Consider the following 223,925-nt stretch of genomic DNA (forward strand, 5'->3'; position numbering starts at 1 on the left):
ATACCGCTTGGTCGCCATCCAAAGCTCCGTGTCGCAACACGGAACCCTATGAATCAGCGATCAACCCGATTGGGAATCCTGAATGTCGATCCGGCCTAGGGATCACGCAGGTCCAAGCGCAGGCCGACAGGCGCGCCGTAGTCGAAGATGTAGAAGGCGTAACGCTCGAGCGACACGGCCTCGGTGAAGCCTGCAATGTCATCGGCGAGACGGTCGAACGTGCAGCCGAACGCTCCGCGCGGCGGCGCCTTGGACTGGCCGAAGCCGTAAAGGTCGGGGGTAGCGAGATGGAAGCGGTTGGTGAGCAGCGGGATCAGGTCATGGAGCACGTGGCTCGACGCCGAAAACCGTGCAGAAGCAGTAGTGTCGGCTTCCAGCGGTTGCCCGGTTCGCAATAGAAGACCTCGACGCCGTCGACGTCGACGGTCTGGTAGTGAACGTCCGTCATGCGTGCTCTCCTTGAATGTTCGTCGTTGATGCCGACGCCGCCCGCAGCGCGGCGTTCTCGGTTTCGAGCGCGGTGAGACGGTCGTGCAAAGGGCGGATGGCCTCGTCGATCTCGGCTTGCGTGAAGCGCGGGACGATGTGCTGCGGGCAGTTCCAATCGAAGGCTTCGAGCCGTAGCCGGACGATGCGCTCGATCCTCGCCCGGTAGCCGGGAACCGCGACGAGGTCGGCGAGCGCCGGCTCCGCGTCCGGCGCGACGATCTCGGCCTGCGCATAGATCTTCAGTCGCGCCCGGCGCCGATAGTCCATCAGGATCAGGCAGGTCCGACCGTCGGCGGCAAGGTTGCCGGTGCTGATGTACTGACGGTTGCCCGCATAATCGGCGAAGGCGAGCGTCCGGCCGTCGACGAGTTTCAGGAAGCCGCGCGGGCCTCCGCGATGCTGGACGTAGGGCCAGCCGGTTTCGGAAACGGTCGCCATGTAGAAGCTGTCGCGCTCGGCGATGAAAGCCTCTTCGCTCCCGGTGAAGACATGGGACGCGCGCTCGCCCGCGAAGTCGCGCCAGAGGTGGTCGGTGCCCATGGCGACCTGCGCAGCGCGCACGCTGGGTGTGATCGCGATGTCGAGGAAGCCGTAGGACATTGGCGGTGGTCCCCTGGTTGCGAGCCGGTCGGCTCTTCTCCCCGACAAATGACCCTTTCCATGAAAGGGCGGAATACGGCAGGATCGCAAATCACCTGACCGGAAACCGGAAAGACGAATGGACCGCCTCGAAGCCATGACCCTTCTGCGGGAGGCGGTGGACCGCGGCAGCCTGTCGGCCGCGAGCCGGGCCTTGCGCGTTCCGGTGCCGACGCTCAGCCGCAAGATCACAGACCTGGAGAGACGGCTGGGCACGAAGCTCCTCGTCCGCACCACGCGCAGCCTGACGCTCACCGACGCCGGCATCGCCTATCTCGCCGCGGCCCGGCGCATTCTCGACGAGGTGGACAGCGCCGAGCGCGAAGCGGCCGGCGAGTTTTTCGAGCCGAAGGGGGAGCTCGTGCTGACCGCCCCGATCCAGTTCGGTCGCCTCCATGTCCTGCCGGTGGTGGCGGACTTTCTCGACCAGTTTCCTCAGATCGATATTCGGCTGGTCCTCTCCGACCGCAACGTCCATCTCGTCGACGACCATGTCGACATGGCGGTGCGCATCGGCCGACTGCCAGACAGCGCCATGGTCGCGACCCGGATCGGCACCATGCGCATCGTGGCAGCTGCAAGCCCGGTTCTCCTCGCCAGACACGGCGTCCCCAGGGCCCCGGAGGATTTGCGCGACCTGCCCGCCGTCGCGGTGGACGGACCGATGCCGGAAGCGAACTGGCGCTTTCGTCCCTCGGGCCAAGCAGCGTCGATCGACGTCCCGCTGAAGCCGCGTCTCTCGGTGACCACGACCGAGACCGCGGTCGACGCGGCGGTCCGGGGTGTCGGTATCGTTCGGCTGCTGCACTATCAGGTGGTCGAGGCGGTGGAGGCCGGGCGGCTGCAACTCGTCCTCGAAGGGTTCGAACCCGAACCGGCACCCGTTCATCTGGTTCACGCGTCGCGTGGGCAGATGCCGCTCAAGCTGCGCCGCTTCCTCGACGTCGCCGCCCCGGCCTTGCGCGAACGGCTTGCTCGGCTTTCGCGACCCGAGGACAAAGCGTGACCGACGGCTCGCCTCGACGGCCGCCGTTTTAGCGTCGGCGAGGCGCCGGACCGGCCAGAAAGCCCGTCGCCATCACTCGGAAGGCTTCGATCGCTTTGGGCAGGACGGCGCGCGGCTCGTCGCTGGCGGCCACCCAAAGGGCGGCGTTGAGGGCGGCGCCGCAAAGGAGCCGGGCCGCGGCCTCGACGTCGACGGTCTTCATGACCCCGCTGGAGACAAGTCCGGCGACCGCCTGCTTCGTCAGTTCGAGGCAGGCGTTCTGGCTCGGCATCGGCGCCGAAGGGCCGACGGCATGCTCCGAAGACAAGGACAGCGCATGCACATCCTGATCGTGACCGCCCATCCCGATCCTCGATCCTACACCCATGCAGCTATCGCTCGTCTCGTCGCCGGACTGGAAGCGAACCCGGGCACCACGCACGAGATCGTCGATCTCGCGGCCGAGGGCTTCGATCCCCGGTTCACCGCCACCGACCACGACCATTTCAAGGGGCGAGCGGAGCACGGGGAGGACATCCTCTTCGAACAGCGGCGCATCGACAGGGCCGACGTTCTGGTGCTCGTCTTCCCGGTCTACTGGTGGTCCATGCCGGCCGTCATGAAGGGCTGGATCGACCGTGTCTTCACGTCCGGCTGGGCGTATATCGACGATCCCGAGACCGGAACGACGCGATTGCTGGGCCGGCTGAAGGGGCAGGTCGTCGCGATCGGCGGCGCCGATCGGCGCACCTATGAGCGCCGGAACTATCTGGATTGCCTAAACACGCAGATCGTCCAGGGCATTTTCGGCTATTGCGGCATCCATGCCGCGGGCCTGGATCTTCTGCTGCCGCTCGATGCCGGCAGCGAAGCCGAGGGCCTGCAACGCGCCTTCCAGATCGGGCAGCGCCTGTCGGGCGAAACATCCTGACTCTCCGCCTCTGCCGCCGTATATCGAGAAACAGGCCGGTCGCGATCCGCTCATCTCGGACCGAACCGCCGATACCAAGCGGGCCGAAGGCCGATCGCCCACGGCCGATTGCGCAGACAAGGACGGCTTCGTTCCTGTCCCGATCCGGCGTGAGACATCATTTCCGATGCGGCAGCGATCCGAAAGCGGACCGGCCCCGTTCTTCAGCGATGGCGCCTTGTTTGCGCGTGCAGAGCGCGGTGCGGGCCTCAGACCGAGATGGGAGGCAAGAAGGCCCGCGTATAGGGATGGGCCGGCCGGGACAGGACGACATGGAGCGACCGCGCATTCGAGGCGAACGGACAGGTGGCGTCGTCGGCGGCACGTCCTCTGCAGATCGGCTATGCTGATCCGACATCCAGTCGAAGGATCGCCGCAATGCTGATCGCCCATTTGTCCGACCCCCATATGCGTCCGCCGGGCGAGCTCTATCAGGGACTGGTGGACTCGAACGCCATGTTCGAGGCGGCCGTCCGGCATTTGAACGCGCTCGATCCCGCGCCCGACCTCGTCATCGTCACGGGCGATATCGTTGATCACGGCGAGCCTGCGGAATACGAGCGGGCCCGGAGCGCCTTGGCTGCGATCCGCCAACCTGTGCTGCTCCTGCCGGGCAATCACGACGAACGGGAAGCCTTCCGGGCGGCTTTCTTCGATCACGCCTATCTTCCGGAAACGGGGCCGCTGCATTTCGTCGTGGGCGACAAGGGTCCCGTGCGCATCGTCGGCCTCGACGTGACCGTGCCTGGCGACCATCACGGCGAGGCCGGCGTCGAGGCCTGCGCCTGGCTCGCAGCCCGGCTGTCGGAAGAGCCGGATCGTCCGACGCTTCTCATGCTGCATCAGCCGCCCTTCGAAGGCGGCATCGCCTGCATCGACGCCTACAACTGCCGGGACGGCGTGCGCCTTGCGGCGGTGCTGTTGGCGCATCCCCAGGTCGAGCGCGTTCTCTGCGGCCATGTGCACCGCTTCATGCTCGCCCGCTTCGCCGGCACGGTGCTGGTGACGGCCCCCAGCACGACGACGGCCATCGCGCTGAGGCTGGCGCCGGACGCCGAGCCGGCGTCCTATGTCGAGCCGCCGGCCTTCCTGCTGCATCTCTGGCGGGAGGGCGCCGGGCTCGTGACCCACTATGTCCCCATCGGTCGCTTCCCCGGGCCCATGCCGTTCTTCTGATCTCTCCGGCCCCGGATGCCGACCCATCCGGCCGTCGAAGGGTCATACGAAGGCCGGCCGTCTTCGCCGAGGTGGACCATACCCAGCCTTCCCTGCAGACTGGGCTCCGCGGCTACTGGCCGATGAGAAGCGTCGGCGCGAGTTCGGGCGTCGTCACCGAGAATCCGGCAGGTCCGACGTTGCGGAAGAACTGGCGGATGACGTCGATGCAGACGCGCACGAAGAGCGGCTTGGCGGCGCCGTACATGTCGATGACCTGCAGCGTCGGGGCCGGCAGATCGTCGAGCAGCGGCCGCCGGACGATCGACTTGCCGTCCGCCGTCGCGCGGCCGACCGGGCGCATGTTGAGGATCGAAACGCCGAAGCCGCAGGCCACGGCCGATCGCACCGTCTCGTAGGAGCGTGTGCGGAACCTCACTTCGGGCCGCTTGGCGAGAATGTCGAAGAGGGTCATCAGGTAGGTCGCCGTCTGCGGCAGGTCGAGAAGGACGAGGGGCCGCTCGGCCAGGTCCGCCAGCCACACCGCCTCGCGCCCGGCCAAGGGATCGTCGGCATGCAGCATGGCATGCGCCGGCACGCGGCAGATCGGCGTCACGCCGTTCGCCTCGATCGTGCCGATGTCGTAGACGATGGCGAGATCGATCAGGCCCGCGCCGAGCCAGGCCTGGATCTGCACCTGGTCCCCTTCCAGAAGCGCGATCTCGACGTCGCCGACGCTCTCGACATAGGTGCGCAGCATGTCGGGCATGAAGAGCGCGCCGAAGGGCTCGAAGCAGCCGATCCGCAGCACCTTCGGCACGCGCTGGCCGAGATCGCCAACGGCGCGGTCGAACTCGGTCGCGGCCAGGAGCATGGGCCGCGCCGCGAGAAGAAAGCGCTCGCCGGCCGGCGTCACCGTCGCGCCCCGCGCGGGGCGCCGGTCGAAGATCCGCGCGCCGATTTCGCCTTCGGCCAGATCGATGGCCGCCAGGATCGAGGACTGGGAAATGCTGAGGAGGCGCGAGGCCGCCTGCACGCTGCCGGACTGCTCGACGCACTGGATGTAGCGCAGGTGTCGGATCGTGAGGTTCATCAGCAGGGCTTCTTACATTTTATGGCAGGAAGCGTCCAAAGAATACATTTGATGAAAAAATGGAAGCCGCGCCACACTGCCTTCTAACCGGTCAGTCGCTTCGCTTCTCTAGCGACACCGGCCTCAGGAAGGATGGGTCGAATGCCTCCAGCCGCCTCGCTCGCCGCCCCCCTCGCCGATGCACCCGAGCTCGCACGGGTGGGCGCGGGCGCGCTGAGGACGGGCTATGCGAGCGGCGCGATCTCGCCGGTCGAGGTCGCGGAGGCGGTGCTCGACCGGGCCGAGGCGATCGATCCGGCCTTCAACGCCTTCACCCGGATCGACCGGGCCGGCGCCCTGGAAGCGGCAGCCGCTTCGCGGAAGCGCTGGCGCGACGGCAGCCCGCTGTCGGAGGTCGACGGCATCCCCGCGACGCTGAAGGACATCGTCTGGGTCGAAGGCTGGAGCGTGCGCTACGGCTCCACGACGACGAGTTCAAAGCCCTATGAGGCGGACGCGCCGGCGGTGCGCCTGCTGCGCGAGGCCGGCTGCGTCTTCATCGGGCAGACCACGACGCCGGAATTCGGCTGGAAGGCGATCACGGACTCCGCGCTGTGCGGCGTGACGCGCAATCCGCACGATCCGTCGAAGACGCCGGGCGGTTCCTCGGGCGGCGCAGCGGTCGCGGCGGCCGCGGGCGCGGGCGTCTTCCACCTCGGCACGGATGGCGGCGGCTCGATCCGCGTCCCCGCGGCCTTCAGCGGCATCGTCGGGCTGAAGCCGACGTTCGGCCGCGTGCCGGCCTTTCCCGCCAGCGCCTTCGGCACGGTCGCCCATCTCGGCCCCATGGCCCGCAGCGTGAGCGATACGGCCGCGATGCTGCGCGCCATGTCCGGCCGCAGCCCTCAGGACTGGGCGCAGGGGCCGGGTGCGCTGGCGCCCCTCGACGCTGCGCCCGCGGAGCTTGCCGGCCTCACCTTCGGCTATTGGTCGGAGCCGCCCGTCGGCACCGTGGACCCGGAGGTCCGCGCGAGCGTCGAGCGGGCGATCGAGGCGCTGCGGGCGGCCGGGGCGCGCGTCGAGCCGGTCGCGCTGCCGGGCGAGGACCTTCTCGACATCTTCCACCATCATTGGTTCAGCGGCGCCGCCGCGCGCCTGGCGCAGGTGCCGGCCGATGCGCGGGGCGCGATCGATCCGGGCTTTCTCGACATCGCCCGGCAGGGCGCCGCCTTCGGCGCGGCCGACCTCGTGGCCGCGCAGGTGAAGCGCGCCGAGTTCGGCGCGGCGATGGACCGGCTTCTCGCCGGACTGGACGGATTGCTGTCGCCCGGCGCCGCCATTCCCGCCTTCGGCGCGGGCCTCGAAGTGCCGGCGGACGGCCCCTACCGGCGCTGGACGGAGTGGGCGGGGTTCAGCTTCCCGATCAATCTCAGCCAGCAGCCAGCGCTGGTTCTTCCCTGCGGCCTCACCGCCGGCGGGCTGCCCGTCGGGCTTCAGATCGTCGGCGCGCGCGGCGAGGACGCCAAGGTCCTGGCCATCGGCGAGGCCGCCGAGCGCATCCTATCCGGCCTGCCGGCTTGAGCCGGACGGTCGCTGCCGCAACCCATCGTTTCGAACCCGAGGAGACAGGCGCCATGACAGGGATCAGCAGACGTTCGATGCTTCGGGGCGCGGTCGGCGCGGGTGCGGCGGGCACCATGCTGGCCGGCCTGAACGGCCCCGCGCGTGCTGAGGACACGACCCCGATCCCGATCGGCTCGGCCCTGCCGATGTCCGGGCTTGCCGCCGCCGACGGCATCGAGTTCAAGAACGGGCTGGATCTGGCCGTGGAGGAGATCAACGCGGCCGGCGGCGTGCTCGGGCGCCCGCTGGAGCTCCACGTCGAGGACACAAAGGAGATGGGGGCCGACCTCGTCAGCCAGTCCATGCAGCGGCTGATCGACCGCTACGAGACGCCGCTCGTCATCAACGGCTACAATCTCGGCACCAACATGATCGAGATGGACGTCGCCGCCGACAACGACGTCATCATGATGCACTACAACACGCTGATCTCGCACAACGAGAAGTTCAAGACCGATCCCGCGCGCTACTACGGCTCCTTCCAGGGCGATCCGCCGGAATACTGGTACGGGCCGGGCTGTCTCGACTTCCTGAAGAAGCTTTCCGAGGGCGGCAGCTGGACCGCGCCGAACAAGAAGATCGCGATCATCCCCTCCGCCAACGAATATTCGATCGTGATCGCCAACGCGATCCGCGACAAGGCGGCGGAATACGGGTTCGAGGTCAGCCTCTTCGAGACCGTGCCCTTCCCGACGAACCAGTGGGGCCCGACGCTCGCCAAGCTCCGGCAGGACCCGCCGGCCGCGATCCTCGTGACGCATTTCCTGCCCCAGGACCTCGCCCAGTTCATGGTGCAGTTTCTGGCGCAACCGACCAACAGCCTCGTCTACATGCAGTACGGCCCCTCGCTTCCCGCCTTCCGCGAGATCGGCGGCGAGGCGATCAACGGCGTCGTCTATTCCACCGTCATCGGCTGCCTGCCCGACGAGTTCTCCGCCGCCTTCCGCAAGACCTACCGCGAGAAGTTCGGCCCGAACGCGGCCTATCTCACGGGCTCGCAGACCTATGACGGGCTGTGGATGTGGGCGCTCGCGGCCGCCATCGCCGGCGGCCCCGGCGCACCCTTCGAGAAGGAGCAGGTGGCCAAGGTCGCGGGCGCCATGCGCCGGCTCGTCTATCGCGGCGTCAACGGCACCTATCGCGCGGACCCGGAGGGCCAGTCCGCCTACTGCTATCCGACGCAGGTGGCCGATCCCTCGCTCGGCATGCCGCACCAGTTCCTCCAGCATCAGGACTACAAGACCGACGCCAAGCTGATCGCGCCCGCGCTCTACGCCAAGGACGCCTTCATCCTGCCGCCCTGGATCAAGGCGTGATCTCCACATGATCGCGACCGCCGATCCCATCCTCGTCTGCGAGGACGTCACCAAGCGCTTCGGCGCCCTGGCGGCCGTGGACGGCGTCTCGCTGTCCGTCCGGCGGGGCGAGATCGTGGGGATCGGCGGGCCGAACGGGGCGGGCAAGACGACGTTCTTCGACACCGTGACCGGCATCACGCCGGCGACCGGCGGGCGCGTCCTCTTCGAGGGCGCGGAGATTTCCGGTCTCGGGGCGGACCGGATCTGCCAGCTCGGCATCGCCCGCACGTTCCAGCTGAACGCGGCCTTCGAAAGCCTGACGGTGCGCGAGAATGTCGAGATCGCCGCCTATTTCGGGCGCACGCGCCGAAGCTTTCCGGGCTTTCGCCTCGGCTCCGCCGTCCGGCGCGAGGCGGAGGCGGCGCTCGACTTCGTCGGTCTTTCCGACAGAGCGGGCGAAACCGTCGCGAGCCTCCCCGTTCTCGACCGCAAGCTCCTGATGATCGCAGGCGCGGTCGCGACCAAGCCGGCCATGCTCTTTCTCGACGAGCCGGTGGGCGGGCTGAACGTCGCCGAGATCGACCGCATCATGGACCTCGTGCGCAAGCTGAAGGAAGCGGGGCTGACCATCGTCCTCATCGAGCACGTCATGCGCTTCCTCGTCGCCCTGTCGAGCCGCGTCGTCATCATGCACCACGGCAAGGTCATCTTCGAGGGACCGCCCGCCGCCGTCGCGGAGGATGCGACCGTGGTGGAGACCTATCTCGGCGAGGGCGCGAGCCGGCGCATGAAGTCCTATTTCCAGGGCGCGGAGGCGGGGGCATGACGCTCGCGCCACCCGTCCTCAGCCTCCACGGCCTCGTCTCCGGCTATGGCGAGCTGGAGGTCGTGAAGGGCGTCTCGCTGGACGTCGGAAAGGGCGAGTTCGTGACCGTCGTCGGGCCGAACGGGCACGGCAAGTCGACGCTTCTGAAGACGATCAGCGGCCTCGTGCCGGCGCGTCGGGGCGAGATCCGGATCGACGGGCAGAGGGTCGAGGGCCGGCCCCATGCGGTGGCCGCGCTCGGCATCGCCCACGTGCCGCAGGGCGATCTCCTCTTCTCCGAGATGAGCGTTCTCGAAAACCTTTTGATGGGCGCCTATCTGGCGCCCGGCAAGGCCGAGACCGCCCGCCGGCTGGAGGAGGTCTACGCGCTCCTGCCCAAGCTCGCCGACCGCCGGCACCAGATCGCCTCCACCCTGTCCGGCGGCGAGCGGCGGATGGTCGGCATCGGACGCGGGCTGATGATGGGCGGGCGCGTGCTCCTTCTCGACGAGCCCTCGCTCGGCCTCGCCCCGCTGATCATCGAGCAGATCTACGCCGTCATCGCCGAGCTCAGCCGGGCCGGGCGCACGATCCTCCTCGTCGAGGAGAACCCCGCCCGCGTCGCCGATCTCGCCGACCGGCTGCATCTTCTCGACGACGGGCGGATCGTCTGGTCGGGCCCGCCCGCCGAGCTGCTCGCGCGCGACGAGCTACTCGCAACCTATCTCGGAGGCTGAGGACCATGCAGGACATCGTCATGGCGATCCTCGTGGCAGGTCTGACCTCCGGCGCGCTCTACGCGCTGGCCACCGTCGGCCTGTCGCTCGTCTGGGGCTCGATGGGCATGCTGAACATGGCCCATGCCGCCATGCTGACGCTCGGCGGCTATGCCGCCTACACCGCCGTCACCGCGCTCGGGCTGCCCCTGCCGCTCGGCTTTCTCGCGGCGATCGCGGCCGGCAGCGCGGCCGGCGCGCTCCTCTACGTCCTCGTCGTCCGCAATCTCCTGAAGAGCGACCGGGCGAGCTTCGAATCCAACGTCATGATCGCGACGGTCGGCATCGGCATCGCGCTGGAGAACGCCATTCTGCTGACCTATGGCGGCCAGCCCCTGCGCCAGCCGCTGACGGTCTCCGGCACGATCGCGCTCGGGCCCGTCTCCGTGCCCGGCCAGAGCCTTGCCGTGATCCTCGTCGTGGTGGTCCTCATGGCGCTCCTGGCGCTTCTCCTCGGGCGCACGCGCATGGGCCGGGCAATCCGCGCCACCGCGCAGAACCGGGACGCCGCGCAGCTGATGGGCGTCGCGGTGGACCGGGTCTACTTCCAGGTGCTCGTCCTGTCCGGGGCGCTTGCGGGCGTCTGCGGCGTCATGGTCTCCTCCGTCACGCAGCTCTCCCCGCCGCTCGGCGCCGATCCCATGCTGAAGGCCTTCATCATGTGCGTCGTCGCCGGTCTCGGGAACCTGCCGGGCGCGGTCGCGAGCGCCTTCGGCCTCGCCCTCTTCGAGGCCTTCGTCCAATATGCCGCCGGGGCGCGCTGGGGCTTTCCCGCGCTTCTCTTCGTCGTCATCGCCGTCCTGATCTGGCGCCCGTCCGGCCTCTTCGGCCGCGCGCAGATCCGGCGCATGTGAGGGCACCATGAGCACGTCGTTCGTCTCCGTCCCCCTCTCCGCCGCCCGTCGCCCGCCCTCCCGCTCCGGCCGGACCGATCTCCTCGTCGCGCTGGTCGTGGTGGCCCTCGCCGTCGCCCTGCCCTTCTTCGTCGACAGCCGCTACGTGCTCGGGCAGGTCGTGCTCGCGCTGTTCTATGCGACCGTCGCCTCGCAGTGGAACCTGCTCTTCGGCTTCTCCGGCATCTTCTCGCTGGCCCAGATGGCGATCTTCGCGGTCGGGGGATACGCGACCGCCATGCTCTGCTTCTATCTCGGCTTCTCCGTCTGGGGCGCGCTCGTCCCCGGCGCGCTCGCCGCCGTCCTCTTCTCGCTCGTCATCGGGCTGGCCTGCCTGCGCCTCACCGGCGTCTACGTGGCGCTCCTGACCCTCTGCATCGCGCAGACGCTCTATGTGCTCATCGTCACCGACACCGAATGCTTCACCATGGTCGGCTCGATCTGCCGGCAGTTCACGGGCGGGGCCGTCGGCTTCGCGCGCTTCGGCGATCTCGGCACGCGGGCGGCGCTGAAGGGCCAGTGGCTCGTCGGAAACTACGCCATCGTCGCCGTCCTCTTTTCGGCTACGATGCTCTTCACCTATGCCGTGGTGAAGAGCCCGATCGGCCTCGCCTTCCGCGCGCTGAAGGACAATCCGGCCTATGCGGTGGCGCGCGGCGTCGGGCGCTTCCAGGCGCAGCTCCTCGTCTTCGGCATCTCCGCCTTCTTCACCGGCCTTGCCGGCGGTCTCTACGCCGCGCATTTCCAGGCGATCGGGCCGGGTGTCCTGTCCATGTCGCAGCTGATGTTCATCATCGCGATCACGGTCGTCGGCGGCGTCGGAACGTTCTGGGGGCCGCTGGTCGGCACGGTCGTCCTGATGGCGGCGGACGAGGCGATGCGCGAGGCCGGCGAGTTCCGCACGCTCGGCCTCGGCCTCATCATCGCGGCCTCGATCGTGCTCATGCCGCGCGGGCTCGTCGGGCGCATGGGCGATCTCCTCGCCTGGACCCGACGCCGCGCCCGGCCCTCCTCCGCTCCCATCCCGCAAGACATGCCGGCCTCCGCCGGAAAGTGAGGTTCGATGTTCGACACCATCATCGTCGGGGCCGGCTCGGCCGGCTGCGTTCTCGCCAACCGTCTCAGCGCCGATCCGACGCGCAAGGTGCTCGTGCTGGAGGCCGGGGGGGCAGCGCCCCTCGCCTCCGACGTGCCCTCGGACTGGCCGACCATGTTCAACACCCATGTCGACTGGGGCTACTACACCGAGCCGCAGGCGGGCTGCCGGGGCCGGCGCATCTTCTGGCCGCGCGGGCGCATGGTCGGCGGCTCCGGCGCGCTGAACGCCATGATCTACATTCGCGGCCTGCCCTCCGACTATGAGGGCTGGGCCGCGCAGGGATGTCCCGGCTGGTCCTGGGCCGACGTGCTGCCGGCCTTCATCGCCTCCGAGCACAATGCCGAACTCGGCAACGATCCGCTGCACGGGCAGAACGGCCCGCTGCACATCGGCAACGTGCCCCATGTCGATCCGAATGAGCGGCTCTGGATCGAGGCCTGCGAGAAGGCCGGCTATCCGTTCAATCCCGACTTCAACGGTCCGAGCCAAGAAGGCGTCGGGCTCTTCCAGTTCACCATCAAGAAAGGCGAGCGCTGGGGCACGGGCAAGGCCTATCTCCGCCCCGCGCTGGAGCGCGCCAATCTCACCGTGAAGACCGGCGTCACCGCCACCGGCCTCGTCGTCGAGGGCGGCCGCGTCACGGGCATCCGCTATCTTGTGGGCGGCGTGCCGGAAACGGCCTATGCGGGAGAGGTCGTGCTCTCTTCCGGCTCGATCGGCACCTGCCAGCTCATGCTTCTCTCCGGCATCGGCCCGGCCGACGAGCTGTCCTCGGTCGGCGTCGCGCCGGTCCACGACCTTCCCGGCGTCGGCAAGGACCTGCAGGACCACATCAACATTCCCATCACCTTCTACACCCGGGAGAAGATCGGCGTCGGCGCCTGGACCGAGGAGACGCTCGCCCGCGACTTCGCCGAATGGAAGGCGACCCGCTCCGGCCCGCGCTCCTCGCCCTGGGTCGCGGCCGGCGGCTTCGTGAAGAGCCGGCCCGGCATCGAGCCGGACCTCCAGCTCTACGGCGCGATCAGCCCGCATCGCGACTATGTCCGCTTTCTTTCCTCCAAGCCCGGCATCACGCTCCACACGACGCTGCAGCGGCCGGACAGCCGGGGCGAGATCCGCCTTCGCACCGCCGATCCGCTGGAGCGCCCGATGATCGATCCGCGCTATTTCGCGAGCGATCCCGACGGCTCGGATCTTGCGACCATGGTCGAGGGCGTGCGCATCAGCCGGCGCATCGCGGCGCAGTCGCCGCTGGCCGAGCTGATCGAGGGCGAGGTCTCCCCCAGTGCGGACTGCGAGAGCGACGAGGAGATCGCCACCTACATTCGCGGCCATTGCACCACGCTCTACCACCCGACGAGCACCTGCCGGATGGGCACGGATGCGATGGCCGTCGTCGATCCCGCCACGATGAAGGTCCGCGGACTGGAGGGCCTGCGGATCGCCGATGCCTCGGTCTTCCCGAAGATGGTCTCCGGCAATACCAATGCGCCCACGATCATGATCGCCGAGCGGGCCTCGGCCATGATCATCGGCGGCTGACGACGCGAAGCGGTCCAGAGTCCGTCGGGTTCGTTCCGAACCAGCCAAGCTCTGGATTCCTTCGTTGTCGCTTGTCGTTTCGGGACAACCGATTTCCACTGATCCCTGACAAACTCTCGGGAGGACGAGATGGCCACAGGCTGGAATTTCCACGAGCTCTACCTCTGGCACGAGACCGGCAATGCCGCCGGCCTCTTCCCGCCCGGCCTGACGATCGAGCCCGGCCAGCATTTCGAGAATGCCGAGACCAAGCGGCGCTTCCGCAACCTGATGGAGGTCTCCGGCCTTCTCGACCGGCTGACGCCGATCTCCTCCGTCGAGATCGACGCCGAAGACCTCGCCCTCGTTCACGACCGGGCCTATGTCGAGCGCATCCGCGCCATGAGCGCCGAACGCGGAGGCGACGCGAGCCCGCTGACGCCCTTCGGCGCCGGCAGCTACGAGATCGCCTGCAAGGCGGTGGGCGGCACGACGGCCGTGATGGACGCGGTGCTGAAGGGCGAGATCGCCAACGGCTACGCGCTCGTGCGCCCGCCCGGCCACCATGCGGAGCCAGAGGTCGGCATGGGCTTCTGCCTCTTCGCCAACATTCCCCTGGCCATCGCCAAGCTGAAGCCCGTCCACGGCTTTTCGCGCGTCGCGACGGTGGATTGGGACGTCCATCACGGCAACGGCACGCAGGCCGTCTTCTACGACGACCCATCGGTCCTCACGATCTCGCTGCACCAGGATCGGCTCTATCCGCACGCATCGGGCCTTCGCGAAGAGCGCGGCACGGGCGCCGGCGAGGGCTACAACATCAACGTGCCCCTGCCCGCCGGCTCGGGCCACGGCGCTTATCTCGCGGCCTTCGAGCGCGTGGTGCTGCCGGCGCTGCGGCGCTACAGGCCCGATCTCATCGTCGTGCCGTCGGGCTTCGACGCGGCCGCCGTCGATCCGCTCGGCCGGATGATGCTCCACAGCGGCACCTATCGCGAGATGACGCGCCTCCTGATGGAGGCGGCGGACGAGCTGTGCGGCGGGCGGCTCGCGATGTCGCACGAGGGCGGCTACTCCTCCTCCTACGTGCCCTATTGCGGGCTGGCGGTGATGGAGCAACTCTCCGGCTGGCGCTCGGCCGTCGACGATCCCTTCCTGCCGGTCTTCCAGGCCTACGAGGGCCAGACGCTCCGCCCCCACCAGGAGGCCGAGATCATGAAGGCGGCCGATCTCGTCGAGGCCCTCCGCTGACGGTCCGGCCAGAACATGGCGATGCCAAAGGGGAATGCGAGATGACGACATCGGCCTTCGACGCCGGCCGGCCCGCCGGCACCGGTCTCGCCAACTGGCGGGAAGCGCCGCAGAACCGGTGGAGCTTCCGCCACGTGCGCGAACTCGTGCCGTCCGCGCGCGTCCGGGCGCCGACGACGGGCGGCGCCGAGCCGGATGCGCCCGGCGGCGCGTTGGACGGGCTGGACGTCGAGCTTCCCGGCGGGGCACGGGGTGGCCTCGCCTCGCTCCTTTCCGCCACCCGTGCCGACGAGCTTCTCGTCTGGAAAAGCGGGCGGGCGGCCTATCATTGGGCGGCGCCCGACAGCGACCCGGCCGAGCCGCATCTCCTCTTCTCCGTCTCGAAGTCGATCACCGCGCTCCTCGCCGGCATTCTCGAAGGGCAAGGCCTCCTCGATCCGGAAGCGCCCGTCACGACCTATGTTCCCGAGATGGCGGCGTCCCCGGCCTATGGCTCGGCCAGCGTGCGCGACGTGCTCGACATGGCCGTCAGCCTCGATTTCGAGGAAAGCTATCTCGATCCGGACGGCGCCTTCGCGCGCTATCGCCGCGCCATGCTCTGGAACCCCTGCCCGCCCGGCGCGACCGAGGGCGATCTCCTGACCTTCCTCGCCACCCTCCGGCGCCAGGACCATGCGCACGGCACGCGCTTTCACTACGCCTCGCCGAACGCCGATCTTCTCGGCATCATCGTCGAGCGGGCGGGCGGCGCGCCCTATGCGACGCTGCTCCAGACGCTGCTCTGGCAGCCCATGGGCGCGCGGGACGACGCCTCCGTCACGCTCGACCGGCGCGGCGCGGCGCGCGCGGCCGGCGGCGTCTCGGCGACGGCGCGCGATCTCGCCCGGCTCGGCGATCTCGTCCGGCGCGGCGGCGGCGGCATCGTTCCCGCCGCCTTCGTCGAGGATCTCTGGCGCGGCGGCAGCCGGGAGGCCTGGCTCGCGGCGGAGGACCCGGTCGAATCCATGCCGGAGGCGCGCTATCGCAGCCAATGGTATGCGGTCGGAGACGAGAACGACTGCCTCTGCGCCATCGGCATTCACGGACAGTGGATCTTCATCGATCCGACCCGCGAGACCGTGATCGTGCGTCTGGCCTCGCAGGCCCTGCCGCTCGACGACGCGATCAAGCTCGCGACGGTGCGAAGCTTCCACGCCATCGCCCGGGCGCTCTGAACGCCGTTCCGGCGCACGACGCTGCGCCGGTGCACCTTCGGAATTTTTGGTCGATCGACTTGTAGTGCCGAGATTTTGTGCTTAGCCTGCAACTGCATCGCTTGGCAGCAGGTGGGTGCGAAAAGCCGGATGTTCCTCGCGGAGGGAGAGGCTCTTGAACGCCGTCGATGCCGGCCTGTCCGCCGCCGTGGAGATCCGCCGCATCTCCAAGACCTTCGGCTTCGGCGCCACGGTCTTCACCGCGCTGGACGATGTGAGCCTCGCGATCCGGCGCAACGAGTTCTTCACGCTTCTCGGCCCCTCCGGCTGCGGCAAGACCACCCTTCTCCGGCTCATCGCGGGTTTCGAGTTTCCGACCACCGGCGAGATCCGGCTCGAAGGCGCCGACATCGCGGCCCTTCCGCCCTTCAAGCGGCCGGTCAACACCGTCTTCCAGAACTACGCTCTCTTCCCGCACATGACCGTCGCCGAGAATATCGGCTTCGGGCTGAAGATGCTCGATCGTCCGAAGGCGGAGATCGCCGCGACGGTCGACCAGATGCTGCGGCTGGTGCGCATGGAGCCGATGCGCGACCGCATGACCTCGGCCATTTCAGGCGGCCAGCAGCAGCGCGTGGCGCTCGCCCGTGCGCTCGCGCCGCGCCCCAAGGTGCTTCTCCTCGACGAGTCCCTCTCGGCGCTCGACCTGAAGCTCCGCCGCGAGATGCAGGTCGAACTGAAGCGCCTCCAGGCCGAAACCGGCATCACCTTCGTCTTCGTCACGCACGACCAGGACGAGGCCATGGCCATGTCCGACCGGGTGGCCGTGATGAGCGCCGGCCGGGTGCACCAGGTCGGCACGCCGCGCGACATCTACGACCGGCCGCAGAGCCGCTTCGTCGCCGACTTCATCGGCGAGACCAATTTCTTCGAAGCCGAAGTCCTCGCCGTCGAGGGCGCCGTCGCCGAGGTTCTGGTGGCCGGCGAGCGCCGCGCGCGCGTTCCCTGGCGCCACGGCCTGCCACCGTCCGGCAAGGCCACGCTGGTCGTCCGGCCGGAACATCTGCGTCTCGCGCCCTCCGGGTCCGGCACGGGACTGCCCGCCATCGTCGAGAGCACCGTCTTCGGCGGCGCGGACACGAAGGTCCTCCTGCGCTTCGCCGGTCGTCCCGCGCCCCTTCTCGTGCGCGTGCCGAACGGCCCCGGCTCGGCCGCGCCGCCCGAGCCGGGCGCGCCGTTGGAGGTCGTCATGGCAGACGGGGCGGCGACCTTGCTCGCCGAGGCGCCATGAGCGAAGCGGCCTTTCCCTTCGTGCCGGAGGAAGCGGCCGCCGCGAAGGGGCCTGTGCCCGTCAGCCGGCATTCCGGCGCCCGCTGGCTTCTTTCCGCGCCCGCGCTCCTGATCATCCTTCTCGCAAGCCTCGGGCCGCTCCTCGTCGTCCTCGTCTACTCCTTCCTCTCGCCCGGCCCCTATGGCGGCGTCGTCTGGTCCTTCTCCACGGACGGCTGGGTGCAGGTCGTCTTCCAGCGCGACATCTTCGACGACACGCTGACCCTTGCCGACGCGCATCTCTCGATCTTCCTGCGCTCGCTCTGGCTGTCGCTGGCGACCACCGTCGCGACCCTCCTGCTCGGCTTTCCCGTCGCCTGGTTCATCGCGACGCGGCCCCCGCGGCGGCGCGGCTTCTACCTCTTCCTGATCACGCTGCCCTTCTGGACCAACATCCTCATCCGCACCTTCGCGGTGATCGAGGTGATCCGCAACGAGGGCGTGCTCAACTCGCTGCTCCTGAAGGCGGGGCTGATCCAGCAGCCGATCCAGATCCTCTTCACGGACACCGCGATCATGATCGGCATGGTCTACGTCTATCTGCCGCTGATGGTCCTGCCGGTCTATGCGACGATCGAGCGGCTCGACTTCCGCCTGATGGAGGCGGCCTACGATCTCTATGCGACGCGCTGGGCGGCGCTGACCCGCATCGCGCTGCCGATCGTCAAGCCCGGCATCGTGGCGGGCTGCATCCTCGTCTTCATTCCCTCGCTCGGCGCCTACGTGACGCCGCGCGTGCTCGGCGGCGGGCGCCAGCTGATGATCGGCAACCTGATCGAGCTTCAGTTCGGGCAGGGGCGCAACTGGCCGCTCGGCTCCGCCCTGTCGATCGCGCTTCTCGTGCTCGTGATGATCGCCCTCATCGTCTATGTCCGCTCGGCGGCGGCCGGCGAGGGAGGCGCGCGCCATGGCTGACGCGACCGCCCGTTTCGACGTCCGGCACATTCCCGGATTCACCGCCGCCTCTGTTCTCGTCTTCGCGCTGCTCTACGCGCCGATGGTCGTGCTGGTCGCCTATTCGTTCAACGCGGGCGACTCGATCGCCGCCTGGCGCGGGCTTTCGCTGCGCTGGTACCAGTCTGCGCTCGCCAATCAGGCGATCCAGGAGGCGACGCTCAATTCGCTGCTGATCGCGGCCTTCGCCACCGTTCTCGCCACGATCGCGGCGACGCTCGCCGCGCTCGGCACGGCGCGCGGGCGCCCGTTTCGAGGACGCACCGCGATCTATGCCGCGATCAACCAGCCGCTGATCGTGCCGGAGATCGTCACCGGCATCGCGCTTCTCATCGTCTTCGCCGCGATCAAGGTGGCGACCGGCTATACCGGCTTCGGCTATCTGATCGCCGCCCACACCGCCTTCTGCATTCCCTTCGCCTATCTGCCGATCCGCGCGCGGCTCCAGTCGCTGGACCCCGTGCTGGAGCAGGCGGCGGCCGATCTCTACGCGCGGCCGATCCAGGCCTTCCGCCATGTCACGCTGCCCCTGCTCGCGCCGGGCATCGTCGCCGGCGCCATGCTCGCCTTCGTCACCTCGCTCGACGACGTGGTGATCAGCGAACTCGTGAAGTCCGGCGGGCAGGAGACGCTGCCCACCTATCTTCTCGGCCAGGCCCGGCGCGGGATGACGCCGGAGATCAACGCCGTCTCCACCCTGCTTCTCGCCTTCTCGATCCTCGTCGTGACCGCGAGCTACCTCCTCACCCGCCCGAAATCCTGACAGCCTGGGAGCGACCGCATGTCCATTCGCAAGAGAACGGGGGCCGTGAAGGGCCCGATGCTCGGCCTTCTGATCGCGGCGGGCGCGAGCCTTGCCGCCGTTCCGGCCGAGGCCGCGGGCGAGCTCAACATCTACAACTGGGGCAACTACACCAATCCCGAACTCATCAAGAAGTTCGAGGCCGCGTATCAGGTCAAGGTGACGGTCACCGACTACGACTCGAACGACACCGCGCTCGCCAAGGTGAAGGCGGGCGGCCACGGCTTCGACATCGTGGTGCCCTCGGCGAACTTCGTGCCGATCTGGATCGGGGAAGGCCTTCTGACCGAGACCCGGCCGGACGAGATGGAGAACTTCAAGAATGTCGACGAGCGCTGGCGCGACGTGCCCTTCGATCCCGGCCGGCACTACACCGTTCCCTGGCAGTGGGGCACGACCGGCATCACGGTCAACACTTCGCTCTACAAGGGCGACATCAACACGTCCGCCATCTTTCTCGACCCGCCGGAGGAGCTGAAGGGTAAGATCAACGTCCTGCCCGAAATGACCGACGTGATGACGCTCGCCATTCGCTATGTCGGCGGCCAGCCCTGCACGGCCGACAAGACCATCCTGAAGAAGGTCCGCGACAAGCTGACGGCGGCCAAGCCCTATTGGCTGTCGATGGACTACGCCACGATCGAGAAGTTCATCAAGGGCGACATGGGCGCCGGGACGGACTGGAACGGCACGGCCTTCCGCGCCCGCCTCCAGAACCCGGCCATCGCCTACGGCTATCCGAAGGAGGGCTACGTCGTCTGGCAGGACAGCGTCGCCGTCCTCAAGGACGCCAAGAACGTCGAGAACGCCAAGCTCTTCCAGAACTTCATCATGGACCCGGAGAACGCCGCGCTGATCTCGGCCTTCGCGCGCTATGCCAACGGCGTGAAGGGCTCGGAAGCCTTCATGCCGGCCGACATGAAGGACGCGCCGGAGATCAAGATCCCGGAGGAGTTCGTCGCCGCCGGCTCCTTCCAGCTCGTCTGCCCGCCGGAGGCGCAGAAGCTCTACACGGCGATCTGGACCGAGCTGCAGAAATAGCTCAGGGCCCGGCCTTCAGCCGGCGGAGATAGTCCCTGGAGGCGTCGACCAGCGCCTCCAGGCCGGCCTCGGCCTCCGCCTCGTCCTGCAGCGAAAAGACCTGCAGGATCAGCCCGTCGATCCCGCAGAGCACGAAGCGGCCGAGCGCCTCGGCGATTTCCTGGCGACGGTCCGCCGGCAGTTCGTCGCCGACCGCCAGGAGATCGGCATAGACGCCGATGTAGCTGCGGTACTGACGGGCGGCGAGCCATTCGCTGCCCTTCGTCCGCAGCGCGTAGAGCGTCAGCTCGATCTGGGCGATCTGGCGCCCGCGCGTGCCCGACACATGGCGCCAGGAGGCGCGCACGATCTCGGCGATCCGCGTGTCGAGGTCGCCCGCGCCGGCCACCATGCGCAGCGCGCGCTCGATCATGTCGGCGTTCAGCGCTTCGAGAACGGCGAGGAGAAGGGCTTCCTTGCTGTCGAAATGATAGTGCAGCGTCGCCAGCTGGACGCCGGCGGCCGAGGCGATCCGGCGCGTGGTGACGTCGCCGATGCCATGCTCTTCGAGCGTGCGGATCGCGCCCTCGATGATCCGGGCCCGGGTCTCGATGCTTTTCGGCGTGCGGACCGACACGGGCGGCGATGCCGGGATTTCGGGACGATCATCGTTTTTGGTCATTTGACTGAATTTCACGTCCGGCTTAGCCTTCCCTCGATCCGATCTCGACGACGAACTGCCGAGCCTTCCGCCCCAAACGTCTCGTTCCACAACCGTCTCGTTCCACAACAAGGTCGACCACCGCCATGCTGGACAGCCCGAAGAACCACAACGACACGCTCACCCGCTCCATGCTCTACCCCTTCGCCAACGTGACGCATCTGGCGAAGAACCCGCCGCTGGAGATCGTCGGCGGCGAGGGCGTCCATGTCTTCGACCGAACGGGCAAGCGCTACATCGACGGACAGGCCGGGCTCTGGAACGTCAACGTCGGCCATGGGCGCGAGGAGATCAAGGCGGCGATCCGCGACCAGCTCGACAAGATCAGCTACTATTCCGTCTTCGGCGGCACCACCGTCACGCCGGCCGTCGAGCTCGCCGATCTCCTCTGCGAGATGACCGCGCCGGAGGGCATGGTGCGGGCCTTCTTCTCCTCCGGCGGCTCGGAGGCGGCGGAGGCTTCCTTCAAGCTGGTGCGCCAGTACTGGCGCCAGCGCGGCCAGCCGACGCGCACCAAGATCGTCTCGCTGAAGCGCGCCTATCACGGCGTGACGCTCGGCGCGCTCTCCTCCAACGGCACCACGGCCTATCGCGAGGCCTACGAGCCCCTGGTGCCCGGCTTCTTCCAGGTCGAGACGCCGCATCTCTACCGCAATCCCTTCACGAACGACCACGAGGCGCTCGGGCGCCTCTGCGCCGAGCTTCTGGAGCGCGAGATCCTCTACCAGGGCCCGCAGACGGTCGGCGCCTTCATCGCCGAGCCCGTGCAGGGCGCCGGCGGCGTCATCGTTCCGCCCGCCAATTTCTGGCCGCTGGTGCGCGAGGTCTGCGACCGACACGACATCCTCTTCATCGCCGACGAGGTCGTGACCGGCTTCGGGCGCCTCGGCTCAATGATGGGCTCGCGGCATTGGGGCGTGAAGCCCGACATCATGAACTTCGCCAAGGGCATCAACAGCGGCTACGTGCCGCTCGGCGCGACGATGATGAACGCCAAGGTCGCCGACGCCTTCATCACCGACGACGACGCGCAGTTCAGCCCCGCCGCCTTCTTCCACGGCAACACCTATGCCGGCCATCCCCTTGCCTGCGCGGCCGCCATCGCCAATATCCGCATCGTCGCGGACGAGAACCTGCCCGACAATGCCGGCCGCGTCGGCGCCTATTTCCTGGAGCGGCTGAAGGACGTGCAGACCCGGCACCCCATTCTCGGCGACGTGCGCGGTCTCGGCCTGATGATCGGCGTCGAGCTGGTCTCGGACCCCGAGACCAAGCAGCCCTTCGATCTCGGCCAGAATGTCGGCGCGCGCATCGCGGACCATTGCCGCCAGCGCGGCGTCCTCATCCGAAACCTTGCCGACACGTTCATCATCTCGCCGCCGCTGACGCTGGGAACCGGCGAGGTCGATGAAATGGTGGACGCGTTCGAAGAGGCCCTCGGTCGGATCTGACCACAACGCGCGGGCCTCGGCACCCCCCGGCTTCGGCAGCGATCGCTCTGCCGAAGCCGGGGGATTTCAGGCGCGGTCGTCTCGAAAGCAGACGAGGTCGATTTCGACCAGGGCTTGACGCCCCAGGGCCGAAACGCCGACCGTGGTGCGGCCGGGCAAGGGGCCGGTCGCACCGAAATGCCTGCCGTAGACGCCGTTGAACGCCGCGAAATCGCGCTCGAACTCCTTGAGGTAGATTCGAACGAACACGACATCGGCGAAGCGATATCCCGTGTGCGCGAGAATGCGGCGGAGGTTCTCGAAGCAAAGCTCAGCCTGCGCGACGATACCGTCGCTGAGGGGCGCCTCGGGATCGTCGGGGTCCGTGGGAAGCTGACCCGTGACATGGAGCCAGCCACCCGCCTCCACGGCATGCGACCACAGCGAGGAGGGCGGCGGCGGGCTGGCATCGGGAACGATGTGATGGACGATCCGGCTCATGGCGTTTCCTTCGGATGGGGTAGAAAAGCGGTTTCGCCAGAGAAATCGAGTTCGGCCACCGCTCGTTCGAAGCAGGCCAGCGGTGCCTCGGCGACCCCGACACCGATCCAACCCGTTGCCCCGTCCCGGTGGGCGATGCCGGTGTGGATTCGCACGTTCCTGGCCTCGGCAACGACACGACGTGCGTCCAAGCCGAGCCCAATGCCGTCGCGACCTGCGAGAACCGGGGTTATTCTTTGGTTTCTGTCGACGAATAGGCGCCGCATGTCTCGGCCCGCCTCGCGTGCTTCGCCCCAATCGCACGTCATCGCCCGAGCCAGCTCCGGCGCGGCATGCGCGACCGTTCCGCCCAATCCGTATGCCTCCATGATCGCGCTGTCGCCGAGATCGTGCTGGGCGTCCTTGCGGTCGAAGGGCGGAAAAAAGGCGCCGTCCGGAACCGTCGCGGGCGCGCGGAACCACCGACCTCCAGCGCCAGCGATGCGGATCGCGCAATCGACGCCATTGCGGGAGATCGCCGTGACAAGCGATGATCCACGAATACCTTGCGCGCGATCGAGACAGAGCTTGGCGGCGGCCATGGCATAATTGAGGAAGTGTTGCGGGTTTCCAAGAAGCCATTCCGCGACCGCCCCGTCGAGTCCTCGCAGAGACCGAACGAAGGCCAGCATGCCGCCGATGTTGCGCTGATGGACGTCGTCCCCAAGGCCGACGGCATCGTCAAGGAGCGGCAGGATCGCAAGGCCTCCCTCGGGAATCGCTTCGGCGATCGCAATGGCGAGAACCTCGTCCTGCCAACGCAGGCCCGCGGCGACCGTTTCGTCGTAAACGCCGAAGCGAAGCACTTTGCGCCCCGCCTCCGCGAGCGTTGCATAGGTGACGGCTGAACCGGCGCCGTCGTGCACCCGAAAGACGATTTGGCTCGGCCGAACAACCCCGGCCATCGGGGACACCGTCCCGAGGTCATGGTTCGATTTGAGGCCGATCTTCCCGTTTCGGATCAGCGATCCGGCCTCGGAGAGCGTGCCGGCCCAGCCCTCATGCAGGACGGCCCCCGCGAGCGCGTTAAAAACCGTCGCGGGAATTTCGTCCAGCGAACAGAATGGCGGCCCGGCATGTCCGAGTTGCCCTTCGGCAAGACCGAGAGCTGATCCGGCGCGCTCCAAGCCCGAGAGGATCGGGCGAGCGCCCGCGATGCGCTCCAGGGCAATGGCGTTCGCGCTCACGCTGCGCCACCGGTCTGTGCCCTGTGCCGGGCCAGAAACGATCTCGCGCGCTCGGTCCGAGGATGGGTAAAGAACACTTCCGGCGGCGCCGTCTCTACGATGCGGCCCTCGTCCATGAAGACGATGCGGTCCGCGACCTCCCTCGCGAAATGCATCTCGTGCGTCACCACCAGCATGGCCTGCCCTTGCTTTGCCAAGTCGCGCATGACGTTCAGCACCTCCCCCACGAGTTCGGGATCGAGTGCAGACGTCGGCTCGTCGAACATGATGATAGGCGGGCGCACCGCCAAGGCGCGGGCGATCCCGACGCGCTGCTTCTGCCCGCCGGACAGTGCCGAGGGATAGGCATCATGTTTCCCCGACAACCCGACGCGATCGAGCAGGGCGGCGGCTTCCACGCGGACGTCTGCCTTCGCTCGCCGCTGGACGTGAAGCGGCGACTCCATGACGTTCTCGATCGCCGTCAGATGCGGCCAGAGAGCGAAGCTTTGGAAGACCATGCCGAGTCGGGTGCGCAGGCGCGATAGCTGCCGGTCCGACAAGAAACGGCCATCCGGCCGGATGCCGATAGGTTGCCCCTCCAGCGTCACGGCTCCGGAATCGGGCCGCTCGAGCCAGTTCACACATCGCAGCAGTGTGGACTTGCCGGACCCTGATGGTCCCAGAATGCAGACGGTCTCTCCTTCCGCGACATCGAGATCGATGCCATCCAGAACGAGTTGAGAGCCGAAACGCTTGGACAGACCCGCAAGCGACAGGAGGGGAACAGGCGAAGACGACCTCATCCGCGGTAGCGCCTGGTGCGTCGATCGTAGATCGCGACGAAAGTTTCCACGCCTAGACAGATGATCCAGTAGAGGACGATCGCCGATAGAAATGCGGCGAAAGGGACGTAATAGTTGGATTGGATGCTGTTGGAGACGGCTGTCAATTCCGGGACCGCGATGATGGCGAGGAACGAGCTGTCCTTCACCACTTGGATCGCCTGATTGCCAAGTGTCGGAACCGTCGAGAGAAAGACGGCCGGCAGCACCACACGGCGCGTCAGCTGCAACCCGAAAAGGCCGAACGCTTCACCCGCTTCGATCTGGTCTTTGGGAACGCCAAGCCAGCCGCCCTTCAGCGCTTCGGCGACATAGGCCGCATTGTACACGACGAGGGTCAAAAGGCCTGCAGTCCAATTGTCGAGCCGCAGGCCATAGAGCGGCAAGGCGTAGTAGACGAGGTAGACGAGCAGCAGAAACGGCGAACACCTCATCAGAGCCACGAAGAGCAAAACGATCCGCGCGGCGACGCGAAAGCGGCTCATGAGGACGATAGCGAGGAGAATGCCAAGCGCCAGCGCGCCGGCGAAGCCGAGCATCGCAAAAGCCAGAGTGTTGGTAAAGCCCGCTGCCAGCTCGTCTCGGTGATCCCATACGACATCGATACCTTGAAAGATCATAGGCTTGGATACCTCTGTCCGCGCTCCAGCCGCCGCTGCGTGAGCACGAGCGAGGCGACGATCGCAATGTAGAAACCGAGCGCTAGAAGAAGCGGCGGCAGGGGTTCGTAGGTTTCCGCGCCGATCCGGACGGCTGCCCGCGTGAGATCGACAAGCCCGATGATGGCGACGGCCGGGCTGTTCTTCACGATGACCGTCATCTCGTTTACCAGCGCCGGGAGCGCCACGCGAACGGCCTGCGGCAGCACGATGCGGCGGATCATCAATGCCCGATGCATGCCGACCGCCCGCGCCGCCTCAATCTGCTCCTTTGGAAAGGCATTCAAGACGCCGCGCCAGATTTCCGCGTGGAAGGCGGACGTGTTCAAGCTCATCGAAAGCACCGCCGCGCCGAACGCCGGAATGTCGAAGCCGACGTTCGGCGCGAGAAAAAAGATCAAAAGCGTCAGGGTCAGAAGGGGCGTCGCCCTCAAGAGACTGATCCAGGCGACAAGCAGCGGCGTCAGCAAAGGCGGGCGCAGCCATCGGAGCAGGCCAAGCAAAAGTCCGAGGAGCGACCCACAGAGAATGCTACAGATGCCAAGCGCCACCGTGACGAGGCCGCCCTCGCAAAGGGACCAGAAACCGCCGGTGGTCACGGGAAACCGCGTCAGTATTCCGAAACGAAACCGTCCGGAAGATCAGGAAACGTCGTGCCGAACCACTTCGTCTGCAGCGCCTCGATCGTACCGTTCCGGCGCTGCTCCTTCAGGAATTCGTCGAGATAGGCGCGAAGGGTGTCATTTCCCTTCGCCACGGCCCATGCGACATAGGTCTTGCTTGAAACGGGCTCCCCGATTTCGAAGACGTCTGGCTTTTCGCGCAGCAGCGTCTGCAAGCCGATGATGTTGTTGACCACATAGTCGGTCCGGCCGAGCGCGAGATCCTGATAGGCCTCGGGGTAGGACGTGTACTGTTCGGCCTTGCCAAGCTTGCCGCTCGTCTTGGCCAGCAGCGTTTCGAGTTCGGGCAGGCGCTGATACATGGCACTGCCCGCTTGGATGCCGAAGCTCAAGCCGTTCAGATCGGCAACGGACTTGATGCGATCGTCACCCTTGCGTTTGACGTAGTAGATGGTGGCCTCGGCGATCGGCACCGTGAAATCGAGGGACTTCTGCCTGTCCTTGGTGATGAGAAGCCCGGTGATCGCTGCGTCGTACTTGCCGCTGACGACACCGGCGAGAAGGCCGGTGAACGGAATGATCTCCTGCCGGACCTCGATCGGCCCGCGTTCGTTAAGCTTCTCCAAGAGTTCGTTATCGAAGCCGGTCGGCTTGCCATCTTGGACGAACTCGAAGGGACGGAAATCGTCTTCCGTCACCGCCGTCAGATGACCGCGGGCCTTGATCTCGTCGAGCGACGCCGCCGAAGCGGAGCCAAACAGGGAGACGACGGCCAAGGCCGTCAAAGAAAGGCGGGGCAACGAACGCGCGCCGACGGTATTTCGCATCTGCATGATACTCACCTGAACCCAACCTGCCATCGAGAACGGAGCGGACCCGCAAGCAGGTTCGTCTCTGAGACAGTCATAGGATCAGCTATCGGCCCCCGCTTGAAAGCTTTCCTTTTCCAATCATCCGGCCCGCACCGGGAATTTCCATCTCATTCCGACGGGCCCGCAGGATGCGAAGCGTCGAGCCTCGGTCTCTTCGCAAAAGTTTTGTCGCGTTTCGCCATCCTCCTGCCGCATCGCTCGACTTCGTTCATCCAGCGCGCCGCCACATTCGATGAGATCGCCGGCTTCTGCGTCTTCGTCGCTCGCTTGGTTGAAGAACGGACCGGCCTCGTACGCTCCTGAGCGACATCACCGCGATCACCGCTCTTCGGCCCGCGGTCCTAACCGGCAACGGCTGATGATCCCAATCGCGGGCTCATGTTCAGCCGACGGCGAACGCCTTGCGAAAGGTCGCAATAATCGTCCGCTAATTGTCTATTTCATGGATAGATTTATCTGTTCGGCTGTCTGGCAGGCGTTCATCCTTCGGCAAGGTCGTCCATCCGGCGACATGGCACGGCGCGGCATCTCGGGGGATGCTCGTCTTTGAAGGGGAATGACGATGAAGACCGCGAACCTGTTTCTGGCCGCCCTCGTGGGCTCCGTCGCGCTTCTGGGGGCCTTCGGCGCCGAGGCCGCGGACAAGAAAGTCACCGTCGCCTACCAGACGGATGCCCTCCCCTCCTCCGTCGCGATCGCCAATGGCGAGTTCGCCAAGGCCACGGGCTACGAGATCGACTTCCGCAAGTTCGATTCCGGTGCCGAGATCTTCGCCGCGCTCGCCTCCGGCGACGTGCAGGTCGGCTATGTCGGATCGAGCCCCTTCGCGGCGGCGACCTCGCGGGGCCTCGACGTTCGCGCCTTCCAGCTGGCCTCCATTTCGGGCACCGACGAAGCGCTCGTCGTGCGCGACGGCTCCGGCATCTCCTCGCTCGCCGACCTGAAGGGCAAGAAGCTCGCGGCGGCCCCGGTCTCGACCGACCATTATCAGCTCCTCGCCCTCATCAAGAGCCTCGGCCTCAGCGAATCCGACGTCGAGGTCTTCGCCATTCCCCAGCCGGAGATCGTGGCCGCCTATAGTCGCGGGGATATCGACGGCGGTTTCGTCTGGGACCCCGCGCTGAGCGAGCTGAAGAAGAACGGCAAGGTTCTCATCACCTCGAAGGAGGTCGCCGAGAAAGGCTCGCCCACCTTCTCGGCCTGGGTCGCCGCCGGATCGTTCGCGGACGAGAACCCGGACTTCCTGAAGGCCTTCGCCGGCGTCGTGAACGCCTCCTACGCCTCCTTTGCCAAGGACCCGGCCGCCTGGGGACCGACGAGCGAGAACGCCAAGGTGCTGGCGCAGTTTCTCGGTGGCACGCCCGAGCAGCAGGCCGCGGCCCTGAAGAACCTCAACCTTCTGCCCGCCGAGACGCAGGCCTCCGCCGCCTGGCTCGGCGGCGGCGAGGCCTCGGGCGCCGCCAAGATCCTCAAGGACACCGCCCAGTTCCTGAAGGACCAGGGCAAGGTCTCGAAGGTCCTCGACAGCTACGCTGCGTTCGTCACGCCATCGGCGGTGGCCCTCACGAACTAGAGCCTGTCAGGTTCATACTGAACCAGACAGGCTCTCGATTCCTTTGTTGTCGTTTGTCTTTTCGGGATAACCGGTTTCCACTTATCCCTGACAAACTCAAAGGCGCAGCCGCGGGCCGCGCGTCTCCTCCCGAGCGCGGCCCGCCCCCATCCAAACCTTCGAGGATACCGGCCATGCTGAAGGTCGATCACGTCACCATCCACTTCGAAGGCCGGGACGGCCGAACCGTCCACGCGCTCGACCGCGTCTCGCTCGACATTCCCGAACGCGGGTTCGTCGTGGCCTTGGGAACGTCCGGCTGCGGCAAGTCCAGCCTGCTCAATGCCATCGCGGGCTTCCTGCCGGTCTCGGAGGGCTCGATCACCCTCGACGGACGCCCGATCGAAGGGCCGGGCGCCGATCGGGGCGTCGTGTTCCAGAAAGACACGCTGCTGCCCTGGGCGTCCGTATCGGACAACGTCGCCCTCGGGCTGAAATTCGCGGGCGTCGGGCGGACCGAGCGCCGCGAGCGCGCCGCGGAGCTGCTGCGGCTCGTCGGGCTCGAGGATTTCGGCGGCGCACACCCTTACGAATTGTCCGGCGGCATGCGGCAGCGGGTCGGCATCGCCCGCGCGCTCGCGACGGACCCCGACATCCTTCTCATGGACGAGCCCTTCGGCGCGCTCGACAGCATGACTCGCGAGACGATGCAGGCGCTTCTCGCGCGCATCTGGGACCGGACGGGCAAGCGCATCTTCTTCATCACGCATTCCATCGAGGAAGCGCTGCTTCTGGGCACCGAGGTCGTGGTCATGTCGCCCCGTCCCGGCCGCATCGTCGCGCGCTACAAGACCGATTTCGTCGAAAGCTTCGTCCGCGACGGGGCGGCGCATGCGATCGCGACCCGGCCCGACTTCACGGCGCTCGCCGAGGAGATCCGCGGCATCATCCACCGGCCGGAAGCGCGGAGCCTTGCGGCATGATCGACATCGCCGAACGCTACCACGCCGTCTCGGACGCGGCGGCCACGACAGACCAGCCGCGCCTCGTGCGCCTGCGCGGCTTCGGCGCGGAAGGGCGCCCGACCAAGGCGATCAGCCTCGTCACCGCCGTCGTCATCGTCACGGCGTGGTGGCTCGTCTCGCGCTTCGGGCTGGTGTCGCCGCTCTTCCTGCCGAGCCCGGGCGAGGTCGTGGATCAGGCCGTCCTCATCGCCGCCGACGGCTATGCCGGCGCTTCCCTCTGGAGCCATGTCTCGGCCAGCCTGACGCGCATCGTCACGGCCGCGCTGATCGCCTGTTCGCTCGGCATTCCGCTCGGCCTCCTCATGGGGCTGAACCGGACGGCCAAGGGCGTGCTCGACGTGCCGATCGAGTTCTACTGGCCGCTGCCGCCGCTGGCTTATCTGCCGCTGATGATCATCTGGCTCGGCATCGGCGAAACCTCGAAGATCACGCTCCTCGTGCTCGCCATGTTCGCGCCGATCTGCCTCTCCGCGCAGGCCGGCGTGCGCTCGCTGCCGCTGGAGCGCGTCAACGGCGCGCTGACGCTCGGCGCCAACAGGCGCCAGCTCTTCCTCGACATCGTCCTGCCCTCGGCCCTGCCCGAAATCCTGACGGGCATCCGCATCGCCCTCGGCGTCGGCTGGAGCACGCTGGTGGCGGCCGAGCTGATCGCGGCCAATCGCGGCATCGGCTACATGGTCATGTCCGCCTCGCATTTCCTGGCCACCGACGTCGTCTTCGTCGGCATCGGCATCATCGCGGTCTGCGCCTTCGCCTTTTCCTCGACAATGCGGCTTCTGGAGCGCAGCCTCGTGCCCTGGCGGGGAAAAAGCTGAGACTTCATCGGAAAGGCGACGGGAGCGCCGGGAGACAGACCAAGATTCCAATCTCGTTCGCGTGACGGACAGGAAGCGACAGGGCGCAATGAAGATCGCGAGACTGATCACCTGGAACGTGAAGCGCTTCGCCCGTCGCCGGCCGCATCCGGCGCCGCAGGGTCACGGCAGCCGGCGGATCGTCGCGATGGTGGATGCCGGCTTCAGCTACGACGTGATCCGACGCGAGCTCGGCGTGCGCAATGCCGAGATCGACGGCGCCCTTCGGCAGCATGAGGAAGGCGAACGGTCGTTCCCGCTGCATCCGTGACCGGGCGGCCACGGTCGATGACGCGCAAGAGTGACGCCGCGGGCCATCGGCCAGCCCGCGAACGCCACCGCTTCGAAGGCCCGTCGACCCTTTAGAGCCCAAACCGAAACTCGGACGGGTCGGCTCGGCGGCGCTTTTCGCGCCTCGCTTTGTCGTCGGACTTGCCGATATCACAAGATATCGGCCGCCTTCGCCTCCTCGCGAGACCCAAAAATCACTCGCCGATCCTCAACCGCCGAATTTCCGTTTGGGCTCTCAGCTTGGAGCGAAGGGCGATCCGGGCACGAGGAGATCGGCGTGATGGGCGCGCGCGACGTCGGGATGCGACCGAAGCCGGCTTTTCAGATGGTTCTGGCCGACCTCCCGGAAGATCGGATTGAGCGGATCGACGCTGACGCCGCGCTCCTCGCGCTTCAGCTCCGGCGGCAGATCGATGACGGGAACGGTCGCGTCGTAGCGGGCGCCGAGAAAGAAGGCGACCGAGAACCGCTCGGTTCCCGCCGCCGGCGTGACGACGCCATGGACATCGGCCCTGACGAAACCGTTCGTCGCAAGCTCCAGAAGCTCGCCCGTGTTGATGACGAAGGTGCCGGGCACGGGCGGCGCGTCGATCCAGACGCCGTCCTCGGTGCGCACGCGAAGCCCCGGCGTCACGTCCTGCAGAAGCACGGTTACGAGGCCGCCGTCCTTGTGCGCGCCGACGCCCTGGTCGGACCCCGCCTGATCGCGGCCGGGATAGCGGATGATCTTCAGAAGCTGCGAGGGCTGCGGTTCGTAGATCGGCGCGAAGACGTCCTCGTCCTGATCGAGGGCCGCGGCGAAGGCTTTCAAAAGGTCGATGCCGATGCGCGTGACCTCCGCCTGATATCGCAGGAGAAGAGGCTTCAGCTCCGGCAGCGCCTCCGGCCACTGGTTCGGGCCGAGCAGCCGGTTCCAGGGCGGCGTGTCCGGGCCGATCGCGACGGCCTCGCCTTCGGTGTTGACGTCGAGCTGCTCGCGCCAGTCCTGTTCGCCCCGTGTCCGCTCCAGTCCCGGCCCGTTATAGCCGCGAAAGTGAGGCGACTTCACCATCTGGATGGCGAGCTTCTCCTCGGCCGGCAGGGCGAAGAAGCGCTTGGCGGCGGAGAGGACGGAGGCGACGAGATCGGGATCGACGCCGTGGCCGGTCAGATAGAAGAAGCCGTGGTCGTAGAGAATTCGGCGCAGATCGGAGGCGAAGCGGCCGCGCTCTCCGGGCGTCCCGTGGAAGCGCGAGATGTCGAGGGTGGGCAGAGCTGAGACGTGCACGTTCATCGGGTTTTCCTCCTCTGGCCGATGTCGGATGGCTTCGCCGTCCTGGTGGATGGCGCGTGATCGCGGTGATGGACGACAAGGCGCGCCCGCCACGGGCCGCGGGGTCGGGACCGTTTGTCTCCAGCCTCATGAGCGGCGGGCCTCCGCAAACGGCAAGCTGCGAAGGGGCGGTCCGCCCGTCATCGGACCTTAAGTCCATCCGGATAGTAGATTAAGAAAACTTCATCCATTTCGCGGCCGATTTGGAGAATGTCGCTGACGAAGGCGGCGATCTGTCCGAGGGAAAAGCACGCCCGCCCTTCGACGCATCCCGCATTCACCCGGTGCCGCGCCCGTGCGAGCGAGACGGCTTCCGAGATCACACGGTGGACTTCCGATAGGCGGAGACGCGCTTCCGAGGCGCACGCAGCCCGTCACGCGCCGAAGCCGGCCCGGCACAAAATTATCTATCGGATTTGTGTACTTTTAGAATTCGCGTTCGCTTCGGCACTTCGGAACGGAAGATGGCTGTCTCGTCGGAGCCCGCCTCTGCCGCCAGAATGAGTCACGACATCGCGAGGCAGGAGTGAGGGGCGCGGCCCCGATCCTTTCGCCTTCCGACCGGTCCGTCCTTCCGGGCATTGCCCGACGACCCGCGCCCGACCGAAACATCTGGAGACGATGAGCCCATGCCCGACGATCTCGCCCGCACCGTCGAAGCCCCTCGCCGCGTCGAAACGCTGGCGCTCCATGGCGGAACCTATCGCTCGGATCCGACGACGGGCGCCGTCGCCGTGCCGATCTACCAGACGACGTCGTTCCAGTTTCAGGACTCGGACCATGCCGCGCGGCTCTTCTCCCTGGAGGAGCTTGGCAACATCTACTCGCGCGTCAACAATCCGACGGTGGACGCGCTGGAGCAGCGGATCGCCGCGCTCGAGGGCGGCGTCGCGGCGGTCGCGGTCGCATCGGGACAGGCGGCTTCCGCCTTCTCCATCCTCAATCTCGCCGAGGCCGGCGACAATTTCGTCGTCTCCACCGACCTCTACGGCGGCACCTGGACGCTCTTCGCCACGACGCTGAAGCAGTTCGGCATCGAGGCCCGCTTCGTCGATCCGGCGGACCCGGAGAATTTCCGCCGCGCGACCGACGGGAAGACGCGCGCCTACTACGCCGAGACGCTGCCGAACCCGAAGCTCAACGTCTTTCCCGTCGCCGAGGTCGCCCGGATCGGGCGCGAGCTCGGCGTGCCCCTCGTCGTCGACAACACGGCCGCGCCCATCACCGCGCGCCCGTTCGATCACGGCGCGGCGATCGTCGTTCATTCCACGACCAAGTATATCGGCGGGCACGGCACCTCGATCGGCGGCGTGATCGTGGACGGCGGAAACTTCCCCTGGGAGGAGCATGCGGCGCGCTTCCCGCTCCTGACGCAGCCCGATCCTACCTATCACGGCGCGGTCTGGACGGAGGCCGCCAAGGCCCACGGCCCCATCGCCTATGCGCTTCGCGCCCGCGTCCGGCTCCTGCGCGACATCGGAGCCGCACTCTCGCCGTTCAACGCCTTCCAGCTCCTGCAGGGGCTCGAGACCCTGCCGCTGCGCATCCGCCAGCACAATTCCAACGCCATAACGGTCGCGAACCATCTGAGCGGCCATCCGAAGGTTTCCGCCGTCATCTTCCCCGGCCTCCAGAGCGGCGAGCCGCGGCGGCGGGCCGACGCCCTCTTCACCGGCGGCTACGGCGCGCTTCTGGGCTTCGAGCTGGCGGGCGGGCGCGAGGCGGGCCGCCGGTTCATCGACCAGCTGCGCCTCCTCTATCACGTCGCCAATATCGGCGACGCCCGCTCGCTGGCGATCCACCCGGCGTCGACGACCCACTCGCAGCTGAGCGAGGAGGAGCAGCGCGCGACGGGCGTGACGCCCGGCTTCGTGCGCCTCTCCATCGGCATCGAGCATCCCGACGACATCATCGCCGACATCGAGCAGGCGCTCGTCTTCGCCTGACCCGCGCCATCACCCCGCCTGCCGCCTCCCGCTCCCCCAAGACGCGCCCGAAGGAAGACCCCATGACGACCGACAGTCCCGCCGGCACGCGCGGCCTCAGCCGCCGGTCCCTGATCAAGTCGGCGGCCGGGGTCGGCCTCGTCGCCGGCGGGACCGCGATCGCCGGATCGCTCGGCATGCGGCGCGCCATCGCGGGCAATCCCTCGAAGATCCGCCTCGCCTGGACCGAGGTCGCGGCCTGCCACGCCCCGCTCGGCTTCGGCGTCGCCAAGGGCTTCTACGAGAAGCACGATCTCGACGTCGAACTCTTCTACCAGGGCGCCAGCGGCCAGACGCTGATCCAGGCGCTCGCCACCGGAAAGGCCGATGTCGGGGCCGGCCTCATCGGCGACTGGCTGAAGCCGCTGGAACAGGGGTTCGACGTCAAGCTCTTCGTCGGCTCGCATGGCGGCTGCCAGCGCCTCCTCGCCTCCAAGGCATCGGGCGTGACCGATCTGGCCGGCGTGAAGGGCAAGACGATCGCGACCTACGGCATCGGCGCCCCGCCGCAGGTGGCCTTCCAGGTGACGCTGGCCAAGGCCGGGATCGACCCGGAAGCCGACGTCACCTGGAAGGTCGTGCCCTTCGAGCTGGTCGGCGAGGCCGTGAACCGCGGCGATGCGGACATCGCCGCCCATCTCGACCCCTGGGCCTATTCGATCGAGAAGCAGTTCGACTTCATCAAGCTCGCCGACACCCAGACCGGCGTCTACCAGGACCACACCTGCTGCGTTCTCGGCGCGAACGGGCCGTATCTCGACGAGAACCGCGACGCCGTCCGGCGGCTCGCGGAGGCCAATATCGAGATCCACGACTATGTGACGGGCCATGTCGAAGAGGTCGCCGCGTGGTATCTGGAAGCGCTGAAGCCCGCCGGGCTCAGCCTTCCCGATCTCACCGCCGTGATCGGCGGGCTCGTCACGCACAATCACCCGATCGGCCGACCGCTGATCGACCAGATCCAGCGCTCGGCCGAGGATCTGAAGCTGGTGAAGGTCCTGGAGGAGACGACGGACCCCAAGGAATTCGCCGAGCGCGTCACCGTCGATATCCTGAGCTGATCCTCATGAGCGAGGCGGTTCGAACGATCGGGTCCGGCGATATCCGGTTCAAGTCCGATTTTCACGGCATCTGGCATGCCGGCGCCCTCGCGGCGGCCGGCTGGGCTGCCTGCGCGATCGTCACGCTGGCTTTGCCCGACGTCGTCCCCTGGGGCAGCGCCGGCCTTTTCGCACAGATCACGGGCGGGGCCGCCGTCGTCTTCGCGGTCCTGTCGCTGGTGGTCGACCGTCTCGGCCGGGTCGGGCGGACCTTGCGCCATTACGGGCCCTGGTTCGTCGCGATCGGCGTCTGGCTGACCCTCTGGGAGTTCGCCACGGCGAAGTTCGGCTGGCTGCCGAAGCCCTTCTTCTCGCCGCCGCACGGGCTGCTCAACGTCTACGTCACCGATGGCGCCCGGCTTCTGGTCTGCATCGGCTACACGCTGCGCCTCTGGCTTCTCGGCTTCACCTCGGGCGTGATCGTGGGCTTCGGGCTCGGGATCGCGCTCGGCTGGTCCGCGCGCTTCAGCTACTGGGGCATGCCCCTTCTCAAGCTCATCGGCCCCGTGCCGGCGACGGCCTGGATTCCCGTCACCTTCTACTTCTTCCCGACGACCTTCCAGGCCTCGATCTTCATCGTCGCCCTGTCGGCGGGCATTCCACTCGCCATCCTCACCGCCGCCGGCGTCTCCGCCATCGACCGCGCCTATTACGACGTCGCCAAGACGCTCGGAGCCGACGAGCAGTTCCTGATCTTCAAGGTCGCGGTTCCCGGCTGCCTGCCGCATGTCTTCGTCGGCCTGTTCATGGGCCTCTACTACTCCTTCGCGGTTCTCGTCGTCGCGGAGATGCTGGGGGCGAAGTACGGCCTCGGCTGGTACATCCAGTTCCAGACGGCCTATTCCGGCTATGCCAACGTCTATGCGACGCTGATCATCATGGCGCTCCTCTGCGCCGGCATCGTGAAGCTGCTCTTCACCGTGCGCGGCCGGGTCCTCGGATGGCGGGAGGGCTTCATCTGATGTCGGCGCTCGCCAAGCCCCCACAGCATCGCGCCGCGATCGGCCTGTCGATCGAAGGGGTCGCGCATCACTACGATCTCGGCGGCCGGCGCCTGGAAGTCTTGTCCGGCATCGATCTCGACATCGCGCCCGGCGAGTTCGTCGCCCTGCTCGGCCCCTCCGGCTGCGGCAAGTCCACCCTCCTGCGCCTCGCCGCCGGGCTGGAACGCCCGCGGGCCGGGCGCCTGACGGAGGACGGCGTGCCGATCGAGGGGGCGGACCCATCGCGCATCCTCGTCTTCCAGGACCCGACGCTCTTTCCCTGGCGCACCGTCTGGAAGAACGTCGCGACCGGGCTGGAGGCCCGAGGCCTCCTGCCGCGCGAGCGCCATCGCATCGACGACGCCCTGAAGCTCGTCGGGCTCGACGCCTTCGCCACCGCCTATCCGCACCAGCTCTCCGGCGGCATGGCGCAGCGCGTGGCGATCGCCCGCGCGCTGGTCAACGATCCAGCGCTCCTCCTGCTCGACGAGCCCTTCGGAAAGCTGGACTCGCTGACACGCCTTACGATGCAGCGCGAGCTGATCGCGCTCTGGAAGAGGTCGGGCTTCACCGCGCTTCTCGTCACGCACGACGTGGAGGAGGCCCTGCTCCTGGCCGACCGCGTGGTCGTCTTCTCCGACCGGCCGGCACGCATCGTGGCGGAGATCCCCGTGGAGAAGCCGCATCCGCGACGACGCGACGACGCCGACCTCGTGCGGCTGCGGCAGGAGGTGCTGGAACGGCTGGGATTTGCCGGGGATGTCTAGCATGAGGCTGACGACCGGCCTTCAGCTGGCGGGACTCCTGGCGTTCCTCGTCGCCGTCGCCTGGTGGGCGGTGGTCTACACGAAGGTCGTGGACGGCAACTACATGAGCTACGCAGAGGCCGCGCCCTGCGCCCTCATGACCAGCGACCGCTGCTCGCTCGCACAGGCCCTCTGCACCTCCGGCCACACGTTCGGCATCCGGCGCTATTCGGCGGTGCTGCTCTGGACCGGCATCGGCCTCCTCGCCCTCGGCCTCGTTTCCGACGGCCTGAAGCGCCGCTGAACGGAGGGGGCGCGGGCGGCGCGGGCCTCTTGCGCGGCTCGCGACCCGCGCCGCCGCAGCCGCCCGGATCGTCAGGCGAAGAACCGGTTGGCGGGCCGGGGGAGGCCGAGATTGTCGCGGAGCGTCGGGCCCTCGTACTCCGTTCGAAAGAGCCCCCTTCGCTGGAGTTCCGGCACGAGCCTGTCGACCACGTCGTCGAGACCCTCGGGAAGATAGGGGAACATGACGTTGAAACCGTCGGAGCCGCGCGTCTCCAGCCATTCCTCCATCTCGTCCGCGACGGTGCCGGGCGTTCCGACGAAGGACAGGCCGCCATAGCCGCCGAGACGGTTCGCGAGCTGGCGCGTGGTGAGATTCTCGCGCCGTGCCAGGTCGATCGCGCGCTCCCGGCTGCTCTTCGAGGCGTTGCTCTCCGGTATCTCCGGCAGCGGGCCATCGGGATCGAAGCCGCTCGCATCGTGCCCGAGGGCGATCGAGAGGGAGGCGATGGCGTTCGCCTCGGGAACGAAGCCGTCGAGCAGCGCCCGCTTCGCCTTGGCCTCCTCGACCGTCTCTCCCAGCACGACGAAGGCGCCGGGCAGGATCTTCAAATGGTCGGGGTCGCGCCCGAGACGGGCCATGCGTCCCTTCACGTCGGCATAGAAGGCCCGTCCGTCGGGCAGGCCGTTCGGGGCGGAGAACACGACCTCCGCCGTCCGAGCCGCGAGTTCGCGCCCCGGCTCGGAGGCGCCGGCCTGGACGATCACCGGCCAGCCCTGAACGGGCCGCGCGATGTTGAGGGGACCGCGGACGCTGAAATGCTCGCCCTTGTGCGCCAGGACATGCATCCGCGCGGGATCGAGATAGGTGCCGCTCGCCGCATCGCGGGGAAAGGCGTCGTCGGCAAAGGAGTCCCAGAGCCCCGTGACGACGTCGTAGAACTCGCGGGCCCGCTCGTAGCGGTCGCCATGATCGAGATGCGTCTCGAGACCGAAGTTCAGCGCCGCATCGGGGTTCGACGTCGTGACGATGTTCCAGCCGGCTCGACCCCCGCTGATATGGTCGAGCGAGGCGAAGCGGCGCGCGACATGGAACGGCTCATCGAAACTCGTCGAGCCCGTGGCGACGAGCCCGATACGCTCGGTGACGGCGGCGAGCGCCGAGAGGAGCGTGAAGGGCTCGAAGGAGGTGACGGTGTGGCTTCCGCGAAGGGCCTCGACCGGCATGTTGAGGACGGCGAGATGATCGGCCATGAAGAAGGCGTCGAACTTGCCGGCCTCCAACTTCTGCGCCAGGCGCTTCAGCCGAGGAAAGCTGAAATTGGCATCCGGCCAGGCGCCGGGATAGCGCCAGGCGCCAGTGTGGATGCTGACGGGCCGCATGAAGGCTCCGAGCTTCAGCTGTCGACGGGACATGACGCGAAACCTCCATTGCCGACGGTCGGGGATACCTGCGCATCCGGCCGTTGCAGACATGGCGAACGTCTCGGATGCTTCCAAGGCTTCCGACATTCGCGAGCGCACGATCGCACCGGGTTCCACGATCCGAAAGGCACGTCTTGCTCCCGAAGCGCCCCTTCGCGAAACGTTGCCCGGCCCTTTCCTCTCGAACTTGGCGTAAGGATCAAGGTCGGCCCGCCGACCGGCGAGCTGCGATTTCGCCAGCGACGGCGGCCGGCGGACGCGCTCGGCGATGTCGGGGGCGAGGCTGAAAAAGGGACGCTTATGAGCGAGGCACCGAGGATCAGGGTTCGCCCGACAGGCGCGACCGCCACGATGGGCCGAAGCGGCTTCCCGACCGTGGTCTCGGCGACGGGCGGCGAGATCGCGATCAAGACGGGCGCTTCGGAGGCGGGCTTCAACCCGATCGATCTTCTCTACGCCTCGCTGTCGGCCTGCCTTGCGATCAGCGCGCGCGTCGCCGCCGGCAAGCTCGGCGTCCTCGATCGGCTGACGAACGTCGCCGTCGAGGTGACGGGCGAAAAGGCCGAGGACGAGCCCTCGCGCATCGCGCGCTTCGAAATCGACATTCGGATCGCCGGCGACTTCGACGAGGCGACCCGCCGCGAGATCGCCCGAATGGCCGAGGCGGATCTCTGCACGGTCAGCAACACAATCCGCGGCCAGCCCGATTTCGAGGACCGGGTCCGGGACGTCTCGCCGCCACCGCCCCGAAAGAACCCGTAACGGCGGGTTCGGACTTCGAACTTCCCCGCCGATCCGAACCATGGCACGAGCGAGGGAGGGGCCGCCGGATTTCGACCCCGACGGCTCGGGGTCTTCGGCCTCGAACCTCCCCGCACGATCGAGAGACGGCCCCGATGCGCCTTGTCAGCCTTGCCATGTATGCCAGCCCGCCGCCGCTCGCGGAGGCGACGGCAAAGCTCTGGGCCTTTCTGCGCGACGCGCTGCGGGCGGATGGCGTCGCCGATGTGCCCGAAGCGCTGGACGAGACCTTGCGCTACGACGAGTCCTGGCGGCATCCCGATCTTCTGCTCGCCCAGACCTGCGGCTATCCTTATGTCCGGCACCTGCGCGCCAAGGTCCGGCTGGTGGCGACGCCGGTCTATGCGCATCCCGGCTGCGACGGTCCTTCGACATCGAGCTTCATCGCCGTCCACCGCGACAGCGCGGCCACGTCGCTTGAGGACCTGCGCGGCAGTCGGGCGGCCATCAACGAGCCCGACAGCAATTCGGGCGCCAACCTCTTTCGCGCCGCCATCGCTCCGCTCGCCGAGGGCGGCCGCTTCTTCGGCTCGGTCTTGGAGACGGGCGGGCATCGCGCCAGTCTGGAGGCGATCGCCACCGGCAAGGCCGATGTCGCGGCGATCGACTGCGTGACCTTCGGCAACGTGCTGCGCTTCGATCCCGAAACGCTGGCGAGCATCCGGGTTCTGGCGCAGACCGCCAAGGGACCGGGCCTTCCCCTCATCACCCGGGCCGGCGCCTCCGATGCGGAGGTCTCGGCGCTGCGGCGGGCGCTCGCCGCCGCCATCGCGGACCCCGCCCTGGCGGATACGCGCGACACGCTCGCCCTGAAGGATTTCGCCATTCTCTCCGATGCCGACTACCAGCCCCTGGCGGATATGGAGGCGACGGCCCGCCGCCTCGGCTATCCCGCCATCGCCTGAGCGCTCCGGTCGAGCGGGCGATCACGGCGGCGACGATACGCCCTCGGGCCGCGGATAGCGCGCTTGGAGCGAAACCGGTCGGATGCCTTATCTTCAAATCGCTCAGTGAGAAACTGAATGGCCCCGCGCACGTTGTGGATCGCTGTCCGCACGACGTTAGGAGCCGATATGACGAACTCGCGATTTCTGAACGGCTCCGGCGACATGGCGGTGCGCATGCGGGCCGTCGACTGGGCGGCGTCGCCTCTCGGCCTTCCCTCGGGCTGGAGCCGCTCGCTGAAGACGCTGGTCGGGCTGATGCTCGCCTCGCGGCAGCCGATGTACGTCACCTGGGGCGAAGAGGGGTATCTGCTCTACAACGACGCCTATTCGACCCTCCTGCAGAGCAAGCATCCGGCCGCTCTCGGGCGGCCGATGCATGAGGTCTGGCGGGAGATCTGGCACGAGATCGAGCCGCTGGTCGCCACGGTCTTCGAGGGCGACTCCGTGCACTTCGACGACATCACCCTGCATGTCGATCGGAACGGCAGAACGGAGGAAGCGCATTTCGCCTTTTCCTACACGCCAGTCTTCGACGAGAGCGGCACGGTCGCCGGCCTCTTCTGCGCCTGCAACGAGACGACCGAGCAGATCCTCGCCGAGCAGGCGGCGAAGGCCGCGCTTCTGGCGGCGGAGGAGGCGAACGTCGCCAAGAGCCAGTTCCTGGCCAATATGAGCCACGAGCTGCGCACGCCGCTATCGGCCATCATCGGCTATTCGGAAATGCTGATCGAGGAGGCCGAGGACGGCGCGGAAGCGGGCGAGCTTGCCCGCGACATCCGCAAGATCGAGAGCAATGCCCGCCATCTCCTCGGCCTCATCAACGACGTGCTCGACCTGTCCAAGGTGGAGAGCGGCAAGATGGACCTTTTCGTCGAGGAGTTCGACATTGCCGAGGCCGTCGCCGACGTCGTCTCCACGGCCGAGGCGCTCGTCGCCAAGAAGGGGAACCGGCTCGAGGTCGACGTCGATCCGACCCTCGGCCCGATGTGGAGCGACGTCACCAAGCTTCGGCAGATCCTGCTCAATCTTCTCGGCAATGCCGCCAAGTTCACGCAGGACGGCACCGTCACCCTCTCCGTCCGGCGCGAGGGCGGGATCGTCTCGTTCCACGTGCACGACACGGGCATCGGCATGTCGCCCGATCAGTTGGAGCGGCTCTTCCAGCGCTTCCAGCAGGCGGACGCCTCGACGACGCGCAAGTTCGGCGGCACGGGGCTCGGCCTGTCGCTCACCAAGGCCTTCAGCGAGATGCTCGGCGGCGACGTCTCCGTCGAAAGCGAGCTGGGACGCGGCAGCACCTTCACGCTGCGCCTGCCCGCCCGGACGGCGCCCGATGCGAGCGGCGAGACCGACCTCGCCGCCATCCAGGCGCAGCTGCCCGTCTCGGCGAACGGCGCGGAGAAGAGCTTCGTCCTCGTCATCGACGACGACACGGCCCAGCGCGAGCTGATGACCCGCTTCCTCGCCCGCGAAGGCTTCGGAACGCTGACGGCCGCCGACGGGCCGACGGGCCTTGCCATCGCCAAGGAGATGCGGCCTCGCGCCATCCTGCTCGACGTCATGATGCCCGGCATGGACGGCTGGACGGTTCTCGGTCGCCTGAAGGCGGACCCCGATCTCGCCGAGATCCCGGTCGTCATGGTCACCTTCGTCAGCGAACGGGGTCTGGCCTCTTCGCTGGGCGCTGCGGACTACGTGTCCAAGCCCGTGAACTGGGACAATTTCAAGCAGGTGATGGACCGGTTCCGCAGCGATATCGGCGACGTTCTCGTCGTCGACGACGATGCGGATGCCAGAGCCCGCATCCGCCAGACGCTGGAGCGCGACGGCTGGACCGTCGCGGAGGCCGCCAACGGGCGTGAGGCGCTCGACAGCATCGCCGGCGCGACGCCCCGGGTGATCCTCCTCGACCTCACCATGCCGGTGATGGACGGCTTCTCCTTCCTGCACGCGCTACGGAGCCGGCCAGGCGGCGCGGACATACCCGTCATCGTCCTTTCCGCCCGCGACCTCTCCAACGCCGATCGCGAGCGACTGCAATCGGCGGCGCGGGTCATGACGAAGGGCGAGGCCAGCCTGCAGGACGTCGCCAACAACGTCCGGGCCGTGACGGGCTGATCGTCCGGATCGGCTTGCTTCGCGCGTGAGATCTCAGCCCATGCGCTCGGAGGCGTATCCGCCGGGGCTGGCGGGGAAGACCACGGTGCGGTTGCCGTTCTGGAAGACGCGGTGGTGGATGTGGGCGTGGATCGCGCGCGACAGGACCTGCGCCTCCACGTCCCGTCCGATCGTCACGTAGTCGGCCGCCGACTGCGCATGGGTNCGTCGGCGGGCACCTTGTCGACGACGGTGAGCCGCGTCGGGAAGGTCGTGCCGTGCTTCGCGCGTGAGATCTCAGCCCATGCGCTCGGAGGCGTATCCGCCGGGGCTGGCGGGGAAGACCACGGTGCGGTTGCCGTTCTGGAAGACGCGGTGGTGGATGTGGGCGTGGATCGCGCGCGACAGGACCTGCGCCTCCACGTCCCGTCCGATCGTCACGTAGTCGGCCGCCGACTGCGCATGGGTGATGCGCGCCACGTCCTGCTCGATGATCGGGCCCTCGTCGAGGTCGGCCGTCACGTAATGGGCGGTCGCCCCGATCAGCTTCACGCCGCGGCCATAGGCCTGCTTGTAGGGATTGGCGCCCTTGAAGCTCGGCAGGAAGGAATGGTGGATGTTGATGATCCGCCCCGACATCTCCTGGCACATGCGGTCCGAAAGGACCTGCATGTAGCGCGCCAGCACGATCAGCTCGGCCCCGGTCGAGCTCACGATCTCCATGATCCGCGCTTCGGCCTCCGGCTTGTTGGCCTTGGTCACGGGGATGTGGTGGAAGGGAATGTCGTGGTTCACGACGACCTTCTGATAGTCGAAATGGTTCGACACGACCGCCACGATGTCGATCGGCAGCGCGCCGATCTTCCAGCGGTAGAGAATGTCGTTGAGGCAGTGGCCGAAGCGCGAGACCATGAGGACGACCTTCGTCGGCGTCGTGGAATCGTGGAAGGCGTAGGTCATGGCGAAGGGCTCGGCGACCTCGGGGAAGCCCGCTTCCAGCTCGGCGAGCGAAACGCCCTCCTCCGAGACGAGGCCNGGAATCGTGGAAGGCGTAGGTCATGGCGAAGGGCTCGGCGACCTCGGGGAAGCCCGCTTCCAGCTCGGCGAGCGAAACGCCCTCCTCCGAGACGAGGCCGACGCGCATGAAGAAACCGCCGGTGTCGAGATCGTCGAACTGCGCGCTGTCGACGACGTTGCAGCCCTTGGCCGCGAGGTAGGTGGAGATCGCCGCGACGATCCCGCGGGTCGACCGGCAGGTCACGGTGAGAACCAGGGAGAGCGGAGGCTTCGCCGCGCCGTCCGCCCGAGGCGCGGAGGCGGTGTTCGGGCGGGCGGATGCTTCAGACATCGAGGGTCGTCTCCCGCTCCCAGGCGGTGAAATGGCTGCAGAAGCTGTTCCACTCCTGCCGCTTCAGCTTGAGATAGGCGGCCGAGAACTCGGCGCCCATCGCGGCCTGAAGCCCCTCGTCCTTCTCGTATTCGCGCAGCGCGTCCAGAAGGTTCAGCGGCAGCTTCGGCGCGTCCGTGATCGTGTGCCCGTCGCGATACATGTCGATATCGTGGTGCGGGCCGGGATCGGCCTTGGTGCGGATGCCGTCGAGCCCGGCTGCGATGACGATCGCCTGGAGGAGATAGGGGTTCACGGCGCCGTCGGGCAGCCGAAGCTCGAAACGGCCGGGGCCGGGCACGCGCACCATGTGGGTGCGGTTGTTGCCCGTCCAGGTGACGGAGTTCGGCGCCCAGGTCGCGCCGGAAATCGTGCGCGGCGCATTGATGCGCTTGTAGGAATTGACCGTCGGATTGGTGATCGCGGCGAGCGCCGAGGCGTGTTTCATGATGCCGCCGAGAAAGGTGCGGCCCTGTTCGGAGAGCCCGAAGGGCATGGCCTTGTCGGCGAAGGCGTTGGCCGTGCCGTCCGTGTTCCAGACCGAGACATGGCAGTGGCAGCCGTTGCCGGTCAGGCCCTTGAAGGGTTTCGGCATGAAGGTCGCGCGGAGCCCGTGCTTCTCGGCGACGGACTTGACCATGAACTTGAAGAAGGAATGCTTGTCGGCCGTCTGCAGCGCGTCGTCAAACTCCCAGTTCATCTCGAACTGGCCGTTCGCGTCCTCGTGGTCGTTCTGGTAGGGCTTCCAGCCGAGCGCCAGCATGTGGTCGCAGATCTCGGCGATGACGTCATAGCGGCGCATCACGGCCTGCTGGTCGTAGCAGGGCTTCTCGGCCGTGTCGTATTCGTCGGAAATGGTCTTGCCGTCGGGCGAGATCAGGAAGAACTCGGCCTCGACGCCGGTCTTGACGCGCAGGCCCTCCGCGGCCGCCTCCGCGACCAGCTTCTTCAACAGGACGCGCGGCGCCTGATCGACCGGCTTCTCCTCCATCACGCAATCGGCCGCGACCCAGGCGACCTCCGGTTTCCAGGGAAGCTGGACGACGGAGGCGGCATCGGGAACGGCGAAGAGGTCGGGATGGGCCGGCGTCAGATCCAGCCATGTGGCGAAACCCGCAAAGCCCGCGCCGTCCTTCTGCATGTCCGCGATCGCCTGCGCCGGCACGAGCTTGGCGCGCTGTCCACCGAAGAGGTCGGTGTAGCTGATCATGAAATACTTGACGCCCTTTTCGGCGGCATAGGCGGTGAGATCGGTCGTCACGGAGGTCCCCTCGGGTGGCTGACTTGTGGGAAGGTGGGAGCGATCCGACCGCTCCCCCCGAAGCCGGCCGTATCCGGCGGTCGTTCGGTCAGAAGCCGGCTTTGCCGGGGTACCATTCCGTGCCGGCCAGCGGCACGCGGGCCATGGCGGCAGCTTCGAGGGTCAGGGCGCAGAGATCCTCGGGCTCGAGATTGTGCAGATCGTTGTGGCCGCAGGCGCGCGCGATCGTCTGCGCCTCCAGCGTCATGACCTTCAGATAATTGGCGAGGCGCCGGCCGGCCGCGATCGGATCGAGGCGCTTGGCGAGCTCGGGGTCCTGCGTGGTGATGCCGGCGGGGTCCTTGCCCTCGTGCCAGTCGTCGTAGGCGCCGGCGGTCGTGCCGAGCGCCTGGTACTCGGCCTCCCATTTCGGATCATTGTCGCCGAGCGCGACGAGCGCCGCCGTGCCGATCGCCACCGCATCGGCGCCGAGCGCCATGGCCTTGGCCACGTCCGCCCCGTTGCGGATGCCGCCGGAGACGATGAGCTGCACCTTGCGGTGCATGCCGAGATCCTGCAGCGCCTGCACGGCCGGGCGGATGCAGGCGAGGATGGGCTGGCCGACATTCTCGATGAAGACGTCCTGCGTCGCCGCCGTTCCGCCCTGCATGCCGTCGAGCACCACGACGTCGGCACCCGACTTCACGGCGAGCGCCGTGTCGTAATAGGGCCTGGAGCCGCCGACCTTGACGTAGATCGGCTTCTCCCAGTCGGTGATCTCGCGCAGCTCGGTGATCTTGATCTCCAGATCGTCCGGCCCCGTCCAGTCGGGATGGCGGCAGGCCGAGCGCTGGTCGATGCCCTCCGGCAGGTTGCGCATCTTGGCGACGCGCGGCGAGATCTTCTGCCCGAGCAGCATGCCGCCGCCGCCGGGCTTGGCGCCCTGCCCGACCACGACCTCGATCGCGTCGGCCCGGCGCAGGTCCTTGGGGTTCATGCCGTAGCGGGACGGCAGATACTGGTAGACGAGCACGTCGCTATGCCCGCGCTCCTCGTCCGTCATGCCGCCGTCGCCCGTCGTCGTCGAGGTGCCCGACAGGCTCGCGCCGCGCCCGAGCGCCTCCTTGGCATTGCCGGACAGGGCGCCGAAGCTCATGCCCGCGATGGTGATCGGGATCTTCAGGTGGATCGGCTTCTTGGCGAAGCGCGTGCCGAGCGTGACCGAGGTGTCGCAGGTCTCGCGGTAGCCTTCGAGCGGATAGCGCGAGATCGAGGCGCCGAGGAAGAGAAGGTCGTCGAAATGGGGCACCTTGCGCTTGGTGCCGCCGCCGCGAATGTCGTAGATGCCCGTCGCCGCCGCGCGGCGGATTTCCGCCAGCGTGTGGTCGTCGAAGGTCGCGGACTTCCTCGGCGGCGTATGCGGGTTGTGATAGCTCATGTCCGCGTCCTGAAGCTCATCGTGTCTCTGTCGGGTCCGGGCGGCGCCTCGGACCGATCCTCGTGCTGCCGCTCGTCTGCGTCGGCGCCGCTAGTCAGCGTCGGCGCCGCTAGTAAGCGTCGGCATTGTCGATGTTGAACGTGTAGAGGCGGCGCGCCGAACCGTAGCGCCTGAACTCCTCCGGCCGGACGTCCTCGATGCCGGCCTTGGCGAGAAGGCCGGCCAGGATGTCCAGATGCTCCGGCCGCATCTCCTTCTCGATACAGTCGGCGCCGAGACTCTTCACGGAGCCGCGCACGAAGAGGCGGGCCTCGTAAAGACTGTCGCCCAGCGCGTCGCCCGCATCGCCGAGAACGACGAGATTGCCCGACTGCGCCATGAAGGCCGACATGTGGCCGATCGAGCCGCGAACGACGATGTCGATGCCCTTCATCGAGATGCCGCAGCGCGAGGCGGCATTGCCCTTGATGACGAGGAGCCCGCCCTGCCCGGTCGCGCCCGCATATTGCGAGGCGTCGCCCTCGATGACGACCGTGCCGGACATCATGTTCTCCGCCACGCCCGGCCCGGCCGAGCCCTCGACGGTGACGGTGCCGCCGTCGTTCATGCCGCCGCAGTAATAGCCGACGGAGCCTTTCACCTCGACGCTCAAGGGGCCGTCGATGCCGACCGCGATGGCATGGCCGCCACGCGGGTTCAGCACCTCGAAGGCGGTGTCGTTGGCCCCGGCGGGGACGGCATGGAGCGCCTGGTTCAGCTCGCGGAGCGGGGTGACGGCAAGGTCGAAGACGGGCATGGCGAGGTCCTGCGCGGAAGGGCTCGGGTCGAAAGGGCGGCGGATCAGGCCGCCTGGCGGTGGTCCCAGAAGTAGACGGTCGCCGGCTCGGGCTCCCAGACGCGGGCGGTCTCGATGCCGGGCAGGTTCACCAGCGCGCGGTATTCCGAGCCGAAGGCAACGTACCGGTCGGTCTCGGCCATGACGGCGGGCTTGCAGGCGACGGGATCGCGCAGGACGCCGAAGCCCGATTGCGTGCCGACGACGAAGGTGAAGAAGCCGTCGAGATCGTCGAGCGCGCCGGACAGCGCCTGTCCGAGATCCTTGCCCTCGTTCATCTCGGCCGTCAGGTAGGCGGCGGCGACCTCGGTGTCGTTCTGCGTCTCGAAGCGCATGCCCTTGCGCACGAGTTCGCGGCGCAGGTTGTTGTGGTTGGAGAGCGAGCCGTTGTGGACGAGGCACTGGTCGGCGCCCGTCGAGAACGGATGCGCGCCCATCGTCGTGACGGCCGATTCCGTCGCCATGCGGGTGTGGCCGATGCCGTGCGTGCCCGACATGGAGGAGACGCCGAAACGGGCGACGACGTCCTTGGGAAGCCCGACCTCCTTGTAGATCTCGACGCTCGCGCCCGCCCCCATGACGCGGATCGTCGGCGAGATCGCGGTCAGGGCCGCGCGGGCGGCGTCCGCATGTTCGGCGCCCATGGTGACGACGGCATGGGTGCTCTTCACCGCGACGCGCGCGGTGCCGGCGGTGGCGGGGCCGAGCTTCTCGGCAAGGCCCGCGAAATCGGCGTCCGGCCGGGCCGACTGGATGGTGATCTTGGTCAGGCCGTCGGCCTTGCCGCCGTAGATCGCGATCCCGGCGGAGTCCGGCCCGCGATCGGTCATGGTGATCAGCATGTCGGAGAGGAGCGCGCCGAGCTGCGGCTCCAGAGTCTTATCCTTCAGGAACAAACCGACGATGCCGCACATGGCAAATCCTTCCGATCGGGTGGCATGCCCCTTTATGCCGGATGACGGTCGTCTCGGCAATCGGTAGGAAACAATTTTTCTTCTCAGGCAATCACTGCGCCGGCTACGTGTCAGTCGGCGGCCGTTCCCGGCTGCGGGTAGCAGATGATGGAGAGGTAGCGGCAGGGCAGCGTCACGAGCTGCTCCGGCCCGTGCGGCGCGTCGGCGTCGAAGAAGAGGCTGTCGCCCGGCTGCATCTGGAAGAGGTGCGAGCCATGCCGGTAGACGACCTCGCCCTCCAGCATGTGCAGGAACTCCATGCCCGCATGCTGGAAGGTCGGGAAAACGTCGGATTCTTCCGTCAACGTGATGAGATAGGGCTCGACGGTGACGCCGCTCGTGTTGCCGTCGATATGGCCGAGGAGGTTGTACTGATGGCCCGCCCGCGTGCCCCGGCGCTCCAGCTCCACGCCCTCGCCGCTCTTGACGAAGACCGCCCGGCGCTCGTCCTCGAACCGCCGGAAGAAGGCCGTCAGCGGCACGCCCAGCGCGCGGGACAGGGCCTGGAGCGTCGTCAGGGAGGGCGAGATATTGCCGTTCTCGATCTTCGACAGCATGCCGAGCGAGATGCCCGTCGCGGAGGCGAGATCGCTGACGGTGATGCCGAGCTTCTTGCGGAAGGCGCGGACCTCGTGGCCGATGGCGAGCTCGAGATTGTTCTCCTTGGGCTCCCGGACCGCGTGGGGGTCCTGGCGCAGAGCCTGCACGGCGCCTTTGGGAACCGGCCGTTCCGTCGGCTCGGGCGCGGGGTTCTCTTCGAGGGTCTTCTTCATCGCAAAAAGGCGGCCTTCGCGGGCAGGGTCCGGGCCGCGCGGCCGACGGATGGGATCATTCGCCGATGAAGACCACCAATTCCCGAAAATGACAAATCCGCTGCCCGGGCCGCCCGGGCGTCGGAGCCCCAAGGGAACCGCCTGCCTCGAAAAGGACAGTGCGAAGAAATTATGTTTCCTTTCACGAAATTCTTTTGACAAGCGTTTCCGTGCGGAACATGATCCCTGCAACAGCCGACCGCCGATGGGTCGAAACCGCCGATCGGCGAGCAATCGCCCTTCGGATCGCACCGACATGAAGACGAGACCTCCGCGTCGCCGCCCTTCCAGCGGATTTCGGAGGTCGTGACGTTCCGGCATGTCCAGCACTTCGTCTGCGGACGATGCGGAACCGGGTCGTTATTCACAAGCCATACATGTGAGCGAGGGAGCGGTGCCCGCGATGTCGACGGTGACGATCAAAGACGACCTTTCATCTTCCGGAAAGCTGCACCGCAGCATCGACTGGACCGGGGCCTTCTGGGTCGCGAGCGGCGTTCCCGCCCTCGTCCTCTTCTCGATCGGCGGCATTGCGGGAACGGTCGGAAACCTCGCCTTCGCGGTCTGGATCGTCTCCATGATCATGGGCTTCATCCAGTCCTTCACCTATGCCGAGATCGCCGGCCTCTTTCCCAACAAGTCCGGCGGCGCCTCGATCTACGGCGCCTCGGCCTGGGTGCGCTACGCCAAGCCGATCGCGCCGCTCTCGGTCTGGTGCAACTGGTTCGCCTGGTCGCCCGTCCTCTCGCTCGGCTGCTCGATCGCCGCGGCCTACATCCTCAACGCGCTCGCCCCGGTTCCCGCGCTCGACAGCGCCTCGGTCGCGGGCTGGATCTCGGCCAACGGCGCGGCGCTGACCGTTCCCGATGCCGAGAAGGCGGCCGCCGCCGTGACGGCGCTGACGCCCTCGATCCGCACCTGGACCCTCTTCCAGACCACGCTCGGCCCGGTGTCGCTCTCGCTGAACGCGGCCTTCTTCATCGGCGCGATCCTGATGCTCGCCACCTTCGCGATCCAGCATCGCGGCATTCTCGGCACGGCCAAGGTGCAGAAGTATATCGGCCTCATCGTCATCATTCCCATGGCGATCGTCGGCATCGTGCCGCTGTTGAACGGCAGCGTGAACTGGTCGAACTTCTCGCCCTTCGTGCCGCTCGCCGCGGCCTATGCGCCCGAGCCCGGCGCCTGGAACGTCACCGGCTGGACGCTCGTCCTCGGCGGCATGTTCATCGCGGCCTGGTCGACCTACGGCTTCGAGACGGCGGTCTGCTACACCAGCGAGTTCCGCGATCCCGGCCGCGACACGTTCAAGGCCATCTTCTTCTCCGGCCTCCTGTGCCTCGCCCTCTTCAGCCTCGTGCCCTTCACCTTCCAGGGCGTGCTCGGCCTCGACGGCATGCTGGCGACGCCGATCGTCGACGGCTCGGGCGTGGCGGCGGCCATGGCGCACATGGTCGGCGGCGGCGCCTTCATCGAGAGCCTGCTCGTCATGCTGATGATCCTGGCGCTGATGCTCTGCCTGATGACGGCGATGGCGGGCTCCTCGCGCACGCTCTACCAGGGCTCCGTCGACGGCTGGCTCCCGAAGTATCTCAGCCATGTCAACGAGCACGGCGCCCCGACGCGGGCCATGTGGACCGACCTCGTGGTCAATCTCGTCGTGCTCGCCATCGCCTGCGCCGATGCGACCAGCTTCTTCTTCATCCTCGCCGTCTCCAACTGCGGCTACATCATCTTCAACTTCCTGAATCTGAATTCGGGATGGCTTCACCGGATCGATTCCGGCCATGTCCTCCGCCCCTACCGGGCGCCGACGATCCTGCTCGTGCTCGGCGGCGTCTTCGCCTTCGTGAACGTCGTCTTCATGGGCGCCGGCGCCAAGGTCTGGAACCCGTCGGCGCTCTGGGCGGGGCTCATCACCGCCGCGCTCATCGTGCCCGTCTTCTGCTACCGCCACTACATCCAGGACCGCGGCCAGTTCCCCGCGCAGATGCTGGAGGATCTCGGCGTCAAGCCGGGCGAGCGGATGGTGCGCAAGGCGGGCATGCTGCCTTACCTGACCCTCGCCGCCGGCGTCGCCACCGTGCTCGTGTCCAACTGGTTCTTCCAGATCTGACAGGCTCGCTCAAAGCGTGGCGCGGGGCATCTCCCGCGCCACGCCTCAACGGCATTCGCAGAGACCCGACCATGCAGCTTTCCGACATCAAGAGCCGCCCGCTCTATGCCAAGCTCCGGCTCCAGCCGAAGGCGCGGCACCATCTCCTCGCCTGCGAGGGCGAAGGCGCGCTCGCCGCGGAAGAGGCCTTCGCCGGAGCGGGCGAAGCGCTGGCGCGCACGACGATCGTGTACCGGCCGGGGGCAAGCGCCTCGAAGCATCACCAGCATCGGCTCGCCGCCCTTTCCCCCGAGGCGCTCCACGTTCTGCCCTCCGGCGAAACGGCGATGATCCGGCTCGCCGCGCTCCTCGCCAAGGCGACGATGGGCACGCATCTCTATCTCGCCGGCACGGAGGACTTCATCGGCGAGGCGCGGCGCGTCGCCGCCGAAAGCGGACTCACCGAGGATGCCGTGCAGTGCGAGCATCGCGGCGCCCTGTCCCGCCGCGTGCAGTGCGTGCACTGCAAGGGCTTCACGGCCGAGGTCGTGGCGAGCCCCGTTCCCTGCAGCCATTGCGGTCTGGCGCTCCTCGTGCGCGATCACTATTCGCGCCGCCTCGGCGCCTTCATGGGCGTGTGCATCGATGCCGAGGCGCCCGGCGAGATTCCCGCCGCGGAGGCGTTTCCGGCATGAGCGGCGGCGTCGAATACAAGGTCCGCGTCGTGGAGGCCGAGCCCGTCTCGTCCTCGGTCCGGCGGCTGCGCATGGAGCGGATCTCGGGCGGGGACCTGCCGCCCTATTCGGCGGGGTCCCACACGGTGGTGACGCTGGAGACCGGCGAGCGCCGCGTGAAGAACGCCTATTCCCTGCTGGCCGGCACCCTCGCCGGCGGCGCGGCCTACGAGATCGCCGTCCAGCGCAGCTTGCACTCGCGCGGCGGCTCGGCCTTCATCCACGACCGCGTGGCGGTCGGCACGGAGCTGACGCTCTCGGCGCCGGTCAATCTCTTTCCGGTCAACCGCACAGCGAAGCGCCACGTCCTCGTCGCCGGCGGCATCGGCATCACGCCGATCGCGGCGATGGCCGAGGAGCTGGCCGCCGCCGCCGCGCCCTACGAGATCCACTACGCCATGCGCGACGAGGCGAGCGGCGCCTTCGCGGAGGCGCTCGCGGCGCGGCATGGAAAGCGCCTGCGCCTCTACGTCAGCGCGCGCCGGGAGAGGCTCGCCGTGCGCGACGTCCTCCTCCACCAGCCGCTCGGCACGCATCTCTACGTCTGCGGCCCCGAGCGCATGATCGAGGGCATGCTCGGCGACGCGCGCGAGGCGGGCTGGCCGGAGCGCGCGCTCCATGCCGAGCGCTTCCTCGCGCCCGAGGGCGGCGACCCCTTCGCGCTCCGGCTCCAGCGCTCCGGCCTGTCGCTCACCGTCGGCGCGCACCAGACGCTTCTCGAAGCCATCGAGGAGGCCGGGGTGGATGCGCCCTATCTCTGCCGGGGCGGGGCCTGCGGACAATGCGCGACGGCCGTGCTCGCCGCCGACGGCACGCTGCTCCACGCCGACCACTACCTGTCCGATGCCGAAAAGGCGGCGGGGACCACGATCATGACCTGCGTCTCGCGCCTGTCGGGCCGCGAACTCGTCCTCGACCTTTGAACGGAGGCGCTGCCGTGCCGACCCTGTCCTTCAAGTCCGAAACCTTCCGCGACGACTTCACCTTCTCCAACAGCCCGCAGGCGATCCGGCGCTTCCCGTTTCCGTTCGATCAGGACGCGTACATGTACAGCGTCAACATCGAGCAGCACGTCCCGAACGCCGCCCGCTCGACGACCGACTTCCCGATCGACATCGACGAGCACTACGTCGCCGAGATGGAGGACCGGGCCCTCGTCCTGAGAGAGGACCCGCTGCGCTGCCAGTCGCTGCCGCACATGATGACGGCGGAATGGGATCTCATGGAACTCCTGATGACCTCGATGGCCGAGGCCTATCCCGAGCACTTCTCCCTCGCCCGGACGGGCGAGCGCTGGCACTGGATCAACCGGCCGCTCGGCATCGAGCAGAGCTTCACCTTCGGCGACGCGGCCACCCTGCCGCAGGGGCCGATGGAATACGTCACGCGCCAGTGCCAGGGCGACTTCTGCCTGCTCGACCAGCGCGAGGACAATCTCTGGATGGATGCCGGCATGGTGACGACCCAGGCCGACTGGTCGCTCGATTTCGATCTCGGCATGAACTTCATCGAATGGCACGGGCCGGTGCCGCTCGCCCACGATCTCGGCGTCTTCGACAGGGCGTTGAAGTTCCTTCTCAACCTTCAGCAGGGCCGCCCCGTGCGGCGCCTGAACTGGACGATGACGATCAATCCCCGCCTCGATACGAGCCCGGAGAACTACCACCTCTGGGGCATCGACAAGGCGAGCGTGACGCCGGACAATGTCGGAGAGAAGGTTCACCTGCGCGTCGAGCTTCAGGCGCTCTGGCGCCTGCCGCGGTCGAACGCGATCGTCTTCTCGATCCGAGGCTATCTGATCAGCCTGGACGAGCTGGCGACGCAGGCGAAATGGGCGCGCCGTCTCCACCGGGTGCTGAAGAGCCTGCCGCCGGAGATCGTCGGCTACAAGGGCCTCGGCCGGTTCCGCGACACGGCGATCGACTGGCTGGCGGCCCGCGACGACGGGGCGGCGACCTCGCCCGGCTTCGGGCCGGACTGAGCCTCCCCGCCCGACGCCCCTTCCAACGAACCCGACGACGCCTTTCGAACCGGAGGAACATCGATGACCGCATCCTGGAGATTTTCGGCTCTGGCGGATCGCCACCGCACCCTCGGCTCCAAGCTCGAAGACTGGAGCGGCATGGGAACCGCCTGGTCCTACGAGGGAAGCGCCGAGGCGGAATATGTCGCGATCCGCACCAAGGCCGGGCTGATGGACGTGTCCGGCCTGAAGAAGGTCCATGTGACCGGCGCCCACGCCTCCCATCTCCTCGATCTCGCCACGACGCGCGACGTGGAGAAGATCTATCCCGGCAAGTCGGCCTATGCCTGCATGCTGAACGAGGCCGGCAAGTTCACCGACGACTGCATCCTCTACCGCACGGGACCCAATACCTGGATGGTCGTCCACGGCTCCGGCACCGGGCACGAGGAGCTGCAGAAGGCGGCGCTGGGGCGGGACGTCTCGATCCGCTTCGACGACAATCTGCACGACCTCTCGCTGCAGGGGCCGCTCGCCGTCGACTATCTCGCCCGGCACGTCCCCGGCATTCGCGACCTCAACTACTTCCATCACATGCAGACGCAGCTCTTCAAGCTGCCGGTGATGATCTCGCGCACCGGCTATACCGGCGAGCGCGGCTACGAGATCTTCTGCCGCGCGCAGGATGCCGGCACGATTTGGGACCGCATCCTGGAGGAGGGCCGCGAGATGGGCATCATCCCCTGCCGCTTCACCACGCTCGACATGCTGCGGGTCGAAAGCTACCTGCTCTTCTACCCCTACGACAATTCGCAGAAATACCCGTTCGCGGGCGAAGGCCCCGGCGACACGCTCTGGGAACTCGGCCTCGACTTCACGGTCAGCCCCGGCAAGACGGGCTTTCGCGGCGCCGAGGAGCATTACCGCCTGAAGGGCCGGGAGCGCTTCAAGATCTTCGGCGTGAAGCTCGACGGAATGGAGCCGGCCGACGAGGGCGCACCGATCTTCCGGGGCGACAAGCAGGTCGGCGTCGCCACCTGCGGCATGGCCTCGCCGCTCGCCAAGGCCTCGATGGCCATCGCCCGCCTCGACGTCGACTGCGCCGTTCCCGGCACGGAGCTCTCCGTGCAGAACGCCTCCGGCCCGATCCGCGCCGTGGCGGCGACGCTGCCCTTCGACGATCCGAAGAAGCTGAAACGCACCGCGAAGGGATGAACTACCGAGGTCGGCGCGAGGCGCCCCTCTCTGCCCTGCCGACCGTAACGAGACCGATCTCCCCCTCGAGGGGGAGATGCCGGCAGGCAGAGGGGGGCGCCGTCGAGCGCTCCTTCAAAGCCAGATAGCCGCCGAGCCGCCGAACCCACGACATCCGCTCGCCCCGCGGGCCATCCGGATCAGGAGACCATCATGCCAAAACGTGTCGCCGTCATCGGTGCGGGTCCGAGCGGGCTCGCGGTGCTTCGGGCCTTCGAGAGCGCGCGGCGTGCGGGGGCCGAGGTGCCGGAGGTCGTCTGCTTCGAGAAGCAGTCCAACTGGGGCGGGCTCTGGAACTACACGTGGCGCACGGGTCTCGACGAGTTCGGCGAGCCCGTCCACGGCTCCATGTACCGCTATCTCTGGTCGAACGGGCCGAAGGAATGCCTGGAATTCGCCGACTACTCCTTCGAGGAGCATTTCGGCCGGCCGATCCCGTCCTATCCCCCGCGCGCCGTCCTGCACCACTACATTGCCGGGCGCGTCGAGAAGAGCGGCGTCCGCTCCTATATCCGCTTTCTGACGCCGGTTCGCTCGGTCGTCTGGTCCGAGGAGAGGCAGACCTTCTCGGTGACGGTGAAGGATCTCGCCAAGGATCTGCACTACACGGAAGAGTTCGACGACGTGGTCGTGGCCAACGGCCATTTCTCCGTACCGAACGTGCCGTACTTCCCCGGCATCGAGAGCTTCCTCGGCCGCGTCATGCACGCCCACGACTTCCGCGCCGCCGACGAGTTCGCGGGCAAGAACATGCTGATGATCGGCTCCAGCTATTCCGCCGAGGACATCGCCACCCAGTGCCACAAATACGGCGCGGCTTCCGTCACCTTCAGCTACCGCACCAAGCCCATGGGCTTCGAATGGCCCGAAAGCTTCGAGGAGAAGCCGCTCCTGGAACGGCTCGTCGGCAAGACCGCGCATTTCATCGACGGCACGACGAAGCAGGTGGATGCCATCGTGCTCTGCACGGGCTACCAGCACGCCTTCCCCTTCCTGCCCGACGATCTGCGCCTCAAGACCAACAACCGGCTCTATCCGCTCGGCCTCTACAAGGGCGTCGTCTGGGAGGGGAACCCGCATCTCTTCTACATCGGCATGCAGGACCAGTATTATACGTTCAACATGTTCGACGCCCAGGCCTGGTATGCGCGCGACGTGATCCTGGGGCGCATCGCCCTGCCCCCAGCGGCCGAGCGCGAGGCCGACATCAAGGCTTGGCGGGCGCGCGAGGAAGCGCTGCAGAACCCGTTCGAGGGCATCGACTTCCAGACCGACTACGTGCGCGATCTTCTCGCGGCCACCGACTATCCTTTCCTCGACGTCGACAAGGTGGCCGAGCTCTTCAAGGAATGGGAGCACCACAAGGTCGAGGGCATTCTCACCTACCGCAACCGCGCCTATCCGTCCGTCCTCACCGGCAACCTCGCCCCCGTTCACCACACGCCCTGGATGGACGCGCTCGACGACTCGCTGGAGACGTTCCTGGCGATCAAGGAGGCGGCGGAGTAGGATTAACGTCAAAGAGGACGATCGTTCGCGCGAGGCGCCCCCCTCTGCCTTGCCAGGCATCTCCCCCTCAAGGGGGAGATCAGTCTCGTCACGAACATCGCAGCTGCCGATCTCCCCTTGAGGGGGAGATGTCCGGCAGGACAGAGGGAGGCGCCGTGGAGCGCTCGCCCTGCAAAGCTTCCGCCGGACGCCCCCGCCCGGCCCCATCAACCCGAGGGAGGACGGCATGACGATCTGGATGGGCGATACGGGCGCTGCGGCGATCCCCGCCCCGGCGCTTCGCCCGACCTCGGCCGTCATCCGCGGCGGCGGGGGGCGGCTCTTCGCGCTGAAGGCCGGCGACCGGATGGTCGTGCGCGATGCGGAAGGGCTCCAGCCCGCCCTCCTCTACGGCTTCGGCGCGCCAGACGCGCTGCGCGGCCTGCCCGGGCGCCCGGCGCCCGGTCTCCCAGCCGCGCTCGCCGCGACGAAGCTCGTCCTTCCCGCTTTCCCGGCGCTCTCGGCGGAGCCTGCCCTCTCGGCTGATCTCTTCGGCGACGGCGCCCCGGCCGGGGCCTCCCTCACGCTCGAAGCCAGCGGAGATCTTCTCTGCCTCCTGCTGGCGCCCGGCGGCGCCATGGCGCCGGATGCGCAGGACACGCCGACCGATCTTCTGGTCGAGATCACGCCGAAGGTGGAGCGCACCGGCGAGATCCCGCCGCCGCTCGATCCCGCCCTCGTCCTCGACCGACGCATTCTCGCGGCGACGGCGGCGGCCTACGAGGTGAAAGCCGGGCAATACATCCAGATCATCGACGTCGACGGGCGCCAGTGCTCGGACTTCCTCGCCTTCGACGCGGCGGAGTTGAAGGCCGGGCGCGAATACGACCTCGACCCGACGACGACGCGCACGCTGATGGGCTCCAGCTTTTCCGGGCCGGGCCTCCATTCCAAGTATTTCGACAGCCGCATGCGCCCGCTGGTCGAGGTCGTGCACGACACGGTCGGGCGCCATGACACGTTTCTCCTCGCCTGCACGGCGAAATACTACGAGGACATGGGCTATCCCGGCCATTCCAACTGCACGGAGAACTTCAACAAGGTGCTCGCCCCCTTCGGGGTCTCCGAGCGGCAGGGCTGGCCGGCGATCAACTTCTTCTACAACACGTTCGTCGACGCCCATGACAGGATCGCGATGGACGAGCCCTGGTCGCGGCCGGGCGACTACGTGCTCCTGCGCGCGCTGACCGATCTCGTCTGCGCCTCCTCCTCCTGCGCGGACGACATCGACCCCGCGAACGGCTGGATGCCGACCGATATCCATCTGCGCGTCTACGATGCCGCCTGCCAGTTCCAGAACGGAAGCGCCCACCGGATGACCCCCGACGCCGAACCCCGCATGAGCCGCGAAAGCGGCTTCCATCCCCGCACCTCCGCCCTCACCCGCAGCTTCGAGGACTATCGCGGCTTCTGGCTGGCCAGCAGCTATGCGCAGGCCGGGCCGATCGAGGAATACTGGGCCTGCCGCGAGCGCGCGGTCGTCACCGATCTCTCGGCGCTGCGCAAGTTCGAGATCACCGGCCCCGATGCGGAGGACCTCCTGCAGCTCGCCGTCCCGCGCGACGTGAAGAAGCTCGCGGTCGGGCAGATCGTCTATACGCCGCTCTGCTACGAGCATGGCGGCATGATCGACGACGGCACGATCTTCCGCATGGGCGCCCACAACTTCCGCTTCGTCTGCGGCGACGAGTTCTCGGGAACCTGGCTGCGCAGTCTTGCCGAGAAGCACGGGCTGAAGGCCTTCGTGCGCAGCTCCACCGACCAGCTGCACAATCTCGCCGTCCAGGGGCCGGCCTCGCGCGGAATCCTGAAGCGCGTGGTCCGAACGCCGCCGCACCAGCCGACGCTGAACGAGCTGCAATGGTTTCGCTTCACCATCGGCCGGATCGCCGACCGCCCCATCGTCGTCTCGCGCACCGGCTATACGGGGGAGCTAGGCTACGAGGTCTGGTGCCATCCGGGCGACGCCGTCGCGGTCTTCGATGCGATCATGGAAGCGGGCCAGCCGGACGGGCTGACCCCGATGGGGCTTCTCGCCCTCGACATGGTGCGCATCGAGGCCGGGCTCGTCTTCGCCGGCTACGACTTTTCCGACGAGACCGACCCCTTCGAGGCCGGCATCGGCTTCGCCGTTCCCAAGGCGAAATCCGACCCCTATGTCGGCGCCGACGCGATCGTCCGGCGGCGCGACAACCCGCATCGCCGGCTCGTCGGTCTCGAGATCGAAGGCAACGAGCCGATCGGCCATGGCGATGCCGTCTATCTCGGACGGGCGCGGACGGGCGTCGTGACGAGCGCGACGAAGTCGCCGATCCTCGGCAGGTCGATCGCTCTCGCCCGGCTCGACGTCTCGGTTTGCGCCGCCGGAACGCGGGTGGAGATCGGGAAGCTCGACGGGCACCAGAAGCGCATCGCGGCGACGGTCGTGCCCTTCCCGCACTACGATCCGCAGAAGACGCGCGTTCGCACGCCGGCCCCGACTGAGGCGGAGGCGAGCGGCATCGCGCCCGAGGGCGATCCGGCCTCCACGGCGAGCGACGATCCGCGCGGCGCGGTCAATCGCGGGGCGTAGAGCCGGACCGCGCTTCAGGCGCCCCCGCCCGCCCGCGCGCGACGAGCCGCGCCGGGCGGTTCGCCGAAGGCCTCCAGATAGCGGCGGGACAGGTGGCCGGCGCTGGAGAAGCCGGTCGCGAAGGCGATCTCGGCCAGCGAAAGCGGGCTCTGCGCGACGAGGCGCCGGGCCTGTTCGAGCCGGATGCCGCGATACTGCGCGCCGAAGCTCGAGCCCATATGCTCGGCGAAGAGGCGGTCGAGATGGCGCGGCGAGACCCCGGCAAAACGCGCCATCGCATCGCGCGTCAGCGGCGCCTCGATCGTGCCGATCATCTTTTCCAGGACGGCGACCAGAACCGGGTGATGGACGCGAAAGCGCTCCGACAGCGAGGCGCGCTGCGGCCCGGCCGCGCCGGAAACCTCGGTGTGGAGATACCAGTCGGCGACCCGGCGCGCGAAACCGGCGCCCATGCGCTCGGCGATCAGCGCGTGCATCATGTCGAGCGGCGCGACGCCGCCGCCGCAGGTCAGCCTGTTTCCGTCGATCACGAAGCGCGCTTGTTCCGGCCGAAGCGTCGGAAAGGCCTCGATCAGCGCCGGCGCATGCTCCCAGTGGACGGTGAAGCGGCGCCCTTCCATGAGCCCCGCCGCCACCAGGAGATAGGGCCCGCCGGAAATGCCGCCGATGCGCACGCCATCCGTGGCGGCGCGGCGAAGGCTCGCATGGACCTCCGGCCGGTTCCAGTCCCTCGGGCCGCCGCCCGCGCAGACGAAGAGCATGGACAGGCCGGAGCCCCGGCCCGGCAGGGGCTCGGCCGGCGCCGCCATGCCGGAGGACGACGGCACCGGGTCGGCCTCGCCGAAGACGCGGATGCGGTAGAGATCGCGGCCGGCGATGAGGTTGGCGGCGCGGAAGGGCTCGCTGGCGGAGGCGAACGACATCAGCGCAAAGCCGGGCACGAGGATAAAGCCGATCTCCTGGATCGTCGGGTCGCCGTTCATGTCCCAAATCGTGCTCGATCCGTCCCATTCGTGCAAGCGCGAGGGGCCGGCCGGAGCGCATAAAGGGGGGACGCCGAATGGAGCCCGCCCGTCCCATGCGCTATTCCGCCCTCTCGGTCTTCCTGAACGGTCTTCGCGGCAACGGCCACTGGGCCGAGGCCTGGCGCAGCCCGGAGCCGAAGGCGCATTACGACGTCGTGATCGTCGGCGGCGGCGGGCACGGACTGGCGACGGCCTACTACCTCTCCAAGACCTTCGGCATCCGCAACATCGCGGTGATCGAGAAGGGCTGGCTCGGCTCCGGCAATATCGGCCGCAACACGACGATCATCCGCTCGAACTATCTCCTGCCCCGCAACAACCCGTTCTACGAGCTGTCCATGAAGCTCTGGGAGGGCCTGGAGCAGGACTTCAACTACAATGCCATGGTCTCGCAGCGCGGCGTCCTGAACCTCATCCATTCCGACGCGCAGCGCGACGCCTATACGAGGCGCGGCAACGCCATGCGCCTGCACGGCGTCGATGCCGAGCTTCTCGACCGCGAGGCCGTGCGGGACAAGCTGCCCTTCCTCGACTTCGACAATGCGCGCTTTCCCATCAAGGGCGCGCTGATGCAGCCGCGCGGCGGCACGGTGCGGCACGACGCGGTGGCCTGGGGCTATGCGCGGGGCGCCGACAGCCACGGGGTCGACATCATCCAGAATTGCGAGGTGACGGCGATCCGGCGCGAGAACGGGCGGATCGCGGGCGTCGAGACGACGCGCGGCTTCATCGGCGCGGGCAAGCTGGCCCTCGCCACGGCCGGCCATTCCTCGGCGACGGCGGCCATGGTGGACATGGTCCTGCCGCTGGAGAGCCATGTGCTCCAGGCCTTCGTCTCGGAAGGGCTGAAGCCCTTCATCGACCAGGTCGTGACCTTCGGCGCCGGGCATTTCTACGTCTCGCAGTCCGACAAGGGCGGGCTCGTCTTCGGCGGGGACATCGACGGCTACAATTCCTATGCCCAGCGCGGGAATCTGGCGACCGTGGAGCATGTCGCGGAAGCCGGCGTCGCGATGATCCCGGGCCTGTCGCGGGTGCGGGTGCTGCGCTCCTGGGGCGGGGTCATGGACATGTCGATGGACGGCTCGCCCATCATTGACCGCACCCATATCGACAATCTCTACCTGAACGCCGGCTGGTGCTATGGCGGCTTCAAGGCGACGCCGGCCTCCGGCTTCTGCTTCGCCCATCTGATCGCCAGGAACGAGCCGCACGAGACCGCCCGCGCCTTCCGGCTCGATCGCTTCCGGCGCGGCCACGCCATCGACGAAAAGGGCCAGGGCGCCCAGCCGAACCTCCACTGAACGAGCGGCCCTTCCCTTTCCCGCCTCCCCATCCGCCGAAGCACCCGAGCAGGACACGAACGACATGGCGAGCCTCATCCGCTGCCCCCATTGCGGGGCACGTCCGAAGGAGGAGTTCACGATCCGGGGCGCCGCGCTGGAGCGGCCGGCGCCGGACGCCTCCGACGAGGCGTGGTACGCCTATGTCTATCTGCGCGAGAACCCGCGCGGGGCCTATGACGAATATTGGCACCACAGTTCGGGCTGCCGCCGCTGGCTGATCGTCTCGCGCAACACCATCACCCACGAAAGCTCGGGCGTCCGCGACGTCGCGCTCGGCACGGCGGCGGAGATGCCGGCATGAGCGCCCGCCGCCTGCCCTCCGGCGGCCGGATCGACCGCACGCGGACGATCCGCTTCACCTTCGACGGCGAGGCCCTGACCGGCCATCCCGGCGACACGCTCGCCTCCGCGCTTCTCGCCAACGGGCGCGTGCTGATGGGGCGGTCCTTCAAGTATCACCGGCCGCGCGGCGTCGTCACCGCGAACTCGGCCGAGCCGAACGCGCTGGTGACGGTCGGCGCGGGCGGGCGGCGGGAGCCGAACAGCCGGGCGACCATGGTGGAGCTGCACGACGGGCTCGACGCCGTCAGCCAGAACCGCTGGCCCTCGCTGGAAAGCGATATCGGCGCGGTGAACGGCCTGCTATCGCCCTTCCTGTCGGCGGGCTTCTACTACAAGACCTTCATGTGGCCGGCCGCCTTCTGGGAGAAGGTCTACGAGCCCTTCATCCGCCGCGCCGCCGGGCTCGGCACGGCCAGCTACGAGGCCGACCCCGACCGCTACGAGAAGGCCTTCGCGCATTGCGACCTTCTCGTCGTGGGCGCCGGCCCCGCCGGCCTCGCCGCCGCGCTGACGGCGGGCCGCGCCGGGGCGAGCGTCATCCTGATGGATGAGAACGCGGAGGCCGGCGGCTCGCTGCTCCACGATCCCGCCCGGATCGACGGCCGACCCGCCTCCGCCTTCGCGGCCGGCCTGCTGGGCGAGCTGGCAAGCTTTCCGAACGTGCGCGTCGTCCCGCGCACGACCGTCTTCGGCTGGTACGACGACATGGTCTTCGGCGCGGTGGAGCGCACGGGCAAGCATCTGGCCGCGCCCATGCCCGGCCATCCCGCCGAGCGCCTCTGGCGCGTCGTCGCACGGCGGGCGATCCTTTCGACCGGTGCCGAGGAGCGCCCGCTCGTCTTCGGCGGCAACGACCGGCCGGGCGTGACGACGGCCGAGGCCGCCATGGCCTATGCCGGGCGCTATGGCGTCGCCGTCGGGCAGCGCGTCTGCGTCTTCGCCAATTCCGATGCGGGCGCGCGCACCGCCGCGACGCTGGAAGCCGCCGGCATCGAGGTCGCGGCGCTCGTCGATTCGCGGACGGACGTGCAGACCCCGGCCGTCGAGGCCCGCCTCTACAAAGGCGCCACCGTCACCGGCACCGCCGGCCGCCGGGCGCTGCGCTCCGTCACGATCCGCCGGAACGGCGCGGAGGAGGTCGTCGAGGCCGATGCGCTCGCCATGTCCGGCGGCTTCAGCCCGCGCATCCATCTCGCCTGCCATCGCGGCGGCAAGCCGCGCTGGAGCGAGACGCACGCGGCTTTCCTCGCGCCGGACGGCCTCAGGGGTCTGACGCTCGCCGGCGCATCGACGGGCGCTTCGACGCTGGCCGCCTGCCTTGCGGAAGGCTCCGCCGCCGCTCTCGATGCGCTCGGCGACCTCGGCCGCTCCGGCACCGCGCCCGAATTCGGCGCCATCGAGAACGATGCTTCGGCTCGGCCGGCAAAGCCCCTCTGGCGCGTGCCGGCGGCGAAGGGCAAGGCCTTCGTCGACTTCCAGAACGACGTGCATCTCGGGGATCTCGGTCTCGCCGTTCGCGAGGGCTTCGGCCATGTCGAGCTGGCCAAGCGCTACACGACGAGCGGCATGGCGACCGACCAGGGCAAGCTGTCCAACGTCAACGCGATCGGCATTCTTGCCGAGGCGCGCGGCGTCTCGCCGGCCGAGGTCGGCACCACGACCTTTAGGCCCTTCTACACGCCCGTCTCCTTCGGCGCCCTGACCGGCACCGCGAAGGGCCGCCATTTCCAACCCGTCCGCCGCTCGCCGCTCCACGGCTGGGCGGAGCTGAACGGGGCGGAGTTCGTCGAGACCGGGCTCTGGTATCGCTCGTCCTACTTCCCGCGCGCGGGCGAGACGGGCTGGCGCCAGAGCGTCGACCGGGAGGTGCTCACCGTGCGCGAGGCCGCCGGGCTTTGCGACGTCTCGACCCTCGGCAAGATCGAGATCTTCGGCCGCGACGCCGCCGAATTCCTGAACCGCGTCTATTGCAACGGCTTCCTGACGCTGGCCGTCGGCCGGGCGCGCTACGGCATCATGCTGCGCGAGGACGGCATGGTCTACGACGACGGCACGACGAGCCGGCTCGGCGAGACCCACTTCCTGATGACGACGACGACCGCGCTCGCGGCCGGCGTCATGACGCATCTGGAATTCTGCGCCCAGACGATCTGGCCCGAACTCGACGTGCGCATCGCGTCGGCCACCGACCAGTGGGCGCAGATGTCGCTGGCCGGGCCGAAGGCGCGCGAAATCCTTTCCGCCGTCGCGGACGAGGACGTCGCCGACGAGGCCCTGCCCTTCATGGCCGCGCGGGAGGCGAGCTTTCTCGGCGGAGAGATCCGGGGCCGGCTCTTCCGCATCTCCTTCTCCGGCGAGCTCGCCTACGAGATCGCGGTGCCGGCCGCCTTCGGCGAGGCGATGGCGGACGCGCTGATGGAGGCAGGCGCCGCGCACGGCATCTGCGCCTATGGCACGGAGGCGCTCGGCGTGCTGCGCATCGAGAAGGGGCACGTCACCCATGCGGAGATCAACGGCACGGTGACGCCGGCCGATCTCGGCCTCGGCAAGATGGTCTCGGCGAAGAAGGCCGACTTCATCGGCAAGCACATGCTGGGACGCGAAGGGCTGCTCGCGCCGGACCGGCCGCGCCTCGTCGGCGTCCGGCCCCTCGACCCCGGCCAGAGCTTCAGGACGGGCTCGCACATCCTCGCCAAGGGCGCCGAAGCCACGCTCGAGAACGACCAGGGCTATGTCACGTCGAGCTGCTTCTCGCAGACGCTCGGCTCGACCATCGGCCTTGCCCTCGTCGTGAACGGGCCGGAGCGCCATGGCGAGGAGGTCGTCGCCTGGAACGGCCTCGCCGGCCAGTTCACGCCGGCCGTCCTCGTCGATCCGGTGTTCGTCGATCAGAAGAACGAGAAGCTCCATGTCTGAGATCGCAAGCCGACGGATCGCGCCCCGCCCCGCCCTGCCGCAGGCGCCGCTCGGCGGGCCGGGCTCGGCCCTCGTCCTGGCCGCACTGCCGGAGGGCCATGTCCTGCAGGCGCTCGCGGAACCGGCGGCGGACGATGTGAGCACCCGTCTCGCCGGGATCGGCGACGGCGGCCCCTTCGCGGTGCGCCCCCTCTCCCCCGGCCAGTGGTTCGTCGTCGGGGACGCGCCGCTGTCTCCGGCGGCCCTTACCGAACGGGCGAGCGGGATCGCCGATGTCGCGGCGCTCAGCGATCAAAGCAGCGGCCGCGTGCGCATCGCGCTTCGCGGTCCTGCCGCCGAAGCGGTGCTCTCGCGCGGAACGGCGGTCGACGTGTCGCGCATGGCCTTCCCCATCGGCCGCTCCGCGCAGACGCTGTTCGGCCATATCGGCATCCACCTCACCCGCGTCGGGGAGGATGCGTTCGAGCTGATGGTCCTGCGCAGCTTCGCGACGAGCCTCTGGGAGGAGCTGCGCGATCTCGGAGAGCCGCATTTCGGCGGGTCCTGAAACGATCGGCGCTCGAAAACCGGCGGTTCCGTCAAGCCAACGGGATTGCGGCGGTCGCATTCCGAGGCCGCCGCATCCGACGTTCCAGCTTAAAAAGACAGTCCGAACTGCAGGTCGACGCGGTTCTCGGAAGCGTCCGATCCGAACTGCCCGCTATAGGTGACGCCGAGCTTGGAAGCGGACGTCACGGCAAAGCCGAGTCCGAGTTCGAGGAGGGCGGCATCCTTCGTCAGAGGAGCGCCTTCGATCGAGAAGGTGTCGCTGGTGGCGAAGGCGAGGTCCGTCGTCGGGGTGGGATCGCCGAAGGCATGGCGCCATCCGGCCAGTCCGTGCGCGGTCAGCGTCAAGCCGCCGATATCGATCTCGCCCGCAGCCCGAAGCCCGAGCGTCGAGATCGTCTCGCCCTCGGTTTGGCTTTGACCGCGAAGGGCCGCGGCGCCGCCGGTCTCCCCGAAGCCCTCCGTATCCAGATGGACGTAGGCGAGCTGGGCGAAGGGATCGAGGCGGATGCCGGGCGCAAGGTCGATCGCGTAGCTCGCCTCGCCAAAGACCTGCGCTGCGCCGCTATCGTAACCGGCCTCGAGCCTATCCGAGAAACCGCCGAACACGACGGAGCGCGTGGTGTCCACCTCGTTCCAGCTGTAACCCGCGCCGGCCTTCAGCTGAATGCGCCCGAGGTCCAGGCCGGCATAGAGGCCAGCATGGAGGCCGTCGATCTCGGCGGATGCGTCGCGGCCGTCGAGATCGACCGATCCCCGACTGTAGCCCCCCAGGAACCCGAGCCGGAGATCGTCCCCGACAAAGCCGTCGCCGCCGATCAGAACGCCGCCAAGGTCCCGGTCGAAGGAGGCGACGCCGGAGCCGGCAGCATTTCGCCCGGAGGAGCGGTAGCCCGCGATCCAGGCGCCGCGGGTCTCGTCACTTTCGAACGTACTGGCCAGCCGGTCCAGCGCTGCCCGGCGCAGGAAACCGGCCTCCTCGACGAGGTCGGTCTTCACCGAGGCGTGGATCTCGCCGGACAGTTCATCGAAAGCGCGGCGCGCCTCGGAAGCGTTCGAGAAAAGAAGGGCGTTGTAGAGGGAAAGGCTTGCCGAGCCCGCCGCCTGATCGAGCCCGTCGAGCGCCCCGGCGGTCTCGCGCCCGTTCCGCGTCGTTGCGGCGCTGGCGAAGGATGCGGCGCCCTCACCCGTGCGAAGGCCGAGCAGCACGCGGTCGCTCGCATAAAGAAGCGTGGAGCGCAGGAAGGCGCTGTCGATCGAGAGCGCACCGAAGCGTCCGACGACGTCGCTCGCGGTGAGAATCGTGTAGGTCTGGCCGTCGCGATAGCTGACCGTCGGATCGAGCGCGACGATGTCGACGCCCGCCCCGCCCAGCGTCGCCGTGCCGCGAACGTCGATCCGGTCGGCCTCGCCACCCGCACCGATCTCGACCGCATAGGTGGAGCCGGCGGCATAGGTGAGATCGCCGTCGACGGCGATCGCGCCGATGGAATTGCCGGGCGCGATGGTGGCGCCCGCATCGAGACGGGTCGTCCCGATCGTTCCGTTTCCTTTGAGAATGCCGCCGGATGCGACCGTGACGCTGCCGCCGAGCGTGCCGTTGACGGAGAGGACGCCGTCGACGGTCGTGACGCCCGCGAAGGACGAGTTGTCGCCGCTCAGGCGGACGATGCCGCCCCCCGCGAAGAGGAGCACGCCGGGGCCGGAAAGGGCGCCCGCATAGACGCCGTCATAGGTCTGATCGAAGGTGAAGTTTGCGCCGGCATCGATCCGAAGATCGCCGAAGAAGCGGTCGGAGGCCGACGTGACGCCGCCCGCCTCGATGGTCCAGTCGAGATCGCTGCGGCCCGCGAGCGTCAGCTGCCCGGCGCCGCGCTTGACCATCTCGCCGGCCTCGCCGCCGAGGCCGCCGATGGTCCCTGTCAGCGTTGCCGCCGAGTCTTCCGTCAGGACGACCGTGCCGGCATTGGCGATGGAGCCCTTGATTGAACGGCTCGATCCCGACAGCGTGCCGGCGGAGACGAGCGTATCGCCCCGGTAGTCGTTCTCGCCGGCCAGTTCCAGCGTGCCTGCACCGATCTTGACGAGCGAGCCGTCGCCCTCGATGCGGCCGCCGAAGAGCGTCGAACGATCGTTGGCGCCGACCGTCAGCGTGCCGCCTTCGAGATCGACGAGACCGGCCCCTTCGAGCGATCCGATCGTCTGCGCGAAGCCGGAAAGCGCCAGGGTTCCCCCCGCCTCGACGTCGAAGGCGGAGCGCCCTGCGAAGGCCCCCTCGCCGCCGGCCTTCAGCGTGCCGCCGCGCACGATGCTCCGGCCGGTATAGTCGCTCGTGCCCGAAAGGGTCAGGATGCCCGTTCCGGCTTTGACGAGGCCGCCTCCGGTTCCGCCGGAGGCGCCGCCATCCGAGATCCGGCCGTCGAAGTCGATGAAGGCCTCGTTCGTCGTGAGTTCGAGGAGCTTTCCGCCGAGATAGACCGAACCGGCGCCGCGAATGGCGCCGAGCCCGAGGCCGCCCTCTGCCACACCCGAAATGTCGAGAGCCGCGCCGTCGTCGATCTGGATTTCGGCATTGCCGCCCGACGAACGGCCGGAGAAGACGGCGACGGCGTCCGGCCTCAGACCGATCCGCGCAGTACCGGCCGTCGCTTCGTCGCCGAATGTCAGAAGGCCAGCATTGTCGATCTCGGCATCCGCCGCGCTGCTCCGGCTGGCGAAGATGATGGTGGAGGACGCATTGCCGACGATGGCCGCGTTTGCCGCGGTGCTGTCGCCGTCGAACCGGAGGAGATGGTCGTTGGTGATCGAAGCGGTGCCGGCGCTCGCGCGGTCGGTGAAGCTCGTGACGCCCGTCGCATTGACCGTCAACGTCGCATCGCCGAGCGTGCTGTCGCCGGCAAAGCCGAGGGTGCCATTGTTGGTGATGGCCGAGGAGCCCGCCGTGCTGCGATCGGAGAAGTCGATCGAGCCCGTGCCGTTGTTGACGATCCGCGATGCGGCGGCGTCGGCGTCGCCCGTCAGGATCAGCGCGCCGTTGTTCGCGATCCCTGCATTTCCGCCGCTCGCCTGCCCGGACAGGGTCAGCGTGCCAGCGCCGTTGTTGGTGATCGTAGCGGCGCCGAGACGCGAACGCTCATGGAAGGCGAGGAGATCGTTGTTGGTGACGAAGGCCCTGCCCGCCGTGCTGTCGCCTTCGAAGCGGATGGTGCCGCCATCGTTCGCGACGATCCTCGCATCCGCCGCCGTCGCTTGGCCGCCGAAATAGACCGTACCGCCGCCATTGGCTGTGATCGATCCGGAGTCGATTCCCGCCGAGGAGGCGTCGAGGAAGATCGTCGAGCCGCCATCGTTGACGATCGGCGCGGCTTCGCGCGTCGCCTGATCTCGAAAGACGACGGCCTGGCCTGCTAAGGTCGTCAGAGGCGTCGCGCCGGCGGACTGGGTGTTCTCGAAGACCGTCGCGGACGAATAGGCCGGCTCCTGCGCCGCTGCACCCGGCACCTGCAGCAAAGCGCCGAGACTGACCCCTGCCGAAAGAAGGACCCTCGGCGAGCGAAAGGCGAGAAACATGGATCGTCTCGGTCAAAGAGGTAAGGCGCATGCGAATTATCATCCGCAGCTGATCCGTGACTGAGCTTCCGCGACCCCGCAAGCGCAAGTTGCGGCAGGGACCTGATCCGGTCCGCGACGATGCAGATTTGCATCGTCGATCTCAGGATATCAGGCCATTCGCAGAGAGTTCCGCCATGCCGAGGCCCCCACCGCAGCACCTTCTAGGAAATAAGTCTTACGAAATAATCTCGTTGCCTCCCAGAACGCCTCCGCGGCAACCGAGTGCCCATACGTCATGCAGACGATTGATATAAAGCCGTTTTCTTCTCCGTTCGTAAATCGTCAGACAAACTGCTTTTCACCAAGCCAACACGGCGCCGTGATCAACAATACCTTAATTATAAGCGCTGGTTATATTATTAACTGTGCCCTGAGCATTTGGTTGCATTCGATGCAACCGTCGTTCTATTGATTATAAGCCATTTATTCAAAACTATATTGGAGTGCCCGATGCGCGTGTCAGCGACGGCGTTGTTTTGGCTGTGTTCGGCCGTCCTTTCCGTCTTCCTGATCGTCCAGCCGATCAGCGTCGAGGCGCAGTTGGCGATCGCGCTGACCGCGATCGTTCTGGCGGCCGCGATCTACGTCCTGAAACTCGGCGGCATCTGGCGGCACGCCTTCCTGGCGCTCGCGACCGCGGTCGTGCTGCGCTACGCCTATTGGCGCACGACGGCGACGCTGCCCTCGTCGGACGACCTCGTCAGCTTCATTCCGGCGATGATCCTCTACGCGGCGGAGATGTACTGCATCCTCTTCCTCTTCATGAGCGTCTTCGTCGCCATCGATCCGCTTCAGCGCAGGCCTGCCAGGCAACTCGACGACGACGCGCTGCCCCATGTCGACGTCTTCGTGCCGTCCTACAACGAGAGCTCGGACATCCTGTCCCTCACGCTGTCGGCCGCCAAAGCGATGGATTATCCGGCCGACCGCCTGAACGTCTTCCTGCTCGACGACGGCGGCACCGACCAGAAGCGCAACGCCCGCGACGCTCGCTCCGCCGCCGCCGCCCAGCGCCGCCATGTCGAACTGCAGGCCCTGTGCCGCACGCTCGGCGTCACCTACCTGACCCGCGCCCGAAACGAGCATGCCAAGGCCGGCAATCTCAACAACGGCCTCGCCAACAGTTCGAGCGAACTCGTCGTGGTCTTCGACGCCGACCACGCCCCGGCCCGGGAGTTCCTGCGCGAGACGGTCGGCCATTTCCGCGACGACGAGAAGCTCTTCCTCGTTCAGACGCCGCACTTCTTCTCCAATCCCGATCCCCTGGAGCGCAACCTCTCGACCTTCGATAAGATGCCGTCCGAGAACGAGATGTTCTACAGCTCGATCCAGAAGGGTCTCGACAAGTGGAACGCGACCTTCTTCTGCGGCTCGGCGGCCGTGCTGCGCCGCCGCGCTCTCGATCAGGTCGGCGGGTTCGCCGGCGTCACGATCACGGAAGACTGCGAGACGGCGCTGGAGTTGCACTCGCGCGGCTGGACCAGCCGCTATGTCGACCGGCCGATGGTGACGGGCCTACAGCCCGAGACGCTGTCCAGCTTCATCGGCCAGCGCTCGCGCTGGTGCCAGGGGATGATCCAGATCTTCCTTCTGAAGAACCCGATCTTCAAACCCAATCTCTCCATCGCCCAGAAGATCTGCTATCTATCGAGTTCGATGTGCTGGTTCTTCCCGCTGCCGCGCATGGTCTTCCTGCTCTCGCCGCTCCTGTTCATCTTCTTCGACCTGAAGATCTTCGACGTCTCGACGCAGGAATTTGTCGCCTACACGCTGACCTATCTCGCCATCAACACGCTGATCCGGAACTATCTCTACGGCTCGGTGCGCTGGCCCTTCGTCTCCGAACTCTATGAATACGTCCAGACGGTCTATCTCTTCCGCGCCGTCTTCAGCGTGCTGTTCAACCCGCGCCGTCCCACCTTCAACGTCACGGCCAAGGGCGAGACGATGAAGGAAGACCGCCTCTCGCCGCTGGCTCTGCCCTATTTCGGCATCTTCGCCATCCTCGTCGCGGCCTTCGTCTATTCGATCTACCGCTACCAGACGGAGCCCCAGGTCGGCGGCATTCTCCTCGTCGTTGCCGCCTGGAACGTGTTGAACCTCCTGATCGCCGGCGCCGCCCTCGGCGTCGTGACCGAGCGCCGCGAGCGGCGCCAGGCGCCGCGCACCATCTCCGACCGCGCCGCCACCCTCGTCATCGACAATGCCGAGATCCCGATCCAGGTCGACGACACCTCGCTCAGCGGCGCCAAGGTCACGCCGCTCGGCCCTATCCCGAACCTGCATGGCGGACGCCGCGGCCACATCGTCGTCACCGGTCTCGGCAGTCGCGGCGAGCTCGGCCGCATCCCCGTCTCCCTGCGCTCCGTCATCCAATGGGACGGCACGGTCTCAATCGGGCTGCGCTACGAGGCGGATGCCAGCGACTACGCCATGATCGCGGAGCTGATGATGGGCGACATGGAGGCGGTGCGGCACCAGCGCGAAGCCCGCCGCCGTCCGCGCGGCATGATCAAGGGCGGCATGACCATCGTGCTGTGGGGCGTGCGCTATCCCCTGAAGGCCTTCCGCCACCTCGTCTTCGACCGCAACGGGACCAAGGCGGAAACGGTGTCCGCTACGGAGACCTCGATCGCCCCCTCCATCGCCCCGGTTTCGGCCGCGGACGCCCACTGACCGCTCGAAGGATGACCGTCATGACCTCCGGCCTGCGACGCACCCTCGCTGCGGCAACCATCCTCGGCGCCTCGCTCCACGCGCTTCCCTCCCATGCGGGCCCCGTGTCCGCCTTCGATCCCAATGCCGGGTCGCAGGCGGCACCTGCGGCAGCCAAGGGCGCACCGGACGGGCTCAGCCGCTTCGCCCTCGAACAGGACCAGCTCTCGTTTCAGGGCGAGAACGGCCGGCTCGACGCCCCGCTCTTCGTGACGGCGGCCCAGTCCGCCATGCCGGCGCGGCTCGTCTTCAACATCGACAGCGCGATCTCGGTCCTGCCCGAGACCTCGCGGATGACGGTCCTCGTCAACGACCTGCCGGTGACCGAAACCAGGCTCGGCCTGACCGGGCGCCAGACCATCGAGGCCGAACTTCCCTCCGGCCTGCTGCAGCCCGGCTTCAACGGCGTGCGCATTCTCGTCGAGCAGCATCACCGCGTCGACTGCTCGCTTCCCGGCACCTACGAGCTCTGGACGAAGATCGACCCGGCCACGAGCGGCCTCGCCTTCGGCGCCGCTTCCAACGTGCTGACTGGGCTCGATGAGCTCGGCTCGATCCAGCCCGGCCCCGACGGACGCATCCATGTGCGCGGCATCGTCGGCAAGGGCGCGACGGGGCCGGTCATCGACCAGACGATGACGGCGATCCAGGCCGCGACGCTTCTCGGCTATTTCGACGCGCCGATCGTCGACGTCTCCAACCAGCCGGGCGAAGGCGCGGGGCTCGACGTGATCGTGGGAACGATGGGCGAGGTGTCCGGCCTCGTCGGCAATGCCTCGGGCAACACCGAGTTTCCCTTCGTCACCCTCCTGCCCGCCTCGGGCGGCAAGCGCGCGACGCTCGTCGTCTCCGGCGTCACGGCCGACGACGTCCGGCTGAACCTTGCCGAGCTCGCCGGAAAGGCGCGGGCGACGGAACCGACCGGGCCGCTGGCGGGGCAGCAGAGTCTGGCCATGTTCCAGGGCAAGACCATGAACAGCGGCGAGACCGTCCGCTTCGAGGATCTCGGCGTCGACGCCCGGCCCTTCACCGGCCGCCTCTATCGGGACGAATTCCGCATCGTCCTGCCCGCCGACTTCTACGCGGCGGACTACGACTACGCCTCGATCGCCCTCGACGCCGCCTTCTCCGCTGGCCTCAAGGAAGACGCGCAGCTGATCATCCGGGCGAACGACAAGGTCGTGACGACCCTTCAGCTCAGCTCCTCCAAGTCGGGACAGTTGCGCCAGCAGAAGATGCGCGTCCCGCTCAACGCGCTGAAGCCCGGCATCAACGTCTTCCGCATCGAGGCGCTCGTTCCGAGCGCGATGGACGCGGCCTGCGAGGCGCCGATGCAGGCAAGCCCCACCGTCCGCTTCGCGCTGGCGGGAACCTCCTCTTTCACCCTGCCGCACATCGCCCGCGTCGGCCATGCGCCCGACATCTCGGCGATGACGGCGGGCATCGCGGAAGCGAACCGGACAATCGAGAAAGGCCTCACCGTCTTCGTGCCGAACTACGACCGGCAGCTTCTGGGCGCGGCCGCGACCTTCGTCTCGAAGATCACCAGCTCCACGCGCAAGATCCAGCCGGTCCACACGACCTCGGTCATGCCGCTCGACATCAAGGACGACCTGATCGCCTTCGGCAGCAGCAACGCCCTGCCGCCCGAGCTTTTCGACACGATCCGCGTCGCCAGAGCCGAGAACGGCACGGGGGTGGCCGATGCCGCCGCCGCTTCGCCGAGCTTCGTCTCCGCTGCGTCGGCCGCAGGCCTTTCCCCGGCCGCCCCCTCGAAGGGCGCCATGTCGGAGGCGGAGGCGATGAAGGCGGCGATGGAGGCCGCCGCCGGCACCACGGCGCCCACGCCCGAGCCGCAGCAGGAGGCCGCGCTGACGAGCAGCGTCAACCGGGCACTGGACGATCTGTCCATGTCCTTCGGCTGGGCCGCGAGCCAGATCCGGGACTTCTCGCTGGCGCAGACGAGCCCGACGCTTTTCACCCCGTCCCCCGACGCCGCGCTCACCATCGCGCAGATGCCCTCGCCCAACCAGTCCGCCTCGGCCTGGACCATGGTGACGGCGCCGACGCCCGCCGGCGTCGTCTCCGGCGTGGAGAGCGCGACGAGCCGCCAGCGCTGGGCCTCGCTCAGCGGTGCGGTCTCGGAAATTTCGGGCGAGAACGGGCACGTTACCAGCCAGGAGGCCACCAGCGAGCGGCTCTACGAAACGCAGCCCCGGTCCTTTTCCAATGCGCGCCTCGTGCTTGCCGGCTGGTTCTCCCGCCACACCGAGCAGTATCTGGCCGCCATGATCGGCACGCTTCTGCTCCTCGGCCTTGCGACCGGGCTATTCCTGCGCGGCGTCGGCGAGAAGAACTGATGGTTCGCATCAAGACCCTTCTCGCCACCGTCGCGGCCCTCCTCTACATGTCGATCACCCCGCCCCCATCCGCCGCCGCACCGCCCGTCGTTCCGGCGGCCTCGGCGGGCGAGGATCTCATCCTCGGCAGCTGGATGCTCTATGCCAGCCGCTTCGTCTCGCCCGAGGGCCGGGTGATCGACGACGTCAACGGCGGCATCAGCCATAGCGAAGGCCAGGGCTACGGCATGCTGATGGCGGTCGCGGCCGATGACCGCGCCAGCTTCGAGCGGATGCACGCCTGGACGAAGCGCGAACTCTTCGTTCGCGGCGACGGCTTGGCGGCTTGGCGCTGGGCGCCCGAGGCCGATCCGCACGTCACCGACCGCAACGACGCGACCGACGGCGACCTTCTGATTGCCTGGGCGCTCCTGCGGGCGTCCAAGCGATGGGACCAGTCGGCTTGGCAGGACGAGGCGAAGACGATCGTCGACGCTGTCGTCGAGAAGGCCGTGACGAAGAGCGCCTTCGGCGAGCTTCTCCTTCCGGCCGTCGACGGATTTCGCGAGGGCGAACAGGCGGACGGGCCGGTCGTGAACCTCTCCTACTGGGTGTTTCCAGCGCTGGAGGAGCTCGGCACGATCGCGCCGAAGCTCCGTCGCTCGAAGATCGCCGACAACGGCCTGCGCCTTCTGAAAGAGGCCCGGTTCGGCCAGTCCGGCCTTCCCGCCGACTGGACGGCGCTCGCCAGCGAACGTCCCATGCCCGCCAGCGGCTTTCCCGCCGAGTTCGGCTACAACGCCATCCGCATCCCGCTCTATCTCGCCTGGTCGAAGACGCCGGACCGGCAGCTTCTCTCCGGCCTCGCCGATAGCCTGTCGGCGGAAGCGGGCGGCCTTCGCACCGTCGATCTCGCCACCGGCATGCCCAAGGACGCCTTGTCCGATCCGGGCTACCGGGCTGTGAACGACGTGGTGCGCTGCGCGCTCGGCCGATCCGACCGAGCGGAGGCCGCCGGGTCTTTCCAGGCCACGAACTACTATCCCAGCACCCTGCACATTCTCGCCTTGATGGCGCTCGCAGAAAGGTACCCGCAATGCCTGCGATAAAGAGCCTGACGCTTTCGGTCTCGGTCCTGGTCCTCCTGGCGGCCGGCGCGGCGCAGGGCGCCAGCCCCGCCGCGCCGGCGTTCGGCGGCCTTTCGGCGCCGGCCATATCCGGCGCCTCGAGCGCGCCGGCCGCGCCCGCCTTCGCCCCGCCCGCGCCCCCCGCGATTGCACCGGCGGCCGCCGTTCCTGTGGCGCCCGGCGCCAACCCCTTCGCGCCGCCCGTCGCGGTCGTGCCAGCCCCCGTGCCGGTGGCGGCCCAGGCGGCCGCGCCGCCGGCTGCCGAGGCCCCGGCCTTCAAGCCCGCGGCCGTGCCCGTGGCGGCCGCACCGGCGGTCGACGGGGCCGTCGCCGATGGCGATAAGGTCGACGAGGCGGCTCTTCGCTACTACGCCTCGACGCGCGATCTCGTGCGCGTCGGTGCCGAGATCCGACGCCTGAAGGCGCTGCATCCCGGCTGGCAGCCGCCGGCGGACCTCTTCGCCAAGGCGGAGACGGCGGATGAGAGCGACCTCTGGGCGCTCTTCGCCGCCAAGAACTTCGCCGGCCTCGACGCGGCCTTCGCCGAGCGCGCCAAGGCAGCGCCCGGCTGGAAGCCCTCGGCGGACCTTGCCGGCAAGGTCGCGATCGAACGGGCACGGTTCGAGATGGGCGCCGCGGCCGGAACGGGCGACTGGACCTCCGTCGTCGCGGCGGCCGGGCGCTATCCCGACGCGCTGACCTGCGCCAACATCGATCTTCTCTGGTCGCTCGGCGAAGGCTATGCGCGGATCGGCAACAACGCCAAGTCCTTCGATCTCTACAGCTACATCCTGAAATCCTGCGAGGACCCGGCCGAGCGTCTGGCGACGGTCCAGAAGGCCTCGCAGCTCCTGCCGCCGGAGGGTCTGGCGGCGCTGACCGCCCTCGGACGCCCGCTCGCGAACGGATCGACTGAGTTCGCCTCGCTGCGCTTCGATCCCGTGCGCACGCAGATGGGCAAGGTCGCATCGGGCGAGTCGGAGCTTGCGCCCGATTCCGCGCAGCTCCAGGCCTTCGCCGATGACATCGCGCGGAGCCGGAACCAGGGTGATGCGCTGCTCTTCGGCTGGTATCTCTATGCCGAGAAGGATTTCGCCGGCGCCATCGACTGGTTCAAGGCCGCCGCCAAGCTCGGCAACGATACGAAGGCGCAGGAGGGCATCATTCTCGCCCTTCGCGCTGGCGGGCAGGTCGAGGAGGCGGAAACTTTCGCGGAGGAAAACCGGACGCGCTCGGCCGATCTTGCCAAGGTCTATGTCGAACTCGTCTCGACGCGCCTGACGGAGAACGATTCCTCGGCCACGCTGGAGGAGGCCCAGCTGCGCAGCTTCGTCGAGGCCGCCGAGCTTTCCAAATCCGCGCTCGGCGCCCAGTCGCTCGGCTGGAACTATCTGGCCAAGAACAAGCTCGACGATGCCCGCACCTGGTTCGAAAAGTCGGTCGAGTGGCAGGCGACCAAGGAAGGCGTGACCGGGCTCGCCATCGTCGCGGCGCGCTCCAAGAACCGCGGCGAGCTGCGCGAGATCACCGCGAAATACGGCGACAGCTTTCCCGAGCTTGCCAGCGTGCAACTCGCCTCCGCTCCGAGAGCCGCCGCGCCCGCCCGCAAGCAGGCGCAGGCCAAGCCCGCCGGAAAGGCAACAGGAAACAAGAACGGCGGCGGCGATTCGACCTTGCTGGACGAGGCGAATGCCGCCTTCAAGGCCCGCAAGTACAAGGACGCGCTCGCCCTTCTCGACAAGCGCGAGAGCCTCCAGGGCCACAATGGCGGCGCGGAGGTGTTGCGCGGATGGGCGAACCTGAAGCTCGGCCGCTTCGACGAGGCGCGCCGCGTCTTCAAGCAGGAAAACAGCCGCCGCTCGACAAAGGACACCCGCTTCGGCATCGGCGCGGTCTCGAACGAACAGTACAACGCCTGGAACTGACGACGTCGGGTCTTTCCAAGCCGACAGAAAAGGGATCGCGGTCTTCGGAGGGCGGTCCCTTTTCTCATTGGTGCGGACCTCCGCCAGCTCGTCCTCGTCGATCCGATCGGCGGCATCGCCGCTTCGCTTTCCGTCCGCGCCCCGGCGCGCCATCTTTCCCGGTAGCGCTCGCACGCTAGGTTCGATCGAACGCGCGATGGTCGATGGCACCCATCGGCGCCAGGAGGATGTCGGCGAGCGTCCTTCGAAGCCGACGCGCCGGAGACCTCCGTTCGACCGAGGCGACCACGCCTCTTCCGAGGACAAGGACACCCGATCCCGTGAACAGCCCGACGAACCCCATCTACCGGAACGCCATCGCCGAGCTCGGCACGGTCTTCGAGCGCATCGACGATGCCAAGGTCGACGCGGCCGTCGAGGCGATCGCCGGCGCTGGAACGACGGTCGTCTTCGGCGGCGGCCGCGAGCGCCTTCAGATCATGGGCTTTGCCATGCGCCTCTATCACATGGGCGTTCCCGTCGCGGTCGAGGGCGACATGACGACGCCTCCGGTCGGGTCGGGCGATCTCTTCCTCCTGACCGTCGGGCCCGGCGAGATCTCCACCGCCGTCGCGCTGATCGACGTGGCGAAAAAGGCGGGCGCCAAGGTCCTCGCGATCACGGCGCAGCCGGAGGGCCGGGCCGCCCGGATGGCCGACGAGGTGCTTCTCCTGCCGGCCCAGACGATGGCGGACGACCAGGGGACGGCGCGCAGCTCGGTCCTGCCGATGGGCTCGCTCTACGAGGGCGCGCTCTTCGTGCTCTTCGAGGTGATGATCCTGAAGCTGCGCGACCGGCTGAACGTCACGCCCGAGGCGATGCGCGCCCGTCACACCAATCTCGAATAGGATGCGGCTCGCGCCGGAACCACCGAAGGCCGGAAGCGCTCCCAGCGACGCATTTCTCGATCGGTTCGCCGCCCTTCCCGCCGGCTACAGCGAAGGCCTCTATCGCGGCCGGCGCTATGGCGTGACGGTGCGCATGTCCGAGGACGGGCGGCGAAGCTGGCTCTTCGGCGAGGCGCTCGGCGGCGGCGACCACGTCAGCTGCAATCTCTACCGCCTGGGGGAGCGGACCCTTCTGAAGCCCTGCGAGATGGCGCCGGACAAGGTGATCGACTTCGTCCTGGCTTTCCAGCCTGTGGGCCAGCCGGGGGTCCGGCCGGCCATCCCGGCGCCGCAGGTTCGCGCCGATCGAAAAGCGTGAGAGGATCGAGCCGCCGCGACAGGACGGTCGCGGCGGGTTTCGGGAGGCGTCGATGGGCGACGAGCATGATCATTCGCATGGGCATTCAGCGTCACACGATCCTGCGGCGGGCGAGCCGCGCTGGAAGCATGACGGCATCCGCGTCATCAGGGGCGACGCGCTGGACGCCAACACGCCGCAGACGCCGGGCATGTTCCGGCAGGCCGCGATCAACGCCGCGCGCGTCGGGGCGCAGAAGATCTGGGCGGGCACGGTCAGCATCGCGCCGGACGCCAAGACCGGCGTCCATCATCACGGCGCGCTGGAAAGCGTGATCTACGTCGTCAGCGGACGGGCGCGGCTGCGCTGGGGCGACCGCCTGGAATTCGTCGCGGAGGCAGGGCCCGGCGACTTCATCTTCGTGCCGCCCTACGTGCCGCACCAGGAGATCAACGCCGACCCGACCCAGCCGCTGCAATGCGTCCTGGTGCGCTCGGACAACGAGGCGGTGGTGGTCAACATCACCGATGTCGATCCGGTGGAGAAGCCCGAGGAGGTCTACTGGACCGACCCCATTCACTCCCATCCCTGATCGGCCGGAGGGAAACGCGCGGGACCATCCGCGGAGAGCTTTGTACGGTTTCGTACGCTCGCCTCGCTTCGTACGGTTTCGTCTGGAGCGGGCTCGGGCCGTTGATGCCGGAAGGACTGTCGCTCTACCAAGGCGGAATGGGGAACGAGAAGGGCCTTGGGAGCGGGGATGGACCAGCCGAGCGAACGCCCGCCGCGCGATCTCTCGCCGGGCGACATCCGCTGCCTGCAGGCGCTCGCAGCCGGCGGATCGGAGACGACGCCGAGCCTGGATCTCGGCCTCGAGCCTGACCTCGGGGAGCAGGCGATCGACCTTTACCTTGCCTCGCTCTACCGCAAGCTGGGAACGCGAAGCCGGACGCATGCCGTCGCCATCGCGCTCTACGAAGGGATCATCCGGCTGGGAACCGCCTGAGAGCGCCGCGGTGCAGCCGGGCGGGCTCGATCAGTTGGCCGTGGCCGGCGCGGCCCACGAGCCGCCGATCAGCCGATCGTAGGCGCGCTCCGGTATGCCGTAGCAGGCACCCGCGATCTCCTCGAGCCGGACCCGGTCGCGGATCTGCACCCGGGCGCGCGTGGCCTTGATCGCCCCGAGGCCTTCCAGAACGTGGATCTCGTTCGTGACCCCGGCCCGACGGACACCCAGCATGAGCGACAGAAAGTCGTGAGTGAGCGGAAGGTCCGCGCTGTCCAGCCGGTCGTGGCACATCAACAGCCAGCGGGCGAGCCGCTCGTTCATGTTGAAGCGTCCGTTGGCCAGGGCCGACTGCGCGAGCTGGATCTGATAGGTGTAGACATAGCGGCGCATCAGCCTGTCGAGGGCGCGATCCTCCTCCATGGCCTGAAGGAGATGCGTCGCCAGGATGCGATAGCCCGAGCCCGCGACCTGCATGAAGGTCCCGTTGGAGGTGCGGTCGACGTCGAGGACGAGATGGATGGCGGACATGCCCTCCCGGCCGATATGGCCGACCTCGATCTGCTCGTTCTCCTCGCCGCCGGAAAAGGCGATATTGGAGCCCAGACCGCTTTCGAGAAAGATCAGATGCGACGTTGCTTCCCGAGGCTCGACGAGCACCGTCTTCAGGGGAAGCTCGACGTGCTCCAGATGCGGCTGGAGCTTGGCGAAGCTCTGGGGGGAAACCGCCTGCAAGATGCGATTCCTGCACGCCTTTTGCATCGGCAACGACATGAGGTTCCCCCTCGTCGGGGAGAGCCCGCGCTCATTACTGAGTCCGCAGTAATTTCGGCTTACTGCATTCAATATCGTGGCAGTGGGGGTGAGATACCAGTAAACAGATGAATAGTCAGCGGACGGTTCCGCCATTCTGCCTTCTGTACGTTTTTTACATTGTTCCCCATTTACCCAGTGATAAGCTTTGAGCGCTGTTGAGAAAAAAGGCCGCAGAGTGCGCTACTTCTTCCACATTCGCCATCACGACGAGATCGTCAGGGACATGGAAGGCGCCGAACTCGAGGACGCCGAGCTGGCGCGGCAAGAGGCCGTCCAGTGCGCCCGCGACATCATCGCGGAGCGGATCAGGACCGGAACGCCGCTGCACGTGGACACGACCCTGGAGGTGCGGGACGCCGAAGACAGGGTCGTTCTCCTGCTCTCCTTCGCCTCCGTCCTCCTGACGGGCATGACAGCGTCCGAGCCCGTTCTCGACCGCGGCGGGCACCCGCCGCTCTCCGCCAAGGGCTTTCGCCGCCGCCAAGCGCACTGAAAGCCCGATCCGCCCCATCCCTATCGAAGACGGTTCAGCCGGTTCGTCAGATGCACCTGACACTCGGCCAGACTGGCGGCGATGGCCGGGCACTGGTCCCGGCCGAAGGCCCGGACGAACTCCTCCTCCAGCTCCCGCCTTGCCTCCAGAAGCTGGCTTCGAGCCTTCAAGCCTGCGGGGGTAATGCGCACGAGCGTGCGGCGGGCATCCCGGACGTCGCCGATCCGCTCGACCATTCCCCTGGCGACCAGACGATCCATCATCTTGGACACGGTGGACGGCCGGATCGAAAGCTGGTCGGCGATCGCGGAAATGGTGATGCCCCGGGCGTCCGCCGCGAGCAGAAGCTCGTCCTGCCCGTTGTGGAAGCCGAGCTTGGCGAGCTTGATTCCGTGGAGCGCGCGCATCGATTTGGAAATGCCGATCAGCAAAGGCACGATATCGGAATCGGCGGAACCGATAGGCTCAAAAGCGGTCATCATCCGTCATCCGTCTTGAAAAAACGAGTTCGCATTCGTCAGTCTTCCTTTGTATTCCCGGACATGGATTTCACCAAGCGAGACATCGCCAAATGTCGAAACGGCCTGCGTCGCATAAGGGGTCCGCGGCAGTCGCACGGCCTGACACGACGAGATCGGCAAGGGGCGCGGCGCGTTCGGCAGGTCCGTGCCCGCGTGTTTCGTGACGCTGTGAACGCGCGGGATCGAGCGGGCCCGGCGATCCTCATACCGCGGACGACCTGCCGCTCGACGCCGGGAGCGGCCCGGCTCTACGTCGCCGGCCTGTCGTCGTTCGGGCGGGCGCCCGGTCGATCGCCTCTTGCGCAAGCCGTCCTCTCGCCCTCCTGATGGGCCGACCGCGACCGCGCCGAAAAACGCCGCCGGGCTCGCCATCGGGTTTGCCCCCGCGTCCGACGCAGAAGGAGAACGGGATGAGCGACATCGGCCATCGCGAGCATCAGATGTTTCCGGTGCTGGACGCTGCCCAGATCGCCTCGGCCCGGCGCTTCGCCAGCGGGGCGGAGCGGGTCTTCGGGCCCGGCGAGACCATCTACGAGATCGCCGCGACCGGCGCGCCCGCCTGGCTCATCCTCGCCGGCGCGATCGACGTCGTGCGCCGGGACGGGCTGAGCCGCGAGGCGCCGATCACCCATCACGGGGTCGGCCAGTTCACCGGCGAGGTCGCGCAGCTCGCCGGGCGGCCCTCGCTGGTCGGGGCGCATGCCGGGCCGGAAGGCTGCACCGCCCTGCCCTTCGATCCCGCGCATCTTCGCGCGCTCATGGTCGGCTCGGCCGATGTCGGCGAGACCGTAATGCGGGCGCTGATCCTGCGCCGGGTCGCGCTGATCGCGGAGGGCGGCGCCGGGACGATCCTGATCGGGGCGCCCGGCAGCCGGGAGATCGTGCGCCTGCAGGGCTTCCTCACCCGCAGCGGCTTTCCCGTCCTGACGCTCGATGCCGATTCCGACGACGAGGGGCGCGCGCTGATCGAGCGGGCGGGGCTCGGCGCCGACGACCTGCCGCTCGTCGTCTGCCCGAGCGGCGCGATCCTCAAGCGGCCGAGCGACCGCGACGTGGCGGCCTGCCTCGGCATGACGCCGGCCTTCGATCCCGCCGAGATCTACGACGTCGCCGTCGTCGGGGCGGGACCGGCGGGGCTCGCCACCGCCGTCTATGCGGCCTCCGAAGGCCTGCGGGTCGTCGTCCTCGACGCGCAGTCGACCGGCGGCCAGGCCGGCGCCTCGTCGCGGATCGAGAACTATCTCGGCTTTCCCACCGGCATTTCCGGCCGGGCGCTGGCCGGCCGCGCCTTCAACCAGGCCCTGAAGTTCGGCGCCGAGATCGCCGTTCCCGTCGAGGTCGAACGGCTGGACTGCACCGAGGCGGGCCTGTCGCTCGTCCTGTCGGACGGCCAGAGCCTGCGCACGCGCTCCGTCGTCATCGCGTCCGGGGCCCATTACCGAAAGCCGGATCTGCCCGATCTCGCGCTGTTCGAGGGCGCCGGCGTCTCCTATTGGGCCTCGCCGATCGAGGCCCGCCTTTGCGCGGGCGAGGAGATTGCCCTCGTCGGCGGCGGCAATTCGGCGGGACAGGCGATCGTCTTCCTCGCCCCGCAGGTGGAACGGCTGCATCTCGTCGTGCGGCGCGCGCTGTCGCAGACCATGTCGCGCTATCTCATCGAGCGCATCGAGAGCCTGCCGAACGTCACGATCCACCAGGGCTACGAGGCCGTGCAGCTGGAGGGAGACGCCGCGTCGGGCCTTCGCGCCGTCACCTTCGAGGGCCGCGGGGGCGAAGCGCCCCTTCGCATCCCCTTGCGCCATCTCTTTCTCTTCATCGGAGCCGATCCGAATGCCGCCTGGACGAAGGACTGCGTCGAGACGGACGCGAAGGGCTTCGTCGTGACCGGCCGATCCAGACTCTCGCTGGAGACGAGCGTGCCCGGCGTCTTCGCGGTCGGAGACGTGAGGGCGGGGTCCACCAAGCGGGTCGCGGCCGCCGTCGGCGAAGGCGCCGCAGTGGTCGCCCAGATTCACGCGATGATCGCCGAGCAGGCGGCCGGGACGGCGGCACCCGTCAGTTGACGGGTCCGTCGACGTCGAGATGGCTCATGGACGTGTCGGGGGAGCCTTTGCGCGAGCGCATGAAGGCGACGGTGCCGAACCAGAGCGCGACGCCGATCGCCAGGAGGATGGCCGCGACGAGATACTGGACGGGATCGCGGCCCGTCCAGGGACCGACGAGAAAGGCGCAGGACAGGGCGCCGAGAACGGGCAGCGCGGTCGGGGTGCGGAAGTGCTTGTGGGGCACCTTGTCCTTGCGCAGCACGAGGACGGCGACGTTGACGACGGTGAAGACGCCGAGCAGCAGCAGCGCCGTCGTGCCGCCGAGAGCGGGAACTTCGCCGACGAAGGTGATGAGGCCGACGGCGAGCAGCGTCGTGAAGAGGATCGCGACATGCGGCGTGCGGCGGCCGCGATGCACCCGGCCGAAGATGCCCGGCAGCACATGCTCGCGGCTCATCCCGTAGACGAGGCGGCTCGCCATCAGCATGTTGATCAGCGCGGAATTGGCGACGGCGAACATGGTGATGACGCCGAAGATGCCGATCGGAAAGCCCGGCGCGCCGGCCTGGACCACCTTGAGGAGCGGCGTATCGCCCTCGCCGAGTTCGGCGGCCGGCACGAGCGTGATCGCGGAGATCGAGACGAGCACGTAGATGAGGCCCGTGACGAGCAGGCCGCCGAGCAGCACCTTGGGGAAGATGCGCACGGGGTCCTTGGTCTCCTCGGCCATGTTCACCGAATCCTCGAAGCCGACCATGGCGAAGAAGGCGAGCGTGGTGGCCGTGATGACGCTCCAGAACATGCCCTTGTCGCCCGCCGGCTCGAAGGTCCAGATCCGCGACACGTCGCCCTGCCCGCCCATGATCGCCCAGAGGCCGATCGTGATGATGATGAGGAGGCCGGTCAGCTCCACGAGGGTGAGGACGACATTGGCCTTCACGCTTTCGCCGACGCCGCGGACGTTGACGATGGCCACCAGCGCCATGAAGGCGAGCGCCGTCAGCGTCACGTCCCATCCCGCCAGATCGAGGTCGAAGGCGGCTGACATATTGGCGGCGAAGGCGCGGCTCGCCGTCGAGGCGGAGGTGATGCCCGAGGCCATCACGGCGAAGGCGATGATGAAGGTGACGAAATGGATGCCGAAGGCCTTGTGCGTGTAGAGCGCGGCGCCGGCGGCTTTCGGATATTTCGTGACGAGTTCGAGATAGGAAAAGGCGGTGAGAAGCGCGACGCCGAAGGCGACGAGGAAGGGCAGCCAGACGACGCCGCCGACCTCGGCCGCGACCTGGCCGGTCAGCGCGTAGACGCCCGTTCCCAGGATGTCGCCGACGATGAAGAGGAGAAGGAGCTTCGGCCCCATCACCCGCTGAAGACCCTCGTCGCCCGAGCCGACCCCTCCGGCGCTCCCGCCCTGAACCGCGTTCACCGACATGCCCTGCCCTCCCAAACGCTACAGACCCTTTGGCGGAAACATGTCGCTCCCTACATAAAAAGACAGTGATCCGGCCCGGCTTCGAGGAACGTTTCCGCCCGTCTCGAGCGCGGCGGGCTCGGGGGCTCCTCCGCGGACGACGCTCCGCTCGCGGGACGCATGCGGGCCCGCGAACGCCGATCTTGCCGAGGTCTGTCGCTTTCCCGCGCCGGATACCCCATATGCGGGCGACGCATTCACCGACAGGAGCGCAAATGAAAAAGCCGAACTTCGATTTCGAGCGTCGCGAGCGCGACAAGGCCAAGGCCGCCAAGAAGGCCGAGAAGGCCGCGGCCAAGGCGTCCAAGGGTCCGGCCGATGCCGGCGCGGACGGGTCCGAGGCATCGGAGCCGACATCCAGCGCCGAGACGACGACCTAGAACCTGTCAGGTTCGCGCTGAACCAGACGGGCTCTCGATTCCTTTGTCGTCGTTTGTCTTTTCGGGATAACCGGCTCCCACCTATCCCTGACAAACTCTAAAATCAGTCCATCGGGAATTCAGACATGTCGAATAGCAAACCTGCGGGCAAGGGTCCGAAGACGGCGCCCGGCGAGGAGCCGTACGAGGCCGATGCCTTCGCCAAGAAGTACGGCCTGCCCATCGGCGAGGCGAAGACGATCATCAAGCGATACGGCCCGTCCCGCAAGAAGCTGGACTCGCACATGGCGGCCCGGGACGCCTGATCCCGGACGCCGCGCGCCCTGGCGATCCGCTGGATGCGCAAGGCGGCGCTGTGTCATCGCCCGGCGGCGCGCAGGGGTGCTTCGGTTCGGGATCGCAAGCACTCGCCGCCGCCCGGAGGGATCGCTCGAGATCTCGCCATCCCCGAACGCTTCCCGATACGGTCGGGCCGGACGGGATCAGGCCTCGCGCCCTCCCACATGCCGCGCCAGTAGCGCCCTGACGCCGACGCGCGCCTTCAGCCGCGCGGCCATGAGATAGGTTCCGCCGAACTTGCGCTGGAGAAACAGCGTATCGGTCGGCGGCAGGCGCCAGCCATCCCGCTCGCCGGCAAACTCCAGGCCCTCCTCGCGCAGTCTCCTCAGATAGTTCGTGTCGCCGAAGTCGAACGTGTCGGAGGCCAGGAGCGGCCCCTTCGCCGTGTCGAACATGGCCATGACCTTCTCGCGATGGCGCTGGGGCACGGCCCCGTCGATGAGGCCCAGCGCCGTCAGCGCCGCCTCGGCGGCGCCGCGATCGTCGGACAGGCCGGCCGCGGCGAGCACCCGGCACCCTTCGGAAAAGCCCGGCTCGAAGGCGCGCGTCGCGCCGAAATCGAGAAGCACGATCTGCCGCGTCGAGGGATCGTAGCGGTAATTGGCAAGGTTCGGATCGGTCTGCATCAGCCGGAAGTCGAAGAGTTCGCGCAAGGCCAGGTCGATCAGCAGTCCCGCGATCCGGTCGCGCTCCTCCTGCGGCGCGGCGTCCAGCGTTTCGATCGGAACGCTCTCCAGATAGGACATGGCAAGGACGTTCGTGCCGGTGAGATCGCGATGCACGGCGGGGAGCCTGAAGTTGTCGTCGTCCCGCAGCAAGTCCCCGAAGCGGTCCAGGCAGTCCGCCTCGCGCTCGTAGTCGGCCTCCTCGCGCAGCTGCCGCTTGGCCTCGCCGAGCAGAGGCGCGATGTCGAGATGGCGCGGCACGATGCCGGACATGCGCAGGAGCGTCGCGACATTGTCGACGTCGCTGTCGATGCTGCGCCGGACGCCGGGATACTGGATCTTGATCGCAAGGTCCCGCCCGTCTTTGGTGCGAACGCGGTGGACCTGACCGATCGAGGCGGCGGCGATCGGCCGGAACGGAAAGCGTTCGAACCGGTCGAGCCAGCCCGGCCCCCATTCGCGATCGAGCACCGACTGGAGCTGGCGGACCGGCATCGGCTCGGCATCGGCGCGAAGCCTTGCCATGATGGCGGAGAGTTCGGGCGGCAGGATGTCGCCGGCCTCCATCGACAGAAGCTGGCCCATCTTCATCGCCGCGCCCCGCAGATGCGACAGCTGCTCGGTCACGCGCAGGACATTGCCGGGGGTCAGGAGAAGGTCTTCCAAACGGGGCCGCTCCCCGCGAGCCAACTGGCGCGCCCCGTCGAGCAGCATGCCGCCGGCGAGCCCCGTCGCCATGCCGCCCAACCGGGCAAGCCGCGAGAGGCGGCGGCTGGGCACGGCCGAGCCGCCGGCGGAGGGAAAGCGAGGCGCCACGAGAACCGGCCTTTCGAGACGTGGCCCCTTGCGGCCACCCTTCCCGATTGCGGCCCGGACTTCGTCCCCAGCGAGGCGAGGCGCTGCGGCGCATCGTAACACCCGGGCGAGGCGGCGGTGCGCCTAACCCGAACGTCGCCGACGACGAGCCTCGGTGTTTCTTTTGCGAATGCTTCGAGCCTCGAACGCAGCTCATATCAACGGCCGAGGATGCCGACGCATCCGGCCGTCGGCATCAATGCAGGCGGCGGCGGATGACGTGGCGCTGCAGCGGGATGTCCATGCGCACGTCGTGGAACTGCCCCGCCATCTTCACCTCGGCGGCCGCCATCTCGCAGAGTTCCAGAAGATCGTCGCAGCAGGCCAGAGCCAGCGCTTCCTCTTCGTCCATGCTGCACTTGGAAAGCGCGTTCACGACTTCGCTGTAGGTCATCGCCGGGTCTCGCAGACAAGGACGGGGTTGTTAAGGATCATCCTGGCCCCCGATCCTTGGGCCGGACTGGAGGCGCCTCCATCCGGGTCTGGTTGAGCGGCGGCGGAGCCTTATCTCGGGACGTGTCGCAGCCGACCGGATCGGTCGGAGGGCTGCCGGCGAGGAGACGTCCACGATGAGATTTGGAACGCGCAACAAGCTCTTCGCGCTGATCGCCGGCGGCGTCGTCGTCCTTGCGGGCGTCGTCGCCATCGGGGTCCGCCAGTTCGACGGCGAACTCGAGGTCGTCGACCGGCAGGAGCGCTGCGTCGCCATCGTCCGATCCGCCCATCCCGACGGCGCCACCGACACCGAGAAGCAGCAACTGGCCGAATGCCGCGCGGAAGGGTGGCAGCCCCCGCCGCTGTGAGAATGCCGACCCGGCATTGGAAAGACACAAGGCCTTTGAGCTGCCGTGCTCGTCTCTTCTTTCGGGAAGGCTGCGACGACAGCAACGCGGCCCCGGCGCGCTCTTCCTACTTGCGATGGCACGCCGTTTCCGGCCGAGCGCTCCCGCCTGCCGTCACCGCCGGGGAACGGAAACCGCGCGCCCTGCCCATAGGAAGCCTTCGGTCCTTTTCCCCGATCTACGGCCAAGACCCGAAGATTTGGCGACGCAACGTCGAGATCGACAACCGACCATGAGAAAGAGCGAACTTCGGTTTTTTCCTATGTTGCTAAAGATCGGCGGCCGCCTTATTTTGCGACGAGAAGATTGATTTGGATACTACGGGACACAAGGATTTTAGAATGGATTCGGAAAACACTTTCGACCAGGCGATGATGCTCGATCAGACGATCCATATCGTTGCGGCCTATGTCAGCAACAATCGCGTGGCGGAAGCCGATCTTCCCGCGCTGATCTCCTCCGTCTTCGCGGCGCTGACCTCAACGACGACCGCGGCGCAAGCCGTTCCCGAGCCGGAACCTCTGGTTCCCGCGGTGCCGGTGAAGAAGTCTGTGACGGACGACTACATCACCTGCCTGGAAGACGGAAAGAAGTTCAAGTCGCTGAAGCGTCACCTCATGACGCATTACGATCTGACGCCCGACGCTTACCGCGCCAAGTGGAAACTTCCCGCCGACTATCCGATGGTGGCGCCGAACTATGCGGCCGCCCGCTCCGCTCTTGCCAAGACCATGGGCCTCGGCCGCAAGCCGGGCGAGCGCACTGCCGCCGAGCCCGCGCAGAAGGCGCCGAAGGCCCGCGCATCCCGCAAGCAGCAGGAAGCCGCCGAGTAACGATCGCAAGGATCGAGATCGCGCCGCGAAGGGTCTCGGACACGCAAGTGTTCGGCGGCCTTCGCGGCGTCTTCCACGGCCGGATGCACCGACGACACGGGCCGTCGGCAGGAGGCGCCGTCCCATGTTCGATGCCTGCGAATGGCTGAACGAGCCGAAGTCCTGGTCGCTCGGCGAGGATGGGCTCGATGTCGTCACGGACGACCGGACCGACTTCTGGCGCGAGACCCATTATGGCTTTTCGCGCCATAGCGGCCATGTCTTCGGCCTGCAACGCAGCGGTCCCTTCACGGCTTCGCTGCGGGTGCGTGCCGCTTACGAGCATCTCTACGATCAGGCCGGGCTGATGGTCCGGATCGACGAGGCCCACTGGATCAAGGCCGGCATCGAGCTGTCCGACGGCGCCGCCTGCCTCGGCAGCGTCCTAACAGTCGGGCAGTCGGACTGGGCGACCGGGCCTTTCGCGGGCGATCCGACCGACATCTTCCTGCGCGTCACGATCGGCGAGGGCGTGCTTCGCCTGCAGGCCTCGGGCGACGGGACGACGTGGCCGCTCGTGCGGCTGGCGCCCTTTCCGCGCGCCGAGCGCTACTTCGTGGGGCCCATGTGCTGCACGCCGGAGCGGAGCGGGCTGAAGGTCTGCTTTTCCGACTTCAAGGTCTCTGCCCCCTTGGGCAAGGATCTGCACGACCTCACCTGACGCCCCTCCCTCACCGACTTGTCCGGTCGCCTCGACACGCTCCGGGCAGGAGCGGATCGAACGGGGACACCTCGCGTCCTATCCCGGCTCGGCGAAGAGAGCCCGAATTCGCCGCTCGCTTTGCTGGAGAAGACGGAAGGCTTCGTATTTGCGTCGATGGAAGTCGGCGGCCTGCGGGTTGGGATGGATCGTGGCGCCCCGATGGCACATGGCGACGGCGGCGGCCGCCAGATCGGGCACGGCGCCGGAGGCGACGGCGCCCAGCATGGCGGCGCCCAGAAGCACGGGCTCCGGCGTCTGCGGCAGCGCCACGTCGAGCCCGGACGCGTCCGACAAGATCCGGCGCAGCAGCTGCGAGCGCGCGGCACCGCCGGAGACGACGATCGTCTCGAAGCTCACGCCTTTTTCGCGATTGGCCTCGATGATCTGCCGCGTGCCGTAGCAGAGGCCGCAGAGCACGGCGACGAAGAGGCGGGTCAGATCCTCTTCGTCGGCGGCAAGGGTCAGGCCCGCCAGAACGCCGGTCGCATGCGGATCGGCCTCCGGGGCGCGGTTGCCGAGAAGCTCGGGCACGACATGGAGGCGGCCCGCCAGTTCCGCCGCCGCGTCGATCGAGCCGGCGAGACGGATCGCGTTCGCCTCCAGACGGTCGAAGATCGTGGCGCCCTCCGCCGTTGCAGCCTGCAGCGTCGCGGCGTGGGCGGGATGGAGCGCAATCAGGTGGTCGAGCGCCGCGCCATAGGCGGACTGGCCGCCCTCGAGCAGCCAGTAGCCCGGCAGCATCGCGCCGAAATAGGGGCCCCAGACGCCGTCGACGAAGACCGGCTCGCGCGTCAGCGCCATCGAGCAGAGCGAGGTGCCCATGATGAGCGCCAGTTCCGATGCGGGATCGGCGGCGCTCCCGTCGGCACCGGCGGCGCCGAGCGTGCCGACGCCGCCGGCATGGGCGTCGATCAGCGAGGCGCCGACGGGAAGGCCGGGGCGAAGGCCGAGATCGTCCGCGGCTGCCGCGGTGAGGCCGTTGCCGAGGGGCGTCGCGATATCGACGATCCGCGATCCGATGCGGGCGAACCCGTCGAAGGCGAGTTCGCCGAGGCCGATCGTCTCGAAATAGTCGCGGTCCCAGCGGCGCTCATGCGCCAGATAGGTCCATTTGCAGGTGACGGTGCAGACGGAGCGTTCCGCAGCTCCGGTCGCGCGGAAGGTGAGAAAATCGGCGAGATCGAAGAAATGGGCGGCCTTGGCGAAGGTCTCCGGCTGGTTTTCCTTCAGCCAGAGCAGTTTCGGCGTCTCCATTTCCGGCGAGATCGTGCCGCCGACAAAGTCGAGCACGGCATGGCCGGTCGCGTTGATCCGCCGCGTCTGGTCCATCGCGCGATGGTCCATCCAGACGATGACGTTGCGCTCGGGCTCGCCGCTCGGGCCGACGGCGAGCGGCCGTGCCTGCGCGTCGAGGACGACGAGCGAGCAGGTCGCGTCGAAGCCTACTCCGCGAACGCTCGTGGGCGACACGCCGGACGTCGCCAGCGCCTCGCGGACGGAGGCCGAGACGGCCTGCCAGATATCCTCGGAGGACTGCTCGACGATATCGCCGGCCTCCCGCCACATTCGGATCGGGCGCTTCGCCACCGCGACGAGCCGTCCCGCTCCGTCGAAGAGCCCGGCGCGCGCACTGCCCGTGCCGACGTCGATGCCGAGGAAATGGTCGTTCATGGGATGCCGTTCCGCTTGCTTTCCCGGCCCTTTCGGAGGGACGGTCGCGGCAGGATATCGGCCGACGAGCCTTTGCGGCAACGCCGTCCGCGCGGCATCGACGGCTTTTCGCCGAAGAGACGAGGCCGACGCATCGCTCGCCGCCTCCAGAGCCGCGCTTGGCCCCGCCGCGACGGGGCCGCTTGCTCTCGCGGCGTGGGAGATCGATAAGGGCGCTGTCCGGCCGGCTCTTCGCGGCCGATCCGCAACCGTTTTGAAGCGGCGCCATGCTCTCCCGATTCTTCGCCTACTACCGGCCCTATCGCGGCCTGTTCCTCGTCGATTTCTGCTCGGCGGTCGTCTCCGGCCTTCTCGAGCTCGGCTTTCCCATCGCGGTCGCCCTCTTCATCGACGACCTCCTGCCGAGCGGGCGATGGGACCTCATCGTGCTCGCCTCGCTCGGGCTTCTCGCCGTCTACGTGCTCAACACAGGGCTGATGGCGGTCGTGAACTACTGGGGCCACATGCTCGGCATCAACATCGAGACCGACATGCGGGCCAAAGCCTTCGACCATCTGCAGAAGCTCTCCTTCGCCTATTTCGACAACCACAAGACCGGACATCTCGTCGCGCGCCTGACCAAGGACCTGGAGGAGATCGGCGAGGTCGCCCATCACGGGCCGGAAGACCTCTTCATCGCGATCATGACCTTCATCGGGGCCTTCCTCCTGATGATGTCGGTCAATGTGGAACTCGCCCTCATCACCGCCGTCATCGTGCCCTTCGGCACCTATCTGACCGCGCGCTACGGCGGGCGGATGACGCAGACCTGGCGCTCGATCTACGGCAGCGTGGCCGACTTCAACACGCGCATCGAGGAGAATGTCGGCGGCATCCGCGTGGTGAAGGCCTTCGCCAACGAGGACCACGAGCGCTCGCTCTTCGCCGTCAACAACGGGCGCTACCGGGCGCGCAAGCTCGACGCCTATCGCATCATGTCGAAGACGCTGACGCTGAACTACCTCTCGATGCGCCTGACGCAGGTCGTCGTCATGGTCGCGGGAACCTGGTTCGTGATCTCGGGCTCGCTGACGCAGGGCGGCTTCGTCGGCTTCCTCCTCCTCGTCAACGTCTTCTTCCGCCCCGTCGAGAAGATCGCCTCGGTCATCGAGACCTATCCGAAGGGTGTCGCCGGCTTCCGCCGCTATGCCGAGTTCATCGACACCGCGCCGGACATCGAGGACCGTGCGGACGCCGTCGCGGTCTCCTCGGTTCGGGGCGCGATCCGCTTCGACCACGTGACCTTCGGCTATACGCCGGAGCGCCCCGTCATCTCCGATCTCAGCTTCCAGATCGCGGCGGGCGAGACGGTCGCCTTCGTCGGCCCATCGGGCGCGGGAAAGACGACGATCTGCTCGCTCGTGCCGCGCTTCTACGAGGTCTCGTCGGGGCGCATCCTGATCGACGAAGAGGACATCCGCGCCATGACGCTCGCCTCGCTGCGGCGCCATATCGGCGTCGTGCAGCAGGACGTCTTCCTCTTCGGCGGCTCCATCCGCGACAACATCGCCTATGGCCGCCTCGGCGCCACGGAGGACGAGATCCGAGAGGCGGCCGAGCGGGCGCACCTGACGCAGACGATCCTGCGCCTTCCCGGCGGCTTCGACACGATCGTCGGCGAGCGCGGCGTGAAGCTCTCGGGCGGGCAGAAGCAGCGCCTGTCGATCGCCCGCATGTTCCTCAAGAACCCGGCGATCCTCATTCTCGACGAGGCGACCTCGGCGCTCGACATGGAGACGGAGCGCGCCATCCAGACCTCGCTGCAGGAGCTCTCGGCGGGCCGCACGACGCTGATCATAGCCCACCGGCTCGCCACCATCCGCCACGCCGACCGCATCATCGTCGTCGACGAGAACGGCATTGCCGAACAGGGCCACCACGAGGACCTTCTCGGCGCGGGCGGGCCCTATCGCCGCCTGCACGACGCGCAGTTCTGAAGGCCCCCTTCGTCCGGCGAAGCCGCAATGTGGCAAAACCGTGACACAGAGATCTGAAACGCCGAGCCGAAGGACCTGCCGACGCCGCCCGAGCGCCTGTAATGTTGACTCCTACTATCATGTTACATACCGACGGGCATCGCCTTGATTTCAAAGGAGCCTCCGGTGAGCCCAGTCTCTCGTGCCCATTCCGCTCGCCGACTCGCCGGCCGAAGCCGCGCTCTTTTGACATCCGGCGCCGCGCTCTGCGCGCTCACGGCGGCGACGGTCGGGGCGGGGGCCCAGACGAGCGAGCCGATCGTGCTGGAGACCGTCACGCTCGAAGGCAGCGGCTCCGGCGCCACGACCGGCGCGGCTTCGAGCGGCGTCACCACGCCGGCGGGCGCGACCAGCGCGCTGAAGGGCGCCGGCTCGCAGCGCGCGACCCCGCAGGTCGTCTCCGTCGTCGGCCGCGACCAGCTGGACAAGCGCGACGTGCAGACGGTCGACGAGGCGACGCGCTACTCCGCCGGCATCCAGGGGCAGAAATACGGCTCCAACAATCGCCTCGACTGGTTCAACATCCGCGGCTTTCCCGCCGAGGCGGACGGTCTCTTCCTCGACGGGCTCGCGCTCTTCTCGACCGCCTTCTCCTCCTGGCGCGTCGATCCGACGACGCTCGACCGCGTCGAGATCCTGCGCGGCCCGGCTTCCGTGCTTTACGGCGGCTCCTCGCCGGGCGGCCTCGTCAATCTCGTCTCCAAGCGCCCGACCAAGACGAAGCAGGGCGAGGTCGAGGTCGGCGTCAACGAATGGGGCCAGGGCTACGTCTCGCTGGATTCCGGCGGGCCGCTCGACGAGCAGGCGATCTGGTCCTACCGGCTGAACGCCAAGCTCTTCGGCGGCGACCAGTATGCCGAGGAGGGCGACGAGTTCGAAGGCGTCGTCGCGCCCAGCATCAACTGGTCGCCGGACGCCGACACGAGCGTCACCGTCTACGGCTACTACCAGAACGACGATTCCAACAACACGCCGGGCTTCCTGCCCTATGTCGGAACCGTCGTTCCCGCCGCCTACGGCAAGATCCCGCGCGACTACTTCTCCAGCGAACCCGGCGTCGACACGTTCGAGCGCGATCAGGCGATGATCGGCTACGAGCTGGAGCATAAATTCAACGAGACGTTCACGGTCCGCCAGAACGCGCGCTACGCCCATCTCGATTCGACCTACCGCGTCGTCTACGGCTTCGGCTACGCGCCGGGATCGACGACCGACATCAACCGCATCGACTTCCTGACGACGCCGAACGCGGACTCGTTCAACATCGACACGCAGGGCGAGGCGCGCTTCGACACGGGCGCCGTCGACCATGTGCTCCTCGGCGGCATCGACTATCGCCGCTTCGAGATCGACGACTTCCAGGCCGTGGGCAGCCTTCGCCCGATCAACGTCGTGAACCCGGTCTACGGGCTGAATGCCGGGCCGATCAACCCGCCCTATATCGACAACGTCCAGACGCTGAACCAGACCGGCCTCTACCTTCAGGACCAGATGACCTACGACAAGCTCGTGGTCACGCTGAACGGCCGCTACGACTTCCTCTCCAACGATCTCGACAACCAGCTTGCCAATGGTCGGGACGCCTCCTCGGACGAGGGCGCCTTCAGCGGGCGGGCGGGCGCGGCCTATCTCTTCGACAACGGCGTCACGCCCTATGTCAGCTATTCCCACTTCTTCACGCCCGTCGTCGGCATCAATGCCGACACCAACGCACCGCTGGAAGCGGGCGACGGCGACCAGTACGAGGTCGGCGTCAAGTATCAGCCGGCCGATCTCGACGCGGTCTTCACCGCCTCGCTCTTCGATCTGACGCGCAGCAAGGTCGTGACCAGCGCGATCATCGACGGCATCACGCGCAGCGTCCAGACCGGCGAGATCCGGTCGCAGGGCGTCGAGTTCGAGGCCAATATCGGTCTCGGCAACGGCTTCAGCCTGCTCGCCGCCTTCACCGCAATGGATCTGGAAGTGACGCGCTCCGGCGAGCTCGATCTCGGCAAGGTGACGCCCGCCACGCCCGAGGAGTTCGGCTCGGTCTGGCTCGACTACACGATCCAGTCCGGCGCGGCCGAGGGCCTGAGGCTCGGAGCCGGCGTGCGCTATGTCGGCGACTCCTATGCCGACCGCGCCAATGCCTTCAAGGTGCCGGACTACACGGTGGTCGATGCCGCCATTTCCTACGAGAAGCCGACCTGGCGCGCCCAGCTGAACGCCTCGAACCTCTTCGACAAGGAAACGGTCCAGTGCGGACCGGACGCCAATTCCTGCTTCTACGGCGACGCGCGCAAGATTTCCGCGAGCCTCGCCTACAAGTTCTGACGCGAAAGCTGAAAAGGGCCTGACGCCGACGGGATTTCCCCTCGGCGTCCGGCCCTTTTTTTTCGTTCGCGGTCCAGGTTTCAGGCGCTCGTCGTGGCGAAGGAGGCGGCGACCTTGGCGGCGCCTTCGGAGAGGACGCGCTCCAGCGCGGCGCGGACCGCTTGGCGGAAGGGACCGGAGGCCGGAAGGTCGGCGCCGAAGACCTCGGCCATGCCGAGATAGGCTTCGAGCAGCCCGTCCGCGGTGCGCCGTCCGGCGGTCGCCGATGCGATGGCCGAGGCCAGGGGATCGCGCACGTCGATCGCCTGGCCGCCCTCGCCTTCGCCGGTCGCGTAGACCATCCAGGCGGCGAGCCCGAGCGCCAGCCGATCGAAGCTCTGTCCGGCGGCGAGCCGGTCGCGGATCGTGCCGAGCAGGCGCTGCGGCACCTTCTGCGAGCCGTCCATGGCGATCTGCCAGGTGCGGTGGCGCAGCGCGGGATTGCGGAAGCGCTGGAGAAGCTCAGCGCGATAGGCGGCGAGATCGAAGCCGGGCAGGACGGGCAGCGTCGGCGAGACCTCCTCCTCCATCATGCCGGCGAGAAGCTCGCCGAAGCCCGGCGCGCCCATCGCGTCGGCCACCGTCTCGTGGCCGGCGAGATAGCCGAGATAGGCGAGCGTCGAATGGCTGCCGTTGAGAAGGCGCAGCTTCATCAGCTCGAAGGGCTCGACCTCCGCCACGAAGGTCGCGCCCGCCGCGCCCCAGTCGGGCCGCCCGGCGGTGAAATGATCCTCGATCACCCACTGCGAGAAAGGCTCGCCCATCACCGGCCAGCGGTCCTCGACGCCGAGAGCGGCTTCCACCAGCGCCCGGTCGGCGTCCGTCGTCGCGGGGACGATGCGGTCGACCATGGTGGAGGGGAAAGCGACCTCGCGCTCGACGAACTCGCCGAGATCGGGACCGCGCAGGGCAGCGAAGCGGGTGACGACGCGGCGGACGGTCCGCCCGTTCGAGGGGAGATTGTCGCAGGAAAGGACGGTGAAGGGCGGCACGCCCGCCGCATGGCGGCGCGCCAGCGCCTCGACCAGGAAGCCGACCGCCGAACGGGGCGCTTCCGGGTGCGCGAGATCGTGGACGATGTCGGGATGGGTCTCGTCGAGCTCGCCCGTCGCGGGGCGGTGGCAATAGCCCTTTTCCGTGACGGTCAGAGAGACGATGCGCGTCTCGGGCGCCGTCATCGCGGCGAGAACGGCGGCGGGGTCCTCCGGCGCGACCAGCGAGGCGCGGATGGCGCCGATCACCTCGAAGCGGTCGCCCGAGCCGTCGCGGACCGCCACGGTGAAGAGCCCGTCCTGCGGCGCCAGCGCGTCCCGCGTCTCGGGGCTGCGCAGCGAGACGCCGGTGATGCCCCAGGCGGGATCGGCACCCAGCACATGCTCGGTGTAGACGGCCTGATGGGCGCGGTGGAAGGCGCCGAGGCCGAGATGGACGATGCCGGTCCGCAGCGTCGCGCGGTCGTAGGAGGGGCGGCGGACGCTCTCGGGAAGGCCGGCGAGCGCCGTGTCGGATAGGCGGGTCATGGATAGGTCCTCAAGATCGTCGTCGTGCTGCGGCGGAGCGGGCGACGGCCGCTCCGCCGCAACCCTCAATGGGCGGGTTGGGTCTGCTTGGCCCGGGCGACGATCTGCGTCGGATTGACGAAGCGCAGCGCCAGAATCAGCCAGAAGAGAGTCGTCACCATATAGACCACGGCCATGGCGTCGATCGACTGCGAAGCGCGAACGCCCGACGCGAAGACCGCGTAATAGAGGGAGACGACGAGGGTCTGGCTGGTTGGGCCGGCCACGAGGAAGGTCAGCTCGAACATGGCGATCGTGCGCACCAGGACCAGAAGCAGCGCCGCCAGCATGCCCGGCAGGAGGAGCGGCAAAAGGATGCGCAGGAAGAGGCTGCCCGTCCCCGCCCCGAAGACGCGCGCGGCGGCCTCCACGCGCGGATCGATCTGCTCGATGAAGGGAATCATGACGAGCACGACGAAGGGGATGGAGGGCACGAGATTGATGATGACGACGCCCCAGAACGTGCCGCCGAGGCCGGTCTGGTAGAGCAGCGTCGCCAGCGGGATGCCGTAGGTCAGCGGCGGCACGAGAAGCGGCAGCAGGAAGACGAGGATGGCGAAGCGCTTGCCCGGAAACTCCCGCCGCGCCAGCGCATAGGCGGTGGTGATGCCGATCGCGCCGGAGAGAAGCGTCACCAGGAAGACGATCTGGAAGGTGACGAGCAGCACCTCCGTCAGCTGGAACTCGCGCCAGGCAGAGAAGTACCAGCGCGTGGTGAAGTCCACCGGCAGCCAGGTGCCGAGCCAGCGCGTCGCCAGCGAGTTCACCACGACCGTGCCGATCACGCCGAGGAGGTTGAGGATGAAGAGGATGGCCACCGCCCAGACGGCGGTGCGCCAGAGCTTCGAGCCGATGCCGCGATCCCGGATCATGGATTCAGCCTTTCGTGCCGCCGGCGGGGCCGCGGTAGAAGAAACCGCGCAGCCCCAGGACGAGGAGGACGACGACGAGCTGGACGACGCCCATGATGATGGCGATCGCCGAGCCCAGCGAGTGGTTGTACTCTTCGAAGGCCGCCGCATAGGCCGCGATCGAGATGACGCGCGTCGGCCCGGCGGGGGCGCCGAGAAGGACCGCCGAGGGGAAGACCGCGAAGGCCTGCACGAAGGCGAGGCAGAAGGTGACGGCCAGACCCGGCACGAGAAGCGGCAGGAAGATGCGGGTGAAGCGCCTTCTGGCATTGGCGCCGAGGGTGGCGGCCGCCTGCTCGATCGCGGGATCGATGCCGGTGACGTAGGAGAGCGTCAGGAGGAAGGCGAAAGGAAAGCCTGTGATGAGCAGCGAGGCGAAGACGCCCCAATAGTTGTTCGTGAGGCGCAGCGGCGCGTCGAGGATGCCGACCGTCAGGAGCGTGCGGTTGAACCAGCCCTGGGGGCCGAGGAAGTTCAGGAGCCCTTCGGCGACGAGCACCGTGCCGAGCGTGATCGGCAGGACGAGGATCACCGTCAGAAGCCGCTGATGGCGCATCAGCCGGACGCGGAAGGCGATCGGCACGGCGAGCGCGAGGTTCAGCACCGTCACCGGCACGGCCAGCCAGAGCGTGGCGGCGATCGTGTTGTAGAGGAACGGGTCGGAGAAGAAGCGCTGGTAGTTCGCGTACCAGGCGCCCTCCGCCGGCGTGATGGAATCCACGACGCCGTAGAGGAACGGATAGACGAAGAGCGCGAGGACGGCGAGGAGGCCGGGCAGGACGAGAAGCGTCGTGCCGTCGAAGCCGCGCACGGCGAGCCGGGTGCGCAGCGGCGGGCGGCGGGCCGGGCGGGCGGGGGAAGCGGCGAGTGCGGCCCCGCTCATCGGGCCGCCTCCTCGAAGACCAGCGTGCGCAGCGGGTCCGGCCGCAGGAGAACCGGCTCGCCATGGGCGAGCGAGGTGTCGGCGCGGAAGTAGATGACGGATTCGCCGAGCACCGCCGAGCCGAACCAGGCCCGGCCGCGATACTCGATGGAGCGCACGGTCGCGCGAAAACCCTCGCCGAGCCCGTCGCGCACGGCGACGAGATCCTCCGGCCGCACGGAGACCATGACGGGCGTGCCGGCGCGGAGCCTTGCGGCGGCGGGCAGGACGAGGCGGCTGCCGCCGACCTCGACCGTGCCCGAGCCGTCGGCGACACGCCCGGCGACGCGGGTGCGAAATCCCATGAAATCGGCGACGTCGACATCGACCGGGCGGTCGTAGAGGTCTTCCGGCACGCCGGTCTGGCGGATCAGCCCGTTCGACATGACGACGATGCGGTCGGCGAGCGACAGGGCCTCGTCCTGGTCGTGGGTGACGTAGATCGTGGTCGAGCCGATCGCCTCGTGGATGGCGCGGATCTCGGCGCGCATTTCCAGGCGCAGCTTGGCGTCGAGATTGGAGAGCGGCTCGTCCATGAGGACGATCGAGGGCCGGATGACGATGGCTCTCGCGATGGCGACGCGCTGCTGCTGGCCGCCCGAGAGCTGGCCGGGCAGCTTGTCGCCCTGCGAGCGCAGGCGGACCAGATCGAGCGCGGCATCGATGCGCCCCTCGGCTTCCGCCTTCGGCACGCCCTGCATGGCGAGGCCAAAACCGACATTCTTGCGGATCGTCATGTGCGGGAAGAGCGCGTAGCTCTGGAACACCATGCCGAAACCGCGCTCTTCCGGCGCCAGATCGTGGATCGGCCGGCCGTCCAGGCGGATTTCGCCGCCGGTCAGCGGCAGGAGCCCCGCGATGCAGTTCAGCGCCGTCGACTTGCCGCAGCCGGAGGGCCCGAGCAGCGCGATGAACTCGCCGCGCTCGACGGTGAGGTCGATGCCGTCCAGCGCCCGGTAGGAGCCGAAGGCGCGTTCGAGGCCGACCAGTTCCAGCCGGCCGCCGCCGGCATGGCGGGCGGCCGGGCCGGGCGTCTGGCGGATGGGGGCGGCGGCGATTGCGGGGGAAGCGTTCATCGCGAGACAGGCTCCAGGAGGAGACGCGGCCGAACGGTTCGGCCGTCGGGAAGCCGGCGGCGGACGCAAGGCGCGCCGCCGGCGAACGAAAGGCGGGTTCAGCCCTTCTTGGAGCCGACCCGCTCGTCCCAGATGCGGAAGGCCGCGACGAGCTTGTCGGCGTCGAGCGGGGTCTCCAGCGGATTGCCGGCGATCCACCCGTCATATTCGGGACGGCCGTATTCGTTGATCGCGTCCTGGCTCGACTGCGGCGCCATGGAGAGCGGCACGTCCTTCACTGCCGGGCCCGGATAGAAGTAGCCCTCGTCATAGGCATAGGCCTGGGACTCCGGCGTCAGCATGAAGTTCATGAGATCGAGGAGGACGGCGAGCTTCTCCTCCGAGACGCCCTTCGGCACGACCATGTAATGGGCGTCCGTCACCCAGTGGAACCCGGCGAGCGTGCCGACCGCTGCTTCCTGCGGCACGGTGCCGAGAACGCGCGGATTGATGTCCCAGCCGGTCGTCGTGATGACGATGTCGCGCGTGCCCTCGCCGAACTCGCGCATCGTCTGCGTCGTGCCGGTCGCGTAGTACTCGATGTTCTGGCCGAGCTCCTCCAGATAGGCCCAGGTCTTGTCCCAGCCCTTCACGGGATCGCGCGGGTCCGCGTCCTTCAGGAGATAGGGAAGGCCCATGAGGAAGGTGCGGCCGGGGCCGGAATTGGCGGGACGGGCATAGATGAACTTGTTCTTGTTCGCCTTCGTCCAGGCCAGCAGCTCCTCGGCGCTCTTCGGCGGCGTCGGCACGCGGTCCGGCATGTATTCGATGAGCGGACCGGACGGGTAGTAGGAGACGACGACGCCGTGGTTCTTCGCCATGGCCTGCATCTTGAAGGCCTGGGGAATGTAGATGGATTCGAGGTTCGGCAGTTCCGCCATGTAGGGCGAGAGGTCCGTCCAGATCCCCTGGTCGAGGCCGGCCGAGAGCGCGTCCGTGCCGGTGAGGACGAGGTCGATATCGACCCGGCCCGCGCCCTGCTGGGCCTTCAGCTTGCCCGGCAGTTCCGGGGCCGGCGCCTTGGTGAAGACGATGCGGCTCGCCCATTCCGGCCGCGCCTCGGTGTAGCGCTCCATCGCGGCCTGGGTCAGCGCCAGATTGCCGGCGACGTCGGCGACCGTGATCGTCACGGGGCTCGCGGGCTGGGCCAGCGCCGCGAAGGCCTTTCCTCCGAAAAGATTACCGCCGAAGAGGCCCGCGCCGGCAAGACCGGCACTCGCCCCGATGAAATGTCTGCGGTTCATGCGCATGGTCGTTTCTCCCGTTGGTGCGACGCCCTCCCGAGGCGCCGGTGATGGCCGAGGCGTCCCCGGCGCCGCAGGCGGCGCATCGGAAACGCGGTGTTGCCTAGAGCCGGTAGGCCTTCTTCGCGAGGCCGTAGGCGAGATCGCCGGCGACCTCGAAAGCCTCGTCCTCGTCGAGGCGCCCGTCGCAGACGAGGCGCGCGAGATAGGCGCAGTCCACCCGCCGCGCGACGTCGTGCCGGGCGGGGATCGAGAGGAAGGCGCGCGTGTCGTCGTTGAAGCCGACCGTGTTGTAGAAGCCCGCCGTCTCGGTCGTCGTCTCGCGGAAGCGGCGCATGCCTTCGGGACTGTCGAAGAACCACCAGGCGGGGCCGAGCTTCAGCGCGGGATAATGGCCGGCCAGCGGCGCGAGTTCGCGCGAATAGGCGGTCTCGTCCAGGGTGAAGAGGATCACCGTCACGTTCGGATCGTTGCCGACGGCAGAGAGAAGCGGGCGCAGGGCGTGGACGTAGTCGGTGCGGCCGGGAATGTCGGCGCCCTTGTCGAAGCCGAAGCGCTCGAAGAGCGGGCCGTTGTGGTTGCGAACGGAGCCCGGATGGATCTGCATGACGAGCCCGTCGTCGCGGCTCATCCGCGCCATCTCGGTCAGCATCTGCGCGCGGAACAGCTCGGCCTCGGCGGGTGCCGCCTTGCCCGCCAGAACCTTGCCGAACAGAGCTTCGGCCTCGGCCGGTGCCAGATCGGCCGTCAGCGCGGAGGGGTGGCCGTGGTCGGTCGCGGTCGCGCCGCGCGCCTTGAAATAAGAGCGCCGAATGCGATGGGCCTCGAGATAGCCGGCATAGGTCTCTGGCTGGCCCGTCATGGCGAGGAAGCGCTGCAGCGCCTCGGCAAAGCCCGGACGCTCGGGGTCGACCACGGCGTCCGGCCGATAGGTCGGCAGAACGCGCCCGGTCCAGCCGCTGGCGCGCACGGCGTCGTGATGGGCGAGATCGTCGAGCGCGGAATCGGTCGTGGCGATCGCCTCGATGCCGAAACGCTCGAAGAGGGCGCGGGGCCGGTAGGCGTCGTCCTCGAGCGCGGCGGCGATCCGGTCGTAGATCGCGTCGGCTGTCATGGGGGAGAGGCGTTCCTCGATGCCGAAGACCGTCTCCAGCGCATGCTCGAACCAGAGGCGCGAGGGCGTGGCGCGAAAGAGGCGGTAGTTCTCGGCAAAGAGCCGCCAGATGCGGCGGCCGTCCAGCTCCACCGGACCGCCATCGGCGCGGGGCACGCCGAGCGATTCCAGCGGCAGCCCTTGCGAATAGAGCATGCGGAAAATGTAGTGGTCGGGAATGACGAAGAGCGCGGCGGGATCGGAAAAGCGCTCGTTCCGCGCATACCAGACGGGCTCGGTGTGGCCGTGCGGCGAGAGGATGGGCAGGCGCTCGACGGTCTGGAACAGCGCCTTCGCGACGGCGCGCGCCTCCGGCTCGATGGGCAGAAGCCGATCTCGATCGAGCGCCATGTCGGAACCTCCCTCTCCGTCCGCCTCTCCCGAAGGCCGCCGGTCATCTTGGCAAACCATACAGATTGATATACTAGCGTGTCAATCGACCCTTCCGAGGCGTTTGCCGTCGCATGACCTCGCTTCTGTCCTCGCCCCTGCCCCGCGTGCCCTCGCAGCGCCTCCAGCGCCGCGTCACCACGGCGACGCAGATCTTCGAAGTGCTGAAGAGCGAGATCATCGCCTCGCGGCTGCAGCCGGGCCTCGCCCTGCAGGACCGCATGCTGACCGAGCGCTTCGGCGTGTCGCGCACGCCCGTTCGCGAGGCCCTGATCCGGCTGTCGGAAATCGGCCTCGTCGACATCTTTCCCCAGGCCGGGACCTTCGTCTCCCGCGTGCCGGTCGGCGCCATTCCGGAAGCCGTGGTGATCCGCAAGGCGCTGGAGGGCGTGACGGTCGAGGCGGCCGCGCTCTCGCAGGCGCCGGACCGCGAGGCCCGGCTCGCCGCCATCATCCGCCGGCAGAAGGCGATGGCGCTCGTCGGCGACATCGACGCCTTCCACGAGGCCGACGAGGCCTTTCACGCCGAGCTCGCCGAGATCGCGAACCATCCCGGCATCTGGACGCTGCTGAAGCAGGTGAAGGTGCAGATCGACCGCGCCCGCCGCATGACGCTCCCCGTTCTCGGCCGGATGGACCACGTCATCGCCGAGCACGAGGCGATCGCCGACCATGTCGTCGCCGGCGATGCGGTCGCCGCCCGCGCGGCGATGATGGACCATCTGAACGCCGTCATCCCCGACGTCGCGGAGCTGCGGGGCCTCTATCCCGACTATTTCGCCTGATCGGCGGTATCGGCTCCCTGCCGGGACCTCAAGATCGCTCCCCTTCGGGGACGTCAAGGATCGGTTTCCTGCGGAAACCTCAAGGAAAGGACGACGCATGCGACAGGGCTGGAGATGGTTCGGACCGGAGGCCACCGTGACGCTGGACGAGGTGCGCCAGGTCGGTGCGACCGACGTCGTCTCGGCGCTGCACGAGGTCCCCATCGGCGAGGTCTGGACGCCGGAGACGGTCGAGGCGCGGCGTCAGCTGATCGAGACGGCGCCCGCCGGCCGGGTGCCGCTGCGCTGGTCGGTCGTCGAAAGCATTCCCATTCCCGACGCCGTCAAGCGCACGGGCGGCGCGGCGAAGGCGGAGATCGAGGCTTGGATCGCCAGCCTCGAATCCGTCGGCAAGGCGGGAATCGGCATCGTCTGCTACAATTTCATGCCCGTCGTCGACTGGTGCCGCACCGATCTCGACTACGTCACCGACACCGGCGCCACCGCCATGCGCTTCGATTTCGAGAGCTTCGCGGCCTTCGAGCTGCACATCCTCCAGCGCGTCGGGGCGGAACTCGACTACACGCCGGAGGAGCAGGCCCGCGCGCGCAGGACGTTCGAGGCGATGGACGAGACGGCCGTCGCCGACCTCGTGCGCAACATCGCGAGCGCCCTGCCCGGCTCCACCACCGAGCCGATGACCATCCCCGCCTTTCGCGACAAGCTCGCGACCTATCGGGACGTCGACGCGGCCACGCTGCGCCGCCATCTCGTGGAGTTCCTGGAGGCCGTGACCCCGGCCGCGGAAGCCTTCGGCGTTAAGCTGACGCTCCATCCCGACGATCCGCCGCGTCCGCTCTTCGGCCTGCCGCGCATCGCCTCCACGGAAGCCGACTATGCCGCGCTCTTCGAGGCCGTGCCCTCGCCCGCCAACGGCATGTGCTTCTGCACGGGCAGCCTCGGCGTGCGGGCGGAGAACGACCTTCCCGCGATCGCCCGCCGCTTCGCCCCGCGCATCCATTTCGCGCATTTGAGGGCGACGACGCGCGAGGCGGACCCGCGCAGCTTCCACGAATCGGCCCATCTCGACGGCGACGTGGACATGGTGGCGGTGCTTCGCGAACTCGTGGCGGAGGATCGGCGGCGCGGGCCGGGCGAGACGATCGTCTTCCGCTCCGACCATGGGCACCGGATGCTGGACGATCTCAACAAGGCGGTGACGCCCGGCTATCCCGCGACGGGACGCATGCGCGGCCTCGCCGAGCTTCGCGGCATTCTCCACGCCCTCGGCCATCCGCCGGAAGCGCCGGCGCGTGCGCTCTAGCGGCGGCGCTTCGAGGGAAGAGCTTAGACCGACGAGCCGAGAAGGGGCGCGATGACAGGGCCCTCGTCCTCGTGCTCCTCCAGCGTCTCGGCGCTCGCCTCGGCGCGGTCGAAGAACGCATCGGCATCGAGCCAGACGAGGTCGGTCGGCACGGAGAAGGGCCCGACCGCCGTGCCGCCGTAGATCGCGGAGACGACGAGCTGCCGGCCGTCGTCGGAGGGGCCGCAATGGATCGTGTCCGGCCGGCCCTCCGCGAGACCGCGACGGCGCCGCGCCTCGTCCATGGGGATGGCGACGCTCTCCCAGGCGAGGGCGGCGGCCGCCTCCGGCCAGTCGAGCGGCGTGCCGAGGACCAGTCCCGGCACGTCGGCCGCATAGGTATCCTGCCAGGATTGCGTCGCGGCGATCCTCGCCAGATCCTCCGCCTCCATCTCCTCGTCGGAAATGTCGATCTCCATGAGGGCGGGCATCATCTCGATCCCGACGAGGACGGCGGCGGAAGGCCCGGTGCCGGACGCCTGGAAGGCGGGCAGCGCGAGCGCCTCCACGAGCGCGCCGACCGTTTCCGGCGCGTCCTCGGCCTCGCCCGACCAGGCGGCGGCCAGGCGATCCGAGAGCGCATCGTGCAGACGGCGAACGAGGCTCGGCGTGGTCGTCTTCGTATCGAAGGCGGCGAGCGGCAGGAGGATCGGGAAGACCGCGCAGCGGCCGCCCTCCAGCGTGACGCCGGACTCTTCGAAGGAGGCGGCGAGACGGGCGTTCTCCGAGGGATCGCGGGCGAAGTCCGCCATCCGGTCCGGCGCGCCCGCGACGGGGCAGAGGATCAGCCGCGTGCCGCACTCGCTCACGGCGCCGCCGGGCTGCTCGGTCTGGAGAAGGCCCGTGCCGGCCTCGATATAGGCCTCGACGAGGAAGTCCGGATAGAGCTCCTCTAGGATGTCGTGGAGATCGTCGGAAAGCCGCGTCCAGGCCGCGTCGAAATCGGCGCGCGACAGAGCCGGGCCGAGCAGGCCGACCTGCCCCTCGCCCGCAAAGGCCGCGGCCGCGCGCAGGATGTCCGCCTCCGTCGGCGTCTTCGCGCGCTTCACCGCCTGCTTGGCGATCTTGGCCGAGGCCCGTCGATCCGCGCGATTGCCCATGCTGGCCTCCCGATACCGTCCTGTCCCGCTGAGGGACCGCAGCCGCTGCCTAATCGGCGGCGGCGCCGGCGTCCATTGGGGAAAGCGGACTTCGTGAGCGTCAGCTGGCGAAAACGCCCTCGAAATCCTGGAAGCCCTTCACCTCGATCGGATTTCCCGAGGGATCGAAGAAGAACATGGTGCGCTGCTCGCCGGGCTCGCCCTCGAAGCGCACGACCGGGGGAATGTCGAAGGCGACGCCGCCGGCCTTCAGCCGCTCGGACAGGTCCAGCCAGTCGGCCAGCGGCAGGACGACGCCCAGATGCGGCATCATCACCATGTGGTCGCCGACCCGCCCCGTGCGCGTGACCTCGAAGGGCTTGCCGAGATGGAGCGAGATCTGGTGGCCGAAGAAGTCGAAATCGACCCAGGTCTCCGTCGAACGCCCCTCCTTGCAGCCGAGCACGCCGCCGTAGAAGCGGCGGGCCTCGTCGAGATCGGTGACGTGATAGGCGAGATGGAAGAGCGAGCGCATGGAAGACTCCGGGTTCGTCTGGAAGGTCGGTCGGGGCGGCCGGCTCAGGGCCGGCGCTCCCTCTGCCGGCTGTCGCCGGCGGGCTTCTCGGCAAGGCCGGCGACGATCTCGTCCAGCACCTGCCGCTCCTCGATGGCGAGATCCTCGGCTCGGCTCTGCGAGATCGCGGCGAAGCGGACGGGCCGCCCGCTCGGCGTCTGCGCGAGCCGGGCGACGTCGACCGAGGCGAGCGTCGCGATCTTCGGATAGCCGCCGGTCGTCTGGCGCTCCGCCATCAGCACGATCGGCTGGCCGGAGCCCGGCACCTGGATCGAGCCGAGCGCGGTGCCGTCGGAGACGATGTCGTGGCCGCCGGCCGCCGGCAGAGGCGGTCCGGCGAGAACCTGCGCCATGCGGTCGCGGCTGGCCGAGACGATGTAGGGCTCGCCGAGGAAGCGCCGCAGGATCTCGGGCGAAAAACGTCCGTCCTGCGGCCCCTTCACCACCCGGATCGGGCGGTTCGAGCGCCAGACCGGTCGGTTCAGCGCCAGGAGGGGCGCTGGCTCGGCCTGCCCGAGCGGCAGGCGGTCTCCGGCAACCAGCCGGCGCCCCTCGTGGCCGCCGAGTCCGCTGCGCAGATGGGTCGAGCGCGACCCGAGCACCGGCGGCGTGTCGATGCCGCCGGAGATCGCAAGATAGGCCCAGACGGCGTCGCGCATCGCGCCGATCGTCAGCATCGAACCCGGCCGAAGGACGTGGCTCTCCCACAGCCAGATCGGCGTGCGGTCGATGCGCACGTCCACCGCCCCGCCCGTGACCGCGATGCGGACGGGCTCGGTCGCTTCGAACCGCCCGCCGACGCCGGCAAATTCGAGGCCCGCCGCCGCCGGCCCGTTGCCGACGAGCGCGTTCGCGATGCGGAACGAGGGCACGTCCATCGGACCGGCGCGCGAGACGCCGGCATGCTGGAGACCGGGGCGGCCGAGATCCTGAACCGTGACCATCGGTCCGGCCTCGTGGACGGCAAGCTCCGTCATGGCGCCTCCGGCCGCACGACCGCCTCCCCCGCCGCCACGCGCGCGTCGAGCGCCTCGGCTTCGGCCTCCGAGACCGCGCGAAAGCGCACGCGGTCGCCGGCCTTCAAAAGAAAGGGCTGGGGTCCGGCGGGATCGAAGAGGCGGACGGGGGTTCGCCCGATATAGCGCCAGCCGCTCGGCCCCGGCACGGAATTGATGCTGGCCTGCGCGCCGCCGATGCCGATGGCGCCGGCCTCGATGCGCTGGCGCGGCACGGCGAGGCGCGGCGTGTGCAGCGCCTCCGGCAGTCCGCCGAGATAGGCGAAGCCCGGCGCGAAGCCGATCATGTAGACGCGGAACTCCGTCGCCGCGTGAAGCTCGACGAGAGCCTCCGGCGTCATGGCCTTCATCGCGGCCAGTTCGGCGAGATCGAGCCCGACCTCGCCGCCGTAATGGACGGGAATGGTGAAGCGCCGGCCGTGCCGGGCCTCGACGTCGAGAGCGCCGAGCCGCGTGCGGATCTCCTCCGCCAGCGCCGCGCCGCGCACCTTCGCGGGATCGTAGACGACCATCAGCGAGCGATAGGTCGGGACGGTCTCCTCGACGCCGACGATCGGAGCGCGGGCGAGATCGGCCGACAGCGCGATGACGCGCTCGCTCACCGCCTCGTCGATCCGGTCGGCGAGTTCCACCGAGAGGGCGCCGTCGCCGCAGGGCAGGATTTTGACCGGCGGTTGCGCCGTCACGCCCTTTCCTTCCGCCCTCGGCGCGAGGCGCGTTTCGCGATGGGACGGCTCTTCAGGATTGCGATCCAATGCTCGCCCTTCGCGAATGTCCGACGACCCTTGCGGCGTCCGGCCCGGAACGGACGGCGGGAGGCGCGTCGATCGCCCGATCTCGGCGCCCGGTCTCCCCGCCCAGCCGCCTCGGTGATACGAGCAGAGCCGACGCGGCGCAACCGGCACGGCCGCCCGGACGCCGCCGACCGCCCCATCGGCCGAGGAGCCAGGACGCCATGCGCACGATCGACCTCAACTGCGACCTCGGCGAGAGCTTCGGCGCCTACAAGATCGGCGACGACGAGGCGATGCTCGGCCTCGTGACCACGGCGAACGTCGCCTGCGGCTTCCATGCCGGCGATCCCGTCGTGATGCGCGACACGATCCTGTCCGCCAAGGCGCGCGGCGTCTCGATCGGGGCGCACCCCTCCTTCATGGACCTCTACGGCTTCGGCCGCCGCCGGATCTCGGGCGAGCGGCCGGAGGATATCGAGGCGCAGCTCGTCTACCAGATATCCGCGATCCAGGGCATGGCGACCGCGCTCGGCTGGCCGATCACCCATGTGAAGACCCATGGCGCGCTGAACAACATGGCGGCGGAGGACGCCGCGCTCGCCGAAATCTGCGTCCGCGCCGTGCGGGCGATCGATCCCTCGCTCGTCTTCGTCGCCATCCCCTTTTCCGAGGCGATGAAGGCGGCCGAGAAGGCCGGCCTTCGCATCGCCAGCGAGGTCTATGCCGACCGCACCTACGAGGCGGACGGGATGCTGACCCCGCGCCAGGTGGCGGGCTCGGTCATCCACGATCCCGAGCAGAGCGCCGACCAGGTGCTCTCCATGGTGCGGGACGGCCGCATGCCGACGCGCGGCGGGTCGAGCCTTCCCGTCGAGGCTGCGACGATCTGCGTCCACGGCGACACGCCGGGCTCCGTCGCCATGGCGCGCGCCCTTCGCGAGCGGCTCGCCCGCGACGGCCTCACCCTCGCGCCCTTCGCGCGCGCGCGCAGCGCGAGCGACTGACGGGGGGCCGAAGGTCCGGCTGCGCGGCGCCTGGGCGGACATGCCGCAGGGTGTCCGGAAGCCGGTGCTGCGGGGCACACGGCGTTGTGAGATCGGCAAGCGCTAGCCGGAACCATCCGGCCGACTACCTCGCTTTGCAGCGACATAGCGCACGAGCGCACTGACCTTCTTCGATGGGATCACCGATGATCACCAGGCGACCCCGCCTCTGCGCCGCCGCCGGCCTTCTGACCCTGGCCTTTTCCCCCTCTTCCATCGCACCGGCTCATGCCCAGACGTCGGCAGAGACCTCGGAGACCGCGCCGAAGAGCGAGGCGGGCGGGATCGAAATTCCGCTGATCGGGCGGGTGCAGCTTCCAGGATTTCTCGCCGGCTGGTTCGGCGGGGACGAGGAGGCGGCGGAAAGCGCGGAGGCCGAGGGCGCGAATGCGGAGCCGCCCGCGGTCATCGTCCAGACCGTGGCGACGCAATCGGTCGGCGACACGATCGAGTTCATCGGCACGATCCAGCCGATCGAGCAGGTCGCCGTGCGCGCCCGCGTCGACGGCTACGTGCAGGAGGTCGCGTTCAAGGGCGGGCAGGCGGTGAAAGCCGGCGATCTTCTCTTCCAGATCGAGCCGGCGCAGTACGAGGCCTCCCTCCGCGCCGCGGAGGCGCAGCTCTCGGGCGCGCAGGCGAGCGTCAATCAGGCCGAGCGCAACTTCCAGCGCCAGCAGCAGCTCTCGCAAAGCGGCGTCACCGCCCGCGCGACGCTGGACGACGCCACCGCGCAGCTCGAAAACGCGCAGGCGACCTTCCTCCAGGCCAATGCCGCCGTCACGCAGGCGCGGTTGAACCTCTCCTACACGCGCATCGAGGCGGCGATCGACGGCGTCATGTCCGCACCGCTCATCACGCGCGGCAACTACGTCTCGGCCGGCACCACCGCCGACATGGCGACGCTGACGCAGATGGACCCGATCTGGGGCGTCTTTCCGATCGGCGAGGGCCAGCTCGTCACCTGGCAGCGGATCGGCGTCGGGGAGACGCAGGAGCCGCCGATCGCGCGGAACGGCGAAACCGGCTCGGGCGCAGAAGGCGACCAGACGGCCGCGATCGACGAGGGTGGCGAGGGCGACGCAGGCTCCGCCCCGACCGAGGCGGCAGCGCCCGCCCAAGGCGGAACGCTCGTCGCCTCCGCCGACGGCACGGCTGCCGCGGGCGCGGTGCCTCCGCCGCCGGGCTCGGAGACGATCGAGGCTTCCGCGCGGGCCGACAGCCAGGATATCGGCGACGACTTCGTTCTCTCGCTCCGCCTGCCCAACGGCTCCGCCTATCAGCCGACCGGCCGTTTCGACTTCGTCGGCAACACGGTCAATCCGGCGACGGGCACGGTGGAGGCGCGCATTGCCTTCCCCAATCCCGGCGGCTTCCTGCTCGCCAACCAGAACGTCACGCTGGTCGCCAGCGAGCGCCATCCGCCGGTCCTGCCCGTCGTGCCGCAGGCCGCGATCCAGCTCTCGCGCGAGGGCCGCTCCGTGCTTCTCGTCAAGCCCGACGAGACGATCGAGCGCCGCACGATCGAGGTCGGCAAGAAGATCGGCAACATGACCTCCGTCACAAGCGGGCTCACCGGCGGCGAGACCGTCGTCGTGCGCGGCTCGGCCGCCGCCAAGGAGAACGCGAAGGTTCGCCCGCTCACCGAGGAACAGGCCGAGGCCGAGGCCGAACAGCGGCGCGCGAGCCGCCCGGCCGCCGGCGACGGGACGAGCGCCGCGGGCGGCGGGGCCGCGCGATGATCTCGAGCACCTTCATCCGGCGCCCGCGCCTTGCCGGCGTCATCTCGGTCGTCGTGGTGCTCGCCGGCCTTCTGGCCATGGCGGTCCTGCCGATCTCGCAATATCCCGAGATCACACCGCCCACCGTCAGCGTCTCCGCCAATTATCCCGGCGCCGATTCCACGGTGCTTGCCCAGGCCGTCGGCGATCCGCTGGAGCGCGCGATCAACGGCGTCGAGGGCATGACCTACATGTCCTCGACCTCGACGGATTCGGGCACCTATTCGCTCTCGATCACCTTCGCCATCGGCACCGATCCCGACATCGCGCAGGTCAACGTCTCCAACCGCGTGCAGCTCGCCACCGCCCAGCTGCCCGAGGCCGTGACGCGCCAGGGCGTGACGGTGCGCTCGCGCTCGCCGAACTTCCTGATGGCGGTCGGCTTCTTCTCCGAAGGCGGGCGCGTCTCCACGATCGACATCGGCGCCTATCTGTCGACCAGCGTCGTCACCGCGCTCCAGCGCATCGAGGGCGTGGGCGATGCCAACGTCATCGGCAATTCCGACTATTCCATGCGCATCTGGACGGACCCGCGCCGCATGAGCGCGCTCCAGATCTCCTCGGCCGACATCACGCAGGCGATCGCCTCGGCGAACCTTCCCGCCTCCACCGGTCAGATCGGCTCCTCCCCGGCTTCCGAAGGACAGGCGATCGTCTACACGATCACCTCGCAGGGGCAGCTGAACACGGTCGAGCAGTTCGAGAACATCGTCGTGCGCGCCGAATCCTCGGGCGCGATCGTGCGCGTCAAGGATGTGGCGCGCGTCGAGCTCGGCTCGGAGAGCTACGCCGTCAACAGCTTCGTCGGCGGCGATCCCGGCAAGACGATCCAGATCAACCAGTCGCCCGGCGCCAACGCGCTGGAGACGGTGACGGCGGTGCGCGCCGAGCTGGAACGCCTGCGCGGCGAGTTTCCGGCGGGCCTCGACTACCGGATCATCTACGATTCCACCGAGTTCGTGGATGCCACGATCCACGAGATCCTCCTGACGCTCGCCATCACCGCGGCAATCATCGTCATCGTCGTGTTCCTCTTCCTCCAGGACTGGCGCTCGACGCTGATCCCGGCGCTCGCCATCCCGGTCTCGATCATCGGCACCTTCGCCTTTCTCCTGGCCATCGGCTTCACGATCAACGTCATCACGCTTCTGGCGCTGATCCTCGCCATCGGCCTCGTCGTCGACGACGCGATCATCGTGGTGGAGAACGTGCAGCGGGTGATGACGGAGAAGAAGGTCGACCGGGTCGAGGCGACCGAGATCGCGATGAAGGAGATCACCGGCCCGATCGTCTCGACGACGCTGGTGCTGCTCGCGGTCTTCCTTCCCACGACGTTCCTGCCCGGCCTTTCCGGCCAGCTCTACCGGCAGTTCGGCCTCGCGCTCTCGATCTCCGTCGTCCTCTCCTCGCTGGTCGCGCTGACGCTGACGCCCGCGCTGACCGCCGCCATGCTGCGCCCGCCGGGCAAGGCCTGGGGCCCGCTGCGCTGGTTCAACCAGGGGCTCGACGCCACGCGCAACGCCTATCTCGGCGGCGTCTCCTTCCTGGTGAAGCGGGTTCTCGTCGCGCTCGCCGTCGTCGCGCTCGGTCTCGGCATCACCGTTTTCTCGCTGGCGACGCTGCCCTCCACGCTCCTGCCGGACGAGGACCAGGGCGCGATCCTCTTCGACGTCTCGCTGCCCGACGGCGCCTCGCTCCAGCGCACGACGGAGGCGATGCTGGAGATCGGCGAGATCCTCGACGGCACCGAGGGCGTCAACGCCTATGTGCTGAACGCCGGCTATTCGCTGCTTCAATCGGCCCAACGCACCTCCGGGGGCCTCGGCATCGTCACGCTGAAGCCCTGGGGCGAGCGGCCCGATCTCTTCGCGATCCTCGCCGAACTCCAGGGCAAGTTCGCCGCGATCCCCGGCGTGCAGGTCGCCGCCTTCCCGCCGCCGCCGATCCCCGGCCTCGGCTCGGTCGGCGGCTTCTCCTTCGAGCTGGTGGCGCAAGGCGGGCAGGAGCCGGCGGAGGTCGCCCAGGTCGCGAACTCCTTCATCTCGGCGGCCAACGAGCGGCCGGAGATCGAGGGGGCGCGCACGACCTTCTCGGCCGACGTGCCGCGCCTTTACCTCAAGATCGACCGCGACCGGGCCGAGACGCTCGGCCTCAGCGTCGCCGACATCTACGACACGGTGGGCGGGGCGATGGGCGAGACCTTCGTCAACCAGTTCATCTACGACGGCCGCATCTATCAGGTCCGCCTCCAGGCCCAGGCGGACGCGCGCATGGCCGAGAGCGACATCGGCAATCTCTACGCCAAGAACGCGAGCGGAGAGATGGTGCCGCTGCGCTCGGTCGTCTCCGTGGAGACGACGTTCGGCCCCTATTCGGTGCCGCGCTTCAACCTCTTCACCTCCGCCAAGATCACCGGCCAGCCCGGCGCCGGGTTCTCGTCGGGCGATGCGCTGACGGCGCTTCAGGCGGTGGCTGCCGAGACGCTGCCCGAGGGCTATTCCTACCAGTTCTCCGGCACGTCCTACGAGGAGCAGCAGGCGGGATCCGTCACCTACATCGCCTTCGCGCTCGCCTTCGTCTTCGCCTATCTCTTCCTCGTCGGCCAATACGAGAGCTGGCTCCAGCCGCTGACCGTCATGCTCTCCATCGCCATCGCCGCGGCGGGCGCGGTCGGCTCGCTCCTCGTCTTCGGCTACACGTCCAACATCTACTCGCAGATCGGCCTCGTCATGCTGATCGGCCTGGCCGCCAAGAACGCCATCCTGATCGTGGAGTTCTCCAAGGAGCGGCGCGAGCTGGACGGGATGGAGATCACCGAGGCCGCGCTCGTCGGCGCCAAGCAGCGCTTCCGCGCCGTCTTGATGACCGCCCTCTCCTTCATCCTCGGCCTCCTGCCGCTCGTGCTGACGACGGGCGCGGGCGCGGCCTCGCGCAATGCGATCGGCACGGCGGCGATCGGCGGCATGCTGGCGGCGACCGTCATCGGCATCTTCGTCGTGCCCGCCCTCTTCGCCATGTTCGAGCGGCTGCGCGAGGGCCGGCAGGGCAAGCTCTGGGGCCGCGAGCGCGAGGACGGCAGCGACCTCTCCGAGCGCGCGCGCCGGAACAAGGAAGCGGCCGCGGCCGAAGCCGGGAGCGATGGGCCGATCGAGGTCGAGCCCGGCCGCTATCCCTGGAGCTTCGGCAAGGGCGAAGCGCCGTCGGCGACGCCGGCCGAGTGAACGGGCCGGGGGTCGTCGAAGACGCGGGTTCCGCACCGTTCCGGTGTCGGAGACGGACGGGTCGGGCCGGCGGCGAAACCCGCCACCGCCGCGATTTCGTCCGCCGGGCCTCCTAGCCTCGGTCGGCTGCGATGGCGGCGATGTGTTCGGGGCCGATGCCGCAGCAGCCGCCGACGATGGTCGCCCCCTCGCCCGTCCAGCGGCGGACCCATTTCAGGTAGCTTGCGGGATCGAGATCGGCGCGGATTTCGGAAATGCCGGCATAGGGCTCGTCGGACGGCGGCTCCGGCAGGAAGGCATTGGCATAGACGCCGAGCGCCGCATCCGGCCGCTCGGAGCCGTCGATCACGCGCCGCGCGGCGATCACGGCCTCGCTCATCACCTCCGGCTGGCTGCAGTTGAAGAGAACGCCCGCGGCGCCCGCTTCGAGGGCCGCTTTGACCGCCGCCTCCGCCGTCTCGCCCGAGCGCAGCTCCGGCGGGCCGGTGCGCCCCGCCTCGTCCTTCAGCGTGAAGGAGACGTAAGCCGGCTTTCCCGTTCCCTTCACGGCGGCGAGCGCGGTCAGCGCTTCCACGATGGAGCTCTGCGTCTCGATCAGCCAGAGATCGACATGCGGCGAAAGGCCGGCGACGAGACTGTCCAGAATGCGCGGCGCCTCCTCCGGCCGGAACTGGCCGGGCCGGTAGCTCTCGAAGAGCGGCGGCAGGGAGCCGGCGACGCGCACCGGACGCTTGGCGGCATCGGCCACATCGCGCGCGATGCGCCCGGCGCGGTCGGCCAGCGCCTCGCCCTCGGCGGCGAACCTCGCCTCGCCGATCATGTGCGGCACCAGCCCGTAGGAATTGGTGGTGATGATCTCGGCGCCGCTTTCCACATAGGCGAGATGCGCCTTCTCGACGAAGTCGGGGGCCTCGATCAACGACAGCGCCGACCATTCCGGCAGGCGGAAGGGCGCGCCGAGCCGCTCCAGGAGCCGGCCCATGCCGCCGTCGAGAAGGGTGAAGGTCTGGGATGCCATCGGGGCCTCTTCCTTTGCGTCAGGCTCTCTCGACCTGATGGCCCCGGCCGAAGCGGATCTCCAGGCGATGCTGGAGAATTTCGAGGCCGATCGAGACGATCCAGTAGATGATCGCCGCCGTGAGGAGCATTTCCATATAGTGATAGGTCGAGCGCCCATAGGACTGGGCGAGGAAGTTCAGCTCCCAGAGCCCCATGATGGAGACGAGCGAGCTGTCCTTCAGCATGGAGATGAAGAGCGCGCCCGCCGGCGGCACGATGACCCGCATGGCCTGCGGCGCCACGACCTTCCAGCCGACGATGCGCGGGCGAAGGCCGAGCGCGCGCGCCGCCTCGCGCTGTCCGGCGGGCACGGAGGAGATGCCGCTGCGGATGGTCTCTGCCAGATAGGCGCCGTAGTTCAGGGACAGCGCCAGCACGCCGGAGGTGAGGCCGGACAGGACGATACCGAACTGCGGCAGCGCCAGATAGATGAGAAGCACCTGCACGAGAAGCGGCGTGCCCCGGAAGAAGGAGGCGTAGAAGGTCGAGACCGCGAAGGCGACGGGGTTTCGGGACAGGCGGCCGAGCGCGGTCAGCATGCCGACGGCGAGCGCGCAGACCATCGAGACCGCCGTCACGAAGAGCGTCAGCATCAGCCCCTGGAGGAAGCCGTCCGGGGAAAGACGAAGGCCGAGGAGGAAGGGCAGCTTCTCCCCGATCAGGCCGAAATCCAGCCCGAGCGCGGAAAGCGCGAGCGCCAGCCCGGCGAGCAGCGCGCCCCAGGTCAGCGCGACCTTCAGCCGGAAGGCGGCGGGGCTCTTCCAGCCGGAAGCGCGGGGCGGAGCGTCCTGCGAAATCGGATCAGCCGCCCGTCTTCGGGCTGATGTCGACGCCGAACCATTTCTGCGAGATCGCGGCCAGCGTTCCGTCCGCCTTCAGCTCGTCGACGATGCGCTTCACCTCGGCGTTCCATTCGGGATCGCCCTTGTCGGTGACGACCGCGTTCGGCTCGGCGAAGAGCGGCTCGCCGAGGATCTTCAGCTTGCCCGTCGCCTTTACCTGGCCCTCGGCCGTGCCGAGCGAGGCGACGATCGCATCGAGCCGAACGCCGGCCCCGAGCGCCAGATTGTGGAAGTTCACGGTCTCGTCGCCCGGCGTCGCCTGGACCTCGCCGAAGGGGAAGGCGATCGGCGCCTCGCCGGGAATGGCGAAGTTGCGCCCGAGATAGGCCTCGTAGGAGGAGCCGGTGCCGACGCCGACGCGCTTGCCCGTGAGATCGGCGACGGACTTGATCGCCGTCTCGTCCTTGTTCACGACGAGGACGGCGGGAACGCTGTAGTAGATGGCGGGAAAATCGACGACCTTGGCGCGCTCCTCCGTCGGCGTCGCCGAGGAGATCGCGACGTCCCAGCGCCCCGCCCAGCGGCCGCCGATGATCGCCTCCCAGCCGGGCGTCTCGATCTTCAGCTCGACGCCGAGCTTCTTGGCGAAGGCCTTGGCGACGTCGACGTCGAAACCGTCGAGTTCGTTCTTCTCGTTGATGAAGCCGAAGGGCGGATAGTCGTTGACGACGACGTCCACCACCGTGTCCGCGGCGCGCACGCGGTCCAGCGTCTCGCCGGCGGAGGCGGCGCCGGCACATAGAAGCAAGGCGGCCAGGCCGAGGCCCCAGGCACGCGGGCGTTGGATCGATGCCGGCATGGAGAGATCGTCCTTCAAGACGCTGAACCGGTCCGCCGGGGCCGGGGCGAGGCGCTCAATGTGCACGGGGCCGCCCGGGTCGGCAACGGCGGCAAGGACGGCCCACCCGGCTGCCGGCGGAAAACCGTTTCACCGACGGGCGAAAAATCAGGATGCCTGCCTTTGCCTCCCGTCGCCCGTCGGTTTGGCGCGTCAAGGACGCTCCCAGCTGCCGGACGCGGCGGAGCGGAAGAAGGCGTCGATGACGCGCATGTTGAGGACGGCGTCCTCGATGCCGACCTCCAGCGGCGGCCCGCCGAGGATGGCGGCCGAGACCGCGTCGCCCTGGAGCGTGTACTGGTTGGAGACGGGCAGCTCGATCAGCTCGCGGCCCGTGCCGAAGAGATCGCGGCCGTCGTCGACGAGAATGCGCGTCGGGCGGTCGATCGGCGAATTGAAGGGAATCTCGATCTCGATGCGCCCCTTGGTGCCGAGCACGGTGACGCGCTGTGCGGGGGCCAGCTGCGTGGCGGAGGTGAAGGCCAGATGCCGCGCGCCGGAGAACTCGGCGATGCCGGTGGCCATGCGGTCGGTGCCCATGTCGGGATCGATGTCGAAGCTGGCGACCACGCGCTCGGGCTCGCCCCCGAAGAGATAGCGCGCCGTCGCGATGGCGTAGCAGCCGATGTCGTAGAGCCCGCCGCCGCCGATCTCGGGATTGTTGCGGATGTTGCCGGGGTCGGTCAGGTGGTAGGCGAAGACCGTCTGGATCGCCCGCGCCTCGCCGATGCGCCCGCCCTGGACCAGCTCGCGCGCCGCCTTCCACTGCGGATGGTGGCGCACCATGAAGGCCTCCGCCACGATCTTGCCCGTGCGCGCGCTCGCCTCCACGAGAAGCGCGGCGTCCTCGGCGTTGAGCGCCACCGGCTTTTCGCAGAGGACGTGCTTGCCGGCCTCCAGCGCCTTGATCGTCCAGGGCACATGGAGGTGGTTCGGCAGGGGATTGTAGATCGCGTCGATATCGGGCGCGGCGAGCAGCGCCTCGTAGGACCCGTAGGCGCGCTCGATGCCGAGATCGTCGGCCACTTTGCGGGCGGTGGCCGCATCGCGCGAGGCGATGGCGGCGACGACGGAGCGCTCGCCCTGCTGCATGGCGGGGATCACATGGACCCGGCCGATCTTGGCGGTCGACAGAACGCCCCAGTTCACCTTGCGCGCGGCCGGCTTGCCCGCCGTCTCCTTGATCGTCATCTGGCTCATCCTCCCCTCGCCGCCGGGCTCTCTCGCACCGGCCGCTCTTCGAGGGGAGGCTACACGGCCCGGCCGCCCGGCGAAACCGAGCGCCTGCGCTCGTTCACAGGGAGGAGGCGCGAGGGGCCTGCGGGCGGTCCCTCGGCGAGCGAGGCCGCCCGGATCAGAAGGCCCGGGCGACGCGGGAGTGCAGGTCGTGGACCGGCGAGGTGGCGTGCCGCGGCGGGACGTTCCGCGTCCGCTCGGCGCCGTCGATCTTGAACTGGCCGAGCAGCTTGTTCAGCGAGTTCACCTCGGCGGAGAGCTCGTTGCAGGCGGCCGTCGATTCCTCGACCATGGCCGCGTTCTGCTGCGTGCCCTTGTCGAGCGTGCCGACCGCGACGTTGATCTCGCTGAGGCCGGAGGCCTGCGAGCGGGCCGATGCGACGATCGCGTGGACATGCGTGTCGATCTCGGCGACCTTGTCGACGATGCCCTGCAAGGACTCGCCGGCGCGGCCGACGAACTCGACGCCCTCCTCCACCTGATGGCGCGAGGTCGAGATCAGGCTCTTGATCTCCTTGGCGGCTTCCGCCGAACGCTGGGCGAGACCGCGCACTTCCTGGGCGACGACGGCGAAGCCCCGGCCGGCTTCACCTGCGCGTGCCGCCTCGACGCCCGCGTTCAGCGCGAGAAGATTGGTCTGGAAGGCGATCTCGTCGATGACGCCGATGATGTTGCCGATCCGGTCGGACGATTCCTCGATCTTGCCCATGGCCTCGACGGCCTTGGTGACGATGCTGCCGGACTGCTCGGCCTCGGCCTTGGTGCGCGACACGAGATCGCCGACCTCGTCGGCCCGGCGGCTGGAGAGGCGCACGCTGGTGGTCATTTCCGCGAGCGCCGCGGAGGTTTCCTCGATCGCCGCCGCCTGCTGCTCGGTGCGGCGGGCGAGATCGTCGGAGGCCGCGCGGATGTGCTCGGAGCCCGACTGGATCACGTCGGCATTGTGACGAACGACCTTCATCGCGCCCTGAAGCGTCTCGACGGACGTGTTGAAGCTCTGGCGGATCGGATCGAGGCCGGAGGCGAAGGCCTCGTCGATCCCGCTGCCGAGGTCGCCCTCGGCCAGCGCGCCGAGCGCGGCGCCGAGGCGGCGCACGGCGACCACGCGGCCCGTCACGTCCGTCGCGAACTTCACGACCTTCACGATCCGGCCGTTGAAGTCGAAGATCGGATTGTAGGAGGCCTGGATGTAGACGGGGCGTCCGTCCTTGCCGATGCGCGTGAACTCGTCGGCGACGAACTCGCCGGCCCGCAGCTTGGTCCAGAACGCCTGATAGTCGGGCGACTTTACGAAGGCGGGCTCGACGAAGATGCTGTGATGGCGGCCGATCACCTCGGACAGGGTGTAGCCGAGCGCGGAAAGGAAGTTCGGGTTGGCCGTGCGGATCGTGCCGTCGATGTCGAACTCGATGATCGCCTGGGCGCGATCGATCGCGGCCATCTTGGCGGAGTTCTCCATCTGGCTGAGCTTGGTCGCCGTGATGTCGTTGCAGAACTTCACGACCTTGAGCGGCTTGCCGTTGCCGTTCAGGATCGGGTTGTAATTGCCGCGAATGAAAACCTCTTTGCCGTTCTTGCCGATGCGCTTGAACTCGTCGCACTCGAACTCGCCCCGGGCGAGCTTCGCCCAGAAGGCGGCGTATTCGGCCGAGCGGGCGTGGTCGGGCTCGACGAAGATCCGGTGATGCTGCCCGATGATCTCCTGCGGCTTGTACTCCATCAGCTCGCAGAAATTCACATTGGCGCTCAGGATCTTGCCGGAGAGATCGAACTCGATGATCGCCATCGACTTGTCGAGAGCGGCCAGAATCCTATCAGCATTCGAACTCAGAAAATTGACCATCCGCTCCAGCCCCAGATCTACCGCCGCTCGGCACCCGTTCTCCGAAGCGCCAAAACGATAGAAACATTGCGAGCTTAAAACTTCTTAAAGTGCTGCCATAGATTATGTCGCGATGATTATCATTCGCATTTATTTCATAACAATTCCAGGATGAGTATCCGCACATGAACTTCATCGATCGGCTGTAGCGATCACTCGTCCCAATGTGCTGGAAACACGGGTCTTTCACACGTATCGCGCACGAAGCTTGAGAAAGTGCGCGCAATCGCTCTGCAGTTCATCGCTTCGGTTATAGCTTCTGCTTCGCACATTCGTCTCGAGCGGTGTTAGGCCGCTGAAAAGATGAGCCGTTTTCCACGCGGGGACGGTTTTCTGCTACGGAATGTCGCAGGAACCTCCGAAATCGTCCGCCCGCCGTCCGATTTACCGCGTATCACCGGAAAACGGAGAACTCGCCGCGGCCGAAGCGCCATCCGAGAGCCGCCCGACCGCCGCGGGAAACCGGTCGCCTCTCCCCTCGAGCTGTCGAAGCAAGATCGAACCGTTTCCGCCGGGCGGGAACCAGACGCCCACGTCCCGGCATCGGCCGGCCCGATCATCCGCCCCGCAGCGTTCGAGAGGGCGTCTCCCCGAAGAAATCCCGATAGGTGCCGGAGAAGCGGCCCCAGTGCGAAAAGCCCCAGTCGAGCGCGATGTCGCAGATGCGCCGGCTCGTCCGCCGGGCTTCGATGATGTCGCGGCGGGCAAGGTCGAGACGGCGCGTCAGGAGCAGAGCGTCGAGCGCGGTGCCGAGCACGGCGAGCGAGGCGCGCCGAAGCTCCGCCGACGAAGCGCCGAGGGCACGGGACAGGCTTGCGACCGTCGCGGGCTCTCGCGGATGGGTCGCCAGCCAGTCCTGCATCTCGCCGTGAAGCGCATGGGCGCGGCGGTCGATGCGCGGACGGTCGGCGGACGAGCCGGACAGGGAGGCCGACAGGGCGCCGAGCCGGTCGCGCAGGAGGTCGGCGATCAGGAGGTCGAGGCCCGGCGAGCGCGCCGCCTCGCCGCTGGCATAGACCGCCAGGAGCGAAGCCAGCCAGTCGAAGAGCGCATCGGCCGACGCCGTCGACGGCCCGGTGCGGACGGCACCCGCTTCCGGCCGCGCGTCCTCGTCGAAGACCGCGATGTCGGCGACGACCATGATGATGTCGCTGTTTTCCTCGCTGACGCCGAGCCGCGACCAGCCATGCCCGACGCCGAGACTGCCGCCGACCTGGCCTTCGCCGTTGGAATGGAAGCCGCCCGCATGGGACGGAAGGCAGAAGGACACGACGCGATCCTTCGGCGCGGTGAAGGCCTGGACGACGGACACGTTGATCCGCTCGCGCAGGATCGAGAAGCCGGGCAGGGACAAAGAGGAGATGGAGCCTTCGAAACGGCCGGGCGACAGCTGGCTGTAATGCTGCGCGAAACCGGGGAGCGAGCGCTCCTGCTCGCTCGCCTCCTCGAAACGCCGCATGGCGAAGGCGCCGGCGGAAGAAGGCTCGCCGGGCATCGTTTCTCCGCTGCGCGGGGCCGTCGAAGGAGAACCCATGCCGCCTGAGTAGCGCTAGGGGAGATCGTAAGGCAATCGTCGGAAAGCCTCTTTTGAGGGCGTGCTTATTTTTTATTCATAATCGGCGGCCTCCGGTGGATAGTGCGGGGCGAACCCCGTTGATAGCCTGATCTCCTGTCAGCCACGGAGCCACCCGATGCGGATCTCGAACGTCCTTCTCGCTCTCGCCTTCGGCACGGCGGCATTCGCACCGGCCCATGCGCAGGAGGAGTTCGAACCCGAGCAGCTGAGCGTCGAAGCCAAGGTGCGGCCGGGGCCGAACATCTTCGTGCTCGACCAGAGCTGGAAAGGATCGAGCCGCCTCAACGTCCTCTCCGCCGACGACCTCTCGGTGAAGGGCATCATCAGCGTCGGCCTCGTCGGCCAGGCCACCTTCTCGCCGGACCTGAAGACGGCCTATCTGACCTCCGCCTATGCCAAGCGCATCGTGCGCGGGCCGACGGAGGCGGTGCTGGAGGAGTACGACACCGAGACGCTGAAGCTGCGCCGCGAAATTCCGATCTCCGAAAAGTTCGCGCAGACCGCGCCCGCCAAGTCGGCGCTCGTCCTCTCCGGCGACGGCAAGTTCGCCTTCGTGCAGAACGCGACCCCGGCGACTTCGGTCACGGTGGTCGATCTCACGAGCGGGGCGAGCGTCGCGGAGGTTCCGACGCCGGGCTGCTTCGCGATCTTCCCGGCCGCCGCGGGCGCGAAGTTCACGACGCTCTGCGGCGACGGAACGCTGGCGAGCTTCACCGTCGCGGCCGACGGCAAGGCCTCCCCGCCGCAGAAGAGCGCGCCGATCTTCGACGCCGCCAAGGACGCCCTCTTCATCCAGGCCGAACGCGTCGGCGCCGATCTCCTCTTCACCTCCTTCAACGGCAATCTCTACCGCGTCTCGGACGCCGGCGAGGCGCCGAAGCTCGTCGACAAGTTTTCCTATGTCGAGAGCGTCGAAGGCTCCTGGCGGCCGGGCGGGGTCGAGATCATGGCCTACAATCCGGCCCATGACGTGCTTTTCGTGACGATGCATCCCGGCGGCAAGGAGGGCTCGCACAAGGACGCGGCGACCGAGATCTGGGCGATCAAGGTGGCGGACAAGAAGGTTCTCTACCGCTCCGCCGTCCATGGCGTGAAATCGATCGCGGTGACGCAAGGGCCCGCGCCCGTGCTCTTCGCCAGCGACCCCGAAGAGGGCAACGTCACGCGCTACGAGATCGACCCGGAGGCGAAGTTCGCGGCCAAGCTGACGGTGACGGCGGAAAGCGTCGGCATCTTCGTGCCGCTGGTGGTGGCGGGCGAATGAGCGCCGAGCCCCGCCTTCTCGCCATGGCGGCGGCGGCGGCGACGGTGCTCCTCGTCGTCCTCTTCCTGCGCGCCGCCTTCCACAAGGTCTCAGACCTCGTGCGCTTCCAGGGCTATGTCGAGGACTACCGCATCCTGCCGGAGCGGCTCGTCGAGCCCGCGGCCAAGGGGCTGGCGGCGGCGGAAGGTCTGGCGATCGCGCTCCTCGTCGTTCCCGCCACGGTCCGGCTCGGCGCGGCCCTCGCCTTCGGGCTTCTCCTCCTCTACGCGGGCGGGATCGCGCTCAACCTCTCGCGCGGACGCCGGCGCATCGAGTGCGGCTGCGGCGGTCCGGCGCAGATGCTCTCCGTCAGTCTCGTCCTTCGCAACGGGCTGCTCGCGGCCCTCGCCCTCCTGCCGCTCGCGACGGGCTTCAACGCCCTCTCGCTCGGCGAGGCGGCGGCGGCGGTCTCCTCCGGCCTTCTTCTCTTCCTCTTCGTCACGCTCGCCGAACAGCTTCTCGCCAATGACGGCCATGTCCGGCTTCTTCGCGAGTCCCTGTCGGGCAAAGGAACCGCGTCATGAGCGCCCTCACCTTCATCGTCATCGTCCTGTGGATCGTGGTGCTGGCGCAGATGGCGGTGATCTTCGCGCTGGCGCGGCAGATCGGCGTGCTCTTCGAGCGCATCTCGCCGGTCGGCGCGCTCGTCAACGAATCCGGGCCGAAGATCGGGGAGACGACGCCGGTCTTCACCCTGCCGAGCCTCAACGGCGGCGTCGTGTCGATCGGCACGCCGCGGTCGCGGGCGACGCTGGTCTTCTTCCTCTCCACCTCCTGCCCGATCTGCAAGAAGATGCTGCCGGTCCTCAAATCGGTGCGCGAAAGCGAGGGCCGCTGGCTCGACGTGGTGCTGGCCAGCGACGGCGACGAGGCCAAGCATCGCGCGCTGATCGAGAAGGCGGACCTGAAGGCCTTCCCCTACGCCCTCTCGGCCGATCTCGGCATCACCTACCGCGTGGCGCGCCTTCCCTTCGCCGTCCTCATCGATGCCGAGGGCGTCGTCCGGGCCAAGGGCCTCGTCAACAATCGCGAGCAGCTCGAAAGCCTCTTCAACGCGGCCGAGACGGGCGAGGCCTCCATCCAGTCCTTTCTCGGCCGGCACGAGGGCGCGAGCCTTCAAGGCGCCTGACCCCGACGAACGCCAGCCGACCCCAACGCCAGCGGAGAGACACGCATGAACCCGATCGACCGCCTGATGCGCATGATGGACCGCGCCGCCGAGGCCGGCTCGCGGCGCACCGCCAGCCAATACGGCCGACGCAGCTTCCTGGCGAAAGCCGGCGCCTTCCTCGTCGGCGGCACGCTCCTGCCCATGCTGCCCTTCGACCGCTCCGGCCGGGCGGAAGCGGCGGAAAGCGCCGACGCCGACATCGAGACCGACTGCGCCTACTGGCGCTACTGCGCGCTCGACGGCAATCTGTGCAACACGTCCGGCGGCACGACGACCTCCTGCCCGCCCGGCTCCTCGGCCTCCAAGGTCGCCTGGGTCGGCACCTGCCGCAATCCCGAGGACGAGAAGGACTATCTCGTCTCCTACAACGACTGCTGCGGCAAGGCCGACGTGAACTCCGCCACCTTCTGCTTCACCAGCCAGGGAGAGCGGCCGGGCTACCGGATGGGCCTCTACAACGACATCAACTGGTGCATGGCGAACGACGACAAGGGCTATCACTGCACCGTCGCCGTGCTGGTGGGTCTCGCCGATGGCTGATCGTCACACGGCCTCGGCGCTCGGTCTCCTCGCGGCCCTCCTGTCCGCCGCACCGGCGCTGGCGGCGGACGGCGCGGCGCTCTTCGCCGGCACCTGCGCGGCGTGCCACGGGGAAGGCGGGGTCGGCATCGACGGTCTGGCGCCCCCGCTGGTCGACGCGGAGCTCTGGACCGGTCTCGGCGACAAGGCCCCGACCTATCTCGCCGGCGTCATGGCGGGCGGCCTCAGCGGCAAGATCACGGCCAAGGGGATCGATTTCGTCGGCCTCGTCATGCCGCCGCAGACGGAGATTCCCGATGCCGAACTCGCCGCCATCGGGACCTATGTCCTCAAAGAGCTGAACGGCCTCTCGGTCGCGCCGGACGAGGCCGCCATCGCGGCCGCCAAGGCGGCACCCCCGACACACAAGGCGCTGCGGGCGCTGCGACGGGGCGAGTGACGGACGAAGCCATGACGAGACGCCTGTCCGCCGCCGTCCCGGCCGCCCTCGCCGCTCTCGGTGCGACGCTCCTCGCAGCGTGCCCGGCGCCGGCGGGCGAACTCGGGGCCAAGGCCAACTACCTCCTGCGATGCTCCGGCTGTCACGGCCCCAAGGGCGTCGGCACGATCGAGGGGGGCATTCCGCCCTTTCCCGGCTTCGTCGGACCGCTCGTCGCGGACGATGCCGGGCGGACCTACGTGATGCACGTTCCGGGCGTCGTCGGCTCCAGCCTGTCCGATGCCGAAATCGCGGCGGTGCTGAACTACATCGTGGAGGCCTGGAGCGACGGCGCCCCGGCACCCTTCACGACGGAAGAGGTCGTGCGGCGCCGGGCCGAGCCGATGCCCGATCTCATCGCTTACCGCCGCGCCATCGTCGCGCGGCTCGCCAAGGACGGCGTCACGCTGGCGGACTATCCCTGGCCGTAAATGTTCAAGCCGGGACCGGGAGCGCTTGGCTTTCGACATCGGCGAGCGGGCGGGGTAGAGGAACCGGCGTCCTGATCCGAAGCGGAACCCGCTCATGACCTCTCGCAGCTATTATTCCGGCCTCGGCGGTCTCGCCGGGCAGACCGAGCTCCTCTCCAGCAAGGCGGTCTTCACGACGGCCTATGCGGTGATCCCGAAAAGCGTGATGAGCGACATCGTCACGAGCTTCCTGCCGCACTGGGAGGGCACACGCGCCTGGATCCTCTCGCGCCCCCTCACCGGCTTTTCCGAGACCTTCTCGCAATACATCATGGAGGTTCAGCCGGGCGGCGGCAGCGACCGGCCGGAGCCGGACAAGCGGGCGCAAGGCGCGATCTTCGTCGTGGAAGGCACGATCGAGATCACGCTTGACGGCGGGACGCACGAGCTGAAGCCCGGCGGTTTCGCCTATCTGCCGGCCGGCCGGGCCTGGAGCCTTCGCGCGACCGGCACGGCGCCCGCGACGTTCCACTGGATTCGCAAGGCCTTCCAGGTCGTGGAGGGGCTCGAGGCGCCGGACGCGATCTTCGCCGACGAAGCCGCCATCGCGCCGTCTCCCATGCCCGACACGAACGGCGCCTGGGCGACGACGCGCTTCATCGATCCGGAGGACCTTCGCTACGACATGCATGTGACGATCGTCACCTTCCAGCCGGGCGGCACGATCCCCTTCATGGAGACCCACGTCATGGAGCACGGACTCTACGTGCTGGAGGGCAAGGCGGTCTACCGGCTGAACGCCGACTGGGTGGAGGTCGAGGCCGGCGACTTCATGTGGCTTCGCGCCTTCTGCCCGCAGGCCTGCTACGCGGGCGGCCCCGGCCCCTTCCGCTACCTGCTCTACAAGGACGTGAACCGGCACGCGCCGCTCTGGTAGGGCACGGGCGGCGGGGCGAAGACGGGTCGACGGCCAGGCGTCGGGTCCCGCCCAACGGGAAACATCAGGATTTGTGACAAATCTGCGACAAATCCTCCCGAACAGAAGCGGCATCTTCAAAGATGGGACGAGTGTCAGGATTTCTTGCAACCATCGATGCCAGGATGGCTTTCAGATGGATGTGGGACCGGGAAGTGCGGGCATGAACGGTGAGGGTCGGAAGGTCGTCCTCGTGGTGGACGACGAAGCGCTGGTGCGCATGAACGCCGTGGACATGTTCGAGGACATGGGCTTCGAGGTTCTGGAGGCCGGCAGCGGCGCGTCCGCGCTGTCGATCCTGGAGGATCGCGACGACGTCTCGCTGCTCTTCAGCGACTGCCGCATGCCGGGCATGACCGGCCCGGAGCTGGCCGCCATCGCTTCCGAGCGCTGGCCGGCGCTTCGGATCGTGCTCGTCTCGGGCTATGTGAACGTCAAGCCGACCGCCTGGCCGCTGATCCCCAAGCCCTACGATTCCAAGACACTGGAGAAGATCGCCAGCGACGTCTGATCGGCGGATCCGGCAGAGGGGCGCAGACCGTCCGCGCCTTCCGAGCCACGCGGAGCGTCAGGGACGCTCGACGACGTCGCGCATCTTGTCCGCCAGCTCGTCCACCGTGAACGGCTTGGTCAGGAGATCGACGCTGGAATCGAGAACGCCGTTGTGGACGACGGCATTGCGCGTGTAGCCCGTCGTGAACAGCACCTTCAGGTCCGGGCGGCGGCGCAGCGCCTCGTCGGCGAGGCGGCGCCCGTCGATATCGGGCATAACGATGTCGGTGAAGAGCACGTCGATCGAGGGATGAAGTTCGAGGAGCCGCAGCGCCTCGGCCGCGCCGTTCGCCTCCAGCGTCTTGTAGCCGAGCTCCTGGAGCGCATCGAGCGTCATGCGGCGCACCTGGTCGTCGTCCTCGACGACAAGGATGAACTCGGTCGCCGGCGCCTGCGCTTCGGCCTCTTCGCCCGGCATTTCCCCGGCGGCCTCTCCCTCGCCCATGAAACGCGGCAGGTAGAGCTTCACCGTCGTGCCGCGGCCGGGCTCGGAATAGATCTTCACATGCCCGCCCGACTGTTTCACGAAGCCGTAGACCTGGCTGAGGCCGAGGCCGGTGCCCTTGCCCACCTCCTTGGTGGTGAAGAACGGATCGAAGGCCTTCTCGATGATGGCGGGCGCCATGCCCTCGCCCGTGTCGGTCACGGCGATCAGCACGTATTGGCCGCTGGCGACGCCGACATGGCCCGCGACGTATCGCGCGTCGAGATACGCGTTCTGCGTCTCGATCGTCAGCCGACCGCCGTCGGGCATCGCGTCCCGCGCGTTGACGGCCAGATTGAGGATGGCGTTCTCCAGCTGGTTCGGATCGGCATGGCAGCGCCAGAGTCCGCCGCCGATGACCGTCTCCAGGCGGATGCCGCCGCTCAGCGTGCGGCGCAGGAGGTCCGACATGGTGGAGACCAGCCGGTTCGCGTCGATCGCCTCGGGGCTGAGGGGCTGCTGGCGGGAGAAGGCCAGAAGGCGCTGCGTCAGCGTGGCGGCGCGTCTGGCACCCTCCATCGCATTGTCGACATAGCGGCGCGTGCGGGTGTCGGCACCTTCCATGCGCCGGCCGAGCAGATCGAGCGAGCCGATGACGACGGCGAGCATATTGTTGAAATCGTGCGCGATGCCGCCGGTGAGTTGGCCGACTGCCTCCATCTTCTGCGCCTGTCGCAGCGCCTCCTGCGCCAGAGCGAGATCGGCCTGCGCCTTCATCTCCCCGGTCACGTTACGCCCGGTCGCGAAGATCAGGTCGTCCTCGGGAGCAGCCACCCAGGCGATCCAGCGAAAGCTGCCGTCCTTGTGGCGATAGCGCACCGTCGTCGGGTCGATGGCTTGGACATTGGCCTGTTCGAGCGCCGTCTGCGTCGCCGGCAGGTCGCCCTCGAGTATGAAGTCGAAGACGGGGCGGCCGATCATCTCTTCGGGCAGCCAGCCCAGCGTCTTCGTCATCGCCGGATTCACCGCCCGGAAGGCGCCCTCGCGGTCGATGACGATCGAGATGTCCTGCGAGTTCTCCCACAGCCGGTTGCGCTCGCGCGTGCGCTTCTCCATCTCGCGCTCCAGCGTCTCGCGCTCGGCGTTCATCTCGGACAGGGCCATCTTCTGGCCGTGGATGTCGGCATTCGTGCCGATCCAGCGCACCGTTCCGTCCTCGCTGCGCACGGGCTCGGCGCGGCTCATGTGCCAGCGATAGGTGCCGTCCGCCATGCGCAGCCGAAGCTCGCTCTCGTAGAGCGTGACGGCGGCGAGAGCGGCGGCCCAGTTCGCCGCGACGGCAGGCAGATCGGCGGGGTGGACGAGCCGCGTCCAGCCGTCTCCGGACAGGTCCCCGGCGGCAAGGCCGGTATCGGAGAAGACCTTGTCGTTGAACCAGTCGAGCCGGCCGGCGTCGGTCGCCATCCAGACCTGGTTCGGCACGGCCTGGGCGAGCGTTCGAAACTGCGCCTCGCTGGAGCGCAGCTCCGCCTCGCTCTCCTCGAGCCGCCGATAGGCCGTGACCTGTCCGGTGATCTCGTTGCAGACGCAGAGGAACCCGTCGATCGCGCCGCCCTCGCCGCGCACCGGCGTGTAGGAGAAGGAGAAAAAGGCCTCCTCGCGATAGCCGTGCCGCTCGATGGTCAGGCGGATCTCGTCCATGTGCACGGGCGTGCCGCCATAGGCCCGATCGACGATCGGCAGGAGATCCTCCCGGATCTCCGACCAGACGTCGAGGAAGGGCAGGCCGAGGGCCTTCGGATGCTTGGCGCCCAGAATCGGGGCATAGGCGTCGTTGTAGAGAAGCGTGCGCTCGGGCCCGAAGGCGAGGAACATCGGCTGGTTCGCACCGAGAAGGATGCCGACGATCGCCTTGACCGAGGGCGTCCAACCCTCCATCGCGCCGACGGACGAGGCTGCCCAGTCGTGATCGCGGATCTTCGCGGCCATGCCGCTCGCAGCCGTGAGAAAGCTCAGCATGACACGTGCCCTCCCGCTCGTACGCCCCGTCCCCGATCCCTCTATCTCGACGGGGAGAGGCGCGAAAGGGCCAAAGACCTGTTACTCTTTGCCAAGCGGCATGGGGCCGGTGTAAACGGCGAGAGGGCCGGCCGCCCGCGCCGACGTTCGGTCCATCCGCTGGGAATACGCAACTTGCAGATCTCGAAGCCCGACGACGACCGGGACGCCATCGCCCGCTTGCGGCAGGAGCTGCGCGAGGCCAAGGCCCGCGAGGCCTTTCACCGGCGCATCGTCGAGAGCGCGGTCGACTTCGCCATCATCACGCTCGATCTCGACGGGCTCGTGACCTCCTGGAACACCGGGGCGGAGCGTATTCTCGGCTGGACGGAGGCGGAGATGCTCGGCCGTCCCGCGCGCATCTTCTTCACCGAGAAAGACGCCTCCGAAGGCCGGCCGGAGCACGAGATGCGAGGCGCGCGCGAGGCGGGCAAAGGCACCGACGAGCGCTGGCACCGCCGCAAGGACGAAAGCCTCTTCTTCGCCTCCGGCGAGATGATGCCGCTGATGGACGACGAGGAGCGCCATGTCGGCTACCTCAAGATCCTGCGCGACCGCACCGAGCAGCGGCTGGCGGCCGAGCGGCAGCGCGCCGATGCCGAGTTCATGCGCAGCGTCCTCGCCGCCTCCGACGACTGCATCAAGGTGCTCGATCTCGACGCCAACATCACCTTCATGAGCGAGGGCGGGCAGCGCGTGATGGAGGTCTCCGACTTCAACGCGATCGCCGGATGCCCCTGGGCCGACTTCTGGCACGGCGAGGGCCATCTGCAGGCCAAGGCCGCCATCGAAGCGGCGAAGGCGGGCGGCGTCGGCCGCTTCCGGGGTCTGGCGAACACGATGCGGGGAAATCCGCGCCACTGGGACGTCCAGGTGACCGCCATTCCGGGCGCCGACGGCAAGCCGGAAAAGCTGCTCTCGGTCTCCCGCGACGTGACCGAGACGCGCGATGCCGAGGAGCAGCTGACGCGCAGCCAGGCACGGCTCAACCTCGCGCTCGGCGCGGCCGGCATGATCGGCACCTGGGAATGGGATCTGGAGACCGATCTCATCCATGCCGACGAGCATTTCGCGCGGATCTACGGCGTCGATCCGGAGGAGGCCACCCGCGGAGCGCCGCTGGAGGCCTATGTCCGGCGCTTTCACCCCGACGACGTCTCGGCCTTCGAGGCGGAGCTCGCCCGCATCTTCGCCGGGGCCGAGGAGTTCACCAGCGAGTATCGCGTCTTCCAGGAGGACGGCTCGGTGTGCTGGCTTCTGGCGCGCGGCCGCCTCATCCACGACGAGCAGGGCAAGCCCGTGCGCTTTTCCGGCGCGGCGGTCGACATCACGGCCCGCAAGCGCTCGGAAGAGCAGCGCGAGGACCTCGCCCACGAGGTCGCCCACCGCATGAAGAACACGCTCGCCATGGTTCAGGCGATCGTCTCGCAGACGCTGCGCTCGGCCCCCTCGCTGGAGGAAGGCTCGAAGGCGATCACAGGCCGTCTCGCGGCGCTGTCGCGGGCGCAGGACATCCTCTTCCGCACGAGCTGGGAGGAGGCGGAGATCCACGACGTCGTCAACGGCGCGCTGCAGGTGCACCAGACGGCGGGCGGGCAGATCCACACGTCCGGCCCGTCGCTGACGCTGACGGCGCAGCAGTCGCTCGGCCTGGCGCTGGCGCTGCACGAACTGGCGACCAATGCCGCCAAATACGGCGCGACCTCGACGCCCGAGGGCCGCATCCACGTGTCCTGGACGCTGGCGCCGGAGGGCGACTTCGCCTTCGACTGGAGCGAGAGCGGCGGCCCGCCGGTTGCCCCGCGCACGCGGACCGGATTCGGCTCGCGCCTGATGGAGCGGATCGTGGCGACCTATTTCGAGGGCGTCGGCACCGTCGATTTCGCGCCCTCCGGGCTGCGCTTCCACCTCCGGGGAACGACCAAGCGGGGAGGCTGAGCCATGTCCGGACGATCAGAGAGCGGCACCCGGCCGCAGGGGCCGGCCTTCAAGCTATTCGTGGCCCGTCTCCATCTCTTCGCCGGGCTGCTCGTCGGCCCGTTCCTCTTCGCTGCCGCGCTGACGGGCGTGCTCTATGCCGCGACCCCCGAGATCGAGGCCCATCTCTATCGCGGGGCGCTGCGCACCGAGAGCCTGGGCACGCCGCGGACGCTCGCCGAACAGGCCGAGGCCGCCATCGCCCATGCCGGACCGGAGACGCCGCTCCTCGGCATCCGCCCGGCCACGGAGGAGGGAGCGACGACGCGCGTCCTCTTCTCGGACCCCTCGCTCGGGGCTTCCAGGAGCCGGGCCGTCTTCGTCGATCCCGTGACGCTCGCCATCAGGGGCGATCTGACCGCCTACGGCTCCAGCGGCATCCTGCCCTTCCGCACCGCGCTCGACGAGATGCATCGCAGCCTGCTTCTCGGCGAACCCGGCCGCCTCTACAGCGAGCTGGCCGCCTCCTGGCTCTGGATTCTGGCACTCGGCGGCATCGCGCTCTGGATATGGCGGCGCGCCTGGCGACCGGCGCCGAGCCCGGCGCTGCGGGTGCGCCGGCGGCATGGAACGACCGGCGTCACGATCGCGGCGGGCCTCCTCTTTCTGTCGGCGACCGGCCTCACGTGGTCCGGCTGGGCGGGCGGGCGCATCGACGCGCTGCGATCGGCGACCGGCTGGACGACGCCGTCGGTCTCGCTCGCCCTCGACGGCGCGGCACCGGTGGCGCCGGCCGGCGAGCACGCCCATCACGGGATGGACGGCATGGCGCCGGAACCGGGGCCGGCCCCGCACGAGCCCGCCACCGATCTCGACCGCGTCCTCTCCGCCGCGCGCGCCGGAGGGCTGCAATCGGCCTTCGTGGAGATCCGCGTCCCGAAGCCCGGGCAGGCCTGGCTGGTGCGGGAATACGACCGATCCTGGCCGACCGACGTCGACACGCTGGCGATCGATCCGCGCTCCCTCGCGATCACGGACCGCGCGGATTTTGCAAGCTTTCCCCTCGTCGCCAAGCTGATCCAATGGGGGATCGCGGCGCATATGGGCGTGCTCTTTGGCCTCGCGAACCGGCTGGTCCTCGCCGCTCTCGGCCTCGCGCTCGCCACGACCATCCTCTACGGCTACCGCATCTGGTGGCGCGGCCGCCCGCGCGGCACGGGCCGCACGCTCGCCGAAAGCTGGCTCGATCTCGGCGCGGGCCTGCGGGCGCTGACGCTGGCGCTCGCGGTTATCCTCGGCTGGGCGCTGCCGATGGTCGGGCTCAGCCTTGCCGCCTTCGCGCTCGTCGATGCGCTTCGCTTCCGGCTGGCGCGACGCGCCGTGCGCGGTTCGCCGGCCGAAGCGCGAGGCTGACGCTCAGCCCGAACGTTTTAGACTCCTGTGAAGAGCCACTCGTGCTCCCGAGCGTTGTGGAACTTCCAGGCCCGGCTCGGGCCGGCCATGACGTTCAGATAATAGCCGTCATAGCCGTGGATCGCGGCCACCGGATGATAGCCCTTCGGCACGAGGACCACGTCGCCGTTCTCAACCGCCATCGCCTCGTCGAGCGAGCGGTCGTCGGTGTAGACGCGCTGGAAGGCGAAGCCCTGCGGGGGGTTGAAGCGGTGGTAGTAGGTCTCCTCCAGGTAGCTCTCCACCGGCAGGTCGTCCTGGTCGTGCTTGTGCGGCGGATAGGAGGACGTGTGGCCGCCCGGCGTGATCACCTCGACGACGAGCAGCGACTGCGCCGCCCCGTCGTTCTCCGGCATGATGTTGGTGACGTGCCGCGTGTTCGTGGCCTTGCCGCGAACCATCTGCGGATGCGTGCCGGCGGGAATGGCCCTGGCCTCGAAGCCTTCGCCGCCGGGCGCGGAACAGACCGCGAGTTCGACCGGCGTCGTCGCCTCGGCCTTCCAGCTGGCGCCCATCGGAACGTAGAGCGCATCCGGCGCGCCCTCGAAGGGGCTCATGCGGCCGCCCATCTCGCCGAAGTCGCGGCCGTCCACGGTGAAGCGCGCCTTGCCGGAGACGAGGACGAGGCAGACCTCGCGCTCGCCGGTCTCGGCCCCCGCAACCTCGCCCGCCGCCAGCCCATGAAGCGCGAAGCCGACATAGGTCCAGCCGGCGCTCTCCGGCGTCACGTTATGGACGAGCCCGCTCGTCACGGTCGATCGAAGTTTCAGCTGCGGCATGTCCGCCCCTCCCATCAGCGAGCCTTCGGCTCTTCTCGCGCGCCAGCTTAGCGGGAGGACGGGACAGCGACAATCAAATTGGAATTTTTCCTCTCTTTTTTCCGACGCGCAGATTTTTCGTTCCGTTTGACGCATGCCGCACGGCGGCGATCATCCCGCCGGGTCGGCGGACCCTAACGGGACCGCCCAAGTCTCCCGATGTCAGAAGTCCTGCCAGGTCTCATCAGCCGGTTTCGGGGCGGCACCGCCCCTGCCCGTTCCGCGCATCTGGACGACGGGTTGCGCCGCGCCGCGCGTCGGGGCCCGGCGGGTGGGCGCGGGAGATGCCGCCGCGGCGGCCGTGGTGCGGAAGCGCTGCACGAGCGTCGCCAGATCCTCGGTCTCGCTGGTCAAGGTGCGGGCGGCGGCGGTCGTCTCCTCCACCATTGCGGCGTTTTGCTGCGTGACCTTGTCCATCTGGTCGGCGGCCGTGGAGACTTCCTTCAAGCTGAGCGCCTGTTCGCTCGCGCTCCGGGCGATGCCGGAGACGACGTCGGCCATGGCCGCGACCTCGACGACGATATCGTCGAGCGCCCGGCCGGAGGCGGTGACGAGATCGACGCCCGCCGCCACCTGGACCGAGGAGGTCTGGATATGGCCCTTGATCTCCTTGGCCGCCTCCGCCGAGCGCTGGGCGAGGCCCCGCACCTCCTGCGCGACGACGGCGAAGCCGCGTCCAGCTTCCCCCGCGCGCGCCGCCTCGACGCCAGCGTTGAGGGCCAGAAGGTTCGTCTGGAAGGCGATCTCGTCGATGACGCCGATGATCTTGCCGATCTGGTCGGAGGAGCCCTCGATCTCGGCCATGGCGGCGATGGCGCGGCCGACGATCTCGCCGCCGCGCTCGGCATTCTTCTGCGCCGTCGCGGCGGAGCGCTGGGCCTGGCCCGCGCCCTCGGCCGTGCGATGGATGCCGCGCGTCACCTCGGAGAGCGCCGCGACGGTCTCCTCCAGCGAGGCCGCCTGCTGCTCGGTGCGCTGGGACAGATCGTCGGAGGCGGTGGAAATCTCGCCGAGGCCCCGGCGGAGCGTCGAGACGCCGGAGACGACGGCGCCGAGCACCGTTTCCAGCTGCGCGACGCTGGCGTTGAACTTCTCGCGCACGGGCTCGAAGGCGGCCGGGAACGGCTCGTCGATGCGCGCGGTCAGATCGCCCTCGGCCAGACGACCGAGGCCCCGGTCGAGGCTTTCCACGATCCGGCGCTGCTGGTCGGCCTGCTTCGTCCGCTCGGAAAGGTCCTGCTCGGCCGCGTCGCGCTCGCCCCGCCGCTTCTCGTCGGCCTCGCGCACCTCCTCGGCCGCGCGCCGGATGCCGAGCTCCTGGAAGAGGCCGACGGCGCGGCCGATCTCGCCGATCTCGTCGCTCCGCGCGGCCGCGGCGAGGACGATGTCGGTCCGCCCCGCCGCCAAAGCCTGCATGTCCGCGGCGAGCCGCCGGATCGGTCCGACGATCGCGCGGGCGGCAAAGAGCATCAGACCCGCCGCGAAGACGGCGCCGAGAAGGAGCATGCCGACGATGAGGCGATTGCCGAGCCCGGCTTCCTCGACGACCGAGGCAGCGCTCGCGGACGACGCCGCGGCGATCTCGTCGGCGGCTTCTTCCATCGCGGTCTCGAGCCTCGAGAACTGCTCCTGAAAGGCGCCGAGCCGCCCGATCGCCGCCGCATGGTCGCCGGCCGCGGTCTCGACCATGCCTTCGGCCGATTGGATGTAGTCCGCCAAGGGGCCTTCCACCTTCGCGAGCGCCGCGGACATCGCGCCCTCTCCGGCCAGCTTTCGGTTGTCGTCCACCGCCTGGCGAAACTCGGCCGCATGGTCCGCCATGGTCGCGCGGACGTCGTCGATCGTCAGGCCCGTCGCCGGATCGTTCGCCAGGATGGCGGCGAGGACATCGCTGCGCATCGCGTCGTGCATCATGTCGGCGCGCATGTGATTGCGAAGGATGGTGCCCGCCTCCAGCGCCTCGCCGACGCCGCCGATCAGCCGGTCGGCCACCCAGAGGCCCGCCCCGGCGGTGGCTCCGGACAGGAGGAAGACCGAGAGCCCGATCGCGATCATCTTGCGACGAATTGTCATCACCGGTGGATTCCCTTCTGCTGCCGATGGGGGAAAGGATAGTGACGAAACGTAAAGGATGTTTGATGCGGGCCCCGGAAAACAGGATGGATGACGTTTCGTCACCCTTCGTTGATCCCCCGCCTCTCGATCCCCGCTCCCCGTCGATCCAGTCCGCCCCTGCCGGCCGGACGGGCCGGGGGAAGGCGCGTTCGAAGCAGGGTTCGCAGCCGGCTTGCGCGATCTTCGGCTCGACGCAGACACGCCCGGCATGCGACCCAACGGCTTCGTGAATCGCCAAGGAGTCCCGATGCGCCGCTGGATCGTCTCACTCGCCGTCGCGGCCCTCATCGTCGGGCTCTATCTCGCCTCGCCCTTTCTCGGGCTCTACCGGCTGGGTTCGGCGCTGCACGAGGCGGATGCGGCCGGGCTCGTCGCCCGCGTCGACATTCCCTCCGTGCGCCGCTCGATCGTCGAGCAGATCGTCGCCGAGGTCGGCCGGGACGCTGAGGTGGAGCGTCAGCTGAACAAGCTTGGGGGCGTCGCGCGCGACATGGCGCTGCGGGCCGCCGCCGGCGAGTTCGACCGCATGCTGGCCGCGACCGTGACGCCGGAGGTCATCCGCCTCATCCTCGCCAAGGGCGACCTGCCGCCGGAGTTCCTGGCGGGACAGGCCGAGCCGGGGCGCCCCGTCGATGCCTCGGCCGGTGCGTCCGTCGGCCTCCCCGACAATCCGCTGCGCTTCCTGCGGACCTTCGACTACGTCTCGCCGCGCAAGGTGCGCGCCACGATCGGCGAGGCGGACCGGCCGGAAGAGTGGACCGGTCTCACCCTCCTCCTCCGGGGCGCCACATGGCGTCTCACCGAAGTCGCTCTGCCGCCGGCCGTCCTCGCCCGCGTGCGCCCCGCGATTCGCGCCCGGATCGACGCCCTGAGGCCCTGAAATCCGCAGGGATAAGTGGAAACCGATCATCGCGAAAAGACGGGCGACAACGAAGGAAACTGGAGCCGTCAAAGCTCGCGGAAGGCGCGCTGCATGCTGTCGCGGATGGGCTTGGTGATGTAGTCGAGAAAGGTGCGCGAGGCCGTCTCGATGAAGATCTCGGCGGGCATGCCGGGCGTGATCGGCGCATGCTGGAGGTCGCTCACCTGCGTATCGTCGAGCGCGACGCGCACGAGATAGACGTCCGGCGCGTTGGTGCCGAGCTTCTCGTCGCGCAGCGTGTCGGCCGAGACATAGGTGACGATGCCGGAGAGGACCGGCGTCGTGCGCTGGTTGAGGCTGGTCAGTCGCACGGTGGAGTGCTGGCCGACGACGACGTCGTCGATATCCATCGGCCGCAGCGGCGCCTCGATGACGAGCTTCTCGCCCTGCGGCAGGATTTCGGCGATCTGCTTGCCGCTTTCCACGACGCCGCCGGCCGTGTGGTAGTGAAGCTTCACGAGGATGCCGGAGACGGGCGCGCGGATGTTGATGCGCTCCAGGATGTTGCCGGACTTCTGGATCTGCTCGCGAATGTCGTCGATCTCCGCGCTGACCCTTTGCAGCTCTTCGCCCGCCTTCTGGCGCGCCTCCTGCCGGATCTGGGCGATCTGCCCCTCGTAGCGCGCGACCTGGCTGCGCAGGTCGCCGATCTCGGCGGAGAGGCGGCCGATCGAGCCCTGCGCCTGCGCGGCGGCGCGCTGCACCTCGAAGAGCTGGGTCCGGCTGATCAAGCCCTTGTCGGCGAGGGTCTTCTTGCCCGTCAGCTCCTGTCCGATCAGCACCGTCTGCTCGCGCGTCGCGTTCAGCTGGGCGAGGCTTCCGCCCGAGCGCTCGCGCAGGGCCTCGATCGAGGTCTCGATGATCGCGACGCTGCTCTGCACCTGCTCGCGCAGCGCCCGGAAGACGCTCGTCTCCGCCGTCCGGATCTCGGCGAGTTCCGCTTCGGCCCCCTCGACGTCGGGAAAGCCGGCAAAGTCGATCGCATCGGCTCCGGCGATCATCGCCTGGAGACGGGAGCTCGCGGCGGAGAGGCGCGCGAGGCGAAGGTTGAGGCGGCGGAAGTCGGCCTTCGGCGCGGTGTCGTCGAGCAGCATGATCGTCTGACCCTTCACCACGCGGTCGCCCTCGCGCGCGGTGATCTGCCGGACGATGCCGCCCTCGAAATGCTGCACGAGCTTGTTCTGGCCGACCGCGACGAAGCTGCCGGAGGCGATGACGGCGGCGGCGAGCGGCGCCGTGGAGGCCCAGGCCCCGAAGCCGCCGAGCGCGACGACGATCACCGCGATGCCGGCGATCGTCGGCGCGCGGATCGAGCGGGGAACGCTGTCGTACCAGGCCTCGGTCACATGCACGGCGGGTGTCGAGGCGGCGGCCATGGCGGGCATCCTTCGTGAGATGAGTCAGTCGGCGAGAAGAAGGTCCTTCGGCGCGGTGCCGGCCTTCTTCTGCTCGGCGAGGGCCTTCAGGATCTTCTGTCGCTCGCCGATGGCCTGCACCGTGCCGTCCTTCATGATCATGATCTTGTCGACGCAGCGCAGAAGCGCGGTGCGCTGGGTGATGGCGACGACGGTCGTGCCCTTCTTCTTGGCGGCGAGGAGCGCCTGGGCGAGGGCCTGTTCGCCGGCCGTGTCGAGATTGGAGTTGGGCTCGTCGAGCACGACGAGCTTGGGATTGCCGAAGAAGGCGCGGGCGAGCCCGATCCGCTGCTTCTGGCCGCCGGAGAGCGGCGCGCCGTCGGAGCCGATGATCGTCTCGTAGCCCTGGGGAAAGGAGGCGATCAGCGCATGCACGTCGGCGAGCGCGGCCGCCTCGAAGATCATCTCGTCGGTCACGTCCTCGCGCATGCGGGCGATGTTGGCCTTGATCGAGGCGGGGAAGAGCTGGATGTCCTGCGGCAGGTAGCCGATGCTCTCGCCGAACTGGCGCGCGTCCCAGTTCTTGAGGTCCATGAGGTCGAGGCGGATGTTGCCGGCGGTCGGGATGATCGAGCCGACCAGCATCTTGCCGAGCGTCGACTTGCCCGCGCCGGACGAGCCGATGATCGCCATGGATTCCCCGGGCGCGAGGCGGAAGGACAGGCCGTTCAGGATCACCTTCTTGGTCTGCGCGGGCACGAAGAGGATGCGATCGACGTCGAGCCGGCCGAGCGGGGTCGGCAGGCGCAGGCGCTCCAGGTTGAGCGGCGAGGTGCGCAGCAGGTTGGAGATCCGGCCGAAGGCGGACTTGGACTGGATATAGGTGCGCCAGCCCTCGATCGTGCCTTCGACGGGCGCAAGGGCCCGGCTGGCGATGATCGAGGAGGCGATGACCATGCCGCCCGTCAGATGGCCCTCCAGCGCGAGCATCGCGCCCCAGCCGAGCAGCGTCACCTGCGTTCCCAGCCGCACCGCCTTGGAGAGGCCGGAAAAGAGGACGTTGCGGTCCTGCGCCAGGGCCTGGGCGCTCAGTGACTTGGCGTTCTCGCGGCCCCACATGCGCACCGCTTCCGGGATCATGCCGAGCGCGTTGATGATCTGCGAATTGCGCGAGAGCGCCTCGAGATTGAGATTGGCCATCGTCGTGTACGCATTGGCCTCGGCGAAAGGGGCCGCGGTCGCGCGCTTGTTGAGGATGGCGACGACGAGGAGGAGCGCGATCGAGACGGCGACGATGACGCCGAGATGGGGATGCACGAACCACACCGCGAGGAGGAAGATCGGCGCCAGCGGCGCGTCCAGCATGGAGAGGAGCGTGCCGCCCGTGATGAAGCTCCGCAGATGCGCGAGGTCGCCGAGGATCTGGTAGTCGCGGCCCGATCCGCCGAGCGCGGACCTTGCGGCGGCGCTGAGGATGGGCGCGCCCAGGCGCACCTCGATGCTGGCCGCCGTGCGCATGAGGATGCGCCGGCGCAGGATGTCGAGAAGGACCTGCCCGACGATCGCGCCGACGGTGATCACCGTCAGCATGGCCAGCGTGTCGGTCGAACGGCTGGTGAGGACGCGGTCGGAAATCTGGAAGAGATAGATCGGGATCGCCAGCACGAAGACGTTGATGGCGATGGTGAAGCCGAAGACGACGAGGAGGCTGCGGCGCGTCTCGGCGATGGCGGTGGCGAGGGCCGAGCGGAAGTTCGGCGCGCCGCTCTTCTGGTGCAGCGGCGTGCCCGCCGTCCTGCCGCTGCCGCCGGTCTCGGCCTCCGCCGCCTCCGCGCGCGTGATCGTCGGCGAGCCGCCGGCCTTTCCTTCCAGGACGGGGCCTTCGAGGACGGGAGCTGGCGGGGCGGACGGGCTCGCCTTCGCCGTGCCGGGCGCGGCCCGGTCCATCGAGGGTGGGGAGACCGCCGTCGGCAGCGTCTGCGCAAGGAGCGGGGCTGCGTCGAGGAGAGGCGCTTCGCGCAGGAGAGGCCGATCCTCCCGCTCGAAGCGGATATCGACGGGATCGGGCGAGGCCGCGAGCCGCGAGCCGTCGAAGACGGGCGCGGCGGGCCGGGCCTGCTGCGGAGCCGGCGTCACGGTGCCGGGCAGCGGGTCCGGGGAGGACAGGGCCTGAAGCTCCGCGATCGCCGCGTTCATCGAGGCCATCAAGGCCGCCTCGACCTCGGAAATGTCGCCGGGCCGGCGCAGCGGAAGGACGCGCGCGGAGGGCCTCGCCGGCCCGTCACCTTCGTCTAGAACAATCTCCGGCACCCAAAGGTCCGGCGCCTCCCCCCGCTCCGTCGAGCGGTCGATCCCCCCTGCTGCGTCCATGCGTCTGTGACCCCTAACTCAAGATGCCCCCGACGCCGTCGATCGGCGCGTCGTAGGCGGCATGCGCGTGGTGATGTCCGGCCTCGTCGGCTCCATCGTCGGCGCTCTCGGTGGCGGTGAAGGCGACGAGTTCGCTCGCCAGCTTGGCGGTGTCGAAGACCTCGATGCCGTCCTCGTCGGCGACGAGATCGGCCTGGATAAGAACGGAGTCGGAATAGTATTCGCCGCCGAGCTGCCGGGGACCGGCCGCGTCCGCATCGAGGATCGTGGCGTCGTTGACGAGGATGTTGCCGCCGGTCGAGACGGTCCAGACCGCTTCGTCCGCCGTCAGATCGCCGATGATCCGATCGACATAGCTCGCACTATCGGCATCGCTGAGGATGTTCAGCTGCGAGATCGCGTTGATCTCGACATAGTCGCCGGTGATGTAGAGCACCTTGAGATGGGTCGCGCCGAGAAAGGACAGGTCCGAGGAGAGCGCGGCCGGGACCTCGCTCCCGCCCGCATCGAAGCGCGAGACAAGATCGCGGATCGCCGGATCGACCTCGTCGAAGGCGTCGTTGTCGCCGATCGTGCGGATCAGGGCGTTGTTGTAGAGAAGATTTCCGCCGGTCTCGCCGGTCGTGCCCTTGGCGAAGACGCCCTCGGTGCCGATCCGGTCGCGGTCGAAGAGAAGGTTGATCTGCTCGATGAAATTGCCTTCGAAGACGCTGCCGCCGAAGACGACGAGGTCGTAGCCGAGGGTCAGCTGGCTGAGATGGGTGAAGGTCAGGACCTCGTTGCCGCCCATGGACAGCGTGACGTCGTGCTCGACGCTGGTGAAGAGCGCTCCGTCGCCATCGCCGACCTTGTGGATCTGCCGGATGAAGTTGGAGACGAAGAGATCGCCCTCCACGACATCGACCGTATAGGAGGTCGGGAAGACCCGAAGGGCGCCGGCGCCGGCGTCGGAGGCGTCCAGCCGCTCGAAGGCGGCGGCGTTGAAGCTCTGCGTGCCGCCGCTCGAAAAGCTGGCGAGGCTCTTCGTGACGATCGCGTCCTCGTCGGCGACGATGTTGAGCTGCCGGATGACGTTGGTCTCGTACCAGTTTCCGAAGACGACGCTCGTATGGCCGAAGGTCGTGGCCTCGACGAGGATCGCCTGGTTCAGGAGGAGATTGCCGCCGAGCGAGACCGTCGCGACACCCGAGCCTTCCCCCGCGCCGGGTTCCGGTGCATCGGTCTCGACCTCGGTCTCGAGCCGCGCGGTCAGGATTTCCAGGAGATCGGGCGCCTCGCCCCCGGCTGTCCCGTTGACATAGATCCCCTTGTGCTCGGAAAGGCCCGCGCCCGGCGCGACGTCGCCGTCCTGCGGCGCCGCCTCGCCGGAGGCGGCCTGCGCCAGCATCGTCTTCAGCGCGGCGGTGTCGTTGGTGGGCTCGGGAATGCTGCTCCAGGTCTCCGCCTGTTCGAGCAGGGCATCGAAATCGGCCGCGAAGCTTTCGGGCGCAGGGCTCGGAAGACGCCCGGCGACGGCGGAGTAGACGTCGTCGTCGAGGAGCGTTCCCTCCTGCCGGATCGCGAGAAGGCTGGACGGGCCCGCCTCGTGATAGGCGACCTCGCCATCCGGCCGCGGCGCGGCGTCGCGATCCGCGGCGAGACGGTGGAGGACGAGGCCGGACCTTGCGCCGATCGCCTGGACGGCGTCGAGTTCGCCGGGCAGGTCGTAGCGCGCCGCGTGATGGAAGGAGCCGATCGCGGGCGTGTCGATGTCGACGTCCTGCGGCGGCAGGGCCTTGGAGCGGCCATGCTCGATCCGGAAAGGATCGGGCGTCAGCTCGATGTCGGGATCGTGGGGGGCATGGCCGTTCAGGCCCGAGGTCCGGGAGGCATGGCTGCCATCGTCCTCGAAGGCCTCGGTCCGGGCGCGCGCGGCGAGGAAGTCCTCGTAGCTCTGGCGCAGCCGTTCGGCATCCGTCGAGATTTCGAAGGACCCGATAAAGCGTGCGATGATGTCGCCGATATCGTTCGCCTGCATGAGTCTGCTCCTTCCGCATACCGACGAACCCTTGAATTGGCCTGTTTCGCCGGAGCGGCCTTCGTCGTGAACGAGAAGGGCGACGGGAGCGGCCTGTCGGCCGTGACCCGAGCCTGACGACGTCCACGGCGGAGGCAAGCCCGGCCCTGCGGGTGGCCTTGGCGGACTTTCGGAGTGCGTCGCCGCGCTTGGACGTGCCCCCGGCACGCCCGGCGCCCGGCTCCTACCCGAAAGACCGCCAAGGCCCACGAGACAGGCCAATTCAAGGGTTCGTCGGTATGATGCTCGAATGCGCTCGGCTCCCCTTGGAGTGCAGGGAAGGGCCGACCTTTGCGACCCTCTTGCGAAGGTTCGCGGCGGCCTTGTTCGTTGGAGCGATCCGTTTTTCAAAGAGGGTGGCCGCGCCGGGCAGGCGCGGCCCGTCTGCACGAAATGAGCCGGGGGAATCGCGAGGGGTCGTCGCTCGATCCGTTGGCTCCTTCCCGGGCAGACGTTTCCGGTGCGGGGCGCGCTACGCCCCGTCTCGAACCCGCCGACTGAAGGTGCGGCGGGTTCGGGAGCCGTGCCGTCAGGCGTCGTCGCCCGCCAGGCCCACGCCGTCGGACCCGCCGACGACGCTCATGTCGACGCTCGCATACTGGATGTTGGCACCCATCGCGATGTCCTGGTTGAAGGCGCTGAGATTGGCGGCGCCACCGGCCGAGGCCGACGCATTGGCGGCGATGCTGGCATCGCCCGTCGCGTCGTTGAAGTCCGAATAGGCGCTGGCCTCGCCGCCCGAGACATTGTCCGAGGTCTGGTCGAAGCAGCCGTCGTTGGTGACGGTCGGGCTGCTCAGGCTGTCCTGATCGTCCATCGTCAGGATCTGATCGATGTCGAAGATGTTGCCGTTGCCGCCCAGCGCCTGGATGCTCTCGATCGGCGAGGTCAGGCTGTCGATGTCGACGACGTCGTTGTCGTTGAACGAGTCGGCGATGTCGACGCTGAGATCGAAGTTGCCGCTGTCGGTGACGGTCGTATCGTCGTCGCTGGAGCTCGAACTGTCATTGTAGGAATCGTTCACCGACGAGTCGGAGAAGGCCAGATCCAGATCGGTGTCCACCGAGTTGAAGCTGTCGGCATAGGAGCTGTCGTCGTCCGAGCTGTTGTCGGTGTTGGTGACGACGTCGTCGTTCGAATGGTCGGAATTGTCAGTGTTCGTGTTGACCGACTTGTCGTTCATGAAGTCGTTGGCCGACAGGTCCAGCGAATTGTCGGTGTTGTTGACGTCGTCGTTCGAATGGTCGGAATTGTCGGTCTTCGTGTTGATCGACTTGTCGTTCAGGACGTCGGTCGCGTTCAGATTGGTCGAATTGTTGTTGTTGTTGTCGTTGGCTTCGGTCGAGCTGTCGTTGCCGGAGTTCGCGACGTCGAGATCGAGCTGATCGTCGTCGCTCTGGTCGGGATCGTAGCTGTCGACGGTGTTGGTGGTGTTGTCGGTCACGCCGACCTGGCTGCCGAAGGCTGCTGCACCCCAATTGGTATTGTTCTTGTCGATTGCCATTTTCTTCTCCGCATGAAGTGCAGCAGAAATTCGGCCTTGCTCATCTTCTTCGCAAGCAAAGTCCGGGCCCTACTACAACTTTCTTCTTATTGTTGGGCCAATTCGGGAGTAGGCTGAAGCTCACTCCCGAACCGAAGGCGCTCATTCGCTTCCGGCAAGACCAAAGCTACTTGATTCCGAGACGACCGATTTCGGTAAAAGACCCGCGCCCTGTCAGGATATTCCCGAAGGATGCGACGAGGAGGAGACGGAGGATGGCGGTGTTCCGACCAACTGAGAACGAGGCCCCGGCAGGCACCGGAGGCGGGCAGCCACCAGGGCACTCGAACCTTCCCGATGCCCCGGATTTCGATGCCGTGCGCGCCGCCGCCCAGGCGACCGCCGGGCGGCGGGCGGAGATCTTCGCGCTGATCGGCCAGCTCACCTTCGCCTGGTCGAACAACGAGAGCATGTTCATCTACGTGCTGATGCTTCTTCTGCACACGGACCAGCCGGGCGCGGCCATCGTCTTCGGCACGCTGAACACGACGCGGGCCCGGCTCGATCTCGTCCAGCGGCTTGCCAAGGTGCGCGTCGGCGATCCCGCCATCGCGGCGCGGCTCGCCAAGCTGCTCAAGACCTTCGACGAGGGCACGCGGCTGCGCAACGAGTTCAACCACGCCATGTACTCGGTCGACGAGAACGGCGCGATCACCCACACCCACGCCATGCGCATCGAGGAGCGGCGCGGGCGGCTGGAATTCGGGCGGGAGCGGGCGATGGACGAGGCGCGACTGGCCGAGATGGGGGAGACGATCCGGCGCATGAACGCGCTGAACCGCGACCTCTGGGCCTTCCTCCCCGCCCTCGAGGCGCACATGCGCGAGGCCGCCCCCTCGCCCGCGACATGAAAACGCCGCCGGCGCGAGGCCGGCGGCGCTAAAGTTTGCCAAGGATAGGTGGGAACCGGCCATCCCGAAACGACAGACGACGACCGACGAGACGATCTTTTCGCCGGCGTCAGTCGATGGTGGACAGCCAGCCGCTGGCAATGGCGTGGCGCACGATGGAGGAGCGCGTCTTTAGGCCGAGCTTCTCGGAGGCGCGCAGCTTGTAGGTCTCGATCGACTTGGCGCTGACCTTGAACTCCTCCGCGATCTCCTTGATGCCGTAGCCGAGCGCGGTGAGGCGCAGCGTCTCCATCTCGCGGGCGCTGACCTTGGGCTGATCGGCCGCGCGGCCGACCCCGCGCTGGCGCGCATCGGGGCCGCGCGACAGCGCCTGGCTGAGGAGCACGGGATCGACATAGGTGCCGCCCGAGCGCACCGAGCGCAGCGCATAGACCACCGAATGGGGATCGGAGCTCTTCAGCACGTAGCCCGCCACCTGCATCTGGAGCGCGTTGCGCAGGATCTCCGGCTCGGCATGATGGCTGTGCAGGATGATCTTCACCTTCGGGAACTCGCTCATCACCTTGGCGATCCAGCAGAGACCCTCGACCTCCGGCAGCTGGATGTCGAGAACGGCGATCTCCGGGCGCGCCTCGCGAAAGAGCGGCGAGACCCCCGCCACCGATTTCGCGGTGCCGACGAAGAGAAGGTCGGGGTGAAGTCCGATGACGCTCTTCAGCCCTTCGACGACGCTCGGATGATCGTCGACGAGGGCGACCCGCGTCGCGACGCTCGCGACCGTCATGGGAGGCGGTCCATCGGCAGGTCGAAGACGAGGACCGTGCCCCTCGCCTCGCCGGGACGGATCCGAAGGACGCCTCCGATCCGCTGAAGGCGCTCGCGCATGCCTTCCAGACCATGATGGTCGGCAAGCTCGGCGCTGCCGAGGCGCGCGGGATCGATGCCGGGGCCGTCGTCGGCGACGGCGACGCGGATCGCTTCGCCCGCCGAACCGGAGAGCGTGATCTCGACGCGGCTGGCGCCGGCGGCATGTTTGGACACGTTGGTCAGCGCCTCGCGCACCAGGGAGACGAAGGTCGCCGTCACCTTGCGCGGCAGGCTCATGCGGGTGCTGCCGCTCTGCAGCACGACCGGGATCTTGGTGATGCGCGTCCAGTCGGAGCAGAGGGCGGAGAGTTCGCCGACGAGTTCGGTGCGGCCGGTCTGGCCATGGCGAAGATCGGTCGTGATCTCGCGCAAGGTCGCCGCCAGCGCCTCGAACCGATGGCGAAGCTCCGCCATGGCCTCGGGGTCTCCGGGTGCGGTCTCGACGGCGAAGATGCCATAGTTCAGGGCCGAGAGATGCCAGCCCGCCCGGTCGTGGAGCTCGCGCGCCAAATGCAGGCGCAGAGCTTCGGCCTGCACGGTCGCGCCGGCGCTTGCGCGATGGAACCCGGCGATCGTTGTCGCCTTGTCCGAACCCTGTAGGCCAGCGGCTCCGGATCGATATATCGACATGTCGTCCCCCTCCGTCTGCGACTGCATACTTAGCTTACCTAAACCTTACTCTGGATCGCACAACCTTGAGGAGGCGACCAGTCGCCGAATAGGTCTAGTTCGAAGGTTTCGAGCATGTTTCTTCCATGGCCTGCGCGCTGCGGCGCATGGCGAAGCGTCATCACGAAGGGGTGATCCGATCGAAGGCCGACGACCTCGGAAATGCGTGGCAGAGCAGCATTTTTACGATGGCGAGCGCCAAGTTCGAAATCCCCACCGGCCCGGCCTGCGAGGGCAAAGCGCCTTCGGCGCCGCAAGATCAAGCCTTGCGGGAGGGAATAGCTTTACCTCGAAATCCCGGCTTTCCTCTTGTGCGTTGCGGTCGTTTTCCGTCCAGACACCAAGGGCAACGCAACGGAAGGCAAGCCGAACCGCGACACTCCATGAAGCTCGTCCGGTTACGCCGCCTTGACCCCGAACTGCTATTTAATACTTATGGTCTAGACCGGGCCGGAGATGCTTCGATCCGAAACCATTTGCAGGCAAAATACTTTGTGGAATGCGCGTATCGGGAGTGTCGAGAGATGGAAGGGCTGTTGGCGGAACGGGTCGGATTGAGATGTCTCGTTGCGGCCTTCGATCGCCTCGCCGCCGCGCATCTGGAGTCTCTTCTGCGCGACGATGCACCAGAGGCTGACATCGTCGCGGTCCACTCGCCGGCCGAACTCGACATGGCCATCGGCGATCCGTTCGACCTCGTCGTTCTCGACACGCGCAACATGGACAACCCCGCCGCGCTCGTGGAGAGCCTGAAGCCGCTGGCGGAAACGGGATGCCGGATCGCAGCGATCGTCATCGACGAGATGCCCGAGCACCTGCGCTGGGCCACCCATACGATGAAGACATGGGGCCTGCCCCACGGCCTCCTGCCCGCGACCATGACGCCGACCCAGTGCAAGGCCGCCCTCGTGCGGGTGGCCACGGGCCATGAATACGTCAACTGGGCGCTGAGGGGCGCAGGCTGCCAGACGGTGATCGAGGGCTGGCCGGCGCCGGAGACGTCCATCCCGGCCGGGCCGGACCTCCTGGACCTGTTGACGCCCCGCGAGCTGGAAATCCTTCCCCTCCTGAAACAGGGGCTGCGCAACAAGGAGGTGGCCGAACGGCTCGCCATCTCCGTCAACACGGCCAAGATCCACATCGCGTCGATCAAGCGCAAGTATCGCGTCAGCAGCCGGATGCAGCTTCTCTAGTCACGGCGCCCCGACATGCCGCGTTCCCTTGCGTCATAAACCTTTCGCGCATCGAAGCATGCGAGCCGTCTCAGCAGGAGCCCTGCGCACGCAGGACGACGAGCGGCGTCTTCAGGAGGATCTGCAGGTCCACGGCGGTCGAGCCGTGCGTGGCGTAGCGATGATCGAGCGCCACGCGCTCCTCGTAGGTCGTGCCGCTGCGGCCGCTGATCTGCCAGAGGCCGGTCAGGCCGGGCCGCACGGCCGCGTAATCGGCGAAATACGGCCCGAACCGCACGATCTCCTCGGCGACGATGGGGCGCGGACCGACCAGACTCATGTCGCCGCGCAGGATGTTCACCAGCTGCGGCAGTTCGTCGAGGCTGGACCGGCGCAGGAAGCCGCCGATCGCATGGACCCTGGGATCGACCCGGAGCTTGCGGCACGCCTCCCATTCCGCCCGCGCCTGCCGGTCGGTGGCGAGCAGACGCTGCAGCCGCGCATCGGCATCCTGCGCCATGGAGCGGAACTTGTAGCAGTCGAAGGTCCGGCCGCCCTGCCCGATCCGCCGATGGCGGTAGACGACCGAGCCGCCGTCGCAAAGGACGATCGCCAGGGCGACGAAGATGAAGACCGGAGCGAGGGCGAGGAGGGCGAAGAGGGCCAGAACGACGTCGATCAGCCGCTTCAGCGCGAGCGAGGCGCGGCTGCGCCTGACGGGCTCAGGTCGCGAAACCTGGAAGCGGGGAACGGGCGCGGGTGCATCGAAGGCGAGGCGGTTCCAGAGGACGCCGAGGCCGAGCAGGAGTTGGATCTTGTACACGTCCGTCGCTTTCTTTGTGCGACCATCTCGTTTCGCGGATGGCCGTCGTTGCGCGTTCGACGAGAGACGGCACTGCGCCGTTTCCATGATTGTCCAGCACCGGCTCGCTCTGACCGAGGCGGATGCGGATGGGGGATCGGACGCCGTTCGAGGCCTGTCCAAAGGCCTCGGCATCCCGCCCGTCACGAGGCGGAACCGGCGGCGCGATGCGGCCGCCGAGGCGGGCGGACGCCGCGCGAACGGTCGGCAAGCGCTGGCGGCGCGCGAGCGTGCGGGCGCCGCGTCCGGGCGGACGAGGAAGCATGGAAAGCCTCGCGGAAAACGGACGTCCGGCGAGTCGATGGCGGCTCGCCGGACCCACTATGCCGCGAGCGCGAAGGGGAACGGTATGCGGGGTTTGCGAAGGCGTCCGTCAGGAAAAGTCCGACAGATACGGGCGGCGATCAGCCCAGCATGTCGCGGACCATCGGCACGACCTTGCGGCCGTAGAGGTCGATCGAGTCCATCAGGACGCCATGGGTCAGCGGCCCCGCGCTGTATTTCAGCTCGAAACGCCGGAGGCCGAGGCCCTTGATCGTCGCGGCGATGCGGCGCGCGACCGTTTCGGGCGAGCCGACATAGAGCGAGCCCCGCGCCACTTCCTGGTCGAAGGAGGCGCGCTCCAGCGGCGGCCAGCCGCGCTCGGCGCCGATGCGGGCATGCATCGTGCGATAGGCGGGAAAGAAGCGCTCGCGCGCCTCCTCGTCGGTCGGCCCGACATGGCCGGGCGAATGGACGCCCACGGGCTGGCGCGGCGTGCCGAACTCGGCATAGGCCCGCGCCTGGAGATCGACGAAGGGCTTGAAGCGCAAGGGGTCGCCGCCGATGATGGCGAGCATCATGGGCAGCTGGTACTTCGCCGCGCGCACCACCGATTCCGGGCTGCCGCCGACGCCGATCCAAGTCGAGAGGCGGCCGGTTTCGATCGGCGGAAAGACCTCCTGGCCGACGAGGGGCTTTCGCACCGTGCCCTGCCAATCGACCGGGCCGCCTTCGAGAAGGCGGGCGAAGAGGTCGAGCTTCTCCTCGAAGAGCCGCTCGTAGTCCCGCAGCTCGAAGCCGAAGAGGGGAAAGGATTCGGTGAAGGAGCCGCGCCCGAGAATGACCTCCGCCCGGCCGCCGGAAAGGGCGTCGAGCGTCGAGAAGCGCTGGAAGACGCGGATCGGATCGTCGGAGGAGAGGACCGTGACGGCCGAGCCCAGCCGGATGCGCCGGGTGCGCGCGGCGATGGCGGCCAGCACGACCTCGGGCGCGGAGACCGCGAAGTCGGACCGGTGATGCTCGCCGACGCCGAAGACGTCGATGCCGACCTCGTCGGCCAGGACCGCCTCCTCGACGAGATCGCGGATCACGCGGGCATGAGGCAGAAGCGTCCCCGCCTCGTCGGTCGTGACGTCGCCGAACGTGCCCAGTCCGAAATCGATAGGGTCGGCCATGGATGGATCGTCCTGAAGGATGTGGGGCGCGGCGCACGGGCGCCGCTTGCGGCCTCACCTATCCTCTTGCCGGCACGCGGACCAGAGCAGCCCGCGTTGACGATGCGGCACCCCTTCGCTCGGCGCTCGGACGAGCGCACCGCAGGCGCCTGCCATAGCGGCAGTCGGAGGAAACATCTTGGAAGAGTACGCGCGAATGCTTGGTCCGGGTCGACGAACTCCGCATGATCGCCTCGCGCTATAATATTGCTCTAACATATACCGGATTTTAAAATTCTTTGTGTCTCTTATTTCAAGGGTAGCGAAACTTTCGTTTCAAGGGCCAGGATACTCTCGATGCGGTTCAACATATCTCGTAAGCTTACCAGCCTGATTTTCCTGTCTGCTCTTGGATGTCTCGCGATCTTGGCCGTGCAATTGATCTCGCTGCACTCCACGATCTGGGATGACCGCCGCGAACTTCTGAAGAACGAGGTCCAGTCGGCGATCTCGATCGTCAAGTTCTATGCGGACGAGGTCGCGGCCGGACGAATGGACGAGGAAGCGGGAAAGAAGGCCGCGCGCGATTCCGTTCGCGCCATGCGCTACGGCAAGGGCGACTATCTTTTCGGCTACCTGTCCAATGGTCTGCGCATCATCCATCCGAACCTGAAGATCGAAGGGCAGAACGCCTGGGACAGCAAGGATGCCGCCGGCGTCTATCCCGTGCAGGGCGTGGTTCGAGCCGCCGCCAGCGGTGGTGGCTTCACCAGCTACATCGCCGTTCGGGACGGTGAAGCGGAGCCGCTGCCCAAGATGGCCTATTCGGCCCTGTTCGCCCCCTGGGATTGGACGATCGGCACGGGCGTCTATGTCGACGATCTGAGAAGCCAGTTTCTCGATGCCATCGTTCGGAGCGCGATCTGGGTCGTCGCGATCATTTGCGGTCTCGGTCTGACGACGCTTCTTCTGGCGCGCAGCATATCGCGTCCGATCGTCGATCTGACCTCCGCCATGCTGAAGCTTTCGTCCGGCGACAACGGCATTGCCGTTCCGGCACTGAATCGTGGCGACGAGATCGGCGACATGGCGCAGGCCGTCCAGGTGTTCAAAGACGCCGCGATCAAGCAGCAGCACCTGGAGACCGAAACGCGCGAGGCACGCGAGGCCCAGGCGTCCAGCCGGGAGCGCCAGGCGGAGATCGACAACGTCAAGGCCGAGGATCTCCGGGTCTTCGTTCACGCCGTGGAATCGGGTTTCGACAAACTGTCGTCGGGCGATCTGAGGGTCCGCATGACGGAGACGGTCGCCGCGGAGTTCGAGCCCATCCGGATCAAGTTCAACACGTCCGTCGCCCAGCTCGAAAGCACGATCGGCACGGTCGTCAATGCGGTCGGCACGATGCGGGTCGGACTGAACCAGATCACGGTGGCCGCAAGCGACCTGTCCCAGCGCACCGAGCAGCAGGCGGCGAGCCTGGAGGAGACCGTCGCGGCCCTTTCGGACGTCACGCGCGGCGTCGGCCAGACGGCGCAACGCGCCGAAGATGCCCAGGCGGCAGCTTACATGGCGCAGAAGGAAGCCGAGAAGGGCGGCGACGTCGTCACCCGCGCCGTGTCCGCCATGTCCGAGATCGAGGCCTCTTCGACCCAGATCAGCCAGATCATCGGCGTCATCGACGAAATCGCCTTCCAGACCAACCTCCTCGCGCTGAACGCCGGCGTCGAGGCCGCGCGCGCGGGTGAAGCCGGTCGCGGCTTTGCGGTCGTCGCCCAGGAAGTTCGCGGCCTTGCCCAGCGCTCGGCGGAAGCTGCCAAGGAGATCAAGACGCTGATCGCGACCTCCTCCGCCCAGGTCGGGCAAGGTGTCGCCCTCGTCTCCGCCTCCGGCCAGAGCCTGGAGCAGATCGTGAAGCAGGTCGGCGATGTGGCGGAGGTCATCGCGCAGATGGCGCAGGATGCCCGCCAGCAGTCCTTGAGCCTGAAGGAGGTCTCGATGGCGGCCGACAACATGGACAAGGTCACGCAGCAGAACGCGGCCATGGTCGAGGAAACCACCGCCGCGGCCCAGTCGCTGTCGTCCGAGACCGAGCAGCTGGCCGGCATCGTTCAGGGCTTCCTGACGGCATCGACGCCACATGCGGCCGCAGCCGCGCCCTCGGCTCGCACGGCCTCGCGTTCCGCGCGCTCTGCCGCGCGTCCGGTCGCACAGATGCGGAACTCGGGCTCGGGTGGAGTCGCCGCAAAGCCGGCATCCGTCAAAGACGAGTGGGCCGAGTTCTGATGACGTGACCATGGGGCCGCCTTCAAAGGCGACCCCATGCGGACGGGATGACAGACGTCGAAGTCGCATCCGGCCGACGCCGGGTCAGCTGAGAGAGCGCCTGAGGGGGAAGGCTCTCGAGGTCGGGCGACCTGGAACTCGGACGGGTCCGCGGGGTGGCGCTTTGGTGCCTCGCTTCGTCGAAGGGGTCGCCGGGATCGGCTGCGATGCCGTCGAGGCCGGTCGGGGCTCGGCGGGATTTGCGCTGGAGCGACGATCCCGAGGGGATCGCGCTGAGAGCGAGGTCGGAGCGCGACAATTCCTGCGGAATTGCGCGGGGAGCGACGATCCCGAAGGGATCGCGCTGGTAGCGGACGCGGGCGCGACAATTCCTGCGGAATTGCGCGGGGATTGCGCGGAGCGCGACAATTCCTGCGGAATTGCGCGGGTCAAGCCGCCTTGGCGACGGGCTCGGGCTCTTCCATGGCGCGCATGTAGAGGTCGAGCAGCGTCTCGTGCTCGTCGCGCTCGTCTTTGTCCTGCTTGCGCAGCTTGATGATTTCCTTGAGGATCTTGACGTCGAAGCCCTCGCCCTTGGCCTCCGCGAAGACCTCCTTCTTGCCTTCGGTGAGATCGGCGATCTCCTGCTCGAGCTGCTCGACGCGCTCGATGAAGGACCGCACGCGGCTTCCCGCGATACCCACGGTGTCGATGTCGGACATGGTTTGCTCCTTGGCTTGGGGTGCCCGCCGATATGGGCCGAGCTTGGTTAAGCAAAGGGTAACGGCGCCGCCCTCCGCCAGCGGGTCGCGGCGAGCCGAGGCGCGAGGAAAGTTTCGTGGAATCACGCGAACCGCGGATCGTTCTGCGGTTTTGTGCATTGCGGTGCCTCATCCCTCCGTCGTCTGACGTAGCGTGAGGGCACACCCGAGAATGCGGAGACACGACGTGAAGTTCAAGCTGGGGGCCGAGCTCGCCTATGACGTGCTCGAGGAAACCGTTTTCATCTTCAACCTCGAGGTCGCGCCGCTGACGCGCCACAAGGGTCTGAGCGATCGGCTGACCTTCTCGCCCGATCTCGTCCGGCGCACCTTCACCGTGCCGGACATGAAGAACCGCTATACCGGCGTGCTCGTGCCGCGCGGCGCCTTCCAGGTCAGCTACACGGCGGAGGTCGAGCTCGACGTCCTTCGCGCCGATCCCGGCACGATCAAGGAAATGCCGGTCCGCGACCTGCCGCTCGACATCCTGCCCTTCCTGCTGCCGTCCCGCTTCGTGCCCTCCGACCGGCTCGCCGCCTTCGCGACGCGCCAGTTCGGCCATCTGCCGAAGGGCCACGACCGCGTCAGCGCCATCTGCTCCTGGATCTACGAGAACATCGACTATCAGCGCGGCTCCAGCGACGCGGAGACGACGGCGGACGAGATCCTGCTCCAGCGCGCCGGCGTCTGCCGCGACTTCGCGCATCTGGGCATTGCCTTCTGCCGGGCGCTGAACATCCCGGCGCGCTTCGTCTCCTGCTATGCCTACGGCCTCAGCCCCAGCGACTTCCATGCCGTCTTCGAGGCCTATCTCGACGGCCGCTGGTGGCTCTTCGACGGCACGCGCCAGGCGGCGCTCGACGGGCTCGTGCGCATCGGCATCGGGCGCGACGCGGCCGAGGTCGCCTTCGCCATGCCCTATGGCCAGATGGAGGCCGGCCCCATGCGCATCTGGATCGAGCGCGCGGACGGGCAGACCGAGCAGATGCCGCGCACGGTCGAGGCGATCAGCACCGAGGAGCCCGCGCCGAACGCCGGCGCCAACTAGAGTCCGACACCATCGGTGACCTCGTCCGCAAGCGCCTCGTCCGGCCGTTGCGGCAGGACGAGGCGGACCTCCGCCTCGCGGCACCGGCGGTCGAATTCGGCCGGCATGTCGCCTTCGCAGACGATGCCGTGGACATCGCCGAGTTCGCAGATGCGGACCGGCGCATCCCGGCCGAACTTGGAACGGTCGGCGAGAATCCAGCACTCCTTCGCCTGCGCCATCGCGACCCGGGCGAACTCGGCCTCGAAGAGATGGAAGTCCACGAGATCGCCCCGCGCCGTGATGCCCCCCACCGAGACGAAGGCGAAGCGGACTTCGAACTGGCGCAGGAAATCCAGCGAGGCCGGCCCGAAGGCGGCCGCATTGTCCCCGGACAGCTCGCCCCCCGTCATGAAGACGCGATTGCCGTTGCGCGCGGCGAGGCGGCAGGCGATCTCGGCCGAATTCGTGACGACGACGAGCCGCGAATGGCCGGCGAGCGCTTCGGCGAGATAGGCCGTGGTGGTGCCGTTATCCAGGATAAGGCTGTCGCCGTCGCGCACGAGCCCCGCGGCCAGCGCCGCAACCGCGCGCTTTTCCTCCCGGTTGATCTTCATGCGGCGTCGGAAAGGCGGCTCGTCCACGCGGCCGGGATCGAGAATGCCGCCGTGGAACCGAAGGGCCTGTCCGCTTTCGATCAAGGGCTTGATGCTGCGGCGAACGGTTTCGGAGGAAACGCCCAGGCGCTCGGCAAGCCCGGAAATGGAATAGCGGCCGGCTTCGCGCAGCGCCTGCATGATCTCGAACTGACGCTTGTAGGACATCGGGGCTTTCGCGGCGAATTTGGGAGATCGGTCGGTCGAACCGAACGGCTTCAACTTGCTATTTGTTTATTTCGCCAACTATGCAACCCCTCTCCCTCGGTCAGCATGTTGGATTACGTGGAGCCCACGGGCTGTTTTCCAGTCTTTCCTCCCATCACGAGATCGTGCTGCCTATCGCGCCAAGAGGGACGATCCTCGAAATACAACCGCTATAGTGGTATCGGCGCCGCGCGCGAATAGTGTTAGGTCGCCTGATCGTCTGGTCGTCTCGACCGGGAAGCAGGCCTTTGTGCATCGAGATGCTTTGCCCGATCGCAGCAACGCGAAGACGTTCGTGACGGTGCCTCGCCCGTCGGCGAAGGTCGGGTGCGATCGGACGGCGTCCATGCGGCTTGGCTCGGGGCGTTCGGGCTCCATGTCCCCGGAGGACGGCGAGGAGGCCGTCCGTCGAGCGAAAGGTGCATCATGAAATCCTGGCTGGTCGCCCTCACGGTCCTTTGTCTTTCCGGATGCGTCTCCGAGCCACGCTCGCCCTACGCGATCTCGCTCTCGCCCTCCTCCTATCTCCGGCCGCCTCAACCCAATACGGCCCCGCGCGGATCGGTCGAATTCTGCCGGAACTACGGCCGGCAGACGGCGGAGAATCGCATGCGCACCGCCCGCGGCTTCAACGGGCGGGGGCCGAACGGCATGGATCTGGCCAGTGCCGAGCAGGCGGGCGAACGGGCCGCCCTCCGCTGCGCCTCCGGCCGGCTGAACTGATCGAGCCGGCCGAACTGATCGAGAAGGTCTCGAACCAGCCCTCGAAATCCTGGTGGCCGGCGCTCAGCTCTCTGCTGCGGGCGAGAGGAGCTTCAGGCCGACGACGCCGGCGAGGATGAGAAGCAGGCAGAGGATGCGCCCGAGGCTGCGGTCCTCGCCGAGGAGCACCATGCCGTAGATCGCCGTGCCCATCGCGCCGATGCCCACCCAGACCGCATAGGCGGTGCCGATCGGCAGGGTGCGGGAGGCGACCGAGAGAAGGTAGAGGCTGATCGCGATGAAGGCGAGGCAGACGAGGCTCGGCACGAGCCGAGTGAACCCCTGCGTCTGCGGCATGAGCGACGCCCAGACGATTTCGCCGAGGCCCGCAAGGCCGAGATAGATCCATGCCATCGCTTCACCGCTCCCCGTCCCGATCGACCGCGGAAGGAGCTTGGCAAGACGGAGTGGGCAAGTCCATTGCCGGTAGTGGACGCATGCCGCGGCTGAACCGAAACGCAGCGGACACCATGCTTCTGCGAAGCGTCAGCGCCGACGGGCTGCGAGCGTCTCGGCCATGACGCGAATCGCGGCGGGCATGTAGACATGGCCCGTCGCCGAGCGAATCCAGGGCTCTAGGTTTTCGGCCGCTCGGTCGGCCATCATGCCGACCGCATAGTTGATCGCATAGCCGACATTTGCCCAGCGAGCAGCGTCCGGGGGCGTTCCAGGCGTCGGAGAACGCCAGTCGTCCGGCTGCGGGCGGGTGTCCTTCGGCAGCCATATGAGAATGGCGGAATCCTGGAATTCACTCATCGGGTCGCTCCCTCCCTGTAAACCCATGCCATCCGAAGTCGAGCCTTCGAACGGCGGGAGGAAGCGCTGCACGAAATACCTAGAGGTATCCCAGGAACCAGATCACGAGGATGATCGGAATCGGAATTCCGATCAGCCAGAGAAGTCCGCCCTTCAGCATTGCCATATCTCCCAGGAAACACGTCGTGGTCACAACTTGAGGAGAGGGCGAAGGTTCCTCCGCGAGGACGAGGATGGGGGAAGAACTGCGAGCGGCCTACGCGGCCTTGACCTTCCGCGTCTTCTTAAGGTCCTTCAGGATCTCGCGCGCGGCATTGGCGCCGGGAATGCCGGAGACGCCGCCGCCCGGATGCATGGAGGCGCCGCAGATGTAGAGGCCTTCGACGGGCGTCCGGTAATCGGCATAGCCGGAGACCGGTCGCTGGAAAAAGAGCTGGTCGGCGGAGAGTTCGCCCTGGAAGATGTGGCCCTGCGGCAGACCGACGATCCGCTCGATATCGGGCGCCACCAGAAGCTGGGCCTCGATGACGTCGTCGCGAAAGCCGGGCGCGAACTCCTCCATCGTGTCGAAGACGACCTTCTTGAAGTTCTCCTTCTCGGTCGCCCAGTCCCCGCCCTTTAGCGTGTAGGGCGCGTGGCCGCCGAAGAGGTTGACGACATGCTTGCCTTCCGGCGCCAGCGTCTTGTCCACGATGGTGGGCACGACCGGCGTGATGAAGGGCCGCTGCGAGTACCAGCCGTATTTCGCATCGTCATAGGCCCGTTCCAGATAGTCGATGTCGGGCGCGATGTGCATGTAGGTCGGATAGGAGAAGTCGCCGATCGCGCCGTCCGCCCGGACCTTGTCGAGCATCTTGTACTGGGGCGGCCGCTCGCAGGCGATGTTCATCTTGAAGGCGGTCGAGAAGGTCCGGTAATTGTCGATCTCGCGCTTGACCTCGCCGGGCACGAGGGCGGGATCGAGCATCGTCTGGTAGACGATCTTGGCGTTGACGTTCGAGGCGATGGTCTTGGCCTGATAAATGTCGCCCTTGTCGGTGACGACCGACGTCACCGCATTGCCGGCGACGCGGATCTCTCGGATCGCGGCATCGGTGACGATCTCGACGCCCTGTTGCCGCGCCGCGCTCGCCAGAGCCTGCGTGATCGCGCCCATGCCGCCCTCGATGAAGCCCCAGCCCCCCGCCCCTTCGTGCTCGCCCATGACGTGGTGCATGATCACGTAAGCCGAACCCGGCGTCTTCGGGCCGGCGAAGGTGCCGATCGAGGCATAGTAGGCCAGCACCGCCATGACGCGGTCGTCGTCGAACCATTCCGACAGGAAGTCGTAGGCGCTCATCGTCATGAGATCGGCGATGCGATACATCTTCCGGCCGATCTTGCGATACTTCCAGAGAAGGCTCGCGCCATCCTTGAAGGTCTTCCAGTCGCGCTTCGTCGGATCGACCGGCGTCTCCCAAAGGAGCTTGCGCACGATCGCGGCCGATTCCATCAGGTACTTGTCGAACTCGGGATAGGCGGCGGCATCGTGCTTGGAGAACTTGGCGAAGGAGCCTTGGGTCTTGGCGATATCGTCGGAAAAGAGAATGTAGTCGTCCCCGCCGACCGGAGAGACCATGTCGGAACAGGGCAGAACCTTCAGCCCATGGCTTTTCAGATCGAAGTCGCGGATGATCGAAGGGTGGAGCAGGCTCATCAGATAGGAGAAGATCGAGGCGCGGAAGCCCGGCGCGATCTCCTCCGTCACCGCCGCCCCGCCGACGACGGAGCGCCGCTCCAGGATCAGCACCTTCAGCCCGGCGCGGGCGAGGTAGTTGGCGCAGACGAGGCCGTTATGCCCGGCGCCGATGATGATCGCGTCGTAGAGCTTCGACATATCTGAAGGGTCTCCTGACATCCCGGCGACGCGATCTTTAATTTCACGCCTGTGAAACGAGTAAGCCATCGCAGGACGGGAGATGCAAGAGCGTCGGCTTGAGAGATCGCATCGCATCATCCGAGCCGAAGGGCTCAGCACGGGCGAACCAACGCAGAGGCCGGCTTGTTTGGCGCCGCCCCGCCGGATAGGATTTCACTCATGTGAACTCCCATCCGGCGCAGCATCCCTTCGGCTCCCTCCGTTCGCAATGTGCGGACCGGTGTCGGCCGACCAGGTTCTGCGCCTCCTTCGCCGAGCCGGCACCTCGCAGATCGCGGAAGGCTGCGGCCTGCGATGGCGGCTTGCCTTCGCCGCCCGAAGCTTGTTCAAGGCGGTCTTTCCTGCCGAACGAGGTTGATCCCATGCGCTATTCGCCCCTGGTCGAGCGAATCGACGGTCCCGGCGCCCGCGCCTGGGAGATCCACGGCGCGGCCGTCGCGGCGCGGCGGCGGGGCGAGGACGTGATCCTTCTCACCGTCGGCGATCCCGACTTCGCGACGCCGGAGCCGATCGTCGAGACCGCCATCGTGGCCCTGCGCGACGGCGACACGCATTATTCCGACGTGCCGGGCCGTCCCGCCCTTCGCGAGGCGATCGCGCGCCATCTTTCGTCCGACCTCGGCCGCACGCTCCGGGCCGACGAAGTGGTCGTCACGGCCGGCGCGCAGAACGCGCTCTTCTCCAGCGCCCTCTGCCTCCTCTCGGAGGGCGACGAGGCGATCGTGCTGGAGCCGGCCTATCTCACCTACGAGGCGACGCTCCAGGCCGCCGGCGCGTGTCTGGTGCGCGTGCCGATGAGCGCGGCCTCCGGCTTTCGCCCGGATGCGGACGCCATCCGCGCCGCCCTCACCCCGCGCACCCGCGCGATCGTCCTGGCGACACCGAACAATCCGACCGGCGTCGTGCTGACGCGGGACGAGCTCTCCGCCATCGCCGAGATCGCGGTGGAGCGCGATCTCTGGGTCATTTCCGACGAGGTCTATGCATCGCTGACCTTCGACCGCCCGCATGTCTCGATCGCCTCCCTGCCCGGCATGGCCGAGCGGACCGTGACGATCGGCAGCCTGTCGAAATCCCATGCCATGACCGGCTGGCGGGTCGGCTGGATCGCGGCGAATCCCGACCTCGTCGGCCATGTCGAGCGGCTGGAACTCTCCATGCTCTACGGCCTGCCCGGCTTCATCCAGCAGGCCGCGATCACCGCGCTGGAGCGCCACGAGGAGGTCTCGGCCTTCATGCGCGAGCGCTACCGCGCCCGCCGCGACCTCGTCGTCTCCGCCCTCGGCAAGACGCCCCGGCTGTCCGTCCTGTCGCCCGATGCCGGCATGTTCGTCATGCTCGACGTCCGGCAGACCGGCCTCTCCCCCTTCGACTTCTCCTGGCGCCTCTTCCGCGAGGCCGGCGTCTCCACCCTCGACGCCACAGCCTTTGGCGCCCCCGCAGAAGGGTTCTTGCGCGTGGCCTTCACGCTCGGGGAGGAAAGGCTGGCGGAAGCGTGCGGGCGGGTGGATCGGTTCGTCCGGGGGCTGTGACGCCGCTTTAAGGGTCGGGCGCGCTGCGGATCATGCGAGGCTGCAGCTAGTGAACGCCGCTCATCCGGCATAGAGTTCGGATGCCGATAGGAGAACCGTCATGGGCATTGCTGGAAAGGTCACCGCGAACGTCGCGCCGGATCTGATGCCGGCGATCCGCGAGAGCGTGGAAACGGGCGAGTTCGCCACGACCGGCGAGGCGCTGAACGATGCGCTGCGCGTCTGGCACCGACAGCGTCTCGACCGTGCCCAGCGTCTCCAGGCCCTTCGGAACCGGGTCGAGGCATCGATCGCCGATCCCCGTCCCAGTCTCTCTTATGACGAAGCCCGAGCCGAGATGACCCGCTTCATGGCGGCGCGGCGAAACGACGGCGACGATGCGGCCCCTCGATTCGACCGCTCAAACTTCCTCGCAGGCTCTTAAATCCGCTCTAGCTTCTCATGCGGCAGAGGGGGAAACTCGACCTCGATTGGGTTGTCGGCACGAACGATGCCGCCGGCTCGTGCGATGCTCATGATGCCGGCTTTGCGAATGACATCGCCGTTGCGATCGATCTCGACGACGGCGGCCAGAAGGCCCGGCTGAAATCGCTCGATCTGCGCACAGGGATTGCGCAGGCCGGTCACTTCCAGGACGACCTCATCGCCAAGATGAAGAAGCGTTCCTTTCGGAAGAGCGAGAAGATCGATACCGAGCGTCGTGACGTTCTCGCCGAGTTGGGCTGGCTCGACGGCAAAACCTTTCGACGCCAGTTCGGCAAAAAGCTCCGCCTGGATCAAATGCACTTGGCGAAGATTGGGCTGGGTCGGATCGACCGCGACGCGAGAGCGATGCTGCACCGTCACGCCCTGATGAGCATCGCCTTCCACCCCAAGGCCGGCGAGGATTCGGATCTGAGGCACGTTCCGCTTGGAAAAACGATGAACGTCGTCGATGGCGACGGCAACGACGGTTCCAATCATCACGAGCGTCCCCCTCTCGGTTGCAGCCAGCTTCGGCCCGCATGTCGTGAAACCTACCGCATCGGCATGCACCGCTCCAAAAGCTTGAACAGCCCGATCAGCACGCCCGTCAGCATCGCGTAGATCAGCGCGAGCAGGAGCAGCGGTTCGTAGGTGAGGAGCGTGTCCTGGCGGATGCGGCCGAAGACGGCGTAGAGGTCGATGACGGTGATGGTGGCGACGAGGGGCGTCGATTTCAGCTGGAGAACGGTCTCCCCCGTCAGCGTCGGCAGCGAGCGCTGGACGGCACGGGGGAGCCAGATGCGGCGCAGAAGCGTGAAGGGGCGCATGCCGTAGGCACGGCCCGCCTCCAGCTCGCCGCGCGGCACGCCGGCGAAGGCGCCGCGCATGACCTCGCCCTCGTAGCCCGCGAAGGAGAAGGTCAGCGCCAGAACCGCATAGGGCCAGGCCTGGCGCAGATAAGGCCAGAGGAAGGAGCCGCGGATTTCCGGAATCAGCGGAAAGAGCGAGCCGAGGCCGTAATAGAGAAGCCAGACCTGCAGAAGGAGCGGCGTGCCGCGAATGACCGTGCAGAAGGCCTTGGCGGGCGCCGCGAGATACCAGGGGCCGGCCGCCTGGGCGAGACCGAGCGGGATGGCGAGGAGAAAGCCGAGAATGGCGGTGGAGACGAGCATGACCAGCGTCTGCCAAAGCCCGGCGAGGATCATCCAGCCATAGGTCGGCAGCCAGTCCCAGCGCATCAGGATCGCCGCCGAAGCGAGGATGGCGATGCCGAAAAGGCCGAGCACGATGCGGTGCGGCTGGAGCCAGTCGCGCCGGCCCGGCGCCATCGCCCGCCCGCCCGCCGCCTCGACCGGCGGAGCCTCGATGGCGGGAAGGCCGGCGCTCATGCCTGCCGCCCGGCGGGAAGACCCCGGCGCGCCCAGCGCTCCAGCCGGCCGATCAGAAGGTTCGAGCCGAGCGTCAGGAGAAGATAGAGCGCGCCCGCCGCCATGAAGAAGAGGAAATAGGCCCGCGTCGCGCCTGCCGCCTGCCGCGTCGCCAGGGTCAGCTCCCCGAAGCCGACGACGGCGAGCAGCGCCGTGTCCTTCGTGGCGATCAGCCAGAGATTGGACAGGCCGGGAATGGCATAGGGCAGCATGGCCGGCAGGACGATCCGGCGCAGCGCCAGAACCGGCGACATGCCGTAGGCCCTCGCCGCCTCGATCTGGCCGGCCGGCACCGCCAGGATCGCGCCGCGCAGCACCTCCGTCGAATAGGCGCCCTGCACGACCGCGATCACGAAGATGCCCGCCGCGAGCGGGCTGATCTCGACCGGCCCCGCGCCGACGAGCCGCAAAGCGAGATTGAGGAGATCGCCCCCCGCATAATAGAGAAGAACGATCAGCACGAGTTCGGGCACTGCGCGCACCAGCGTCGTGTAGCAGGCGAGAAGATCGCGCGTGACCGGCCCGCCGTAAAGCTTGCCGAAGGCGCCGCCGACCCCCAGCAGCAGCCCGAAGCCGAAGCCGCCGACCGCCACCTTGATCGAGTTCCAAAAGGCCCAGAGCAGCACGCCGCCCCAGCCGGGCGGCGACAGCGCCAGAAGATCCAGTCCGTTCGGCATCGGGCCTCCTCGGGGGCTGAGGGAAGAGGCGGGGACGCCGTCCCCGCGCCCCCTGCCAATGGACGTTGTCCCTTGGAACCCGTTCTCGTGTGTCTCGCCGGGGTGGGGCCGACGGCCCCGCCCCGGCGAGACACATGAAAAGAAGGGTCCGGGACTTCTGTCTCGGGCGGGGCTCGGGGCGGCAGCCCCGCTCTCGGCCTCAGCCTCCGAAAATGTCGAAGTCGAAGTACTTCTTGGAGATCGCGGCGTAGGTGCCGTCCTCGCGGATGCCCTTGATGGCGGCGTTCATCTTGTCCTTCAGGGCCGAGTCCCCCTTGCGCAGGCCGACGCCGACGCCGGGGCCGAGGATGTCGAGATCGGGGGCGACCTCGCCGACGACCTTGCAGCAGGCCGTGCCGTCGGGCGACTTCAGGAATTCGTTGAGGGCGAGGCTGTCGGCCTGCGTGGCGTCGATGCGGCCGGCGGTGAGGTCCTGGTTCGCCTCGTCCTGCGTCTGGTAGACCTTGATCTCGGCGGCATCGGCGAAGTGCTTGCGCACATAGGCCTCGTGGACGGTGGCGATCTGGACGCCGATGATCTTGCCGGCCAGCCCCTCGGGGGTCGCGGTGTAGTCGGCATCCTTGGCGCCGACGACGACGGTCGGCGTGTTGTAGTACTTGTCGGAGAAGTCGATCGTCTTCTCGCGCTCGGCCGTGATCGACATGGAGGCGACGATGATGTCGATCTTCGAGGAGGTCAGCGCGGGAATGATGCCGTCCCAGGAGACGGGCGTCACCACGCAGTCGAGCCCGGCCTTGACGCAGAGCGCCTTGCCGATCTCGACCTCCCAGCCCGTCCACTGGCCGGAGGCATCCGGCGAGGCGAAGGGCGGATAGGGCTCGGCGGCGATGCCGAGCTTCACGGTCTCCGCGCTGGCGAGACCGACGCCGCAGATCGCGAGGGACAAGGCGAGGCCGGCGGTCTTCAGAAGGCCGGAAATCGTCGAACGGGAGGTCATGCGGTGCCTTTTCGTTGTCGAAGGGAGGGAGATTCTCGGTCGAAAGAAGCAAAGGCGGCGAAGCGTGGAAGCGGGTCCCCGCGAGGGTCAGTGGATGGAGCGGATGAAGCGCTTCAGGCGCTCGGATTTCGGATCGCCGAAGAGCGCGGCGGGCGGGCCCTCCTCCTCGACGAGGCCGGCGTGAAGGAAGACGATGCGGCTCGCGACCTCGCGGGCGAACTTCATCTCATGCGTGACGAGGATCATCGTGCGCCCCTCCGCGGCGAGATCGCGGATGACGGCGAGCACTTCGCCGACGAGTTCGGGATCGAGCGCGGAGGTCGGCTCGTCGAAGAGCATGACCTCCGGCTGGATGGCGAGCGCCCTCGCGATCGCGGCGCGCTGCTGCTGGCCGCCCGACAGATAGGCCGGATAGGTGTCGCGCTTCTCGTAGAGGCCGACGCGCTTCAAGAGCGCCTCGGCGGTGGCGCGCGCCTCGTCCTTCGGCACGTTCAGGACATGGATCGGCACTTCGGTGACGTTCTGGATCAGCGTTCGGTGCTGCCAGAGATTGAAGCTCTGGAAGACCATGGCAAGGCGGGTGCGGATGCGCTGGACCTGGGCTCTGTCGGCCGGCACGAGCCCGCCCGCACCGTCGCTCTTCAGCCGCACTAGCTCCCCGTCGATGGCGATCTCGCCGCGCGTCGGGTTTTCCAGAAGGTTCACGCAGCGCAGGAGCGTGGACTTGCCGGAGCCGGAGCCGCCGATGATGGTGACGACCTCGCCCCGGGCGGCGGTGAGCGACACGCCCTTCAGGACTTCAAGATTGCCGAAGCTCTTGTGCAACCCGGTGATGCGCACCGGCGGCGGCCTGCTCGAAATAGGCGCCGGAGCGCCGAGCGGCGCCCCCATGGCGCCGCCGGACGGTCGCCTGTCGGTCGCGATGATCATCGCTTCTCCATCGAGCTTCGCCCGGTCCGTCCTCGTTCGCGATCGCAGCCGTTGCGCACTGCACAATCGCAAGCCAGTTTCGACATCTGCCCGATTAATGCACTTGCGGGGTCCACTTGCAATCGTGCATTTTCATCGAGGTGAAGACGACGCCCGGGTGGGCGTCGGGGCCGGGTTTGGGGGAGAGCGCGTGGATTTCGAACAGAAGCAATGGGGCTGCCAGTCCATGGCCGCGCCGCTCCGCCGCGTTCTCATGCGCCGTCCGGGCCCGAGCCTTGCCGGCGCCGATGCGGGGCGCTGGCATTACGGGGCCGGCTTCGACGGGCCGAAGGCCGTGGAGGAATATGCCGGCTTCGCCGCGCTGGTCGCGGCATCGGGCGCGGAAATCCTCTGGATCGAGGACGAAGGCGACGGCCTCGCCGACGCGATGTTCACCCACGATCCCTCGCTCGTCACCGATGCCGGCGCGGTGCTCCTCTCCATGGGCAAGCCGCTGCGCGTGGCGGAGGTCGATCTTCATGCGGCGGCCTATCGCCGGGCGGGCATTGCGATTCTCGGGCGCGTCGAGGCGCCGGGCACGGTGGAGGGCGGCGACTGCGTCTGGCTGGACGGCTCGACGCTCGCCATCGGGCGGGGCGTGCGCAGCAACGAGGCCGGCATCGCGCAGGTGCGCGCCCTGCTGGCGCCCCAGGGCATCGAGGTTCTCGGCTTCGACCTGCCGCTCTGGCAGGGCGAGGAGGCCTGCCTCCACCTCATGTCCGTCATCAGCCCGCTGCGCGAGGATCTCGCGCTCGTCCACTCCCCGCTTCTCCCCGCCGCCTTCTGGCAGCTTCTGCGCGCCCGCGGCATCCGGCTCGTCGAGGGCGACCCGGAAGAGTTCAAGGCCAGCTTCGGCCTCAGCCTGAACGTGCTGCCGACGGCGCCGGGCGACGTCGTCATGGTCGCGGGCTTTCCGAAGACGGCGGCGGCGATGGAGGCGGCGGGCTGCCGCGTCCAGACCTTCGCCGCCGATGCGCTGTGCCTTGCCTGCGAGGGCGGCCCGACCTGCCTGACCCGCCCCGTGCTGCGCGCGGCCTGACCTTTGGCCGGACTGGCGGAGAAACGGCCTGGCGCGACGGCATCGTCCGCCGGAACGGATCTGGACACGACGGAGGGCGTCGCGCCGGGACCTTGCCAGTCCCGACGGAACGTGATGAACTCTTTTCACGGGCATGAAGATCGGGAGTGACCTCATGAACCTTCACGTCTCCGGCAAGACCGACACCTCCGCAACCGGCGCAGAGATGGGCCCAGCGGCCGACGCTGAATTCGGCGCGGCGGAATGGCAGGCGCGGGTGGATCTGGCGGCCTGCTACCGGCTCGCCGCCCATTACAAGATGACCGACCTCATCTACACGCACATCACCGCCCGCGTGCCGGGCGAGGACGGGCGGTTCCTGATCAACCCCTATGGCCATCGCTGGGAGGAGATCACCGCCTCCTCGCTGGTGAAGATCGACGTGGACGGCAACACGATCGGCCCTTCCACCGCCCGCGTAAACCCGGCGGGCTTCACCATCCACAGCGCGGTCCACGCCGCCCGGCACGATGCGGCCTGGGTCATGCACACGCACACGCGCGCCGGCGTCGCGGTCTCCACCCTGAAGGAGGGGCTGATGCCCCTCAACCAGATCGCGCTGCAGTTCTACGGGCGCGTCGGCTACCACGATTTCGAGGGCATCGCGCTCGACCATGCCGAGCGCGTGCGCATCGTCGCCGATCTCGCCGGCCATCCCGCGCTGATCCTGCGCAATCACGGGCTCCTCACCGTCGGCGGCTCGGCGGCGCAGATGTTCTCCAACATGTTCTATCTGAACGCGGCCTGCGAGATTCAGGTGGCGACGCTCTCCATGGGCCAGCCGCTCGTGCCCGTGCCGCCCGCGATCGGCACGAAGGTGACGGAGCAATACGACCAGATGGCCTTCGACGACGGCGATCTCCTTCTGGAATGGGCCGCGCAGCTTCGTCTCGTCGACAGTCTCGATCCCTCCTACAAAAGCTGAAGGACTTCTCGATGTCCGCTCTCGATTTCAGCACCGGTTTCGCCAAGTCCGGGCACACCTGGACGCTTCCCGCCGACTGGTATTCGAGCGAGGAGATGTTCAAGCGCGAGCGGGCCGAGATCTTCACGAAGAACTGGATGCTCTTCTCCTGGTCGGAGAAGATTCCCAATCCCGGCGACTACGTGCGCGGCACGGTGGCGGGCTATTCGGTCTTCGCGATGCGGGGCGACGACGGCGTCGTGCGCGCGTTCCACAATGTCTGCCGGCATCGCGGGGCCGAACTCGTCGCCGAGGAGAGCGGCCATTGCGGCAAGCTCCTCGTCTGCCCCTACCACTCCTGGGGCTTCGACCGCGCGGGCCTTCTGAAGCGCGCCCGCGACTTCGGCGGCTCCGAGAGCTTCGATCCCGTCGAATGGGGACTCTATCCGGTGGATGCGGAAGAGTGGCGCGGCTTGATCTTCCTGCGCATCGAGCGCGGGGGCGAGACGCTGAAGGAGTGGCTCGGGCCGATCGACACGATGGCGGCGGACTATCCGCTGGAGAGCCAGCACTACTTCACGTCGAAGGACCGCGACGTCGACGTCGACTGGAAGACCTACGGCGACAACTACCTCGAATGCTACCACTGCCAGACGATGCATCCGGGGCTCTGCGAGTCCATGGACATCAAGCAGTACAAGGTGGACGTCCATTTCGACGACCGCTTCTTCCACCTCCACGCGCCGGCGCGCGAGGGCGGACTGACGCGCGGCCTCTATTTCTACCGCTTCCCCGTCCTGATGCTGAACCTCTACGACTGGGGCTCCTCGATCGCCACGGTGGAGCCGATCGGCCCGGGCAAGATCCGGCACATCAACTGGTACTTCTTCACCGACGTCTCGCCGGAAAAGGCGGAAGAGAACCGGAAATCAGCGGAATGGTCGGCGCAGATCGTGTCGGAGGACATCGACATCATCCTAGGCGTCCAGCGCAATCTCAACGCCGGCGTCTACCGTCAGGGCCCCATCTCGCCGAAATACGAGCACGGCGTTCTCGGCTTCCAGGCGATGGTCCGCGAAGCGCTGGATGGCAAAGATAAGCCGGCGCATCGGATCGCGGCGGAGTAGATTTGCAAAGCAGGTTTGGGCGCCGGCGGGCATCGAGGGTGTAGGATCGAGCGACGGATGGCGGCGGGAGGCACCCCCCTCTGTCCTACCGGACATCTCCCCCGCAAGGAGGGAGATCGGTAGCTTCGGCTGCCGCTGGAAGCTGCAAACGCATGCGGTTTGCCTGATCTCCCCCTCAAGGGGGGAGATCGGCCGTTCGACGGGTCGATCGAAAACGCAGCCATTTGCGACAAGCCTGATCTCCCTCCTTGCGGGGGAGATGCCGGCAGGCAGAGGGGGGTGCCTCCCACTATCCTAACAAAAAAGCCGGACGCGATCCCGTCGCGTCCGGCTTTCTCAACTCAAATGTCAGCTATCTCTCCAGCTCAGGCGAGGTTCAGTCCGACATTCACGTTGCCGCGCGTGGCGTTGGAATAGGGGCAGACCTCGTGGGCGGCGGCCATCAGCTTCTCGCCGGCTTCGGCATCAACGTCGGGCAGGCTGACGAAGAGATCGGCGGTGATGCCGTAGCCGCCTTCCGAGCGCGGGCCGAAGCCGACCTCGGCCGTGACCGTCGCGTCGGCGGGAACCTTGACGCCGACCTTGCCGGACACGGCCTTCATCGCGCCGAGGAAGCAGGCGGAGTAGCCGGCCGCGAAGAGCTTCTCGGGATTCGCGCCGGGGCCGCCGGGGCCGCCCATTTCCTTCGGTACGACGAGCTTGACGTCGACCGAGCCGTCATCCGACTTCGCGGCGCCGTCGCGTCCGCCGGTGGAGGTGGCGCGGGTCTTGTAGATCACGTCGACGGGCATGGGAGTCTCCTTCGTCCGATGGATGGGCTGCCCGGCGCCGGAGCGGGCCGAAGCAGGCTGCGATTTCCTTATCGCGATATCGAATATCTACGCCTCGCCGATCGGACTGTCGAGATAAATCTTATCGCGATATGCAAATCGTGGTACGACATAGGCGAACCTTTTGACGGAACGACGCAATTGCCCGCGCCCACGACACTTCCCCTCGACGATCAGCTCTGCTTCGCGCTCTACAGCGCGTCGATGGCGGTCACGCGGACCTACAAGCCGCTGCTCGACCGGCTCGGCCTGACCTATCCGCAATATCTCGTCCTCCACACGCTCTGGGAGGCGGACAGCCGCGGCATCGGCGCCATCGCGGAGCGGCTGGACCTCGAATCCAGCACCGTCACGCCGCTCGTCAAGCGCCTGGAAACCGCCGGCTTCGTCACCCGCCGCCGCAATCCCGCCGACGAGCGCCAGGTGGTCGTCGCGCTGACGACGGCAGGCCTTGCCATGCGCGAGGCCTGCGCCTGCCTCGGCGAAGCCCTGCTCGCCGCCTCCGGCATGCCGCTGCGGCGCATCGGCGAGCTCAACGCGGAAATCCGGATGCTGCGCGACGCGCTGGCGACGCGGCAGGAGGATGTCGCTTGATTCAGGCTCACCTCTTCGCGCCCGCGGCCGCCCCTCAATAGCTCGGCGGCGTGATGGCCCATACGATCTGGAGGGGGACGGTGCCGGTGGAGCGGTAGCGGTGGGGCTTGGTGGAGGGGAAGGCGAAGCTGTCGCCGGCGCGCAGGTTGTAGCGCTTCTCCTCGACGAAAAGCTCCATCTCGCCGGCGAGGATCAGGCCGGCCTCCTCGCCTTCATGCTTGTAGGGCTCGGGGCCGCTGCCGGCGCCGGGCTGTAGCGTGCAGAAGAGAAGCTCCAGCGCGCCGTCGAGGCTCGGCGTCAGAAGCTCGTCGACGATGCCGACGCCGGACATGGTCATGCGCCGGCGCTGGTGGGCGCGCACGACGACGTCGCTTTCCGCGCTCGGCGGCTCCGGCTGGTCGGAGCGGAAGAACCAGCCGATCGTGACGCCCATCGTCTCGGAAATCTGCTGGAGCTGGCGGATCGTCGGCGTCGAGAGCCCGCGTTCGACCTGGCTGAGATGCCCGACGGACAGGCCCGTGCGACCCGCGACGTCCGACAGGGTGAGGCCTTTCTGCTTGCGCAACTCGCGGATGAGCGGCCCCAATGCCGCGACGGGATCGGGGGCCGCGACCGCTCCGCCATCCTCGGCAGAGGCCTCGGCCGCTTCGTCCATCTCCAGCGATTGATCGTCCGTCACGTCTGGCCTTCAACGCTCGCGGAGCCGTCCATCCCCAGCTTTGGATGAGGACGGAACCCGTGTTTCACGAGCGTGAAGGTAGCTCGCGCGCAATGGGGCCGCAAGTTCGACCACGCGAGTCGAGCGGACGCCGCAATTTCCCCCAATGTTTCACGGGGATGAAGGCAGCGGCCCTGGACATCGAGGCTTCTTCTCCCCTTTCGGGGAGAAGGTCGCGGCAGCGGGATGAGGGGTCTTGGCGCAACGGTCGGAGAAGGAGGCGCAAAGGTCCCCTCATCGGCCTGCCGGCCACTTCTCCCCGGAGGGGCGAAGAAAGGAGGTCCTGAACGACCTGCCTCACATCGGGAAGCGGATGGCAGTCTACCGCCGCTCCCCGATCGCCCGCCCTGCCCCTTCGGGACGCGGGCGGGCGGCTGAGGTCTCCGCCAGCGCGGCCATCCTCGCGGCCATGTCGGCGCCGGCGGGGACCGCCTTGCCGCTTTTGGTGTCGACATGGAGAAGCATGTGCTCGCCGGTGGCGACCACCGTGCCGTGCCGGCTCATCGTGTGGAACAGGCGCAGGCGCTTGTCGTCGGCGGAGAGGACCTCGGTCGTGACGGAGAGGCGGTCGCCGACCTTGCCCTCCGCGAGGTGTCTGATGTGACTTTCCACGGTGAAGAAGCTGTGGCCGCCCGCCAGATAGGCGGCGTCCATGCCGAGGCGCTCCAGGGCGACGTCGGTCGCATCGCCGAAGACCTGTAGATAACGGTGCTCGGTCATGTGGCCGTTATAGTCGGCCCAGTCGGCGGGGACCGTGACCGTATGGGCGACGGGCAGCGGGGCCGGCGCGGGGGCGGCCTCGGCGAGGCGCGCCTCGTAGGTCTTCAAAAGTTCGCCCGCGCCCCAGCCGCGCTGCCCGCTCTTGGCCAGCGAGTGCATAATGGCGACGAGATTGTCGTCGCGGATGCGCTCGAGGTCTCGGATGGAGAGGCCGGCGGCCTGTTCGTCAGACTGGTCGGAGATCTTGTCGACGAGCGCGTCGGTGAGGTCCGGCACGTCCATCAGCTTCGTCCAGGGCCATTTCAGGCAGGGGCCGAACTGGGCCATGAAATGGCGCATGCCGGCCTCGCCGCCGGCGATGCGGTAGACCTGGAAGATGCCCATCTGCGCCCAGCGCAGGCCGAAGGAATAGCGGATGACGTCGTCGATCTCCTCGACGCTCGCAATGTCGTCGTGGACGAGCCAGAGCGCCTCGCGCCAGAGCGCTTCGAGCAGCCGGTCGCCGACGAAGGCGTCGATCTCCTTGCGGATCTTCAGGGGCTTCATGCCGAGCGAGGCGTAGAAGGCCCGCGCCCGGTCGATCGTCGCCTCCGTGGTCTTCTCGCCCGCCACGAGTTCCACCAGCGGCACGAGATAGACGGGATTGAACGGGTGGGCGACGAAGAGGCGGCCGGGATGGGCCATGTTCGCCTGGAGATCGGTCGGCAGAAGGCCGGAGGTCGAGGAGCCGACAAGCGCGTCCGGCCGCGCGTGGCGGTCGATCTCGGCGAGAAGCGTCTGCTTGAGGTCGAGGCGCTCGGGCGCGCTTTCCTGAATAAGATCGGCATCGCCCACCGCCTCGGCGAGGCTGGAGACGAAGATGACGCGGCCGGGCGCCGGGCGGGCGCCGGGGATCAGCCGCTCGAAGGCATGAGCGGCGTTCGCCATCAGCCCCTGCAGCTTGCGCTCGGCCTCCGGGTCCGGGTCGTAGACCGCGACGTCGAGCCCGTTCTGCGCGAAGCGGGCGACCCAGCCGCCCCCGATGACGCCGCCGCCGACGACGGCGACCTTGCGGATGTGGTCGATCCGATTCGGCATGGCCTCAGCCCCTCTTCGTCAGCTTGAGCTTCGCCCGGGTCTCGGCCGGGGTCAGCACCTTGGCTCCCATGCCGAGGAGCGTGGTCCGCGCCGCCGCGACGAGATCGCCGTTCGAGGCGAGGACGCCCTTGCCGAGCCAGAGATTGTCCTCGAGGCCGACGCGGACATTGCCGCCGGCAAGCACGGCGAGCGCCGCATAGGGCAGCTGGTTGCGGCCGATCGAGAAGGCGGAGAAGACCCAGTCCTTCGGAAGGTTGTTCACCATGGCCATCAGCGTCCCGATATCGTCCGGCGCGCCCCAGGGAATGCCCATGCAGAGCTGGACGAGGACCGGCCCGTCGATCAGCCCTTGCGCATGCAGCCATTTGGCGAGGACGAGATGGCCGGTGTCGAAGACCTCGATCTCGGGGCGCACGCCCAAGCCCTGCATCTGCCGGGCCATCTCCTTCAGCATGGCCGGCGTGTTGGTCATGACGTAGTCGCCCTCGCCGAAGTTCATCGTGCCGCAGTCGAGCGTGCAGATCTCGGGGAGAAGCTCGGCGACATGGACGAGGCGCTCGGTCGCGCCGACCATGTCGGTGCCTTCGGGCGAAGGCGGCAGCGGCGCCTCGACCGAGCCGAGCGTCAGGTCTCCGCCCATGCCGGCGGTGAGGTTGATGATGACGTCGACGCCCGACGCGCGGATGATCTCCACCGTCTCGCGATAGAGCGCGACGTCGCGCGAGCCCTTGCCGGTTTCGGGGTCGCGGACATGGATGTGGGCGACGGCGGCGCCCGCCTCGGCGGCTTCGATGGAGGCCTGCGCGATCTCCTTCGGCGTCACCGGCACCTTGTCGGAGCGCCCCACCGTGTCGCCGGCACCGGTGACGGCGCAGGTGATGAAGACCTCGCGATTCATCTGGAGGGACATGGGCCGTGGCTCCCGCTGGCTGAAATGCTGAGCCGAGCTTGCCGCGACCGGCCGCGCAATGCGATACAGGGTGCGCCGATCGCAAGACCGAAAGCGCATGGCCGTCACGATCTTCCAGCCCTCCGAGGCATGCCTCTCCATCGACATCCTCGTTCTGCCCGAGCTGTCGCTGCTCTCGCTCGCCTCGACGCTGGAGCCCTTGCGCGCGGCGAACCGGGTGGCGGGGCGCACGGTCTATCGCTGGCGCCTGCTCTCGCCGGACGGCGCACCCGTGACGAGTTCGAGCGGTGTCTCGCTGGCCGTCGACGGCGCCTTCCCGGCGGAGGCGCCGGGCGATGCCGTCTTCGTCGTCGCGGCCTTCGACATCGAGCGCCACGCGACGCGGCCGATCCTCGCGGCCCTGCGCCGGCTGGCGCGGGCGGGCGTGCCGCTCGGCGGGATCGAGGCGGGCGCCTGGGTTCTGGCGCTGGCGGGGCTGCTGGAAGGCCGGCGCGCGACGACGCATTGGGAGGATCTCGACGCCTTCGCCGCGCGCTTTCCAGGCGTCGCGGTCCTGCCCAGCCGTTTCGTCCTCGATCTCGGCAAGGCCGGGGGCGACCGGTTCACGACGGGGGGCGCGTCGCCCGCGCTCGACATGATGCTGGAGCTGATCCGGCGGCGGCAGGGCGCGCCGCTCGCGCTCTCGGTCGCCGGCATCTTCATCTACGAGGAGGCGCGGGCGGGAGAGGACCCGCAGCCCAGCCTCTCGCTCGGCCGGCTCGACTGGAACGAGCCGCGCGTGGCGAGCGCCATCCGCCTGATGGAGGCGCGAATCGAGCGCCCGGTCTCCATCGCGGCGCTGGCGCGCGCGGCCGGCGTCGCGCCGCGAACGCTGGAGGCCCTGTTTCAACAGGCGGTCGGCACCTCGCCGCGCGAGTTCTATGCAGGATTGCGCCTGGAGGCGGGTCGTCGAATGGTTCTTGAAACCCGCGCGGATATGGCGTCTGTTGCCGAAGGATGCGGTTTCGCATCCGCCTCCGCCTTTGCCAGGGCCTTTCGCCGGCATTATGCCGAAAGCCCGACCGAGGCGCGACGAACAAGACGACGGCTTTGAACTGGCGCCGCGAAACGGCGCGAGAGCAGACTTCTTTTCGGTTCGGAAAGTCTTGGACAGGTCATCTGCCCGATGATGCGGCAGGGACTGCCGTCTTATTCGGCACATCACCTTTCCTTGATGAACTGCAAGCCGCACGAATATTTCGATCCCCTAAACGACAACTGATGTCGCACTTGGGCAACTTGCCTTCCGCGACTGTCGATAGCGTCGCGATCAAGGGACCTCGACGAACAAGGGGCCCGGACCCGGCGCATCCGAAGCTTGCGGACCGACGGGGCCTTACGAACAACGGCTGCGGCAGGAGACGGCGATGAGCGACACACTCAAGGATCTCGGGGCAGCGGCCCGCCATGGCCTCAGCCGCCGCGAGTTCATGGGCCGGGCGCTCGCCGCCGGCATCAGCCTGTCGGTCGCGGGCGATCTCTTCGCCTCCACCGCCATGGCGCAGACCGCGACCCCGGTGAAGGGCGGGCACCTGAAGCTCGGCCTCGAAGGCGGCGCGGCGACGGACGTGCTCGACCCCGCCAAGGCGCTCTCGCAGGTCTCCTTCGTGGTCGGCCGCAACTGGGGCGACACGCTCGTCGAGAGCGATCCGCTGAACGGTCAGCCCGTGCCCTCGCTCGCCGAGAGCTGGGAATCCTCGCCGGACGCCAAGACCTGGACGTTCAAGATCCGCAAGGGCGTGCAGTTCCACAACGGCAAGGAGCTGACGATCGAGGACGTCGTCGCCACGCTGAAGCGCCACACCGACGAGAAGTCGGAATCGGGCGCGCTCGGCGTGATGAAGTCGATCGGCGAGATCAAGGCCGACGGCGGCAACCTCGTCGTGACCCTGTCCGAGGGCAATGCGGACCTGCCGCTTCTCCTCACCGACTACCATCTCGTGATCCAGCCGAACGGCGGCCTCGACGACGTCAACGCGGCGGTCGGCACCGGGCCCTTCAAGCTTGCGAGCTTCGAGCCGGGCGTGCGCATCACGTTCGAGAAGAATGCCAGCGACTGGCGCACCGACCGCGGCCATGTGGATTCGGTGGAGATCATCGTCATCAACGACGCCACGGCGCGCGTCGCGGCCCTCTCCTCGGGCCAGGTCCACTACATCAACCGCGTGGACCCCAAAACGGTCGGCCTTCTCAAGCGCTCGCCGAAGATCGACATCCTGAACACGTCGGGCCGCGGCCACTACGTGTTCATCATGCATTGCAACACCGCGCCCTTCGACAATATCGACCTGCGCCTCGCCCTGAAATACGCCATGGACCGCGAGACGATGGTGAAGACCATTCTCGCCGGCTACGGCAAGGTCGGCAACGACATCCCCGTCAACGAGACCTACGCGCTCTTCCCCGAGGGGCTGGAGCAGCGCGCCTACGACCCGGACAAGGCGGCCTTCCACTACAAGAAGTCCGGCCATGACGGCGCGGTTCTTCTGCGCACGTCCGACGTCGCCTTCCCCGGCGCCGTCGATGCGGCCGTGCTCTATCAGGAATCGGCCAAGAAGGCGGGCATCAACATCGAGGTCAAGCGCGAGCCCGGCGACGGCTACTGGACCAATGTCTGGAACGTGCAGCCCTTCTGCACCTCCTACTGGGGCGGGCGCCCGACGCAGGACCAGATGTACACGACGGCCTACTATTCGAAGGCCGACTGGAACGACACGCGCTTCCTGCGCCCGGACTTCGACAAGCTGCTGCTCGAAGCGCGCGCCGAGCTCGACGAGCCCAAGCGCAAGGAGATGTACCGGACGATGGCGACCATGGTCCGCGACGAGGGCGGACTGATCCTGCCGATGTTCAACGACTTCGTGAACGCCTCGCAGAAGAGCGTGAAGGGCTACGTGCACGATATCGGCAACGACATGTCGAACGGCTTCGTGGCGACGCGCGTCTGGCTCGAAGCCTGATGAGCCTCGAGACGGGCTCCGGCCCCGGCACCCGGATGGGCGGCCCCGGCGCTTCGGGCGCCCTCCCCGCGGGGGACCCGATCGCCGCCGCGGGGCCGGCCGGGAGCATGCTCGTCTCGCTCTCGCCTTCGGGCGACGACCGCTCCGTCGTCGCCCGCTTCATGGGCGACAATCCCCTGGCCTCGATGATCGCGCAGCGGCTGGTTCTCAGCCTCCTCCTGCTTCTGGCGGTCTCGCTCGTGCTCTTCCTCGGCATCCAGGCGCTGCCGGGGGATTTCGCGCAGACCTATCTCGGCCAGTCCGCGACGCCTCAGGCGGTGGAGAACATTCGCCGCGAGCTCGGCCTCGATCAGCCGGCCGTGACGCGCTACCTGTCCTGGCTCGGCGGCGCGCTCCAGGGCGATTTCGGCCTGTCCTGGGCGAGCCGCAACTCGATCTCGGCGCAGATCGCGAACCGGCTGGGCAACACGCTCTTCCTCGCCTTCTTCGCCGCGCTCGTCTCCGTGCCGCTGGCGATCGGCCTCGGCATGCTCTCAGTCCTCTATCGCGACCGCATTCCGGACCGGATCATCAACGTCTTCTCGCTGGCGGCGATCTCGCTGCCCGAGTTCTTCGTCGGCTATCTCTTCATCTTCCTCTTCGCGATCACGCTCGGCTGGGTCTCCTTCCCCTCCACCGTCTATGCCGGCATGCCCTTCCTGGAGCGGCTGGAGGCGATCGCGCTCCCCTGCGCGACGCTCGTCCTCGTCGTGCTCGCACATATGATGCGCATGACGCGGGCCGCGATCCTCAACGTCATGGCCTCGCCCTACGTCGAGACGGCTGAGCTGAAGGGCCTCTCCAAGATGCGCATCATCGCGCGCCATGCCGGGCCCAACGCCATCGCGCCGATCATCAACGTCGTGGCGCTGAACCTTGCCTATCTCGTCGTCGGCGTCGTCGTGGTGGAGGTCGTCTTCGTCTATCCCGGCATCGGGCAGTACATGGTGGATGCCGTGACCGTGCGCGACATGCCGGTCGTGCAGGCCTGCGGGCTGCTCTTCGCGGCGGTCTACATCCTGCTCAACATGGTCGCAGACATTCTCGCGATCGTCTTCAACCCGCGCCTCCGGCATCCGAAGTGAGGGCCGCCGCATGAGGCTGCGCAGCATTCCCCTCAGCGCCTGGATCGGTTTCTTCGGCATCGCGCTCGCGCTTCTCTGCGCGCTTTTCGCCCCGTATCTGGCGCCGTATGGCGAGCGGGAGGTGGTCGGCGAGGTCTGGGAGCCGATGGGGCCGGTCTTTCTGCTCGGCACCGACAATCTCGGCCGCGATCTCCTCTCGCGCCTGATCTTCGGCGCGCAGACGACGATCCTCGTCGCGGCCGCCGCGACCTTCCTCTCCTTCACGATCGGCGTCGTCCTCTCCTTCACCGCGTCCGTCGTGCGCGGCTGGACGGACCAGGCGCTCTCGCGCCTCAACGATCTGATGATGGCGATCCCGACGCTGATCTTCGCGCTCGTCGTTCTGGCCGTCCTGCCGCAGAAGCTCTGGATTCTGATCTCCGTCATGGCGGTTCTCGATTCCACCCGCGTCTTCCGGCTCGGCCGGGCGGTCGCGACCGACATCGTCGTCATGGACTTCGTGGAGGCCGCGCGGCTGCGCGGCGAGGGAACGGCCTGGATCATCCTGCGCGAGATCCTGCCGAACGCGCTCTCGCCGCTGCTCGCCGAGTTCGGCCTGCGCTTCGCCTTCTCCGTCCTCTTCCTCTCCACGCTCTCCTTCCTCGGCCTCGGCATCCAGCCGCCGGACGCGGACTGGGGCGGCATGGTGAAGGACAACAAGGACGGCATCATCTTCGGCGTCTCCGCCGCCCTCATCCCGGGCACGGCCATCGCGATGCTCGCGATCTCGGTCAATCTCGTCGTCGACTGGCTCCTCAACCGCACGTCGAGCCTCAAGGGCGGCCGCGGATGAGCGGTCCCGGCGGCCTTCCGGAAAGGGCGGCGATGAGCGATTCCAAGACGCTTCTGAAGGTTCGCGACCTCACGATCGGGGCGCGGATCTATCCGCCGGGCGAGGCGCCGAAGGACATCACGATCGTCCACGGCGTGTCCTTCGATCTCCAAAAGGGCCGCGTGCTCGGCCTGATCGGCGAATCCGGCGCGGGCAAGTCGACGATCGGCCTCTCCGCGCTCGCCTACGGGCGCGGTGGCGTCGCGATCACCGGCGGCACGGTGACGCTGGACGGACAGGACATCCTGAAGCTCCCGCCTGCCGGCCTGCGCTCCATTCGCGGCGCGAAGGTCTGCTATGTCGCGCAGTCTGCGGCAGCGGCCTTCAACCCCGCCTTCCGGCTCGGCGACCAGATCATGGAAGCCGCGCTGAAGCACGGCATCCTGACGCGTGAGGAGGCGAAGAAGCGCGCCGACCATCTGTTCAAGATCCTCGGCCTGCCCAATCCCGACACGTTCGGCCAGCGCTATCCGCATCAGGTCTCGGGCGGCCAGCTCCAGCGCGCGATGACCGCGATGGCGCTTCTCCCCTCGCCCGACCTCATCGTCTTCGACGAGCCGACGACCGCGCTCGACGTGACGACGCAGATCGACGTGCTCGTCGCCATCAAGCGCGCCATCGAGGAGACGGGCACGGCGGCGATCTACGTCACGCACGATCTCGCCGTCGTCGCGCAGATCGCCGACGACATCATGGTCCTGCGCAACGGCCGGACCGTCGAATACGGCACGGTGCGCGAGATCATCGAAACGCCGCGGCAGGAGTACACGCAGAAGCTCGTCTCCATCCGCCGCGAAGGCAAGGCGGAGGCGCCCGACCAGTCGGACCGGCTGCTGCGGATCGACCATGTGGACGCTGCCTACCCCAACGGCTTCCAGGTGCTGCACGGCGTCTCGATGCATCTGCCCAAGGGCCAGACGCTTGCCGTCGTCGGCGAATCCGGCTCCGGCAAGTCGACGCTGGCGCGCGTCATCACCGGGCTGCTGCCGGCCCGAAACGGGCGCATCACCTTCAAGGGCCGCGAACTGCCGGCCAAGCTTTCCGGCCGCACGCGCGAGGATCTGCGCGCCATCCAGATGATCTACCAGATGGCGGACACCGCCATGAACCCGCGCCACACGGTGGCCGATATCATCGGGCGGCCCCTGACCTTCTATTTCGGCCTGCGCGGCGCCAAGAAGGCGGCGCGGGTGAAGGACCTGCTCGACCAGATCGAGATGGGCGCCGGCTTCGCCGAGCGCTATCCGGCGGAGCTGTCCGGCGGCCAGAAGCAGCGCGTCGCCATCGCCCGGGCGCTCGCGGCCGACCCCGAACTGATCCTCTGCGACGAGCCGACCTCGGCGCTGGACCCGCTGGTGGCGGAGGGCATTCTCGATCTCCTGATGCGGCTCCAGGCGGAGACGCAGGTCTCCTACCTCTTCATCACCCACGACATCGCGACCGTTAGGGCCATCGCCGATTCCGTGGCGGTCATGCATCGCGGGCGGCTCGTGCGCTTCGGGCCGAAATCCCAGGTTCTCTCGCCGCCCTTCGACGACTATACCGATCTCCTCCTGAAATCGGTGCCGGAAATGCGCATCGGGTGGCTGGAAGCCGTGCGGGACGAGCGCCGCATGGCGGCGGCCGGCAACTGAACGAGCGACATGACGACCCTCCTCCCATGACGACATTGGCCGGCGTCCTCTTCGACAAGGACGGAACGCTTCTCGACTTCGACGCGACCTGGGGGCCGGCGACGCGCGAGGTCCTCGGCACGCTGTCCGGCGGCGACGAGCGGCTGTTCCGCGCCCTAGCGGAGACCGGCGGCTACGTGCCGGACACCGGCAGCTTCCGGCCGGATTCGCCGATCATCGGCGGGGACACGACGGAGTTCGCGCCGGCCTGGGCGCTCATCCTCGGCAGCCGGCCGGACGAGGCCTTCGCCGACCGCGTCAACCGCCTCTACCGCGCGGCCTCGCTGACCCACCTCACCGCCTATGACGACGTCGCGCCGATCATCGACGGTCTCTGCGACGCCGGCCTTGCCATCGGCCTTGCCACCAACGATTCCGAGGTGACGGCGCGCGCCCATCTGGAGGCGCTCGGCCTTCTCGATCGCTTCTCCTATGTCGCGGGCTACGATTCCGGCTGGGGCGGCAAGCCCGCGCCGGGCATGGTCGCGGGTTTCGCCGCCCATGCGAACGCGCCCACCGAAGCCATCGTCATGATCGGCGACTCGCCGCACGACATCGCGGCGGCGCGGGCCGCCGGCGCCTTCGCCATCGGCATCGCCCGCACGCCCCGCGCGGCCGCCAATCTCGGCGATCTCCCCGATGTCACCATCCGCTCCCTGACCGAGCTGCCCGCCGTGCTCGGCCGACACTTCGCCCTGCCTTCGAGACCCATCGCATGACATCGCATAGCGTGACCGAGAACGAGTGGATCGTCCTGAAGGACGGCACGCGCCTTGCCGCCCGCATCTGGATGCCGCTCGATGCGCCGCCCGCCGGCGTGCCGGCCGTTCTCGAATACCTGCCCTATCGCAAGGGCGACGGCACCTCGATGCGCGACGAGGCCACCTATCCGGGCTTCGCCGATGCGGGGATCGCGGGCATCCGCGTCGACATCCGGGGCTCCGGTGAGTCCGACGGCGTGATCGACGGCGAGTACACGCCGCGCGAGTTTTCCGATGCGCTGGAGGTGATCGACTGGATCGTCGCGCAACCCTGGTCGAACGGCTCGGTCGGCATGATGGGCATTTCCTGGGGCGGCTTCAATTCCCTGCAGATCGCCGCGCTGAAGCATCCGGCGCTGAAGGCCGTCATCTCCATCGCCTCGACGGTCGACCGCTACAACGACGACATCCACCACAAGAACGGCTGCCTCCTTTCGGCCAACCTCTCCTGGGCCGCCTACATGCTGGCCTATCAGTCGCGCGCGCCCGATCCCGCGATCGTCGGCGAGCGCTGGCGCGAGATGTGGCTGGAGCGGCTGGAGGGCGAGCCCTTCTTCCTGGAGGAATGGCTGCGCCACCAGCGACGCGACGCGTTCTGGCGCCACGGCTCGATCTGCGAGGACTTCGAAGGCTTCCCCGTGCCGGCGCTCGTCATCGCGGGCTGGGCGGACGGCTATCGCAACACGCCGCTGAAGGCCGTGGAAGGGCTAGGGACCAAGGCGAAAGCCCTGATCGGGCCCTGGGTCCACAAATATCCGCACTTCGCCTGGCCGAAGCCGCGCACGGATTTTCTCGGCGAGGCCATCGCCTGGTGGAACCGCTGGCTGAAGGGCGAGGCGAACGGGGCGGAGGCCGGCCCGCAGGTCCGCGCCTTCATCCTGGACGGGCCGAAGCCCGCGCTCCGGCGCGAGGTGGAGCCCGGCCGCTGGGTCGCGATGGAGACGTGGCAGGCGCCGAAGGTTCATGTCCTGCACGGCCAGCCCGGCCGGCGCCTCGGGCCGCAGCCCGCGCCCACAGGCGAAGCCCTGTTCCTGCGCTCGCCGGAAGATACGGGCGTCATGGCCGGCGAATGGTTCACGCTGAAGCCCGATGCCGAAATGGCCGGCGACCAGCGCCTCGACGATGCCGGCTCGCTCACCTTCGAGACCGATCCGCTGAAGGCGCCGCTCGAGCTTCTCGGCTTTCCCACGCTGAAACTCTCTCTGACGCCGGAGGCGGCGAGCGGCAATCTCGTGGCGCGTCTGGTCGACGTGCACCCGACCGGCGAGGCGACCCGCATCAGCTTCGGCGTCCTCAACCTTTCCCATCGCGGCGGAAACGCCGAGCCGGTCGCTCTGGTGCCGGGCGAGGCGGTCGAGATCGCCCTGACGCTCGACGCCTGCGGCTACCGCCTCGCGCCCGGCCATGTTCTGCGGCTGTCCGTCTCCACGGCCTATTGGCCGATGGTCCTGCCCGGCCCGATCTCCTCGGGCGTGACGATCGACAGCGGCTCGGTCCGGCTCGTCCTGCCGCTCCTGCCTTCGACGGCGGAGACCATCGAGATCCCCGAGCCCGCCGATCCGAACCCGCTGCCGACCTATATCGAGCACGCGCCGGCCGTCTCCCGCCGCAGCGTCGAGCGCGACCTGATGGCGGGCGTCACGCGCTATCGCCTGCTGGAGGATACCGGCCTCTACGAGCATCCGGACACGGGCCTCTCCACCCGGCAGGTGCGCGAGGAAACCTGGACCATCGCACCGGACGATCCGCTCTCCATGGTGGGCGAAACCCGCTGGTCGACCGAGATGCAGCGCGCCGACGGCTGGACCGTGACGACGCGCACGCTGGCCAGCCTCTCCTGCACGGCCACGGACTTCCACATCTCGGCGGAGGCGCGCGCCTACGAGGGCGAGCGGGAGGTCCATGTGAAGACCTGGGACACGGCGATCCCGCGGGATTTCAGCTGAGGCTTAGGTTGCAAGGGTGAGCGCTCTACCGCGCCCCCCTCTGTCCTGCCGGACATCTCCCCCTCAAGGGGGGAGATCGGCAGCTCGGCGGCCGAGATCAGCCTGATCTCCCCCCTTGAGGGGGAGATGCCGGCAGGCAGAGGGGGGGGCGCCATAGGACTCCAAACCTTCGACTGCATAAGCCAGCTTACCAGTTACTCCTTGCCGCACAGATCCTCGATGCCTCGGCAAAGCGCCGCAAACCCGTCGCGGGCGCCGGGGCTCATGTGGCGGGCGCGGAGCCAGGCGTGGATCATCTGCGGCTCGTTGCGATAGGTGACGGCGATGCCGGCCGCGGACATGCGCTCGGCGTAAATCCTCGCATCGTCGCGCAGGGGATCGAAATGCGCCGAGGTGATGTAGGCGGGCGGAAGGTCCGTAAAGGACGAGGCCGCCAGAGGATGGGCGACGGCGTCCTCCGGGTCGGCGCGGTAGAGCTCGCGGTAATAGGCGACGTCTGCGGTCGTGAGGCCCGGCGCATGCGCCATGTCCAGAAACGAGCCCTGGCCGAGGTCGCCGCCGAGGCCGGGATAGATCAGAGCCTGTCCGACGATGCCCTCCATGCCCGCATCGCGGGCACGGATGCAGAGCCCCGCCGCGAGATTGCCGCCCGCGCTATCGCCGACGACGACGAGCCGCCGCCCCTCCGCGATCAGCGCATCGGCCACCGCCGCCACGTCGTCGGAGGCGGCGGGATGCAGGTCCTCCGGCGCGAGGCGATAGTCGACGGCGACGAGTTCGGCGCCGACGGCATGGGCGATCTCGGCGCAGATCGCGTCATGGCTTTTCAGCGAGCCGACGACGAAGCCGCCGCCATGCAGATAGAGGAGCACCGTGCTCCGGCGAAGCTCCGCCGGATGGTAGCTGCGCGTCGCGATGCCCATGATCTCGGCATCGACGCTGGCAAGGCCCGGCGGCCGCGGTGCGTCGAAGGCGGCGCAGAGCGCGTCGTACCAGGCGCGCTGCTGCCCGATCGAGGCGGAGACCGCATTGGCCGGATAGAAGGCGTCGCAGCGCCGGATGAACTCGTTGATCTCGGGTTCGGCGGGCATGGGATGGGGCATGGAAAGGCCTGGGCTGCGAGGCTCCGAACGGGCGATCCGGCTCTCGGCGGACGATCCCGGCGCTCGGGAGCCCCTCGTGATCCCGCGAACTTGCAGCCGCGCGAGGGGCATTGCAATGTCCCGCTGATCATCCGCGGCGAAGGGGGGACGCGGGACTTTTCTCGGCGGACCTCCGGGTCTAAGCCTTTGCCCATCGCACGGCCCCGCCCCGCCTCCACTTCCTTGAGAGATACGCCATGACCAGCGCTCCCGACCTCTCCGCCTTCCTTCGCGAGACCTCCTATGTCGGCGGCGCCTGGATCGGCGCGGATGGCGGAAAGACGGTCGACGTCACCGATCCCGCCACGGGACGCACGCTCGGCACCGTGCCAGACTGCGGACGCTCCGAGACGCGGCGCGCGATCGAGGCGGCCAAGGCCGCCTTTCCCGCCTGGCGCGCGCGCACGGCCAAAGACCGCGCGGGGATCCTCCACAAGCTCGCCGACCTGATCGAGGCCGAGGCCGGGCCGCTCGCGGCGCTTCTGACGGCCGAACAGGGCAAGTCGCTCGCCGAGGCCACCGGCGAGGTGAAGTTCTCGGCCTCCTACGTCCGCTGGTTCGCGGAAGAGGCGCAGCGCGTCTATGGCGACGTCATTCCCTCGCCCTGGCCGGGCCGCAAGATCCTCGTCACGCACGAGCCGGTCGGCGTCGTCGGCGCGATCACGCCCTGGAACTTCCCCTCCTCGATGATCGCGCGCAAGCTCGCGCCCGCGCTCGCGGCTGGCTGCACCATCGTCGTCAAGCCGGCGATGCAGACGCCCTATTCGGGTCTTGCCTGGGGCGTCCTTTGCGAGCGCGTCGGCATTCCGGCCGGCGTGGTCAACATCCTCACGGGGTCGGCGAGCGAGATCGGCGCGGAACTGACCGAGAACCGCGACGTCGCCAAGATCACCTTCACCGGCTCGACGCCCGTCGGCAAGAAGCTCGTCGCCCAATGCGCGCCGACGCTGAAGCGCGTCTCGATGGAGCTCGGCGGCAATGCGCCCTTCATCGTCTTCGACGATGCCGACGTCGAACGGGCCGTGGCCGGCGCGATGATCGCCAAGTTCCGCAATTCCGGCCAGACCTGCGTCTGCACCAACCGCTTCCTCGTCCAGTCCGGCATCCACGACCGCTTCGTCGAGGCGCTGGTCAAGGCGGTCGATGCGCTGAAGGTCGGCAACGGCATGGAGCCCGGCACCGAGCAGGGCCCGCTGATCGACGACCGCGCCATCGCCAAGGTCGAGGCGCATATCGCGGACGCGCTGGAAAAGGGCGCGGGCATTGCCACCGGCGGCCATCGCCACGCGCTCGGCGGCACGTTCTTCCAGCCGACCGTCCTCACCGGCGTGTCCGTCTCGGCCGCTTTGGCCAAGGAGGAAACCTTCGGCCCCATCGCACCGGTCTTCAAGTTCGAGACGGAGGCGGAAGCGATCGCGCTGGCCAACGACACCGAGTTCGGCCTCGCCAGCTATTTCTACACCCGCGACCTCGGCCGCGCCTTCCGCGTCGCGCAAGCCCTGAAATCCGGCATGGTCGGCATCAACGAAGGGCTCATCACGACCGAGGTCGCCCCCTTCGGCGGCGTCAAGGAATCCGGCATGGGCCGCGAAGGATCGAAATACGGCATCGAGGACTATCTCGACATGAAATACATCTGCGTCGGCGGCCTCGACGGCTGAGGCGCCGCGTATCGAGCGGGGCTGCCGCCCCGGTCCCCGCCCGGGAAGGACTTCCCGGACCCTTCCTTCTTTTTGTTCTGTCCAAGGGGCCAACGGCCCCTTGGACAGAACAACACGGAATGGGTTCCAAGGGACGACCGTCCCTTGGCAGGGGTGCAGGGGACGGCGTCCCCTGCCCTTACGCCACGACCGCCGCCGGCAGTTCCGGCGCGGCTGCGGGCGGCGCGAAGGCGCGGTTCCAGGCGTCGAGGCTTGCGACCTTGTAGGCTTCGGCGAGCGTCGGATAGTTGAACGTGTTTTCCATGAAGTAGTCGATCGTGCCTTTGAGGTTCAGCACGGCCTGTCCGATGTGGATGAGTTCGGTGGCGCCCTCGCCGACGATGTGGACGCCGAGGAGACGGCGCGTCTTCTTGGAGAAGATCATCTTCATCATGCCGGAGGTGAGGCCCATGATCTGGCCGCGCGAGAGTTCGCGAAAGCGCGCGATGCCGCATTCGTAGGGAATGCCGCGCTTCAGAACCTCCTCCTCCGTCATGCCGACGGTCGAGATCTCGGGCACGGAATAGATGCCGTAGGGAAAGAATTCCGGGGCCGGCGGCGGGGCGAGGCCGAAGGCGTGGCAGGCGGCGAGGCGGCCCTGCTCCATCGAGGTGGAGGCGAGCGAGGGGAAGCCGATCACGTCGCCGGTGGCGTAGATGTGCTTCACGCCGGTCTGCAGCGTCTTCGGATCGACCGCGATGCGGCCGCGATGATCGACGGTGAGGCCGGCGGCCGTGAGGTTCAGCCCGTCGGTCTCGCCGACGCGGCCGGCGGCGAAGAGCAGCATGTCGCTCGCCACATGGCGGCCGCTCTTGATCTTGCAGAGCGGACGGCCGGCCGCGTCGAACTCGACGGACTCGACCTCCGAGCCAAGGCGCAGCGAGACGTTGCGGTCGCGAAGCTCGTGGACGAACTCCTCGATCAGCTCCTTGTCGATGAAGTCCAGAAAGGTCGGGCGCGGCTCGATCAGCGTGACGGCGACGTCGAGGGCGGAGAAGATCGTGGCATATTCGACGCCGATGACGCCGGCGCCGATCACGGTCAGGCTGCGCGGCAGCTTCTCGATGCCGAGGATCTCGTCGCTGTCGAAGACGCTGGTGCCGTTGAAGGGCACGTAGGAAGGGCGGAACGGGCGCGTGCCGCAGGCGATGACGATGTGATCGGCATCGTGGGTCTCGTCCTCGCCGTTCGCGAGTTCGACGCGGATCTCGTGCGGCGAGAGAAAGCTCGCCGTGGCCGAGAGCGTCTCGACATGGTTGCGGGCGAACTGGTGGTCGAGCACCTCGACCTCGTGATCGAGCGTCTTCGCCCCGCGGTCGAGAAGGTCCGCGGCGGTGATGTCGCGCTTCACGCGGTAGGCCCGGCCGTAGAAGCCGCGCTCGCGCCAGCCGGTGAGGTTCAGCACGGTCTCGCGAAGCGTCTTGGAGGGGATCGTGCCGGTGTGGACGGAGACGCCGCCGACGCGCTTGCGCTTGTCGACCACCAGCACCGACTTGCCGAGCTTGGCGGCCTGGATGGCGGCGCGGCGGCCGGACGGGCCGCTGCCGATGACGATCATGTCGTAGTGAGCCATGGGAGCGGTGCTTCGCGATATCGGGTTGAGCAGGGAAGGTCGCCGTCTGCAGCTAGCAGGCCGATATTGTGCGAAGCCGTTCTACCCGCGAAGCATCTTGTGTCCGGGATTGCTGCGGCGCAACCCCGGACTTCCATGGCTTGGATCAGACGAGATCGGGATCGCTGCCCGGACGCTCCACCGATCCGCCGTCCGGCGCGTGGCCGGCGCCTTCGGTCTCGGTGATCGGCGCCTCCAGGTTTTCCTGCGCGCCTTCGCTGGTGCGCCCCGAGCCGGCCCGCTCGACGCTGCCATGCGACTCGGCGCCGGTTCCGCCGTCTATGCTGGCGACCTTCGGCTCGCCGCCCTCCTCGCCCAGAACGCTGATCGAGGCGTCGATGGCGGCGGGATCGGGCTGCGTCTTCGGCGTGTTGGACATGTGATCCTCCATTGTACGGGTCATGGAGGGGAAGCGGGCGGGGCGGGATTGCGTTCCCTCACGGCTCCGAGGGGACGGGGCCGAGGAGCGCCGGATCGATCGTGTAGAGATGTTCGGCCCGGCCGACGCCGCGCAGCGCGTAGCGGCCGACCGAGACGAGATCGGAGCGCGCGGGCTCGGGCGTCGCCGCGGTGAACTCGGCAGAGACGAGGAGCAGCCGGTCGACCGAGCGGCAGAGCGAGGCGATGCGGCTGACCTCGTTGACGGCGGGGCCGACGACGGTGAAGTCGAGCCGGTCGTCCGCGCCAATATTGCCGAAGAGGACGTCGCCGATGTGGAGGCCGAGCGTCACCTCGGTGACGGGACGCCCCTCCCCGGCCCGCCGGCTCGTCAGCGCTTCGACGCGGCGGCGCATGTCCTTCTCCGCGCCGAGCGCGGCGCGGCTCGCCTCGGCGGGATCGTCGGCGGCGAAGATCGCGAGCACGCCGTCGCCGATCAGCTTCAGGACGTCGCCGCCCGCCGCATGGACGGCGCCGATCACGGCCTCGGCATAGTCGTTCAGAAGCGGCAGGATCTCGCCGGGATCGGCCCGGTCGGTGATGGTGGTGAAGCCTTTGAGGTCGGAAAACCAGAGGACGGCGCGGATCTTGTCGGCAAGGCCGCGCCGGATGCGGCCGGAAAGGACGCGGGCCCCGGCATCGCGGCCGAGATAGACCTCCACCAGCGTCCGCGCGACGCGGCCGAGCGAGAGCGACTGGATGGCGAGCACGAGCACCGGCACGAGCCGCCGCAGGGCGAGGATATCCTCGTCGCAGAACCCGCCGGGCTGGTCGGAGAGCCAGTTGGAATAGATGCAGTCCATCCCGGCGATCGTATCGGTGCCGGTGAAGAGGTGGCGGCAGACGAGATAGTCGGTGCGCCCTTCCGCCCGCAATTCGTCGAAGATCGCGAAATGCACGGGCGCCACCTCGTCGAGCCGCTGGCGCAATTCGCTCGTGCCGGTCTCGTCGAGATGGTGGAAGGTCGTGCGCCGCCAATTCTCCGCGGCGTCCCCGCTGTCGGTCCGGCCGTATTCGACGATGGGCGTCTCCTCCACGCCGTCGCTGCGCCAGCGGAAGGCGCGGCCCTCGTGGATCGGATGCAGCGTGTCGACGATGAGGATGGAGCGGCAGAGCGGAACGCCGGCCTCGACGAGATCGGAGCAGAAGAGCCGGAGGAGCTCGGGTTCGGCCATGCCGGCGAGACCCCGCTCGACGATGCGGGCCGCGATGCGCTCGGTCGTCGCGTGATCGATCATGTCGTCTCCTCCCGCACCGCTCCCGGCTCCTTCGCTCTAACCCCTTCCGGCGGACGCGCAAGGGTCTCTCCGCCCGGCGCCTTCGGTCGCTTTGACGGGGCGCTGCAACCGTGCTTCACATCCGGCCATGTGGCAGACGCGCATCGACTTTCTGGACCCGGCGGAGGCCGCCGAGAAGCTCCGGCCCCTGGGCGGGCTCGCCTTTCTCGACAGCGCGATGCGGCACGAGACGCTCGGGCGCATGTCCTATGTCGCGGCCTCCCCGTTCCAGCGCTTCACCGTGGACGGCACCGGCGCGATGCTGGACGGGGTGCGCCTGCCCGGCCCGCCGCTGGAGCGGCTGCGCGAGGTTCTGGCCCGCTTTCCCGTCGAATTGCTGCCGAGCGCCGTGCCTTTCCAGGGCGGGGCGATCGGCGCGATCGGCTACGACTTCGCCCACCATCTGGAGCGCCTCGATCCGCCGCCCGGGCTCGACGCCGGGACGGTGGTCCTGCGGCTCGCCCTCTACGACACGATCGTCGCCTTCGACCACGAGGCCGGGACGGCCGACATCTTCGCCTCCGGCCACCCGGCCGAGGGCGTGGACGCGCGGCGCGAGCGGGCCGAGCGGCGCATGGCCGAGGTGGCGGCGGCCCTGGCCGGCCCCGCGCCCGCCCGTCCGCCCATGCCGGAGACGGCGCCGGACTGGCGCTCCAGCGTGACGCGGGAGAGCTATGCGGGCGCGATCGAGACGATCCGCGACTACATCCTCGCCGGCGACATCTATCAGGCGAATTTCGCGCAGGCCTTCCAGGCCGCCCTCCCCGCCGGGTTCGATCCCTTCGCCTTCTATCGCCGCCTGCGCGCGGCCAATCCCGCGCCCTTCGCCGCCTTTCTGGAGGACACGGACCTTGCCGTCTGCTCCTCCTCGCCCGAGCGGTTCCTGAAACTCTCCGGCCGCTCGGTCGAGACGCGGCCGATCAAGGGAACGGCGCCGCGCAGCGCCGATCCGGCCGAAGATGTCGCGCTCGGCGCCGCGCTGCTCTCGTCAGAGAAGGACCGGGCGGAGAACGTCATGATCGTCGATCTCCTGCGCAACGACATCGCGCGCGTCTGCCTCGCCGATTCCGTCGAGGTGCCCGTGCTCTGCGGCCTCGAAACCTATGCGTCCGTGCATCACCTCGTCTCCGTGGTGACGGGCGAGCTGAAGCCGGGCGCCGACGGGCTCGATCTCCTCGCCGCCTCCTTTCCCGGCGGCTCCATCACGGGCGCGCCGAAGATCCGGGCGATGGACATCATCACCGAGCTGGAGGGCCGGCCGCGCGGCGTCTATTGCGGCTCCATCGGCTGGATCGGCTTCGACGGCGCGCTCGATCTCAACATCGCCATCCGCACCGTGACGATCGAGAACGGCACCGCGACGCTGCAGGCCGGCGGCGGCATCACGGTCCTTTCGGAGCCCGAGGCCGAATACGAGGAAACGCTGGCCAAGGCCGCCCGCGTCTTTTCCGCCTTCGAGGCGGCGCGATGATCCTCGTCATCGACAATTACGACAGCTTCGTCTTCAACGTCGCCCGCTACATCGAGCGCGCGGGCGCCCCGACCGAAGTGCGCCGAAACGACGAGCTGAGCCTCGAGGCGATCGAGGCGATGGCGCCCCGCGCGATCGTCGTCTCGCCGGGACCGAAGGCGCCGCGGGACGCCGGCATCTCCCTGGCGACGGTCCAGCGCTTTTCCGGGCGCGTTCCGATCCTCGGCGTCTGCCTCGGCCATCAGGTCATCGGCGAGGTCTTCGGCGGCGACATCCGGCGCGCCCGGCGGCCGCTGCACGGCCGGGCCTCGACGGTGACGCACGATGGCGGCGGGCTCTTCGCCGGCGTGCCGAGCCCGATGCAGGCGGGGCGCTACCATTCGCTGATCGTCGAGGAAACCGAGGCGATGGAGGGCCATCTCCTCGTCGACGCCCGCTCGGAAGAGGGCGAGGTCATGGGCCTTCGCCACCGGACGCATCCGACGCTCGGCATCCAGTTCCACCCCGAATCGGTCCTGACCGAACATGGTCTCGACCTCTTCCGAAACTTCCTCGATCTTGCGGAGCGCTGGCATGACGACCACCGTCTGGCGTAACGGCGCCTTCGTCGAGGCGGCGGGCGCCATCGACGCCACCGATCGCGGGCTTCTGCTCGGCGACGGCGTCTTCGACACCTCGCTCGCCATCGGCGGCCGCGTCTTCCAGCGCGACCAGCACCTCAAACGCCTGGAAGCCGCGCTCGGCGTCATCGGCATCCCCGCCGACGGGGCCGAGATCGCGGCCGCCATGGATGCGCTCGCGGCGCGCGAGGGCAACGGCTCGCTGCGCATCACGGTGACGCGCGGGCCGGGGCCGAGGGGCATCAAGGCCCCGGCCGACGTTCACCCGACGATCCTCGGCAGTTCCGCGCCGCTGAACGCCGGCGCCATGTTCGCGCCGATCCGGCTCGGCCTCTCGGCGGTGCGGCGCAACGAGACCTCGCCGCTCTCGCGGCTGAAGGCGCTCTCCTATCTCGACGCGGTGCTGGCCGCGCGGGAGATCGAGGCGAGCGGGGCGACGGAAGCGCTGTTCCTCAACACGCGCGGCACGCTCGCCTGCTCCTCGCTCGCCAATGTCTTCGTCGTGGAAGGGTTCGAGCTGGCGACCCCGCCTCTGAAGGACGGCGTCCTGCCCGGCATCCTGCGCGGCTGGGTCCTCGCCCATGCCGAGGATCACGGCCTTCGCCCCATCGAGCGCTCGATCCCGAAGAAGGCGCTGGATCAGGCCGACGCGATCTTCCTCACCAATTCGCTGCGCCTCGTCTCTCCCGCCACGCTGACCGGAAAGGCCGACAGCGCCGACGTGCCGGAGGCGCTGCGCCGGCTGATGGCGGGCCTCTGCGAGGCGATCGCGGCGGAATGCGGCACCGACCCGCGCGCGCTCGGGGCCGCGCTTTAGAGTTTGTCAGGGACGCGCGCTGCCGCCGGCGACGAGCCAGGCCGGATCGAACCAGCGATCGGCCTCGCCGTCATAGGGCATGCGGTTGATGTCCCAGTGCCGGATATGGCGGGCATAGACATCCCAGACGCGCGGACCGCCGCCGACGAAGACGACCCGATCGGAAAAGCGCGCGAGCACTTCCTCGGGGTCCTCGTGCGAGCGGATCACGACGAGCGTGCGGTCGGCGCGGGCAAAATCCGGCACGGCGCCGATCGTCGTCGGGCCCGCGATCAGGACATGGCCGCGCGTGATGTCGAAGAAGCGCTCGACATCCTCCACGAAGGGCCGGCCGGTCCAGCCCTCCCAGGGCAGATGGCCGTGAAGACCGAGCTGTCCGGATTGTCCGATGGCGCAGATCGAGCGCACGTCAGCCATGTCGTTCTCCCTTGGAGCCGGCGGCGGGGGCCTGCCGCTCGGCGCCCCGCTGATAGCAAGCGGCCGGCGGCGGGACCACCGGTCAATCGAGGCCCGGGAACCAGCTCGTATCGACCTTGTAGAAGCGGTCGACGAAATCGACCTCCTTCGAAAGCTCCGCCGAGTTCAGGAATTCGAGGATGCGGCCGTTGCGGCGGATGCGGTTTTCCAGCTCCAGGCTGCGGATCGCGCGGTTCACCGAGACGGTGCTGAGACCGACGGCGCCGCCGATCATCTCCTGCGTCAGCGGCAGTTCGAAACTTTCGCCGATTCTCGGGCGCGTGATGCGCAGACGGGCGTGGACCTGGAGAAGGAACAGCGCCACGCAGTCTCGCGCGTTGAGAAGCGTGGCGGCCCGCAGCCGGTCGATCATGGCCGCGCGCTCCAGCGCGGCGAAGGCGAAGAAGAGCGCGACGAGGCGGGGATGTTCCTTGAAGATCCGGCCGAGGGAGCGCTTGGGCAGCGGGCAGAGAGCGACGTCCGTCGCCGCCGTGTAGGTCAGCGTGGCCTCTTCGAAGGCCAACTGGCCGACGCCCACGACATCGCCGGGATAGAAGATGTCGGCGACGAGTTCCCCCCCGTCGGGGCTGGAGACATGGCCGTAGAGCCAGCCGGACTTGACGACGAAGATGTCCTCCATCGGCGCGCCCCGATCGACGATGCAGTCGCGCTTGCGATGGTGCTGCGTCGTCTCCTCCAACCCGGCGAGCATGTCGCTCTCGGCCTTGGTGAGCTCGACATAGTGGGACAGTTTGGAAACGAGGCAACTGTTGGTCGTCATGGGCTCAAAGGATCGCCACCACGGTTGCTCTGTGCCTAGCCGGTCCGGTCTTCGGCGGCAACGGGATGTTTGCGGCGGAAGCCCGCGCGCCCCCCGGCATGCCGAGAAAACGGGGGCGATTCCCCCAACAAAGATAATTTCGGCTGATCAATCCATCGTATGATTAAACCACGTTAAAGACCGGCCGTGCGAGACGCCTCATAAGCTGGCCTATGTTGGATCAAGAAACGTCGACGAAACTGAGCCGCGGCAGTGCCACGCCGGATCCGACGGCGACAGCCGACGCCCGCCTTGTGCCGACCCTCCTCTCCATCGCCAAGTCCACCCGAGCCTTCCTGGCGCTTCTCCTCGCCGAGATCGATCTCCATCCCGGGCAGGACCAGCTCCTGCATCGGCTGGAGCCGGGCGAGACGGTGAGCGTCTCGATGCTCGCCGACCAGCTGTCGGTGCGCCCCTCCACCGTCTCCAAGATGCTGGACCGGCTGATCGAGAAGGAGCTCGTCGTCCGGGCCGCCAACAACCGCGACGCCCGCCGCACCATGGTGGCGCTGACGGCGCGCGGCGAGGAGGTGAAGGAGAAGGTCCGCACGATCTGGAACCGGCTGGAGCAGGAGCTGACCGCAGCCCTGCAGCCCGACGACATCAACCGTCTGCTCGGCGCGCTCGAACAGGTGGACGATCTCCTCACCGTCAAGCTGCGCCGCCTGCGCTGACACGCGCTGAACGCATGGCTCCGCCTGCAAGACGAAAGTGCAATGCGGTGAATGTTTGACAAGAAGGGCGCTCTTGCGCTCTTTCCGCTTCGCCCCCGTCGGAGGGGCGAAGGAGTTCGCATGACCTTCGACCAACCCGCTCTCGACATTCTGCGCATCGGCTCGGCGGATGGTCTCGCCGTCGAAATCCTGCCGCTCGGCGCCTCTGTCCGCTCGATCCGGCTCGGGGGCGGACGCTCGCTGGCGCTGGGCGCCGCCGATCTCGGCCTCTACGGCCCGGCCAATCGCAGCTTTCTCGGCGCCTCGATCGGCCGCCATGCCAACCGCATCGCCGATGCCCGCTTCGCGCTGGGATCGGAGAGGTTCGAGGTCTCGGCCAACGAGCCGCCTCATCATCTCCACGGCGGAACGACGGGTGCCTGGTCGCGCATCTGGACGGTGGAGGAGGAATCCTCGGACGGCGTGATCCTCTCGCTCCTCTCCAGGGACGGCGAGGACGGATATCCCGGCGCTGCCGAGATGACGGCGGCCTTCTCGATCGAGAACGGCGATACGCTGAAGATCGTCTACGAGGGCCGCGTCGACCGCCCCTCCATCCTCGGCATGACCTCGCATCTCTACTTCAACCTCTCCGGCGAAGCCTCGACTCAAGGCCACCGGATCGAGATCGCGGCCGACGCCTATCTCCCCGTGGGCGAGACGCTGATCCCGACCGGCGAGGTGCGCCCCGTCGACGGCACGCCCTTCGACTTCCGCGCGGCCAAGCCGCTTGCGGACGGGCCGGACATGCTCGACCACAATTTCTGCTTCGGCCGCGAGCGCCATACCGAGCCGCAACGTCTCGCGACCCTGTCGAGCGAAGCCGGCGGCATCGCGCTCCACGTCCTTTCCACCGAATGCGGCCTCCAGGTCTATGACGGGGCGAAGTTCGACGGCACGATCGAGGGCCTCGACGGCGGCCCGATCCAGCCGCATGGGGGCATCGCCCTCGAACCGCAGGGCTGGCCGGACGCGCCGAACCGTCCCGACTTTCCCTCCGCGCGGATCGAGCCCGGCCAGACCTATCGGCACACGATCCTCTACCGCTTCCAGCGGCTCGGCTGACGAAGGCCGACGCCGCCGCTCCTCTCAGTCCAGCCGGATCGGCGGATCGAGCTTGCCCCGGCAGCCGGCGTCGAAGAGGAAGGTCTTGCCGGCATCGGGGCAGGCGGCGAGCGCCTCCGGGCTCATGCCGTCGCGGGCCGAGGTGATCGCCAGATAGGAGAGGCCGGGCCCGCAGAAAGCCGGGCAGGTCGTATGCGGCGCACCGGTCTCGATGCGCCTGATAAGACGGCCGTCGGGCGAGAAGACCTGCACCTCCGCCCCGCCCCAGCGGGCGCTGTAGAGAAAGCCGTCGCGGTCGAGCACGGCGCCGTCCGGTCCGCCCGGATCGTCCGGAGCCGCCTGGTCGAAGACCACCGGTTCGCCATCGGGCAGGCCGGTTTCGGGATGGGTCGCGACGCGCCAGATCGTGCCGCGCGGCGTGTCGGAGAAATGCGCGTAGGTTCCGTCCTCGGAGAAGCAGATGGCGTTGCCGACCGTCATGTCGGTGTAGAGCCGGCGAACCTCGCCCTTGAAGACCCAGTAGATCGAGCCTTTGCCCTTGGACTGGTCGAGCGCCATGGTGGAGCCCCAGAAGGCGCCGCAGGGATGGGTGCGTCCGTCGTTGGAGCGCAGGTCCGGGCGGTCGTCCTCGATCGGCGCGATGCGCTCGACGAGGGCGCGCCTTTCGCGGTCGAAGATCCAGAGGCCGGTTTCGGTGAAGATCATCTCCCGCGTCTCGTCGATCGCGGCGCCCGCCGAGGGCATTCCGGCGATCGACAGGGCCTGCGTCACGCCTTCGTCGAAATTCTGGGCCAATCTCCGCCCGCCGACGATATCGAACCAACGGAGCCGCCCCGTCATTGCGTCCAGCCCGATCCCTTCGCCCAGGACGGCTTGGTCGTGGCTCCAGACTTTCGCCTTCTCTCGCATCCGGCCTCCTGTTGAACTGATCCGGCGCGTCAACGCTTTGGTCACCTCATGGGTCCAACAGAATGCCTCGTTTCCCCCACGAAGTTTCGCAACGGCTCGCTATGCAGCCTGCTCGATTGTGCATATGCTAAGAGCGTGTGCAGTTGCGTTCGAACCAAGATAGAGCATCCGTGATCCAGCGTTCCCGCCTATCCCGTCGCGCAGCTTTGAAGATGAGCATCGCCGGCATCGCACTGGCGGCCGGCGCCGCGCGCGGCGCCTTCGCGCAGACGCCCGCACCCGCGCCGGCGGCCCCCGCGCCCGAGCAGGCGCCGAGCCAGGCCGCGAACTTCGTCGACAATTTCGACTACGAGTCCTTTTCCGCCATGATGCGGCGGCGCTCCGAGACGCCCTTCGTCGACAACCGCCCGCCCATGCCGGACGTGCTGGCCAATCTCTCCTACGACGAGCACCGCGCGATCCGCTATCGGCCCGAGCGCGCGCTCTGGCGCGACGAGCCGGTCAATTTCCAGCTTCAGGCCTTCTCGCCCGGCTTCCTCGTCAAGGAGACGACGCGTCTCTTCGTCGGCGACGGCAAGCGCTTCGATCTGAAGTCCTTCACCGGCGCCGACTTCGAGTACCGCGCGCCGCTCGACCCGACCCTCTTCCAGAGCGTCGGCCTGCCCGGCATCGCGGGCTTCCGCCTGCACTACCCGCTCCAGCGGCCGGACTATTTCGACGAGCTGATCACCTTCCTCGGCGCCAGCTACTTCCGCGCGCTCGGCATGGGCACGCGCTACGGTCTCTCCGCGCGGGGCCTCGCGATCAACACGGCGACCGGCACGGCCGAGGAGTTTCCGCGCTTCTCCGCCTTCTACGTCGTCCATCCCGAGCCCGGCGCGAAGACCATCCGCGTCTTCGCCGAGCTCGACAGCCCCAGCCTGACCGGCGCCTATGCCTTCGTCATCACGCCGGGCCCGCAGACGATGATCGACGTGACGGCGCGCCTCTACTTCCGCAACGCGGTCGACCGGCTGGGCGTGGCGCCACTCACCTCCATGTTCACCTTCGGCGAGAACGACCGGCGCGAGCGCGACGACTTCCGCCCGGAAGTGCACGACAGCGACGGTCTGGCCATCTACCGCCGGACGGGCGAGCGCCTGTTCCGCCCGCTGAAGAATCCGGGCGAACTGGCTCTTTCCTACTTCCAGGAACAGTCGCCGGTGGCCTTTGGCCTCGTCCAGCGCGACCGCGACTTCTCGCACTATCAGGACGTCGAGGCGCGCTACGACCTGCGGCCCTCGCTGCTCATCGAGCCGCTCGGCGATTGGGGCCAGGGCATGGTGGAGCTCGTCGAGATTCCCACCGATTCCGAGGCGAACGACAATATCGTCGCCTTCTGGGTGCCCGAGCGTCGGCCGGAAGCGGGCAGCCAGTACGAGTTCCGCTATCGCATGCACTGGGGTCTCCAGGCGGAGGACCCGAACGGTCTGGCCAGCGTCACCGCGACGCTGGGCGGCGTCGGCGGCAATGCGGCCGATGTCGAGAAGTCCTCGACGCGGCGCTTCGCCATCAACTTCACCGGCGGAACCGCGGCCAATCTGCCGCTCGACGCGGTGATCGATCCCATCATCGACGTCGCGCCGAATGCCAAGCTCGTGAACAGCCATCTGGACCGTCTGCCCGACGGCGGATGGCGGCTTTCGATGGAATTCGAGAAGCTCGACGGCGCGCCCGTGGAACTTCGGGCGAAACTTTCGATGCTGCAACGCATTATCAGTGAGACATGGCTCTATCAGTGGACGGGCACCGTATGAACCACATGGCCGTATCCCCCAAGACCACCACTTCCGCGCCTCTGTCCGGCCTCGCGACCCAGCGCCGGGCCGAAGATGGCGTCCGGGCTCGCGCGGGCGGTTCCGCGTGGGCGGTTCCGGCGGGAACCGCGACGACGCCCGGCCTCCTGGTCGGACGTCCCGACCTCTCGGACGAGGCCGTGCTGCAGGCGATCGCCGAGCGCATGAGCTTCGAGGGCCGGGACGCCTCGAAGGCGAAGGCCGTTCTGGACGCGGCGCTTGCCGGACGGCCGGTCGCCTGCGCCTTCCTGCGCCGCTTGGTCCTTCCGCCGCCGCAATCGTCCCTTCAGATGCCGATCCAGTCGATCCTGCGCGAGCCGGTCGCGACCGGGGAGGCCAAGGGGTCCTGGCTCAGCCGGCTGTCCCTCGGCCGCTGAGATCCGGCATCGTGCCTTCACCGACCGGCGGCGGGTCCTGTCCCGCGGCCGGCATCGTCATGTCAGGCCTATAGTCTAAAGGCTCCTTGTTGATCGCGTTCAGACGTTTTGCTTTTGCGACGAGTGCCGTGGCCCTGGCGATCCTCGCCGGCGGCCTCTTCGCGTCCGTCATCACGGCCAGCGGCACCAGCCGCCTGCAGGTCCTGCAGGTGCTGCTCCTGACCATCTGCTGCGTCTGGCTGGCCTGGGGCTTCAACACGGCGGTCGCGGGCATCCTCTCGGGCGCGCGCTCGCGGCGCACGATCCCGCTTCCGGGGTCGGAAAGCTCGAGCCGCACCGCGATCCTCATGCCGGTCTACAACGAGGATTCCGATGCCGTCTTCGCGCGCGTCGCGGCCATGACGGAAGGGCTGAGGGCCATCGGCCGCCTCGGCCAGTTCGACGTCCACATCCTCAGCGACTCGACCAATCCCGCCTTCGCCGAGGCCGAGCGCCGCGCGACCTTCATCCTGACCGCCGAACTCGAAGCGGCCGGACACATCTACTATCGCCACCGCGCCAAGAACACGGGCCGCAAGGCCGGCAACATCGCCGACTTCGTCACCAAGAGCGGCGGCGCCTACGACTACATGCTGGTTCTCGACGCCGACAGCCTGATGCGGCCGCAGACCATTCTGGAAATGGTGGCTCGCATGGATGCCGAGCCCGATCTCGGCCTTCTCCAGACGCAGCCGCTGATCATCGGCCGGCGCACGCTCTTCGGCCGCGCCCTGCAATTCTCGGCCGCGATCTATTCGCCGGTCTTCTCGCGCGGCATCGCCTGGCTGCAGGGGCGCGAGGGGCCGTTCTGGGGCCACAACGCCATCATCCGCGTGAAGGCCTTCGCCGATTGCTGCGGCCTGCCGTCCCTGCCGGGCAAGGCGCCGTTCGGCGGCCATATCCTCAGCCACGATTTCGTCGAGGCCGCACTCCTCGCGCGCGGGGGCTACCGCGTCCGCCTCGACCCCGATCTCGACGGCTCCTACGAGGAGGCCCCGTCCAACCTCCTCGAATATGCCAAGCGCGACCGCCGCTGGTGCCAGGGCAATCTCCAGCACGGGCGCCTCATCACCGCGCCGCAGCTCAATCTCTGGAGCCGCATCGCGTTGGTCTGCGGGATCATGGCCTATGCGGCGTCGCCCATCTGGCTGATGTTCCTGATCGTCTCCATGCTGGATCCGATCATCGCGGCCGAGCCGAACTACTTCCCCGCCGATTCGCTGTTCCCCGTCTTCCCGACGCCCGAGACGGGCAAGGCGCTGCTGCTCCTTCTCGGCATCTTCCTGCTTCTGCTTCTGCCCAAGACCCTCATCGCCTTCGCCAGCGCCTTCGGCACGCGGCGCCGGGCCTTCGGCGGAACGCTGCAGGTTCTGGCCGGAGCGACGGCCGAGCTGTTCATGACCAGCCTGCTCGCGCCGGTCATGATGATGTTCCAGTCGAAGGCGGTCGCGGAGGTCGTGGTCGGCGCCGATGGCGGCTGGCCCTCGACCGAGCGCGAGGACGGGCGCCTGCCGATCTCCGAAGCGTTCAAAAGCTCCTGGTGGATGGTGATCGCGGGCACGGCGCTTCTGGCGGCGACCTTCTTCTACTCGCCCGACCTCTTTCTCTGGGTCAGCCCGATCGGCTTTCCGCTGATGCTCTCGCCGCTCCTCATCAGCCTGACCGGCGATCCGGCGCTCGGCGACGCGGCGCGGCAGGCGGGCATCTTCGCGACGCCCTTCGAGCTGGACCCAGAGCCCGTCATCAAGGCCTCGGAAGCCTGGCGCCGCCGCATGACGGCGCTCAGCTCCGTGCCGGCGCCGGTCTCGGCACCGGCCTGCGCGCCCGAGCCGGCGGCGGAGCCGCTTGCCTCCGGCGCACCGGCCTGAAAGCGCGAACGACCGACGTCACGGGCTTGTCATTCAGGCTGGCTTCATCATCTTTCCATTAGGAAATTGCCGATCGAGGCCGGCAGACGTCTCCGTTTTGCCGCCTTCCTGATGCCTCACCTTTGCGTGAGGGCGAGAGGATCGAAGGGCCGCTATCCGTGACACAGTCGACGACATCAGCCCGCCCGGCCGGCAGCCAGCGAGACCACCGCGTCGATTTCTATCGCGGCATCGCGCTCTCCATGATCTTCGTGAACCATGCGCCCGACAATGTCTGGGAGCTCTACACGACCCGAAATTTCGGCTTCTCGGACGCGGCGGAGCTCTTCGTCTTCCTCGCCGGCTTCGCCTCGGCCTTCGCCTATGGACGAGGGTTTCTGAACGGCAACGTGCTGGTCTCGACCCTCAAGGCCTGGCGCCGGGCGGGCATGCTCTACCTGGTCCACATCTTCCTCACGATGGCGGTCATCGCGCTCTTCGCCTATGGCGCTCTGCTTCTGGGCAACGGTGCGCTGATGGAGCAGCACGGCATCGGCTACATCCTGACCAAGCCGCTGGAATCGCTGATCGGCATCGTCGTCCTCACCCAGCAGCTCGCCTATGTGAACATCCTGCCGATGTATTCGGTGATCCTCCTGATGCTGCCGCTGCATCTGGCGCTCGCCCGGATCTCGAGCGGCGCGATGCTTTGCGGCGCGATCCTGCTCTGGCTCGTCGCAGGCACGCTGCGGCTCGATCTGCCGAACTACCCCGCCTCCGGCGGCTGGTTCTTCAACCCCTTCTCCTGGCAGCTCATCTTCGCGATCGGCCTTTACTGCGGCCTCTCCAAGTCGCAGCGCAATGCACCGGCCGTGCCCTACAGCCCCGTCCTCTACGCGGCGGCGCTCGCCTATCTCGCCTTCGCCTTCGCCTTCATCGGATGGCGCGGCATCGAGCATCCGCTCGATCTGCCCATGCTGTTCGGGCAGTTCGACAAGACCTTCGTCTCGCTGCCGCGTCTCCTTCATGTCCTCGCGATGATCTACGTCTTCGCCTATGCGCCGAAGACCTCGCCCGTCGCGAAGGTCTCGCGGCGCAATCCGTTCACGGCGCTCGGTAGGCATTCCCTGCCGGTCTTCGCGCTCGGCACGATCCTGGCGCTGGCCGCGCAGGTCGTGAAGTTCGGCCGGCCTGAGCACTTCGTCCTCGACACGGCGATGGTCGTCCTCGGCCTCAGCCTCCAGTTCGGCCTCGCCTATTATCTGGAATGGTGGGGCGAGGCGAAGAAGCGGAGCCGGACGTCGCCCGCGCGGGCGACGGCTCCCGCCGCGAGGAAGAACCGTCCGGCGGCCGAGCCCAGGCGATCGCGCAACTTGATCGCGAACGGATCGTCTCTGTAAAGTCGGGGGACCGACGAGTGGGAGCCGCCATGACCCGCATCTCCATCACCGTGCCCGAGACCGTCCTGGACTATGCCGAACGGCAGGTCAGCGATGGACGCTTTGGAAGCACGGACGAATTCTTCGAAGAAGCCGTTCGCACGGACCGCGATCGACGTCCGCTGACGATGGCAGAATTGCACGCCCGGCTCGACCGGGCTTCGGCAGGCGGCATCAGTTCCCGCCAGCTTCCCGACATCATGGGTGACGTCGAGGCAAAGCTTCGAGCCGATGGACGGCTATAGGCTGACCGATATCGCCGACAAGCGCCTCGCCGATATCTATGCCTATTCGCTTCTTCGTTTCGGCAAAGCGCCGGCTCGGACCTACTTTCTCGGCCTTCACGAGGCCTTCAACCGGATCGTTGCTCATCCGGAGCTGGGTCGTCTCGTGGAGGGACGCTCCCGGACGCGCCGGCTCGTCCACCGTCGACATTCCATCTTCTATGAGGTCGACACCATTGGGGTCTTGATCCTCGATATTCTCGGGGCCGGTCAGGACCCCGAGTTGCACGATCCGCAAAGCTGAGCGGAACGCCCACGTCAGCCGGGCTTGACCTCTTCGCCCGTGCGCCAGGAGCGGTCGGCGGCGTCGGCGAGAAGGCCGGCGGCGAGGCCGTCGGCGCCGGAGGGGATCGGGGCCGTGCCGCCTTCGATCGCCTCGATGAAGTGCCGCAGCTCCTCGCGATAGGCGCGGGCATAGCGCTCCAGGAAGAAGTTCTGGACGGGATCGGCGGTGATGCCGGCTTCGGTCGCCAGGACCACCGTCGTCTCCGGCACGTTCTCGGCCTTGAGAAGGCCTTTGGAGCCATGGACCTCGATGCGCTGGTCGTAGCCGTAGGTGGCGCGGCGCGAGCAGGAGATCTGGCAGATCTTGCCGGAGGCGGTGCGCATGAGAACGGCGGCCGTGTCGACGTCGCCGGCCTTTCCGATGGCGGGATCGACCAGCGCCGAGCCCATTGCGAAGACCGAGACGATCTCCTCGCCGAGGAGAAAGCGGGCCATGTCGAAATCGTGGATCATCATGTCGCGGAAAAGACCGCCGGAGCGCTCGATATAGGAGACCGGCGGCGGGCTCGGATCGCGCGAGAGGATGGTGACGAGTTCGACCTCGCCGACGAGGCCGTCGCCGATGCGGGCTCGAAGCGCGGCGAAGTTCGGATCGAAGCGGCGGTTGAAGCCGATCATCAGCGGCGCCGCGCCGACCTTTTCCAGCGTGCGCCGGATGCGGTCGGAGGAGAGATCGACCGGCTTCTCGCAGAAGACCGCCTTGCCGGCCGCGGCCGCGGCCTCGATCATCTCGGCATGCATGTCAGTCGGCGTGCAGACGAGGACGGCGTCGATGTCGCCCGCGGAGAGGATCGCGCCGGCTTCGCGGACCTCGGCGCCCGTCGCCTCGGCCAGCCCCTTGGCCGCCTCGTGCGAGGCGTCGTGGACGGCGACGAGGCGCGCGCCCGCCGAATCCGCGACATTGGCGCCATGGATGCGGCCGATCCGGCCGGCTCCCAGAAGTCCGAATCTCAGCATCGCATTCCTCTCCCGGCCGGCTTCGCTCTCCCGCCGGCGTTTCGGTTCATTTACGCCAGACCGAATGCCGGTCGCAACAGGCGTTTCATTTTGAACCGGTGGTGCGAAAAAGGATAGCACGGTCCGGCCGATCCCGCCTTTCTCGACAGGGACGCATCGGGCGGGCTAAGAGCCTGGGAAAGCAGAGGCGAGGCGCTTGAGTTTGTCAGAACGAACCTGACGGACTCTAGGGACGGCGGCCCGGAGGAACGAGCGACATGGCGATCCGAAACCAGGACCACCCCTTCTTCCGGCCCCTCTGGCGGCGGATCGCGATCGTTCTCGTCACGGCGCTCTGGTGCGCGGTCGAGCTCTATCATGGCGAGACGACCTGGGCGGTCCTGACGGCGGGCATCTGCCTCTATTCCATCTGGACCTTCTTCATCACCTATCCCAAGCAGCCGAACGACACCGCCGTCTGACCGGCATCGGCGCGGCGGGAAGCCCGGCTCTCAGCCGCGGTCGGTGACGCCGGCCATGGCGAAGGTGGCCATTCCCGTGTGGCAGGCCGCGGCGGCCTTGACGATGCCGGCGGCCAGCGCGGCGCCAGTGCCCTCGCCGAGCCGCATGCCGAGCGCGAGCAGCGGCACCTTGTCCATGCGCTCCAGCGCCTTCACATGGCCGGTCTCCGCCGAGACATGGCCGAAGAGGCAATGGTCGAGCGCGTGCCGGTCCGCCCGGTGGAGCACAGCGGCGGCGGCGGTCGCGACGAAGCCGTCGACGATGACGGGCACGCGCTGGATGCGTGCGGCGAGAATCGCGCCGGCCATGGCGGCAAGTTCCCGGCCGCCCAGACGCCGCAGCACCTCCAGCGGATCGCCGAGATGGTCGGCATGCAGCGCCAGCGCCTTGTCGACGATCGCCGCCTTCAGAGCGATGCCTTTGGCGTCGTGGCCCGTGCCCGGCCCGACCCAGTCGGCGCCCGTGCCGCCGAAGAGGGCGGCCAGCACGGCGGCCGCAACCGTCGTATTGCCGATGCCCATCTCGCCGATGCACAGGAGATCGGGCTCGCCCATCAGGCATTCCATGCCGAAGGCCATGGTCGCGGCGCAGGTGCGCTCGTCCATCGCGGCCTCCTGCGAAATGTCGCCGGTCGGCACTTCGAGCGCGAGATCGAAGATCTTGAGGCCGAGATCATAGGCGGCGCAGATCTGGTTGATGGCCGCGCCGCCGGCCGCGAAATTGGCGACCATCTGCGCCGTCACTTCCGGCGGAAAGGCCGAGACGCCGTGAGCGGCGACGCCGTGATTGCCCGCGAAGACGGCGACCACGGGCCGCGTCACGGCGGGCGCGCGCCCCTGCCAGGCGGCGAGCCATTCGGCGATCTCCTCCAGGCGCCCGAGCGAGCCGAAAGGCTTGGTCAGCTCGGCATCGCGGTGGCGCACGGCATGCTGGGCCGCCGTGTCCGGCCCCGGCATCTGCTTCAGGAGCGCGCGGATATCGTCGAAGGGAAGGCCGGTCGCGGACATGTCGCGTCTCCTCTGGCGCCCGGCGCGGCTTGGCCTGGTCTCTCGACCTCCAACGACATCCGTCCCGCCGCCGCGCGTCTCGTGGTTTGCCGTCTGCTCTAACGCTCGACGCGCGGCGCGTACAGAGGCGCCAGACCGCGAAGACAAGACCGCGGAAGGTCGGCTATGGGACGGTCATGATCGCCGCAACGCTTCGCGCCCTCGCCTTTCTCACGCGCCTGCCGCCCGTCGGCTCCGCCTTCGAGGGCGAGCACCGGCTCGGCGACGACGCGCCGGCCTTTCCGCTGGCGGGGCTGGTGGCCGCCCTTCCCTCGGCCGTGCTTCTCGTCGCGGCCTCGGCGATCGGCCTTTCGCCGCTCGTGGCGGCGATCCTGGCGACAGCGCTGCTCGTCGCCGTGACGGGCGCGCTGCACGAGGACGGGCTCGCCGACGTCGCGGACGGGCTGGGTGGCCATCATGCCAAGGCGCGGGCGCTCGCGATCATGAAAGACAGCCGGATCGGCGCCTACGGCACGCTCGCGCTGATCCTGGCGCTGGCGCTGCGGATCGGGCTCCTCGCGGAGCTGACGGATCGCTCACCTCTCGGGGCAGCCTCGATCCTCCTCGCCTCGGCGGCGGCCAGCCGGGGCGCGATGGCTTGGATCTGGTCGAGCCTGCCTTCGGCGGACCCGAGAGGCCTTGCCGATCGGATGGGCCAGCCGAGCTCCTGCGCCGGGCGCAGGGCGGCGCTGATCGGCATCCTGATTCTCGCCGGACCGGCTCTCGTTCTCGGCGGCCCCTTCGGCGGGGTTCTGCCGCTTCTTCTCGGCACGCTGGCGCTCGGGCAGGTGCGCAAGCTCCTGCAGACGCGCCTCGGCGGCCAGACGGGCGACGGGCTCGGGGCCTGCCAGCAGATCGTCGATCTCGCGATCCTTCTTGGCTTCGCGATCGCCTTCGCCCTCAGAGCATGACGAGAACGCCGATCGCGAGGCCGGCAAGCAGCATATTGCCGAGCCGGGCGAAGAGGACGAGCGCGCGGTCGATATCGCCGGGTTCGGCCTCCATGCGGCCCGCGCCGTTCAGGAACCTCGCCTCGACCTTCATCGCGCCGTAGCGGCGGGGGCCGCCGAGCGCGATGCCGAGCGCGCCGGCGACAGCGGCTTCCGGCCAGCCGGCATTGGGCGAGCGATGCGAGGACGCGTCCGCCAGCGCCACGGCGACGGCGGGGCGAAACCTTCGGCCGGCTGCGAGCGCGAAGAGAAGCGCGGTCAGGCGGGCCGGAGCGAGATTGGCGAAATCGTCCAGCCGCGCCGCCGCCCAGCCGAAGGCGAGATGGCGCTCGCTCTTGTGGCCGATCATCGAGTCCGCCGTGTTCAGGAGCTTGTAGGCGAGAAGGCCGGGCAGGCCGAAGACGAGATAGGCGAGGAAGGGCGCGACGAGCCCGTCCGAGGCGTTTTCCGCTAGACTCTCGATCGCAGCCCGGCAGACGCCGGGCGCGTCGAGCTGGTCGGGATCGCGCCCGACGATCATCGAGACCGCTCGACGCCCACCGGCGAGCCCCTCGGCTCGCAGCGCGACGGCGACGGCCTCGACATGCTCGGCAAGGCTTCGATGCGCGAGGAAGACCGCCGCGACGATGGCCTCCAAGCCCCAGCCGACGGGACCGAGCGCGGCCAAGCCCTGGTGGAGCGCCAGCCCGACCAGGACGGCCGCGCCGAGAAGCGCGAGGATGGAGAGAACGCCGTTGCGGCGCCGGGCCGCGAAGGAAAGGTCCGGGCGATTGAAACGACGATCCGCCCAGGCGATGGCGCTTCCGAAGGCGACGACGGGATGGGGCAGGCGCCGCCAGAGCCAGGGCGGATCGCCGACGAGCCGGTCGAGTAGCGTCGCGGCGAGGAGCATCGCGAGGTGAACGCTCACGGCGCGACGTCGATCAGATGAAGAAAGGAGCCGGCGACGCGGCGTTCGACGAGGCCCATCGTGCCGAGATCCTCGCCGAGCGCGTCTTCCGCCTGGAAGAGCGGCGCGGCCGCCCCTTGCGAGAGGATGGTCGCGTAGTGGAACTCGTGCGCGGTCGCCCGGCCGCCGAAGGGCACGGGCCCGAGCGCCCGCACGCGGCGATAGCCGAGATGGAGGCGGCGCGCGGCAAAGCTCGTCTCCAGCGGCAGAAGGCCGAGCATGGCGTGGCGCTCTCCCGCGGCATCGACGAGACCGCTGCCCAGAACCATGTAGCCGCCGCACTCGCCATAGATCGACGCGCCGCGCGCCGCCGCCGCCTGCATGCCGGCCCGGAAGGCGACGGCATCGGCCAGCCGGCCCGCGTGAAGCTCGGGATAGCCGCCGGGCAGGAACACGGCATCGGCGCCGCCGTCCGGCGCCTCCCCCGCAAGCGGCGAGAAGGGCAGGAGTTCGGCGCCGGCCTCGCGCCAGCCCGCCAGGAGATGGGGATAGGCGAAGGCGAAGGCTTCGTCGCGCGCCACCGCGATGCGCTGGCCGAGCGGCGGCAGGCGCGCCACGCCGGGCGCGGCCGATGCCATGCGCCGTGCGAGAGCCTCCAGCGCCGCCATGTCGGCATGCGCGGCGACCATCTCGGCCGCGCCGGAGACGAAGCGCTCGAGATCGCCGTGCTCGCCAGCCTGGACGAGACCGAGATGGCGCTCGGGCAGATGGAGAGCGGGGGAGCGCGGGACGACGCCGAGAACGGGCAGCCCGATCGGCTCCAGTGCCGTGCGCAGCATGGCCTCGTGCCGCGCCGAGCCGACGCGGTTCAAGAGGAGGCCGGCAAGGGTCAATCCGGGGCGATGATCTCGAAAGCCGCGCACGAGGGCGGCGACGGATTGCGAGACCTTGGCGCAGTCGACGACGAGGAGGCAGGAGAGGCCGAGAAGCTCCGCCAGATCCGCCGAGGAGCCCGTGCCATCCGCCGCTCCGTCGAAAAGCCCCATCATGCCCTCCACGACCAGCGCCTCGCCGCCCGCCTCTGCCGCGAGCGCCCGGATCAGGTCGGGGCGCATGGCGAAGGGGTCGAGATTGAGGGCCGGCCGGCCGGTCGCGGCGGCATGGAAGGCGGGGTCGATATAGTCGGGGCCGGCTTTGGCGGCGGACACGGCGAGGCCGCGATTCTTCAGCGCGCGCAGCAGCGCCAGCGTCAGGACGGTCTTGCCGGAGCCGGAGCTCGGTGCCGCGACGAGAAGACCGCTCATGGCGCGACCCGCCACGGCGCCGGAGGCTTACCGACGGGCCGCGGCGCGCCTATAGAGAGCCCATGGCGGTCGAGCGCGTGGATCAGGGCGGGGACAGGGCGAAGGCGGGGCCGGGCGGCCCGCTCCGGCGCGGCTGGACGACGGGCGCCTGCGCGACGGCCGCGACGAAGGCCGCGCTCTGCGCGCTTCTCACCGGCCACTTCCCCGATCCCGTCGAGATCCTCCTGCCGAAGGGCGAGCGCCCGGCCTTCGCGCTGAACCGCCAGCGGCTCGGCGAGGGCTCGGCCATGGCGGCGATCATCAAGGATGCCGGCGACGATCCCGACGTGACGCATCTGGCCGAGATCGTCTCCACCGTGCGCCTCTTGCCCGCCGGCTCGGGGCTGGTCTTCCGCGCCGGACCGGGCGTCGGCATGGTGACGATGCCGGGCCTGCCGATCCCGCCGGGCGAGCCCGCGATCAATCCGGTTCCCCGCGCCCTGATGCGCGGCGTGGTGGAAGCGCTCGCGGCCGAGCACGGAACGGGAGGCGACGTCGAGATCGAGATTTCCGTCAGCGGCGGGGAGGCGCTGGCGCAGAAGACCTGGAACCCCCGCCTCGGCATCGTCGGCGGGCTCTCCATTCTGGGTACGACGGGGATCGTCCATCCCTTTTCCTGCTCGGCCTGGATTCACTCGATCCATCGCGGCATCGACGTCGCGAAGGCGGCGGGGCTCGCCCATGTCGTCGGCTCCACCGGCTCGACCAGCGAGGATGCCGCGCGCCGGCGCTTTCCCGATCTGCCCGAGATCGCCTATCTCGACATGGGCGACTTCGCGGGCGGGCTGATCAAGTATCTGCGCCTCCATCCCGTGCCGCGCGTGACGATCGCCGGCGGCTTCGCCAAGCTCGTCAAGCTTTCGCAAGGGGCGATGGACCTCCATTCCGGCCGCAGCCAGGTGGACTTCGCCTTCCTCGCCGACCTTGCCGCGAGCATCGATCCGGGCCGGGGCGCCGCCCTTCGCGACAGCCTTCTCTCGGCCAACACGGCCAAGGCCGCGCTCGATCTCTCCGCCGCGGCCGGGCTCGATCTCGGCCGGGGCGTCGCCGAAGCTGCCCGGGCGCAGGTGCAGGACATGCTGCGCGGCGCGCCGGTCGCGGCCGAGGTGCTCGTCGTCGATCGCGCCGGCGAGGTGGTCGGCCATGCCGGTTGAGACGATCCTGCTCCTCGCGGGCACGGCGGAGGGACACGCGCTCGCCGAGCGCATTGCCGGGGACCGGCCCGAAAGCCGGCTCATCACGTCTCTTGCCGGCCGCACCAAGACACCGCGCCTGCCTGCGGGCGAGGTTCGGATCGGCGGGTTCGGCGGGGTGGAGGCGCTCGCAGCGTTCCTGACCGCGGAGCGCGTGACGCGGCTCGTCGATGCGACGCATCCCTTCGCCGCCGGCATGGCGCGCAACGCGGCCCAGGCGGCCGATCGCACGGGCACGCCTCGGCTGAAGCTGCTGCGGCCGGCCTGGGTGCCGGGCCCAAGCGACCGCTGGCGCGAGGTCTCCTGCCTCGGCGCCGCGCGCGATGCGCTTCCCCCCGGCGCGCGGCCGTTCCTAGCGCTCGGCCGGCAGCATCTGGCGCCCTTCCGGCATCGGAGCGACATCTCGCCGGTCCTTCGCATGGTGGATGCGCCGGAGGAGCCCCTGCCCTTTCCCGCCGAGCTCGTGCTCGGCCTTCCCGGCCTGAATGCGGCCGACGAGATCGCACTCTTCGAGCGATATGGCGTCACGCATCTCGTCTGCCGAAATTCCGGCGGGGCCGCTTCCTTCGCCAAGCTGGAAGCGGCGCGAGCGCTCGGCCTTCCCGTCATCCTGATCGAAAGGCCGAAGCCGCCGGAAGGGCCGCTTGCGGCCGGCATCGAGGAGGTTCTCGCCTGGCTCGGCGAAGGCCTCACGGCGCCGCCTTGCGGCGGGGACGCAGGACATGGACCTGGGTCGGATCGTAGAGATGGGAGTCGATGAACTCCGTCGCGCCCAGCGCCCGGCCGACGAAGATCAAAGCGGTCCGCGTCAGCTTGGCCTCGCGGATGCGGGTGTGGATATCGCCGAGCGTGCCCCGGATGAAGGCCTCGTCCGGCCAGCCGACGCGATAGGCGACGATGACCGGGCAGTCCGGCCCGTAGGCTTCGACCGGCTCCAGCTCGCGCTTGATATGGCCGATATTGCGCACGGAGAGATGGATCGCGAGCGTCGCACCGCTGCGGGCGAGCGTCGCCAGATCCTCGCCCTCCGGCATGGCGGAGGATTTCATGGCCGTGCGCGTGAGGATGACGGTCTGGCAGACCTCCGGCACGGTCAGCTCCAGCTTCAGCGCCGCCGCCGCCGCCGCGAAGGCGGGGACGCCGGGGGTCACGTCGAAGGGAATGCCGAGCGCCTCCAGCCGGCGCATCTGCTCGGCCGTCGCGCCATAGAGCGAGGGATCGCCGGAATGGACGCGCGCGACGTCGAGGCCGGCCTCGTGCGCCGCCGCCATTTCCGCCACGATCTCGTCGAGCGTCATCGGCGCGGTGTCGAGGACGCGGGCGCCGGAGGGCGCGGCCGCGACGATGGCCTCGGGCACGAGCGAGCCGGCGAAGAGGCAGACCGGGCAGGCCTCGATCAGCCGGAGGCCGCGAACCGTGATGAGATCGGGGGAGCCGGGACCGGCGCCGATGAAATGAACGGTCATGCCGCGCTCTCCTTGAGGACCGCAAGGCCGCTGCCGGACTTGTCGGCATAGCCGCGCGGCGTATAGGCCCAGCGCCTGCCGTCGCCGGTCGTCAGCGCCCGCGTCTCGGAGGAGCCGACGATGACGACGGTCAGCATGTCGACCTCCTCGATATCCAGCCGGGCCAGCTCGACGATGCGCACATGCTCGCCCTCGCGCCCGAGATTGGTGGCGAGGATGACGGGCGTCTCGGCGGGGCGATGGCGCAGCAGAACGTCGCGCGCATAGGCGAGCTGCGTGCGCCGGCGCTTGGAGACGGGGTTGTAGAAGGCGATGACGAAGTCGCCCTCCGCCGCCGCCTTCACCCGCCGCTCGATGGCCGGCCAGGGCGTCAGGAGATCGGAGAGCGAGATCGTGCAGAAGTCGTGGCCGAGCGGCGCGCCGGCCCGCGCGGCGGCGGCCTGAAGCGCCGAGATGCCGGGCGAGACCTCCACCGCGATGCGCCGGGCCGCAGGCGAAACGCCGCCTCTGTCGAGAAGCTCGAAGACGAGCGTCGCCATGGCGTAGATGCCGGCATCGCCCGAGCAGACGAGCGCGACCGAGCGCCCCCCGCCCGCCAGTTCCATCGCATGGCGCACGCGCTTCTCCTCGTCGCCGAGCGGGAAGTCGTGCCGCGCCTTGCCGGTCGCGAGGGGGCCGAGGAGATCGAGATAGAGCGAGTAGCCGACGAGATCGCTCGAAGCCTCCACCATCGCGGAGACCTCCGGCGAGCGCCACTCGGCGCCCCCCGGCCCGATGCCGACGACGAAGAGCCGGCCCCGCGCGCGGCCGAAGCCGAGCGGATCGACCGGTGCGGGCGCCTTGGCGAGGGCGGCGGTGACGCGCGCGCCCTTGCGCTTGGCGACGATCAGCGCGCCGGCCGGCCCGGTGCCGGCAAGCGCCGCGCCTTCGCTGACGCCATGGCAGCCGGTCTCGGCGAAGACGATGTCGGACGGGTGGGCCAGCCGCGGCGATTCGGCTTCGAGGGTGGCGGCGTCGAAGAAGCGGGCGGGCACGCCGAAATGCGCGGCGACGGCATGGACGGCGGCCTCGTCGGCCTTCAGGTCGATCGAGACGACGGCGGCGAGCGACAGCCGGCTGACCTTCGCCTCCGCCAGCACGGTTTCGGCCAAGGCGATGGCGTCTCCGGCCGGCGCTCCGCGCTCCGTGCCGATGCCGAGAACGAGGGTCGCCGGGCGATAGAGCAGCTCGCGTGGCGCGGGGTCGCAGGCCTCCTCGGTGATGCGGAGCGTGACGCGGCCGTCGTCGGAGACAGGGATCTTCGAGGCGGCAAGCCAGGGTGCGTCGCCCTCGATCCAGGCCTCTTCGCCCGCCACGAGATCGGCCATGACGGATTTGGCGTCCCCCACATTCTCCAGCCGCCAGCCGGCGGGTGGGGCATCGAGGGCGATGCCGAAGCGCAGGTCGCCCGCCGTCGTGATGGCGGGTGAAACGCCCAGCGCCGCGGCGATGCGGCGCGCCAGATCGTTCGCGCCATGGTGCCCGCCGAGCAGCGGAACGACGGCCGAGCCGTCCTCGGCGATGGCGAGCACCGGAGGCTCGGCACTCTTGTCTGCCAGCAGAGGCGCGAGGATGCGGATCACGGCGCCCGAGGCCATCAGCGCGAGGATCGGCCGACCTTCGGCAAAGAGCGCGGCAAGATGCGGCGCGGTCGCCGCAAAGCTCCGGTCGGCGCCCTCGACGCGGGTGGTCAGGCCGTGGACCTCGCCGCCCGTCAGCGCGGCGAGGCGCCGTGCGAGCGGCAGGGCGGAGGGCGAGAGAACGACGATCGCGGGCTTCATCGGGCGCCTTCCATCTGGCGGGCAAGGCCGAGCAGTGCCGGCTCGGCGCCGCGATAGCCGAGGATCAGCGAGAAATACGGCGTCTCCGCCGGTGCGTCGGATAGCGGGCTCAGGCGCTCACCGGCCTGGGTCGCGCGCTCGACATAGGTCGCGTTCGCCTCCAGTCCGAGGCGGGCGAGAAGGGCGCGGATGCGGGCCATGTGGCGGCCGAGCTTCATGATGACGAAGCCTTCCGCCCGCTCCAGCAGCGCCTCGATCGCCTCGTCGCCCAGCGGCGCCGGAATGACGGTCAGCACGTCGTTGCGCGCCACCAGCGGGCGCAGCGCAAGGGCGGCCGCCGCGTTGATGGAGGACACGCCGGGAACGATCTCCACGGGATGGTGCGCGGCGAGCCGCTCGAAGAGATACATGAAGGACCCGTAGAAGAAGGGATCGCCCTCGCAGAGGACGGCGACGTCGCGGCCGGCCTCCAGACAAGCGGAAATGCGCCCGGCCGCCGCATCGTAGACCTCGCGCGCCGGCGCACGGTCGACGCGCATGGGCACGAGGATCTCGATCTCCTCCTGCCCGCCTGGCAGATGGGCCTCGACGATGCGCCGGGCGATGCTCGGCCCGCTGTCGGAAGCGGGATAGGCGATGACCGGCGCGGCACGCAGGATGCGCAGCGCCTTCAACGTCAGAAGCTCCGGATCGCCCGGCCCGACGCCGAGCCCGTAGAGACGGCCCGTCATGCGACGCACCTCTTGATGACGAGAGTTTTCGTAGCTACAAATTCACCATGGACGGACAGCGCTTCGACTGGGACCCTGTGAAGGCGGAGAGCAATCTTCGCCGGCATCGCGTTTCGTTCGAAGCCGTCCGGTCTTTCGACTTCGAGGCGGCGATGATCGTCGCGGATGATCGGGACGACTACGGCGAACTTCGTTGGCAGGCGACGGGACCGATCGGCCTGCGTGTCCACGTTCTCGTCTATACGATGCGCGGAGATACGCTCCGCGTCATCTCGCTTCGCAAAGCCAATGACAGGGAGATCAGAACCCATGAACGCTACGTCCTCAATGAGCCCTGAAGCCCGTCGCCGCGCGCTGGCCGCCATCAAGGCGTCCCTGGAAGACCTGACACCCGAGGAGGACGCCGAGATCACGGCCGCCGCCGAGGCCGATCCCGACGCCCGGCCCTTCACCGACGAGGAATATGCCAGGGCCCGCCGCATCGGGCGTCCGCCGGCCGAAAACCCGAAGAAGCTCGTCAGCGTCCGCCTGGATGCCGACGTGCTGGCGCGGCTGAGGGCGGACGGCGCCGGCTGGCAGACGCGCATGAACGCGCTCCTGCGTAACTCCCTCGGGATCTGACGCGGATCCGGCCGGATGGATACCGCGGCGTGGGCGACGACGGGAACAGGGTTCCGCCCGCTCATGCCGGAGCCTTCGTCAAGTGCCAGTGCGCCACGGTCATGGAGGGCTTGAAGCCGCGATAGGGGCCGACGGGTTCGGCCTTCTCCACTGCGACGCGCATGAGCTCGCCGCCGTGCTCGGCATGAAGGCCGGTCAGGATGGCCTCCGATTCCAGCGTCACCGCATGGGCGACGATGCGACCGCCCGGCCTCAGCGCGGCGAAGGCGGCGTCGAACACGCCATCGGACAGGCCTCCGCCGAGGAAGACGGCGTCCGGCGCCTCCAGGGCCGCGAAGGCATTGGGCGCATGGCCGGCGACGATCTGGAGTTCGGGCACACCGAAGGCCGCCGCGTTCTCCGCGATCATCCGGCGCCGCGCCTCGACCGGCTCGATGGCGAAGGCGCGCAGACCCCGGCCGGCGCGCAGCCATTCGACCGAGATCGAGCCGGACCCCGCGCCGACATCCCAGAGAAGATCGCCCGGCATCGGCGCGAGGGCCGCGATGGCGAGCGCGCGCAGGACGCGCTTGGTCATCTTGCCGTCGTGGATGAAGCTCTCGTCGGGAAGGCCCGGCACCATCGGGCGAGGCTCGGCGGCGCGGCCGGGCCGGCAGAGAACCGCGACCGTGTTGAGATCGGCGACCTCGCCGAGATCGAAATCCCCCGCGCTCGTCTCGCGCACGCGCTCCTTCGGCCCGCCCATATGCTCCAGAACGGTGAGCCGGCTTGGCCCGTAGCCACGCGAGGTGAGAAGCCGCGCCAAAGCGCGCGGGCTCTCGCCGCCTTCGGAGAGGACGAGGAGCCGCGCATCCGGCTGGAGATGGCGCGTCACGGCCTCGAGCGGACGGCCGTGGACGGTCAGGCAGATCGTTTCCTCCAGCGGCCAGCCGAGGCGGGCGGCGGCCAGCGAGAAGGCCGAGGGCGCGGAGAGGACGCGCATCTCCTCCGCCGGAAAGGAGCGCGCGAGCGTCGCGCCGACGCCGAACCACATGGGATCGCCGGTGGCGAGCACGACGGTCGGCTGGCCCCTGCGCTCGGCGATGGCGTCGAGGGAGCGTGCGAAGGGCTGTAGCCATTCCACGCGGCGCGCCCGGTGCTCGCCCAGCATGGCGAGATGGCGCTTGCCGCCGAAGATCGTCGTCGCCGTGCCGAGGGCGGCGCGCGCTTCCGGCGTCAGCGTGGCGAACCCGCCGTCGCCGATGCCGACGATCGTCAGCCAGCGCGGACTCATGCGATGCCTCCGGCGAGACCGGCGGCGAGCGCGTTGACGGCGGCCGAGGCCAGCGCGGAGCCGCCGCGCCGGCCATGGACCGTGACGAAGGGAATGCCGCGCGAGTGGCGCGACAGTTCGGCCTTCGATTCCGCCGCGCCGACGAAGCCGACGGGCAGGCCGAGGATGACGGCCGGGCGCGGGGCGCCCCGATCCAGCCGCTCGAGCAGCCGAAAGAGCGCGGTCGGCGCGTTGCCGATGGCGACGACCGCGCCTTCCAGCGCATCGTCCCAGAGATCGACCTGCGCGGCCGAGCGAGTCGTCTCCAGGCGCGCCGCGAGCGGGGCGACGGCCGGATCGTTCAGCCGGCAAAGAATAGCGTTTCCAGCAGAAAGATGTCGCCGGATGATGCCGTGGACGACCATCTCGGCGTCGCAGAGGATCGGGCGACCCGCCGCCAGCGCCGCACGTCCGGCCTCCACGGCGCCGGTCGAGACCTCAAGATCGCCGAGGAGATCGGGCATTCCGCAGGCATGAACGAGCCGGATCGCGAGATCGCGCGCCTCCTCCGGCACGCGCGACAGATCGGCTTCCGCCCGGATCGCGGCGAAGCTCGCGGCATAGATCGCGGCGGGATCGCGGAGATAGCGAAGGGGTTCGGGGACAGGCGCCGCCTCCGGTACATCCGTCGCGAAGCCGGGGCTTCCGATGCCGAGAATCCAGCCCTCCTCGGAGAGGACGGCGTCATGGTCGTCGTCGGCAAGCCCCTCGGGACGCGCCATCATCTCCGCCAACTGCCCCCGCGCATCCGCCTTGGCGAAGCCCTCGGCCAGGGTCTCGACCTGAGCTTCATCGAGACAGGATCGCCCCTCGATCGCGACCGGGAAGAGCGACGGATAGATTTCCGCGATGATGCAGGGCGCGGCGGGACGATCCGCGAAGCCGGTCTCGAACGGCCAGACCGCGACATGCTCGCGCAGGTCGGGCTCGGCGAGCAGCGCTTCGAGGCGCGCGATGCCGAGAAGCGCCTGGCTCCCGACGCTGCCGGCATAGGCCAGCTTCCAGACCGGCTGGGCCCGCGGCGCCCGCAATTCGCAATGTCGCCGTTCGGCGATCGTGCCGGGATAGGGAACCGGCTTCGTGATGGAAAGGCCCGCGATGTCGAGATGGGAGGGCCGGCCCCAGAACATCGGGCCGTCGGCGAAGGCCGTCCGGTTCAGCCGTCCCGCCACTTCGAACCGGTTGGACGTGTTGTCGTCGCGGTCGCGGATCAGCGAGGCGATCTGCCGCCAGAGCGAGCGCCAGTCGGCGCCGCCGCCGAGCTTGGCCGCCGTGCCCTTCGGATAGCCCAAGGGAAAGTCGAAGCCGAGCAGAAGCCGGGCGCCGTCCTCGACCGCGGACCGGATCTCGGCCTCCACGATCTCCATCGCCTCGTGCCGCGTGCGGGGATTGCGGCTCGGCTGAAGCGCGACGCTCCGTCCCTCGCGCTCGGCCCGTCCGATCCAGATGGAATCCTTGCCGCCGGTCGGCGTGTTCGAAGCCGACCAGTCCACCATCACATATCGATCGAAACGGCTCATCGCCTCGCCATGGAACGCGGGCCGAGCGGATGGTCGGCATGGGGATAGGGGTGGTGGACGTGATCGTGGGCGCCATGGTCATGGCCATGGGCGGCAGCGGGGCCGTGGGAATGGCCATGGTCATGGCCGTGATCGTGATCGTGCCCGTGCGCGTGGTCATGAACGTGCCCGTGCGCGGCGGCGTGGTCGTGGTGATGGTGGCCGTGATCCGAGCCGTGCGGGTGGTCGTGGTCGTGGGCATGACCATGCGCATGATCCTGCCCATGCCGGTGATCGGCCAGCGCCTTGGCGGGCGCGGTCTTGCAGGCGCCGGTGCAGGCGCGGTCGCAGAGCGTGCAGTCGGCGGAGGAGCCGATGCCTTCGACATGGTGGTGGTGGCTCTCCTGCGGCAAGCCGACCTCCGCCTCGAAGCCCAGCACCTGCTCGCGGTATTTGCACATGCCGCAGTTCATGTTGTTCGTGCCGTCGAGGATCTCGTGAAGACGGTCCACGAAGGTCTCGACCACGAGATCGTGCGCGCCGAGATAGGGCGCCTTCAGGAAGGCGATCTCGGGATGGCGCGCCGCGACGATGTCGGTCTCGTCGAAGATCCGGCGCACGAGGACGCCGGTGAAGAGGAAATACGGGAAGACGACGATGCGGCGGTAGCCGAGGCGGCTGGCGTGTTCGAGGCCGGGGCCGACCAGCGGGAAGGTGACGCCGGAATAGGCCGTCTCGCCCCAGCCGAAGCCGAGGCCCTCCCAGAGCATGCGCATGACCTTGGCGACGTTGGAATTGGCGTCGGGATCGGAAGCGCCGCGGCCGACGACGACGAGCATCGTGTCGTGCAGCGGCTCGCCGTCGCGCCAGCCGTTCGCCCGCAGGCATTCCCGAATGCGCTCGCCGGCGGCGCGGATCATCTTCGGGTCGATGCCGAGCTCGCGCCCGTAGTCGATGGGAAGGCCGTTCGCGGCGGCATAGGTGTTGAGGACGGAAGGGATGTCGTTCTTGGCGTGGCCGGCGGCGAACAGCATGCCGGGCAGCGCGAGCACGCGCCGCGCGCCGCCTTCGCGCAGGCGGTCGAGCCCCTCGCGGATCACGGGCCGGGCGAATTCGAGATAGCCGTGCTCGACCGTCCAGTCGGGCAGGCGCTTCACGAGCTTGGCCGCAAGGCCGGAGAATTCCTCCATCGCGGCGGCATCCCGGCTGCCATGGCCGCAGAGCATCAAAGCGTTCATCATCGTCTCCTCCGTTCAACATCGCCGGAGGAGCGCCGGAGGCCGATGCCTCGAGCGGACCGATCCGACAGCTTCCGTCCTGGCCCCCTGCTTGGGTCGGCCTCACCGGAATCGCTGGAGAGCCCCCTTCGGGGCACCGTCAGTACGGCAACGGGTAAACAGCACGGAAGGCCTGCCGTCAAATCCCGGGCGCTGGCCGTTCAAGCGCTTTCCAAAGCGGGCGGAGCGGGATAGGCAGCAGCCACGCCGCCGGAACATAGCCCATGCTCACCGAGACCTTCCTCCTCCTCGTCGCGGCCGGCTTTCTCGCCGGCTTCATCGACGCGATCGCGGGCGGGGGCGGGCTGATCACCGTGCCGGCGCTCCTCATCGGCGGCGTCGATCCGCTGACGGCGCTCGGCACGAACAAGCTGCAGTCGCTCTTCGGCTCCGGCTCGGCCTCGCTCGCCTATGCGCGCAAGGGCCATGTCGATCTGAAGAAGCTCGGGCCGACCGCCCTCCTCTCCTTCGCCGGGGCGGTTCTCGGCGCGCTCGGCGCGCAGGTGCTCTCGACGGACGTGTTGAAGACGATCCTTCCCGCGCTCCTCATCGCCATCGCGCTCTTCTTCGCCTTCAAGCCGGGCCTCTCCGACGAGGATGCCGGGCGGCGCCTCTCGCCGGTCGTCTTCGCGCTCGTCGTGGTGCCGCTGATCGGGGCCTATGACGGGCTGTTCGGGCCGGGCACGGGCTCCTTCTTCATGCTCGCCTTCGTCACGCTGGCGGGCTTCGGCGTGTTGAAGGCGACCGCCCACACCAAGCTTCTCAACTTCGCCTCCAATGTCGGCGGCTTCGTCGTCTTCGCCGCGACGGGCGGCGTCCTCTGGAAGCTCGGCCTTGCCATGGGCGTCGCGCAGTTCGTCGGCGCAAGGGTCGGGGCGGGATTTGCCATGCGCTTCGGCTCGAAGATCATCCGGCCGCTTCTCGTCGTCACCTGCCTTGCGCTGGCGACCAAGCTGCTTCTGGGATGACGGCCCGCCCATCCGGGCAGAGGCCCGCCGCGATCATGCTCCAGGGCACGGGATCGGATGTCGGCAAGACCGTGCTCGTCGCCGGGCTCTGCCGGCTCTTCACGCGGCGGGGCCTTCGCGTGCGCCCCTTCAAGCCGCAGAACATGTCGAACAATGCCGCCGTCGCCGCCATTCCCGGCAGCGCGGACATGGGCGAGATCGGGCGGGCGCAATGGCTCCAGGCGCTCGCCTGTTCCGTCGCGCCCGACGTGCGGATGAACCCTGTGCTTCTCAAGCCGCAATCGGAGACGGGCTCGCAGATCGTCGTCGCCGGCCGCGTCGCCGGCCAGGCCAGCGGGCGCGACTATCAGCGGCTGAAACCGGACCTGCTCGGCCGCGTGCTGGAGTGCTTCTCCTCGCTTTCGCAGGACGCCGATCTCCTGATCGTGGAGGGCGCGGGCTCGCCGGCCGAGATCAACCTTCGCGCCGGCGACATCGCGAACATGGGCTTTGCGACGGCGGCGAACGTGCCGGTCGTCCTCGTCGGCGATATCGACCGGGGGGGCGTCATCGCCTCGCTCGTCGGCACGCACACGGTGCTGGAGGAGGCCGACCGGGCGATGATCCGGGGCTTCATCGTCAACAAGTTCCGCGGCGACGTCTCGCTCTTCGACGAGGGGCTCTCAGCCGTCACGCGCTTCACCGGCTGGCCGGCGCTCGGCACCGTGCCGCATCTTCCCGCCGCCGCGCGTCTGCCGGCGGAGGATTCGGTCGCGCTGGAGCGGCTCGGCCGGCAGACTCCGGGCGCGCTGACGGTGGCCGTGCCGATGCTCGGGCGGATCGCGAACTTCGACGATCTCGACCCTTTGGCGGCCGAGCCCGGCGTGGAGGTCGTGTTCGTGAAGGCCGGCGAGACGCTGCCGGAGCGCGCCCGGCTCGTGCTGATCCCCGGCTCGAAATCGACCATCGCGGACCTCGCCGCCTTCCGCGCGGCCGGCTGGGACCGCGACCTCGCCGCCCATGCCGCGCGCGGCGGGCAGATCGTCGGGCTCTGCGGCGGCTATCAGATGCTGGGGCGGCGGGTGCTCGACCCGCACGGGATCGAGGGCTCCGAGCGCGAGGCCGAAGGGCTCGGCCTGCTCGACGTCGAGACCGTGATGGCGCCGGAGAAGACGGTGCGCGAGGTCTTGGCCGAAACGCCGGAGGGCGAGGCGCTGACCGGCTACGAGATCCATCTCGGCCGCACGACCGGCCCCGACTGCGCGCGGCCGGTCGTCTTTTCCGGCGGCGTGCCGGACGGGGCGCGGAGCGCGGACGGGCGGATCTTCGGCACCTATCTCCACGGCCTCTTCACCGCCGACGGCTGGCGCCGTCGCTTCCTGGCCGGCCTCGGACACGATGTCGCCGCGCGCGACCACCGGGCCGGCGTCGAAGCCGCGCTCGACGCGCTGGCCGACGCGCTGGAAACGCATCTCGACACCGACCGCCTGCTGGCGATCGCGCGGACGCGGTAGCGGTTCCGCGCAGGCGCGTCAGCGGTTCCGCGCGGGAACGTCAGGCCTTCGTCCTCTCCGCCAGGAAGGCCTTGAACTCGGCGTCGTAGCCGCCGTGCCAGCGCGACAGCGGCGGGCGGTTGTCCACGATGTCGCCGGCCGCCCAGAGAATGCGCGCCTCGTCCATCTCGCGCGTCACCTCGCCGTCGGGACAGAGGATGTAGAAGTCGCCGGCGGCGATGCGCTCCAGCATGAAGTCGGCCGTCTCGTCGGGCGTCCAGGCGCCGGCGGGCTTCTCGGTGCGGCCCTTGGCGGTGAGCCTGGTGAAGACGAAGCCGGGGATCAGGAGCTTGGCGGAGATGCGCCCGCCCTCCGTGCCGCGCAGCTCGTGCTCCAGCGCCTCGGTGAAGGCCTTCACGCCGGCTTTGACCACGTTGTAGGCGGGGTCGCCGGGCGGCGTGGTGATGCCCTGCTTGGAGCCGGTGTTGATCACGAGGCCCGGCTCGCCGGAGGCCAGCATGCGCGGCACGAAGGTCTGGCAGCCCGAGACGACGCCGCCGAGATTGACGGCAAGCACGCGCGCCCAGGCCTCCTCGGGGCCGAAGATGCCGCTGCCCGGCTGGATGCCGGCATTGTTCATGAGGACGTTCACGCGCCCGAAGGCGGCAAAGGCCTCGTCGGCCAGCGCTTCCAGCTCTCCGCGCTCGGCGACGTCGACCTTGCGCGCGAGGATGCGGGCCCCGCCCGATGCTGCCGTCCGAAGCTCGGCCGCGGCGCTCTCGAGCGCGGCCTCGTTCGCGTCGGCGATGAGAACGGAGAGCCCGGCCTCGACGAAGCGGCGGGCGCTGGCAAGGCCGATGCCGCCGGCGCCTCCCGTGACGACGGCGGCATGGCCGGGGGCGAGAGCTGGGTGGATCATGGGTCGGGACTTTCGATATCGACTGACTCGGCTGACAGGTAGGCCGGCCTCGCCATCCGTCGATCGCGGGATTCGTTGACAGGGTCTGGAATGCGTCTATCCTCGGCAGTGGATGGTCCGGCGGCGCTGATCTTGCGCCATCGGCTAAGAGGGAATGCGAAGGGACGACCCAATCGGGGTCCCGCGTCGCAGCCGACCCCGCGACTGTAGAGCGGCGAGGTCCTTCCACCCCCGCGATTCGCGTCAGCGAATTCGCGCGGCGACGAACGCTGATCGCGTTTGCGTGGTGACAAATGCCTTCGGCATTTGCGCAGCGACAAGCGCCATCCGCATTTGCGCAGCGACAAATGCCTTCGGCATTTGCGCAGGGGGAAACGCCACTGGCGCCGCAAGGGGCTGGGAAGGCAGGAAGAGACCGACGACCCGCGAGCCAGGAGACCTGCCATCCCTTGGAAAAGGCCGCGATTCCGCGCGCCTTCACGGAGGTTGAGCATGTCCGTTTCCCACACCGCCCCGCATGGGGTCGCAGCGCCCGCCGCTGTCGCCACGTCCACCCGCCTTCTCGCGGGCCTTTCCGCGATGATCCTCGGACTCGTCCTCGTCTGGGGCGCCGGCTTCGCCTCCGCCCAGACCCTGCACGACACCGCCCACGATGTCCGCCACGGCTTCGGCTTTCCCTGCCATTGAGCGTTTGAGCTTCGCTTGAAGCCGCCGATCTCCCCCCTCGAGGGGAAGATGCCTGGCAAGGCAGAGGGGGGCGCCTCGCGAGATGGTCGGATCGCGTGACGTCGTGCTTGGCCTTTCGGTCGCGTGGCGTCGATGGACTTCGACGGCAGCGCTCCTCGGCGCCCCCCCTCTGCCTTGCCAGGCATCTCCCCCTCAAGGGGGGAGATCGGACGCTTCGCCGTATCGCCACGCTTGCCGACGTCGCCGCCCGGCGCCGGCGCAAGCGTTGGATGCCCATCCTGGACGGACCCAACCATGATCACCCGCTACCTTCTCGCCGCGCTCGGCGCCGGCCTTCTCGCAGGGCTTCTCCTCACCCCGATCCAATATGCCCGGATCGTGCCCCTCATCCTCCATGCGGAAACCTACGAGGACGGCGGCGCGCCGCACGAGCACGCATCCGTGCCCGGCCTCGTCGGCACCGCGCAGGCCGGTACGCTCGATGACGCGCCGCTGCTCCTCGCCCATTCCACCGCACCCGGCGAGGCGCACGAGGAAGCCGAGGCACCCGCGCTGGTCGAAAGCCGGCTGCTCGGCACGGTCCTCGCCAATCTCGTCACCGGCTCCGGCTTCGCCCTGATCCTCGCCGCCGTCGGTCTCGTCGCGGGCCGGCCGATCACGGCGGCGAACGGGCTCGTCTGGGGCGCGCTCGGCTTCGGCGTCGTCTCGCTCGCGCCCTCGCTCGGCCTCGCGCCCGAACTGCCCGCCATGCCGGCCGCCGAGCTCGCCGACCGGCAGCTCTGGTGGATCTCGACCGTGGCGCTCTCGGCGCTCGGCGCGGGGCTTCTGATCCTCGGCCGAAAGCCGCTCCTGAAAGTGCTCGGCGTCCTCGCGCTCGTGCTGCCGCAGCTCTACGGCGCGCCGCAGCCGGCGGATCTGACGAGCCCCGTGCCGCCGACGCTGGCGGCCGAGTTCGCGGTCGCCTCGCTCGCCACCTCGCTCGCCTTCTGGCTGATCCTCGGCCTCGCGCTCGGCGTCCTCTTCGACCGGCTGAAGCGCGACGCCGGCCCGGCGGCGGCGCTCGCATGACGCTGCCCGTCCCGATCCTGCGCAACGGCGCGACGCTCGTTCTCGGCGGTGCGCGGTCGGGGAAGAGCCGGTTCGCGGAGGGGCTGATCGAGGCCTCTCCGCTGGACCCGCTCTACATCGCGACCGCGGGCGATCCGGGCGGCGACGCCGAGATGGCCTCGCGCATCGCCGAGCACCGCGCCCGGCGGGGCGCCCGCTGGCGCGACACCGAGGCCCCGCTCGATCTCTGCGGTGCGCTGGAGCGCCACGCGCAGCTCGGCACGGCCGTCCTCGTCGACTGCCTGACGCTCTGGCTAACGAACCTCATGGTCGCCGATCGCGACGTTCCCGCCGAATGCGAGGCGCTGGTCGAGATGCTCTTTCGCGAGCGCTTCTCGCCCGTCGTCCTCGTCTCCAACGAGGTCGGTCTCGGCATCGTGCCGGACAATGCCATGGCCCGCGCCTTCCGCGACCATGCCGGCCGCCTCCACCAATCCATCGCGGCCCGCGCGGGCGACGTCTACTTCGTCGCCGCCGGCCTGCCGCTGAAGCTCAAAGGCTGATCTCCATGCAGAAGACACTCGTGTCGAAGATTCCCGCAACCGTCGTCACCGGCTTTCTCGGCGCGGGCAAGACGACGCTCATCCGCAACCTTCTCCAGAATGCCGGCGGGCGGCGCATCGCTCTGATCATCAACGAGTTCGGCGATCTCGGCGTCGACGGCGACCTCTTGAAGGGCTGCGGTGTGGAGACCTGCCGCGAGGAGGACGTGGTCGAGCTGACGAACGGCTGCATCTGCTGCACCGTCGCCGACGACTTCATCCCGACCATGACGAAGCTTCTGGAGCGCGCCGACCGGCTCGATCATATCGTCATCGAGACCTCGGGCCTCGCCTTGCCGCAGCCGCTCGTCGCCGCCTTCAACTGGCCCGAGGTCAAGGCCCGCGTCACCGTGGACGGCGTCGTCACCGTGATCGACGCCGCCGCGGTCGCCGCCGGGCGCTTTGCCAGCGACGAAGGCAAGCTCGCCGAGCAGCGCGCGGCCGACGAAAGCCTCGACCACGACGATCCGCTGGAGGAGCTCTTCGAGGACCAGATCCGCGCGGCCGATCTCCTGATCCTCAACAAGGCCGATCTCCTCGACCATGCCGGCCTTGCGAGCGTGCGCCGCACGGTGGAAGAGGCGTCCGGCGGGCGCGTCATGAAGATGCTGACCGCCGAGCACGGCAAGCTGCCCGCCGAGATCCTGCTCGGGCTCGGCGCCGGCACGGAGGATCTCATCGCGGACCGCCGCTCGCATCACGAGATCGAGCACGAGGGCGGCGAACCGCACGACCACGACGACTTCGAGAGCTTCGTTGCGGAGGCCGGCGAGGTGTCGAACGTCGCCGGCCTCACGGCAGGACTGAAGGTGCTTCTGGAAGGCCACGACATCCTGCGGCTGAAAGGGTTCGCCGCCGTCGCGGGCAAGCCGGCGCGGCTCGTCGTGCAGGCCGTCGGCCATCGCATCGAGACCTATTTCGACCGGCCCTGGGCGCCGGGCGAGACGCGCGAGACGCGCCTCGTCGTGATCGGCCTGCACGATGCGCTGGACGAGGCCGAGATCTCGGCGACCATCGCAGCGCTCGGGACGACGGCCGCCAAGGCCGCCTGATGCATCTCCTCCTCGCCCGCGCCGGCACGGTGGCGGAGGCCGGCGAGGCGGTCGATCTCGGCCAGTCGCCGGCCGACCTCGTGGTGCTGTCGGCCGCCGACACGGAACTGGCGGCGCTCGCCGGCGCGGCGCGGCGGCTGGGGACGGACGCGCCAACGCTTCGGCTGGCAAACCTCCTGCGGCTCCGCCATCCCATGTCGGTCGACACGTCGATCGAGCGCACGTTCCGCCATGCCAAGCTGATCGTCGTGCGGCTGCTCGGCGGCGCGGGGTACTGGCCCTATGGCTGCGAAGCGCTGCTTTCGCTGGCCCAGCGCACGGGCGTCGCGCTCGCGGTGCTGCCGGGGGACGACAAGCCCGATCCGGGTCTGGATCGGTTTTCGACCGTCTCGACGGCGGATCGCGAGCGGCTCTGGCGCTGCCTCTGCGAGGGCGGGGCGGCGAATGCGGACGGCTTCCTGGCGGGATGCCGGGCGGTGATCGACGGGCGGCCTGTCGAGGCCGAGGCGCGACCGCTGATGAAGGCGGGGGTGCTGGAGCGGGGTGGGGCGGATGCGCCGCGCTCGATGGCGCGCGAGCCGTTTCTCGACCACGGCACTCCCAGTCCCGACCGTCCGACCGCTGCCGTCGTCTTCTACCGCGCCCTCGTTCAAAGCGGGCAGACCGCGCCCGTCGAGGCTCTCTGCGCGGCGCTGGAGGCGGAGGGGTTCGAGGCGCTGCCCGTCTTCGTCTCCAGCCTGAAGGACCCGGTTTCCACCGAGACCCTTCGCGCGATCTTCGCGCGCCGGCCGCCGTCCGTCGTCGTGAACCTCACGGGCTTCGCCGTGTCCTCGCCATCGGGCACGCGGACCCCGACCGTGCTGGAGGAGAACGGCGCGATCGTGCTTCAGGCCGTGTTGTCGGGCGGGCGCGAAGAGGACTGGGCCTCGTCCCTGCGCGGGCTTTCCGGCCGCG

Annotated in this window: 202 protein-coding genes, 3 pseudogenes and 1 riboswitch (1 of these 206 running past the window's edge); of the genes and pseudogenes, 116 read left to right on the forward strand and 89 right to left on the reverse strand. The window is 68.4% G+C overall.

Annotated features, from left to right (window positions below):
* Positions 1-95: 95 nt before the first annotated feature.
* From ASG62_RS08220 to ASG62_RS08225, 3 genes are read right to left on the reverse strand one after another with little or no spacing between them, the layout of a single operon-like run.
* The gene (locus ASG62_RS08220; RefSeq protein WP_056687693.1) at positions 96-329 is read right to left on the reverse strand and encodes an alpha/beta fold hydrolase; all 234 of its coding nucleotides are present in this window, start codon (positions 327-329) and stop codon (positions 96-98) included.
* The gene (locus ASG62_RS27815) at positions 314-448 is read right to left on the reverse strand and encodes an alpha/beta fold hydrolase (protein ID WP_274532610.1); all 135 of its coding nucleotides are present in this window, start codon (positions 446-448) and stop codon (positions 314-316) included. The genes ASG62_RS08220 and ASG62_RS27815 overlap by 16 nt, the downstream gene beginning before the upstream one ends.
* Positions 445-1,089 (reverse strand): pyridoxamine 5'-phosphate oxidase family protein, encoded by a 645-nt coding sequence (locus ASG62_RS08225; protein WP_056687695.1) that lies wholly within the window; start codon positions 1,087-1,089, stop codon positions 445-447. Before ASG62_RS08225 ends, ASG62_RS27815 begins: the two co-directional genes overlap by 4 nt.
* Positions 1,090-1,207: 118 nt before the next feature.
* Here ASG62_RS08225 and ASG62_RS08230 point away from each other — a divergent pair, with 118 nt between their 5' ends.
* Positions 1,208-2,134: a LysR family transcriptional regulator gene (locus tag ASG62_RS08230; RefSeq protein WP_056687698.1), complete on the forward strand. Its 927-nt coding sequence runs from the start codon at positions 1,208-1,210 to the stop codon at positions 2,132-2,134.
* A gap of 28 nt (positions 2,135-2,162) precedes the next feature.
* Here the strand turns inward: ASG62_RS08230 and ASG62_RS08235 are convergent, their stop codons facing one another.
* On the reverse strand, positions 2,163-2,405 hold the full coding sequence (locus ASG62_RS08235; protein ID WP_413814189.1) for a hypothetical protein: 243 nt from the start codon (positions 2,403-2,405) through the stop codon (positions 2,163-2,165).
* A 45-nt stretch (positions 2,406-2,450) separates the two neighbouring features.
* Between ASG62_RS08235 and ASG62_RS08240 the strand changes: the two genes are divergently transcribed.
* Both ASG62_RS08240 and ASG62_RS08245 read left to right on the forward strand, forming a co-directional pair.
* A complete protein-coding gene (locus ASG62_RS08240) occupies positions 2,451-3,044 on the forward strand; it encodes an NAD(P)H-dependent oxidoreductase (RefSeq protein WP_056687701.1) in 594 nt (197 codons plus the stop codon).
* Positions 3,045-3,461: 417 nt separating this feature from the next.
* Entirely contained in the window at positions 3,462-4,259 is a 798-nt protein-coding gene (locus ASG62_RS08245; RefSeq protein ID WP_056687705.1) for a phosphodiesterase, read from the forward strand.
* Positions 4,260-4,371: 112 nt separating this feature from the next.
* Here ASG62_RS08245 and ASG62_RS08250 read toward each other — a convergent pair whose 3' ends face one another.
* Positions 4,372-5,331: a LysR family transcriptional regulator gene (locus ASG62_RS08250; RefSeq protein ID WP_056687708.1), complete on the reverse strand. Its 960-nt coding sequence runs from the start codon at positions 5,329-5,331 to the stop codon at positions 4,372-4,374.
* Positions 5,332-5,472: 141 nt separating this feature from the next.
* Here ASG62_RS08250 and ASG62_RS08255 point away from each other — a divergent pair, with 141 nt between their 5' ends.
* The 13 genes from ASG62_RS08255 (at position 5,473) to ASG62_RS08315 (ending at position 19,898) form a co-directional block, all read left to right on the forward strand.
* On the forward strand, positions 5,473-6,891 hold the full coding sequence (locus tag ASG62_RS08255; RefSeq protein ID WP_056687711.1) for an amidase: 1,419 nt from the start codon (positions 5,473-5,475) through the stop codon (positions 6,889-6,891).
* 53 nt (positions 6,892-6,944) lie between these two features.
* Positions 6,945-8,249 (forward strand): ABC transporter substrate-binding protein, encoded by a 1,305-nt coding sequence (locus ASG62_RS08260; RefSeq protein ID WP_056687715.1) that lies wholly within the window; start codon positions 6,945-6,947, stop codon positions 8,247-8,249.
* A 7-nt stretch (positions 8,250-8,256) separates the two neighbouring features.
* Positions 8,257-9,057 carry an ABC transporter ATP-binding protein gene (locus ASG62_RS08265; protein ID WP_056687718.1) on the forward strand — a complete coding sequence of 267 codons (801 nt, stop codon included), beginning with the start codon at positions 8,257-8,259 and terminating at the stop codon, positions 9,055-9,057.
* Complete coding sequence (locus ASG62_RS08270) at positions 9,054-9,773, forward strand: ABC transporter ATP-binding protein (protein ID WP_056687721.1); 720 nt, start codon at positions 9,054-9,056, stop codon at positions 9,771-9,773. Before ASG62_RS08265 ends, ASG62_RS08270 begins: the two co-directional genes overlap by 4 nt.
* A gap of 5 nt (positions 9,774-9,778) precedes the next feature.
* Positions 9,779-10,666: a branched-chain amino acid ABC transporter permease gene (locus ASG62_RS08275; RefSeq protein WP_056687725.1), complete on the forward strand. Its 888-nt coding sequence runs from the start codon at positions 9,779-9,781 to the stop codon at positions 10,664-10,666.
* 7 nt (positions 10,667-10,673) lie between these two features.
* On the forward strand, positions 10,674-11,762 hold the full coding sequence (locus ASG62_RS08280) for a branched-chain amino acid ABC transporter permease (RefSeq protein WP_056687728.1): 1,089 nt from the start codon (positions 10,674-10,676) through the stop codon (positions 11,760-11,762).
* Positions 11,763-11,768: 6 nt separating this feature from the next.
* Positions 11,769-13,349 (forward strand): GMC family oxidoreductase, encoded by a 1,581-nt coding sequence (locus ASG62_RS08285; protein ID WP_056687731.1) that lies wholly within the window; start codon positions 11,769-11,771, stop codon positions 13,347-13,349.
* A 129-nt stretch (positions 13,350-13,478) separates the two neighbouring features.
* The gene (locus ASG62_RS08290; protein ID WP_056687735.1) at positions 13,479-14,579 is read left to right on the forward strand and encodes a class II histone deacetylase; all 1,101 of its coding nucleotides are present in this window, start codon (positions 13,479-13,481) and stop codon (positions 14,577-14,579) included.
* A 41-nt stretch (positions 14,580-14,620) separates the two neighbouring features.
* A complete protein-coding gene (locus ASG62_RS08295) occupies positions 14,621-15,793 on the forward strand; it encodes a serine hydrolase domain-containing protein (protein WP_056687738.1) in 1,173 nt (390 codons plus the stop codon).
* 154 nt (positions 15,794-15,947) lie between these two features.
* Positions 15,948-17,063: an ABC transporter ATP-binding protein gene (locus ASG62_RS08300; protein WP_200944626.1), complete on the forward strand. Its 1,116-nt coding sequence runs from the start codon at positions 15,948-15,950 to the stop codon at positions 17,061-17,063.
* On the forward strand, positions 17,060-18,016 hold the full coding sequence (locus ASG62_RS08305) for an ABC transporter permease (protein WP_082536850.1): 957 nt from the start codon (positions 17,060-17,062) through the stop codon (positions 18,014-18,016). The genes ASG62_RS08300 and ASG62_RS08305 overlap by 4 nt, the downstream gene beginning before the upstream one ends.
* A complete protein-coding gene (locus tag ASG62_RS08310) occupies positions 18,009-18,818 on the forward strand; it encodes an ABC transporter permease (protein ID WP_056689317.1) in 810 nt (269 codons plus the stop codon). The genes ASG62_RS08305 and ASG62_RS08310 overlap by 8 nt, the downstream gene beginning before the upstream one ends.
* 18 nt (positions 18,819-18,836) lie before the next feature.
* A complete protein-coding gene (locus ASG62_RS08315; protein ID WP_056687741.1) occupies positions 18,837-19,898 on the forward strand; it encodes an extracellular solute-binding protein in 1,062 nt (353 codons plus the stop codon).
* Between the two features lies 1 nt (position 19,899).
* Here the strand turns inward: ASG62_RS08315 and ASG62_RS08320 are convergent, their stop codons facing one another.
* Positions 19,900-20,559, reverse strand: a complete 660-nt coding sequence (locus ASG62_RS08320; RefSeq protein ID WP_056687744.1) for a TetR/AcrR family transcriptional regulator — start codon at positions 20,557-20,559, stop codon at positions 19,900-19,902.
* Positions 20,560-20,684: 125 nt separating this feature from the next.
* Between ASG62_RS08320 and ASG62_RS08325 the strand changes: the two genes are divergently transcribed.
* Positions 20,685-22,049: an aminotransferase class III-fold pyridoxal phosphate-dependent enzyme gene (locus tag ASG62_RS08325; RefSeq protein WP_082536851.1), complete on the forward strand. Its 1,365-nt coding sequence runs from the start codon at positions 20,685-20,687 to the stop codon at positions 22,047-22,049.
* A 66-nt stretch (positions 22,050-22,115) separates the two neighbouring features.
* Here the strand turns inward: ASG62_RS08325 and ASG62_RS08330 are convergent, their stop codons facing one another.
* Genes ASG62_RS08330 through ASG62_RS08355 form a run of 6 tightly spaced genes read right to left on the reverse strand, consistent with a single transcriptional unit; the run spans position 22,116 to position 26,694 of the window.
* Positions 22,116-22,529, reverse strand: a complete 414-nt coding sequence (locus ASG62_RS08330) for a RidA family protein (protein WP_056687746.1) — start codon at positions 22,527-22,529, stop codon at positions 22,116-22,118.
* Positions 22,526-23,755, reverse strand: a complete 1,230-nt coding sequence (locus ASG62_RS08335; RefSeq protein ID WP_200944627.1) for a DUF1116 domain-containing protein — start codon at positions 23,753-23,755, stop codon at positions 22,526-22,528. Before ASG62_RS08335 ends, ASG62_RS08330 begins: the two co-directional genes overlap by 4 nt.
* Positions 23,752-24,540: an amino acid ABC transporter ATP-binding protein gene (locus tag ASG62_RS08340; protein ID WP_056687751.1), complete on the reverse strand. Its 789-nt coding sequence runs from the start codon at positions 24,538-24,540 to the stop codon at positions 23,752-23,754. The genes ASG62_RS08335 and ASG62_RS08340 overlap by 4 nt, the downstream gene beginning before the upstream one ends.
* Complete coding sequence (locus ASG62_RS08345; protein WP_056687753.1) at positions 24,537-25,199, reverse strand: amino acid ABC transporter permease; 663 nt, start codon at positions 25,197-25,199, stop codon at positions 24,537-24,539. The genes ASG62_RS08340 and ASG62_RS08345 overlap by 4 nt, the downstream gene beginning before the upstream one ends.
* On the reverse strand, positions 25,196-25,837 hold the full coding sequence (locus tag ASG62_RS08350) for an amino acid ABC transporter permease (protein WP_056687756.1): 642 nt from the start codon (positions 25,835-25,837) through the stop codon (positions 25,196-25,198). The genes ASG62_RS08345 and ASG62_RS08350 overlap by 4 nt, the downstream gene beginning before the upstream one ends.
* An 11-nt stretch (positions 25,838-25,848) precedes the next feature.
* Complete coding sequence (locus ASG62_RS08355; RefSeq protein WP_082536852.1) at positions 25,849-26,694, reverse strand: transporter substrate-binding domain-containing protein; 846 nt, start codon at positions 26,692-26,694, stop codon at positions 25,849-25,851.
* 601 nt (positions 26,695-27,295) lie between these two features.
* Here ASG62_RS08355 and tauA point away from each other — a divergent pair.
* The 4 genes from tauA (at position 27,296) to ASG62_RS08375 (ending at position 30,435) form a co-directional block, all read left to right on the forward strand.
* Positions 27,296-28,306, forward strand: coding sequence for a taurine ABC transporter substrate-binding protein (gene tauA, locus ASG62_RS08360; RefSeq protein ID WP_056689321.1), 1,011 nt, complete (start codon positions 27,296-27,298; stop codon positions 28,304-28,306).
* 173 nt (positions 28,307-28,479) lie between these two features.
* On the forward strand, positions 28,480-29,268 hold the full coding sequence (locus ASG62_RS08365; RefSeq protein WP_056687758.1) for a taurine ABC transporter ATP-binding protein: 789 nt from the start codon (positions 28,480-28,482) through the stop codon (positions 29,266-29,268).
* Between the two features lie 5 nt (positions 29,269-29,273).
* Positions 29,274-30,125 carry an ABC transporter permease subunit gene (locus ASG62_RS08370; protein WP_413814193.1) on the forward strand — a complete coding sequence of 284 codons (852 nt, stop codon included), beginning with the start codon at positions 29,274-29,276 and terminating at the stop codon, positions 30,123-30,125.
* 88 nt (positions 30,126-30,213) lie between these two features.
* Complete coding sequence (locus ASG62_RS08375; protein ID WP_056687764.1) at positions 30,214-30,435, forward strand: hypothetical protein; 222 nt, start codon at positions 30,214-30,216, stop codon at positions 30,433-30,435.
* A gap of 255 nt (positions 30,436-30,690) precedes the next feature.
* Here the strand turns inward: ASG62_RS08375 and ASG62_RS08380 are convergent, their stop codons facing one another.
* Positions 30,691-31,728 carry an isopenicillin N synthase family dioxygenase gene (locus tag ASG62_RS08380; RefSeq protein WP_056687767.1) on the reverse strand — a complete coding sequence of 346 codons (1,038 nt, stop codon included), beginning with the start codon at positions 31,726-31,728 and terminating at the stop codon, positions 30,691-30,693.
* A 668-nt stretch (positions 31,729-32,396) separates the two neighbouring features.
* On the opposite strand from ASG62_RS08380, the gene ASG62_RS08390 reads away from it, so the two are divergent.
* The 5 genes from ASG62_RS08390 (at position 32,397) to ASG62_RS08410 (ending at position 36,885) form a co-directional block, all read left to right on the forward strand.
* Positions 32,397-33,713, forward strand: coding sequence for an O-acetylhomoserine aminocarboxypropyltransferase/cysteine synthase family protein (locus ASG62_RS08390; protein ID WP_056687772.1), 1,317 nt, complete (start codon positions 32,397-32,399; stop codon positions 33,711-33,713).
* Between the two features lie 62 nt (positions 33,714-33,775).
* Positions 33,776-34,813, forward strand: a complete 1,038-nt coding sequence (locus tag ASG62_RS08395) for an ABC transporter substrate-binding protein (protein ID WP_056687774.1) — start codon at positions 33,776-33,778, stop codon at positions 34,811-34,813.
* A 5-nt stretch (positions 34,814-34,818) separates the two neighbouring features.
* On the forward strand, positions 34,819-35,814 hold the full coding sequence (locus ASG62_RS08400; protein WP_056687777.1) for an ABC transporter permease: 996 nt from the start codon (positions 34,819-34,821) through the stop codon (positions 35,812-35,814).
* The gene (locus ASG62_RS08405) at positions 35,814-36,602 is read left to right on the forward strand and encodes an ABC transporter ATP-binding protein (protein ID WP_056687780.1); all 789 of its coding nucleotides are present in this window, start codon (positions 35,814-35,816) and stop codon (positions 36,600-36,602) included. The genes ASG62_RS08400 and ASG62_RS08405 overlap by 1 nt, the downstream gene beginning before the upstream one ends.
* Position 36,603: 1 nt before the next feature.
* Entirely contained in the window at positions 36,604-36,885 is a 282-nt protein-coding gene (locus ASG62_RS08410; protein WP_056687781.1) for a hypothetical protein, read from the forward strand.
* Between the two features lie 71 nt (positions 36,886-36,956).
* Here ASG62_RS08410 and ASG62_RS08415 read toward each other — a convergent pair whose 3' ends face one another.
* A complete protein-coding gene (locus ASG62_RS08415) occupies positions 36,957-38,279 on the reverse strand; it encodes an LLM class flavin-dependent oxidoreductase (RefSeq protein ID WP_056687784.1) in 1,323 nt (440 codons plus the stop codon).
* 309 nt (positions 38,280-38,588) lie between these two features.
* Here ASG62_RS08415 and ASG62_RS08420 point away from each other — a divergent pair, with 309 nt between their 5' ends.
* The 3 genes from ASG62_RS08420 (at position 38,589) to ASG62_RS08430 (ending at position 42,154) form a co-directional block, all read left to right on the forward strand.
* Positions 38,589-39,050: an OsmC family protein gene (locus ASG62_RS08420; protein ID WP_056687787.1), complete on the forward strand. Its 462-nt coding sequence runs from the start codon at positions 38,589-38,591 to the stop codon at positions 39,048-39,050.
* A gap of 134 nt (positions 39,051-39,184) precedes the next feature.
* Positions 39,185-39,994, forward strand: coding sequence for a phosphate/phosphite/phosphonate ABC transporter substrate-binding protein (locus tag ASG62_RS08425; RefSeq protein WP_056687790.1), 810 nt, complete (start codon positions 39,185-39,187; stop codon positions 39,992-39,994).
* A 168-nt stretch (positions 39,995-40,162) separates the two neighbouring features.
* Positions 40,163-42,154, forward strand: a complete 1,992-nt coding sequence (locus ASG62_RS08430) for a response regulator (protein ID WP_056687793.1) — start codon at positions 40,163-40,165, stop codon at positions 42,152-42,154.
* Positions 42,155-42,187: 33 nt separating this feature from the next.
* Here the strand turns inward: ASG62_RS08430 and purU (ASG62_RS26335) are convergent.
* The 8 genes and pseudogenes from purU (ASG62_RS26335) to ASG62_RS08460 form a co-directional block, all read right to left on the reverse strand.
* Positions 42,188-42,358: pseudogene (purU, locus tag ASG62_RS26335) on the reverse strand (formyltetrahydrofolate deformylase); the annotation flags it as partial.
* 72 nt (positions 42,359-42,430) lie between these two features.
* A pseudogene (locus tag ASG62_RS08435) lies at positions 42,431-43,168 on the reverse strand (formyltetrahydrofolate deformylase); the annotation flags it as partial.
* 1 nt (position 43,169) lies between these two features.
* Positions 43,170-43,406: pseudogene (gene purU / locus ASG62_RS27535) on the reverse strand (formyltetrahydrofolate deformylase); the annotation flags it as partial.
* A gap of 67 nt (positions 43,407-43,473) precedes the next feature.
* A complete protein-coding gene (gene glnT, locus ASG62_RS08440) occupies positions 43,474-44,781 on the reverse strand; it encodes a type III glutamate--ammonia ligase (protein WP_056687796.1) in 1,308 nt (435 codons plus the stop codon).
* 88 nt (positions 44,782-44,869) lie between these two features.
* Positions 44,870-46,198 (reverse strand): FMN-binding glutamate synthase family protein, encoded by a 1,329-nt coding sequence (locus tag ASG62_RS08445; protein ID WP_056687798.1) that lies wholly within the window; start codon positions 46,196-46,198, stop codon positions 44,870-44,872.
* Positions 46,199-46,307: 109 nt separating this feature from the next.
* Entirely contained in the window at positions 46,308-46,994 is a 687-nt protein-coding gene (locus ASG62_RS08450) for a GXGXG domain-containing protein (protein WP_056687801.1), read from the reverse strand.
* 44 nt (positions 46,995-47,038) lie between these two features.
* Positions 47,039-47,947 (reverse strand): class II glutamine amidotransferase, encoded by a 909-nt coding sequence (locus ASG62_RS08455; protein ID WP_056687804.1) that lies wholly within the window; start codon positions 47,945-47,947, stop codon positions 47,039-47,041.
* A gap of 110 nt (positions 47,948-48,057) precedes the next feature.
* On the reverse strand, positions 48,058-48,759 hold the full coding sequence (locus ASG62_RS08460; protein ID WP_056687807.1) for a helix-turn-helix domain-containing protein: 702 nt from the start codon (positions 48,757-48,759) through the stop codon (positions 48,058-48,060).
* A 442-nt stretch (positions 48,760-49,201) separates the two neighbouring features.
* On the opposite strand from ASG62_RS08460, the gene ASG62_RS08465 reads away from it, so the two are divergent.
* The 7 genes from ASG62_RS08465 to ASG62_RS08495 all read left to right on the forward strand — a co-directional run bounded on the left by ASG62_RS08465 (position 49,202) and on the right by ASG62_RS08495 (position 58,964).
* Positions 49,202-50,914, forward strand: coding sequence for an APC family permease (locus ASG62_RS08465; protein ID WP_056687811.1), 1,713 nt, complete (start codon positions 49,202-49,204; stop codon positions 50,912-50,914).
* 71 nt (positions 50,915-50,985) lie between these two features.
* Positions 50,986-51,588, forward strand: coding sequence for a dimethylamine monooxygenase subunit DmmA family protein (locus ASG62_RS08470; RefSeq protein ID WP_056687814.1), 603 nt, complete (start codon positions 50,986-50,988; stop codon positions 51,586-51,588).
* A complete protein-coding gene (locus tag ASG62_RS08475) occupies positions 51,585-52,550 on the forward strand; it encodes a PDR/VanB family oxidoreductase (protein WP_056687817.1) in 966 nt (321 codons plus the stop codon). Before ASG62_RS08470 ends, ASG62_RS08475 begins: the two co-directional genes overlap by 4 nt.
* Positions 52,551-52,564: 14 nt before the next feature.
* Positions 52,565-53,608 (forward strand): heme-dependent oxidative N-demethylase family protein, encoded by a 1,044-nt coding sequence (locus tag ASG62_RS08480; RefSeq protein WP_056689323.1) that lies wholly within the window; start codon positions 52,565-52,567, stop codon positions 53,606-53,608.
* A gap of 63 nt (positions 53,609-53,671) precedes the next feature.
* Positions 53,672-54,805: an aminomethyltransferase family protein gene (locus tag ASG62_RS08485; protein WP_056687820.1), complete on the forward strand. Its 1,134-nt coding sequence runs from the start codon at positions 53,672-53,674 to the stop codon at positions 54,803-54,805.
* Between the two features lie 192 nt (positions 54,806-54,997).
* Positions 54,998-56,353, forward strand: coding sequence for a flavin-containing monooxygenase (locus tag ASG62_RS08490; protein ID WP_056687823.1), 1,356 nt, complete (start codon positions 54,998-55,000; stop codon positions 56,351-56,353).
* Positions 56,354-56,579: 226 nt separating this feature from the next.
* Positions 56,580-58,964, forward strand: coding sequence for a DUF1989 domain-containing protein (locus ASG62_RS08495; protein ID WP_082536854.1), 2,385 nt, complete (start codon positions 56,580-56,582; stop codon positions 58,962-58,964).
* Between the two features lie 14 nt (positions 58,965-58,978).
* On the opposite strand, the gene ASG62_RS08500 is transcribed toward ASG62_RS08495, so the two are convergent.
* Positions 58,979-59,947, reverse strand: a complete 969-nt coding sequence (locus ASG62_RS08500) for a GlxA family transcriptional regulator (protein WP_056687826.1) — start codon at positions 59,945-59,947, stop codon at positions 58,979-58,981.
* A 95-nt stretch (positions 59,948-60,042) separates the two neighbouring features.
* Between ASG62_RS08500 and ASG62_RS08505 the strand changes: the two genes are divergently transcribed.
* The 4 genes from ASG62_RS08505 to ASG62_RS08520 all read left to right on the forward strand — a co-directional run bounded on the left by ASG62_RS08505 (position 60,043) and on the right by ASG62_RS08520 (position 65,140).
* Positions 60,043-61,293, forward strand: coding sequence for a sarcosine oxidase subunit beta family protein (locus ASG62_RS08505; protein ID WP_056689325.1), 1,251 nt, complete (start codon positions 60,043-60,045; stop codon positions 61,291-61,293).
* Positions 61,294-61,357: 64 nt separating this feature from the next.
* Complete coding sequence (locus tag ASG62_RS08510; RefSeq protein WP_056687829.1) at positions 61,358-61,636, forward strand: sarcosine oxidase subunit delta; 279 nt, start codon at positions 61,358-61,360, stop codon at positions 61,634-61,636.
* Positions 61,633-64,593, forward strand: a complete 2,961-nt coding sequence (locus tag ASG62_RS08515) for a sarcosine oxidase subunit alpha family protein (RefSeq protein WP_056687834.1) — start codon at positions 61,633-61,635, stop codon at positions 64,591-64,593. The genes ASG62_RS08510 and ASG62_RS08515 overlap by 4 nt, the downstream gene beginning before the upstream one ends.
* On the forward strand, positions 64,586-65,140 hold the full coding sequence (locus ASG62_RS08520) for a sarcosine oxidase subunit gamma family protein (RefSeq protein WP_056687836.1): 555 nt from the start codon (positions 64,586-64,588) through the stop codon (positions 65,138-65,140). Before ASG62_RS08515 ends, ASG62_RS08520 begins: the two co-directional genes overlap by 8 nt.
* Before the next feature lie 89 nt (positions 65,141-65,229).
* Here the strand turns inward: ASG62_RS08520 and ASG62_RS08525 are convergent, their stop codons facing one another.
* Positions 65,230-68,709 (reverse strand): autotransporter domain-containing protein, encoded by a 3,480-nt coding sequence (locus ASG62_RS08525; RefSeq protein ID WP_056687839.1) that lies wholly within the window; start codon positions 68,707-68,709, stop codon positions 65,230-65,232.
* A gap of 492 nt (positions 68,710-69,201) precedes the next feature.
* Between ASG62_RS08525 and bcsA the strand changes: the two genes are divergently transcribed.
* The 8 genes from bcsA to ASG62_RS08565 all read left to right on the forward strand — a co-directional run bounded on the left by bcsA (position 69,202) and on the right by ASG62_RS08565 (position 79,087).
* Positions 69,202-71,427 (forward strand): UDP-forming cellulose synthase catalytic subunit, encoded by a 2,226-nt coding sequence (gene bcsA, locus ASG62_RS08530; RefSeq protein WP_056687842.1) that lies wholly within the window; start codon positions 69,202-69,204, stop codon positions 71,425-71,427.
* 20 nt (positions 71,428-71,447) lie between these two features.
* Positions 71,448-73,826 carry a cellulose biosynthesis cyclic di-GMP-binding regulatory protein BcsB gene (locus tag ASG62_RS08535; protein WP_057180361.1) on the forward strand — a complete coding sequence of 793 codons (2,379 nt, stop codon included), beginning with the start codon at positions 71,448-71,450 and terminating at the stop codon, positions 73,824-73,826.
* Positions 73,826-74,914, forward strand: coding sequence for a glycosyl hydrolase family 8 (locus ASG62_RS08540; protein WP_056687847.1), 1,089 nt, complete (start codon positions 73,826-73,828; stop codon positions 74,912-74,914). Before ASG62_RS08535 ends, ASG62_RS08540 begins: the two co-directional genes overlap by 1 nt.
* Positions 74,902-76,857 carry a hypothetical protein gene (locus ASG62_RS08545; RefSeq protein WP_056687851.1) on the forward strand — a complete coding sequence of 652 codons (1,956 nt, stop codon included), beginning with the start codon at positions 74,902-74,904 and terminating at the stop codon, positions 76,855-76,857. Before ASG62_RS08540 ends, ASG62_RS08545 begins: the two co-directional genes overlap by 13 nt.
* Positions 76,858-77,177: 320 nt before the next feature.
* Positions 77,178-77,744 carry an SIS domain-containing protein gene (locus ASG62_RS08550; protein ID WP_056687855.1) on the forward strand — a complete coding sequence of 189 codons (567 nt, stop codon included), beginning with the start codon at positions 77,178-77,180 and terminating at the stop codon, positions 77,742-77,744.
* A gap of 1 nt (position 77,745) precedes the next feature.
* The gene (locus ASG62_RS08555) at positions 77,746-78,102 is read left to right on the forward strand and encodes a hypothetical protein (protein WP_056687858.1); all 357 of its coding nucleotides are present in this window, start codon (positions 77,746-77,748) and stop codon (positions 78,100-78,102) included.
* Positions 78,103-78,154: 52 nt separating this feature from the next.
* Positions 78,155-78,673 carry a cupin domain-containing protein gene (locus ASG62_RS08560; protein WP_056687861.1) on the forward strand — a complete coding sequence of 173 codons (519 nt, stop codon included), beginning with the start codon at positions 78,155-78,157 and terminating at the stop codon, positions 78,671-78,673.
* 168 nt (positions 78,674-78,841) lie between these two features.
* Entirely contained in the window at positions 78,842-79,087 is a 246-nt protein-coding gene (locus tag ASG62_RS08565) for a hypothetical protein (protein WP_056687863.1), read from the forward strand.
* Positions 79,088-79,117: 30 nt separating this feature from the next.
* On the opposite strand, the gene ASG62_RS08570 is transcribed toward ASG62_RS08565, so the two are convergent.
* On the reverse strand, positions 79,118-79,822 hold the full coding sequence (locus ASG62_RS08570) for a Crp/Fnr family transcriptional regulator (protein WP_320409367.1): 705 nt from the start codon (positions 79,820-79,822) through the stop codon (positions 79,118-79,120).
* 256 nt (positions 79,823-80,078) lie between these two features.
* On the opposite strand from ASG62_RS08570, the gene ASG62_RS08575 reads away from it, so the two are divergent.
* The gene (locus tag ASG62_RS08575) at positions 80,079-80,396 is read left to right on the forward strand and encodes a DUF6894 family protein (RefSeq protein ID WP_056687869.1); all 318 of its coding nucleotides are present in this window, start codon (positions 80,079-80,081) and stop codon (positions 80,394-80,396) included.
* A gap of 20 nt (positions 80,397-80,416) precedes the next feature.
* Here the strand turns inward: ASG62_RS08575 and ASG62_RS08580 are convergent, their stop codons facing one another.
* A complete protein-coding gene (locus ASG62_RS08580; protein ID WP_056687872.1) occupies positions 80,417-80,878 on the reverse strand; it encodes a MarR family winged helix-turn-helix transcriptional regulator in 462 nt (153 codons plus the stop codon).
* Between the two features lie 449 nt (positions 80,879-81,327).
* On the opposite strand from ASG62_RS08580, the gene ASG62_RS08585 reads away from it, so the two are divergent.
* Entirely contained in the window at positions 81,328-82,980 is a 1,653-nt protein-coding gene (locus ASG62_RS08585) for an FAD-dependent oxidoreductase (RefSeq protein ID WP_056687874.1), read from the forward strand.
* On the opposite strand, the gene ASG62_RS08590 is transcribed toward ASG62_RS08585, so the two are convergent.
* Positions 82,973-84,394, reverse strand: a complete 1,422-nt coding sequence (locus ASG62_RS08590; protein WP_056687877.1) for an APC family permease — start codon at positions 84,392-84,394, stop codon at positions 82,973-82,975. The genes ASG62_RS08585 and ASG62_RS08590 overlap by 8 nt on opposite strands.
* A 254-nt stretch (positions 84,395-84,648) precedes the next feature.
* Between ASG62_RS08590 and ASG62_RS27170 the strand changes: the two genes are divergently transcribed.
* Together ASG62_RS27170 and ASG62_RS08595 are read left to right on the forward strand one after the other, a co-directional pair.
* Positions 84,649-84,813, forward strand: a complete 165-nt coding sequence (locus tag ASG62_RS27170) for a hypothetical protein (RefSeq protein WP_164470460.1) — start codon at positions 84,649-84,651, stop codon at positions 84,811-84,813.
* A gap of 125 nt (positions 84,814-84,938) precedes the next feature.
* Entirely contained in the window at positions 84,939-85,118 is a 180-nt protein-coding gene (locus ASG62_RS08595) for a DUF3606 domain-containing protein (protein ID WP_056687880.1), read from the forward strand.
* Positions 85,119-85,295: 177 nt separating this feature from the next.
* Here ASG62_RS08595 and ASG62_RS08600 read toward each other — a convergent pair whose 3' ends face one another.
* Positions 85,296-86,633: an ABC1 kinase family protein gene (locus tag ASG62_RS08600; RefSeq protein WP_056687883.1), complete on the reverse strand. Its 1,338-nt coding sequence runs from the start codon at positions 86,631-86,633 to the stop codon at positions 85,296-85,298.
* A gap of 235 nt (positions 86,634-86,868) precedes the next feature.
* A complete protein-coding gene (locus tag ASG62_RS08605) occupies positions 86,869-87,066 on the reverse strand; it encodes a hypothetical protein (RefSeq protein ID WP_056687886.1) in 198 nt (65 codons plus the stop codon).
* Positions 87,067-87,241: 175 nt separating this feature from the next.
* Between ASG62_RS08605 and ASG62_RS08610 the strand changes: the two genes are divergently transcribed.
* The 3 genes from ASG62_RS08610 to ASG62_RS08620 all read left to right on the forward strand — a co-directional run bounded on the left by ASG62_RS08610 (position 87,242) and on the right by ASG62_RS08620 (position 89,047).
* Positions 87,242-87,475 (forward strand): hypothetical protein, encoded by a 234-nt coding sequence (locus ASG62_RS08610; protein WP_056687889.1) that lies wholly within the window; start codon positions 87,242-87,244, stop codon positions 87,473-87,475.
* A gap of 380 nt (positions 87,476-87,855) precedes the next feature.
* Positions 87,856-88,347: a MucR family transcriptional regulator gene (locus tag ASG62_RS08615; RefSeq protein ID WP_056687891.1), complete on the forward strand. Its 492-nt coding sequence runs from the start codon at positions 87,856-87,858 to the stop codon at positions 88,345-88,347.
* Positions 88,348-88,471: 124 nt separating this feature from the next.
* On the forward strand, positions 88,472-89,047 hold the full coding sequence (locus tag ASG62_RS08620) for a DUF1349 domain-containing protein (RefSeq protein ID WP_056687893.1): 576 nt from the start codon (positions 88,472-88,474) through the stop codon (positions 89,045-89,047).
* A gap of 78 nt (positions 89,048-89,125) precedes the next feature.
* Here the strand turns inward: ASG62_RS08620 and ASG62_RS08625 are convergent, their stop codons facing one another.
* On the reverse strand, positions 89,126-90,760 hold the full coding sequence (locus tag ASG62_RS08625) for an FGGY-family carbohydrate kinase (RefSeq protein ID WP_056687896.1): 1,635 nt from the start codon (positions 90,758-90,760) through the stop codon (positions 89,126-89,128).
* 266 nt (positions 90,761-91,026) lie between these two features.
* Between ASG62_RS08625 and ASG62_RS08630 the strand changes: the two genes are divergently transcribed.
* Together ASG62_RS08630 and ASG62_RS08635 are read left to right on the forward strand one after the other, a co-directional pair.
* Positions 91,027-92,736 carry an ABC transporter ATP-binding protein gene (locus tag ASG62_RS08630; protein WP_056687899.1) on the forward strand — a complete coding sequence of 570 codons (1,710 nt, stop codon included), beginning with the start codon at positions 91,027-91,029 and terminating at the stop codon, positions 92,734-92,736.
* 165 nt (positions 92,737-92,901) lie between these two features.
* On the forward strand, positions 92,902-95,091 hold the full coding sequence (locus ASG62_RS08635) for a TonB-dependent siderophore receptor (RefSeq protein WP_162245971.1): 2,190 nt from the start codon (positions 92,902-92,904) through the stop codon (positions 95,089-95,091).
* A gap of 80 nt (positions 95,092-95,171) precedes the next feature.
* Here the strand turns inward: ASG62_RS08635 and ASG62_RS08640 are convergent, their stop codons facing one another.
* From ASG62_RS08640 to uxaC, 6 genes are all read right to left on the reverse strand, one after another.
* Positions 95,172-96,650 carry a mannitol dehydrogenase family protein gene (locus ASG62_RS08640; RefSeq protein WP_056687904.1) on the reverse strand — a complete coding sequence of 493 codons (1,479 nt, stop codon included), beginning with the start codon at positions 96,648-96,650 and terminating at the stop codon, positions 95,172-95,174.
* A 65-nt stretch (positions 96,651-96,715) separates the two neighbouring features.
* The gene (locus tag ASG62_RS08645) at positions 96,716-97,561 is read right to left on the reverse strand and encodes an ABC transporter permease (RefSeq protein ID WP_056687907.1); all 846 of its coding nucleotides are present in this window, start codon (positions 97,559-97,561) and stop codon (positions 96,716-96,718) included.
* A 4-nt stretch (positions 97,562-97,565) separates the two neighbouring features.
* Positions 97,566-98,483 carry an ABC transporter permease gene (locus tag ASG62_RS08650; RefSeq protein WP_056687910.1) on the reverse strand — a complete coding sequence of 306 codons (918 nt, stop codon included), beginning with the start codon at positions 98,481-98,483 and terminating at the stop codon, positions 97,566-97,568.
* The gene (locus tag ASG62_RS08655; protein WP_082536857.1) at positions 98,480-99,598 is read right to left on the reverse strand and encodes an ABC transporter ATP-binding protein; all 1,119 of its coding nucleotides are present in this window, start codon (positions 99,596-99,598) and stop codon (positions 98,480-98,482) included. The genes ASG62_RS08650 and ASG62_RS08655 overlap by 4 nt, the downstream gene beginning before the upstream one ends.
* Before the next feature lie 98 nt (positions 99,599-99,696).
* On the reverse strand, positions 99,697-100,887 hold the full coding sequence (locus tag ASG62_RS08660; RefSeq protein ID WP_056687913.1) for an ABC transporter substrate-binding protein: 1,191 nt from the start codon (positions 100,885-100,887) through the stop codon (positions 99,697-99,699).
* Between the two features lie 97 nt (positions 100,888-100,984).
* Complete coding sequence (gene uxaC / locus ASG62_RS08665; RefSeq protein ID WP_056687916.1) at positions 100,985-102,385, reverse strand: glucuronate isomerase; 1,401 nt, start codon at positions 102,383-102,385, stop codon at positions 100,985-100,987.
* A 113-nt stretch (positions 102,386-102,498) separates the two neighbouring features.
* On the opposite strand from uxaC, the gene ASG62_RS08670 reads away from it, so the two are divergent.
* Positions 102,499-103,209: a GntR family transcriptional regulator gene (locus tag ASG62_RS08670; RefSeq protein WP_056687917.1), complete on the forward strand. Its 711-nt coding sequence runs from the start codon at positions 102,499-102,501 to the stop codon at positions 103,207-103,209.
* Between the two features lie 97 nt (positions 103,210-103,306).
* Complete coding sequence (gene uxuA, locus ASG62_RS08675) at positions 103,307-104,512, forward strand: mannonate dehydratase (RefSeq protein ID WP_056687920.1); 1,206 nt, start codon at positions 103,307-103,309, stop codon at positions 104,510-104,512.
* A gap of 23 nt (positions 104,513-104,535) precedes the next feature.
* Here the strand turns inward: uxuA and ASG62_RS08680 are convergent, their stop codons facing one another.
* The 4 genes from ASG62_RS08680 to pxpB all read right to left on the reverse strand — a co-directional run bounded on the left by ASG62_RS08680 (position 104,536) and on the right by pxpB (position 107,906).
* Positions 104,536-105,651 carry a hypothetical protein gene (locus ASG62_RS08680; protein WP_056687923.1) on the reverse strand — a complete coding sequence of 372 codons (1,116 nt, stop codon included), beginning with the start codon at positions 105,649-105,651 and terminating at the stop codon, positions 104,536-104,538.
* A gap of 100 nt (positions 105,652-105,751) precedes the next feature.
* Complete coding sequence (locus tag ASG62_RS08685; RefSeq protein WP_056687926.1) at positions 105,752-106,165, reverse strand: VOC family protein; 414 nt, start codon at positions 106,163-106,165, stop codon at positions 105,752-105,754.
* 44 nt (positions 106,166-106,209) lie between these two features.
* Entirely contained in the window at positions 106,210-107,181 is a 972-nt protein-coding gene (locus ASG62_RS08690) for a biotin-dependent carboxyltransferase family protein (RefSeq protein ID WP_056687929.1), read from the reverse strand.
* Positions 107,178-107,906 (reverse strand): 5-oxoprolinase subunit PxpB, encoded by a 729-nt coding sequence (pxpB, locus tag ASG62_RS08695; protein ID WP_056689328.1) that lies wholly within the window; start codon positions 107,904-107,906, stop codon positions 107,178-107,180. Before pxpB ends, ASG62_RS08690 begins: the two co-directional genes overlap by 4 nt.
* Before the next feature lie 269 nt (positions 107,907-108,175).
* On the opposite strand from pxpB, the gene ASG62_RS08700 reads away from it, so the two are divergent.
* The 3 genes from ASG62_RS08700 (at position 108,176) to ASG62_RS08710 (ending at position 113,996) form a co-directional block, all read left to right on the forward strand.
* Positions 108,176-108,958 carry a LamB/YcsF family protein gene (locus ASG62_RS08700; RefSeq protein WP_056687932.1) on the forward strand — a complete coding sequence of 261 codons (783 nt, stop codon included), beginning with the start codon at positions 108,176-108,178 and terminating at the stop codon, positions 108,956-108,958.
* Between the two features lie 185 nt (positions 108,959-109,143).
* Positions 109,144-110,736, forward strand: a complete 1,593-nt coding sequence (locus ASG62_RS08705) for an efflux RND transporter periplasmic adaptor subunit (protein WP_056687933.1) — start codon at positions 109,144-109,146, stop codon at positions 110,734-110,736.
* A complete protein-coding gene (locus tag ASG62_RS08710; protein ID WP_082536859.1) occupies positions 110,733-113,996 on the forward strand; it encodes an efflux RND transporter permease subunit in 3,264 nt (1,087 codons plus the stop codon). The genes ASG62_RS08705 and ASG62_RS08710 overlap by 4 nt, the downstream gene beginning before the upstream one ends.
* A 112-nt stretch (positions 113,997-114,108) precedes the next feature.
* Here the strand turns inward: ASG62_RS08710 and ASG62_RS08715 are convergent, their stop codons facing one another.
* From ASG62_RS08715 to ASG62_RS27820, 6 genes are all read right to left on the reverse strand, one after another.
* Positions 114,109-115,014 (reverse strand): homocysteine S-methyltransferase family protein, encoded by a 906-nt coding sequence (locus ASG62_RS08715; protein WP_056687936.1) that lies wholly within the window; start codon positions 115,012-115,014, stop codon positions 114,109-114,111.
* A 19-nt stretch (positions 115,015-115,033) separates the two neighbouring features.
* Positions 115,034-115,852, reverse strand: coding sequence for an ABC transporter permease subunit (locus ASG62_RS08720; RefSeq protein ID WP_082536860.1), 819 nt, complete (start codon positions 115,850-115,852; stop codon positions 115,034-115,036).
* 4 nt (positions 115,853-115,856) lie between these two features.
* A complete protein-coding gene (locus tag ASG62_RS08725) occupies positions 115,857-116,696 on the reverse strand; it encodes a transporter substrate-binding domain-containing protein (protein ID WP_056689329.1) in 840 nt (279 codons plus the stop codon).
* A 192-nt stretch (positions 116,697-116,888) separates the two neighbouring features.
* On the reverse strand, positions 116,889-117,926 hold the full coding sequence (locus tag ASG62_RS08730; protein ID WP_056689331.1) for a Gfo/Idh/MocA family protein: 1,038 nt from the start codon (positions 117,924-117,926) through the stop codon (positions 116,889-116,891).
* Between the two features lie 163 nt (positions 117,927-118,089).
* Entirely contained in the window at positions 118,090-119,814 is a 1,725-nt protein-coding gene (locus tag ASG62_RS08735) for a methyl-accepting chemotaxis protein (protein WP_056687942.1), read from the reverse strand.
* A 595-nt stretch (positions 119,815-120,409) separates the two neighbouring features.
* The gene (locus tag ASG62_RS27820) at positions 120,410-121,348 is read right to left on the reverse strand and encodes a helix-turn-helix domain-containing protein (RefSeq protein ID WP_056687945.1); all 939 of its coding nucleotides are present in this window, start codon (positions 121,346-121,348) and stop codon (positions 120,410-120,412) included.
* A gap of 196 nt (positions 121,349-121,544) precedes the next feature.
* Between ASG62_RS27820 and ASG62_RS08745 the strand changes: the two genes are divergently transcribed.
* The 8 genes from ASG62_RS08745 (at position 121,545) to ASG62_RS08780 (ending at position 126,818) form a co-directional block, all read left to right on the forward strand.
* On the forward strand, positions 121,545-122,693 hold the full coding sequence (locus tag ASG62_RS08745) for an amine dehydrogenase large subunit (protein WP_056687948.1): 1,149 nt from the start codon (positions 121,545-121,547) through the stop codon (positions 122,691-122,693).
* Positions 122,690-123,256 carry a MauE/DoxX family redox-associated membrane protein gene (locus ASG62_RS08750; protein ID WP_056687951.1) on the forward strand — a complete coding sequence of 189 codons (567 nt, stop codon included), beginning with the start codon at positions 122,690-122,692 and terminating at the stop codon, positions 123,254-123,256. The genes ASG62_RS08745 and ASG62_RS08750 overlap by 4 nt, the downstream gene beginning before the upstream one ends.
* On the forward strand, positions 123,253-123,861 hold the full coding sequence (locus ASG62_RS08755; protein ID WP_056687954.1) for a redoxin domain-containing protein: 609 nt from the start codon (positions 123,253-123,255) through the stop codon (positions 123,859-123,861). Before ASG62_RS08750 ends, ASG62_RS08755 begins: the two co-directional genes overlap by 4 nt.
* A 45-nt stretch (positions 123,862-123,906) precedes the next feature.
* A complete protein-coding gene (locus ASG62_RS08760) occupies positions 123,907-124,443 on the forward strand; it encodes a methylamine dehydrogenase light chain (RefSeq protein WP_056687957.1) in 537 nt (178 codons plus the stop codon).
* The gene (locus tag ASG62_RS08765; protein WP_056687961.1) at positions 124,436-124,882 is read left to right on the forward strand and encodes a c-type cytochrome; all 447 of its coding nucleotides are present in this window, start codon (positions 124,436-124,438) and stop codon (positions 124,880-124,882) included. Before ASG62_RS08760 ends, ASG62_RS08765 begins: the two co-directional genes overlap by 8 nt.
* An 11-nt stretch (positions 124,883-124,893) precedes the next feature.
* Positions 124,894-125,352: a c-type cytochrome gene (locus tag ASG62_RS08770; protein WP_057180365.1), complete on the forward strand. Its 459-nt coding sequence runs from the start codon at positions 124,894-124,896 to the stop codon at positions 125,350-125,352.
* A 94-nt stretch (positions 125,353-125,446) separates the two neighbouring features.
* Positions 125,447-126,268, forward strand: coding sequence for a bifunctional allantoicase/(S)-ureidoglycine aminohydrolase (locus tag ASG62_RS08775; protein WP_056687968.1), 822 nt, complete (start codon positions 125,447-125,449; stop codon positions 126,266-126,268).
* A 202-nt stretch (positions 126,269-126,470) separates the two neighbouring features.
* A complete protein-coding gene (locus ASG62_RS08780; RefSeq protein ID WP_056687970.1) occupies positions 126,471-126,818 on the forward strand; it encodes a response regulator in 348 nt (115 codons plus the stop codon).
* 57 nt (positions 126,819-126,875) lie between these two features.
* Here the strand turns inward: ASG62_RS08780 and ASG62_RS08785 are convergent, their stop codons facing one another.
* Positions 126,876-129,302, reverse strand: coding sequence for a PAS domain-containing sensor histidine kinase (locus tag ASG62_RS08785; protein ID WP_056687974.1), 2,427 nt, complete (start codon positions 129,300-129,302; stop codon positions 126,876-126,878).
* 174 nt (positions 129,303-129,476) lie between these two features.
* Here ASG62_RS08785 and ASG62_RS08790 point away from each other — a divergent pair, with 174 nt between their 5' ends.
* A complete protein-coding gene (locus ASG62_RS08790) occupies positions 129,477-131,279 on the forward strand; it encodes a PAS domain S-box protein (RefSeq protein ID WP_056687976.1) in 1,803 nt (600 codons plus the stop codon).
* 3 nt (positions 131,280-131,282) lie between these two features.
* Positions 131,283-132,671 (forward strand): PepSY-associated TM helix domain-containing protein, encoded by a 1,389-nt coding sequence (locus ASG62_RS08795; protein ID WP_056687979.1) that lies wholly within the window; start codon positions 131,283-131,285, stop codon positions 132,669-132,671.
* A gap of 17 nt (positions 132,672-132,688) precedes the next feature.
* On the opposite strand, the gene iolB is transcribed toward ASG62_RS08795, so the two are convergent.
* Together iolB and ASG62_RS08805 are read right to left on the reverse strand one after the other, a co-directional pair.
* A complete protein-coding gene (iolB, locus tag ASG62_RS08800) occupies positions 132,689-133,489 on the reverse strand; it encodes a 5-deoxy-glucuronate isomerase (protein WP_056689333.1) in 801 nt (266 codons plus the stop codon).
* A gap of 201 nt (positions 133,490-133,690) precedes the next feature.
* Positions 133,691-135,601, reverse strand: a complete 1,911-nt coding sequence (locus ASG62_RS08805; protein WP_056687982.1) for a methyl-accepting chemotaxis protein — start codon at positions 135,599-135,601, stop codon at positions 133,691-133,693.
* 289 nt (positions 135,602-135,890) lie between these two features.
* Between ASG62_RS08805 and ASG62_RS08810 the strand changes: the two genes are divergently transcribed.
* Positions 135,891-136,523: a DUF2939 domain-containing protein gene (locus ASG62_RS08810; protein WP_162245972.1), complete on the forward strand. Its 633-nt coding sequence runs from the start codon at positions 135,891-135,893 to the stop codon at positions 136,521-136,523.
* 68 nt (positions 136,524-136,591) lie between these two features.
* On the opposite strand, the gene ASG62_RS08815 is transcribed toward ASG62_RS08810, so the two are convergent.
* From ASG62_RS08815 to ASG62_RS08830, 4 genes are all read right to left on the reverse strand, one after another.
* Positions 136,592-137,941, reverse strand: a complete 1,350-nt coding sequence (locus ASG62_RS08815; protein WP_056687992.1) for an HlyD family type I secretion periplasmic adaptor subunit — start codon at positions 137,939-137,941, stop codon at positions 136,592-136,594.
* A gap of 24 nt (positions 137,942-137,965) precedes the next feature.
* Positions 137,966-140,290 (reverse strand): type I secretion system permease/ATPase, encoded by a 2,325-nt coding sequence (locus ASG62_RS08820; RefSeq protein WP_244487424.1) that lies wholly within the window; start codon positions 140,288-140,290, stop codon positions 137,966-137,968.
* Positions 140,291-140,303: 13 nt separating this feature from the next.
* Positions 140,304-142,307, reverse strand: coding sequence for a hypothetical protein (locus tag ASG62_RS08825; protein ID WP_056687995.1), 2,004 nt, complete (start codon positions 142,305-142,307; stop codon positions 140,304-140,306).
* 568 nt (positions 142,308-142,875) lie between these two features.
* A complete protein-coding gene (locus ASG62_RS08830; protein WP_056687998.1) occupies positions 142,876-143,850 on the reverse strand; it encodes a hypothetical protein in 975 nt (324 codons plus the stop codon).
* A gap of 260 nt (positions 143,851-144,110) precedes the next feature.
* Between ASG62_RS08830 and ASG62_RS08835 the strand changes: the two genes are divergently transcribed.
* Positions 144,111-144,740 (forward strand): hypothetical protein, encoded by a 630-nt coding sequence (locus tag ASG62_RS08835; protein WP_244487425.1) that lies wholly within the window; start codon positions 144,111-144,113, stop codon positions 144,738-144,740.
* Between the two features lie 109 nt (positions 144,741-144,849).
* Here the strand turns inward: ASG62_RS08835 and ASG62_RS08840 are convergent, their stop codons facing one another.
* Both ASG62_RS08840 and ASG62_RS08845 read right to left on the reverse strand, forming a co-directional pair.
* Complete coding sequence (locus ASG62_RS08840; RefSeq protein WP_056688004.1) at positions 144,850-145,524, reverse strand: response regulator; 675 nt, start codon at positions 145,522-145,524, stop codon at positions 144,850-144,852.
* Positions 145,521-146,237 carry a sensor histidine kinase gene (locus tag ASG62_RS08845; RefSeq protein ID WP_162247006.1) on the reverse strand — a complete coding sequence of 239 codons (717 nt, stop codon included), beginning with the start codon at positions 146,235-146,237 and terminating at the stop codon, positions 145,521-145,523. The genes ASG62_RS08840 and ASG62_RS08845 overlap by 4 nt, the downstream gene beginning before the upstream one ends.
* A 125-nt stretch (positions 146,238-146,362) precedes the next feature.
* Between ASG62_RS08845 and ASG62_RS25450 the strand changes: the two genes are divergently transcribed.
* Positions 146,363-147,469: a response regulator transcription factor gene (locus ASG62_RS25450; protein ID WP_082536862.1), complete on the forward strand. Its 1,107-nt coding sequence runs from the start codon at positions 146,363-146,365 to the stop codon at positions 147,467-147,469.
* A 70-nt stretch (positions 147,470-147,539) separates the two neighbouring features.
* On the opposite strand, the gene ASG62_RS08855 is transcribed toward ASG62_RS25450, so the two are convergent.
* Together ASG62_RS08855 and ASG62_RS08860 are read right to left on the reverse strand one after the other, a co-directional pair.
* The gene (locus ASG62_RS08855; RefSeq protein WP_244487426.1) at positions 147,540-148,271 is read right to left on the reverse strand and encodes a sugar transferase; all 732 of its coding nucleotides are present in this window, start codon (positions 148,269-148,271) and stop codon (positions 147,540-147,542) included.
* A 443-nt stretch (positions 148,272-148,714) separates the two neighbouring features.
* The gene (locus tag ASG62_RS08860) at positions 148,715-149,746 is read right to left on the reverse strand and encodes an LLM class flavin-dependent oxidoreductase (protein WP_056688012.1); all 1,032 of its coding nucleotides are present in this window, start codon (positions 149,744-149,746) and stop codon (positions 148,715-148,717) included.
* Between the two features lie 411 nt (positions 149,747-150,157).
* Here ASG62_RS08860 and ASG62_RS08865 point away from each other — a divergent pair, with 411 nt between their 5' ends.
* Positions 150,158-152,008, forward strand: coding sequence for a methyl-accepting chemotaxis protein (locus ASG62_RS08865; protein ID WP_244487441.1), 1,851 nt, complete (start codon positions 150,158-150,160; stop codon positions 152,006-152,008).
* 428 nt (positions 152,009-152,436) lie between these two features.
* Here the strand turns inward: ASG62_RS08865 and ASG62_RS08870 are convergent, their stop codons facing one another.
* On the reverse strand, positions 152,437-152,709 hold the full coding sequence (locus ASG62_RS08870; protein WP_056688018.1) for a DUF2312 domain-containing protein: 273 nt from the start codon (positions 152,707-152,709) through the stop codon (positions 152,437-152,439).
* 226 nt (positions 152,710-152,935) lie between these two features.
* On the opposite strand from ASG62_RS08870, the gene ASG62_RS08875 reads away from it, so the two are divergent.
* On the forward strand, positions 152,936-153,796 hold the full coding sequence (locus tag ASG62_RS08875) for a transglutaminase-like domain-containing protein (RefSeq protein ID WP_056688021.1): 861 nt from the start codon (positions 152,936-152,938) through the stop codon (positions 153,794-153,796).
* Here the strand turns inward: ASG62_RS08875 and ASG62_RS08880 are convergent.
* The gene (locus ASG62_RS08880; protein ID WP_056688024.1) at positions 153,793-154,599 is read right to left on the reverse strand and encodes a DeoR/GlpR family DNA-binding transcription regulator; all 807 of its coding nucleotides are present in this window, start codon (positions 154,597-154,599) and stop codon (positions 153,793-153,795) included. The two genes, ASG62_RS08875 and ASG62_RS08880, sit on opposite strands and share 4 nt — an antisense overlap.
* 465 nt (positions 154,600-155,064) lie before the next feature.
* Between ASG62_RS08880 and ASG62_RS08885 the strand changes: the two genes are divergently transcribed.
* A complete protein-coding gene (locus tag ASG62_RS08885) occupies positions 155,065-155,361 on the forward strand; it encodes a hypothetical protein (RefSeq protein ID WP_056688027.1) in 297 nt (98 codons plus the stop codon).
* A gap of 63 nt (positions 155,362-155,424) precedes the next feature.
* Here ASG62_RS08885 and ASG62_RS08890 read toward each other — a convergent pair whose 3' ends face one another.
* The 3 genes from ASG62_RS08890 to ASG62_RS08900 form a co-directional block, all read right to left on the reverse strand.
* Complete coding sequence (locus ASG62_RS08890; RefSeq protein WP_056688030.1) at positions 155,425-155,754, reverse strand: DMT family transporter; 330 nt, start codon at positions 155,752-155,754, stop codon at positions 155,425-155,427.
* A gap of 132 nt (positions 155,755-155,886) precedes the next feature.
* A complete protein-coding gene (locus tag ASG62_RS08895) occupies positions 155,887-156,156 on the reverse strand; it encodes a hypothetical protein (protein ID WP_056688033.1) in 270 nt (89 codons plus the stop codon).
* Positions 156,157-156,412: 256 nt separating this feature from the next.
* A complete protein-coding gene (locus tag ASG62_RS08900; protein WP_244487427.1) occupies positions 156,413-158,032 on the reverse strand; it encodes a phytoene desaturase family protein in 1,620 nt (539 codons plus the stop codon).
* Between the two features lie 404 nt (positions 158,033-158,436).
* Between ASG62_RS08900 and ASG62_RS08905 the strand changes: the two genes are divergently transcribed.
* The gene (locus ASG62_RS08905; protein WP_056688039.1) at positions 158,437-159,606 is read left to right on the forward strand and encodes a pyridoxal phosphate-dependent aminotransferase; all 1,170 of its coding nucleotides are present in this window, start codon (positions 158,437-158,439) and stop codon (positions 159,604-159,606) included.
* A 100-nt stretch (positions 159,607-159,706) separates the two neighbouring features.
* Positions 159,707-160,030, forward strand: coding sequence for a type II toxin-antitoxin system ParD family antitoxin (locus tag ASG62_RS08910; protein WP_200944630.1), 324 nt, complete (start codon positions 159,707-159,709; stop codon positions 160,028-160,030).
* Here the strand turns inward: ASG62_RS08910 and ASG62_RS08915 are convergent.
* The 5 genes from ASG62_RS08915 to ASG62_RS08935 all read right to left on the reverse strand — a co-directional run bounded on the left by ASG62_RS08915 (position 160,027) and on the right by ASG62_RS08935 (position 164,063).
* A complete protein-coding gene (locus tag ASG62_RS08915; RefSeq protein ID WP_056688041.1) occupies positions 160,027-160,569 on the reverse strand; it encodes an MOSC domain-containing protein in 543 nt (180 codons plus the stop codon). The two genes, ASG62_RS08910 and ASG62_RS08915, sit on opposite strands and share 4 nt — an antisense overlap.
* Positions 160,570-160,622: 53 nt before the next feature.
* Positions 160,623-161,399, reverse strand: a complete 777-nt coding sequence (locus ASG62_RS08920) for an ABC transporter permease (protein WP_056689340.1) — start codon at positions 161,397-161,399, stop codon at positions 160,623-160,625.
* A gap of 56 nt (positions 161,400-161,455) precedes the next feature.
* Positions 161,456-162,175: an ABC transporter permease gene (locus ASG62_RS08925; protein ID WP_056688044.1), complete on the reverse strand. Its 720-nt coding sequence runs from the start codon at positions 162,173-162,175 to the stop codon at positions 161,456-161,458.
* A 199-nt stretch (positions 162,176-162,374) separates the two neighbouring features.
* Complete coding sequence (locus tag ASG62_RS08930) at positions 162,375-163,154, reverse strand: transporter substrate-binding domain-containing protein (protein WP_413814194.1); 780 nt, start codon at positions 163,152-163,154, stop codon at positions 162,375-162,377.
* Positions 163,155-163,259: 105 nt separating this feature from the next.
* Positions 163,260-164,063, reverse strand: a complete 804-nt coding sequence (locus ASG62_RS08935; protein WP_056689342.1) for an ABC transporter ATP-binding protein — start codon at positions 164,061-164,063, stop codon at positions 163,260-163,262.
* Between the two features lie 265 nt (positions 164,064-164,328).
* Here ASG62_RS08935 and ASG62_RS08940 point away from each other — a divergent pair, with 265 nt between their 5' ends.
* From ASG62_RS08940 to ASG62_RS08950, 3 genes are all read left to right on the forward strand, one after another.
* Positions 164,329-165,180, forward strand: a complete 852-nt coding sequence (locus ASG62_RS08940; RefSeq protein WP_056689344.1) for a dimethylarginine dimethylaminohydrolase family protein — start codon at positions 164,329-164,331, stop codon at positions 165,178-165,180.
* A 205-nt stretch (positions 165,181-165,385) separates the two neighbouring features.
* Positions 165,386-166,144: a class II aldolase/adducin family protein gene (locus ASG62_RS08945; protein ID WP_056689346.1), complete on the forward strand. Its 759-nt coding sequence runs from the start codon at positions 165,386-165,388 to the stop codon at positions 166,142-166,144.
* Positions 166,145-166,155: 11 nt separating this feature from the next.
* On the forward strand, positions 166,156-167,250 hold the full coding sequence (locus ASG62_RS08950; RefSeq protein ID WP_056688050.1) for an aromatic ring-hydroxylating oxygenase subunit alpha: 1,095 nt from the start codon (positions 166,156-166,158) through the stop codon (positions 167,248-167,250).
* Positions 167,251-167,615: 365 nt separating this feature from the next.
* Here the strand turns inward: ASG62_RS08950 and ASG62_RS08955 are convergent, their stop codons facing one another.
* A complete protein-coding gene (locus ASG62_RS08955; RefSeq protein ID WP_056688053.1) occupies positions 167,616-168,041 on the reverse strand; it encodes an organic hydroperoxide resistance protein in 426 nt (141 codons plus the stop codon).
* A 243-nt stretch (positions 168,042-168,284) separates the two neighbouring features.
* Between ASG62_RS08955 and ASG62_RS08960 the strand changes: the two genes are divergently transcribed.
* Positions 168,285-168,674, forward strand: coding sequence for a MarR family winged helix-turn-helix transcriptional regulator (locus tag ASG62_RS08960; RefSeq protein WP_056689347.1), 390 nt, complete (start codon positions 168,285-168,287; stop codon positions 168,672-168,674).
* 34 nt (positions 168,675-168,708) lie between these two features.
* On the opposite strand, the gene ASG62_RS08965 is transcribed toward ASG62_RS08960, so the two are convergent.
* From ASG62_RS08965 to ASG62_RS08975, 3 genes are all read right to left on the reverse strand, one after another.
* Complete coding sequence (locus tag ASG62_RS08965) at positions 168,709-169,353, reverse strand: cupin domain-containing protein (protein WP_244487428.1); 645 nt, start codon at positions 169,351-169,353, stop codon at positions 168,709-168,711.
* A 360-nt stretch (positions 169,354-169,713) separates the two neighbouring features.
* Positions 169,714-171,177: a carnitine 3-dehydrogenase gene (locus ASG62_RS08970; protein WP_156382069.1), complete on the reverse strand. Its 1,464-nt coding sequence runs from the start codon at positions 171,175-171,177 to the stop codon at positions 169,714-169,716.
* 16 nt (positions 171,178-171,193) lie between these two features.
* Positions 171,194-172,099 (reverse strand): 3-keto-5-aminohexanoate cleavage protein, encoded by a 906-nt coding sequence (locus ASG62_RS08975; protein ID WP_056688060.1) that lies wholly within the window; start codon positions 172,097-172,099, stop codon positions 171,194-171,196.
* Positions 172,100-172,196: 97 nt separating this feature from the next.
* On the opposite strand from ASG62_RS08975, the gene ASG62_RS08980 reads away from it, so the two are divergent.
* The 7 genes from ASG62_RS08980 to ASG62_RS09010 all read left to right on the forward strand — a co-directional run bounded on the left by ASG62_RS08980 (position 172,197) and on the right by ASG62_RS09010 (position 181,473).
* Positions 172,197-173,192 carry a GlxA family transcriptional regulator gene (locus ASG62_RS08980; RefSeq protein ID WP_056688063.1) on the forward strand — a complete coding sequence of 332 codons (996 nt, stop codon included), beginning with the start codon at positions 172,197-172,199 and terminating at the stop codon, positions 173,190-173,192.
* A gap of 313 nt (positions 173,193-173,505) precedes the next feature.
* Positions 173,506-175,098 carry an ABC transporter substrate-binding protein gene (locus ASG62_RS08985; RefSeq protein ID WP_056688066.1) on the forward strand — a complete coding sequence of 531 codons (1,593 nt, stop codon included), beginning with the start codon at positions 173,506-173,508 and terminating at the stop codon, positions 175,096-175,098.
* A 107-nt stretch (positions 175,099-175,205) separates the two neighbouring features.
* Positions 175,206-176,222: an ABC transporter permease gene (locus ASG62_RS08990; RefSeq protein WP_413814195.1), complete on the forward strand. Its 1,017-nt coding sequence runs from the start codon at positions 175,206-175,208 to the stop codon at positions 176,220-176,222.
* 10 nt (positions 176,223-176,232) lie between these two features.
* Complete coding sequence (locus tag ASG62_RS08995) at positions 176,233-177,054, forward strand: ABC transporter permease (protein ID WP_056688072.1); 822 nt, start codon at positions 176,233-176,235, stop codon at positions 177,052-177,054.
* A 32-nt stretch (positions 177,055-177,086) separates the two neighbouring features.
* On the forward strand, positions 177,087-178,727 hold the full coding sequence (locus ASG62_RS09000) for an ABC transporter ATP-binding protein (RefSeq protein WP_056688075.1): 1,641 nt from the start codon (positions 177,087-177,089) through the stop codon (positions 178,725-178,727).
* 26 nt (positions 178,728-178,753) lie between these two features.
* Positions 178,754-179,485: an HAD family hydrolase gene (locus ASG62_RS09005; RefSeq protein WP_082536866.1), complete on the forward strand. Its 732-nt coding sequence runs from the start codon at positions 178,754-178,756 to the stop codon at positions 179,483-179,485.
* Positions 179,482-181,473 carry a CocE/NonD family hydrolase gene (locus ASG62_RS09010; RefSeq protein ID WP_056688081.1) on the forward strand — a complete coding sequence of 664 codons (1,992 nt, stop codon included), beginning with the start codon at positions 179,482-179,484 and terminating at the stop codon, positions 181,471-181,473. Before ASG62_RS09005 ends, ASG62_RS09010 begins: the two co-directional genes overlap by 4 nt.
* A gap of 194 nt (positions 181,474-181,667) precedes the next feature.
* Here the strand turns inward: ASG62_RS09010 and ASG62_RS09015 are convergent, their stop codons facing one another.
* On the reverse strand, positions 181,668-182,576 hold the full coding sequence (locus ASG62_RS09015; protein WP_056688084.1) for an alpha/beta hydrolase: 909 nt from the start codon (positions 182,574-182,576) through the stop codon (positions 181,668-181,670).
* Positions 182,577-182,812: 236 nt separating this feature from the next.
* Between ASG62_RS09015 and ASG62_RS09020 the strand changes: the two genes are divergently transcribed.
* A complete protein-coding gene (locus tag ASG62_RS09020) occupies positions 182,813-184,276 on the forward strand; it encodes an NAD-dependent succinate-semialdehyde dehydrogenase (protein ID WP_056688087.1) in 1,464 nt (487 codons plus the stop codon).
* 178 nt (positions 184,277-184,454) lie between these two features.
* Here the strand turns inward: ASG62_RS09020 and sthA are convergent, their stop codons facing one another.
* The 3 genes from sthA to ASG62_RS09035 form a co-directional block, all read right to left on the reverse strand.
* The gene (gene sthA, locus ASG62_RS09025) at positions 184,455-185,888 is read right to left on the reverse strand and encodes a Si-specific NAD(P)(+) transhydrogenase (RefSeq protein WP_056688090.1); all 1,434 of its coding nucleotides are present in this window, start codon (positions 185,886-185,888) and stop codon (positions 184,455-184,457) included.
* A gap of 145 nt (positions 185,889-186,033) precedes the next feature.
* Positions 186,034-186,306, reverse strand: a complete 273-nt coding sequence (locus ASG62_RS09030; protein WP_056688094.1) for a hypothetical protein — start codon at positions 186,304-186,306, stop codon at positions 186,034-186,036.
* Positions 186,307-186,364: 58 nt separating this feature from the next.
* Positions 186,365-187,600, reverse strand: a complete 1,236-nt coding sequence (locus ASG62_RS09035) for an adenylate/guanylate cyclase domain-containing protein (RefSeq protein ID WP_056689351.1) — start codon at positions 187,598-187,600, stop codon at positions 186,365-186,367.
* 130 nt (positions 187,601-187,730) lie between these two features.
* On the opposite strand from ASG62_RS09035, the gene pabB reads away from it, so the two are divergent.
* Genes pabB through ASG62_RS09050 form a run of 3 tightly spaced genes read left to right on the forward strand, consistent with a single transcriptional unit; the run spans position 187,731 to position 190,550 of the window.
* Positions 187,731-189,113 (forward strand): aminodeoxychorismate synthase component I, encoded by a 1,383-nt coding sequence (gene pabB, locus ASG62_RS09040; protein WP_056688097.1) that lies wholly within the window; start codon positions 187,731-187,733, stop codon positions 189,111-189,113.
* Complete coding sequence (locus ASG62_RS09045) at positions 189,110-189,709, forward strand: anthranilate synthase component II (RefSeq protein WP_056688100.1); 600 nt, start codon at positions 189,110-189,112, stop codon at positions 189,707-189,709. The genes pabB and ASG62_RS09045 overlap by 4 nt, the downstream gene beginning before the upstream one ends.
* Positions 189,687-190,550: an aminotransferase class IV gene (locus ASG62_RS09050; RefSeq protein WP_082536868.1), complete on the forward strand. Its 864-nt coding sequence runs from the start codon at positions 189,687-189,689 to the stop codon at positions 190,548-190,550. The genes ASG62_RS09045 and ASG62_RS09050 overlap by 23 nt, the downstream gene beginning before the upstream one ends.
* Before the next feature lie 6 nt (positions 190,551-190,556).
* On the opposite strand, the gene ASG62_RS09055 is transcribed toward ASG62_RS09050, so the two are convergent.
* Positions 190,557-190,967 carry a diacylglycerol kinase gene (locus ASG62_RS09055; protein WP_056688101.1) on the reverse strand — a complete coding sequence of 137 codons (411 nt, stop codon included), beginning with the start codon at positions 190,965-190,967 and terminating at the stop codon, positions 190,557-190,559.
* Between the two features lie 82 nt (positions 190,968-191,049).
* A complete protein-coding gene (locus ASG62_RS09060) occupies positions 191,050-191,787 on the reverse strand; it encodes a Crp/Fnr family transcriptional regulator (RefSeq protein ID WP_056688102.1) in 738 nt (245 codons plus the stop codon).
* Positions 191,788-192,080: 293 nt separating this feature from the next.
* Here ASG62_RS09060 and ASG62_RS09065 point away from each other — a divergent pair, with 293 nt between their 5' ends.
* Both ASG62_RS09065 and ASG62_RS09070 read left to right on the forward strand, forming a co-directional pair.
* Complete coding sequence (locus tag ASG62_RS09065) at positions 192,081-192,500, forward strand: MarR family winged helix-turn-helix transcriptional regulator (protein WP_056689355.1); 420 nt, start codon at positions 192,081-192,083, stop codon at positions 192,498-192,500.
* 120 nt (positions 192,501-192,620) lie between these two features.
* On the forward strand, positions 192,621-193,604 hold the full coding sequence (locus ASG62_RS09070) for an aldose epimerase family protein (protein WP_056688103.1): 984 nt from the start codon (positions 192,621-192,623) through the stop codon (positions 193,602-193,604).
* Positions 193,605-193,628: 24 nt separating this feature from the next.
* On the opposite strand, the gene ASG62_RS09075 is transcribed toward ASG62_RS09070, so the two are convergent.
* Complete coding sequence (locus ASG62_RS09075; RefSeq protein WP_056688106.1) at positions 193,629-194,513, reverse strand: SMP-30/gluconolactonase/LRE family protein; 885 nt, start codon at positions 194,511-194,513, stop codon at positions 193,629-193,631.
* A gap of 212 nt (positions 194,514-194,725) precedes the next feature.
* Here ASG62_RS09075 and ASG62_RS09080 point away from each other — a divergent pair, with 212 nt between their 5' ends.
* The 6 genes from ASG62_RS09080 (at position 194,726) to ASG62_RS09105 (ending at position 200,578) form a co-directional block, all read left to right on the forward strand.
* Positions 194,726-196,309 (forward strand): glucan biosynthesis protein, encoded by a 1,584-nt coding sequence (locus ASG62_RS09080; RefSeq protein ID WP_056689357.1) that lies wholly within the window; start codon positions 194,726-194,728, stop codon positions 196,307-196,309.
* Between the two features lie 5 nt (positions 196,310-196,314).
* Positions 196,315-196,725: a hypothetical protein gene (locus tag ASG62_RS09085; RefSeq protein ID WP_156382033.1), complete on the forward strand. Its 411-nt coding sequence runs from the start codon at positions 196,315-196,317 to the stop codon at positions 196,723-196,725.
* Positions 196,726-196,814: 89 nt separating this feature from the next.
* Positions 196,815-198,632: a glucans biosynthesis glucosyltransferase MdoH gene (gene mdoH / locus ASG62_RS09090; protein WP_082536871.1), complete on the forward strand. Its 1,818-nt coding sequence runs from the start codon at positions 196,815-196,817 to the stop codon at positions 198,630-198,632.
* A gap of 158 nt (positions 198,633-198,790) precedes the next feature.
* On the forward strand, positions 198,791-200,011 hold the full coding sequence (locus ASG62_RS09095) for an OpgC family protein (RefSeq protein ID WP_082536872.1): 1,221 nt from the start codon (positions 198,791-198,793) through the stop codon (positions 200,009-200,011).
* Between the two features lie 29 nt (positions 200,012-200,040).
* Complete coding sequence (locus ASG62_RS09100) at positions 200,041-200,295, forward strand: type II toxin-antitoxin system ParD family antitoxin (protein WP_056688110.1); 255 nt, start codon at positions 200,041-200,043, stop codon at positions 200,293-200,295.
* Positions 200,282-200,578 (forward strand): type II toxin-antitoxin system RelE/ParE family toxin, encoded by a 297-nt coding sequence (locus ASG62_RS09105; protein ID WP_056688113.1) that lies wholly within the window; start codon positions 200,282-200,284, stop codon positions 200,576-200,578. The genes ASG62_RS09100 and ASG62_RS09105 overlap by 14 nt, the downstream gene beginning before the upstream one ends.
* Positions 200,579-200,592: 14 nt before the next feature.
* On the opposite strand, the gene iolG is transcribed toward ASG62_RS09105, so the two are convergent.
* Positions 200,593-201,576, reverse strand: a complete 984-nt coding sequence (iolG, locus tag ASG62_RS09110) for an inositol 2-dehydrogenase (protein WP_056688116.1) — start codon at positions 201,574-201,576, stop codon at positions 200,593-200,595.
* A gap of 257 nt (positions 201,577-201,833) precedes the next feature.
* On the opposite strand from iolG, the gene ASG62_RS09115 reads away from it, so the two are divergent.
* Complete coding sequence (locus tag ASG62_RS09115; protein ID WP_082536873.1) at positions 201,834-202,037, forward strand: hypothetical protein; 204 nt, start codon at positions 201,834-201,836, stop codon at positions 202,035-202,037.
* Between the two features lie 30 nt (positions 202,038-202,067).
* Here the strand turns inward: ASG62_RS09115 and cobT are convergent, their stop codons facing one another.
* Positions 202,068-203,084 carry a nicotinate-nucleotide--dimethylbenzimidazole phosphoribosyltransferase gene (gene cobT, locus ASG62_RS09120; RefSeq protein WP_056688119.1) on the reverse strand — a complete coding sequence of 339 codons (1,017 nt, stop codon included), beginning with the start codon at positions 203,082-203,084 and terminating at the stop codon, positions 202,068-202,070.
* A gap of 176 nt (positions 203,085-203,260) precedes the next feature.
* Here cobT and cobS point away from each other — a divergent pair, with 176 nt between their 5' ends.
* Positions 203,261-204,034, forward strand: coding sequence for an adenosylcobinamide-GDP ribazoletransferase (gene cobS, locus ASG62_RS09125; RefSeq protein WP_056688122.1), 774 nt, complete (start codon positions 203,261-203,263; stop codon positions 204,032-204,034).
* Here cobS and cbiB read toward each other — a convergent pair.
* Complete coding sequence (gene cbiB, locus ASG62_RS09130; RefSeq protein ID WP_056688123.1) at positions 204,024-204,965, reverse strand: adenosylcobinamide-phosphate synthase CbiB; 942 nt, start codon at positions 204,963-204,965, stop codon at positions 204,024-204,026. The genes cobS and cbiB overlap by 11 nt on opposite strands.
* Before the next feature lie 14 nt (positions 204,966-204,979).
* Positions 204,980-206,266, reverse strand: a complete 1,287-nt coding sequence (locus ASG62_RS09135; protein ID WP_056688125.1) for a cobyrinate a,c-diamide synthase — start codon at positions 206,264-206,266, stop codon at positions 204,980-204,982.
* Positions 206,267-206,328: 62 nt separating this feature from the next.
* On the opposite strand from ASG62_RS09135, the gene ASG62_RS09140 reads away from it, so the two are divergent.
* A complete protein-coding gene (locus ASG62_RS09140; RefSeq protein WP_056688128.1) occupies positions 206,329-207,459 on the forward strand; it encodes a cobalt-precorrin-5B (C(1))-methyltransferase in 1,131 nt (376 codons plus the stop codon).
* Entirely contained in the window at positions 207,449-208,258 is an 810-nt protein-coding gene (locus ASG62_RS09145) for a cobalt-precorrin-6A reductase (protein WP_082536874.1), read from the forward strand. Before ASG62_RS09140 ends, ASG62_RS09145 begins: the two co-directional genes overlap by 11 nt.
* Here the strand turns inward: ASG62_RS09145 and cobM are convergent.
* From cobM to cobI, 3 genes are read right to left on the reverse strand one after another with little or no spacing between them, the layout of a single operon-like run.
* Complete coding sequence (gene cobM / locus ASG62_RS09150) at positions 208,188-208,964, reverse strand: precorrin-4 C(11)-methyltransferase (protein WP_056688132.1); 777 nt, start codon at positions 208,962-208,964, stop codon at positions 208,188-208,190. The genes ASG62_RS09145 and cobM overlap by 71 nt on opposite strands.
* Complete coding sequence (gene cobJ / locus ASG62_RS09155) at positions 208,961-210,784, reverse strand: precorrin-3B C(17)-methyltransferase (protein WP_056688133.1); 1,824 nt, start codon at positions 210,782-210,784, stop codon at positions 208,961-208,963. Before cobJ ends, cobM begins: the two co-directional genes overlap by 4 nt.
* On the reverse strand, positions 210,781-211,515 hold the full coding sequence (gene cobI / locus ASG62_RS09160; RefSeq protein ID WP_056688136.1) for a precorrin-2 C(20)-methyltransferase: 735 nt from the start codon (positions 211,513-211,515) through the stop codon (positions 210,781-210,783). The genes cobJ and cobI overlap by 4 nt, the downstream gene beginning before the upstream one ends.
* Before the next feature lie 47 nt (positions 211,516-211,562).
* Between cobI and ASG62_RS09165 the strand changes: the two genes are divergently transcribed.
* Both ASG62_RS09165 and ASG62_RS09170 read left to right on the forward strand, forming a co-directional pair.
* Positions 211,563-211,853, forward strand: coding sequence for a BrnT family toxin (locus ASG62_RS09165; RefSeq protein ID WP_056688143.1), 291 nt, complete (start codon positions 211,563-211,565; stop codon positions 211,851-211,853).
* Positions 211,843-212,136 (forward strand): BrnA antitoxin family protein, encoded by a 294-nt coding sequence (locus tag ASG62_RS09170; protein ID WP_056688146.1) that lies wholly within the window; start codon positions 211,843-211,845, stop codon positions 212,134-212,136. The genes ASG62_RS09165 and ASG62_RS09170 overlap by 11 nt, the downstream gene beginning before the upstream one ends.
* Positions 212,137-212,197: 61 nt before the next feature.
* On the opposite strand, the gene ASG62_RS09175 is transcribed toward ASG62_RS09170, so the two are convergent.
* From ASG62_RS09175 to ASG62_RS09185, 3 genes are all read right to left on the reverse strand, one after another.
* Complete coding sequence (locus ASG62_RS09175; RefSeq protein WP_056688149.1) at positions 212,198-213,409, reverse strand: bifunctional cobalt-precorrin-7 (C(5))-methyltransferase/cobalt-precorrin-6B (C(15))-methyltransferase; 1,212 nt, start codon at positions 213,407-213,409, stop codon at positions 212,198-212,200.
* Entirely contained in the window at positions 213,406-214,098 is a 693-nt protein-coding gene (locus ASG62_RS27545) for a precorrin-8X methylmutase (protein WP_274532614.1), read from the reverse strand. Before ASG62_RS27545 ends, ASG62_RS09175 begins: the two co-directional genes overlap by 4 nt.
* 866 nt (positions 214,099-214,964) lie before the next feature.
* On the reverse strand, positions 214,965-216,185 hold the full coding sequence (locus ASG62_RS09185; RefSeq protein ID WP_056689363.1) for a sirohydrochlorin chelatase: 1,221 nt from the start codon (positions 216,183-216,185) through the stop codon (positions 214,965-214,967).
* A 263-nt stretch (positions 216,186-216,448) separates the two neighbouring features.
* On the opposite strand from ASG62_RS09185, the gene ASG62_RS09190 reads away from it, so the two are divergent.
* Together ASG62_RS09190 and ASG62_RS09195 are read left to right on the forward strand one after the other, a co-directional pair.
* Positions 216,449-217,192 (forward strand): TSUP family transporter, encoded by a 744-nt coding sequence (locus tag ASG62_RS09190; protein ID WP_056688151.1) that lies wholly within the window; start codon positions 216,449-216,451, stop codon positions 217,190-217,192.
* A gap of 35 nt (positions 217,193-217,227) precedes the next feature.
* Entirely contained in the window at positions 217,228-218,685 is a 1,458-nt protein-coding gene (locus tag ASG62_RS09195) for a cobyric acid synthase (protein WP_244487430.1), read from the forward strand.
* A gap of 40 nt (positions 218,686-218,725) precedes the next feature.
* On the opposite strand, the gene ASG62_RS09200 is transcribed toward ASG62_RS09195, so the two are convergent.
* Positions 218,726-219,583, reverse strand: coding sequence for an SDR family NAD(P)-dependent oxidoreductase (locus ASG62_RS09200; protein ID WP_056688158.1), 858 nt, complete (start codon positions 219,581-219,583; stop codon positions 218,726-218,728).
* A gap of 96 nt (positions 219,584-219,679) precedes the next feature.
* Positions 219,680-220,045: riboswitch (cobalamin riboswitch) on the forward strand.
* Between the two features lie 30 nt (positions 220,046-220,075).
* Here ASG62_RS09200 and ASG62_RS09205 point away from each other — a divergent pair.
* The 5 genes from ASG62_RS09205 to cobN form a co-directional block, all read left to right on the forward strand.
* Positions 220,076-220,270: a CbtB domain-containing protein gene (locus ASG62_RS09205; protein WP_056688161.1), complete on the forward strand. Its 195-nt coding sequence runs from the start codon at positions 220,076-220,078 to the stop codon at positions 220,268-220,270.
* Positions 220,271-220,564: 294 nt separating this feature from the next.
* The gene (locus ASG62_RS09210) at positions 220,565-221,338 is read left to right on the forward strand and encodes a CbtA family protein (protein ID WP_056688164.1); all 774 of its coding nucleotides are present in this window, start codon (positions 220,565-220,567) and stop codon (positions 221,336-221,338) included.
* Complete coding sequence (gene cobU, locus ASG62_RS09215) at positions 221,335-221,880, forward strand: bifunctional adenosylcobinamide kinase/adenosylcobinamide-phosphate guanylyltransferase (RefSeq protein ID WP_056688168.1); 546 nt, start codon at positions 221,335-221,337, stop codon at positions 221,878-221,880. Before ASG62_RS09210 ends, cobU begins: the two co-directional genes overlap by 4 nt.
* A 5-nt stretch (positions 221,881-221,885) precedes the next feature.
* Positions 221,886-222,971 (forward strand): cobalamin biosynthesis protein CobW, encoded by a 1,086-nt coding sequence (gene cobW, locus ASG62_RS09220; protein WP_056688171.1) that lies wholly within the window; start codon positions 221,886-221,888, stop codon positions 222,969-222,971.
* Positions 222,971-223,925: the beginning of a cobaltochelatase subunit CobN gene (cobN, locus tag ASG62_RS09225; RefSeq protein WP_056688174.1), read on the forward strand. Its footprint extends 2,963 nt past the window's final position; 955 of the gene's 3,918 nt are visible here — the first part of the coding sequence; its start codon is at positions 222,971-222,973; its stop codon lies off the right edge, out of view. Before cobW ends, cobN begins: the two co-directional genes overlap by 1 nt.

Source organism: Aureimonas sp. Leaf427 (assembly GCF_001425485.1).
GTDB lineage: Bacteria > Pseudomonadota > Alphaproteobacteria > Rhizobiales > Rhizobiaceae > Plantimonas.

Excerpts from the sequence above, each read along its gene's own strand:
- ASG62_RS27815 (WP_274532610.1), bottom strand. The coding sequence starts at position 448 with ATGACGGACGTTCACTACCAGACCGTCGACGTCGACGGCGTCGAGGTC.
- ASG62_RS08225 (WP_056687695.1), bottom strand. The coding sequence starts at position 1,089 with ATGTCCTACGGCTTCCTCGACATCGCGATCACACCCAGCGTGCGCGCT.
- ASG62_RS08230 (WP_056687698.1), top strand. The coding sequence starts at position 1,208 with ATGGACCGCCTCGAAGCCATGACCCTTCTGCGGGAGGCGGTGGACCGC.
- ASG62_RS08235 (WP_413814189.1), bottom strand. The coding sequence starts at position 2,405 with ATGCCGAGCCAGAACGCCTGCCTCGAACTGACGAAGCAGGCGGTCGCC.
- ASG62_RS08240 (WP_056687701.1), top strand. The coding sequence starts at position 2,451 with ATGCACATCCTGATCGTGACCGCCCATCCCGATCCTCGATCCTACACC.
- ASG62_RS08245 (WP_056687705.1), top strand. The coding sequence starts at position 3,462 with ATGCTGATCGCCCATTTGTCCGACCCCCATATGCGTCCGCCGGGCGAG.
- ASG62_RS08250 (WP_056687708.1), bottom strand. The coding sequence starts at position 5,331 with ATGAACCTCACGATCCGACACCTGCGCTACATCCAGTGCGTCGAGCAG.
- ASG62_RS08255 (WP_056687711.1), top strand. The coding sequence starts at position 5,473 with ATGCCTCCAGCCGCCTCGCTCGCCGCCCCCCTCGCCGATGCACCCGAG.
- ASG62_RS08260 (WP_056687715.1), top strand. The coding sequence starts at position 6,945 with ATGACAGGGATCAGCAGACGTTCGATGCTTCGGGGCGCGGTCGGCGCG.
- ASG62_RS08265 (WP_056687718.1), top strand. The coding sequence starts at position 8,257 with ATGATCGCGACCGCCGATCCCATCCTCGTCTGCGAGGACGTCACCAAG.
- ASG62_RS08270 (WP_056687721.1), top strand. The coding sequence starts at position 9,054 with ATGACGCTCGCGCCACCCGTCCTCAGCCTCCACGGCCTCGTCTCCGGC.
- ASG62_RS08275 (WP_056687725.1), top strand. The coding sequence starts at position 9,779 with ATGCAGGACATCGTCATGGCGATCCTCGTGGCAGGTCTGACCTCCGGC.
- ASG62_RS08280 (WP_056687728.1), top strand. The coding sequence starts at position 10,674 with ATGAGCACGTCGTTCGTCTCCGTCCCCCTCTCCGCCGCCCGTCGCCCG.
- ASG62_RS08285 (WP_056687731.1), top strand. The coding sequence starts at position 11,769 with ATGTTCGACACCATCATCGTCGGGGCCGGCTCGGCCGGCTGCGTTCTC.
- ASG62_RS08290 (WP_056687735.1), top strand. The coding sequence starts at position 13,479 with ATGGCCACAGGCTGGAATTTCCACGAGCTCTACCTCTGGCACGAGACC.
- ASG62_RS08295 (WP_056687738.1), top strand. The coding sequence starts at position 14,621 with ATGACGACATCGGCCTTCGACGCCGGCCGGCCCGCCGGCACCGGTCTC.
- ASG62_RS08305 (WP_082536850.1), top strand. The coding sequence starts at position 17,060 with ATGAGCGAAGCGGCCTTTCCCTTCGTGCCGGAGGAAGCGGCCGCCGCG.
- ASG62_RS08310 (WP_056689317.1), top strand. The coding sequence starts at position 18,009 with ATGGCTGACGCGACCGCCCGTTTCGACGTCCGGCACATTCCCGGATTC.
- ASG62_RS08315 (WP_056687741.1), top strand. The coding sequence starts at position 18,837 with ATGTCCATTCGCAAGAGAACGGGGGCCGTGAAGGGCCCGATGCTCGGC.
- ASG62_RS08320 (WP_056687744.1), bottom strand. The coding sequence starts at position 20,559 with ATGACCAAAAACGATGATCGTCCCGAAATCCCGGCATCGCCGCCCGTG.
- ASG62_RS08325 (WP_082536851.1), top strand. The coding sequence starts at position 20,685 with ATGCTGGACAGCCCGAAGAACCACAACGACACGCTCACCCGCTCCATG.
- ASG62_RS08330 (WP_056687746.1), bottom strand. The coding sequence starts at position 22,529 with ATGAGCCGGATCGTCCATCACATCGTTCCCGATGCCAGCCCGCCGCCG.
- ASG62_RS08340 (WP_056687751.1), bottom strand. The coding sequence starts at position 24,540 with ATGAGGTCGTCTTCGCCTGTTCCCCTCCTGTCGCTTGCGGGTCTGTCC.
- ASG62_RS08345 (WP_056687753.1), bottom strand. The coding sequence starts at position 25,199 with ATGATCTTTCAAGGTATCGATGTCGTATGGGATCACCGAGACGAGCTG.
- ASG62_RS08355 (WP_082536852.1), bottom strand. The coding sequence starts at position 26,694 with ATGCAGATGCGAAATACCGTCGGCGCGCGTTCGTTGCCCCGCCTTTCT.
- tauA (WP_056689321.1), top strand. The coding sequence starts at position 27,296 with ATGAAGACCGCGAACCTGTTTCTGGCCGCCCTCGTGGGCTCCGTCGCG.
- ASG62_RS08365 (WP_056687758.1), top strand. The coding sequence starts at position 28,480 with ATGCTGAAGGTCGATCACGTCACCATCCACTTCGAAGGCCGGGACGGC.
- ASG62_RS08375 (WP_056687764.1), top strand. The coding sequence starts at position 30,214 with ATGAAGATCGCGAGACTGATCACCTGGAACGTGAAGCGCTTCGCCCGT.
- ASG62_RS08380 (WP_056687767.1), bottom strand. The coding sequence starts at position 31,728 with ATGAACGTGCACGTCTCAGCTCTGCCCACCCTCGACATCTCGCGCTTC.
- ASG62_RS08390 (WP_056687772.1), top strand. The coding sequence starts at position 32,397 with ATGCCCGACGATCTCGCCCGCACCGTCGAAGCCCCTCGCCGCGTCGAA.
- ASG62_RS08395 (WP_056687774.1), top strand. The coding sequence starts at position 33,776 with ATGACGACCGACAGTCCCGCCGGCACGCGCGGCCTCAGCCGCCGGTCC.
- ASG62_RS08400 (WP_056687777.1), top strand. The coding sequence starts at position 34,819 with ATGAGCGAGGCGGTTCGAACGATCGGGTCCGGCGATATCCGGTTCAAG.
- ASG62_RS08405 (WP_056687780.1), top strand. The coding sequence starts at position 35,814 with ATGTCGGCGCTCGCCAAGCCCCCACAGCATCGCGCCGCGATCGGCCTG.
- ASG62_RS08410 (WP_056687781.1), top strand. The coding sequence starts at position 36,604 with ATGAGGCTGACGACCGGCCTTCAGCTGGCGGGACTCCTGGCGTTCCTC.
- ASG62_RS08415 (WP_056687784.1), bottom strand. The coding sequence starts at position 38,279 with ATGTCCCGTCGACAGCTGAAGCTCGGAGCCTTCATGCGGCCCGTCAGC.
- ASG62_RS08420 (WP_056687787.1), top strand. The coding sequence starts at position 38,589 with ATGAGCGAGGCACCGAGGATCAGGGTTCGCCCGACAGGCGCGACCGCC.
- ASG62_RS08425 (WP_056687790.1), top strand. The coding sequence starts at position 39,185 with ATGCGCCTTGTCAGCCTTGCCATGTATGCCAGCCCGCCGCCGCTCGCG.
- ASG62_RS08430 (WP_056687793.1), top strand. The coding sequence starts at position 40,163 with ATGACGAACTCGCGATTTCTGAACGGCTCCGGCGACATGGCGGTGCGC.
- ASG62_RS08445 (WP_056687798.1), bottom strand. The coding sequence starts at position 46,198 with ATGAGCTATCACAACCCGCATACGCCGCCGAGGAAGTCCGCGACCTTC.
- ASG62_RS08450 (WP_056687801.1), bottom strand. The coding sequence starts at position 46,994 with ATGCCCGTCTTCGACCTTGCCGTCACCCCGCTCCGCGAGCTGAACCAG.
- ASG62_RS08455 (WP_056687804.1), bottom strand. The coding sequence starts at position 47,947 with ATGTGCGGCATCGTCGGTTTGTTCCTGAAGGATAAGACTCTGGAGCCG.
- ASG62_RS08460 (WP_056687807.1), bottom strand. The coding sequence starts at position 48,759 with ATGAAGAAGACCCTCGAAGAGAACCCCGCGCCCGAGCCGACGGAACGG.
- ASG62_RS08465 (WP_056687811.1), top strand. The coding sequence starts at position 49,202 with ATGTCGACGGTGACGATCAAAGACGACCTTTCATCTTCCGGAAAGCTG.
- ASG62_RS08470 (WP_056687814.1), top strand. The coding sequence starts at position 50,986 with ATGCAGCTTTCCGACATCAAGAGCCGCCCGCTCTATGCCAAGCTCCGG.
- ASG62_RS08475 (WP_056687817.1), top strand. The coding sequence starts at position 51,585 with ATGAGCGGCGGCGTCGAATACAAGGTCCGCGTCGTGGAGGCCGAGCCC.
- ASG62_RS08485 (WP_056687820.1), top strand. The coding sequence starts at position 53,672 with ATGACCGCATCCTGGAGATTTTCGGCTCTGGCGGATCGCCACCGCACC.
- ASG62_RS08490 (WP_056687823.1), top strand. The coding sequence starts at position 54,998 with ATGCCAAAACGTGTCGCCGTCATCGGTGCGGGTCCGAGCGGGCTCGCG.
- ASG62_RS08495 (WP_082536854.1), top strand. The coding sequence starts at position 56,580 with ATGACGATCTGGATGGGCGATACGGGCGCTGCGGCGATCCCCGCCCCG.
- ASG62_RS08500 (WP_056687826.1), bottom strand. The coding sequence starts at position 59,947 with ATGAACGGCGACCCGACGATCCAGGAGATCGGCTTTATCCTCGTGCCC.
- ASG62_RS08505 (WP_056689325.1), top strand. The coding sequence starts at position 60,043 with ATGCGCTATTCCGCCCTCTCGGTCTTCCTGAACGGTCTTCGCGGCAAC.
- ASG62_RS08510 (WP_056687829.1), top strand. The coding sequence starts at position 61,358 with ATGGCGAGCCTCATCCGCTGCCCCCATTGCGGGGCACGTCCGAAGGAG.
- ASG62_RS08515 (WP_056687834.1), top strand. The coding sequence starts at position 61,633 with ATGAGCGCCCGCCGCCTGCCCTCCGGCGGCCGGATCGACCGCACGCGG.
- ASG62_RS08520 (WP_056687836.1), top strand. The coding sequence starts at position 64,586 with ATGTCTGAGATCGCAAGCCGACGGATCGCGCCCCGCCCCGCCCTGCCG.
- ASG62_RS08525 (WP_056687839.1), bottom strand. The coding sequence starts at position 68,709 with ATGTTTCTCGCCTTTCGCTCGCCGAGGGTCCTTCTTTCGGCAGGGGTC.
- bcsA (WP_056687842.1), top strand. The coding sequence starts at position 69,202 with ATGCGCGTGTCAGCGACGGCGTTGTTTTGGCTGTGTTCGGCCGTCCTT.
- ASG62_RS08535 (WP_057180361.1), top strand. The coding sequence starts at position 71,448 with ATGACCTCCGGCCTGCGACGCACCCTCGCTGCGGCAACCATCCTCGGC.
- ASG62_RS08540 (WP_056687847.1), top strand. The coding sequence starts at position 73,826 with ATGGTTCGCATCAAGACCCTTCTCGCCACCGTCGCGGCCCTCCTCTAC.
- ASG62_RS08545 (WP_056687851.1), top strand. The coding sequence starts at position 74,902 with ATGCCTGCGATAAAGAGCCTGACGCTTTCGGTCTCGGTCCTGGTCCTC.
- ASG62_RS08555 (WP_056687858.1), top strand. The coding sequence starts at position 77,746 with ATGCGGCTCGCGCCGGAACCACCGAAGGCCGGAAGCGCTCCCAGCGAC.
- ASG62_RS08560 (WP_056687861.1), top strand. The coding sequence starts at position 78,155 with ATGGGCGACGAGCATGATCATTCGCATGGGCATTCAGCGTCACACGAT.
- ASG62_RS08565 (WP_056687863.1), top strand. The coding sequence starts at position 78,842 with ATGGACCAGCCGAGCGAACGCCCGCCGCGCGATCTCTCGCCGGGCGAC.
- ASG62_RS08580 (WP_056687872.1), bottom strand. The coding sequence starts at position 80,878 with ATGATGACCGCTTTTGAGCCTATCGGTTCCGCCGATTCCGATATCGTG.
- ASG62_RS08585 (WP_056687874.1), top strand. The coding sequence starts at position 81,328 with ATGAGCGACATCGGCCATCGCGAGCATCAGATGTTTCCGGTGCTGGAC.
- ASG62_RS08590 (WP_056687877.1), bottom strand. The coding sequence starts at position 84,394 with ATGTCGGTGAACGCGGTTCAGGGCGGGAGCGCCGGAGGGGTCGGCTCG.
- ASG62_RS27170 (WP_164470460.1), top strand. The coding sequence starts at position 84,649 with ATGAAAAAGCCGAACTTCGATTTCGAGCGTCGCGAGCGCGACAAGGCC.
- ASG62_RS08595 (WP_056687880.1), top strand. The coding sequence starts at position 84,939 with ATGTCGAATAGCAAACCTGCGGGCAAGGGTCCGAAGACGGCGCCCGGC.
- ASG62_RS08605 (WP_056687886.1), bottom strand. The coding sequence starts at position 87,066 with ATGACCTACAGCGAAGTCGTGAACGCGCTTTCCAAGTGCAGCATGGAC.
- ASG62_RS08610 (WP_056687889.1), top strand. The coding sequence starts at position 87,242 with ATGAGATTTGGAACGCGCAACAAGCTCTTCGCGCTGATCGCCGGCGGC.
- ASG62_RS08615 (WP_056687891.1), top strand. The coding sequence starts at position 87,856 with ATGGATTCGGAAAACACTTTCGACCAGGCGATGATGCTCGATCAGACG.
- ASG62_RS08620 (WP_056687893.1), top strand. The coding sequence starts at position 88,472 with ATGTTCGATGCCTGCGAATGGCTGAACGAGCCGAAGTCCTGGTCGCTC.
- ASG62_RS08625 (WP_056687896.1), bottom strand. The coding sequence starts at position 90,760 with ATGAACGACCATTTCCTCGGCATCGACGTCGGCACGGGCAGTGCGCGC.
- ASG62_RS08630 (WP_056687899.1), top strand. The coding sequence starts at position 91,027 with ATGCTCTCCCGATTCTTCGCCTACTACCGGCCCTATCGCGGCCTGTTC.
- ASG62_RS08640 (WP_056687904.1), bottom strand. The coding sequence starts at position 96,650 with ATGACCCGCCTATCCGACACGGCGCTCGCCGGCCTTCCCGAGAGCGTC.
- ASG62_RS08645 (WP_056687907.1), bottom strand. The coding sequence starts at position 97,561 with ATGATCCGGGATCGCGGCATCGGCTCGAAGCTCTGGCGCACCGCCGTC.
- ASG62_RS08650 (WP_056687910.1), bottom strand. The coding sequence starts at position 98,483 with ATGAGCGGGGCCGCACTCGCCGCTTCCCCCGCCCGCCCGGCCCGCCGC.
- ASG62_RS08655 (WP_082536857.1), bottom strand. The coding sequence starts at position 99,598 with ATGAACGCTTCCCCCGCAATCGCCGCCGCCCCCATCCGCCAGACGCCC.
- ASG62_RS08660 (WP_056687913.1), bottom strand. The coding sequence starts at position 100,887 with ATGCGCATGAACCGCAGACATTTCATCGGGGCGAGTGCCGGTCTTGCC.
- uxaC (WP_056687916.1), bottom strand. The coding sequence starts at position 102,385 with ATGGCGCTCGATCGAGATCGGCTTCTGCCCATCGAGCCGGAGGCGCGC.
- ASG62_RS08670 (WP_056687917.1), top strand. The coding sequence starts at position 102,499 with ATGACCTCGCTTCTGTCCTCGCCCCTGCCCCGCGTGCCCTCGCAGCGC.
- uxuA (WP_056687920.1), top strand. The coding sequence starts at position 103,307 with ATGCGACAGGGCTGGAGATGGTTCGGACCGGAGGCCACCGTGACGCTG.
- ASG62_RS08680 (WP_056687923.1), bottom strand. The coding sequence starts at position 105,651 with ATGGGCAATCGCGCGGATCGACGGGCCTCGGCCAAGATCGCCAAGCAG.
- ASG62_RS08685 (WP_056687926.1), bottom strand. The coding sequence starts at position 106,165 with ATGCGCTCGCTCTTCCATCTCGCCTATCACGTCACCGATCTCGACGAG.
- ASG62_RS08690 (WP_056687929.1), bottom strand. The coding sequence starts at position 107,181 with ATGACGGAGCTTGCCGTCCACGAGGCCGGACCGATGGTCACGGTTCAG.
- ASG62_RS08700 (WP_056687932.1), top strand. The coding sequence starts at position 108,176 with ATGCGCACGATCGACCTCAACTGCGACCTCGGCGAGAGCTTCGGCGCC.
- ASG62_RS08705 (WP_056687933.1), top strand. The coding sequence starts at position 109,144 with ATGATCACCAGGCGACCCCGCCTCTGCGCCGCCGCCGGCCTTCTGACC.
- ASG62_RS08710 (WP_082536859.1), top strand. The coding sequence starts at position 110,733 with ATGATCTCGAGCACCTTCATCCGGCGCCCGCGCCTTGCCGGCGTCATC.
- ASG62_RS08715 (WP_056687936.1), bottom strand. The coding sequence starts at position 115,014 with ATGGCATCCCAGACCTTCACCCTTCTCGACGGCGGCATGGGCCGGCTC.
- ASG62_RS08725 (WP_056689329.1), bottom strand. The coding sequence starts at position 116,696 with ATGCCGGCATCGATCCAACGCCCGCGTGCCTGGGGCCTCGGCCTGGCC.
- ASG62_RS08730 (WP_056689331.1), bottom strand. The coding sequence starts at position 117,926 with ATGACGATCAAGGAGACGGCGGGCAAGCCGGCCGCGCGCAAGGTGAAC.
- ASG62_RS08735 (WP_056687942.1), bottom strand. The coding sequence starts at position 119,814 with ATGGTCAATTTTCTGAGTTCGAATGCTGATAGGATTCTGGCCGCTCTC.
- ASG62_RS27820 (WP_056687945.1), bottom strand. The coding sequence starts at position 121,348 with ATGCCCGGCGAGCCTTCTTCCGCCGGCGCCTTCGCCATGCGGCGTTTC.
- ASG62_RS08745 (WP_056687948.1), top strand. The coding sequence starts at position 121,545 with ATGCGGATCTCGAACGTCCTTCTCGCTCTCGCCTTCGGCACGGCGGCA.
- ASG62_RS08750 (WP_056687951.1), top strand. The coding sequence starts at position 122,690 with ATGAGCGCCGAGCCCCGCCTTCTCGCCATGGCGGCGGCGGCGGCGACG.
- ASG62_RS08755 (WP_056687954.1), top strand. The coding sequence starts at position 123,253 with ATGAGCGCCCTCACCTTCATCGTCATCGTCCTGTGGATCGTGGTGCTG.
- ASG62_RS08760 (WP_056687957.1), top strand. The coding sequence starts at position 123,907 with ATGAACCCGATCGACCGCCTGATGCGCATGATGGACCGCGCCGCCGAG.
- ASG62_RS08765 (WP_056687961.1), top strand. The coding sequence starts at position 124,436 with ATGGCTGATCGTCACACGGCCTCGGCGCTCGGTCTCCTCGCGGCCCTC.
- ASG62_RS08770 (WP_057180365.1), top strand. The coding sequence starts at position 124,894 with ATGACGAGACGCCTGTCCGCCGCCGTCCCGGCCGCCCTCGCCGCTCTC.
- ASG62_RS08775 (WP_056687968.1), top strand. The coding sequence starts at position 125,447 with ATGACCTCTCGCAGCTATTATTCCGGCCTCGGCGGTCTCGCCGGGCAG.
- ASG62_RS08780 (WP_056687970.1), top strand. The coding sequence starts at position 126,471 with ATGAACGGTGAGGGTCGGAAGGTCGTCCTCGTGGTGGACGACGAAGCG.
- ASG62_RS08785 (WP_056687974.1), bottom strand. The coding sequence starts at position 129,302 with ATGCTGAGCTTTCTCACGGCTGCGAGCGGCATGGCCGCGAAGATCCGC.
- ASG62_RS08795 (WP_056687979.1), top strand. The coding sequence starts at position 131,283 with ATGTCCGGACGATCAGAGAGCGGCACCCGGCCGCAGGGGCCGGCCTTC.
- iolB (WP_056689333.1), bottom strand. The coding sequence starts at position 133,489 with ATGCCGCAGCTGAAACTTCGATCGACCGTGACGAGCGGGCTCGTCCAT.
- ASG62_RS08805 (WP_056687982.1), bottom strand. The coding sequence starts at position 135,601 with ATGACAATTCGTCGCAAGATGATCGCGATCGGGCTCTCGGTCTTCCTC.
- ASG62_RS08810 (WP_162245972.1), top strand. The coding sequence starts at position 135,891 with ATGCGCCGCTGGATCGTCTCACTCGCCGTCGCGGCCCTCATCGTCGGG.
- ASG62_RS08815 (WP_056687992.1), bottom strand. The coding sequence starts at position 137,941 with ATGGCCGCCGCCTCGACACCCGCCGTGCATGTGACCGAGGCCTGGTAC.
- ASG62_RS08820 (WP_244487424.1), bottom strand. The coding sequence starts at position 140,290 with ATGGACGCAGCAGGGGGGATCGACCGCTCGACGGAGCGGGGGGAGGCG.
- ASG62_RS08825 (WP_056687995.1), bottom strand. The coding sequence starts at position 142,307 with ATGCAGGCGAACGATATCGGCGACATCATCGCACGCTTTATCGGGTCC.
- ASG62_RS08830 (WP_056687998.1), bottom strand. The coding sequence starts at position 143,850 with ATGGCAATCGACAAGAACAATACCAATTGGGGTGCAGCAGCCTTCGGC.
- ASG62_RS08840 (WP_056688004.1), bottom strand. The coding sequence starts at position 145,524 with ATGACGGTCGCGAGCGTCGCGACGCGGGTCGCCCTCGTCGACGATCAT.
- ASG62_RS08845 (WP_162247006.1), bottom strand. The coding sequence starts at position 146,237 with ATGTCGATATATCGATCCGGAGCCGCTGGCCTACAGGGTTCGGACAAG.
- ASG62_RS25450 (WP_082536862.1), top strand. The coding sequence starts at position 146,363 with ATGGCCTGCGCGCTGCGGCGCATGGCGAAGCGTCATCACGAAGGGGTG.
- ASG62_RS08860 (WP_056688012.1), bottom strand. The coding sequence starts at position 149,746 with ATGGCCGACCCTATCGATTTCGGACTGGGCACGTTCGGCGACGTCACG.
- ASG62_RS08870 (WP_056688018.1), bottom strand. The coding sequence starts at position 152,709 with ATGTCCGACATCGACACCGTGGGTATCGCGGGAAGCCGCGTGCGGTCC.
- ASG62_RS08880 (WP_056688024.1), bottom strand. The coding sequence starts at position 154,599 with ATGTCCTACAAGCGTCAGTTCGAGATCATGCAGGCGCTGCGCGAAGCC.
- ASG62_RS08885 (WP_056688027.1), top strand. The coding sequence starts at position 155,065 with ATGAAATCCTGGCTGGTCGCCCTCACGGTCCTTTGTCTTTCCGGATGC.
- ASG62_RS08890 (WP_056688030.1), bottom strand. The coding sequence starts at position 155,754 with ATGGCATGGATCTATCTCGGCCTTGCGGGCCTCGGCGAAATCGTCTGG.
- ASG62_RS08895 (WP_056688033.1), bottom strand. The coding sequence starts at position 156,156 with ATGAGTGAATTCCAGGATTCCGCCATTCTCATATGGCTGCCGAAGGAC.
- ASG62_RS08900 (WP_244487427.1), bottom strand. The coding sequence starts at position 158,032 with ATGTCGAAGCTCTACGACGCGATCATCATCGGCGCCGGGCATAACGGC.
- ASG62_RS08905 (WP_056688039.1), top strand. The coding sequence starts at position 158,437 with ATGCGCTATTCGCCCCTGGTCGAGCGAATCGACGGTCCCGGCGCCCGC.
- ASG62_RS08910 (WP_200944630.1), top strand. The coding sequence starts at position 159,707 with ATGGGCATTGCTGGAAAGGTCACCGCGAACGTCGCGCCGGATCTGATG.
- ASG62_RS08915 (WP_056688041.1), bottom strand. The coding sequence starts at position 160,569 with ATGATTGGAACCGTCGTTGCCGTCGCCATCGACGACGTTCATCGTTTT.
- ASG62_RS08920 (WP_056689340.1), bottom strand. The coding sequence starts at position 161,399 with ATGGCGCCGGGCCGGCGCGACTGGCTCCAGCCGCACCGCATCGTGCTC.
- ASG62_RS08925 (WP_056688044.1), bottom strand. The coding sequence starts at position 162,175 with ATGCCGAACGGACTGGATCTTCTGGCGCTGTCGCCGCCCGGCTGGGGC.
- ASG62_RS08935 (WP_056689342.1), bottom strand. The coding sequence starts at position 164,063 with ATGGGGGCGCCGCTCGGCGCTCCGGCGCCTATTTCGAGCAGGCCGCCG.
- ASG62_RS08940 (WP_056689344.1), top strand. The coding sequence starts at position 164,329 with ATGGCCGCGCCGCTCCGCCGCGTTCTCATGCGCCGTCCGGGCCCGAGC.
- ASG62_RS08945 (WP_056689346.1), top strand. The coding sequence starts at position 165,386 with ATGGGCCCAGCGGCCGACGCTGAATTCGGCGCGGCGGAATGGCAGGCG.
- ASG62_RS08950 (WP_056688050.1), top strand. The coding sequence starts at position 166,156 with ATGTCCGCTCTCGATTTCAGCACCGGTTTCGCCAAGTCCGGGCACACC.
- ASG62_RS08955 (WP_056688053.1), bottom strand. The coding sequence starts at position 168,041 with ATGCCCGTCGACGTGATCTACAAGACCCGCGCCACCTCCACCGGCGGA.
- ASG62_RS08960 (WP_056689347.1), top strand. The coding sequence starts at position 168,285 with ATGGCGGTCACGCGGACCTACAAGCCGCTGCTCGACCGGCTCGGCCTG.
- ASG62_RS08975 (WP_056688060.1), bottom strand. The coding sequence starts at position 172,099 with ATGTCCCTCCAGATGAATCGCGAGGTCTTCATCACCTGCGCCGTCACC.
- ASG62_RS08980 (WP_056688063.1), top strand. The coding sequence starts at position 172,197 with ATGGCCGTCACGATCTTCCAGCCCTCCGAGGCATGCCTCTCCATCGAC.
- ASG62_RS08985 (WP_056688066.1), top strand. The coding sequence starts at position 173,506 with ATGAGCGACACACTCAAGGATCTCGGGGCAGCGGCCCGCCATGGCCTC.
- ASG62_RS08990 (WP_413814195.1), top strand. The coding sequence starts at position 175,206 with ATGCTCGTCTCGCTCTCGCCTTCGGGCGACGACCGCTCCGTCGTCGCC.
- ASG62_RS08995 (WP_056688072.1), top strand. The coding sequence starts at position 176,233 with ATGAGGCTGCGCAGCATTCCCCTCAGCGCCTGGATCGGTTTCTTCGGC.
- ASG62_RS09000 (WP_056688075.1), top strand. The coding sequence starts at position 177,087 with ATGAGCGATTCCAAGACGCTTCTGAAGGTTCGCGACCTCACGATCGGG.
- ASG62_RS09005 (WP_082536866.1), top strand. The coding sequence starts at position 178,754 with ATGACGACATTGGCCGGCGTCCTCTTCGACAAGGACGGAACGCTTCTC.
- ASG62_RS09010 (WP_056688081.1), top strand. The coding sequence starts at position 179,482 with ATGACATCGCATAGCGTGACCGAGAACGAGTGGATCGTCCTGAAGGAC.
- ASG62_RS09015 (WP_056688084.1), bottom strand. The coding sequence starts at position 182,576 with ATGCCCCATCCCATGCCCGCCGAACCCGAGATCAACGAGTTCATCCGG.
- ASG62_RS09020 (WP_056688087.1), top strand. The coding sequence starts at position 182,813 with ATGACCAGCGCTCCCGACCTCTCCGCCTTCCTTCGCGAGACCTCCTAT.
- sthA (WP_056688090.1), bottom strand. The coding sequence starts at position 185,888 with ATGGCTCACTACGACATGATCGTCATCGGCAGCGGCCCGTCCGGCCGC.
- ASG62_RS09030 (WP_056688094.1), bottom strand. The coding sequence starts at position 186,306 with ATGTCCAACACGCCGAAGACGCAGCCCGATCCCGCCGCCATCGACGCC.
- pabB (WP_056688097.1), top strand. The coding sequence starts at position 187,731 with ATGTGGCAGACGCGCATCGACTTTCTGGACCCGGCGGAGGCCGCCGAG.
- ASG62_RS09045 (WP_056688100.1), top strand. The coding sequence starts at position 189,110 with ATGATCCTCGTCATCGACAATTACGACAGCTTCGTCTTCAACGTCGCC.
- ASG62_RS09050 (WP_082536868.1), top strand. The coding sequence starts at position 189,687 with ATGACGACCACCGTCTGGCGTAACGGCGCCTTCGTCGAGGCGGCGGGC.
- ASG62_RS09055 (WP_056688101.1), bottom strand. The coding sequence starts at position 190,967 with ATGGCTGACGTGCGCTCGATCTGCGCCATCGGACAATCCGGACAGCTC.
- ASG62_RS09060 (WP_056688102.1), bottom strand. The coding sequence starts at position 191,787 with ATGACGACCAACAGTTGCCTCGTTTCCAAACTGTCCCACTATGTCGAG.
- ASG62_RS09070 (WP_056688103.1), top strand. The coding sequence starts at position 192,621 with ATGACCTTCGACCAACCCGCTCTCGACATTCTGCGCATCGGCTCGGCG.
- ASG62_RS09075 (WP_056688106.1), bottom strand. The coding sequence starts at position 194,513 with ATGCGAGAGAAGGCGAAAGTCTGGAGCCACGACCAAGCCGTCCTGGGC.
- ASG62_RS09080 (WP_056689357.1), top strand. The coding sequence starts at position 194,726 with ATGAGCATCGCCGGCATCGCACTGGCGGCCGGCGCCGCGCGCGGCGCC.
- ASG62_RS09085 (WP_156382033.1), top strand. The coding sequence starts at position 196,315 with ATGGCCGTATCCCCCAAGACCACCACTTCCGCGCCTCTGTCCGGCCTC.
- ASG62_RS09100 (WP_056688110.1), top strand. The coding sequence starts at position 200,041 with ATGACCCGCATCTCCATCACCGTGCCCGAGACCGTCCTGGACTATGCC.
- ASG62_RS09105 (WP_056688113.1), top strand. The coding sequence starts at position 200,282 with ATGGACGGCTATAGGCTGACCGATATCGCCGACAAGCGCCTCGCCGAT.
- iolG (WP_056688116.1), bottom strand. The coding sequence starts at position 201,576 with ATGCTGAGATTCGGACTTCTGGGAGCCGGCCGGATCGGCCGCATCCAT.
- ASG62_RS09115 (WP_082536873.1), top strand. The coding sequence starts at position 201,834 with ATGGCGATCCGAAACCAGGACCACCCCTTCTTCCGGCCCCTCTGGCGG.
- cobT (WP_056688119.1), bottom strand. The coding sequence starts at position 203,084 with ATGTCCGCGACCGGCCTTCCCTTCGACGATATCCGCGCGCTCCTGAAG.
- cobS (WP_056688122.1), top strand. The coding sequence starts at position 203,261 with ATGATCGCCGCAACGCTTCGCGCCCTCGCCTTTCTCACGCGCCTGCCG.
- cbiB (WP_056688123.1), bottom strand. The coding sequence starts at position 204,965 with ATGCTCCTCGCCGCGACGCTACTCGACCGGCTCGTCGGCGATCCGCCC.
- ASG62_RS09135 (WP_056688125.1), bottom strand. The coding sequence starts at position 206,266 with ATGAGCGGTCTTCTCGTCGCGGCACCGAGCTCCGGCTCCGGCAAGACC.
- ASG62_RS09140 (WP_056688128.1), top strand. The coding sequence starts at position 206,329 with ATGGCGGTCGAGCGCGTGGATCAGGGCGGGGACAGGGCGAAGGCGGGG.
- ASG62_RS09145 (WP_082536874.1), top strand. The coding sequence starts at position 207,449 with ATGCCGGTTGAGACGATCCTGCTCCTCGCGGGCACGGCGGAGGGACAC.
- cobM (WP_056688132.1), bottom strand. The coding sequence starts at position 208,964 with ATGACCGTTCATTTCATCGGCGCCGGTCCCGGCTCCCCCGATCTCATC.
- cobJ (WP_056688133.1), bottom strand. The coding sequence starts at position 210,784 with ATGAAGCCCGCGATCGTCGTTCTCTCGCCCTCCGCCCTGCCGCTCGCA.
- cobI (WP_056688136.1), bottom strand. The coding sequence starts at position 211,515 with ATGACGGGCCGTCTCTACGGGCTCGGCGTCGGGCCGGGCGATCCGGAG.
- ASG62_RS09165 (WP_056688143.1), top strand. The coding sequence starts at position 211,563 with ATGGACGGACAGCGCTTCGACTGGGACCCTGTGAAGGCGGAGAGCAAT.
- ASG62_RS09170 (WP_056688146.1), top strand. The coding sequence starts at position 211,843 with ATGAGCCCTGAAGCCCGTCGCCGCGCGCTGGCCGCCATCAAGGCGTCC.
- ASG62_RS09175 (WP_056688149.1), bottom strand. The coding sequence starts at position 213,409 with ATGAGTCCGCGCTGGCTGACGATCGTCGGCATCGGCGACGGCGGGTTC.
- ASG62_RS09185 (WP_056689363.1), bottom strand. The coding sequence starts at position 216,185 with ATGAACGCTTTGATGCTCTGCGGCCATGGCAGCCGGGATGCCGCCGCG.
- ASG62_RS09190 (WP_056688151.1), top strand. The coding sequence starts at position 216,449 with ATGCTCACCGAGACCTTCCTCCTCCTCGTCGCGGCCGGCTTTCTCGCC.
- ASG62_RS09195 (WP_244487430.1), top strand. The coding sequence starts at position 217,228 with ATGCTCCAGGGCACGGGATCGGATGTCGGCAAGACCGTGCTCGTCGCC.
- ASG62_RS09200 (WP_056688158.1), bottom strand. The coding sequence starts at position 219,583 with ATGATCCACCCAGCTCTCGCCCCCGGCCATGCCGCCGTCGTCACGGGA.
- ASG62_RS09205 (WP_056688161.1), top strand. The coding sequence starts at position 220,076 with ATGTCCGTTTCCCACACCGCCCCGCATGGGGTCGCAGCGCCCGCCGCT.
- ASG62_RS09210 (WP_056688164.1), top strand. The coding sequence starts at position 220,565 with ATGATCACCCGCTACCTTCTCGCCGCGCTCGGCGCCGGCCTTCTCGCA.
- cobU (WP_056688168.1), top strand. The coding sequence starts at position 221,335 with ATGACGCTGCCCGTCCCGATCCTGCGCAACGGCGCGACGCTCGTTCTC.
- cobW (WP_056688171.1), top strand. The coding sequence starts at position 221,886 with ATGCAGAAGACACTCGTGTCGAAGATTCCCGCAACCGTCGTCACCGGC.